Origin of the sequence: Marivita sp. (assembly GCF_020055675.1) — a bacterium.
In the GTDB taxonomy this organism is placed as follows: Bacteria; Pseudomonadota; Alphaproteobacteria; order Rhodobacterales; family Rhodobacteraceae; genus Marivita.
The window spans coordinates 171495-374919 of sequence record NZ_JAIPUS010000001.1 but is presented as its reverse complement, the minus strand read 5'-3'; the positions used below and the strand labels follow the sequence as shown (position 1 = coordinate 374919).

Genomic DNA, 203425 nt, shown 5'->3' with positions numbered 1-203425 from the left:
CGGTCACGGGGGATCGCCACCGGCAATTCCCCGTCCTGTCCTTTCAGCACCTTGCCCGAAGTGCCGTTGCGGCGGTTGGATTGGCTTGACGGCGCAGTCTCGCCCTCTTCATACCCAAGGTGCGCGGTCGGCTCTGCACCCAGCATCCTGAATCGCCCCGGTTTTACCGGAGACCTTTAGCTTCATTTCACGCGACCATATCGAGCACGGCACGCTGTGCATAGACGTTCTCTTCGGCTTTGGCTGGCGGGACATTTCCGATGGGGCCAAGCAGGCGGCGGTTGTTGAACATGGGGTAATCGCGGTGCTACTGGCCCCCGCCATCCTGCTTTGATTGCGAGGTGGTTGCTCCCCGATAATATGGAAAACGGGCTCACGATCTGCACCGGGCCCAAGCATCATATGGAGAGCAACCATGGAACAGTATATCGGTTTGGACGTTTCACTGAACTGAAAAATACCGCAATCTCGATCCGGCAGGACGGCACACGAATTTGGCGATGGAAGTGCGCGTCAGATCCGGCGCTATTGGCAGACATCATCCGTAGGCATGCGCCACAGGTAAAACGCGTGGTTTTCGAGACTGGTCCGCTTTCGACATGGTTCTATCATGCTCTATCGGACGAGGGAGTACCGGCGATCTGCATCGAAGCCCGCCACGCGCAGAAAATATTGAACGAGACGCTGAACAAGACCGACGCCAATGACGCCGATGGCTTGGCGCAATGAGCTGAAGCAGGCTTTTACAAGGTCGTTCGCGTGAAAAGTTTCGATGCAATGTTGACCCGCACGCTGATCGGCGTTTGTAAGCAGGTTGCCGCGATGTCGATCCAACTCAGCAACCAGAGTCGTGGGGTCATGAAAACATTCGGCCTTATCGTGCCCAAGGGCAAGGGGCGGGTGTTTGAGGATCACGTCCGGGAACTGCTCGCTGGCAATGATGGTCTGGCAAGGATCATATTGCCGCTGCTCGATGCTTGGCGCGACATTCGCAAGCACACGGCCAACCTCGACCGCCAGTTGCTGGACGCGGCACGGAATAGCAGGGCGACGCAGTTATTGATGACGATCCCCGGCATCGGGGCCATCACGTCGCTTTCTTTCTCAGCTGCAATTGAGGATCCGTGCAATTTCAAGCGTTCGCGTTCGGTCGGTGCCTGGCTTGGGTTGACTACGCGGCGCTATCAATCCGGAGAAATAGATTTTGACGGGCACATCTCCCGGCGGGGAGACAGCCACCTGCGTAGCCTTCTTTATGAGGCAGCGGTGGTGATGCTCACGCGACCCAGCTCGCGGCATGAAAGCAGCCTTAAGGATTGGGGGCTCAAGCTTAGAGAGCGCCTTGGCATCAAGCGCGCGGCAGTCGCTGTGGCGCGCAAGCTGGTCGTCATCATGCACAGTATGCTGAAAACAGGAGAGCCATTCAACAAGTTGGCCGGCGCTCCCGCGTAACCAAGAATTCGCAAGTCAACCATTCCAGCGCGTCCATAGCAAACGCGCAGGACGTCCTTGCCGCGGACGTGGGTCTGGCCATTCCGTTAAGATTGGATGCAGTTCCTTCGGATGCTGCGTGTTGAACATAGGAAGGCCATCCTGCGAAGACCATCCTGCGGCGGCTTTTGCCAACCGCGGAAACAACCCCGCTCCCGGTATGCGGTCTCTCTTGTGCGGTACCCGGTCGCTACGGAAATGCTACGGCGTCTGCCAGGACGATACCACGACGCCTCTGGTTCCACAGTCTGTTGTGCAAAAGGCTTGACTCCGGACGTGCGATTAAACACCCAATCCGCTTTTCCGAACTGGCCGTCGATCGTGCAGGGCCTGTTCCAAAGCATCGAGAACAAAGTCTGTTTTGGCCGACCGTGAGACCCGCCAGCCGACAATGCAATCTGCAAACGTGTCGATGACGAAGGCAACATAGACAAAGCCTTGCCACGTGGACACGTAGGTGAAGTCGCTGACCCACAACAGGTTCGGTGCGGGCGCACGGAACACCCGGTTGACCTTGTCACGCGGACAAGGGGCTGACGTGTCAGGGACGGTTGTTTTGACCACCTTGTCGCGCACTGCCCCACGGATGCCGATCTGTTTCATCAGCCGCTCTACCGTGCAACGCGCCAGATCAAAGCCCTCGCGCTTCAGCTGATGCCATGCCTTGCGGACCCCGTAGACCTGGTAATTCTCATCCCAGACACGCTTGATTTCTGGCCGTAGCACTGCGTCCCGCTGATGGCGTTCCGAAGCTTTGGACGGATCAGCGAGGCACGTCAGGCGGTGGTAATATGTCCCCTCTCGGCAGATTGCTGCGCAATCACCTGCCGGGCAATGGACGGCGCGATCGGCAGAACCCTGCAGATCGACTCGACGCCGTAAACAATGCGCTGGTCTTCAATGAAGGCAATCATCGCTTCAGTGGGCGGTCGAGTTCCGCCTGCGCAAAATAAGCTGACGCCTTGCGGAGGATTTCGTTCGCCTGGCGCAGTTCTCGAACCTCACGTTCCAGGGCGTTCGCCATTGGGCTTGAACCAATGGCGCCTTCAATGGCTCACTCCGGTCCCGTTCCTCAGTGGTCACGCCATCGCGCATCCCGCTGTCTTTTTCGGCCTGCTTGACCCATTCGCGCAGGGTCTGGGGAATGCAGCCAATCTTGGGTGCAATGGCCGCAATCGCGCCCGCCCGCGTTTCATATGAGCCCTGATGCTCGAACACCATCCGGACCGCACGTGCGCGGACCTCGGGCGCATACCGATTTGCCATTTTGCTTTTTGTCATAACCATCATCCTTACTTAAGTTGATGGTCTCCGACAAACTCGGAGCGTTTCAATCTGGTCGCAGCCGTCCCGCGTGTATCAGACAAGGTCATCTCTCGACCATCGATCCACGGGGGTATCTGCGCCTCTCGCCGCCACTTGGTGATCTGGTTGGATGCCCAACGGGCGGTCAAAGGCCTGCCGAGCTCTGACACCAGCAGTATCTCTTGCTCCTTGGGCGTCTCTGCGATCAGATGCTCAAGCGCTGATGTGGCTGGGATATACGCGATCTGGCCGCGCTTGCTGGTGCGGAAACGAAGGCGCTTGCCGTGCGGTGTGTCCTCGAACTGGTCCATTTTGACTTGGACCAAGTCAGTTCATGGATGGTGTTAGTGTGCACCCCGTGTCTATATCGGGCTCTGCGGTCGGTTCGAGCACGCGGATTCTACTGATCGCGATTCGGTAAACGACGGTGTAAACGTTGCGGCAGGTGTGGCCTCAACTTCGGCAGGACAGTTTTTTCACCGAACCGAGTTGATCGAGCTTTCCAGAAGATGCTGAGTGTAGGGCGATTCTGCCTTGGACCGGCGCATGTCCTCGACGGTCAGCACCTCTTCGAACCGGCCTTCCCGCATCACGCCGATGCGTTCGCACAGATGACCGACGACGCCCAGATCATGCGAGACCATGATGTAGGTCAGCTTGTGTTCACGGCGCAGATCGACCAGCAGGTTGAGGATCTCCGCCTGCACCGACACGTCCAGCGCCGAGGTAGGTTCATCGAGCAGCAGGATCGACGGATTGCAGGCCAGCGACCGCGCAATGGCGACGCGCTGGCGCTGACCGCCCGAAAGCTGGTGCGGATACCGAAACCGGAAGCCGGCGCCAAGGCCCACGTCATCCAGCAATTTACCGATGCGGGTGTTGATGTTCTGAACGCCGTGCAGGCCCATCGCCTCGGAAAGTACCCGATCCACCGTCTGGCGCGGGTGCAGCGACGCGTAGGGGTCCTGGAAGACCATCTGCACCTTGCTGTAGAAGGATTTGCTGCGCTTGGGTCCAAGGGTTTCGCCCGCGACCGTCATGTCGCCCGACCACGTGGGTACCAGGCCGGCGATGGCGCGCAGGATCGTCGACTTGCCCGACCCGCTTTCGCCCACGAGGCCAAAGCTTTCGCCATCGGCGACGTCGAAAGTCACATCACGCACCGCATAGGAGCGATCCGCACCGACGCCGAACCAGACATTCAGGTCCTTGACCATGACCGCACTCATTGGCGGGCACTCACGGAGGGAGCGTCGCGCCAGGCCGGATCGCGTTTCAGCACCTCGAGGTGATCGCGCGGGCGTTCCAGGTCGGGCACCGAATTGAGCAGGCCAAGCGTGTAGGGGTGTTGCGCGTTGCGCAGCTCGCTGGCCTTGCAGGTCTCGACGATGCGGCCGGCATACATGATGACGATGCGGTCGCAGAACTTGGCCACCAGGTTCAAATCGTGACTGATGAACATCAGCCCCATGCCCCGGTCGCGCACCAGCTTGTCGATGATGTCGAGCACCTGAAGCTGCACCGACACATCCAGCGCCGAGGTGGGTTCATCGGCGATAAGAATCTCGGGGTTGGGCAGCAGCATCATGGCAATCATGATCCGCTGGCCCATGCCGCCCGACACCTCGTGCGGATACAGGTCGATGACCCGCTGGGGATCGCGGATCGCCACTTCGTCAAGCACCTCCAGGGCGCGCTTGTGCGCCTGGCTGCGCGACACGTTTTCATGCGCGCGCAGCGCCTCGACCAGTTGCTGACCCACCGTCATCACCGGGTTGAGCGAGAATTTCGGGTCCTGCATGATCATCGACACCCGCCCGCCGCGCAGCTTGCGCATGCCCTTTTCCGGCAGCGACAGGATGTCTTCGCCATGCACGTTCAGCCTGTCGGCCTCGATGAACCCCGGGGGCCGGATCAGACGCAGCACGGCGCGGCCGGTCATCGACTTTCCGGATCCGCTTTCGCCAACGATGCCAAGCCGTTCCTTGCCCAGGGTAAAGGAGATCCCCCGCACAGCGTCGAAGACACCTGTGCGGGTGCGGAACTTCACCCAGAGGTTTTCCACGTCGAGAAGCGGCGCGTCGGTCATGAATTGTCCTCTTTCGGGTCAAGCACGTCGCGCATCCCGTCGCCCAGCAGGTTGAAAGCCAGGCTGATGGCAAAGATCGCGATGCCGGGGATCGTGGCGACCCACCAGTAATCCAGGATGTATTGACGCCCCTCCGAGATCATCGCGCCCCATTCCGGGCTGGGCGGTTGTGCACCGAGGCCCAGAAACCCCAGTCCCGCCGCCGTCAGGATGATGCCCGCCATGTCGAGCGTCACGCGGATCACCAGCGACGAGATGCAGAGCGGCCAGATATGCTTGGTAACAATGCGGAATGGTCCCGCACCCTGAAGCTTGATCGCGTGGATATAGTCGGAATTGCGGATGGTCAGCGTTTCGGCCCGCGCGATCCGCGCATAGGGCGGCCACGCGGTGAGCGAGATCGCAAGCACCGCGTTTTCAATCCCCGCGCCAAGGGCCGCCACGAAGGCCAGCGCCAGGATGAGGCGTGGAAAGGCCAGGAAGATGTCGGTGACCCGCATCAGCACAACGTCGATCCAGCCGCCCGCGTAGCCGGACACCGTGCCCACGATCAGGCCGACGAGGGGTGCCACCATGATTACGAGCAGGACGATGTAGATCGAGATCCGCGCGCCATAAAGCAGCCGGGAATAGATGTCCCGCCCCAGGCTGTCGGTGCCGAAGAGGTGCCCATCTTCGCCAGGCGGCAGCAGCCGTTGTCCCAGATCCTGTGCAAAAGGATCATGCGTTGCCAGAAACGGTGCAAAGATTGCGCACAGGATCAGGAACGCCAGCACGAACAGGCCCATCATGGCCAGCGTATTGGATCGCAGCGTCAGCCACCCCTTGTACCAGGATGCGTATTTCGCCTGTCGCCGGGAGGTCGGTTCTTCGCTGAGAAGCCAGTCGCGCAAACCTTGCGAAGTGCTCATTTGGACCTCGGATCTAAGAAGCGGTAGAGCAGGTCGGAGAAGATGTTGATCCCCACGAAGATCGTGCCGATCACGATCGTGCCGCCCAGCACGGAATTCATGTCATTCGCCAGCAGCGACGTGGTGATGTATTGCCCCAGACCGGGCCAGGCAAAGATGATCTCGGTCAGGACGGACCCTTCCAGAAGGTTGGCATAGGCCAGCGCGATGACCGTCACCAGCTGGATGCGGATGTTGCGGAAGGCATGACCCCAGACCACCTGCCACTCGCTGAGCCCCTTGACCCGCGCGGTGGTGACGTATTCCGACCCAAGCTGTTCGAGCATGAAGGACCGCGTCATGCGGCTGATATAGGCAAGGCTGTAATAGCCCAGCAGGGACGCGGGCAGGATGATGTGCGAGAACGCGTTGCGGAACACGGCCCATTCACCGCGCAGCGCGCTGTCGACCAGGATCAGGCCGGTGATGGGTTCGACAATGCCTTGATAGAAGATGCCCAAGCGCCCCGGACCGGCCACCCAGCCAAGGATGCCGTAGAAGATCAGCAACCCCACAAGGCCCAGCCAGAAGATCGGCATGGAATAGCCGATCAGGCCGACGAACCGCGCGAGCTGGTCGATCCAGCTGCCTTGGCGGACGGCGGCGATCACACCCAGAGGAACGCCCAGAACGACGCCGAACAAGGTGCCAAGCGTTGCCAGTTCCAGCGTTGCCGGGAACACGCGGGCGATGTCGGTCGTGACCTCCTGCCCGGTTCGGATGGACGTGCCGAAATCGCCCTTGAGCACGTCGGTGACATAGATCCAGAACTGCACCAGCAAGGGCTGATCCAGCCCGAGATCCCGGAAGGTCTGCTCGTATTGGGCCTGTGTCGCGCGTTCGCCGATCACGGCCAGAACCGGGTCGATCGGCATCACGCGGCCGATCATGAAGGTGACAAAAAGCAGGCCCAGGATCGTGAAGGCCACGGTCGCGGAGGTGGCCAGGGATTTCCTGACCCAGATAGGGACGGGCGGCCGCAGCCGCCCGCCTGTCTGATTGACGTTCTGATCCGCCATTTACTTGGTGATCACCCAATAGGACACGGCCGTGGTTGCGCCACCCGCGACGAAGTTCTCGACACTCGACTGCATGCCGTTCTGTTCGATCTGCTGGAACATCACGCCGAACGGGCTGATCTGCTGATGCTCGCGTTGCAAGTCACGATACATTTCAGCGCGCGTTTCGGTGTCGTTCTCGACCACTGCGGCCAGGGTTTTTTCGCTCATCTCGGGGATGGCCCAAGCGTTACGCCATGCCAGCAGGCCAGTGGCCCCCGCTTCATCCGAATTGTCGGGGTTGAAGGCGAAAGTGCCCGCGTTGGTGTTGGGATCGGGATAATCCGGCCCCCAGGCGCCGAGATAGATATCGTGTTCGCGGGCGCGGTAGCGGTCCAGCGTCTGTGCGCCGGTGCCGACGATCAGTTCGATATCGCAGCCAAGCTGGCCCCATGTGTTCTGAAGCGACTGGGCGATGTCCATGCGTTCCTGCGCATCGCGGACCGAGATCTTGATCGGGCCACAATCGGGATAAGCCGAGTCCGCCAGTGCCGCCTGTGCAGCCTCCATGTCATAGGAGAACGGCGTTTCCTCAAGCGCACCCAGGAAGGTGCGCGGCAGGAATGCCTGATGCACGGTGTACTGCCCCTTGAGGAAGGAATCCGACATGCCTTGGTAATCAGCCGCCAGCTTCAGCGCCTCCAGAACCTTGGGATCGGACAGCATCTCGTTCTTCTGGTTGGCCGCGAAATACATCAGGCGGCCACGCAGTTCGTCGACGATCTTGACGCTGTCGACATCCGACAGGCCCGCCACGTCTTCGGTCGACAGGTTGCGCGCAACGTCGACATCGCCGCGTTCGAGCTGAAGACGCTGGGTCGCGCTTTCCTGAATGTGCTGGACGATCACCCGCTCCATGGCGGGGGTTTCACCGCTGTAATTGGGATTGAGATCCATCAGCACGCTTTCGCTCGGCCGCCATTCGACAACCTTGTAGGGGCCCGAGCCGGCCGTGTTGGTGCGCAGCCAGGCGTTGCCCATGTCGCCATCGGCTTCATTCGCCATCGCGGTTTCCATGTCGACGATGCCGCCGATGGTGGCCGTAAGGCAGTTCAGCACGAAAGAAAGCGCGTAGGGCTTGTCCAGTGTCAGCACCAGCGTGCTGTCATCCGGGGCCACGATGGTCTGTTCGACGTTTTCCGGGGTGAAGCCGAACTGCGTCAGGATGAAGGACGGCGTCTTGTTCAGTGTCACCGCGCGACGCAGAGAGAATTCGGCGTCCTTGGCCGTCACCGGGTTGCCTGAGGCAAAAGTGTGCCCCTCGGCCATCGTGAAGGTGATGGTCATGCCATCGTCGGAGATTTCCCAGCTTTCGGCCAGTTGCGGCTGAAAACCGGCATCAAGGTCGAGCGGATCGAAGTTGACCAGCTTCTGGTAGACATTCCGGCTGACATCGGCGCCGGCGAATTCAAAGCTTTCGGCCGGATCGAAGGTCTTGATGTCGTCGATCCGGTTCGCGATGACCAGCATGTTCGGCGGTGTCTGGGCAACGCTCGGCGCGGCCACGCCTACGGCCAGAAGCGACGCAACCGCAGCTGCAACAAAGGGTGATTTCATGGTGTAAGTCCCCGTTCCAATTATTGTTCGCCCCACGTTTTCCGCAGGACCCTTAGCCAATTCCCATGTGTGATCTTAGTCATAAGACCATCGTCCACGCCATGAGACCGCAATGCAGTGAGCAGGTTGGGCAGGCCCGCACAATCCCCGATCCGATCAGGAACAAGCGCACCGTCGAAATCGGACCCAAGGCCGACACGATCCTCGCCAAGGCTGCTGATAAGATCGTCAAAGTGTCGGAGCATGATGTCAAGCTCAAACTCGGACTCCATCCGCCCGTCGGGCCGCAAAAAGGCGCTGGCAAAGTTGATGCCCACCATTCCATCGCTGTCGCGGATCATCGCCAGTTGGCGGTCGGTCACGTTGCGCGAATGCGGGCACACCGCCCAGGCGTTGGAATGCGTTGCCACCAGTGGCGCATCGGTGATCCGGGCCACGTCCTCGACGCCCTTGGCATTGAGGTGCGACAGGTCCACGAGGATTTTCAGTCGATTGCATTCGCGGACCAGCGCCTTGCCGTCTTCCGTCAGGCCCGGCCCCGTGTCGGGATCGGACGGGTAGCGGAACGGCACGCCGTGGCCCCAGACGGTGTCGCGGCTCCAGACCGGCCCAAGCGACCGCAGCCCGCGGGCATGCCACGCGTTGAGCTTTTCGAAGTCGCGGTCGATCGCCTCGGCACCCTCGATATGCAGGACGGCGGCCATTTCCTCGGCCGCCAGCGCCGCTTCGATCTCTTGCGCGGTGCGGCAGATGCGGATGGCGCCAGCAGCCTCCAGGGCGTCCATCGCGTCAAGGCCGCGTTCGGTCCAGTCCGTCGCCTCGGCCTCGGTCACGCGGGTCGGCAAGGCAATGTCGTAAGGCGGGTTGCGCATTTCGTCATGGCGCACGGCCTTGTCATCAGGGCTGGGCACGAAAATCGCGAACATGCCGCCACCCAAGCCGCCTTTCTGCGCACGCGGCTTGTCGATATGCCCATCTGACAGCCCCGACGCAACGGCGTCAGCGGTCACGTGCCCGCGCAGAATGCGTAAAACCAGGTCATTGTGGCCGTCAAAGACGGGAAAGTCGGTCATGGTATCTCCAGTTTCTCTTGGTCACAGAAACACAGGGCAACACAGGCGGCAAAACAATTGACCAGCCCCCGCGTCTGGGCGCCGATCAGCACGTTGCCCTACCACAGGCGGGTCTCATCCGGGGCGTCGGGCGGGTCCCGCGCAGACATACGACCAAGTCGAACCAGACCGCAATGGCAATTCCGGCCAACCGTCATGTCAAGCGAGACGCGCGTCGCTACCGGCCAAAACCTGAAGCTGGCAACCATGGCCTTTACATGCCAAAGCATTGCATCCGGCAACATCGCTTTCACCGGCCGGGCGGTATTCATCCGGGCCTTTGATTCGCGGTTCCCTCGCGGCTGCTTTGAAAACCACGCTGCAAGCAGAGACCTGCACAGGCATTTATGTTGAAGACCCTGTCGCAGATGCGCATAGAGGGGCTGATCGAGAAACCCCACGGAACGACACGGAGGCTGCATGCCCGACGACCACGCCCTCACACCGCAAGACGCGCCTGTTCGCGCGCGCGCAAAGGACAAGGCCACGCCCCTTTCTGCGAAGACCCCGGCTTGCCCGCAGCTTGACCTTGTCCTGTCGGCCAACCCGCGTTTGCGAAGCGGCGAGGTTCAGTGATGCAGATGCGCAAGCTGGGGCCCGATGGGCCGGAAGTTTCGGCCATCGGCGTGGGTGCGATGTCCTTTACCGCCTTCTACGGTGACGTGGCCGAAACCGACTGCCACGCCACGCTGGATGCTGCCATCGAGTGCGGGATCACCCATCTGGACACGTCAAATGTCTATGGCATGGGGCGCTCGGAAGAGATCATCGGCGCGCATCTTGACCGCTATCGCGCCAAGGGCGCCCTGCCCTTCCGGATCGCCACCAAGGCCGGGATCGTGCGAGGCCGTGACTCCGGCCCCCGCAAGTTCGACAACAGCGCGCCACACCTCGAGCAGGAACTCGACAAGAGCCTCAAGCGCCTTGGCCTCGAACAGGTGGAACTGTTCTACGTGCATCGGCGCGACCCCGATATCGAGATCGAGGACGTGACGGAAAGCCTCGCGCGGCTGGTGCAAAAGGGCAAAATCGCCCGTTTCGGGTTTTCCGAGATCGCGCCCACATCGCTGCGCCGGGCGGCAGCGGTGCACCCGGTGGCCGCTGTGCAGTCGGAATATTCGCTGCAAACCCGCCTGCCCGACCTGGGCCTTGTGCAGACCTGCGCCGAATTGGGCACCGCGCTGGTGGCGTTTTCGCCCGTCGGGCGCGGGCTTCTGACCGACCGCCCGCCGACGCCGGAAAGCATCGCGCGTTCGGCCTTTCTGTCGGACAATCCGCGGTTCACCGGCAAGAATCTGATGCGCAACCGGCGCGCAAGCGACGCGCTGCGCGAAATTGCGACCGACATGGGCCAGCCAACTGCCGCGCTTGCCATCGCCTGGCTGCTGCAGCAGGGTGATCGCGTGATCCCGATCCCCGGCACGCACAGCCCGCAGCACCTGCGCGACCTCGCGGCGGGAACCGCGCTTGATCTGACACCCGACATCCTTGCGGAAATCGACCGCCGCCTGCCCGTCGGATGGGCGCATGGAGATCGCTATTCAGTGGCTCAGAACAACGGACCGGAGAAATATTGCTGAAAATACGAAAAGGGTCGACGGCAAGACCGAGGAACTGACGGCGGTGGTGTCTGCGGCCTGAGCGATATGCCGTGCCCCGCCACTGTCGGTGCCAAGGGGTCTCTGTCCGCGCGCGCGCGCGCCACATCCCCATCCGCTCGTTGTCTGTTTCGATCATAAGCCGTGTCTCTGTCCGCACGCGCGCGCGCCACATCCCACCATTGATGACATGAAACGCGCGACGGAGACGCGTCTCTGTCCGCACGCGCGCGCCACATCCCAGGTCTACGGCGTCATGTCTCCCAACCCGTGCATGTCTCCCAACCCGTGCTGGATCGGCCGAGGCCAGAGCGCCGGCGGGGACTATCCCCTGATCGGCGAGAGCGCGCAAGCGCCGCGTCGGGAAAACGTCATTCGGAGACCACGAGAGGCTGTTCGACCAGCAGGCGCTGATCATCCCCGGCGTGATAGCGCAGCAGGTAGCGGCCCGGCGTCTCGGGGGCGGTGCGGGTGAGCGTGCCTTCGTCGCCATCGACCGAATTCTTCATGCGGGCATAGCGCGACACGATATCGTCGGGGGCGCGGCCCTCTTCGACGATCACGACATAGCCGGAGACACCCCCGGCGATCGACACCTCGAACTTTGCCTCGGCATCTACCGCAGTCGGCACCTCCATGCGGGTATTTGCGGCAAGGACGGTCAGCGGATGGCGCGCCGCGATGGTGTTGTCGCGAACCAGATGGTAACGCAGTTCGTACTCTCCGGAGTCGGAGGGAGCCGTATATTCATAGGTGCCATCGCCGCCCACGCGGTTGCCCATGCGCTGATAGCGGCTGGCCTCTTCCGGGCTGCCGTCGCGGGCGATCAGCAGGTAATCCTTGTCGCTGTCCCCGCCTTCGACCGTGACTTCAAAGGTCGCCCCGGCGGTGACTTCGAAAGGCGCGGCAAGGTCCACCTCGACCGCGGGCGCGGCCAAGGCCACGTCGGTCAACGCGGCGGCCAACTCGGCGCCGGACTGCGTGGTGAAAAGCTGCCCACCGGTCTGATCGGGGATACAGGACAGTGTCTCGACCGCCTCGGCCTCCATCGCGAAGCCGACGACGTGGGCGCGCAGATCGATCCCCTCGGCGGCGAACTCCGCCGCCAGCGCGCAGGGGTCGCCACCACAGTTTTCCAGCCCGTCGGTGATCAGGATGATATCCGCAGCCTCCGCGGTGCGCGGGACCAGGTCGCGGGCCTGTGCCATCGCGTCGGTCAGGGGCGTCTTGCCCTTGGGGTCCAGGGTGCGGATGGTCGCCGCGAGGTCGCCCGCCGCATGCGGCGCGACGGGCAGCACCGTCTCGATATCGCCGCAATCGCCGCGCCGCGTGTGGCCATAGCTCACCACGCCGATGACGCCCTGCGCATCGCGGTCGGCTGCGAAATCATCCATCACGTCGCGGGCGATCTCGATGCGGGATTTGCCATTCTCAAACTGCGCCCACATTGACCCCGAGGCGTCGAACACGATCACGCTTGCCGTTTCGGCGTGCGATTTGGTCACGACCAGGGCCGACAGGACCGCGGTTGTCAGCATTATGTATCGGGGATTTGCCATTGTTTTATCCTCGTCCTGTTGACGGGCTTGCATTTTTGAAACTCGGGGCCTGCCGGTTGATCCACAGTCGGTCGGATCATGTTGCCCGGGCGGCCGCCGGTTGCGGGTCCGGGTCCGTCACCGACACGGCCTTTTCCTTGAGCTTGCGGAACTTCGCCGACAGGCTGTCGAGCCGCTGTTCCCATGCCGGGTCAGGGGTCTGGCCCTCGATGGTGCGGAAATAGACCTGCATCATGCAGGCGATCGCGAAAGGCTCCAGCAGTGCGACCTTCACGCTCCAGGCCAGGAGAAGCGCAAAGACCATGCCGCCTGCGGACCATGCGCCGGGGATCAGGTAGACGGCCAGCCCCGCCGGCGCCAGCATGATCAGGAACACCACGAACGACAGCCCATAGACAATGAGCGCAAGCCAAGCGGCATTCTTCAGCATGACCTTGTAATTCTGCCCGTACAGTACCAGTCCCTCGCGGGCCGACTGCCAGGCGTTGTCGGATCCGGTGCGTATGGCATAGGCCAGGATCACCTCGTCGATGAAGCCGACGGCGATCTTCAGAAAGGCCTGCACGACGGACACGATCTGACGCGCGCCGGGAACGGGAATGATGCTCATCATGCCGCGCAACAGACCCGTGATCGCCTTCAGAACGCCCTTGATCAACTGGTCGACCGCAAAGAGCGTGCTGGTCTGGCCAAAGCGTGCCGTCACTTCCGCGCGGGCATGGGAAATCTGCGACCGGCCCTGAGACAGCGTCTTGCCGTCGATCAGGTCGACCAGCACAGCCACATGGCCCGCTTTCACCACATAAAGCAGGTATTCGCGCAGAAGATACATGACCGCCGCAGTGATGCCGAAGCCCGCGACCCCACCCCAGAGCGTGGCCGCCGCCCGAAAGTCTTCGTCGCCAAAGCCGCCAACACCCCAGCCAACCCCCGCGCCGACACCGGTCATCAGCATGTAGGCAACAGCCGCGCCGAAATAGACCGCCATGCGGAACACGATGAACGGCGCGGTTCGCGCCATCATGGCCATCGCCTGCCTAGCCGAGAAATCCCACATGCGCGCATCTTTCCATGAAATGACTGAGGTGGTTGACAGATAACCTGCCACGCGCTGTGCTGTCCCCGTTCGGATGAACGGGGGACCCTGCCCATCGGGTGTGGTAAGATCGCGGCATAGAGGCGAATAGAGCGCCCGACATGCAGGACGTTAAAGAATGACACTCTCGGCAAGCCAGACCGCAGGGCAAAGCCTGATCCTTTGCGTCGAGGATGAACCGAACCTGCGCGCCGATATTGTCGAGGAACTCTGCGCGGCCGGACACGACGCCATCGCGGCCTCGAATGGGCATGAAGCGCTCGCCTGTGTTCGATCCACGCGGCCGGACATGGTTCTGTGCGATATCACCATGCCGGGGATGGACGGTCTCGAGCTGCTTGCCCACATGCGCGCGCCGGACAAAGACCTGGCGGACATTCCCGTCGTTTTCCTGACAGCTCGGGACACCCGCGAGGACCTTCTCGAGGGCAAGCGATCCGGCGCGGAGGATTATCTCTTCAAGCCTGTTGATTTCGAACTCATGCTTGCCAGCGTGGACGCGCGTCTTGCCCATGCGCGCCGCCGCGCCGCCCGCGATGCACATGAAGACAACGCGCGTGGCCTTGACGGACTGCATGGGGATCAGATCAAGCTGGCATTGCTTGACCGGCTGAGTATCGGTGTCCTGCTTGTCGACCCCGACGGGCAAATCGCCTTTTCCAACGATCAGGCCCGCGCGCTGTCGGCCCGGACCGGTGCCTTTTCCCTCGATGATCGCCTGCCCATGGCATCCACCAACCTGACGGCGCAACTGCGCAAGATCATCAGCAGCGTCGCCCATGCCGCCGCGCGCAACGATGACATCATGCGCGGCATGACGGTGCCCTGCATGACCGGCGCGGCCACGGAGCTGTCGCTGATCTGCGTGCCCGTCGAGGCCGGCACGCGGCAATCGGGCGTCGCGGTTTTCGTCTCTGACCCGTCGCATCCCGTCACTTGCCCGTCCGACGCGCTGACCTGTCTTTTCGGCCTGACACCGACAGAGGCCCAGGTGACGCAGGCGCTTGTGGGCGGACGTCAGCGGGCCGAAGTGGCGCGCGACCTGGGAATAAGCCAGACAACCGTTGCCTTCCACTTGCGCAACATCTTTGAAAAGACGGGCACCAATCGTCAGGCCGAACTTCTTGGCCGCGTCATGCGGGCCTTTGCCGCCATAGGCTAGATCTCGCAGGCCGGGGCGCGGTGCCGTCTCGTTCGGGTCGGGATTTGCGCGACACTTGCGGCAATGGTCCTCCAGCCAGACGTCACAGCGGCACATCAAGCACAAAGGTCGATCCGACGCCCGGGCTGCTCTGTGCCCGGATATCACCGCCCATGAGGCGCGCCAGTTGCCGTGACAGGTGAAGCCCCATCCCCGAGCCGGCGATTTGCGTTGTGTAGCTCGTGCGAAAAAACGGCTCGAACACCATGGGCATTTCCGCCAGCGGTATGCCGGTCCCCCTGTCCTTAACCGAGATCAGAAGCCGCCCCGCGCTGGCCTCGGCCTGCATCGCGACGGGTTCATTCGGCGGCGAATAGGCAAGAGCGTTGGCCAGCAGGTTGTCGAGGATCTGTTGCAGCAAGACTGGATCGGCGACCAGCATGGCCGGGACGCTTTCACCGATTTCGAGATGGATCGTCCGCTCGGGATGGGCGTCAAGCTGGCTGCGGCGCGCCGTGTCGAGTTCCTTGCAGACGTCGCATGTTGTCGGCTGCATGTCGATCTGGCCGGCATCCAGACGCACGGATTCGCGAGTGGCGCGCATCAGGTCGGTCAATTGTGCCACGGATCCGCGCACGCGGCGCGCGCGCTGCTGGATCTCATCGCGGGTCATCGCTGCGCCCTTGCGCAAGATGCGCTGCATCGATGAATCGATTGCAGCAAGCGGCGTCTGGAACTGATGCGCCACCAGGGCCACGAACCCCCGGTAGGCCTCGCGCATCTCGCGCTCGCGCGTCAGCGAGACCTGCGCCCGGTATTCCGCCTGCAAAGAGCTGAGCATCCGCCAAGAGATCAGCGTGCCGATCGCGACGATGGCGGTGATCGCCCCGATCACCTGCAAGATCGCGCCATGCTGACGATCCAACAGCCCGCCGATCTGTTCCAGCTGCGTGACCATCGCCGCATTGGCCGCGCGCCCGGTAGCCCTTGCATAGCTGTCGAGCAGAACCTGCAACGTCCCGTCTGTCTGCGCGCTGGCGTCCAGAAACGCCGTCTCTTGAGAGCGGATGTCATCGGCGATGCGTTCAATCTCCGCGCGTTGGCCGAGCGTTTCAAGATATCTCGCTTGCGGTCCGGCCTCGAGCAATGCCATGCGGCTGTGCAGCACGTTGTAGCGCAAGCGCAAACTGTCGTCGCCGACCTCGCCATGCCGGGCCCGGCCAAGCGCCGCGTCCAGCTGGTAAGCCGCGACTTGCGCCTGTGAAATCGTCCAGAGCATGTTGTCGGTTGCCGTACCGCGCAGGTCGGCCTCCTGATCCAGCAGACGCCACAGGGCGAAGACAAGAAGCCCGGCAAAGAGCACCACTCCGATCATGCTGAGGGGATAGGCCAGAAGCCCGCGTCGGCCCGTCATTGGATCTCGAGATGGGTCAACTGCCAGACCCAGCGATAATCATAGCGCAGGTCCTGCAGTTCGGCGTGGTCGTCGCGCGGGTAAACGATCCATAGCGGCCCCTTGTCCCATGGCTCCAGCCGCGCGCCATCCATATGCGTGGCCACGATCACGTCGAACTGCCGGAAATCCTCCCGCGGGATCTCGATCTCGTAATCGTTGAGGGCGGTGGCAACCACCGTTTCGCCCTCAGCGCCCAACAGGTCCAACAGGTCACGCATGTAAAAGCCGGTGAAGTGGCGCACCCCGTCTGTCACGACTGTCCTGGTCTCCAGCGTCGCGCGCGGAAGCGCTGCAAGCATCTCGCGATCAAGGGCTGCGCCACCATCGGTGTTATGGCGCGCGATACCGCCATCGACCCGCAGCAAGACCTCGCCCGAGGGCACAGGAAGATCACCCTCCGCCGCCGAGGCCCCTGTTGAAGCCCACACAAGCCACGCCGCCATGAACACCCGCGCCGCAACGGATTTGGTAAGGGAACATGCAGTCGCTTGCGTGGGTTGATCCATGGCGCGGGTCCTTTTCAGCGGCCGGTTGGGTTTCTTTGCATCCTTGCCTTCCAGATGGATTGAACCAGAGCATAATTTGTCAACCAGGGAAATGAAGCACGGTCACCGAGCATCTTGCACGTTCTCGGGGTCGGGCGTGGCCCGCCCGGAGGTGATGCCGGCGATATTGATCAAAATGATCCCGAACACGATGCCGAAGCGCGCCTGCATGCGCCAACCAAACCAAGGGGGTGTGGCGGCGCGATTTGTTTGCGACACCGCAGTTCTTGGCGTCTCCTCCAATCGCACTCCGGGGCTTGGAAATTCCGTCGCAAACCTGGCTATTTGGGTGGTAGGTTTTCGGTGATATTTGGTATATCACTTTGAAACACCTGCCACGGCGCGCTTGGAACTGCGTGGAAATCTGGCCCTGCGCAGCGTTGGACACGGAACAAATTGGACCACCGATATGACCACCATTCAACTGTCAGACGACGACAATGTAGTCACCGCCATCAAACCGCTTGATGTCGGATCAGAGGGCGCGAGCCAGCTTATTCCCCGCGGGCACAAGATGGCCATTGCCGATATTGCCAAGGGGCAGCCGGTGCGCAAATACGCGCAGATCATCGGCTACGCGGCCGAGGATATCGCCAAGGGCGCGCATGTGCATACGCATAACCTTGAATTCAGGGGGGTGGATACGGACTACACGTTCTCCACCAACCTGCGCCCCGCGCCCACGCCTGGGCAGCAGGACTACTTCATGGGGTACAAGCGGGAGTCCGGGCGCTTCGGCACGCGCAACTATATCGCCGTTCTCACCTCGGTGAATTGTTCCGCCACCGCGGCCCGGATGATTGCCGCGCATTTCACGCCGGAGCGGTTGGTGGACTATCCGAACGTCGACGGTGTTGTCGCCTTCGTGCACGGCACGGGGTGCGGCATGGCTGGCTCTGGCGACGGGTTCGAGGCCCTGCAACGGGTCATGTGGGGATATGCGAAGAACCCCAATGTCGGCGGCGTGCTGATGGCGGGCCTCGGCTGTGAAATGAACCAGATTGACTGGCTGATCGAGGCTTATGGCCTGACCCCCGGTCCATTGTTCCAGCGCATGAATATCCAGGATGTCGGGGGGTTGCAGAAAACCATCGACCTCGGCATCCAGAAAATCGAAGCCATGTTGCCGGTCGTCAATGGCGTCACCCGCGAGCAGGCGCCCGCCTCGGAATTGATGGTGGCCCTGCAATGCGGCGGATCCGATGCCTGGTCCGGGGTCACGGCCAACCCGGCCGTGGGCCATGCCTGCGATCTGTTGGTGGCACAGGGCGGCACCGGGGTTCTGGCCGAAACACCCGAGATATACGGCGCAGAGCATTTGCTGACGGCACGCGCCGCCGACACCGCGACAGGCCAGCGCCTGCTGGACCTGATCGCGTGGTGGGAGGACTACACCGCCCGCAACAATGGCAGCATGGACAACAACCCCTCCCCCGGCAACAAGACGGGTGGCTTGACGACGATCCTGGAAAAATCGCTTGGCGCGGCGGCCAAGGGTGGCACGACGCCATTGACCGGCGTTTACAAATACGCCGAGCCAGTGACCGCCAAGGGGTTCACCTTCATGGACAGCCCCGGCTACGATCCGGTTTCGGTGACAGGGCAGATCGCCAGCGGATGCACCCTGGTCTGTTTCACAACCGGGCGCGGGTCGGCCTTTGGCGCGAAACCAAGCCCGTCGATGAAGGTCGCCACCAATACCGAGATGTACCAGCGCATGCCGGACGACATGGATGTCAACGCGGGCACGGTCATTTCGGACGGAAAATCGGTCGAAGAGGTGGGGCGCGAAATCTACCGGATGTGGCTGGCAATGGCCTCTGGCGCGCCGTCAAAATCCGAATTGCAAGGTCTTGGCGATTCCGAATTCGTGCCCTGGCAAATCGGCGCCACCATGTGACCGGACCGGCACGGACAGGGACACCAAGGGAGGACATCAAATGAAGATCGGGTTTATCGGCTTGGGCCTCATGGGCCGGGCCATGGTCGAATGTTTGCAAAACGCGGGATACGACGTTTGCGTGTTGGGCAACCGCGACCGCAGCGGTATCGAACAGGCATTGGCGCGCGGGGCCACCGAGGCCGCCAACGCGGGCGCGCTGACGGACTCTTCGGATATCGTCATGTTGTGCGTTGGCACCTCCGAGCATGTGGAGGCCAATGTCTATGGTGAAAACGGTATCCTTTCCGGGGTGCGTGCAGGTCAGGTGGTGATCGATTTCGGAACCTCCCTGCCCGCATCGACACTCCAGATCGGGGATGATCTCGCGACAAAAGGCGCAGCCTATCTCGCCGCGCCGCTGGGGCGGACGCCGGCGCACGCCGCAAAGGGGATGCTCAACCTGATGTGCTCCGGCGACCGTGCCGCCTTCGACCGGGTGAAGCCGGTGCTCGACGTTCTGGGGGAAAACGTCTTCCACCTTGGCGCATTGCCCAACGGCCATACGATCAAGCTGATAAACAACTACTTCGGCATGACCGTGGCCTGCGCGATGTCCGAAGCCTTTGCCACCGCCGATGCCGCGGGGATCGACAGGCAGACCCTGTTCGAGGTCATGGCCGCCGGTCCCTTGCGATCGGGCATGATGGAATTCGTTCGAAACTACGCCGTGGAGGGCGAGCAGAGCCTTGCCTTCTCGATTGCGAACGCGTCCAAGGACGTTGGCTATTACCGGCAGATGACACGTGATTTGGGGCTCGACAGCCGCATGTCGGGTTGCGCCGACGACGTCCTGCAAAGCGCCAGGGAAGATGGTGACGGCGACAGGATGGTGTCGGAAATGGTCGATTGGATGAGCAAGAACATGAGGACATCATGACACAAAGACTTTCTGGCAAACGTGCCTTCGTGACTGCTGCCGGCCAGGGGATCGGGCGGGCCAGCGTCGAAGCCCTGACCGCCGCCGGTGCCAAGGTCGTGGCGACCGATCTGCGCGCCGACCTTCTGGAGGGCATCGCCTGCGATGACTCATTTGCCCTTGATGTACTGGACAGGGCCGCCTTGCAGCACGCTGTTCAAAGCGCCGCGCCCGACATCCTTGTCAATTGCGCGGGCCATGTGCACGGCGGCAGCGTTCTGGATGTGAGCGACGACGATTTTGCCGATGCGATGCACCTCAACGTGCGGGCGCATCTGCATGCGATCCAGGCGGCGTTGCCGGGAATGCTCGACAAGGGGCGCGGGGCCATCGTGAATATCGCGTCGGTCGCATCCAGTGTCCGGGGACTGCCGAACCGCTGTATCTATGGCACGTCCAAGGCCGCGCTGATCGGTCTGACCAAATCGGTCGCGGCGGATTTCGTCAGCAAGGGTATCACCTGCAACGCCATCGCGCCAGGAACAGTGGACAGCCCCTCTCTGCATGAAAGGCTCCGGGCGACGGGCGATTACGAAAGCGCCATGTCAGCCTTTGTCGCGCGGCAGCCAATGGGACGCATCGGAACCGCGCAGGAGATCGCGGATCTTGTCGTGTACTTGTCCGGCGACGACACCTGCTACCTGACCGGCCAGTGTATCAGCATCGACGGCGGCATGACGATCTGAAGCCGGGCCCCGCCACGGCGGGGCCATACATCGCGGCGGGAGGCTCAATTTACCGGGGTCATCAAAGGCGCGCCGGCAAGGAAAGCGCCGATATTGTCGCGTTGCAGCTTCGCCATCGCCGCGCGGGTCTCGACCGTCCCCGACCCCGTGTGCGGCTGGATTACCACGTTGTCCAGAGCGTAGAAGCGTGGGTCGATTTTTGGTTCGTTGCAAAAGACATCCAGCGCCGCGCCCGCGATCCTGCCGGTTTCCAGCGCCTCGAGCAAGGCTGCTTCCTCTACTGTCGACCCGCGCGATATATTGACAAGGATGCCATGCGGTCCCAAGGCTTGGATCACGTCGCGAGACACGAAGGCTTCTGTCTCCGGCCCGCCGACCAGGGCCACGACCAGGTAATCTACACGCCCGGCCAAGGCCACCGGATCAGGGTGATAGGTCCAGCCAGGCGTGTCTTTCTCGGTGCGCGACCAGTAGTGCACCTCCATCTTGAACGCCGCCAAACGCTCTGCGATGTCGCGACCGATCCGGCCCAGGCCGACGATCCCGACGCGGCCGCCGCTGACCTTGCGGGTCAACCGATATTCACCCCGCTCCGCCCATTTGCCCGAACGCGCCCAGCGGCTGGCCCGCTCCATTTCGCGCGCCTGCATGATCAGCATGGCAACGGCAAGATCGGCCACATCGTCGTTCAGGACATCCGGCGTGTTCGTCACCTTGACCCCGCGTGCCGTCGCTGTTGCAACGTCGATCGAATCATACCCGACGCCGTAATTTGCAACGAGGCCAAGCTGGGGCAAATGGCCCATCTCTGCGGCTCCGAATGCACTGTGTCCCTTGTAGGCAACGGTGGTGACCAGGTCGCGGTGTTGAGCATCCAGACCCGCAATCGCGCCCGGATGGTCAAGGAAAACCGGATCGAATGCCGTGGCCAAGCCCTGTTTTTCTGCGTCGTTGTAAGGTCCGATCGCGAGCGTTCGTGTCATGCGTCACCTGTCCTGCGCCAGTCATGAAATCTGGCGAAAGGTGCGCGGTGATTCGGGGCGTGTCAACGCTGATAGATGCGCCGGACCCATCCGCCAACTCGCCAATGTCGAGCCAAAGCCCGGAAAAGCCTGTTGAACTTTACACCGTATAGCGGAAGCGGTACCGGGTTGCTCGGTGCGACCGTATTGCGATGCGCGGTGCGACCGCGTCATTTCTGCAAAGCTGGATAGGATAGGTATCATGAAATTTCTGCGCTTTGGCCCCAAGGGCCAGGAAAAACCCGGCGTTCTGGATGCCGATGGCAATATCCGGGACCTGTCCGAGCACGTGACGGATTTCTCGGGCGCTTCCGTTTCGATCGAGGCGCTTGCCGCGTTGAAAGAAATTGACCTCCGGAACCTGCCACTTGTCGAAACGCCCGGTCGCATCGGCAGTTGTCTTGCCTCGGTACCCAATTTCTATTGCATTGGCCTCAACTACGCCAAACACGCCGAGGAAACCGGCGCCCTCCCGCCAACCGAGCCGATCCTGTTTTCCAAGGCCACATCCGCCCTGTCGGGACCGTTCGATCCGGTGATCCTGCCGCGCGGCTCGGTCAAGGGCGATTGGGAAGTGGAACTGGGTGTCGTGATCGGACGCCGCGCGCTCTACGTCTCGGAGGAGGACGCGCTTGACCATGTTGCGGGCTATTGCACCATCAACGACGTGTCCGAACGCGCCTTCCAGATCGAAAAGGGCGGGCAATGGATCAAGGGCAAATCCGCCCCTACCTTTGGTCCGACCGGCCCGTATCTCGTGACCGCCGACGACGTGCCGAACCCGCAGGACCTGCGCGTGTCGCTCACACTCAATGACGAGGTGGTGCAGGATTCCAACACGGATGACATGATCTTCACAGTGCGGGAAATCGTTTCCTACATGAGCCAATTCATGGAGCTGGTTCCCGGCGACATCATCGCGACCGGAACGCCCTCGGGTGTCGGGATGGGCATGAAGCCGCAACGTTTCCTGAAGCCCGGCGACGTGATGGAGATCGAAGTCGAAGGTCTGGGCCGTCAGCGGCAGGTTGCCGAAGCAGCCAAGTAGGCCCAAGCGCATCCCGAACGGATGACGTGATCCCGGTCATCCAGCCAAGCCCCGGAGGTCCGCAGTCGGCGTCCGGGGCTTTTTGCTGCGCCGCCCGATGTGTCGCGCCTCCAACGACCAGCGCATCCGCACACCTGCCGAACGTTCAAAATGGCGAAAATTTTTCTTGTGATATATCGGATATCACCTATCGTCTCCGCATGGAGATAGAGTCGTCATTACCTCGAACCGCCCCCTCGCAAGAGGGCAAGACGCGCCGCAAGCTGTCAGAGCAGGCGCGCGACTGGATACGCGAGCGCATCGTCACGGATGAATTCGCCTTCGGTCGGACATTGCGGGAATCGGATCTGTCGGCGCTTTTGAACATGAGCAAGAGCCCGATCCGCGAGGCATTGCTTGAACTCGCGCAGGAAGGCCTGGTCGTGATGTCGCCGAACCGGTCGGCGCGGGTGATCACCCTCGACACCGCTGATGTCAAGGAACTGGGCTACCTGCGCGACGTGCTTGAAACGCAGGCTGTTCGGCTTGCCATCGCGAAGGACCAGGCCGGGCTGGCGAAAGATCTGGATCGGTCGATACAGTTGGGTGCGGCCGCGCTGGAAAAAAACGATATCGCGGCATTTTCCCGGGCCGATCACGATTTCCACATGGAAATGTTCCGGCGCTGCGGCAACCGCTACCTCGAAAAGTCGTTTGTCACCATCGCGTCGCGGATACAGTCCATTCGCGCGCGCCTGACCGGAGATCGCCGCCGGATCAGCCGCTCCCATGCGACCCATATCGCCATCCTAGAGGCTGTCCGGGCAAATGACGGCGATCTTGCTGCGGAGTTGTTGAGTAAGCATATCCGCAGCAACGTCGAAGATTACAACGCAATGCAATCGGACGCGCCGCTTGAGACGGGACGGCGGCGGGTGATGCTGTCCGAGATGGAGCACTTCTCGCGCCTGGCTCTTGGCAAGGTGAAGGCGGATGCGTCCACCACGGACGCCATCCTGCGCGCGCTCAGCCATGCCTCCCTGCATGGCGTAGACAGCCACGGCTACAGGCTCTTGCCGCACTACCTGAAAGTGCTCGAACATGGCCGGGTGAAAACCAACCCCGAGATCAGGCTTGATACCACATCGGGCGCAGTTGCCCTCCTGGACGCGGATGACGGGCATGGCGCCCGTGCAACCTATGCCGCGGTCGAAGCTGCGGTGGGCATGGCGGGCCAGTCGGGTATCGGTGCAGTTGCGATCCAGAATTCGTCGCATTTTGGCGCGGCCGGCGCTTATGCGCTTGCCATTGCCGAGGCCGGCATGATCGGGCTGTGCGTCTGCAATTCAGACCCTTACGTGCGCCTGCATGGCGGGGCCGAACGGTTCCACGGGACCAACCCGATCGCCTTTGCTGCCAGTACCGGATCGGATGAGCCACCCTGGCTTTTCGACATGGCGACCAGCGCCATTCCCTTCAACAAGGTGCAGCTTGCGCAGGCCCTGGGCAATACCCTGCCGGCGCGCACCGCGTCTGACAGCAACGGAATCGACACCGTCACCCCGGAATTGGCCACGATGCTCGCCCCGTTGGGCGGTGCCTTCGGGTACAAGGGGGCCGGTCTTGCCGGGATCTCGGAAATCCTGTCGGCGGCTTTGTCGGACTCGCCGTTGAGCCGCGAATTGCCGCCAATGATCTCGGACGACCTGACAACACCGCGCCGATTGGGGGCGTTCGTCCTTGCCCTCGACCCGGATGCCTTCGTGGGGCGGGCAACCGCCGAAGCGGTGATCCGCCGCTATCGCGACAGCATTCGCCACTCTGCCACCGCACCGCTGGAGACCGTAATGGCCGCTGGCGACCGCGAATGGGCCGAGGCCGAGCGCCGCCTGGAGGGTGGCCTCGGCCTCGACCAGACGACCGTGACGGCATTGAACGATTTTGCCGCGCGCCAAGACATCCCACTGCTCAGCTGCGAGGAGACTGCCGACTGAGACGTGCGGGTGAACGACGACAAAAAGGGAGGACCTAAAATGACAATTCAACGAAACATGTTAAAGATCACTCTGTCCGCAACCACCGCCTTGGCAATGGCGCTTCCGGCCACCGCCCAAGAGGCAGACCGTGTTCTGAAATGGGCGCATGTCTACGAAGCCAGCGAACCCTATCACACATGTGCGGTCGAAGCGGGCGACAAGCTGGCCGAAGCGACCGACAACCGGCTCGGGATCGAAGTTTTCCCGGCATCCTCGTTGGGCAAGGAAGTCGATATCAACGAAGGCCTGGGCCTTGGCACCGTCGACATGATCTGGACCGGACAGCTGTTTGCCGGGCGCTCCTACGGGCCCATTGCAATCGGCGGCGCGCCGTTCATGTTCCGGGACTATGATCACTGGGAAGCCTATCGCGGCAGTGATCTTTTTGCCGATATGCTCCAGGGCTACAACGACGCAACCGGCAACCACGCCATCACATTGGCCTATTACGGCGCGCGGCATACCACGTCGAACATGCCGATCCAGACACCTGCGGATATGGAGGACATGAAGTTGCGGGTGCCGAACGCGCCGCTTTACATGATGTTCCCGCGTGCGGTTGATGCCAATCCGACCCCGATTGCCTTTGCAGAGGTCTACCTGGCCTTGCAGCAAGGCACCGTCGACGGCCAGGAAAACCCACTGCCCACGATCCAGGCCAAGAAATTCCACGAAGTGCAATCCGACATCAACCTGACGGGCCACATCGTGGATTCCCTGCTTGGCATCGTCGGCGGTCCGACCTGGGGCAGCCTTGATGCCGCAGACCAGGAAACCCTGACAGGCATCATCGAAGATGCCGCGGGCTGTGTGACATCGCAAATCCGCGATGCAGAAGCAGAATTGGCCGACTGGTTCCGCGAGCAAGGCACCAATGTGAACGAGGTCGACATCACGCCGTTCCGCGAGGCCGTGATGGAGATGCACAACGGCGACATGGCAACCTGGGATCAGGATACCTATGACCGCTTGCAAGCGATCGGTGCCGAAGGCTGATCGCCCGGCACAGGTTTGAAGACATGGGGCCGCGCGGATGCGCGCGGCCTCTTTGATGCCCTGACACGCGCTTGCATGAGGTTCCGTCGATGTCGCAGATCCAGGACGAACTCCAAGTCACCAAAATCGACATAGAAGACGAAGACGAGCAGATCGACCTGTCGGATATCTCCGTCGAGGATTACGCTCTGCTGACGGTTTTCTGGGTTCTCGCCTTTGTCGTCTTTCTCCAGTTCTTTACCCGCTACGTCCTGAACAACTCTTTGGGATGGACCGAAGAGATCGCCCGCTTCCTGCTCATCGCGCTGACATTCACCGGCGCGATCATGGCGACGCGCAAGAATTCTCATATCGCGGTCGAATTCCTGTACCGATACGTCCCTCGCACGGTGCGCAGGTTTGCACAATTCGCGATCGATCTCATCGCAGTCGCCTTCTACGCGGGCATGACATACCTGACAATGCAGCTCGCCGGGCGCACCACACAGCTCATGGTGTCCATCGAGGTGCCGAAATCGGCGGTCTACTACTATGTCGCGGTCTGTTTTGCCGCCATGACACTTTACGCGATCTGGAACACCGCGAAGCATATTCGCCTGGGAACCAGCCACCTGATTGATCCCGACGATCATGTCGATATGAAAGGGGTCGATTGATCCGATGACATTCACCATTTTGTTCCTCATCATCGGTGTGCTGCTGGTTTGCGGTGTGCCGGTGGCAATCGCGCTGATCGGCGGATCGGCCCTTTTCATCCTGACGGGCGACGTGCCGCCTTTGATCGTGGCACACCGGGTCATCAACGGGGTGGACAGCTTTCCGCTGCTGGCGGTGCCGTTCTTCATCCTTGCCGGGAACCTGATGAACAGCGCCGGGATCACCGAACGGATTTTCAGCTTTGCGCTTGCGCTCGTCGGGTGGATGCGCGGCGGGCTTGGTCATGTCAACGTGGGTGCGTCGGTGATCTTTGCCGGCATGTCCGGCGCGGCCGTGGCCGATGCCGGCGGGCTTGGCTCCATCGAAATCAAGGCGATGCGTGACGCGGGCTACGAGCCGGGCTTTGCCGTGGGTGTCACCGCGGCGTCGTCGACTATCGGTCCGATCATCCCGCCATCGCTGCCGATGGTGATCTACGGCGTGGTCTCAGGTGCCTCCATCGGACAACTTTTTGCGGCGGGCTTCCTGCCGGGCATGATCATGGCCGCATCGCTCATGCTGATGGTCGCCTATTTCGCCCGGGTGCGAAATTTCAAGCGCGACCAGCCCTTTGCGTGGAAATTGCTGTGGGTGACCTTTACACGGGCGTTCCTGTCACTGCTGACACCGGTCATCATCGTCGGAGGCATTCTGTCGGGTGCCTTCACCCCGACCGAGGCGGCCATCGCGGCCTGCGCCTATGCATTGTTTCTGGGACTTGTCGTCTACCGTACGCTGACACTCAAACGGTTCCTGCGGGTCAGCTTTGACACCATCGAGACCACCGCGGTCGTGCTGTTCGTGGTCGCTGCGGCGTCGATCTTCGCCTGGATCCTGACATCGAACCGGGTGCCTGAAGCAGCGGCAACCGTATTGCTGGCCCTGTCGGATCGACCCTGGGTGATCCTGCTCATGATCAACCTGATCCTGTTGATCGTCGGGTGCTTCATGGAGACCGTGGCCGCAATCACCATTCTTGTTCCCGTGCTTTTGCCGGTTGCAGTCGAACTGGGGATCGACCCGGTACATTTCGGCGTGATCATGGTGCTCAACCTGATGCTGGGACTGCTGACACCACCCGTGGGAATGGTGCTCTACGTCCTGAGCCGTGTGTCCGGTGTGCGGTTCGAACACTGTGTCGTCTCGACTGCACCGTTCCTCATCCCGCTGGTCGCGTGCCTTCTGCTGATGACCTTTGTGCCGGGAATCGCGATGTGGCTGCCGACGCTGATCTACAGGTGACGGGAAAACATGAACCACGCCCCTGTCGGGTCAGGCGATCAGGTCAACATCTGGGTATCCCCGCAGACCGAGATCGCCTGACCCGACACCGCCGCGCCCATGGGGCTGGCAAGGTAAAGCACCTGGTTGGCGATATCCTCGGGTTGGACATAGCGTCCGGTCGAGGTGTAGCGCAGGGCCTCGGCCTCCACCTCTTCAAAACTGCGGCCCTGCCGGTCTGCCTTGGCTTGCAGGACCCGCGTCTGGCGATCTCCGGCAACAACGCCCGGCAGCACCGCGTTGACCCGCACACCGTCCGGCCCAAGCTCGATCGCAAGCGATTTGGTCAGCCCGATCACCCCCCATTTCGCGGCCGCGTAAGGCGTGCGCAACCCGAACCCCAACCGCCCGGCAAGCGAAGACAGATTGACGATCGCGGCATTATCGCTCTGGCGCAGCGCATCCGCCGCCATGCGCACGGTATGAAATTGCGAGGTCAGGCAGACCCTCAGGCAGGCGTCCCAATCGTCGGGGTCGATGTCGTCCACCCGGCCTGTCGGCCCGGCAATGCCCGCGTTGTTCACCAGCGTATCCACCCCCCGGAGCGCGGTGATCGCCGCCGTCATGTAGCAGTCGATCTGCGTTGCATCACCCATATCGGCCTGCATCCCCTCCATGCCCTTGGGCAAATCGCGCAGCGTGGTCACGTCGATGTCACAGACATGCACGCGCGCGCCCTGCGCCACGAACGCCTCGGCAATGGCGCGGCCAATGCCGGCCCCTGCCCCGGTGACAATCACCCGTGCGCCGTTCAATCCAAAGCTCATGATGCGTCCTCCCATCGCGACCGTTCCACCGCCACGTTAGAACGTGGCGGGACAATGCAAAACCTGTAAGGTGATGAAATGACCAAATCACGACCTGTCATCCTGACCTGCGCCATAACCGGGGCGATCCACACGCCGTCCATGTCCGACGCGCTGCCGGTCACGTCCGAACAGATCGCCGCCTCTGCCATCGCGGCCGCACGCGCCGGAGCGTCAATCCTGCACCTGCACGCCCGAGATGACGCGGATGGACGGCCCGTGCAAACACCCGAAGCCTTCGCGCCCATCCTGAAGGCTATCCGCGCGCAATGCGATTGCATCATCAACATCACCACCGGCGGTGCCCCGACCATGAGTGTCGAAGACCGCCTGCGTCCCGCCGCCACCGTGCAGCCGGAGTTGGCATCGCTCAACATGGGATCGATGAATTTCGGGCTTTATCCGATGCTCGACCGCTACCCCGATCTGCAACATGACTGGGAACGGGACTACCTGTCGAACCGCAACATCATTTTCAACAACACCTTCGGTCAGATCGAGGACATCATCACGACACTGTCGGCGCATGACACGCGGTTCGAGTTCGAATGTTATGACACCGCACATCTGTATAACCTGCGGCACTTCCTGGACCGCGGCCTGGTCAAGCCACCGCTTTTCATCCAGACGGTATTCGGCCTGATGGGGGGAATCGGCGCGCACCCGGATGACGTGGCCCACATGAAGCGAACGGCGGACCGGCTGTTCGGATACAATTGGCAATGGTCGGTGCTGGGCGCCGGGCGGCACCAGATGCCCCTTGCCGCGATGGCACTGGCGCAAGGTGGGCATGTGCGCGTCGGGCTGGAGGATTCTCTCTGGGCCGGGCCGGGTGTGCCCGCGACATCGAACGCACAGCAGGTCGAAACCGCCAGAACGCTCATCGAGACATTGGGCATGCAGGTCGCGACACCGGATCAAACACGCGAGATCCTTGGCCTGAAAGGCGCGGATCGCGTCAACATATGACACACAGGGTGGTCATCCAATCGGCTACCGCCCCAGCCACCCGCCATCCACCGGCATGGTGATCCCGGTCACGTAACGCGCGGCGGGCGAGGCAAGGAATGTCACCGCGCCCGCGATATCGTCCGGCCTCGCCCATCTCCCGACGGGAATGCGGTCGAGGATCGCCTGACGCCGCTCCGGGTCCTTGAGCAAATCCTCGGTGTTGTTTGTCTCGACATATCCAGGCGCCACGGAATTGACCGTGATTCCCTTGGGCGACCATTCGTTGGACAAGGTCTGTGTCAGGCCAGCCACGCCGCTTTTCGACGCTGTATAGCTGGGCACACGGATGCCGCCCTGAAACGACAAAAGAGAGGCGATGTTCACGATACTCCCACCCTGCCCTGCGGACAGGCGTGCGCGGGCAAATGCCTGACTCAGGAAGAACACGACCTTTAGGTTGATATCCATCACCGCGTCCCAGTCTTCTTCGGTGAAGTCGATGCTGTCATTGCGGCGAATGATCCCGGCATTGTTCACGAGGATATCGACCGGGCCCTGCGTGGCAAGCGTCTCTTCGAATGCGGCAACCGCGCTGGACGGGCTTGCCAGGTCAGCGCGCAGTTCGACACCCTGTCCACCTTCGGCTGCAATGCCATCGAGGGTTTCTTGCATCGAGGATCGTCCAACCGCGACCACCGCGCTGCCGTGGCGGGCAAGATCAAGGGCAATCGCCTGCCCGATCCCGGTATTTGCGCCGGTCACGAAAGCGCGCGTACCGGTCAAGGAAAATCGGGTCATCTTGTTGTCCTTTCGGGTCGGCGTCGGTTGCAGGCAAGTGTAACCGGACCACCCCGGAGGTGACCAGCCGCTTCGTCGCTTGTCGGCCTGTTTCGTTGACATATCCCAAGCGATACGATTGTGCTGTCGAGGCTCAGCTCAAAACGGACGGATGGTTCATGGTACGTGTCCTTTTCATAGGCGAATGCATGGCAGAACTGGCCCCGGCGTCGACCCCGGGGAGCTACAGCCTGGGGTTTGCAGGGGACACGTTCAATACCGCGTGGTATCTCGCGCAGCTTTGCTCACAGGCGGATGTGTCCTATTTCACCGCGGTCGGGGAGGATGCGATCTCCGGGCAAATGCTGGATATGATGAGCACATCTGGGATCGGCACAGAACATGTGCAGGTCATACCGGGCCGGTCGGTCGGCCTTTACCTGATCACCTTGAACGCCGGAGAACGCAGCTTTTCGTACTGGCGCGGGCAGTCCGCGGCGCGATGTCTCGCGCGGGATGCGGCCGCATTGGGGGCCGCGCAGTCACGGGCAGACATCATCTATTTCTCCGGAATCACGCTTGCGATCCTCGACCGCCAGGACCGGGCGACGCTGCTCGATGGGATCGGAAAAGCGCGGCGTGCCGGCAAAGAGGTGGTGTTTGATCCCAACCTGCGCCCGCGTCTTTGGGACAGCCCCTCAGACATGACCGAAGCGGTGATGCAAGCCGCAGCGGTGAGCACCATGATCCTGCCCTCGTTCGAGGACGAAACCAGCTGGTTTGGGGATGCAGACCCGGCTGCAACCGTGGGACGGTATTGTCAGGCAGGCGCAGACACGGTCGTCGTCAAGAACGGCGCGGCGGATGTGCATTACCGCGATAGCGACGCGCACGGCATAATCGAGGTCGAACCGCTGTCCGATGTGGTGGACACAACCGCTGCGGGGGACAGTTTCAACGCGGCGCTTCTGGCTGGGCAAATGGCGGGATGGTCCCGTAAATTCAGCATAGAGACGGCCAACCGCCTGGCCCGCCACGTCATCCAGGGCAAGGGTGCGCTTGTCCAGATCGACCAGAGCTTGATCGATCGGTTCGCTTGACGCGTATTCAGGCGGACCAAGGTCAATCGAAAGACCGGCTCGCTCGACCCCGTAAGGCAAATGTCCGACGTACCGGTGGCCCCGTTCGCGGCGGGGCTGAAGTTCGACACCGCACCGGTCTGCGCAGTTTTCCAACACCAAAGTGTTGGGTGCTGCTTCGGGATCGATCGTCCGCTGTTAATACCAACCAGACGCGGCGGCGGTCCCCGTTATCGCCTTTTTTCACAAAAGTTCCGTGTCTCGGTACTCTACATTTGAAAAAGCCACTTGCCATTTTGCTGATGGCGTTTGGCCAGACGCCGAACACGGCGACCGCCTGGAAGAAGATGCGCCGTATCCCGAGGCGGGGAAACCCCCGGTACGCCGTTGAAGATCAATGAAATCTCTTCGATGGCTTTGGACCCGAGGGATTGACGGGCCTGAGGCCCAAGAAACAAGCTTTCACACGGGGCCCCATTGGCAACCAATATGTTGTGGTGGTCCAAAAGAACATGCAGGTAAGTCGTCTGCCAAGCCGGGTTGGCAATTGCGATCCCGTTTACGCCAACCAGTTTCTTTGCCGCGACCAACACGTCCTCCACTCCGAACATGCGGCGCGCAATCCGCGAGCGAACGAGGATCCGATGTTGTGGCGACACGAAAAGATCAGCCTTCGGAAGGCCCGGGCCAAGGGAGCCGGAAGGTATCCGGATCGGCCGCAAATTCGGATGTCGGAGAAGTGCAGGTAACGATAGCGATTTTTGCCCCACCCAGCGCACAGCCTGTGCGCCATTGTCGAGCGTTTCAACACATTCACCGACTTTGAGGTTTTCGACCGCAATATCGGACCCGTCGGCGCGCCTGATCATCGTTCCGGCGCAGAAACAAACCACCTTCACATCGTTGTCCTGGGTGGACACCAGCGCCGCGTCGTTTCCGGCAACATCCTTTATCTCTCCGGTTCGGATTTCCTCGAGATCCAGGGGCCCATAGCTGTCTTTGGGAATGATGAAGTGACGCGTTTCGACGCCGTTCGAAACAGTCAGGAAGATCACATCGAGATCGGATTCACTTTGTGGGTTGAAGCTGATGTCGGTTCCATCAGCCGTGGTAAACTGCCCGCTGCTGTCAGGCTCCTGGATCTGGTCTATGCGGTAGGTCTGACCCTCAAGCGTGAAGAGATCCCCCCCGTCGAATTCCCCGTCATCAAATTCCGAAGAAACGGCGCTCTCAACGACACCCAACAGGTTCCCGTTCGCCTGAGAGTAGGTCGTATGTGCACTGATGTCAGTGACTTCGATGAGATCGAAAATTGTCGCCACGGTGCCAGGTCAATCCGCGCGGGCTTAACGCTTCCTTTAAGTGCGAGCATGCGACGCTGCCTGCTGCTGTGCACGACGTGACCGGGGCGCGTTCAAGGTCGGTGAACCACCCCGGTTTCACCGCAGAAGGGCCTGGACCCGGGGATTCCGGTCGGCGTCATCAGGCAATCGGATAGCCCCATCCGGATATTCGCGGAATTGAATGAAGGCACGACAATCAAGCGATCTTTCCCGAGGGATTTTGGCGACAATGTCGCGCAGGGTGACAAAGTGGACATCATCAGGTGTGCGGGGGCAAGAAACCATTCTGGTCGTCGAAAAGACGCCATGCTCCTGCAGCCCCTGACGGCGAAGCTCACGGGGCTGGGTCACAAAGTGGCCACGGCCTAGGCAGGAAATCCTGCGTGATCGCCCGGCGTGGCTCCTAGCGACCGGCCAATTCCCCCACGACCCAAGTTGCAAACTCTGCAAAAAGACGCTGCGATGCGGCGTCGAAAGCAATCAGAAGGTCTGGCGCGTCCAAAGAGGTTGATGCAGCGCTTGCCGTGAAGGTTCTGCTTGCCATGATGCGGGCATCGCCCTCCCGGACCAGCCTTGCGATGAACTGTTGCCGGATCATGGCGGTTTCGCCGCCTTCCTGAAGTTCGGCCTCGAAATCCAGCAATTCGGTGACAACGGCGTAGTCCCCGCTAGACCCCAGTGGGACCCGCCCCGTGTAGCGCAAAGCCTGCGTTCGCTCGAGCGCGCGCAGCATCAGGTTCTGAACCATCAGTGGCGTCGGATCGCTCCACCGGACATCAGGCAAATACTGCGCCTGAAGCGGGCTGGGGCGGATCATGATCCGCTCCGTTTCGAGCGACCCCGATGTCGTTGGCAATTCGATGATCACATCAACCGGCAAGGGTTGTCCCGAACGCGGCGTGATGTCGGCGGGACTGCGCAGTTCATAGACCTCCAACGGTGTTGACGCATCACTCAGCGCCGACAGCGTCGCACATCCCGAGACAGTCAGAAGGACGACGACGGCAGAAAGCAACCGGGTCAGTATGGGACCATGTTTCACAGATTCATCTCCTGAATTCCGGTGTTTCTTGATCGAGCAGGAAACGTGTCGGGTCCCGCTGGATCTGGTTTGTGAGACGGTTGAGGTTCGAGATCAAGGTCCGCGTTTCACTCGCCAGGCGCGCGTAAAGCGGGAGTGCAGAGGATGTGAAATCGGAAATTGCAGGCGCGGAGGTGTCCGCCAGCCTGCGAATCTCAGCGAACGCGTTTGCTGCGGACTGGCTCGCGGCCCGCAAATCCGCGGTCACCTCCGGCAGGTCTCCTGATACTTCAGCAATGGCACCATTCAGAGAGGCCAGCGTTGTCTCCAGGCCAGAGATGATACCAGCCAAATCTTCGTTGATCACTTTCTCCGCGCCGGTAAAGGTGCCTTCGGCGGCGGCCAGCGCGCGGTCTCCTGTCTCAAGGGCAGAGTTGATCGCGCCAAGCGTATCATTGGCGTTGGCAAAGGCGCGGTTGGCTTCTTCGAGCGTGGATTGGCCGCTGTTCAAGATGGCGTCAACATTCCCGCTTGCGCTTTTCAGGCTCGCTCCGACCTCCGAAATGACAGCCGAGGAAGCCTCTGTCGCCTCGCGGATATCCGTGACAATGGCGGGCAGATCGGTGTTTGCCACATCCGCGATGGAGGCGATCGCGCCGTTGGCCTGAGCAACCATGTCCCGTGTCTCTGACAACAGCGGCGCACCTTGCGTTTCGATCATTTCAGTCAACTGGTCCGCCGCCGCGGTAACAGCGCCGGCGGAGGCATCGAGCCGCGCAACAAGATCGTCAACGGCAGCCAAAGTGGCTTTGGATTCGTCCAGCCGCGCCGTCGCGGTTGACCCGGTCGTGTCGAATGTCTCCAACACCTGGTGTGCGCGACCGCCAAGGCCGTCGATCTCGCTGCGGATATCCGCCAAGGTGTCGCGCAGGTCCTGTGTCATCGCCATCAGATCGGTGGACACATAGCGCTGGGAGACCGTGATCATCTCTTGTGCGCTGTCGAGGGTCTCTGTCCCGTCGGACAAAACAGACCTGGCCTCTTCGGACAACGCGCCGATGGATGTGACGGTACTGTCGGCATTTTCCAGGACACCGGTCAGGTCTGTGGACAGCGTATCAAGAGTGGTATTGAACCTCTCGATCTGCGTGGCGAAATCGCTGATCGTTGTGGCGACGGCTGAAAAATCTTCAAGAGTCTGGGAAAAATCCGCCGACGCGCCCTCGATATTCACCAGTATGCGTTCGAGGCGGCCCTGGTTTTCCCCGCTCAGAAGGCCGCTGACGTCTTGCACCACCTGCAACATCTCTTCCAGCAATCTGGGCGCATCCTCTGACAGCGATTGAAGTGTCGAGCGACCGGCCTCGATCTCGGGGACAGTGCCATCCTCCGGTTGGGTCAGGAGCGGCGCGTCAGGGGTGCCGGGACCAATGCTGACAAAGGAGACGCCGGTGACTCCCTGCGCCTCGATGGTTGCGATACTGTCAGTCCGCACCGGCGTATCTGCGGCCACTTCAACGCGCACTTCAATGGAGCCATCGCGTTCCGGAGCCAGCTTTACGTCAACGACCTGCCCGACGGGAAGGCCGCTGAACCGCACGTCAGACGCATTTCCAAGGCCCGAGACGGATGAGAAGTTGATATCATAATAGTCGAATTGTCGGTCCAATTCGAAACTGGCAAACCAGAGCAGAAAGCCCATGATCCCGAAGAAACCAAGCAGGGTGAATGCGCCGATCAGGACATAATTGGCCTTGGTCTCCAAACGAGATCCCTTTCTACGCGTTCTGCGCCGCGTCAAGCGCCGCCCGAGCCCTTGGCCCATGGAAATATTCATGCACCCATGGGTGTTCGACCTGCAACATCTCTTGCATGGTACCGGTAACCAGGACGCGTTTTTCCGCCAACACGGCAATACGATCACAAACCGCGTGCAGCGTATCAAGATCATGCGTCACCAGAAAGACCGTCAGTCCTAGTGACCGGCTCAGGCCACGGATGAGCGAGTCAAAGGCGGAGGCACCAATTGGATCAAGGCCTGCGGTCGGTTCGTCCAGAAACACGATCTCCGGATCGAGCGAGAGGGCCCGCGCAAGCCCGGCGCGTTTGCGCATGCCTCCCGACAGCTCGGAAGGGTATTTGCCGCCGGCCAGATAGGGCAAGCCGACCATGGAGATTTTCAAATCTGCCAACGCGCGCCTGATTTCCGGGTCCAGCCCTGTGATCGCGCGCATTGGCACTTCGACATTTTCGCGCACGGTCAAAGACGAAAAGAGCGCGCCATCCTGAAACATGACGCCCCAGCGGGCCTCGAGCGCTGCACGCGCGTCTTCATCCGCCTCCTGCACCTCGGTCCCGAGCACATCGATATGTCCGGCCGTGGACCGTTGCAGCCCGGTAATGCTGCGCAGAAGGACCGATTTTCCAGTACCCGATCCGCCAACAACACCCAGGATCTCGCCACGAAAGACATCAAGATCGAGATTTTCATGGACGACATGACTTCCAAACCGGTTTTCCAGTCCGCGCACGGAAATTACTGTTTCCTTCGAGGTCATATGCCAAGGCTCGCGAAAAAGACGGAAAAGATGGCGTCGGCCACGATGACTGCGAAAATCGCGGTAACGACCGCGTTCGATGTCATCCGTCCCAGCGACTCTGCATTGCTTTCGACTTGCATGCCCGCATGACAGCCAACCACCCCGATGATCAGCGCAAAGACAGGCGCCTTTACCAATCCGACAATAACATGATCGATATCAGTCCCCTCGATAAGCCGGGTGCGAAACATCTGGGGTGAAATATCCAGATCGATCCACGCCATCAAGGCACCGCCGAAAAGGCCCGAAAGATTGGCAATCAAGCCCAGGATCGGCAGCATCAGCAACAAGGCAAGGATGCGCGGCACGAACAATACGATTGCAGGATCAAGGCCCAATGTGCGCATCGCGTCGATCTCCTCGCGCATCTTCATGGATCCGATGGAAGCCGTAAATGCCGAGGCCGTCCGGCCCGCGACGATAATGGAGGTCAGCAATATCCCCAATTCGCGAAGGATCGAGATCGCAATCAGATCCACCACAAAGACTTCCGCCCCGAATTGCCGCAACTGGGTTGACCCCTGGAACGCAAGGACAACACCGATCAGAAACGCCATCAACGCGACGATCGGCACAGCCTTCAATCCAACTTCCTGACAGTGATGAACAAGTGACGTGAACCGAAACTCCTTCGGGTGCAGCAATGTCCGGAACAGCCGGGACAGGAACATCCCAAGATAACCGGTCAGCGCCAGCAGAAAACGCGTGCCATTGGATGTGCCCTGTCCGACTGTCTCAAGGATCGAGACAAGCGTGGTGGGGTTTTGTGCGGCTTCCTCGACCTCCGGCATGGACTCCGCCACGCTTTCCAAAAGACTGTCCGCCTCGGAACTTGCGTTGATGATCGCAAAGGTCGCCCCGTCCGCCTCGATCCGGTTTCGAAAGGTCGTCAGCATCCAAGCGCCAGCGGTATCCAGACGGCTAACGTCGCCAAGGTCCACCTCAACGGGACACTCGGCCGTGATCCGCGCAATCTTCTCGCTCAAAGCCGTAACCGTTCGGATCGTCACCTCTCCGGACAAGGCGACAAGATTGGAATCACCTTCCGATACGACGTCCACGGTGCCGGCAGCATCCCCGGTCACCATTGCCGCACCATCATATCCTGTCCAAACATCACCTTATGCATATCAATTTTGCGCTCAATTCTGAACATTGCATGTCTCACGAAGGCTAGGCCTCAAAAGCTGCCCTGTCACGCCGTTGGTATAGTTGTGTCAGTGGCCGTCAAATGGCACCCGTGTCGCACGACAGTCCCGGACCCGGTCCGCGACGGCTTGCCTGTTTCCCGAGCGATCGGACGCGACATGCGATTATTACAAAACCGTTGAGAACACTTCACACACCTGCGGATAAGCAGGTGATCACCAGACCCACTCAGGCGTACGTGCGTCGCGCATCGTTACTCTGCCTCGCACAGTATCGCGCGCGGCATGAGTCACCTGCGAAGACGGCAAAACCAGACAAGCAATGGACCCTGACATGAATAATTTTGACGGTGCTTTCACGCTCCAGCTTTTCCATCTTTCCGATCAAGAGGCGAACACGACATCGATCGACCTCGCGCCAAATTTTTCGGCGGTTTTGAACGCATTGCGCGCTCAGGATATCGACGATGATGGCCAAGACGGATTTGCGGACACGCTCTTGTTGTCCTCCGGGGACGCCTGGATACCCGGCTTGTTCTACGACGCGTCGACCTCGATCTACGGTGCGCCGGGGGCCGCCGACGTCCAGATCCAGAACGAGCTCGGGGTTCAGGCAATCTCATTCGGCAACCACGAATTCGACAACGGCACGTCGATCATCGCGCAACTCGTAAGCGGAAACATCGCGTTCGACGAAGACGCGGACACATCCGGCTTCTTGCCCTTTGACGGAGCGGCATTCCCCTACCTGGCAGGCAACCTGGATTATCCCACCGACCCCAACCTCGCACCGATCGCCACGGCTGATGGTCAGAACGTGCAGGACATCGCCGGAAAGGTGACGGGCTCAGCCGTGGTTCAAACCGAAGGGGGCGAACTTCTGGGTCTCGTCAGCTCGGTGGTTCCGACCATTGACGACGGGCTGACAAGCCCCGGCCCCGATCTTGGCGTCTTCCCGGAATCGAATGACCTTACCGAGCTCGCAGCGATCATCCAGCAAGATGTCGACGCGCTCCTCGCGGCCAATCCGGGTTTGGACAAGGTCATCCTGATGAGCCACCAACAGGTGTTGTCTCGTGAACAAGAGCTTGCCACGATGCTGGAAGGCGTCGATATCATCATGGCAGGTGGATCGAACTCTGTCCTGCTGGATGAAAACGATCCGGGTTTCGATGGCGAGGCCGCTGACGGGGTCTATCCCGCCTTCTTTACCGGCGCGGATGACAACCCGGTGGCCGTGGTCAACACCGATGCCGCCTACAATTACGTCGGTCGTCTCGTGATCGACTTCGACGAAAACGGCGTCATTCTGCCCGACAGCTATGACCCCGAGATTTCGGGGGCCTATGAAACCTCGGATGCGGGTGTCACGGCGCTTGGCGCCGAAGGGCTGGCCGACCCGGAGATCATCGCCATCACGGAAGCGGTCGAGCAAACCATCCTCGCTGGTGAGTCCACGTTCTTCGCAGTCGCGACCGAGTTCTTGAATGCCGAACGCGCCGGCGGTGGTGCAGATGGCGTGCGGACCCAGGAAACGAATCTCGGCAACCTGACGGCGGATGCCAACCTCGATTATGTTCAGCAGTTCGATGACAGCGTGGTGTTCTCGTTCAAAAACGGCGGCGGCATTCGCGCAAATATCGGCCGCATCGAACAGCCAGCGGGTGACGGGGGGCCGGTGCGCCTGCCGACAGAGGGCATCGAAGGCGGCAAGCCCGATGGCGGCATCAGCACGAACGACATCGCCAACACGCTCGCTTTCAACAATGGGCTGACGCTATTGAGCCTGACAACGCAGCAGATCGTGGATACGGTCGAAGCCACGCTGGCAAATTACACAAGCCTCGAAGAAAGCGCCGGCGGCTGGGGCCAGTTCTCGGGGCTTCGGTTCTCGTTCTCTGCCGACCTTGAACCGGGCAATCGCCTGGTGAATGCGGCGCTGGTGGACGAAGACACCGGCGATGTCATAGCAGAACTCGTGCGTGATGGGTCTGTGGTCGACAACGGTGATGCGACCTTCCGCACCGTGACGCTCAATTTCCTTGCCAATGGCGGGGCCGATGGTCTGCCTGTCACCGTCGACAGCGAAGAGGGCTTTGACGAGACAGTGGCCGCCGCCACCAATCGTGTCGATCTCGTAGATGACGAAAATCCGGGCTTCGATGGCGGCGCGGATTTTGCCGCAACCGGCAGTGAACAGGACGCGCTGGCCGAATATCTGCTGGCGGAGTTCGGGATCGAGACAAACGCACCGACCGTCGATCTTGTCGATACGACACCCCGGCTGGATGACCGTATCCAGAACCTCGATTTCCGCGCGGAGTCGATCTTTGGTGATCGCGACATCGACGCTTCGGCAAACGCGGTGCTCGGAGAAACCGACGTCGTTTCAGCACGCAACGTGACCGTCGCATCCAGCGCAGACGGTCTGAGCGTAAGCGGAACGGGCGGCGGCGTTGCACTGCTCGGCGAGGCGGGAGGTTCGTTGCTCTTCGGGGTCGAAACCATCTCTTTCGACGATGCCACCTGGACCGCATCCACCGACGAGGCGCAGATCGATCTTGGACAGATGTATTACACCGCGTTCGGACGCTATGCGGATGTGGCCGGGGCATCGTTCTGGACGGAAGTGGTTGAAGAAAACCTGATCCAAGAAGACGAGGTCGCGGATTTCTTCGTGGCGAGTGACGAATTCATGGCGAGCTTCGGTGACGATCTCAGCAATCAGGCCTTCGTGGACACATTGGTCTCGAACGCCAATGCAACGGACCTGTTCGACGCACGGCAAATCGATTCGTTCGTCGAAGCGCTTGAGACCGGGACCGACACGCGCGGAGACGTGCTCTATGATGTTGCAACGAGTGACGCCATGGAGACCGCCACGGCCGACCTGTTGGCGGTGGGTCTTATGCTGAACGCGGATCTGAACTATTTCTGATCCCCGTCCGCCTTGGCCAATCTGGCCACGGTCCGAGCTTGGTCAGCGGGTGCGCATCCGGCCCGCCCGCTGGTCCGGCAGACCAATCTTGCGCAGGCCCGCGTGCGTGCCGGCCGGCTCCAAGCGACACGGATGCGTGTCCACAAAGACCGCGAACGACAGCCCTGGCTGAGACACGGGTTTCAGCCCTCTCCGTCCATACCGACCGACACCGCGTTTACGGTCAATGCGCGCCGTCGTGCATCCATGTCGCGATGTCCACAGGCGACGCACCAAAACATTGTGTCGCCTGCAGATCGAATCGCCGTGTAACCGGTCGCCGCAGCGGTTTGGGGCGCGATTTGGTTTCGTCGGTGCTCCACACACAGACCACGCGGCCCAATTCATCGGTTTCGGCGATATAAAGAATGTTGTCCGTTGTCATATTGGCAGCCTTGTCATCACACGCATGTTACTTAAACGAAGCGCGGCTCCACCGGCAAAGGAAAAAGTTAACATGGGCTTGGTGCCGCAGTTCGCAGGCGCTTGTTTGCCTGTCATGTCACGGACCGCCAGCCGGGCATCATGAACCTGCGCGCTGCCGGCCACTGCCTGAGCGGAACATCGCTGTCGATCGCCGCTGCGGCGATGGCGAGTGGCGGCACACCCCTGTCCGTGTCCTGTCCCGATGGGGGAAACGGGATCGCGCACGCCACCATCATGCGGCCTGTGAGGCCCGCACCAGTATGAAAGCGGCCTGCCTTCTGGAACTTGTGCTTCAGTGCGCGTGTCCCGCATGGCTGTGCTGGGTGGCGTCGGCGGCCTCGACCTCGACGGTCAGCTCCACCTCGGCCTCGGCGAAGGACAGGGTCAGGTCAAAGCTGTCGCCCTCGGCCAGCTCGCGCGACAGTCCGTCCAGCCGCAGCGCCACACCCTGCGGGGCCAGCACCATCTCGGTGCCCGGGGCCACCGGCAGGGCCGGCAGTTCGGGATAGACGGGCGTGCCGTCCTCGAGCGTGAAGCCCACCAGCGCCGCGCTTTCGGCCAAATCCGCAGCGCCTCCGGTCAGGGTCACGGGCGTGTCGCCGGTGTTCTCGATCTCGACGAAGACGAGCGCGGTGTCGGCGCCGGTTGCCCTAGTCCAGCCGTGCAGCAGGCGCACGTCGCCCACGGTCGACAGGTGCGCGTCGTCGCTGGCGGCCTCTTCCTCGCGGGCGTGGTCTTCTTCGTGGGCGTGCTCGTCGTCGTGGGCGTGATCTTCTTCGTGCGCGTGATCTTCGTCATGGCCGTGGTCGTCTTCATGCCCATGCTCCTGGTCATGAGCGTGTTCATCATCGTCGCCATGTTCGTCATCGTGGCCATGTTCGTCATCGTGGCCATGTTCGTCATCGTGGCCATGTTCGTCGTCGTGGCCATGTTCGTCGTCGTTGGCGTGGTCCGCGGCCGTTTCGGCGGCATGATCGTCATGGGCCTGTGCAGGCAGCCCGGCAAGGGCGGCCAGAAGCGCGAAGGGGATCAGGTACTTCGGTGTCATGGGTCTCTCCATCATGGGTCAGCCGCGCAGGTCGCGCACGACCGGTCGGGTCATCGTCAACCAGGCGGGGATCAGCGCCAGCAGGGCCGTGAGGCTCACGAAGGCGCCAACAAGGTGCAGTTCGGACCAGCCCAGCGAGGCGGTCACAAGAATGTCCGTCCGGTCCGTGATCACGCCCGAGATCGCCCGCGTCAGCAGGACCCCAAGCGCAAGCCCCAGCCCGGCTCCCAGCACGATGAGCGTGACGGCATAGGACCAGGTCAGGGCGAAATTGAACCGACGTGGCGCGCCCAGCGCCCGCAGCAAGGCAAGGCGGCGCGCCAAAAGGCGCGTCAGCATCATCAGTCCGGCCAGAACACCCACGGTCACAAGCACCTGGGTGACAATGGCCAGGATGGACATCACCTGCCGGATATCCCCCATCAGCGCGTGAAGCCGCGACAGGACCGTGCCCGGAAACAGGGCCATGGTCCGGTCGGTGTTGAACTGGGCCTGCATGACATAGGCACCACCCAGCGAATCGGCCTTGACCAGCGCGGCGGGGGTCCCGGGGAAATAATCCGGATCGAAGGGGCCACCGACGGTGCCGTCCCAGCCCGGCGCATGGCCATTGGCCAGCCCGTGCACCATCCAGACGGATTCGGCGGGCACGATATAGGCACGGTCCCAAGGCGAGCCGGTCAGTGGCATCCGCCCGACAACCTGGTATTCGAAACCGCCGTGCGCGCCCTCGGCCTCATTGCCCTGCCCATGCTGAGGCGTGAAGCTGTCGCCCACAGCGAGGGGTGTGCGCGCACCTGCAATGGCCTCGGTTTCTGTTGCAAAAACGCGACCTTCGGCCAGCCCCTCAGAGAGATAGTCGACAAAGGCAGGCGTAGACCCGACGACCGGCGCGTTCTCGTAGCTGTCGCCGAAGGCCAGCGGCGCCACGAGATCGGCATTGGGATGCGCCGCGACCTGTGCATAGGTCGGCCCGTCAATGAGCGGGATCGCCGAGGGTTGCAGGTAGACCGCTGCAAGCATGGCTGTGATCTCGCTGCCCGGGGCGGCAATGACCAATTCGAACTTGTCGGCGGCACGGGCAGTGCCTTGTCGCAGGCCACGTTCCTGGGCGATCAGGCCGACCCCCAGCCCGATCGACACTGCGATGAGCATGGTGAAAACCACACTTACCCAGACCTGGCGTCGCAGCAGCGCCGAAAGAAGCGGCCATATCGCGAAACCGCGCAGAACCAACGCCCCGATCACCAGCACCGGCAGCAACGCGCCCAGCAGTATAACGGTATTTTCCATCCACAGGGGCAGCCGGGCCAGCAGATCGGCGATCGGGTCAGGCATTCTGCGCCTCCGGGAGTTCAAGTTGGCCGTCGCGGACGTCTATCACGCGGTCTGCGCGGTCGTGCAGGCTCGGGTCATGGCTGACCGCGACCAGGGTGCGCCCGTCATCGCGGGCGAGCCGCATGAGGTCATCGGCCAGCGCGTCGGCATTGGCCCGGTCGAGGCTTGCGGTGGGCTCGTCGGCGAGGATCACAGGCGCATCCCCGGCCAGGGCCCTGACCACTGCAATGCGCTGGCGTTCTCCGCCGGAAAAAGTGTCGGAGCGACGGGCCGCGCTCTTGCCCAGACCAAAACGGGTCAGAAGGCCTTCGGCACTGTCGCGGATGCGGCGCCGGTCGCGGCGCGGAGCGTAAAGCGCCGTCACCCCTGCGTTGCCAAGCGCCGACAACTCTTCGAAAAGCAGGTGTTCCTGAAAGATGAAGCCGACTGTGCCGCGCCGGAAGGCCGCCCGCCCGCTGTCATCGAGGCCGGCGATGTCGGTGTCACCCCAGGTGATGCATCCGCGGGACGGGGCGATGATCCCGGCCAAAGCGTAAAGAAGCGTTGACTTGCCGGCACCCGATGGCCCGCGCACGGCGACGGCAGTGCCGGCGGGCACCTCCAGCCGAGGTACGGACAGGATGCGGCGGCCACCCTGCCCCGTCACCTCGAGGTCTGATATGGACAGACTGATCCCGGTCATCCGAAGCGCAGCCGCGCGTTCTCGAGGCGTACCATGCTCAGGAATCCGGTATCGGGGTCGCGGTAGCTGCCCAATGCAAGCGCGCCGGTGACAACGATCTTGCGGTTGAAGGGGACGGTGTCGAACTTGCGCCGGGTGTAGATAGCAACGATGTCGTCGGGCCATTCCGCTTCGGTTTCGCAGAACGGGCAAACCGACATTGGGATCTTGGTCAGCACGAAAAAACTGGAATCGGCCTGAAGCGGCGGGGCCATGTAGCCGTCCACGTCGATGGTGGTGCCTTCCAGGTCACGGGCGAGCGGGGAAAAATCCCGGCCCTCGTAAAGCTCGCGCAGCTTGAGGGTGTCGTCCTGCGCGCGCAGCACGACGGGCGCGGCAATCAGGGCGGGGGCAAGGGTAAGGAACTGTCTGCGGCGCATGGCGGTCTCCGATGTCAGTGTGGCGTTACGATATAACAATCATAAGAAACGCCGGGCGGATTTGCATTGATCCGGAACAAGGAAAGGGGGCTGCGGACAGCCCCCTCCCGGAGTTTCTATCCGATTACTCGGCCGTGGCAGCGTGATGCATCACGTGGAAAATCAGGTTCTGCTCGATGGTGCCGTTGAACAGGTGCGCCCAAGGGCCCTTGGCATAGACTGCCACGTCTTCACCCGAGTGGGTTTCCGACGATTTGGGGACCAGCGCCTGCTGCGGGTAGTCGATGTCGGTGGCTTCTTCTTCGGTCACGTTCGGACGGGTGCCGAAGTAGGAGCCATCGGGCTGCTCGATCAGGACCGAACCGGCGCCGTTGAGGTAGCCAGCGACGGTGAAGGGCTTGCCGTCCGAGGCCAGTTCGGCTTCGCCGGTATGCTCAACGCCATCGCCGTTGATGCCCATGCACAGGCCGAGGATGTTCGAGCCGCGGCCACAGTAGCCGTTGAAGGCAATGGCATGCTCGTGGTCGGCCGTGACGACGATCAGGGTTTCTTCGTCATCGGTCAGTTCGTCGGCCATGGCGACGGCATCGGCAAAGGCCTTCTGGTCCTGCACGACGCGGGCAAGGTTGCCGGCGTGGTTGGCGTGATCGACGCGGCCCGCTTCGATCTGCAGGAAAAAGCCGTTGTCGCCCGACTTGGCTTCCAGAGCGGTGATCGCGGCGGCAGTCATTTCGGCGAGGCTCGGCTCGTCGGTGCGGTCGGCCTCGTACATCATGTGGCTGTTTTCGAACAGGCCCAGGATCGGGGTGCCATCCAGCGGGGCCGCTTCGAACGACGCCTGGTCCATGGCGAAATGCGCGCCCAGTTCGGTCTGCGCGATTTCGATCAAGTTCACGCCATCTTCGCGGCGACCGCCGTCGTCGGCGTGGAAGTTGCGCATGCCGCCGCCAATGGCAAGGTCGATGACGCCCGAACGCATCGCTTCGATCAATTGGGTGGCGATGTCGGCCTGCTCGGTGCAGCCTTCGGGCACGGAGGCTTCGAAGTTGCGGTCGGCGGTCTTGGCATAGGCCGAGGCCGGGGTGGCGTGAGTGATGCGGGCGGTCGAGACGATGCCGGTTTCCTTGCCCATCTCGGTCATGATCTCGTTCAGCGAGGCCACGGTGTTTCCTGGCAGGGTCGAGCAGTCGCCACGGTTGACGTCTTCGGTCACGCCGATGATCCCGGCCTTGGTCTTGATGCCGGACATCATCGCGGTGCCGGTGCCGGCGCTGTCGGGGGTCTGGGCATTGACGTTGTAGGTCTTGACCAGTGCGAGGTTCGGGAACAGGTCGTGGGGCTGGTTGTAGTCGTCACCCAGCCCGCCTTCCTGCTGGCCGGCCCAAAGGCGCGAGGCGTAGTTGGTGCCGACTCCATTGCCGTCCGACACCAGGACGATCACGTTCTTGGCGGTGTTGGTGTTGGGCTGCGCGTCCAGTTGCGTTTGCAGGCGCTCCTGGGCGGCGGTGAACCAGTCACTGTCGGCCTGCGGTATATCCTGGGCCAGAGCGCTGGTCCCGAGCAGGGTGGCCGTCATCGCGAGCATTGAAGTTCTCATAAGACATCTCTCTTTGTGTTGTGTCTGCGATGGTCGCTAGGGTCGGCATGTGAAATTGGGACGTCAGTTTCGTAACAGTTTGGCGAAACTGACGTACGGACCGTAGAATTTGGTTTGCGCTCAGTATGTTATACTGTATCGCTTTCCTCTGGTTGGTCGACCGCCCCCAAATCACAGTCCATGCGGGCCGCAGCGCAGACCACACTCATCGGAGCGCAGCGGGTGCGCGTGACAGGTCATGTCAGGATTTCGGCGCCCCCTGCTCTTCGACCTTTTTGCCTACCGCTTCACAGTTGCGGTGCCTTTGCAAACCCAGCGGGATGCGCATGTTGCACTGTGGCGGAATCCGGTTAGGGTGCTTGGATCAGGAATAATCTGGAGTTTTGGCATGTCCTCGGATGGATCGGGTGCAACGACGCGTGGCGCAAGCGGCGTGGAAACCGCAGAGGAGCTTTCAACCATTGCGTTCAGCTTCATCGCGTCCAAGGCGCTGTTTGCCGGGCTGCACATCGATCTTTTCACCGAACTTTCCGATGGACCGAAAACCCCGGAGGCGCTGTCCACCGCCACGGGCGTGCCGGTGAACCGGATCGAGATGCTCACCACCGCGCTGACAAGCATCGGCCTTCTGACATGGGCGGATGACACGCGTCTGCAGAACGCACCTGCGGCGGAGGCGTTTCTCTCGAAGCAATCGAAATACGATTTCGGCGACTATCTGCGCTACCAGATCGACCAGCAGATGTACCCGTTCCTTCTGCAATTGAACGCGGTGATCAAGGATGATCTGCCGGACGCGGCCATCGCGTCGTACCGGCACTGGATGGCGGACGAATCGCAGGCCTCGGTCTATTCAGAGAGCCAGCACGCCGGCTCTCTCGGCCCCGGGAGGACGCTTGCGCGGCGGGTTGATCTCTCCGACGCAGCCAGCCTGCTGGACGTCGGAGGAGGCACCGGGGCGATGACGATTTCGCTGTGCAAGACATATACGGATTTGCACTCGACCATCATCGACTTTCCAAACGTGGCCGAGATCGGGTGGCGCTTCGTGACAGAGGCAGGGCTGGTGGATCGCGTGCGCTATATTCCGGGCAACGCGGTCGAGGTCGCCTGGCCGGGAGACCAGGACGCAATCCTGATGTCATATCTGCTCAGTGGCGTGCCCGAACCGGCCGTAGAGACCCTGATCCGCAATGCCTTCAGGGCACTGGCACCCGGCGGCAAGCTCATGATCCACGATTTCATGGTCGATGAGGACCGGTCGGGCCCGCCGCTGGCCGCGCTCTGGCAGCTGCAGCACATGGCGTTCACACCGGAGGCGCGATCGCTGTCGGTCGGCTGGCTTGCCGAGAAGGGCCGGGATATCGGGTTCAAGACCAGCGGCGGGCAAAGCCTCATCCCTGCGATGACCAAGCTTGTGGTGCTGGAAAAACCGCAGTAAGCGGTGCGCGTCCTCGCGCCTTCCGACAAGCCTCGTCCCCAAAATGCCAAGCCGGCCCGCCCTTTCGGGCGGCGGGCTCTAGCTCTTGTCGGCGTCATCCTCGTTCTTGATGTCCGGGTCGTTGTAATCGTTGGGATCGAAATCCTCGGGATTATAAGCGTCGTCCGCGTCAGAGATGCCGGTCAGGTGGGTCGTGCCGGTTTCCTCGTCATAGGACAACCCATAGGTCGCCCGGCCTTCGATCTTGTAGCGGCGGTACTCGTGAAAGCCAGCGTAGACGAAAACTGCGGTGATGGGCAGCATGATAAGGGCGGCAAGCAGTTGGGCGTTCAAGGAAAGGCTCCTTTGCGTTCGGTTTGGGCGCGGCGGCTCGGAGGCGGCGCGACTTGGCGCTCCCCTGCGCGCACGCCATGAATGATGCGCGACCTCGAGGGTGCCGGGACCGTCAGAGTCCCTGAGCGTTGTGTCAGGGTCGCTTGGACGGATGGAATGTTCAAGCAATTAACGGACACGCAGGGGGATTGGTTCCCTGCGATGCCTTCAAAGGGACGCCACCACGATCAGACGTTGAAACGTCCGGACCCTTTCGACCGCTGGGGTTTCACCCTTTTGCAGTGACGGGTTGGGCAGGCTTCGGTCCGATCCATAACTCTGCGAAAGGTCAGAATGAGCCTGTCTCTGCTTGGGTCAAGCCGGTCGCATCTCACGTGTCACGACAACCCGGGCAGCCTTATGGCTTGCGCCCGCGTTCAAGTCCTCGGCCGACCCAAGGCTCGACATCTCTGCAAGCGTCGCTCTGGCCGTCTTTCGTCTCAAGTCCAGGATGATCCGTCCGCCGGGTCTGACAGCGCCACGGAAAAAGGATTCGTAGGTTGTCCAAGGATAATGGAACCCGCAGGAGATCAAGCTCATCACAAGATCCTGATCCCGAATATCGTCAACGGGCTGTCGGTCCGGGTTGATGGTCGTGATCCGTCCTGGCGCGATCCCGTTCGATTTCAGAAAGGAGGCGGCGGTTTCGAGATCCGAGTAGGCGGACCCGGTCGGCTCGAATCCGAAGTGCCGTTCGTCGGTCTGTTCGAGGTCGATCAGGGTCAACGCGCAGTCGAAATCCTGCGCGAGAAACAGGTCGATGAGCGCGTATCCACAGCCGATATCCGTCACCGCGCGGGGCGGGGCCGTGGCAAGAATCGGTCGGAGTTCTTCGTATTCCAGCAGGATGAAGGCCGCGGCGCGCCGGATGAGTTCTTGTGCGCCAATCGTGGTGACAAGCTCTGTCAGCGGTGCCGTGTCACCGTGGATCCAGGACTTGATGTAGCGGTTGTGGTTTGCCTGATCGCGGATAATTTCGGAGCGTTGAAGAATGAGATTCAACACGTCCGATGAGGTGAACGCCGATGTATCGAGGTCCGCGATTCGCGGCAAACGGGCCGTTTTCTCGGCCTTTTCGAAGGTGATTTCAGAACTGCTCACGACTCTGTATCCTTTACCAATATCACCGGTTTCGCATGATTTACGACGATCCTAGTGAACTCTGGAAAAGGGCGCCAGCGAAGGGTCGCGCCGGCTGGCAGAGTTGGGCAAAAAGTAACATTTTCGCATCTGATCGGGGCGGTTGGCGGCACGGCGCGCGGCCACTTTGATCGGGCGTCCCACGGGTGGGACACCCCCTGCCCCAAAGGATTTCAAGGGGTTATGGCGACGTGTTTACCGTCCGTTAAGACTTGCGCGCTGTCTGGCGGTGTCGCCCGGAGGGTCGGCTAGTTGCGCACGACGTAGACGGAGCACTCGGCATGGGTCACGACGTGGCTGGCGGTCGTGCCCAGAAGGTAATCCGTGACCTTCGGGTTGGCCGCCTCCATCACGATCAGATCGACCTTGCGGTCGTGCGCCAGCTTGACGATCTGGCGGTGCACGGCGCCCTTGCAAACGACGGTTTCCAGCTCGATCCCCTCGGCGGGATGGGCGGCCACGAATTTTTTCAGTTGCTCGCCCCAATAGATGTTGGAGTCCCAGATGTTGAGATTGCGCTCCATCTCGGGGGCGATCGTCGCCACCAGCAGCTTGGCATCGCGCCGCTGCGCCATGGCGACAGCTTCGTCATAGGCGCGATAGTCAAACTCGGCATGGCGCAGGTTGACAGGGCAGAGGATCAGGGAGGTGTCTTGGGACATCGGAGGGGTTTCCTCGTTGGGACGTGAAAGATGCGGGCCGCGCCCGGAGACCCAGCCAGACGACACCCCGCTGCCATAGTCAGAAAAATACGCCCCGCGCAATGGGATTCGGCTGCCCAGACGTGATGGGCCGGGACAGCGCGTCTCCGCGGCCACCCACCGGTGTCGGGTCTGGCCGACCCGGCTTTGTTTAAGTGCGCAGCGGACGGGGACTGACCCGGCCTTCGCGAATGCGGCATCCAGTGCTACGGGCGGAGTCCGGTTATGTGCGACAGCCGCGCGGAGCTTGCGCCGGCGACAAACCAGCCGCTATCCCAATGGGCGCCTGGCCTCTTTTTGCGGCAATCCAGACCAGAAAGATGGACATTCGCCCTAAACGCCTGGGGGGGGGTGCCCCCCAGGCCTGGTCTTCAGGTCTTGAACACACGGTAGATGGCCGGGATCACCAACACTGTCAGCACGGTCGAGGTGAGCAAGCCGAAGAGCAGCGACAAAGCCAGACCCTGAAAGATCGGATCGGCAAGGATGACCGTGGCCCCGAACATCGCGGCCAGCGCCGTGAGCAGGATCGGCTTGAACCGGATCGCACCGGCCTCCAGCAGGATATCCACCGGGTTCTTGCCTGCAGGGTCGGTGTGGCGGATGAAATCCACCAGCAGGATCGAGTTGCGCACGATAATCCCCGCCAGTGCAATAAATCCAATCATCGAGGTGGCCGAAAACGGCGCGGCCCACAGCCAGTGGCCAAACATGATCCCCAGAAAGGTCAGCGGCACAGGTGTCAGCACCACCAGCGGCACCCGGAACGATCCGAACTGCGCCACGACCAGCACATAAATCCCCAGCAGTGCCACGCCGAAGGCCGCGCCCATGTCGCGGAAAGTCACCCATGTCACCTGCCATTCGCCTTCCCAAAGGATCTTGGGGCGGCTGTCGTCAATCGGTTGCCCGTTCAGCAGGATCGAGGGTTTCTCGCCCTCGGCCCAGTCCATGGCATCCAGTGCCTTGCCCACTTCGACGATGCCATAAAGGGGCGCCTCGAAACGGCCGGCCAATTCGGCCATCACCATTTCAGCCGGGCGACCGTTGCGGCGGAACACCGGATAGGACATCACCTCTTCTTCGATCTGCACCACATCGCCCAGCTCGACCACACCGCGCGCGCCCGGCAGGACGTTGGCGGGGATCGGCGTGGAGAGAAACCGCTCATCCATCACCCGGTCGGACAGGGCGCGTGCCACGGTGATCGGGATCGGGCGCCGGCCTTCCTCGCGGTGGGAATAGCCCACCACGGTTTCGCCGTTCAGGATGCCGATCGTGTCGAACACATCGCTTTCCTGCACCGCGAAGAACTCCAGATCATCGGGCGAGATCAGCGCCCGCAAGCGGCGCGGCGGGGTGCCGAAACTGTCATCCACATCGACGATGAAATCGACGCTCTCGAAGGCTTGCCGCAGCTTGCGGGCCGTGTCGCGGCGGGCCTCCGGCGAGGGGCCGTACACCTCGGCCAGCAGCGTGGCCATCACGGGCGGTCCGGGGGGCGGCTCTACGGTCTTCAGGCTGGCCCCTCGGGGCAGGTCCAGCGCCTGCAAACGGTCGCGCAGGTCCAGCGCGATGTCATGGCTGGCGCGGTCGCCCTCCTTGGAGAGGTTGATCTGCACATCGCCCATATGCGGGTCGGACCGCAGGAAATAATGGCGCACCAGCCCGTTGAAGTTGAAGGGGGCGGCGGTGCCCGCATAGGTCTGCACGCTCAGCACTTCGGGCATGTCCATGGCGATCTGCGCCACGGATTGCGCCACGCCGTCCGTGGTTTCCACCGCCGTGCCTTCGGGCATGTCAATGACCACGGCCAGTTCCTGCTTGTTGTCGAAGGGCAGCAGCTTGACCGTCACATGCTGCGTATAAAGCAGCCCGAGAGAGCCGAAAGACAGCAGGGCCGTGATCAGCAGGAAGCTAATGCTGCGCGCCTTGGTGGCCAGAATGGGCCTTGCCACACGGGTGAAGGTCCGGCCCAGAAAGCCGCCATCGCTTGCGTCATGACCATGCATCGGAGCATTGCCCGCGATCTTGACCATCAGCCATGGCGTGACCATGACCGCGATGAAGAACGAGATGATCATCGCCGCAGAGGCCACCGCCGGAATCGGGCTCATGTACGGCCCCATCAGGCCGGAGACGAACAGCATCGGCATGAGGGCTGCAACCACCGTGAGCGTCGCCACGATGGTGGGGTTGCCGACCTCGGCCACGGCATCAATGGCGCGGGTCACGCGGTCGCGCCCGTCTTTCATACCCCAATGGCGGGCGATATTCTCGATCACCACGATGGCATCATCGACAAGGATACCGATGGAGAAGATCAATGCGAAGAGCGACACGCGGTTGAGCGTGTACCCCATGATCCACGCGCCAAAGAGCGTGAGCAGGATGGTGACCGGGATGACCACGGCGACAACGATGCTTTCGCGCCAGCCAATCGCCACCAGCGTCAACAGGATGATCGACAGCGTGGCCAGAAACAGTTTTACCAGCAGCGTGTCGGCCTTTTTCTGCGCGGTTTCGCCGTAGTTGCGGGTGATCTCGACGGCAACGCTTTCGGGGATCAGCGTCTCTTGCAGCGCGGCGGCGCGATCGAGGATATCATCGGCCACAACAACGGCGTTCGAGCCTGCCCGCTTGGCAAAGGCCAGCGTCACGGCGGGGCTGCGGGTCACGCTGTCATCGGCGGCACGGTCGATATGCGCGACGATCCGGTCGGACATGTCCGGCACGAATTCGATTGTCGTCACATCGCCCACATAGACCGGGCGGTTGTCGCGGGTGGTCAGCAGCAGACCTGCGATTTCGGCAGGCGCTGTCAGGCTTTGGCCGGCCACGAGCCCGATCTGTTGGCCTCCGTCGCGCAGCCCGCCCGCAGCCATGGTGCGGTTGGCCGATTGCACCTTGCCCGCCAGTTGCTGAAGCGTGACGCCGTAAATGGCCATGCGTTCGGGGTCGGGCGCGATGCGGATCGCCTCGGAGGCTTCGCCAACGATATAGCTCAGGCCGACATCCGACACCTTGGACAGATCGGCGCGCATTTCATGCGCCAGTCGCGTCAGCGCATTGGCGCTGACCTCGGCGCCATCCTGCCCCGTCAGGGTCAAGGTGACGATGGCCACATCATCAATCCCCCGCCCGATAATCAGCGGTTCGGGAATGCCCACTGGAATGCGGTCCATGTTGGCGCGGATCTTTTCATGCACTCGGAGAATGGCGGCATCCGATGAGGTGCCGACCTTGAAGCGGGCGGTGATGACCGCGTTGTCATCCATTGTCTGCGAATAGACATGTTCGACATCGTCGATCGCCTGAAGGATGGTTTCCATCGGTTCGGAGACCAGCTTCACGGCATCCTCGGACTTCAGACCGGGCGCCTGCATCAGGATGTTCACCATCGGAACCGAAATTTGCGGCTCTTCTTCACGCGGGACGATCATCAGCGCGATCAGCCCCATCGCAAGCGCCGCCAGCATGATAAGCGGGGTGAGGGGCGAGCGGATGAACCCTTTGGTCAGGTTGCCGGCAATGCCCAGCGCGTGTTGCTGGCTGCTCATTTCAACACCACCGTGTCACCAGCGGACAGACCAGACAGGATCTCGCGCATCACCGTGCCGTCCATTTCGTGCCGTTGCCCCAACATCACGACCCGGTCGCCTTGTTGCGGGGCGTCCACGGTCACAAAGTCCAGCCCGGCGCGCGTGGTGATCGCGTCTTGCGGCACCAGAAGGGCGCTGCGGCTGCCCACGGCCAGCCGCACCAGAACACGGGCGGCAACGAACGCGTCGCTCAACCCTTCAACCGACACATCAGCACTGACACGGCCCTCGTCGATCTGCGGATAGATGCGGGCAATGCGGCCTGTCGCGCTGTCACCCGCGCCGTCAATCGCGATTTCGTCGCCTTCGGCCAGGGCGCTGGCATGGCGTTCGGGAATGGCAAGACGCAGGAAGAACCCGTCCCCTCCCAGCGTTGCGACGGCCTCGCCCGGCATCACCACGGCGCCGGCGGCGCCTGGGACGGTCAACACCAACCCTGAGATCGGGGCCAGCACCTCGCCCTCGCTGGCCTGTTGCTCGACGACCGAACGCTCGGCGCGGTTGGCATCGATCTGCCCGCGAAGCACATCCACTTGCGTCCGAAGCGCGTCCAGACGCTGAACGGTGGTCACGCCCCGTTCCAGCAGCGCCTCGGCGCGGTCCAGTTCGCTTTGCGCATTGGTCAGTTGCGATTGCAGCGATTGCTCTTGTGCATCAATGGAGCGCAGGCGCAGGTCCAGCTTTTCATCGACCACACGGGCCAGAACCTGCCCTGCCTCGACCCTATCGCCTTCGGCCACATCAAGACTGACCAGGGTTCCCCCAAGCCGCGCGCGGGCCGGCAGACGGGTCTGCGGCTCGATCTGGCCGTAAACGGCTTTCCAGTCGGTCACAGGCTGCAATGAAAGGGTCACGGTATCGGCAAAAGCGACAGGAGCCGCGGCCAAAAACCCGATCAGGGCCAACAGTTGCATCTTCATGTGCGCCTCCATCCAAAAATCGCGGACCACTCCCGCTCGACGTCACATTCCAAATAAGGAATATTTGAGAGCAAAACAATGGACGCCGGTCACAAGACCCGATTTCGGTCAGTGTATCTGTTCTGAAGGCCGCATCAAACACCTGCGTCCTGCGGATCCCCGGCGCGGTCATGGCGGTCTCCGCTTGCGCCGACACCGCAACGCCCGACAGGGTCGGCCGCACAGCGATATTGCGGCGTCGACACGGCGCAATCCGGCCTCAAGCTCGGCGCGGCCTGTCGATGGAGAGATATCGACAACGAAATCAACCTTGGGATATCTTTCGGCATTTTCAGAAATTACGCCGAAGATCGCTGCAAGGACTCTGCCACAAATGACATATACTGACGACACAAGACGCGCGGCGGCCATGTCCCGTAGACCGCGAGGCCGCATCTACCCGACTGAACAGCCGCAGTGACGGCCCGGTTCGATCAAGCCGCATCGCGCCCGGCGGTCCCGTGCGCTCGGCGCGGGATGGCGGCGTGTCCCTGCCCTCCGAATTTTCTTCTTGCACCCTGCCCCGACAGCGACTAAATCCGCGCTACCAGATTGGCAGCGCGGGCGTAGCTCAGGGGTAGAGCATAACCTTGCCAAGGTTAGGGTCGGGCGTTCGAATCGCCTCGCCCGCTCCAATCCGGTCACATCGATGGCAGCGCGGGCGTAGCTCAGGGGTAGAGCATAACCTTGCCAAGGTTAGGGTCGGGCGTTCGAATCGCCTCGCCCGCTCCATCGATCTTCTGCCCCGCATTGCCGGTCGTTGCCGCTTGGCGCGGCGTCTCCGCCCGCCTATAAGGCCGCGAGATTGCTGAAGGAGAGGCGAGATGCGCAGCGCCACGATCACCCGCGAGACAGCCGAGACAACGATCTCGGTGGAGGTCACCCTAGACGGGTCGGGGGTCTATGACAACCAGACCGGTGTCGGGTTCTTCGATCACATGCTGGACCAGCTGGCGCGGCATGCGCTGATCGACATGCGCGTGCGCTGCGACGGTGACCTGCATATCGATGACCATCACACCGTGGAGGATGTGGGCATTGCCCTGGGGCAGGCCCTGGCCCGGGCGATGGGCGACAAGCGTGGCATCGTGCGCTATGGCGCGTGTCTCTTGCCGATGGATGATGCGCTGGTGCGCGCGGCGCTGGATTTGTCGGCGCGGCCGTTCCTTGTGTGGAACGTGGAGATGCCGACGGCCAAGATCGGAACATTCGACACCGAGCTGGTGCGCGAATTCTTCCAGGCCTTTGCCACGCATGGGGGGATCACGCTGCATGTGGACCTGCTGCACGGGGTGAACAGCCATCACATCGCCGAGGCCGCGTTCAAGGCAGTGGCGCGCAGTTTGCGCGACGCGCTGGAGGTCGATCCCCGCAAGGGCGATGCGATTCCTTCAACCAAGGGTGCATTGTAAGTGCTGACGGCAATCATCGACTACGAGAGCGGCAACCTGCATTCCGCCGAGAAGGCGTTTCAGCGCATGGCAGCCGAAGTTGGGGCCGGGTCGGTCGTGGTGACGGCGAACCCCGAGGTGATCGCCGGGGCCGACCGGATCGTTCTGCCTGGCGACGGAGCGTTCCCGGCCTGCGCAGCAGCCCTGCGCGCCTCCGGCGCGTTCGCCGCGATGGTGGAGGCGGTCGAGGTCAAGGCCCGGCCCTTCCTGGGCATCTGCGTCGGCATGCAGCTGATGGCACGGGAGGGGTTGGAATACGCACCGACCGCCGGGCTTGGCTGGATCGACGGTGTGGTGGAGCGGATCACCCCCGAGGACGGGCAGAAAGTTCCGCATATGGGCTGGAACGATCTGGTGGTGGATCAGCCCCACCCGGTACTCGATGGGGTCGAGACAGGCGAACATGCGTATTTCGTGCATTCCTACCAGATGCGGGTCGATGATCCGGCGCAGCGCGTGGCGCATGTGGAGTATGGCGGCGACGCAACGGCGATCGTGGCGCGCGATACCATGGTCGGATTTCAGTTCCATCCCGAGAAAAGCGCGGGGGCCGGGCTGCGGATGATCGCGAATTTCCTGCGCTGGCGGCCCTGAGACGGTGTCGGGCGGGGCCCGGCCGCGAGCGAGCCTGACGCACGGTCGCGTTGCATGTGCCGGTCGGTCATGCCAAAGCGCGCAGGCATTTCGATCGGAGACCGCGCCATGATCCTCTACCCTGCCATCGACCTCAAGGACGGCCAGGCCGTGCGCCTTTTGCGCGGCGACATGGAGAAATCCACCGTGTTCAATGACGACCCCGCGGCGCAGGCGATGGAATTCATCGCAGCGGGGTGCGAATGGCTGCATCTGGTGGATCTGAACGGGGCCTTTGCCGGCGCGCCGGTGAACGCGGCGGCGGTCGAGGCGATCCTGGAGCGGACCCGGGTGCCGGCGCAACTGGGCGGTGGCATCCGCGATATGGCGACCATCGAAGCCTGGCTCGACAAGGGGGTGCAGCGGGTGATCCTGGGCACTGTCGCGGTCGAAAGCCCCGATCTTGTCCGCGACGCGGCGAAGGCCTTTCCCGGCCATGTCGCCGTCGGCATCGACGCGCGCAACGGGCGTGTGGCGACCAAGGGCTGGGCCGAGGAGACCGATGTGATGGTGACCGATCTTGCCCGATCTTTCGAGGATGCGGGGGTGGCCGCGATCATCTACACCGACATCAGCCGCGATGGCGCGATGCAGGGTCCGAATGTGCAGGCGACCGCCGATCTGGCGCGCGCGGTGGAAATTCCGGTGATCGCCTCGGGCGGGGTGTCTTCGCTGGACGATCTCATTGCGCTGCGCGATTGCGGCGCGCCGCTCAATGGCGCGATCTCGGGCCGGGCGCTTTACGATGGCGCGCTCGACCTGACAGAGGCATTGGCGGTGCTGCGCGGCTAATTCGCGGTCGTGTCGGTGAACCGGACCAGCGCGCCGGACATCGTCCTGAGATAGGGCGCATCTTCGGACACACCGCCAAGCGCGCCGAGCATCGCCGCCGGGTCCTGGTAGACAATCCTGGTGTCCCCCATCGCGTTCTCGAAGACCAACACCTTGAGAGGCAGATAAAGACCCGCGACAGGATCGTCCTGGATCGCCGGAGTGCCAACCTTCGGGGTGCCGAAGATCAGAAGCTGTGACGCGCCGATGTCTTCGCCGATGGACTGCGCCCCGGCACCGTGATCGACGCGGGCGAAGACAGTGATCCCCGCCGCCTGCATCGACGCAACCATGGCGTCGACGGTTTCGGTCACATCCATGGCGCTGTCCTTGCGCACCAGCCCGTTGTCCCCCGCAAAACCCGGGGCCGCCGCCAGTGCGAGGCTGGCGGCAAAAAGCACATGTTTCATGATATTCCCTCCGACTGTCACACGCGACGGTGGGACAGTCGGGCATCAATTGATATGCACGATGGCGTGAGCGCCGATTTGCGGGTCAGATCGATCCGGCTTCGACCATGTAATTGCTGGCCGTGCACATGGCGGCATCGTCGGACGCGAGGAACAGCACCATGCGGGCGACATAGACCGGGTCGATCAAATCCGGCAGGCATTGGGTGTCGCGCTGCGCCTCGAGCGCATCGGGGGTGGCCCAAAGCTCTTTCTGGCGTTCGGTCATGATCCAGCCGGGCACCACCGTGTTGACGCGGATGCGATGCCCGCCCAGATCGCGCGCCATGCTGCGGGTCAGGCCGTGCACCGCGGCCTTGGCGGTCGTGTAGGCGGGCATGTTGCCGGCCGCTTCCCACCAGCTGTTCGATCCCATGTTGATGATCGACCCGCCGCCGGCGTCGATCATGTCGGGGGCCACCGCCTGGATGGCAAAGAACATGTGGCGCAGGTTGACGGCCTGGCGTTCGTCCCAGTAGTCGGCTGTAACGTCGCGCCAATCGTGCCGGTCGTCGCGGGCCGCGTTATTGACCAGCACCTGCGCCGGGCCAAGCTGCGCCTTGAGCCTGGCAAACGCGTCTTGCAGCGCGGGGATGTCGCGCAAATCGGCCTGTTCCCAGACCACGGTGCCCTGGGTCGCGTCGGCCAGCGTCTGTGCCGCTGTCGCATCCAGATCGACAAACCCGACCTTGGCCCCCTGCGCGGCAAAGGCGGCGACCATGTCAGCCCCGATGCCCGAGGCACCGCCGGTGAGGAACACGGTCTTGCCGGAAAGGCTGGGATATTGGGCGAATGTATCTGACATGGGGCCTCCTGTTTCTGTCGCACAGGGCATAATGCGCATCATGCAGGCTTCACAAGCAACGATCTTCGGAGTAGGCGAAGGGCCATGTTGAAAACCCGCATCATTCCCTGTCTTGACGTTGCCGATGGCCGTGTGGTCAAGGGCGTCAATTTCGTCGATTTGCGCGACGCCGGTGACCCGGTCGATGCTGCCCGTGCCTATGACGCCGCGGGCGCCGACGAGATCTGCTTTCTCGACATCCATGCAACGCATGAAAACCGCGGCACGATGTTCGACGTGGTCACCCGCACGGCCGAGCAATGCTTCATCCCGCTGACCGTGGGGGGCGGGGTCCGCAGCGTCGCCGATGTGCGCGCGCTGCTGCTGGCGGGTGCCGACAAGGTGTCGTTCAACTCGGCCGCCGTGGCGAACCCGGACGTGGTGGCCGAGGCCGCCGACCAGTTCGGCAGCCAGTGCATCGTGGTCGCCATCGACGCCAAGACGGTGGCCCCCGGCCGGTGGGAGATTTTCACCCATGGCGGCCGCAAGCCCACGGGGATCGACGCGGTCGCCTTCGCCGAAACCGTGGTGGCAAAGGGCGCGGGGGAAATCCTGCTCACCTCGATGGATCGCGACGGCACCAGGGCGGGGTTCAACCTGCCGCTGACCCGCGCGATTTCCGACGCGGTGGATGTCCCGGTGATCGCATCGGGCGGCGTTGGCACGCTGGACCACCTTGTGGACGGCGTGACCGAGGGCGGAGCCAGCGCGGTGCTGGCCGCGTCGATCTTCCATTTCGGGGAATTCACGATCGGTCAGGCCAAGGCGCATATGGCCGATGCAGGGATACCGGTGAGGCTGACATGACCCTCGAAGAACTGGAACAGATCGTGGCGGCGCGCGCCAAGGCCTCCACCGACGAAAGCTGGACCGCCAGGCTGCTGGCCAAGGGCCCGGAGAAATGCGCCGAGAAATTCGGCGAGGAAGCCGTCGAAGCGGTGATCGAGGCGGTCCGGGATGATCCCGACCGGCTGACCTCGGAAGCGGCGGATGTGCTGTTTCACCTGCTGGTCATGCTGAAGTCCCGGAATGTCGCGGTGTCTGCCGTGATGGCCGAACTTGACCGGCGGCAGGCGCAATCAGGCCTGAAAGAAAAGGCAGCGCGCGGATAAGCCGCTTCGAAGCGGCTTGTTTCAAGGGCTTGCGAAAGCCCTTGAAACGCGATTTAGAAATCGCGTGGCCAAGCCCGTTCGAACGGGCTTTCCCCGGCCTCAGAGCTTGGACGAGATGATCCCGGTGTTGAAGCCCCCCATGCGCAGCTCGCCGAAGAGGCGCTGGTATTCGATCTTTGGGCAGCGGTTCATCACCACGTCGATGCCGCGTGCTTCGGCCCTGGCGGCCGCCTCGGGGTGTTGGACGCCGATCTGCATCCAGATGGTCTGAAGATCGGGACATGCGCTCAGCGCCTCGTCCACGATGGCCGGGACCGCCTCGGACTTGCGGAAGATGTCGACCATGTCCACCGGGCTGTCGATATCGGTCAGGGATGCCTTGATTCGAGAGCCGAACAGCATCTTGCCCGCGTGGCCGGGATTGACCGGGATCACGGTAAACCCCTTGAGCGACAGGTAGCGCGCCACGTAATAGCTCGGGCGCACGGGGTTGGTCGACACGCCGACCACCGCCACTCGCTTGGTCCGTCGGAGAATCATGCGCAGATGCGCGTCGGAACAGGTCATGGCGCGAGCCTATAGACGCATCCTCCGAAAAGAAAAAGCGCCCAAGGAGACCTTGGGCGCCAGTGTTGGAACGAGGGACAGTGAAAGGGCAGCGGGTGTTCCACGCCCGCGCCTCTGATATCAAGGTAATCACGATGCCCCGGGTTTAAAGGGACCGCCGCCATGCGGTGTGGTCACATGTTCGTCAGGTTGCGCGGCAGGATTGGGCCGGAGTTTCGCCGCGCCGCGGCTGGTCCAGCGTTTCGTGCAGCCGTTCGGACGGGTCGGTGCAGGTCCTGCGCATCCTGCGATGCAGGAACAACATCCCCCAGCCCGACCAATTGCCGGAGGACGGGGCGGCCGGGTCTTGCGGGAAGCGCGCGGCCCATCCCTCGGGCAGCGGCAGGCCGACATGATGCGCCCGGTCGAGCATCCAGACCAGCGGAATATTCGACAGGCCCCGCGCCTCTTCATGGCCGCGCAATTGACCGCCGACATCGCCATGCACACCGCGGAACCAGACCTGTTCGACATGACCGTCCCAGCCGGGCGACGCAGACCACAGCACCGGGGCATAGGCCATGCGGCGTTCGTTGTAGGCCAACGCGTGAAAGCCGTGCTGGATCGACGGGCCCAGCCGCGCATTGTGGAACGCATGGGCGTCATTGGTGATCCGCCAGATCAGCGGCAGGCGCAGGCCCAGAGCCTTGACCGTATCCCAGACGCCCACCACCCGGATCGGCGCCTGTTCGTGGCAATGGAGCGCCGCAAAGCGCGTTGCAACATCTGACCCGGGGCGGTTGCAACGGTACAGGCGATAGGCCTGACGGACATTGCGTTCCGTTGCATGTTCGGCGCGGAGCAACCCGATGGTGTCGATCACGCCCGCCAAGGAGCGGACGGCATAGGCCCCGCGCGAATACCCGAAAAAGTAGATTTGGTCGCCCGGTTTGTAGCGCGACGCCAGAAATCCGTAGGCACGGCGGATTTGCGGGTTGATGCCGCGACCGACAACGATGTCGGACATGCTGCGCCAGTCGGACCATTGCAGGCCCGCTTCGTAGTACAGCGACAGGTCTCCGCCGACCTCTTGCAGCAGGTGATAAAGGCGCCCCGCATTGGTTTTTCTGCCCCGCTCAAGCGAGGACAGGGTGCCATCGAGTATGATGACATGAACACGGGCTCCGCGCCGCAGCGAGACGCTGGAATGGCCCTCCGTGAAGGCGCGGCGGAACCAACCGAATATGCGTTCACTCAGCGGCGACGCGCGCATCCTGCAACATGCCCCAGACCCTTTGCGGTGTGAACGGCATATCGGCCTTGCGTACGCCCTGCCCCCACATCGCGTCCTGCGCCGCGTTGGCCACCGCCGCCAGCGCGCCGACGGTGCCCGCCTCGCCGCAGCCTTTCATGCCCATCGGGTTGGTCACCGACGGGACAGCTTCGGTGCTGAAGCCGATCATCGGCACATCGTCGGCGCGCGGCATGGCGTAGTCCATGAAGGTGGCCGTGAGCAATTGGCCGTCTTCGTCATAGACAACGCGCTCTGTCAGCGCCTGGCCGATCCCCTGCACCACCCCGCCATGCACTTGACCTTCGGCCAGCATCGGGTTGATCAGGTTACCGAAATCATCGACCACCGTATAGCGATCAACGGTGACATGGCCGGTCTCGGGATCGACCTCGACCTCGGCCACATGCGCGCCGTTGGGGAAACTGCGCCCGTCCAGCGTGGCCGTCGCGTCAAACGTCAAAAGGTCTTCCCGGCCCGCGTCCCGCGCCATCTGCGCCACTTCGAGCATCGTCGGCGTGACGTTGGATGTCCCGACACGGAACTGTTCGTCGTCAAAGCTGATCTCGGCGGCATCCACGCCCTGCGTGTCGGCCAGAAAACCGGTAAACGCGGTGACGATCTGGTCCACCGCCGCCAGTGTCACGGTGTTCTGCACGGTGACAGAGCGCGACCCGCCGGTGCCGCCGCCCCGCGCGATCAGGTCGCTGTCGCCCTGGACAAAGCGGATCTTGTCAGCCGGGATGCCGGTCTGATCGGCCAGGAATTGCGTGAACACGGTCTCGTGTCCCTGGCCATTGGATTGCGTGCCGACATAGATCGACGCACCACCATCATCGTCGAAGGTGACCTTCACATCCTCGCTCGGCGCACCGAGGATGCTTTCGATATAATAACACAGGCCAATCCCGCGCAGCTTTCCCTGCGCTTCGGACGCGGCACGGCGGGCGGCAAAGCCATCGCGGTCGGCAAAGGTTTCGGCACGGGTCAGAACGCGGTCGAAATCGCCCACGTCGTAGGTTTCGCCCGTGGCGGTCGTATAGGGGAATTGCTGCGGCTTGATGAAATTGATGCGGCGCAATTCCCACGGGTCGACATCCAGCTCGCGCGCGGCCCGGTCCATGACCCGCTCCAGCAGATAGATCGCCTCGGGTCGCCCGGCCCCGCGATAGGCATCAACCGGCGTGGTATTGGTATAGACCCCTTCGACCTGCAGCCATGTGGTTTGCACGTCATAGGTGCCCATCAGCACCTTGGCGAAAAGGTTGGTCTGGATGGCCTGCGCAAAATGCGAATTATATGCGCCCATGTTGGCCACCGTTCGCACGCGGTAAGCCGTGATGCGGTTGGTTTCATCGAAAGCGAGTTCGGCGGTGTGCCTGAGATCGCGGCCCGCGTTGTCGGACAGCATCGCCTCGGTGCGGTCGGACATCCAGCGCACAGGGGTACCGAGCATCTTGCAGGCAATCGCGGTCAGGAAGTTTTCCGGATGCGGCATGCCCTTCATGCCGAACCCGCCGCCGGTGTCGGGGTTGGTGACGCGGATATCGTCCTCGGACATGCCAAGAATGCGCGCAAGCTGTCTCTTGTGCTCCCAGACGCCCTGCGCGTTGATGGCGACATGCAGGCGGTTGCCCTCGATCTCGGCATAGCAGCCGCGCGGCTCCATCGCGTTGACGATGACGCGGTTGTCCTCGACATCGAGCCTGACGGTGCGGTGGGCGTCGGCAAAGGCCTGCACGGTGGCGTCTTCATCCCCCAGCCCGAAATCGAAGGCCCGGTTTTCCGGTACATCGTCATGCAGTCGCGGCCCGCCGGACGAAAGGCCCAGATGAACCGGTTTGTCGGTATAGTCGAATTCGATCAGCTCTGCCGCGTCGCGCGCTGCATCGAGCGTGTCAGCCACGATGAAGGCCACCGCCTCACCGACATAGCGGACTGTGCCGGAGGCCAGCAAGGGGCGGAACGGCGCCGCGCCCGTGGAGCCGTCGCGGTTGGGGACAGTGGTGCCCCACAGACCCTCGGTGTAACCCGCCTCGGCCAGGTCGGCGGCTGTCAGGACGAGATGAACGCCGGGCGCATCTCGGGCCTCAGTGACGTCCAGCGTGTCGATATCGGCATGGGCCACCGACGATCGGAGGACATAGCCGCGCAGCGCGCCGGCTGGCGCGATGTCATCGACATAGCGGCCCGTTCCATTGAGAAATCGTATATCCTCGACCCGCTTTACGGGTTGCGACTTGCCAAACTTTTCCATCCGTTCCTCGCGTCTTGGGCCTGCTGTGTCCGGGGCGACACTAGACTTCGAGAGGCTGCTGTCCAGCCCGAACATGCTGGTTCGACAGGTCCAGAAGCCCGGCGGTGCCATATCCGTTGAACGCGGTCACCAGCGCAAGGCTGTAGGCCCCGGCCCCGGTGATCAGGATATGGTCGTCTTCGGCGATATCGCCCGGCAGGTTCCAGATGCCGGGAACCCGGTCGAGGCTGTCGCAGGTCGGCCCGAAGATGGTGAAGGGCCGGGCACCCGACAGGCGGGGCTGGCCAGTTCTGTCAACGAAGATCGACCGGCGGGGATAGGCGGACGCGGCGATGAAGCAGCCTTTCGCCTGCGTGGCGCCTAGTCGTCCTCGGCGGTACTGTATTTCTGGATCAGCCCGGCTTGCGCGATGAAAAAGACGAAGGTCGCGCCGGTGATGACAAAGGTTTCGAAATAGACCCAGATCTCGGTGCTTTGGGTGCGCCAGACGATTTCGTTCGACGCCGCCAGCAACAGGAAGAACGCGGTCATGCGTCTGGTGAGGATCATCCAGCCCTCCTGCTCCATCGGCAGCAACTCGCCCATCACCACGCGAAGATAGCTTTGACCGCGCAAGAGCCCGATCGCAAGCACTCCGCCCAGCAGCAGGTAGACCATTGTCGGCTTCATCTTGATGAAGCGGTCATCATTGAGCCACACGGTCAGACCGCCGAACACGACAACCAGCACCGCGGTGACGATCTGCATGCGGCTGATATGGCCGGTGAGCCACCAGAGCAGGCCCATGGAGGCCAGGATTACCGGGATGAAGCCTGCCGTGACGACGATGAACCCGTCATAGTCGATGCCGTTATAGGTAAAGACCCGGTCCTTGAGCCAGAGGTAGGCGACGAAAAAGCCGATCACCGGACCCAGTTCCAATGTCGATTTCAGCCATTGCGGGACGTGATGTTGTGTCAAGGCTCAGCCTCCGATTTCCACGATGACAGCCCCTAGCGCGATCAGGGCCATGAGCGCAATCCTGCGCGGGCCGACGGTGTCCTTCAGGAACACCCAACCGATGATGGCGGCAAAGACGGTCGAGGTTTCGCGCAGCACCGCCGCCTCGCCCACCTGGTCCAGGCGCGTGGCGAGCATGATGGAGCCGAAGCTGAAAAAGGCCACCAGCCCGCCGATCATACCTCTGACAGCGAGCGGGCCCAATTCGGGTTTGTGGACCATGTTGCGGTACCGTAGCGCGGCGATGATCGGCATCGGGATGGCGTCGATCATGAAGAACCACGCGAGGAAGGTGAACGGGTCGGCAGTGGCGCGGATGCCGTAGGCGTCATAGGTGGTGTAGAGCGCCACGAACAGGCCGGTGGCGATGGCCAGCATCAGGGCAACCGGCAGCGTGTCGCGTTCGGCCACGAGAAAGAAAAGGTTGTAGATGGCCAGCCCGAATATCCCCGCCAGAAGGACCGACAGGCCGAGCCATTGCGTGACCGAGAAGGTTTCCCCGAATATCAGGTAGGCGCCGATCACCGCAAACAGCGGCCCGGTGCCGCGCACCACCGGGTAGACCACGGTATAGGCGCCCTTGGTATAGGCCTGCGCCTGCAAGAGCTTGTAGCCGAGGTGAATGACGAAGGCCCCGAGGAAGATCAGCCACATATGCGGCTCGGGCCAGGGCACGACGAACAGCGCGAAGGGCGCGGCCATCAGCCCGTAACTGGCATCGATCGCGCCGCGCGACATCCAGGGATCGTGCCGCCCCTTCTGCAAGGCGCCGAAAATCGCATGCAGCAGCGCCGCCAGAAGCGCCAGCCACAGGGCAAGCGTTTGCCCGGCAGCCGTGCCCTCGATCGAGATCAGCCAGGCGCTCATCTCCGGAACAACGCCTGCGACGCGGTCGTTGGGACCCCAGGCAACTCAGGGGCGCATCCATGGAAATCCTGCTTGACGATCTGACCACCAGTTTTCTGGAAGTCCCTGTCGGGGTCGCCTTCATGCGCATACTCGGCGCGGTCGTGCTGTCGGCGTTGATCGGGCTGGAGCGGGAAAGCCGCGAAAAACCCGCCGGCCTGCGCACGCATATCCTCGTGTCGGTCGCGGCATGCCTGTTCGTCATCCTGGGACAGGAACTTGCCGCGCTGGATTTCGGCGGCGACGCCAAACGGGTCGATCCCTTGCGCATGATCGAAGCAGTCACCGCCGGCGTCGCCTTTCTGGCCGCCGGGCTGATCTTCACCTCCAACGGCACGGTTCAGAACGTGACCACCGGCACATCGCTCTGGCTGGCCGGGGCCATCGGGCTTGGCTGCGGCGCCGGTCAGCTTGCTCTGGCGGGCATGGCCGCCTTGGTCGTCCTGGTGGTCTTGCTGCTGTTGCGCCAATTGGAAAAGCTGATGGGCACGCACTAGGCGGGCAGTCCCGTCAGGGCGGCGGCGAATTCCTCTGGATCGAAGGGTTGCAGGTCGTCGATCTGTTCGCCCACACCGATGGCGTGGATGGGCAGGCCAAAGCGATCGGCCAGCGCCACCAGCACACCGCCCTTGGCGGTACCATCGAGCTTCGTCATCACGAGGCCCGATACATCCGCGAGTTTCTGAAAGGTCTCGACCTGGTTCAGCGCGTTCTGGCCAGTGGTGGCATCAAGCACCAGCAGCGTGTTGTGGGGTGCGTCAGGATCCTTCTTGCGGATGACGCGGACGATCTTGGCCAGCTCCTCCATCAGGTCCTGGCGGTTTTGCAAGCGGCCGGCCGTGTCGATCATCAGAAGGTCCGCGCCATCGGCCTGCGCCCGTGTCATGGCGTCAAAGGCAAGGCTGGCGGGGTCGGACCCTTCGGGCGCGGTGAGCACCGGCACACCGGCGCGATCGCCCCAGACCTGAAGCTGTTCGACCGCCGCCGCACGGAAGGTGTCGCCTGCGGCGATGACAACCGATTTGCCGGCATTGCGGAACTGGCTGGCAAGTTTCCCGATGGTCGTGGTTTTGCCGGACCCGTTGACGCCGACCACCAGCACCACCTGCGGTGTCTTGGAATAGAGCGGCATCGGCCGCGCGACCGGATCCATGATGCGCGCCACCTCGCCCGCGAGAAGCCCTTTTATCTCGCGCACGCTCAGTTTCTTGCCAAAGCGGCCTTCGGCGATATTGGCGGTGACCCGCAGGGCGGTATCGACCCCCATATCAGCCTGGATCAGCAGGTCTTCAAGCTGCTCCAGCATGTCGTCGTCAAGCTCGCGGCGGACCTCGGAGGGGGCGGACTTGCGACCGAGCAGGCGACCCAGGAGACCGGGTTTGCTGACCTCTGCTTCGGCGGACGGGGCGACATCGGCAAGCCCCACCGATTGCACCGGGATTTCCCGGGGCGTGTCGGGTTGCGTTTCACGCGGGGGTGTCGCCATCGGGTCGCCGGGTTGCGGCGCGCCTTTGGGTGGGTCCGGCGGGCTGACCGGTGTCGAGGCGGGCGGCGGCATGTCCGGACCCGGAGACGGCGGCCTGTCCTGCCCCGGCAGATCGGGCTGCGGCACCTCTTGCGGGGGATCGGGTCGGGGCAGGTCGGGGTGCGGCACCTCTTCCGGGGCCTCGGGACCGGGTTGCTCGGGCGCGGGCAGGTCCGGCTCTGGCACCTCTTCTGGGGTTTCGGGCGCCGGCACATCCGGCGGGGGGCTGTCCGGTTCCGGCTCCAACGGGGGGGTGTCGGGGGGCGGGTCGTTGGGCGGCAGTGTTTCGGGATCTGGTGAGGGGGTTTCCTCGCCGCCGTCGGAGACGATGGCGTCCAGACCTTCGTCCAGCTTGGACGAGGACTTGAAGAGCTTTGATTTCAGCTTGCCGAAAAAGGACATTGCGGACCGTTGGTTGGAGTATCTCTCCCTCTCATCTAGTCCTTATCCGGCCAGGATGAAAGGCTCAGACCTCGTCCGGGAAATGCGCCATCGTCAGACGGATGGGGTTCGGCGCGGCCTGCCCCAGGCCGCAGATCGAGGCATCGGCCATCGCCTGACACACCTCTTCCAGAAGCGGCTTGTTCCAATGCTCGGCCTGCATCAGCTTGACGGCCTTTTCGCAGCCGACCCGGCAGGGTGTGCACTGGCCGCAGGATTCATCCTCGAAAAAGCGCAGCATGTTGAGCGCGGCGTCGCGGGCGCGGTCCTTGTCCGACAGAATGACCACCGCAGCGGAGCCGATGAACGAGCCATGCGGCTGGAGCGTGTCGAAATCGAGCGGCACATCGTCCAAGGAGGCGGGCAGGATGCCGGAGGACGGGCCACCCGGTTGATACGCCTTGAACACATGCCCATCGGCCATGCCGCCAGCCGCGTCGATGATGTCGGTGATCGTGCTGCCCGCGGGCAGCAGGTACACGCCCGGTTGGGCGACACGCCCCGACACGGAATAGGACCGCAACCCCTTGCGGCCGTTGCGTTCGGTGGTGTTCAGGACCTCCGGCCCCTCGCGGCAGATGCGGGTGATCCAGTGCAGGGTCTCGACATTGTGCACCAGCGTCGGCCGGCCGAAGACACCCACCTGCGCCACGTAGGGCGGGCGGTGGCGCGGGATGCCGCGCTTGCCTTCGATGGATTCGATCATCGCGGATTCTTCGCCGCAGATATAGGCCCCCGCCCCGCGCCGCAGATCGATGTAGCCTGGCGCGACCATGCCGGCGGCTTCGAGCGCCGCGATCTCGCGGCGCAGGATGTCCAGCACGGCGGGGTATTCGTCGCGCATGTAGATGAAGCAGGTGTCGGCCTCGACCGCCCAGGCGGCGATCAGCATGCCTTCAAGGAAAAGATGCGGCACGCGTTCCAGATAATAGCGGTCCTTGAAGGTGCCCGGCTCGCCTTCGTCGCCGTTGACGGCCAGATAGCGCGGGCCGGGATTGGCGCGCACGAAGCCCCATTTGCGGCCCGACGGGAACCCGGCCCCGCCAAGGCCGCGCAGGCCGGATGACAGGACTGTGTCCTGCACCTGCGCCCAGTCGCCATTTGCACGCAGGTCGAGAAGCGCCGAATAGCCGCCGGTTTTCAGATAGGCGTTCAGCTCCTGGTAGTCGGGTATATGCGCATGGGTGTCGCCCGCCGCGATGGCCGCCTGGACCTTTTCGGGCGTGGCATGGTCGATGTGGTTGTGGCCCAGCTCAAGCACCGGCGCGGTATCGCAGCGGCCCATGCAGGGCGCCCGCAGCACGCGCACCTGCGACGGGTCGAGCCCGTCTTCCAGCGCCTGTTGCAGCCCCTGCGCGCCCGCCAGCTCGCAAGAGAGCGAATCGCACACCCGGATGGTCAGCGCGGGCGGCGGGGTTTCGTCTTCCTTGACCACGTCGAAATGGGCATAGAAGGTGGCGACTTCGTACACCTCGGCCATGCTCAGGCGCATCTCTTCGGCCAGTGCGCGCAGATGGTCGGCGCTCAGATGGCCGTATGCGTCCTGGACCAGGTGCAGGAATTCAATGAGGCAGTCGCGGCGGCGCGGCCGGTCGCCCAGCAGGCTGCGCACCTCTGCCAGCGCTTCGTCGATGTATTGACGGCCCTTCGGAGTCACACGACCCTTGCCGCGCCCGGATTTCCACACACCTTTGCGCTCATCCAATGCCATTTGGTATGTCCTCCGCCTGCATCTGGTCCGAGGGTGGCACAGCGGGTCCCCCTGTACGAGCCTGAAAACGACCTTACACGCCGCCGCTGCGCCGATGCCCTGTCGCCGATGGCGTCGAAATGACGATTTTCGGAAAACTCATGCCGATGTCATTTGTGCAAAGACCGGCGCTTCGGTAGGGTAAGCGCCATGAGACGTTACCTTGGATACGCCATTCTGGCCGCCTGTCTTGCGAGCCCGCTGCCGGGCGCCGAGCCAATGACCGGGGCGCAATTCGAATCCTACGTGACCGGCAAGACGTTGCATTTCGGTCAGAACGGAACGGCCTACGGCGTCGAGGAATACCTCGAGGATCGGCGCGTGCGGTGGTCCTTTCTGGACGGTCAATGCAAGGACGGTGTCTGGTACGAAGAGGACGGGATGATCTGTTTCGTCTACGAGGACACGCCGACACCGCAATGCTGGACCTTTTTCAAGGAATCCTCCGGGCTGCGAGCGATTTTCCAGAACGATCCGAACGCGACCACGCTTTACGAAGCGCAGCAGAAAGACGAACCGATGGTCTGCCACGGGCCGGATGTCGGGGTCTGACCGACACGGGACGCGAAAACGCGCGTTGCTGCAAACAAGGCACTGTCGCGCGGACGCGGGACCGATCGCCGCTTTTGCGCAGCGCAGGCTGGCTGTTACCCGGCCAAGGCGCGCGCCAGCGCGTTTTGCCGCTCGATCACTCTTGGCAAGTCAATGGTCACGATCTGCCCGTCGCGCACAACCTGCCGCCCCTCCACCAGCAAGGTCTGCACCCGCGTTGGCCCGGCAAGCAGGAGCGCGGCCGGATCCCAGCTTCCGGCGCTTTCGATCCCGGTCACATTCCAAAGCGCGATATCGGCCCGTTTGCCAATGGCGATCTGGCCGCAATCCGGGCGGCCCAGAACCTCGGCCCCACCCCGCGTCGCGATGAAAAGCGCTTCGCGCGCGCTCATCGCATCGGCCCCGCCCGCGACCCGCTGCAAGAGCATGGCCTGCCGCGCCTCGGCGCTCAGGGATCCGCTGTCATTGCTGGCCGACCCGTCAACCCCGAGGCCAACCGGCACCTGCGCATCCCGCATCGCGCGTACCGGGGCGATGCCCGAGCCGAGCCGACAGTTCGAGCAGGGGCAATGCGACACGCCCGTGCGGGTCCTGGCGAAAAGATCAATCTCCTGCCGGTCAAGCTTTACGCAATGCGCGTGCCATACATCCGGACCGGTCCAGCCCAAGTCCTCGGCATATTGGCCCGGACGACACCCGAATTTTTCAAGGCTATAGGCGACATCCTGGTCATTCTCGGCCAGATGGGTGTGCAACATCACACCTTTGTCCCGCGCCAGTCGCGCCGCGTCGCGCATCAGATCGCGGCTGACCGAAAACGGCGAACAGGGCGCCACACCGACACGCACCATGGCGCCTTCGCGTGGATCGTGATGCGCGTCGATCACGCGGATGCAATCCTCAAGTATCGCTGCCTCGCGCTCGACCAGCGTATCGGGCGGCAAGCCGCCATCGCTCTCTCCGATGCTCATCGCGCCGCGTGTCGGGTGAAACCGCAGGCCAATCTCCTGCGCCGCGGCAATCGTGTCGTCCAGGCGCGCACCACCCGGATAAAGGTACAGGTGGTCCGAGCTTAGCGTGCACCCCGACAGCGCCAGTTCCGCCAGTCCGATCTGCGCCGAAACAAACATCTCTTCCGGGCCGAACCGCGCCCATATCGGGTAGAGCGTCTGCAACCAGCCAAAGAGCAGAGCATCCTGCCCGCCCGGAACGGCGCGGGTCAGGGTTTGGTACAGATGGTGATGCGTGTTCACCAAGCCCGGTGTCACCAGGCAGCCGCGCGCATCGATCACCTCATCTGCGCCAGACAGACCGCTGCCGATCCCGGTGATCACCCCGTCTTCGATCAGGATATCCGCTTCCTTCAGTTCGGACAGCCCGGCATCCATCGTGAGGACAAGTTTCGCATTTTGGACAAGGGTGGTCATGTCGATCCCTCCACACATATCGCGTCCTTTTCGGTGCAGGTCTCCTGCCGGGGCGACAGAAAAGGAGCGGAAGGACTCGCCCGGGCCGGCCTCTGGTAGCGCATATGCGCGCGCCTGTCAGCCGTTCAGCCGCGCCAATGCCGCCGCATGAAGCTCGGGCGTGGCGGCCGCCAGCGTTGTGCCGCCGTGATGCGCCGGGGTGCCGTCCCATTGGGTCACGACGCCGCCCGCCGCTTCGATCACCGCGATGGGCGCCTGCACGTCATAGGCGTTCAGCCCGGCTTCGATCACAAGGTCGATCTGCCCCGCCGCCAGAAGTGCATAGGCATAACAATCGCAGCCATATCGGGTCAGCCTGGCCTCTCTGGCCACACGCTGAAACGCGGCACACTGGCTGGCCGTGCCGATTTCGGGGAAGGTGGAAAACAACGTCGCCTCGCGCAGGACCCGCGTGTCCCTGCATTTCAATGCCGCCTCGCGCCCCGGCCCGGTCCAAGAGGCCCGTCCAAGACCGCCCATGAACCGCTCGCCGGTATAGGGCTGTGCGATCATGCCCATCACGGGACCAGACCTGTCGGACAGGGCGATCAGCACGCCCCATGTCGGCGTGCCGCTGATAAACGAGCGTGTCCCGTCAATCGGGTCGAGCACCCAGGTCAGGCCACTGGTGCCGTCCTTGGGTCCATACTCTTCGCCGAGGATCGAATCATCCGGGCGCAGATCAGCCAGCACCTCGCGCATCACGGTCTCGGCGGCGCGGTCGGCGATGGTCACCGGATCGAACCCGCCCTCGAGCTTGTTTTCCGCATCGAGCGTGACAGAGCGAAAATGCGGCAGGATCGCTGCACCGGCGGCATCCGCCATGCGATCGGCCACTGACCAAATGTCAGTGGCCTGAGACGAGGTAAAATCGGTCATGGAGCGCCTCCTGCAAGCAGCCCTGTCAGGGCTACCTCAGGCGGGCGAGCGGCTCAAGCCACGTCGGACAGGACGCGGGCCAGTTCGAAAAGGCGGCGACGCTGGTTTTCCGGGATCGCATAGTACGACCGGACAAGATCGAGCGCTTCCTTGTCACCCAACAGATCGGCGGGCACCGCATCGGCAGGGGTCTGTGTTGCATCAACCTTCTGGGAATCTTCTATTCCTTCGAAAAAGAAGGCCACCGGCACGTCCAGCGCGTCGGCAATATCCCAAAGCCGCGATGCGCTGACCCGGTTGGCGCCGGTTTCATATTTCTGGATTTGCTGAAACTTGATCCCGACTTTCTCGGCCAATTGCTGCTGGGTCATTCCCACCAGCCAGCGGCGATGCCGGACCCGCTTTCCAACATGTACGTCAACAGGATGTGCCATCATGCTCCTTTCGCCAGACGCAATTTCGTCTTTATGGTTACTGGATAGGCCCGTAGCCGCCTCGGCGAACCGACGCATAACGGGAACAACCTATCCGATTGTTGATGCAGGGAAGCTATAGCATGACAGGTATCAGGGCAAGAATTTTGGGGGCACTAAACAGAAATTGGTTAACAAAGTACAACCAGAGGTCAGGCACCGCGATCCGCTTCGGGATGTGAGACCGGCGGGTGCACGCGTTTCGCGTTCTGAACAAGGCGCTGTAAAGCTATGATAATTTGAAAAACGAGGTCAATATGAAGGCGTTTCAGGTCCACACCCATGATGTCGCACCGGCATTGGTTGATGTGAAGAAACCAGAACCTGCCGCAGGCGAAATTCGAATCAAAATTCACGCCTGCGGACTGAATTTTGCCGATTTGCTGATGGTGAAGGGCACGTATCAGGACGTGCCGGACCTGCCCTTTACCCTTGGAATGGAGGTTTCGGGAATCATCGACGCGCTGGGAGAGGACGTGTCGGAGCTTGCTGTCGGCGACAGGGTTGCGGTCTTTGGCGGGCATGGTGGACTGGCCGAGTTTGGCTGTTTCGAGGCCCGACGCGCCGTGCGCTTGCCCGAAGACATGTCGATGGTCGACGCAGCCGCGTTCCAGGTCGCCTACGGCACAAGCCACCTTGCCCTTGCCCACCGCGCACGGATGCAAGCGGGCGAAACGCTGCTTGTTCTCGGAGCGGCGGGCGGTGTCGGCCTGACGGCGGTGGAGATCGGCAAGCTCATGGGCGCCACGGTGATCGCCTGCGCGCGCGGCAAAGCCAAGCTCGACGCCGCCATCTCGGCCGGGGCCGATCACCTGATCGATGCCGAAACACAGGATATCCGGACCGAGATGAAGGCGCTGGGCGGGGCGGACGTTGTCTATGACCCGGTTGGCGGGGCGCAATTCGAAGCGGCATTCCGGTCCTGCAAGCCGGAGGCGCGCATTCTGCCCATCGGCTTTGCCAGCGGGGAGGTGCCGCAGATCAAGGCAAACCACCTTCTGGTCAAGAACCTGTCGGTGCTGGGTGTCTATTGGGGCGGTTATCTGAAGTTCCGTCCCGAGGTCGTGACGCAAAGCCTTGCCACGCTTCTGGGCTGGTACAGACGCGGATGGCTCAAACCGCATGTCAGCCACCGCTTCGACCTCGACACGGTGGCGGACGGGCTGGCGCTTTTGCGCAGCCGCAAATCCACCGGGAAGGTCGTGGTCGAGATCGCGTCCTGATCCGGGCATGGGGCGAAGAGCCCTGCCGGTTATTCCGCCGCTGCACGCATGTCCACGCCGGAGATTGCCGCGAATTCGCGGCGCAACAGGTCGCAGAGGGGTTCGATGATCTGCGACCGCGCTGTCCCGCGGTAGAGAGCGACCGATTGATGCCCCAGGTCGGGCAGATCGCTCGTCATCGGGATCGCCTCGAATTGCGCCGGCTCGTGCCCTTCGAGAACCGAGGTGATCGCCAGGTCCGCGCTGACGGCCACGTCGATCGCGCGGTCGCTGTCGGAGGCCAGGACAAGGTCCCAATCCGCGCCCACACGCTCCAGCGTGCCCAGCGCGACGGGCCGGAACGAACAATGATTGCAGAACGCCACCGGGATGGGGCGCGTCTTCCACGCCTGCCCCCCCGGCGCACCGTACCAGCGCAGCGGGACTTTCATCAGCACCTCCGCCGCGCCATCGGGGCGGGTTTCCGTGGTCAGGATGATGTCCAACTCACCGCGCGCGAACCGGTCTTTCAGATCACTTGAGTAGGAACTGTAAAGCTGCACCTTCACGCGGGGAAAATCGCGTTGCATCGCTTTCATCACGTTGGGAATCGCGGGGTATATGATGTCATGCGGCACGCCGAGGGTGATTTCACCTTCCCAGACCGTGTTGGTGAGCTTGCCATACACCTCGTCATTCATGTCCACCATCCGCCGGGCATAGGTCAAAAGCTGTTCACCCGCCGAGGTCAGCACGACACCGCGTCCCTGGCGGTCCAGCAACGTCAGGCCAAGGCTGTCCTCGAGCCGTTTGATCTGCATCGACACCGCCGATTGCGTCAGGTTCAGGAAAGAGGCCGCCCGCGTGACGCCACCGGAGTCGGCCACGGCGATAAAGGATCGCAGGGTCGTGATGTCGAGATTGCGCATATATCAAATCCTGTGATGCGTCACTTCAATAACATTCGTTTCACAAATTACCGTAGCAGGCCCATATGCATCAGGCAACACGATGGGTTCCACCCGAACCATCACAAAGACACTAGGAGCAAGACAATGCAAAGCCTGATGGACACAGTCGTTGACCGGCCGCACCACATGCCCTCACGCGGCCGATTGATCGACCGGTTTCATGCCGCCATGGCACTCTACCGCAGCCGCGCGCGGCTGGCGGAACTGGAGCCGCACATGCTGCAGGATATCGGGATCGACCGCGGAACCGCTGACAAAGAGGCTGCGCGCCCGATCTGGGACGCTCCGGCAGGCGTGATGCGCTGAACAGGCGTGATGCGCTGAAATTGAGCAGTTTGAGGCCCCCGGCCTCCGAAAAATGTAAAAAGGATTCATTTTTTAACGGAACCTTTATACAAGCGCGCTTGAAATGTTCGTGCGAAGGCCCGATATTTCAACTACACATCCCCACGCTGGTGCGGGATGCCTGAGTTCATTTCGGAGGGATAAATGGCTGAGTACAACACAATCCGGTCGACCGGCGTTGCTGGCGCCCGGACCGCCCAGGTTGATGAAGGTCTGCGCGCGCACATGAACAAGGTCTACGGCACCATGTCCGTAGGTATGCTGATCACATTTGCTGCGGCCTGGGCCATATCCGGCCTGGCCGTGACAGCCGATCCGTCACAGGCCGTGGCGCAGATCGGAACCGACAAATACCTGACATCACTGGGTCAGGCACTTTACATGTCGCCGTTGAAATGGCTGGTCATGTTTGCCCCGCTGATCTTCGTCTTCGGCTTCTCGGCCGGGATCAACCGGATGTCCGCAGCCACGGCACAAACGGTCTTCTACGTCTTTGCCGCGGTCATGGGTGTCTCGATCAGCTCGATCTTCCTGGTGTTTACGGGCTACTCCATCATCCAGGTGTTCCTGATAACCTCGATCGCCTTCGCGGGTCTGTCGCTCTGGGGCTACACGACGAAGAAAGATATCTCTGGTTGGGGGTCTTTCCTGATCATGGGTGTCATCGGTCTCATCGTGGCGTCGATCGTGAACATCTTCTGGCCGATGCCGGCCCTCGCCTTTGCAATCTCGATCCTGGGTGTGCTGATCTTTGCTGGCCTGACCGCTTACGACACGCAATCGATCAAGACCGAGTATCTGCAGCATGCGCAGCATGGCGACTCGGAATGGATGGGCAAGTCGGCGATCATGGGAGCTTTGAGGCTCTACCTCGACTTCATCAACATGTTCATGTTCCTGCTGCAATTGCTTGGAAACCGCGAATAATCGCGCGCTGAACATCACGTAACAAAGGCCGGTCAAACGACCGGCCTTTTTCATATCCGACTATCGGTGACGCTATTTGCAGGCGCGTTGACTGGCCGCCGTCACACATGTCGGCTGCAAGATCCTCTCAAACCGGGCGCTGTGCGATCGTCCAGACGTGATGTCCTGGGTGGGCAGCTTGGGACAATCCGGGCCAGGCAGGCACGTTAGTCGGTGTCCGAAGCGTCATCCAGCACAGCCGCCCGGATGAAATCCCGGCTCGGGCACCACGCCCCCGGCGTGATGCCCGTCTCGAGGGTGCCGCCTTTTCCTAGCTCTGCTCCATGTCATGGCTGAGCAGCGTTTCGATCTCGTCGATCGGGTGGTTTGTCAAAACCTTTGGCACGTCGAGGATCACGCGGCTCGCCACTTCGGGATGCAATTCCTTGCGCAGCTCGCTCAGCGCCGGGCGGCTGGCGATGATGACCAGTTTGTCAAACCGGCCCTTGTGCGCATCCTGGTAAAGTTGGTCGGCCACATCCTTGGCAAACCGCTCTTTTTCAAGCTCATGCCAGTCAGTGTCCTGCACGGACGACCGCTGAACGGATGGCCCGTCGTTGAACCGTCCCGGACGGTTCGCCGCCCAGTCCTGCGCCTGAGGATTGTTCTGTTCCTCCTTGCCGCGCACGACCAGGTTCATGTCGATATCGTCGCCTTGGTTGACAAGGTACAAAACCTTCTCGCCATCCAGGATGACAACCCATGTGCCTTGTGGCAGCCCCGATTTACGCGTCATTGCCGCTCCCTTCGTCTTCTATGCTTTTGACAACGCGGGTTGCGCCTGCAGGGCGCTCTTTGCTCCGCTTTTCTTCGTCTTTCGTGCCGACGACCCGGGACAGACGTCCTCCGTCGCGGCCTTGCTGGCTGACCTGTGTCCGGTCACCCAACACTTCCTCGGTTTCCCGGCGACCATCATTTGATCTGTGACGTTTCGGCATTCTGTACCTCCTCGAGTTCAGCGTGGGACAGGTCGCGCCGCATTTCGGATTGCAGCAGCGCGAGGTTCTTGATGTGGGACTTGAAGGCGATGTCGAAGAGATCACCGACAAGCGGGATTGCCCCGATCACGAGGTCGATCCCCGCGTTCACACCCATTCGCGCGAGTGTGCGTTTGCGTGCACCCATCTGGTGGCCATGCCATATCATCCAGCCGGCGGGCACAGTTGTCACCGCGTCCCCGAGACCCGGCACAAGCCCCAAGAGCGAATCCCAGCCAATGGGGATGCCCAAAAGCGGGATGCGGAACCGCGTATCGAGCAGCCCGGCGACCCGTTCGATACGCGCCAGCCTTTGCGCAACATCGGCAGCGGGCAATGGTGTAGAGCGCATGGACGATCCCCGGACGATACCCCAACACCGCAAGCGGAATGTTGACCCAGACATGTTTCCTGTTTCCAACCTCCGGGATCACTCCCGCAGGGGGCACCAGGACGGCGATGGTGATGCGGACAATCTCCATGAGATCTTCATGGATACGGGCCTGCATTCAAATGGGTAACGTTGCGGTCAGCTTGTGGGTTCCGTCAATTCTTCTCCGCGGGCCGCGCCGATATTGTCGGCCTTGACCGCCCCCCGCTCGCCCATCGGCCGGTCCTGTCCGACCGTGCTGTCGATGCGCGTCTGCGCCTCGAGCTCGGCGTCCAGCAGCGCACCCAGAAGCACGATGAAGGTCGACAGCCAAAGCCATGTCAGCAAGATGATCACCCCGCCCAGCGCGCCGAAGGTTTCATTGTAGGACCCGAACGATTGGACATACAGGCTGAAGCCATAGCTGCCCGCGACCCAAAGGACGCAGGCGGTTGCAGCGCCCGGCGTAAGCCAGCGCCACTTGGCAGAGCGGCGGCACGGGCCGAGCCGGTACAGAATGGAAATGCCCAACACCCCCATGAGGAAAAGCACCGGCCAACGCAGGAACATGACAATGTCGTCCAGATAGCCGGCACTGGCAAAGAGGGACGCAACGACCGGAATCGCGGCCACGATCACGATCGCGACGATCAGGCCGGTGATCAATACAAAGGTCAGGAAGATGGTCAGCGCTTTGACCTTGAAGAAATTGCGCGTTTCCTCTTCGTCGTAGATCATGTTCAACCCCGCGATGAAGTTGGCCACCGCCTTTGACGCAGAGTAAAGCGCGATGCCGACACCCAGCAGCGCGGCAAAGCTCAGGCGCGAGGAATCGGCCTCTGCAACATCGCGCAACTGCCCCATGACGATTTTTTCCGCCGCTTCCGGCAGCATCGCGGTAATCTTGGGGCTGTTCTCCACCAGCATTTCGGGTTGCAGGAACGTGCCGGCAAAAGCCATGGCGGCCGTGATGCCCGGAAACAGGGAAAGCAGGCCGTAAAAGGCAATCCCCGCAGCGATCAGGCCGAGGTTCTTGGAGGATTGCTGGTTCCACATCCGCATCGCGACATCGAAACCGCCTTTCAGCGGGATCTGCATCGGTCTGTCGGCTAAGCGTCCACGACTCATAGAAATCTCCTGTGTCCGGACCGGCCGGGCGACCGCATACTGCGCGAGACCCGTCGGTTAGACAATATTTTCAGTGACGCCCGGCAAATCCTGTTCGATGTCGAGCCTGGTGCCAGGATCGTGGAGCCATGGATCGAACATCAGGTTCCCCCATGCCCGTAATTTTCGGACCCAACCCGACTGTCACCCGCGCAAGACGGCGTTTCCGGTCAAGAGCGAAGGGTCAGGCGACGTTCTTGTTGTCGGAAACGATGGTGGTCGTGACGACATCGGTGGCTTCCAGCACTTCGTCATCACTCATCTGCAACAACTCGACCAGTTGCTTGCGCGCGCGGTTCACCCGGCTTTTGATTGTCCCGATGGCCACGCCGCAGGTTTGCGCCGCCTCTTCGTAAGAGAACCCACCAGCCCCGACCAGGATCAGCGCTTCACGCTGCTCGTCCTTGAGCTGTTCGAACGCGTGATTGAAGTCGCGCATCTGCAAACGCCCGTCATGATCTGGCTTTTGCGACAGGGCTGCCGCCATTTCACCATCCACATCGGCCACTTCGCGCCGGGCCTTCCGGTGGTGGGAATAATAGGTATTGCGCAGGATCGTGAACAACCAGGCCCGCATGTTGGTGCCGGGCTGGTAGGAATCGATCTTGGACCACGCCTTGACAAGCGCATCCTGAACCATGTCGTCCGCAAGAGCGGAATTGCGCGTCAAGCTCATGGCAAAGGCGCGCATTGCGCTCAGATGCTCGACAACCTCGTCTCTTGGATCACTATGTTCAGCCATCGTTGTTTTCCGGTTCCGTTTTTTCGGTCTGTTCGGATTCGCGCAACTTGTTGAGCAGGTCCTTGAACCGATCCGGCACATCCTGATTGGCGACGTCCTCGTAGACCCGCTTCAGGTTTGCCTCGATTGCCTCCTCGAGGTTTGAATTTCTTCGATCCTGTGTCATGTAGCCCTTCAAACAATTCACCGTTTCATGCGGCTGATCTGGAACCTAACGTGATTTTATGCGTTTTGTTCCCATAATTGAAAAAAGTGGGAGCGTTTCTCCATGTCAACCGAACAGCCCAAGGGTCTTACCTCGAAAATCGGCGAGGAGCTGCCCTATTTGCGCCGCTATGCAAGGGCGCTGACCGGATCGCAGAGCGAGGGGGACAAATACGCCGCAGCCACGCTTGAAGCCATTTTGAGCGATTCTTCGCTGTTTGATCATGACGCGTCGGACAAGGTGGCGCTTTTCAAGGTGTTCCATTCTATCTGGTCGTCGTCAGGTGCGACATTCAACACCGAGGAAACCGGCCCGGTGGCCAAGGCTCAGGAACATCTCGCGATGCTGACATCGAGCACGCGCGAGGCGCTTTTGCTTCACACGATTGAAGAATTGTCTTTCGACGATATCGCGACCACCCTCGACATCAGCCCGGAAGAAGCCGCCAAACTTGTCGATATCGCTTATGGCGAGATGGCAAAGTCTCTTGCCGGGCGGATCATGATCATCGAGGATGAGGCGATCATCGCGATGGATCTCGAAGCGATTGTCGCCGATATGGGTCACAAGGTGACAGGCATTGCCAGAACGGCCTACGCGGCGCGGCATCTTTTCGCGCAGGAAAAGCCGCATCTGATCATGTCGGACATTCAACTGGCCGATGGGTCCAGCGGCATCGACGCGGTCAACAGTATCGTTGCCGACAACCCCGAGGTGCCCGTGATTTTCATCACCGCCTTCCCCGAACGCCTTCTGACCGGCGAGGGGCCGGAGCCGGCCTTCCTGATCGCCAAGCCTTATACAGAAGACCAGGTCAGATCTGCCGTCAGCCAAGCCATGTTCTTTTCTTCCACGGAAACGCTCAAGGCGTAAAACCCCATCGGGGTCCAGACACAGGAAACCGGAGCCGACAGGCTCCGGTTGCTTGCACGCGCACATGTCACGGTCATCTGCCTTCACATGACCCCGCCCAACCTTTTGCCGACGCACCTTCGGGTAAGGTCCGGGAACTTTGCCGCCCTCGCGGCGTTTTCCTCGTAACAAAGGAGACACATCATGGCGCATTCAACCGGCAATACCGAAGCTGAACACATCCAGCATGACACCAACGAGACGTCACACACGGACAAGGTGCGCGACTCCATCTCGTCCGCCAAACACGAATTGCGCGACGTCGCCAACACCGCTCAGACAAAGGCCGAAGACGCCATCGAGCGGAGCAGCGAGCAAGTGCAGACCTTTCAAGGCGAGTTTGACAGCGCAGTCCGTCGCAATCCGACGCTCGCTGTTCTCGGGGCCTTGGGTGTCGGTGTCGCGATCGGAGTGGTGATGCAGAAACGGAATTAACGTGTCACACCCAACTGGGTCAGAGCGTTGGAAATCTCTTTTGTCGAAAACGGGCGCAACACGGCTGCCGACCGGTGCCTGGCAGCGACGTCCGCGCTTCCGTCGATCCAAAGAAGCGGCACTGACAGCGTGTCTATGGCTTGAATGAATGCCTCTGTCCCCGGAACCTGCTGGGACAAGCCAAAGATAATCATCTCGAGATGGCGGTTGTCCTCGTCCAAGGCGTGTTTGGCCTCGTCCAGATGCCTGACATGCAGAACCGGACCCATCCCCTGAAGGGTCAAGGTCTCAATCAGGTCCTCCGCCTCGACCATGTTTTCCGTTACAAGCAACGTTCTGGGCGCCAATCGGGTGCAACTGGACATGTGCTTCAACCTCTCTCGATCCCCCCTCGTATGACACCGCGATTCTCCCTCCGCATTAAACTGTGACAACGTGGAGCCTTATGACGATCAACTGTGAAAACTGCCCGCTCAGACCGCTTGAATTGTTCGATGACATCTCGAAAGAGGAAGAACAATTCATGTTGCGCTTCAAGACGGGCGAATTGAACGCGCAGCCCGGAACCCAGATTTTGACAGAGGGACGCGCGTCCGCGCACCTCTACACCGCGCTCAAGGGCATGGGCCTTCGCTACAAGACCCTGGAGGATGGACGACGCCAGGTCGTCGGTTTCATTCTTCCCGGCGATTTCATAGGCCTGCAAAGTGGCGTCATGGAGGAGATGCAGCATTCCGTTGAAGCCTCGACCTACATGACACTATGCGTGTTCAACCGCTCTTCGCTGTGGGACCTGTTCAAGACCCAGCCAAGACGCGCTTTCGATTTGACCCATGCATCCGCCATCGAAGAAAGCCTTTTGGGTGAAATGCTCTCTGCTGTCGGGCAATTGGACGGCATGGCCAAGGTATCCTGGGTGCTGAACCGTTTTTACAAACGGCTCACCGCTCTGGATTTGAACCACAATGACCGCGTCACCCTGCCGTACCGCCAGCAAGACCTTGCTGATGCCATGGGACTGTCGCTGGTTCACACCAACAAGACGCTGGCGAAGCTGCGTCAAGACAGCATCGCGTCTTGGGCCGATGGCGTTCTGGATGTGCACAATCCGGATCAGCTTGCCCAGCGGGCACATTCGGTCGGCGAGCGGCTGTTGAAACGGCCATTGATATAGGAGCGTAGACTTTGCTGGCCGGGAATCGGAATTGACCGGTGACGCGGGGAGGGAACCTGCCGGGCCACGACTAACCTTCCGGAAAACAGGCGCGCGACGGCGCCCTGTCCGACACGTCAGAGGCCACTTCGGCCCCGCGCCAGACAATCGGTGGCTCACCCCGGCTTTGAAAAGGAACTTCTGCTCTTTTGGCGCGTTCGAACCGCAACAGACACCGTGCCAAGAATATTGCGCACAAAAGAATGTCGGCCACAGCGATCGGCAAGGCCGAAGGGGCTGTCGGCGACAGGCCTGGACCGGACTGGACCGGGGCCGGGCGAAACCGTCGATGGCAGCGTCGTTACAGATGGAGACCACAATGACCAACGCGGACAGCACAATCGACACCGCCAGGAAACGCGCATCCGAGATGGCCGGGACCGCCAAGGATTATGCTGCGGCCAGTGCCGAGGAAACGGCGGAGGCCGCGCGTGACGACGCTGTCGATAGCGCGGATGACGTTGTCAATGCGACCCGGGCGGCGCGCGGTGAATTCGAGCCCGGTTCCTTCGAGGCAAAAGCACTGAGGCAGATCGAAACGCAGATCAGCAACGTCACGAACCGTCTCCGGGAAAAGCCGGTAGATGAAATGCTTGACGATGTTGGCGCCTTCGCGCGCCGCAATCCGCTTCTGTTTCTGGGGGGCGCGGCCTTGGCCGGGTTCGCGACGATGCGCTTTCTGAAATCCGATGACGCCGATCCCGAGGAGCATCACGCGCCTGATTACGATCCTTGGACCGGTTCCGCACAAGACAGGGGAGGCCGCCAGTGAAACACGAAACCGAAGACCCGTCCGGCTGGCGCACCTTGATCGGCGCCGTCCTCGACGAAGCACGCGCTCTGTTCCGCACCGAATTGCAGCTTGCCAGGCAGGAGATATCGGACAACGCCTCACGGGCCGGCGGTGGTCTTGTCCTGTTCGGTCTGGCGGCACTCATTGCCTTTGTCGGACTTGGCGCCTTGGCCGTTGCGGCCGTGTTAGGGGTCGCGGCACTGGGCCTGGCCTTGCCATGGGCCGCGCTAGTCGTGGCGATCGGGTTTCTGGCCGTGGCGCTGATCTTTGCGCTCATCGGGAAATCCCGCCTGTCTGCAGCGTCGCTGGCACCGAAAAGAACGCTGCACCAGTTCAAATCCGATATTCACGCCGTGAAGGAGGTGACCCGTGCCTAGCACGCAAGAACTCGAACAGACCGCGGAAACCCATCGCGCCCAGTTGACCAAGCGGTTGAACAGGCTTGCGTCCAATGCCCAGCCCGAGGCCAGCGCACAGCGCGCCGTTGGCAAATCCGCCGATTTGGGTCAGACCTTGATCCACACGCTCATGAAGGGCGCGAAACAAAATCCCTCAGGGCTTGCAATACTGGGCGTGGGGGCTGCCATGATCGCGCTCAGCTCGCAAAGACAGAGCACTCAACCGTCGCTGCCCTCCAATGAGACACGGGGCCAGGACGACAGGATCGCCAGCGCCGATGCCAGGAACAAGGCCCGCGACCAGGTCATGACCGGTCGGTTCGCCGGGCCGGCGTCTGCGTCTACCCTGCGCAAATCGCTGGACAAGGGGTTGGACAAGCTGTCACCCGAAGCGCGGGCCCGAGTGACCGAGGCCCGGCTCAAGGTTATCGATGCCCAAGAAGATATCGAACGCCGCGCCCGCCGCGCCTCCGAAAAGGCGCGCAAGACGCATTACAGCCAGCCGTTGCTGACTGGTGCGATGGTCGCGGGCGTCGGTGCTTTGGTGGGCGCGCTTCTGCCGACAACCCGGACAGAGGACGACATGATGGGTGCGACGCGGGACCAGCTGATGCGCGATGCCGAAGCCGCGCTACAGGCCGAATTGTCCAAGCTCGAGGATCAGGGCAAGGCCGCCGTCGATAGCGGCATCGAAGCGGCGCGGTCCGAATTCACGGACGGCAAGAACACCGTTCGCTAAAGCCAAATTGTCACGGACCGAGCGTCACACCTGTGCCGTGGGCCTTTCGCGGATGGCTCTATGGCCTCACTTGGTGCAGTGGCGTCATGCCCATGTCGGCTGCCCCGACCCGGGTTCCCCGACGCGCGCGTATGCGGAACAAGCGATTTCCAATCGCAACGTTGCGGCGTCGCCGCTCTTGCACATCCTGCGGATTTCAACAAAGTCTTTCAGGCGACGGGGGGGCCGCGCATAGGGATAACATGACAGACACACCAAATTCTTTTCCGCCACTGCCACGCGAGAAAACAGCTGAGGGAAAAGAACGCCTGACAGGGGTCGAGGTCGAATTCGCCGGTGCAACCGAAGCCCAAACCGGTGAGCTGATCGCGCAGTTGTTCGGCGGCACCGCCACGGACGATGGTCAGCATTGCGTGACAATCAGCGACACTGCCTTCGGCGACATTCATGTGGAGCTCGATATCACGCTGCGCAAACGTAATGATCTGCCTTTCGTGAAAGAGGGACTTGATGCCTTTCGCGGCGTGATCCCGGTGGAGATCGTCACCCCGCCATTGTCCCGCGCGCAGATCGAGCAGTTCGACACGTTGTGCCCTGCCCTGTCCGGGGCCGGCGCGATGGGATCGCGCAGTGGCGTGTTGCTTGGCTTCGGCGTCCATCTGAACCCCGAGGTTGTCGCTCCCGACGACCGTTTCACGCTCGACACGATCATCGCGTATGCGATGCTCGAACCATGGCTGCGTATGAAAGAAGAAATCGACGCAACCCGACGCGTAATGCCCTTTGTCGAAACATGGCCCAAAGGGTTCGTCTCTGCCCTCGCCGGAGGCAGTTTCGACAGCTTGGCGGACGTGATGCATGTCGCGGCACAGCATGTTGCCAGCCGCAGTCAGAGCCTTGATCTGCTGCCGCTGTTCAAACACGCCGAACCCGATCTGTTCGACGAGATATTTGACATCGAAGACAAGACATCGCCCCGGCCCACCTTTCACTTCCGCCTGCCCGACAGCCGTATCGACGAGGCGGGTTGGTCGCTGCTTCAAGCCTGGCAATTGTGGCGTCAGGTCGAATGTGTCGCGGCCAACGCGGACCTTCTCGATGCGCTGCGCGCCGCATGGGCGACACATGATGCGGCGTGGTTTTCGCGCGGATCCGAATGGATCGACACCGTTGACCGATTGCTCGACGAGCACGCCGCGAAGGTTGACACATGAGCCGGCCGCTGATCGCCGTGACCACGTCATCGCGGTCGGGCTGGCGGGTATTTCCGCTGGTCAATCTCAACCTCTGGATCACCGGCGGCCGTGGGGTTCGTTGGGGTGTCGGACGCATCGCAGATCTGGCCGATGTGGACGGGCTGATCATCGGCGGGGGCGACGATATCGGTCCGGATCTCTACGGTGGCAAGCTGGGCATTTCCGCCCGGATCGACCCCGAACGAGATCAGCTCGAGCGATCGCTGGCCGAAGCAGCGCTGGACCAGAACATCCCCGTGCTTGGTATCTGTCGCGGCTCGCAGATGCTCAACGTCGCGCTTGGTGGCACACTGGATCAGGACGCCTGGGGAACCTATGGGCGCGAGCGCATGATCAAGACCATCCTGCCCAAACGCGACGTGCGGATCCGACCGGACACGCACCTGTCGCTGGTCAGCGGTCCGCAACCGATGAAGGTCAATGCCCTGCACACGCAAGCGGTGGACCGACTGGGCCGTGGTCTGCGCATCTGTGCGGATGACACGCATGGCATGGTCCAAGCGATCGAACGGGTAAAAGATCCGTTTGCGCTTGGCGTCCAATGGCACCCGGAACATCTGTTTTACGCCCACCGCCAGCGTGCGCTCTTTCGGGCGCTTGTTCGCGCCGCCGACGCCTATCGCCAGGATCGGGTTCAGACAGACGCGATGCACGAAAGCTCGGCCTGACGGGGCTACCCGTTCGCCTGGGGCAGGACTCTGGGAACCGGATGCCCGTTCAGATCATCCATCAAGCCGGTGGCGCGCGCGCAGAACAGCCCACCCGCGATGGCAAAGACATTTGCCGCGACGGCGGCGAACAGGATCCCCCAATATTCGAAGAGCCACATTCCGACCCAGGCCAGCGGCACGTAAACGGCAAAGATGCGCGCAAGGCTCAGCCCCAGGGAATAGGCCGCCTTTGACCGGGCGTTCATGGCCGCATTGGTGATAACAAGAATGCCGTAGCCCATGATGCTCCAGCTCACGACCCGCAGATATTGCGCGGTATAAGCCCGCGCTCCAGACCCTTCGGAAAAAAGCCCCGCGATCTGGTCGGCGAACAGCGTCACACCTGCCGCAAGCAGCAGCCCATAGAACACGCTGAACATCCACGCCTGTTTGAGCGCGAGGCCGGCGCGGTCGCGGCGCTCGGCGCCGAAATTCTGCCCGACCACCGGCCCGATCCCCGCGGACAGCGCGAACAGGGCCACCAATGCCACGGATTGAACGCGCGTCGCGGCTCCGAATCCGGCCACCGCCGCCTCGCCCAATGTCGCCACCGCCGCCGTGACAAGCGCCATGCCCGCCGGGTTGATCGCATTCGATCCCGCAGCCGGCACGCCAACTGCAACAATTTGCCGGGCCGATGACCAGAAATTCTTGAAAGGCTTGCCGCAAACCGTCAGGAAACCGCGGCGCCACGCGTAGCATGCGGCCGCAACCGCGCCGACGGCCCGTCCAATCGCCGTGGCCAGTGCAGCGCCCTCGGTGCCCAGCTGCGGGATCGGCCCCCAGCCAAAGATCAACACCGGATTGATCGCGATATTGACCGCGGCCGCCAGCACCATGAATGCCGCCGAGGTCAAGCCGTCGCCATGCGCCCGGAATACCGAATTGGTGACCATCATCACCACCAGGAAGATAAAGGACACCGACCACCACGGGACGTAGAGCCGCGTTTCCGCCAGAGCCGCGTCCTGCGCGCCCATCCAGCGGAAAAGGGTCGGTGCGCAGATGAAAAACGCGGCCGCGACGACAAAGGCCATCGCCAGGCCCATCGCAAGTGAATGCAGCGCCAGCCGGATCGGCGCATCCGCGTCAGCGCGATGACGTCCAATGGCCTGCGACACCACTGCATTCGCGCCGGCCGAAAGGCCAATCGACATCGAGGTCAGCGCCGTTGTCACGGGATAGATGAAGCCCACCGCCGCCAACGGGGCCTGTCCCAATTGTCCAAGGAAATAGGCATCCGCCAAACCGACGCTCAGCACCGCAACGATGCCGAGTGTCATCGGCGCGGACACCCAGGCGAGGGCTTTCCAGACAGGTCCCCGGGTCAGGTCGGCTTGCGCCATGTGGGCTCCTTGTCGCATCAATCTCTTTGGGGGCAGCGGCGACATGGCGTCACCTTGTGAGGCGCAACGCGCAACCGGTGGCCCGGTTCCAGACGACTGGAACTTTCGGACCAGAGCCGCGTTACCCCTCAAATGCGAATGCAAGAGAAGGAATGACATGTCCGCTCCCGAAACGAATGTTGAAAAACAGAAGAAACGCCATCGTCCGGTTCTGCTCGGTTTTGCCATCGCCGCCGTCTTCGTGGCGGTGCTGTACTTTGCCTACCTCGCCAACCTTGCCGTGCAAGGGAACGAACCCGGCACGGCCGAAGAGGACGGCGCAGCCAGCACAGTGGTGGATGAGTGATCATCACCGAAGATCACGGTCCCCCGGTCAATCCCCGGCCCTCAAGGGCGACAGGCTACCATCTTGCGACGACTGGACGAGTGATGATCCGTCTGATCGCGCGCCCAAGCCCGGAGTTGTCTGGCGTTGGGAACCGCCCAGGTCAGAGCGTGTCACAGCCCGTCGCAACGGGGGAGCCGGAAAAATCTGGGTTTGAACAGCGCCCGTGCTGGCCCAAGCACGCGAATAAGCGATATCGCCCAAAAATGCTGGCCGCATGAATCGGCGCAAGGAGGTCGCAATGAATATTGAAATCACCGGACTCGGAGGGCTGATCCTCCTCGTTCTGAATGTCTGGGCCCTCGTTTCGATCATCGGATCGACCAATTCAACCGGATCCAAGGTGATCTGGTGTCTGCTGGTCCTGCTTTTGCCGTTGCTCGGGTTCATTATCTGGCTACTTGCCGGCCCGCGCTCTACCAAAGCCAGCGTCTGACCGGACGTGGCCCCGCCCAAACGGGGCCTTACCCGCGGATCATCGCGCTGCCTGAATGCTCTCCAGATATTGCGACAGCGCCACCAGCTTGCGTGGCGTCGGCGTCAGAATGCCGTCGCCACTGTCATAGGGCACCAGGTCCCCCTCCAGAAGAGCACCGAATTCGGGCATATTCGGCCCGGTCATGTCGGACTTGGCATAGCCGTCGATCGACGACAGGACTTGGGCTTTCGGAAACGCGCCATTGTTGCGCACTGCGATAAGGGTCAGGTCCGGCGGGGGTGTCGACATCGCCCCTGCCATGGGTCCAGCCCCCTTCGCATCGCCGCCATGGCACACTGCGCAATTCTGCATGAACAGGGCTTGACCATCACTGGCCTGCGGCATTTCTTCATTTGCGCAAGCTGCCACCAAGAGGGCGGAAACACTTGCGAAAATCAGGCTCAACTGGGGTGCACGCATTGCGGTCTCCTAGCACGGTGATGCTCAGAGTGCCTGTCTTTCGCAGCCTGCGCAAGCAGACGGGTGTGCCACCGGGCGTCTGATAGCGATCCACGTGCTCTGGCTCTCCATAGTCCGCCGCATCCCGGCGCCGGGAACGCAATGTTCCACGGTCTGCTGGGGTGGCTGATCCCAGCCGCGCTGTCACTCCACGCTCAAGCCGCTGACCGATGCGCGAATACGGCTGTCGGTGTCGTCACTGTCGCCGGACAACGCCAACCCGACCAGCGCCGCGCCGCCGCCGCCAAACGCATTTTCATAATCACGCTCAAGGTTCACGGTTTCGCGCGCCTGCCCCGTGCCCGCGCTGCGCAGCACGATGGTCTGGCCGCGGTTTCCAAGGTACGGGCTGTTGAGGACAGCGCCCCGGTCATGCGCACCGCCCCAGACATAAACCAGCACGCGCGCTGCGTCATTTGTCAAAAGCTTGCGCACGCTCGACCCTTGCAACGCCTGTGCCTGTCCCTCGGGCAGGAACACGAAATAGAGCGCCAGATTGCGGTCATCGCCGCCCTTTTGGCGCAAATCGGTCGCCGGAACGCCCTCTTGCACTGCCCAGGACCAACTGGCCTGCGTCGCATCCCAATAGCTTTCGGGCAACTCCCTGTAGGCGAGCGACACAGACGCATCGGAGGCAACGCTCACCGAAGTGGCGTTGAACCCGTAGGTGTTCGAGGAAAAGAGCGAGAATCTCTGTGTTTCCCAACTTTCGTCGAAGGACACGGGTGCCGCCATGGCTGGCAGCGCGACGCAGGACAAAACGATGGCAACGAGTGTACGGTACATGGCGGTCTCCTTTGCCCGGTTGCCTAGCAGGCTTGCCCCGTTCACCGCATCAAACGTTCGCGTGAAGGCCGTGTCATCTGCGGGGCTTACACAGGCGTCAACTGGCCCTCGTCCATGCGCAATTGGCGGTCCATCCGCGCCGCCAATGCCATGTTGTGCGTGGCGATCAACGCCGACAGGCCGGTGTCCCGCACAAGGCTCATCAGGGCCGCGAAAACTGTTTCAGAGGTCGAAGGGTCAAGGTTGCCCGTCGGTTCATCCGCTAGGAGGATCGACGGCCGGTTCGCCAGCGCCCGGCAAAACGCCACCCGCTGCTGTTCGCCCCCGGACAAAGCTGCAGGGCGGTGATGGGCGCGTGAGGCGATATCGACGATCTCCAGCAATTCCATCGCGCGCGCTTCGGCAGCCCGCCTTGGCACACCGGCGGCGCGTTGCGGCAGGGCGATATTTTCTTGCGCGCTGAATTCGGGCAGAAGGTGGTGAAATTGGTAAACAAAACCGACCCTGTCACGCCGCACGCCGGTGCGTGTGCGATCCGATGCCCCTGTCAGGTCCTCGCCCGCGATCTCGATCTTGCCGCTGTCGGGCGTGTCCAGCAGCCCCGCGATATGGAGCAATGTCGATTTGCCCGCACCGGAGGGCGCGACGAGCGCCACAATCTCGCCCTCCGCAAGCGTCATCTCGACGCCGCGCAACACATGCACTGCAGCGCTGGTTCCCGTGTTGTAGGATTTGGTGATCCCGCTGAGCCGCAATGTCACATCATTCATAGCGCAGCGCCTCGACCGGGTTCATCCGTGCCGCGCGCCGGGCCGGAAAGATCGTCACGATAAAGCTCAGTCCAAGCGACAGCACAACCGCGCTCAGGACATCCGGCAGCCGAAGCTGCGCCGGGAGCTGGTAGATCCCCCGCACCGCCGGATCCCAGACCCCGCCCCCCGCGACATAATTCACGAAGGAAAAGATGGGGTCGATATAGAGCGCAAAGAGGCAGCCCAACAGCACACCGGCGACAGTTCCGATGATGCCGGTGAACGCCCCGCAGATAAAGAAAATCCGCAGGACCGCGCCTTCGGTCAGGCCCATCGTGCGCAGGATGCCGATATCGCGGCCCTTGTTCTTGACCAACATGATCAGCCCCGAGACGATATTCATCGCCGCGATCAGAACGAGGATCGACAGGATGATGAACATCACGTTGTCCTCGATCTCGAGCGCGCGCAGGAACCCGCCCGAGGCGTCCTGCCACGTCCAGATCAGCGCACGCTCTCCTGCGGCCTGAAGGATGGGCGGAGTGATGTCCCCGATCTTGTCCGGGTCCGCCACCATCACCTCGATCTCGTCGGCCACACCCTCACGGTTGAAATAGAGCTGCGCCTCGGCAAACGGCATGTAGACACGGGTTCGGTCGATGTCATAGCGCCCGGCGGTGAAGACATAGACCACCTCGTAGGATTTGACCCGCGGACTGGTGCCAAAAGCGGTGCGCACCCCGTCAGGCGAGATCAGCTTGACGGTGTCGCCCAGTGCGACTCCCAACTCGCGCGCGACACCCGATCCGATGGCGATCCCGTAGGAGAACCGGGCCAGATCGCCCCGCGCGGTGTCTGGATCGGCAATGCGCGGGATCGTCGCGAGGTCCTCCTCCGAGATCCCGAACACCTCGACCCCGGCATTGCGGCTGTTGGCACTTGCCATCACCTGGCCTTTGACCAATGGCGCCGCGCGGGTCACCCCGGGCACATCGGCCACGCGATCGGCCAGCGCGGCATAGTCCGCGATACTGCGGGAATTGCGCCCCGACGCATCTGTCTGCGCGGTGTAATAGACGGTCACATGGGCATTCGAGCCCAGGATCGTATCGACGAATTCCGCGCGGAAACCGGACCGCACGGCAAGCGTGGCGATCAGGGCGAAAACCGCCAGCGTGATGCCGATCAAGCTGATCCATGTCATCACGCTCACCCCGCCCTCGGCACGGCGCGCCCGCAGGTAACGCCACGCGATCATCCATTCGAACGGGGCAAAGGGGGGTGGGGTCTGGGCCATCAGGGTCTCTTGCTGCTCTGGGGGTGATAAGTGGCCGCTTGGCTCGCGCGGGTCAAGCCATCTGGACGAGGTCCGGGGTGCGCCGCGTGTTTGCCCAGGAACCAGGGGGCCAGACGGCCAGCCCCTGCAACAGTTCCATGGCGTTGGACGCAAGACCCCGGCGGTTCCAGATGTCTCGTATGAACGACGTCGGCGTGAAGAAATTTCGCAGGACATTTCTTCACTGCTTGTCCAATCCTTGCCCGCTTGGCATAGACGCGAAATGACTGGACCAAGATATCCCGACCTGATCGCCAACCTTCCCGCCACAGTCCCCTTCGTGGGACCCGAGGTGCAGGAACGCCAACGCGGAGCGCCGTTCAAGGCGCGGCTTGGCGCCAATGAAAGCGTCTTTGGCCCCTCCCCCTTCGCGGTCGCCGCCATGCAGGACGCGGCGGGCCAGTGCTGGCAATATGCCGATGCCACGAATTTCGAGCTGCTCCGCGCGATCTCGACCCGTTTGGATATCCGGCCGGACAATATCATCATCGGCGAGGGAATCGACGGTCTTCTGGGCTACATTGTCCGCCTGATGGTTGCGCCCGGCGATCCGGTTGTGACCTCCGACGGGGCCTACCCGACCTTCAACTACCATGTGACCGGCTACGGCGGAATACTGCACAAAGTTCCGTTCAAGGACGATCACGAAGATATCGACGCGCTGATCGACACGGCGCGCGCGGTGCAGGCCAAACTGGTGTACCTGTCCAATCCCGACAATCCGATGGGCAGCTGGCACACCGCCGAACGCATCGAAAAGGCGCTCGATGCATTGCCCGAAGGGACCCTGCTTTTGCTGGACGAGGCATATATCGAGTTTGCCCCCGACGGCACCGCGCCCCGGATCGCCGCAGACGACCCGCGTGTGTTCCGCACCCGAACCTTTTCCAAGGCCTTCGGCATGGCCGGTGCCCGCGTCGGTTATGGCATCGGTGCGCCCGAACTGATCAGCAGCTTCGACAAGGTGCGCAACCATTTCGGCATGTCGCGAATCTCGCAGGCCGGGGCGCTTGCCGCGTTTGAAGACGACGCATGGCTGGCCGAAGTCATCGACCTTGTCAAAGACGCACGCGACAGGATCGCCATGATCGCGCGGGCCAACGGGCTCACGCCGCTGCCCTCGGCGACAAATTTCGTCACGGTCGATTGCGGAGAGGATGCGGCCTTCGCCAAGGCCGTGTTGGCCGGGCTGATCGATGAAGGTGTCTTTGCCCGGATGCCGTTTGTCTCCCCCGGCGACCGCGCGATCCGTATCAGCGCCGGCCGGCCAAGCGATCTCGATGTGCTGGAAGAGGCTCTGCCAAAGGCGCTCGACGCGGCGCGGAAATAGGCGCCGACACCCTGTGCCACGAACATTTCCGACGAATCGCGCAATTTGCCCCTGACGATCCCGACTTCTGCGCTATCCTGCCCCGCGACGCCGGGCAATCGACAGCGGAGGCACAGATGGAACAGCGCCACCCCCAGCGGGTCGAAGATTACACGACCGCCAACCTCGTCCTGATTTTCGTCAACCTGCTGTGGATATTCGGCGTGATCTGGGCAAATTTCGGCCTTGCCGCCGTGGTCCTTGCGGGATGGGCGCTCAACCACGCGATCACCCGGCTGGCACGATACCGCGCCAGCCGTGAAATCCGGTGGCCGTCAGACGCCTGACACCACCTGTGCTGCGGCGGTCACGCCGCCCGGCGTGTGCGGGATATCCAGAGCGCCCAGCCCGGCTTCGACCACCCCCAAAAGTCCAAGGATCATATGCGCGTTGACATGGCCCATATGGCCGAATCGGAAATACCCGTCGCTCTGCGGATCGTCGTCATTCGCCATCCCCAGCCCGATCCCCAGCGTCACGCCCGCGGTATCGCTGCACCAGCGGCGCAGGCGCGTGCCATCGGGCTTGCCAACCGACAGCGCGGTCACCGCATGGCTCCGCCGCGCGCGGTCCGCCACGTTGAGGCGCAGCGCGCCCTCCTGCCCCCAATGCTCACATGCAGCCCAGATGGCCTGGGCCAGCTTGGCGTGCCGAGTCCACACTGCCTCGATGCCTTCGTCGTGAAGCATGTCGAGCGCGGTGCGCAGCCCGTACAGGTGATGCGTCGGCGCCGTCCCGCCAAAATACTGGTAAAACGCCTCGGGTTCCGCCCGCTGGGTCCAGTCCCAATAGGTGCTGACCCGTGTCATGCGCCGGCGCGCCTCGGCCGCCTTTTCGTTGAAAAACACGAATCCCAGCCCCGGCGGGCACATCAACCCCTTTTGCGAGCCGGTCACCGCCACATCGACACCATCGGCATCCATCTCGAACCGGTCACAGCCCATCGCGGCGATGCAATCAGCCATCAAAAGCGCCGGATGTCCCACATCATCCAGCAGCTTGCGCAACGGCGCAAAGGCATTGCGGTTGGAACTTGACGTGTCGACATGCACCGCCAGCACCGCCTTGTACGCGTGACCCTCATCCGCGCGCAGCATCTCCGCGACGCGGTCCGGATCAATCTGCCCGCCATTGCCGAAATCAAGGATGTCGACGTCGATCCCACGTCCCTCGGCAACCCGGCTCCAGCCCAGCGCAAAAAAGCCCGTGGCCAGCACCAGCACCTTTTCTCCCGGCGCGACCGTGTTGGCCAAGGCGGCTTCCCAGGCGCCATGGCCATTGCAGATATAGATCGCGACATCCCCCTCGGTGCGCGCCACCCGCTTCAGATCGCGCGTCAGCTCCGGCATCATGTCGGGCAATTCGCCTTCATAAATATTCGGAGACGCGCGGTGCATTGCCCGCTGCACCGCGTCGGGCACGACGGAGGGACCGGGAATGGCAAGATATGTGCGACCATTGGCAAGCGACATGAAGGACCTCAAGACTGTAGGTGTGGGAGCCACCTGCCGAATGAACAGGTTTGGCCGCAACCTACCCCGCTGCGCCGCGCCGTCAATAACGCTCGGCGCTTGCCAGCACCGACCGCAGTCTCTACATCCGCGTCTGACGCGAAAGGGACCGGATGCTGGGACGGCTTTGGAAAAGACTGGAAGACAGCGAACGCAGGCTGCGACGTTCGTTCGGCAAGGACATCACCGATCCCCGCGCGCGGCGCTGGTCGGCGTTCCACTACCATTTTTTCGACCACGCGTTCCTGCGCAGCTTCTGGACCAATTTCTTTGAAATCGCGCCGGGGGTGTACCGGTCGAACCAGCCCACCCATACGCGGTTCGCGAAATACAGCGAGATGGGCATCAAGACCGTCGTCAACCTGCGCGGTGCCGACAAGCACGCGCATTACCTTTTCGAAGAGGAAACCTGCAAGGCGCTCGGGCTGACCCTGCTCAACGCCAAGCTTTGGGCCCGCAACGCCGCCAGCCGCCACCGGATCGAACACGTCATCGACACGTTGCGGATCGCGCAAAAGCCGTTTGTGTTCCACTGTAAGTCCGGCGCCGACCGCGCCGGTTTCGTCGCGGCCATGTATCTGATGATCTTCGAAGATCAGCCGGTCGAGGTGGCGCGCAAGCAATTGTCGCTGAAATACCTGCATCTGGATTTCACCGCGACAGGCGTGCAGGACTATATCCTCGATGTCTATGCGGCCCGCACCGCGCGGGCGCCAATCGGATTCGAGGCGTGGATTCGCACCGAATACAACGCCACCGCGATCCAGGAAGGGTTCGACGGAAAAACGCCGGCGGACCAACTCAGTCTGCCGGCAGCCCTCGTCACATGACCGATGCCGCGGTAAATCCGCGGGGTCTCCTGCTCTGGGTCTGGCGCGGCTACCTCGCGCGGCATTGGAGATTGCTGCTGGTGGCGATGGTGTTCATGTCGCTCGAAGGCGGCATGTTCGGCGCGCTGTCCTATATGATGAAGCCGATGTTCGATCGTGTTTTCGTCGGCGGGGACGGCGATGCCATCGTCTGGGTCGGCCTGTTGTTTCTCGCCATCTTCGTGACCCGCGCCCTGGCCAGCATCATCCAGAAGGTGTTGCTCACCCGGATTTCCCAGCTTTCCGTGGCAGATATCCGTCAGGATTTGCTGGCGCATCTTCTGGTGATGGACACCGCCTATCACCAGACCCACTCTCCCGGGTACCTGATGCAACGGGTCGAAGGCGATGTGGAGTCCATCGCCAAGGTCTGGCGCACCATCATAACCGGCGCGGGGCGCGACGTGATCGCGCTGGTCTCGCTCTTTGCCGTCGCCATATCGGTCGATTGGCGCTGGACGCTCGTGGCCCTTCTGGGCGCGCCGCTCCTCGTTGCCCCGTCGATGATCCTGCAACGCTACGTGCGCAAGAAGGCCCGCCGCGCCCGCGATGTCGCGGCGAAACTGTCGGTCCGCCTGAACGAAGCGTTTCACGGCATTACCCCGGTCAAACTCAATTCTCTCGAAGGCTATCAATCCGACCGGTACCGCAGCCTGACCGAGGAACGCGTGTCCGTGGAAACCAGCAGCGCCCTGGGACAAGCCACGATCCCCGGCCTGATCGACATCATGGCCGGTCTGGGCTTCATGGGCGTGCTCTTCTATGGCGGCAACGAGATCCTGTCGGGCGAAAAAACCGTCGGCGATTTCATGGCCTTCTTTACCGCAATCGGTCTCGCGTTCGAACCGCTCAGGCGGCTGGGGAATGTCGCTGGCGTCTGGCAGGTGGCAGCCGCGGGCATCGAACGCATCCGGCAAATTCTCGACACCGACCCGACCTTGCGCAGCCCGGCACGGCCCCACCCCGCACCTGAACAGCTTCCCGAGGTAAAACTTGAAGGTGTTTCGCTAAGATACGGCGACACAAATGTTCTGAGCAAATGCAGCTTCATCGCCGAGGCTGGCAGGACCACCGCGCTTGTCGGCCCCTCGGGCGCCGGGAAATCAACGATTTTCAACGTGCTGACCCGCCTTGTTGATCCATCGGATGGACATGTCACCATTGGCGGCATACCGGTGTCCGACATGGCGCTTGAAGCCCTGCGCGGGCTCTTCTCTGTCGTGTCCCAAGAAGCGCTGTTGTTCGATGACACGGTCCTGGAAAACATTCTTCTGGGCCAAACGGACGTGGCCGAGGCCGATCTTCAGCGGGCCCTGGATGCGGCGCATGTGACCGATTTCCTGCCACGTCTTTCGGACGGCTTGAACACGCCGGTCGGCCCACGTGGGTCAGCCCTGTCAGGCGGCCAGCGGCAGCGCGTGGCCATCGCCCGTGCCCTGCTGAGAGATCGTCCAATCCTTCTGCTGGACGAGGCGACCTCTGCGCTCGACACCGAGTCCGAGGCCAAGGTGCAAGCCGCGCTCGACGCGCTGTCCAAGGGACGCACCACGCTCGTGATCGCACATCGCCTGTCCACCGTCCGCAGCGCGCACAAGATCGTGGTCATGGACCGGGGCCGGGTTGTCGAACAGGGATCGCATGGCGATCTGCTGGCGCAATCGGGCACTTATGCCGCCCTGCACCAGATGCAGACCCACGACTAGCCCAGCAGCGCCGCCTGCGTGTCCCGGGTCCAGCCGAGGTACAGGTCGGTCCCGTCGACGATCAACGGACGCTTCATGAGTTTGGGATGGGCTTGCAGCAGGTCTTTCGGCTCTTGCGCACGCTCCGACGCGGTCAACCCGCGCCATGTCGTGGAGCGCGTGTTCAGGACCGTGTCGCCAAACGCCTGCAACGCGCGGTCCATGACAGGCTCCGGCACCGGCCCGCCTGACACATCAACAAACTCCGCGTTTGGAAGTGCTTTCAATGCCTTGCGGCAGGTGTCACAATTTTTCAGACCATACAGAACCATGCCAGCCTTCCCTTTCATTGAAGCCGCGCATCCCGGCGCGACATCACGATATACATCCAAAACCTGCGTTCGGGTCAACGCGATCACCTGTGTCCCCCGTGGCGGGCATTCGGAATTGGCAATCCCGACCGGATCAGACGTGACGCCAGAAGGACACGCGGGATCATGCCGAACCGTGCCGCGAAATGGTTCAAGACCATCATGGTCTATGGCTTCACTCCCCCACGGCGGGCGGCGAATATCGCTCATCCGGAGCGCCGAGCATCTGGAGCCGCTGCGCCTCTTGGCGGGCAAGCCGGATCAACTCTGCGACATAGGGCTTGTCGGTATCCGCCGTGCGCGTCGCCGCATAGAGCCGCTTCGTGATGCCGGTCCTGGTCAATGGTCGCGTGACATAATCCGAGTTGTATTTCACCTCGCGCACCACCCAGTCGGGCAGCACCGACACCCCCCGGTTCGAGGCAACAAGCAGCAGGATCACCGCTGTCAATTCCACCTGCCGGACCGAGGCAGGCTCAACCTTGTGCGGGATCAGAAGCTGGCTGAACACGTCCAGCCGCGATCGCTCCACCGGGTAGGTGATCAGCGTTTGGCCGCGAAAATCCTCGGCCTCGACAAAGGGTTTCCCGGCCAGGGGGTGCTGCACGGAGGCGACGAATACTGCGTTGTAGTCAAAAAGTTCCGTGAATGTGACCCCCGGAATATCCTCTGGATCAGAGGATACGACAAGATCGACATCTTCCTTTTGCAATGCGGGCAGCGCGTCAAAGGCGAGGCCGGGGCGAATATCCACATCAACATCCGGCCAGCTCTTGCGAAACGCTTCCAGCACCGGGAACAGCCATTCGAAACAGGCGTGGCACTCGATCGCGATGTGCATCCGCCCCGACGATCCGTCGCGCAGCCCGTCGAACTCTGCCGCCAGCGCCTCGACCTGCGGCAACACGTGATGCGCCAGCCGCAACAGGCGCATCCCCGCAGACGACAGTCGCATCGGCTTGGACCGCCGCACGAACAGCTCCACTCCCGCCTGCTCCTCCAATGCCTTGATCTGATGGCTCAAAGCCGATTGCGTGATGTTCAACTGGTCAGCCGCCTTGGCAACACCACCGTAATCATGGATCGCCTTGATGGTGCGCAGATGGCGAAACTCGATATGCATTATCAATTTGTCTCATGTTGAAGATTAGATTTATGAATTTGTCTCACATCCAACCATGTGCGACAAGCCTCCTATCGCCAGCAAGGACCCTGCAAATGCCCCTTCCGTCCGTTTCATTCGAATTCTTCCCGCCGCAATCTCTGGAGGCGTCGTTCCGGCTCTGGGACACGGTTCAGGTGCTGGCCCCGCTTCAGCCACGCTTTGTGTCGGTAACCTATGGCGCGGGCGGCACGACGCGCGACCTGACACGCGAAGCGGTGGCGACCCTGCACAAATCCTCCGGCCTTGCTGTGGCCGCGCACCTGACCTGTGTCGACGCCACGCGCGCCGAAACCCTGGCAATCGCACGGGATTTCGCAGACGCCGGTGTGACCGACATCGTTGCCCTGCGCGGGGACCCGCCCAAGGGCAGCGACGGGTTCCACCCCCATCCCGATGGCTTTGCCTCCAGCGTCGAACTGATCGAGGCTCTGAACGACGCCGGCGATTTCACGATCCGCGTCGGGGCCTATCCCGACAAGCACCCCGAGGCGGCGGACACCCAGGCCGATGTGACCTATCTAAAGCGCAAATTCGATGCGGGTGCATCCGAAGCCTTGACGCAATTCTTCTTCGAGGCCGATACCTTTTTCCGCTTTCGCGATGCCTGCGAAAAGGCCGGGATCGACCGCCCCATCGTTCCGGGCATCCTGCCGATCGAAAACTGGAAGGGCGCTGCGCGCTTTGCCAGGAAATGCGGCACGCATATCCCCGCATGGGTCACCGATGCGTTCGAAAAGGCGGAACGCGACGGGCGCGAGGATTTGCTGGCCACCGCGATCTGCGCGGAACTTTGCTCTGACCTGATCGATGGCGGTGTGGACAGCCTGCATTTTTACACGCTCAACCGCCCGGAGCTGACACGGGATGTCTGCCACGCCCTTGGCGTGACCCCGAATATCGATCTGCGCAACGTTGCCTAGATGGGGCTGGACCGATTGATACCGCACATAAGGGGCGCACAAAACCCGATCCCGCTTTTGCGCGATCCTCGCCTAGCCCTGCTTTGGGCCACCTAGCGCAGAGGTCAATTGCGCCGCGATGGACCGGACGGACTCGCCCAGAGCGGCGATCCGCGCATCCGGAAGCCGCGCCGACGGGCCAGAGATGGACACCCCGGCGACCGGCTCTCCATAGATGTCGAATACAGCCGCCGCGATGCAGCGCATCCCGTCATTTTTCTCTTCTGCGTCAAAAGCATAACCGCGCTGCCGCGTCACTTCGAGATCGGCGGCCAGCGTCTCTGCGGTGACAAGGGTGTTGGCTGTGAACGCGGCAAGCTTGTGCCTGCGAATGATGCCGATCACCTCTTTCTCGGTCATCTGTGCCAAAAGGGCCTTGCCGATCCCCGACGCGTGCATGGGCGACATCGTGCCCGGCGGGAAAAACGCCCGGATGGTGTGATGCGTCTCGACCTGGCTCAGGAACAGGACACGCCCATCGCGCATCACACCCAGATTGGCGGTCTCCTCGGTTTCTTGCATCAGGTTGCGCAAAAACGGGCGGGCCCGCTCCAGAAGCGACGTGCGGCGCATGAAGCGTGACCCGATGTGAAACGCCCCGGCCCCGATATGCCATGTCTGCGCAGCCGCATCGAAATCGACCAAGCCGCGCGCCTCGAACGTGAACAGCACACGATAGACGGTGGCCGGGGACTGGCCCAGGTCTTCGGACAGGTCAGTCAGGCTCGCCCCGTCCCATTCGCTCAACCGCTCCAGGATGACCAGGGCGCGGTCCAGCGACTTGATCTTGTTTTGAGCGCTGGTATCCCCCCAGGCACGCGGCCGGCCCCGCGCCCGGCGCTCCGGTCCAGTCCCCAGGGTCATGGCGTCTTCTGCGCGTCGCATTGTTTCAATACAAAAATCATTTTTACAATTTGAAAAAATAGGCGTTGAAATGCAACCCGTAACGCAACGCTCCGCGGTCAAAGGAATACAGCCATGCGCATCGTCATTCATGGGTTCGGACGGATTGGCCGGATGATCCTGCGACAAATCCTGATCACCCCGGAGCATTCCGATATCGAGGTGGTCGCGGTCAACGATCTCGCCCAACCCGAGACCTGTGCCTATCTCTTCAAATACGACAGCGTGTTCGGCCCTCTTCCCGGCGGAGCGGTTGCCGAAAACGGGCGGCTGCACGCGGGCCAACGGTCTATTCCGCTTCTGACCGGGGTCAAGATGTCGGACCTGCCGCTGACCGATGTGGACCTGGTGCTCGATTGTACCGGTGCCACCAAGCACCGCGCAACCGCCGAGGATGCGCTGACTGCGGGCGCGACCGCGTTGTTGATCTCCGGACCGTCGGACATTGCCGATGTCACCGTCGTGAAGGGGGCGAACGAAGACCGGATCGGCGCGGCGCGTATTGTCTCGAACGCATCCTGTACCACCAACGCGCTGGCCCCGCTGCTGCGTGATCTGGACACGCGCTTTGGCCTGATCCAGGGTCACATGACCACCATTCACTGCTACACTGGCAGCCAGCCCATGGTTGACGCGCCGCGCGGCCCCGACCTGGCCCGGAACCGGGCCGGTGCGGTCAGCATTGTGCCCACCACGACCAGTGCGGCAAAATTGATCGACCGGGTTTTGCCCGATCTGGCCGGACGGGTCACCGGCGCGGCAGTGCGCGTCCCCGCGATCAGTGTCTCGGCGGTCGATCTGGTGGTCCGTCTCAAGACCCCGCTGCACGACCCGGAAAACGCGCTGCGCGATCTGGCGGACAAGAACCCGGTGATCGGCCTTGTCGAGGATCCCTGTGTGTCCGTAGACCTGCGCGGGCGCACGGAATCGCTTGTCATCGCCCCGAAAGAGACGATGGGCACCGGCGACCAGCTCCGCATTTTTGGCTGGTATGACAATGAATGGGGCTTTTCCGCTCGCATGATCGATGTCGCCAGGCTGATGCACAGCCGGGGCTGATGCATCCGCACGTCTTGCAAAGCAGCGCCGATTGGCCGCGCGCGCGCAAGGCAAAGGTGAAATCACAGGCGACCGGGAACCCATGCGTGCCGCACCTGTCACGCGGGGCGGGTCTTTCGACGATCCAAAGCCGATCAGGCGAGGAAAATCCCGACGATCACCAGCATCAATCCCAGCACGGACACGAACAGCGATCCAAGATTGATCGGCATCACGGATTTGACCTCGGCCCGCAAGGCCGCATCGCTCAGCCCGGATTTCCGCGCCTTGCCGACCCGCAGGATGCAATAGACCAACCCGCACAATCCCACCAGGGACAAGGCCGCTCCCGACCAGATCAAAATGTCCATCACACGCTCCAGCTTGGACCCAGTGCATGCGCCGGTAATTCATCGCCCCTGCGCTGGCAAGCCCTTGAAGGCGACAGCGGCCATCGCTACGACAGCGCTCGAAGCGAACAGGAGCACGCCCGATGGACGACAGCGCAATCGAAGCCAACTACCGCGTCACCGCAGATGAACTGCGTCAGTTCATCGAACGGATCGAACGGCTGGACGCCGAAAAGAAAGACCTCGCCGAGCAGCAGAAAGAGGTCATGGCCGAAGCCAAGGGGCGCGGTTACGACACAAAGGTGATGCGCAAGGTGATCGCGCTGCGCAAACGCGAACCCGACGACATCGCCGAGGAAGAAGCCGTGCTCGACATGTACAAGGAAGCGCTCGGCATGCGGTGAATGTGACGCAAGGAAACGATATTTCTCAATAAAATATCATTTTTACTGCGGATACTGAAACGGTGTTGTGCCGGGGCGCATCGAGATCCCGTCAAACCTCCCCGCCTGGGGCCGAGCCGTCGCGCACGCAGGATCCGGTCGCGGTCGGCGTCCTTGGCGGCGCAGATCGCGTCGCCAGCGCAACGGATCAAGGCATCGGCACTTTCGCCGGGTTGACCGACCGAGCACCAGACGCGGCAGGTCTGCGTTTCGGGGGCGTTTCGGCGCAGACCTCCCATGCGCCGCTCAAGAAAGCGGAGCCGCCGGAAGAGATGGCAAACGCCTCGGTCACATCAATGTCTCAATGGGCCAGCACGAGCATCTGGAACGCCATCATGGCCGAGAAAGCCAGTGTCACGGCGGTCGCGGCCGATCCGTGGCGGACCTTTTCCAATGCGTCCGGGTAAAGCTCTGAAAACACCATCCAGATCATCGCCCCCGCGGCAAGGCCAAGGCCAACGGGCAGGAAGGGTCGGAAGGTCTCGACAAAGAGATAGGCGGGCGCGGCCATGATCGGCTGCGGCAAGCTGGTGAAGACCGCCCAGAGCGCAGCCTTCCAGACGGGCGATCCGCGCGGCACCAGCACCAGCGCGATGGCCAGACCTTCAGGCACGTTGTGGAAGGCGATGGCCGTGGTGATATAGGCGCCCAGTCCCTCGGACCCGGCGAAGGACACGCCGACCCCCACGCCTTCGGCAAAGGAATGCGCTGTCATGATCCCGAGGATCAGCAGCGCCTTGGCCGCGCCCGCGCCTTGCAGGTCGGCCACCTCCACGTCACCCGCGCCCGAAAGCAGCCGGTCCGCCACCACGATCGCGCCGAGCCCCACAAGCACGCCCACCAGTGTCAGCGTGATGTCGATGGAAACGCCTTCGTCGATCAGGCTGTGGCTTGCGGCCAGCATAAGCCCTGCGGCCGCGGCGTTCGACCAGCCCATCGTCCGGTCGCCGATCTTCTTGACGAACAGGAAGGGCAGCGCGCCAACGCCGGTCATGATTGCCGTAAGAAGGGCGGCTGCGACAACGATACAGAGGGCGGTATCCATGGTACTCCTACAGAAATGCGATGGGCCTGGGGTGCGGCGGCGGTCAGCCGATCAAGTGGTCGAGGCGTCTTGGTCTGTCACGCTCCACACTGTGGCAAATGCGCCCCGCGCGTCGGAAACGCCGGTCTTCACATCGCGCCACGCCAAGCCTCGGAGATCGCTGAACGCTGGTATTTCCTTAGCGCTACTTGAAACGGGACATAGCCTTGGTGAACGCGTCAGACAGGCTGTCCCAGGCCTGGTCGAAGCCCGATTTCATGTCGTCCCATGCGTCATCACTGGCCTCGCGAATTTCCTTCAGCGTCACCTCGGCCTCGTCACGCTGCTTGCGCGCCTCGTCAAGTTGCTCCTGATACGCGATCTTCGAATCGGCTTCGGCCTCGGCGAGCTTTGCCTTCATCTTGTCGATTTCGGCATTCCACTGATCGATCTGCGCCTCGGCTGTTTCGACATACGCGGTCTTGTCGGTCATTTGGGAATCCTTCCACTCAGAAGATTGAACATGCATAGAGGGTTTCATGGATAGGACATTGTGACGAACCTGGAAAGAGTGCGATAATTTGGGCGTTTGATGTTTACGTTGAACCAAGGAGGCCTGACATGTCCGAGACCGAACCCCTCACCTTGCCCGGCGTACCCCGCGTCCGCCATACTAGGTCGGGGATTCTGAAACGCTTTACCGCCTGCAATCCACCAGCGGATGCCACCGCGGCGCAAGCCAATGCGGGCGGATGAATCGATGAAGGTTGATACTGTCATCGTGGGCGCAGGCAGCGCGGGGCTTTCGGCCCTGCGAGAGGTGCGCCGCTACACCGAAGATTTCCTGCTGGTGAACGACGGCCATTGGGGCACCACCTGCGCCGCCGTCGGCTGCATGCCGTCCAAGGCACTGATCGAGGCGGCGAACGCCTTCCACCGGCGCGACACGTTCGGGGAGTTCGGCATCCGGGGTGCGGAGGGGCTGCGCGCGGACATCCCGGACATTCTCGCCCGTGTGCGCCGGATGCGGGACGGTTTCGTGAAAGGGCCGGAGGCGGTTCCGGACAAGCTGGGCGATCGTGCCATCTCGGGCCGCGCGCGGCTGCTTGGCCCGGGGCGGCTTGACGTGAACGGGAAGACGGTCACGGCGCGCGCGATCATCCTGGCGCCGGGCAGCAGCCCTGTCGTGCCCGGGCCGTGGCGCGATTTCGGCGACCGCATCCTGACCACGGACACGCTGTTCGAACAGACCGACTTGCCGTGCCGCATCGCCGTGATTGGCATGGGCGCGATCGGGGTCGAGATCGCGCAGGCGCTGGCCCGGCTGGGGCTTGAGGTGACTGGATTCGACGCCGTCGAGGCGCTGGCGGGCATCGATGACGCTGAGGTGCTGGCGGCGTTCCGCCCGTTATTCGAGGCCGAGGTCCCGCTGCATCTCGGTGCGCCGGCAGAGCTTGAGGACGCGGGGACCGCGATCCGGGTGACCGGCGCGCAAGGGTCTTTCGAGGCCGACGCGGTGTTGGCCGCGATGGGGCGCAGACCGAACATAGAAGATCTGGGGCTGGACACGCTCGGCGTGACACTGGACGACGATGGGCAGCCAGAGATCGATCCCTCCAGCTTGCGCATCGGCGATCTGCCCGTGTTTTTGGCCGGTGATGCAAACGGTTACCGCCCGCTGCTACACGAGGCTGCGGACGAGGGCCACATCGCCGGTCGCATGGCCGCGCCCGACGCGCAGAGCAGCGGGCTGTGTCGTCGCACATCTTTATCCATCGTGTTCTCGTCGCCACAGGTCGCGCGGGTCGGCCCGCCCCTGTCCGAGTTGGGTGACACGGAGATCGCAACCGGGAGCGCGGATTTCTCGGGGCAGCCTCGGGCGCGCATGGCGCAGACAGCCGCCGGCATTCTCCGCATCCATGCCGAACGCGAGACCGGCCGCCTGCTGGCAGCCGAGATGTGCGTGCCCGGCGCCGAACATCTCGTCCATCTTCTCGCACTGGCGGTGGAGCAGAGCTTGACCGTGGCCGACATGCTGGCGATGCCATTCTACCACCCCGTGCTCGAAGAAGGGCTGCGCAGCGCGCTGCGGGACCTCGCCAAGACTGTGGCAGCCGCGGGCGGGTCGGATCTCTCCGACTGCAAGGCGATCGGCCATGACGCGCTCGACTGACGCCCGGTCTGCACAGGACCCCGGGACAGGCTCGTTCGGAAATGGATGACCTTGACCTCTTTCTCCGGCTCGGTGTCGCGCTGGCCATCGGGGCGCTGCTGGGCCTTGAGCGGGGGTGGCACGACCGCAACGAACCCGAGGGGGCGCGTGTCGCGGGACTGCGGACCTTCGCCCTGACCGGCTTGCTCGGCGGGATCAGCGGATGGCTGGCGTCCCTGACGGGGGCGGTGGTGCTTGCCGTTGCCTTTCTCGGCCTCTCGGGTCTGCTCGCCCTGAGTTACCGGGTGCGACTGGAAGAAAACGACGATCTCGGCCTGACGACCGAAGTTGCGCTGTTGCTGACTTTCACGCTGGGGGCTGCTTCGGTACTGGGCGACATTGCGATGCCGGCCGCCGTTGCAGTGGTCGCAGCACTGCTGTTGAAGATGAAACAGCGCTTGCACCGCTGGATGGCACGGATCGGCCGGCTTGAACTGGAGGCGCTGCTCAAGCTCGCGCTGATTTCGGTCGTGGTGCTGCCGTTTCTGCCGGATCAGGGCTACGGACCCGGCGCGGCGCTCAATCCATACGAGATCTGGTGGGCGGTGGTCATCGTGGCCGGGCTGTCTTTTGTCGGCTATGGCGCGATCCGGCTTGGCGGCGCGGACCTGGGCGTGTTGCTGACCGGTCTGTTTGGCGGCCTCGCCTCGTCGACATCGACAACCGTGGCGCTTGCCCGCCTTGCCAAGACACAGACCGGGCTTGCCCCTGTCGCGGCGTCGGGGGCAATTGTCGCGGGGTCTGTGACCTTCCTGCGTGTTCTTGCTCTCGCCGCGATCTTCCAGCCCCCCCTGATTGCGCCGCTTGCCGTGCCGATGGGGGTCATGGCGGCGTTTGGCCTCTTGGGTGCGGCCGCCCTGACGCTCCGCAACCGGGGTGACGGCACCGCGACGGATCTCGACGCCGTTGCAAACCCGCTCAACTTCGGGGCGGCGCTGTCCTTCGGCGCGCTTCTGGCCTTCGTGCTGCTGGCGCTGCATTACCTCGAGACATGGTTCGGAGATGCCGGCATCCATATCGCGGCCGCCCTGTCCGGCGTCACCGATGTCGATGCGATCACCATCTCGGTGGCGCGGCTGGCCGGCGATGATATCGCAGTCCAATCAGCCGCCACGGCCATTTTCATTGCGGCAGCGGTCAACACAGCCGTCAAGGCCGGCATCGCCATCGGCATGGGGGTCCCATCCATGGGGCTTCGCGTCGGATCCGTCTATGCCGTGGTTCTCACGGCTGGTGTTGCGGCCCTGTGGGTCACCACCGGTTGGAGCTGAGGACATGATCGGGGTGCGTGCAGGGTTTCGACACCCTCACGGTTCGATCAGCGTCACCCCCGATATCCGCCGCAGCTCGAACAAATCTTCCTCGTATTGCTCTGTCAGATCCGCGATCAGGGCATCATCCCAGCCAGGAATGTCCAGCTCATCCTCAAGCTTGGACGGATCGGCGTATTTGTCGAGAAACGCCACCATCGCGCGCCGCACCTGGACCTGCGTCAGATCCGGATGATCCGCGACATAGGCGCGGAATCGCGTCATGCCCTCCCCGGACATGATGCTTGCCATCCGGGAATAGGCGCCGATAATGGGAAACCCAAGCTCGACCCCGGCCAGTTCGCTGACGATCTCGCCCCAGATCAGGGGGCTGTCCTCGTCGCTCCAGACGGTCACCGGCACCCCCGGCAGGGCATCCGTGATCCGCGTTATCAGGTCCGACCACCGGATTTGCGCCGGATCCAGCCCCTTCAAAAGCTGGTCGATATCCTCATGCGGTGTCGCCGCCAGAAGCGCTGGCAGCAAACTCGCCGGATTGCGCAGGGCGATGAAGACCTCGAATGCATCGCCGTCGAAAACCTCGCGCAGGGTGCGCAGCCGGTGTTCGGCCTTCCGGTAAATGACGCCCCCCTGAAAGGCGATCTTGGGCACGGAAAACAGGTTCTCATGCGACAGGACAAGCCGATCGACATGGCCAGTGTCTGCATCAAGAATACTGTCCAGCAACACTTCGCGCGCGCCCGGCGCAGGCGCCGCCCCGTCAAGCGCGTTGAGCATCTCCGAAATCAGTTTCCGGTACTTCCCCGGACCCGGGATCGCGATCCCCTCACCGCGCAACCCATCCCGGTTGCGCAGCAAGGTCTTGACCAGCCTGTCCGCGCCCGACTGATGTACACCTGCGTGAAGGGCTACCTGCATTGTAAGTATGTGTCCCGCATTCCGCAGTCGTTATACCCGTCAGAATTCTGTTGAAAACCACCAACGGCAAGGGACGGCAATTTAAGAGAAATCGCCAGATTGCCCCTTGCACAGCCGCGAAACACTCATTAATCACGCCGCAATTGCCCCTATAGCTCAGCTGGTAGAGCAACTGATTTGTAATCAGTAGGTCGGGAGTTCGAGTCTCTCTGGGGGCACCAGTCTTCCATGAAATCCCGCACATGCGACCAGCGGCCCGGAGAGTGCTCCCGGCGGTCGTGCAACATGCCACGATCGCGCTTTGCGTGGATGTCTTGCGGCGCATGACCCGGAGCTGCCGGCAGGCTCGATGGTCCGGTCTCCAATCCTGAAGTTCTGCCCGCTTCGGATCACGGCGCGGGTGCCGATTGCGCCCCGCCGGACAGCAAGCCTTTTCATTGAACCGGAAACGCCGCTGCAAACCCGCCTCTGTTTACGCGCCCGTTTACGCGCCCAGCGTTTCGAGAAATGCCTCTGCTTCGGACAGGATTGTCTGTTTGCGACCGTCGTCCATGCGCCGCCAATTGGCGTAAATCTGGTTCATCCGCGGGTTCCCGGCAAAGGTTTCGGAATGGCGGTCGAGGAAATGCCAATAGAGCAGGTTGAACGGACAGGCATCCTTTCCGGTCTTGTCCTGGACACGATAGCGGCAGGATTTGCAGTAATCCGACATGCGATTGATGTAGGATCCTGACGACACATAGGGTTTCGACGCAATGATGCCGCCATCCGCGAACTGGCTCATGCCCACAACGTTGGGCGCCTCAACCCATTCGAAGGCGTCGATATACACCCGCAGATACCACTCGTGCACCTCGTGCGGGTCCACCCCGGCCAGCAGCGCGAAATTGCCCGTCACCATCAGGCGCTGGATATGGTGGGCGTAGGCTTCGTCCGCCGTCTGGGTGATCGCCTTGGACAGGCAGTTCATATCCGTCTCGCCGGTCCAATAGAAGTCGGGAAGCCTGCGCTGGTGATCGAGCGCGTTGCGGCGGGTGTAATCCGGGCCTTCGCGGAAGTAGATGCGGCGGACATATTCGCGCCAGCCGATGATCTGGCGGATGAAGCCTTCGACCGCGTTGAGCGGCGCGTGCCCATCCGTGTAGGCGTCCTCGGCGGCGCGGCACACCTCCATCGGGTCGAGCAGCCCGACATTCATGTAGGGCGAAACCAGCGCATGATAGAGGAAGCGATTGTCGTTCATCATCGCGTCCTGAAAATCGCCGAAACGCGGCAACGCGTAGGTGATGAAATGGCTCAGCGCCCGCCGGGCCTGTGCCTGATCGGTGGCAAACCAGAACGGGCGCAGCGATCCAAAAGAATTGCCGAAGCGCGCCTCGACGAGGTCCAGCACCTCTTGCACGGTCTCGTCCGGTGTGAACTGCATCGGCCCGCTGAACGCGATATCGTCCGGCGCCGGCTTGCGGTTCTCGGCGTCGTAATTCCATTGGCCACCGACGGGGTCGTCGCCATCCATCAAAAGCCCGGTCTTGCGGCGCATGTCGCGGTAGAAATACTCCATCCGCAACGCCTTGCGGCCCTCGGCCCAAGTGTCGAATTCGTCTTGCGTGCTGACGAACCGCGTGTCGGGTTTCATGGTCAGCCTGAGCGGCATGTCCTCAAGCGCCTCGATCAAACGCCATTCGCCGGGCTGGGTCGCGATCACTTCGAATGCGCCGGTTTCCTCGGCCCGCCGTAGCAATTCGCCGTGGATGGAGCCTGCGTTCTCGGCATCGTCCAGCCGGGTATAGCGCACATCCCACCCGTCATCGCGCAGACGGGCCGCGAATTTGCGCATGGCGGAAAAGATGAAGGCGATCTTCTTGGGGTGATGCTGAACGTAGGTGGCTTCCTCCGACACTTCGGCCATGACCACCACGTCCGATCCCTTTTCCGCCGCCGCCAATGCCGACAAGCCCTCGCTCAGTTGATCCCCGAGAACGAGAACAAGGCGGCTCACCACGGCACCTCTGTGCCCTGCCAGTCGTAGAATTTTCCGCTGTCCTCGACCGCCAGACGATCCAGCACCGACAGCAGGTTTTCCGCCGCTTTGCTGGCCGGGACGGACGGGTTATGGCCGACATATTTCTCGGTGAACGGCGTCTCGACCGTGCCGGGATGCAAGGCCACGCAGATAAGGCCCTTGTGGGTGCGGCCCAGTTCAACGGACGCGCCGTGCAACATCTGGTTCAGCGCCGCCTTTGACGTGCGATAGCTGTACCAGCCGCCAAGACGGTTGTCGCCGATCGACCCGACGCGGGCCGACAAGGCCGCAAAAACGGCCCGTTCGTGGCGCGGCAAAAGCCGCATCGCATGTTTGAGAACCAGAGACGGGCCGACAGTGTTCAACTTGAATTGATCGATCATTGCCTCCGCCGTGACATGGCGCAGTGTCTTTTCCGGCGTGACGCCATTGATTTCGAGCGCACCCGTGGCGACGAAAATCAAATCGAACGGCCCGTCGAGCGCGCCAAGCGCCGCCGCCACGCTGGCCTCGTCCGTCACGTCCAGCCCGTCGCCACTGCGCGACAAGCCGGTCACGGCAACCCCGCGCGCCGCGAGCGCGTCCGACATGGCGGTTCCAAGCCCGCCGCTCGACCCGATGATAAGTGCATTTTTCATGCTGCGGTTAGCTAGCGTGCCCACCCCGGCGGTCAACGATCTCAGGCCAGACCGCGCCAGCGCAGCACCACGATCAAGAGCACGATCACCGCAAGGATGTTGAACGCCACGCTGCCAAGGATCGACAGGAAAAGACCCTTGCGCCGGTCCGCCACGTCGATGGCGCGCAGATGCGCCGCCGCACGGTCGAAGGCGGGGTCGATCGTCGTCGTATCAAGCCGCAGCGCAAGGCGCGGATTGCGGGCCATCTCCTCGGCCTCCGCCACCAACGCGATGTCCTTGCGCACTCCGGTTGGCAACCGCCGCCCGGCCTTGGCCAGCCGGCGCGACAACCGCCCCTTCCGCAGCCCCAGCTGCCTGGCCATAAGCCGGCGCAACGTCTCGGCATGTGATCTGATGTGTTCGGCCTGCTCCATCCTCCCGATTTACGCCGACACGCGCTCTTGCTCAAGTCGGGTCGCACACCGTAAGAAGCCCTCATGCTGAATACCCTGATCTTCGACTCCACCGGCTCTGCCAAGCCGATCCTGATCATCCACGGGCTCTACGGGTCCGGCCGCAATTGGGGTGTGATCGCCAAGCGCTTGTCGGACCGCGGGAAAATCGTTGCCGTGGACCTGCGCAATCACGGTGACAGCTTCTGGTCCGACAGCCACGGATATCCCGACATGGCCGCCGACCTGGCCGAGGTGATCGAGGCGCATGGCACGTCGATGGACGTGATTGGCCATTCAATGGGGGGCAAGGCGGCAATGGTGCTTGCGCTGACGCGGCCCGATCTGATCAATCGCCTCGTCGTGGCAGATATCGCGCCGATCGCCTATGGTCATTCGCAAATCCAGTTCATCGACGCCATGCGCAGCGTCGATCTGTCCAGGATCGAAAAACGCTCGGACGCAGCCGCGCAATTGGCAGCGCATGTGCAGGATCCCAGCCTGCAGGCGTTTTTCACCCAGTCACTGGACGTGAAAGGCAAACGCTGGACGCTCAACCTCGATGCGCTGGCAACCGAAATGCCGAAAATCCTCGGATTCCCGGATATGACCGGCAGTTTCGAAAACCCGACACTGTTTCTGTCGGGGGCCGAGTCCGATTACGTCACCCCGGATCACCGCCCCGCGATCAAAGCGTTGTTCCCAAAAGCGCGTTTCGCCAAACTGCCCGGTGCAGGCCACTGGCTTCACGCCGAAAGTCCGCGCGCGTTCGAAGCCTCTGTACGCGCGTTTCTCGACCAGGATCAGTAGATCAGTAACCGCGACAGCTCTGCTCCGACCGGGCGGCAAACGCCTTGTACTGCTCCCAGAAGGCATCATCCGCCGGCGTCTTCGACATCCAGACATCATGCGCGCGTTGCGGGTCCTTGAAGAACCGGGATGCCTTGCGCTGGTCCCGCCCCGACAGGGATCGGTTGGCCACCGTCTGGATACAGCCGCAAAGCCGCGAATTGCGCGCCTTGCGATCAGAAGACAGGCAGGCGCGGCTGATCGGTCCCGAGGAAAACCGCATGACACCGCTGTCCGACCTGTCGAACCGGTTGCCGCCGCCACATCCGGCAACAAGTGCCGTGACCAAAACTGCTGCCAATAATTTCATGTCGCCTGCTCACCATTGCCCGTGCCGCGCGACCTGGATCTTTTGCCCGGTGTGGCGCGCGGCTGCCTCGAAGGATCATGCCCGAATGCCCGGCTCTTTTCAAATCACCTTTTGCGCGGCTGCCCGCGGCTGTCGCGCCACCTTGACCGCACCGTGAAACCGCTTCATATCCCGCGCATGACAGAGCTTTCGCACATCCGCAATTTCTCCATCGTTGCCCATATCGACCACGGGAAATCAACCCTGGCCGACCGGCTGATCCAGTCCACGAACACGGTCACCGAACGGGAGATGAAGGAGCAGCTTCTCGACTCGATGGATATCGAGCGCGAACGCGGCATCACGATCAAGGCCAACACCGTCCGGATCGAATACAAGGCCGAGAATGGCGAGGTCTATGTCCTCAACCTGATCGACACGCCCGGGCACGTGGATTTCGCCTACGAGGTGTCCCGCTCGATGCGCGCCGTCGAAGGCTCGCTTCTCGTGGTGGATGCGACCCAGGGCGTCGAGGCGCAGACGCTGGCCAATGTCTACACCGCGATCGACGCGGATCACGAAATCGTTCCGGTGCTCAACAAGATCGACCTGCCCGCCTCCGAACCGGACCGGGTCAGGGAACAGATCGAGGATGTCATCGGGATCGATGCCTCCGACGCGCTCGAAATCTCGGCCAAATCCGGGCTCGGGATCCCCTCCGTGCTCGAGGCGATCGTGAACCGGCTGCCGCCCCCGCATGGTGGCACCCGCGACGCGCCCCTCAAGGCGATGCTGGTCGACAGCAAATACGACCCCTACCTGGGCGTCGTGGTGATCGTGCGGATCATCGATGGGGTCCTGAAAAAGGGCCAGCGCATCAAGATGATGAAATCCGGCGGCACCTACGACATCGACCGCGTCGGCGTCTATCGCCCGGCAATGCTTGCGGTGGACGAACTGGGCCCCGGCGAGATCGGCTACATGACGGCGCAGATCAAACAGGTAAGCGACACCCGCGTCGGCGATACGATCACGACCGAAAAGAAGGGCTGCGAAGCGCCACTTCCCGGCTTCAAACCGTCGATCCCCGTCGTGTTCTGCGGTCTCTTCCCCGTCGATGCCAACGACTTCGAGGATATGCGCGGCGCGATCGAAAAGCTCGCCCTGAACGACGCGTCCTTCACCTCCGAGATGGAAACCTCCGCCGCGCTCGGCTTCGGCTTCCGCTGCGGGTTCCTGGGTCTGCTGCACCTCGAAGTGGTGCGCGACCGGCTGGAGCGGGAATACGGCATCAACCTGATCACCACCGCGCCGTCGGTGATCTATCATATCTACACCAAGGACGGCGAGATGCAGGAGCTGCACAATCCAGCCGACATGCCCGATCCATCCACCGTCGACCATATCGAGGAACCTCGGATCAAGGCGTCGATCCTCGTACCCGACGAATACCTGGGTGATGTGCTCAAGCTCTGCCAGGACCGGCGCGGCCTTCAGCTCGACCTGACCTATGTCGGCAACCGGGCGATGGTGGTCTATGATCTCCCGCTGAACGAAGTGGTCTTCGATTTCTACGACCGGCTGAAATCCGTGACCAAAGGCTATGCCAGCTTCGATTACCAGATGATCGGCTACCGCGAAGACCAACTGGTGAAAATGCAGGTCCTCGTGAACGACGAACCGGTCGATGCGCTTTCAACGATGGTGCACCGCGACCGCGCCGAAATGCGCGGCCGGGCGATGTGCGAAAAGCTCAAGGACCTGATCCCGCGCCACATGTTCAAGATCCCGATCCAGGCGGCGATCGGCGGCAAGGTGATTGCCCGCGAAACGCTTCCGGCCCTGCGCAAGGACGTCACCGCGAAATGCTACGGCGGCGACGCCAGCCGCAAGAAAAAGCTGCTGGAAAAGCAGAAAGCCGGCAAGAAGAAGATGCGCCAGTTCGGCAAGGTGGAAATTCCACAGGAAGCCTTCATCTCGGCGCTCAAGATGGACGGGTAGGCGCGGCCGGACCCGCCAGCACGCGCGACCACGCGGTCACATACACCGCGTAGCCCGAACAGGGGCATCTTGCGTGGCATCGGGCGCGCCGCCCGCGTGCGACAACAGGGCTGACCCGCCAACCCGGCCCCGCAGCCCCGGTGTCACGCAGTCAGCCCATCAGGCTCCGCAATCCCGTTCGCCCGGCAACACGCCGTGACCGAATTGGCAAGCAGGCAGGCGATCGTCATCGGTCCGACCCCGCCGGGCACGGGCGTGATCGCACCCGCGACCTCGGCGCAACTGTCGAACTCGCAATCGCCCACGAGCCGTGTCTTGCCGGCGCCCTTTTCCGGCGCGTCAATCCGGTTGATGCCGACATCGATCACCGTCGCCCCCGGCTTGATCCAATCTCCCGGCACCATTTCGGAGCGGCCCACCGCGGCAACGACAATATCGGCGCGGCGCACAACATCGGGCAGATCCCGGGTCCGCGAATGGGCAATCGTCACGGTGCAGCTGTCGCCGAGCAACAATTGCGCCATCGGCTTGCCGACGATATTCGACCGTCCGATCACCACCGCGTTCATGCCCGACAGGCTGCCATGATGTTTGCGCAGCATCATCAAACAGCCCAGCGGCGTGCAGGGCACCATGGATTTCTGCCCGGTGCTTAACAGGCCGACATTCGAGATGTGAAAGCCATCGACATCCTTGGCGGGATCGATCGAATTGATCACGAGGTCTTCATCCAGATGATCCGGCAGCGGCAATTGCACCAGGATCCCATGCACTGCCGCATCCGCGTTCAGACGCGCGATCAGCGCAAGCAAATCCACTTCGGATGTCTCCGCGTCGAGCTTGTGCTCGAACGAGTTCATCCCGACCTCGGCGGTCATCTTGCCCTTGGAGCGGACATAGACCTGGCTTGCGGGGTCCTCACCAACCAGCACGACGGCCAAGCCCGGCGTGATGCCGTGATCGGCCTTGATCCGTGCGACGTGTCGGGCAACCTGCCCGCGCATCTCCGCGGCAAAGGCTTTTCCGTCGATGATCTGAGCACCCATGATGCGTCCTTCTTCTCTTTCCAAATATGCAGGCCCGTCCCGCGCCATCCCGCGGCCCCCTGGACAGTCAAGCGCCAACGGGAGGGCGGGTGGGGCGATGGGCAACGCCCGAGCGCCCACCCGTCCTTTCAAGGCTAGAACAAGCCTTCGATCTCGCCCGCCTCGTTGAGGTGGATACTCTCGGCCGACGGGTGACGCGGCAGGCCCGGCATGGTCATGATCTCACCGCAGACCACCACGACAAAGCCGGCCCCCGCAGACAGGCGCACCTCGCGCACAGGAACCGAATGGCCCGTCGGCGCGCCGCGCAGGGTCGGGTCGGTCGAGAACGAATATTGCGTCTTTGCCATGCAGACCGGCAGGTTGCCATACCCCTGGTCTTCCCAAAGCTTCAGCTGGTCCCGGATTTTCTGATCCATCAACGCCCCGTCCGCGCGATAGATGCGCTTGGCGATGGTCTGGATCTTCTCGGCCAGCGGCATCTCGTCGTTGTAGATCGGCGCAAAGTTGGCCTGGCCGGCATCCGCCACCTCGGCCACCTTGCGGGCCAGATCGGCAGACCCTTCGGACCCGAGTTCCCAGTGCCGCGACAGAACAGCCTCGGCCCCATGTTCCTTGACGTAGCTCCTGATCGCGTCAACCTCTGCCTCGGTGTCCGTCACGAAATGGTTGATCGCCACGACAACCGGCACGCCAAACGACTTGAGGTTCTCGATATGACGGCCAAGGTTCGGACACCCAGCCTTCACCGCATCCACGTTTTCTGCACCCAGGTCGGATTTCGCCACCCCGCCATTCATTTTCATCGCGCGTACTGTCGCAACACAGACCACGACAGATGGTGCCAGCCCGGCCTTGCGGCACTTGATGTTCATGAATTTCTCGGCCCCGAGATCCGCTCCGAACCCGGCTTCGGTGACAACGAAATCCGTGAGCTTGAGCGCCGTGGACGTCGCGATCACCGAATTGCAGCCATGCGCGATATTGGCGAACGGGCCACCATGCACGAAGGCCGGGTTGTTCTCGAGCGTCTGCACGAGGTTCGGCTGCATCGCATCCTTCAAGAGCACCGTCATCGCGCCCTCGGCCTTGATGTCGCGGCAATAAACCGGGGTGCGGTCACGGCGGTAGGCCACGATCATCGCCCCCAGACGGGTTTCCAGATCCTTGAGATTCGTTGCGAGGCAGAGAATTGCCATCACTTCGGACGCCACGGTGATGTCGAACCCGGCTTCGCGCGGGAACCCGTTGGCCACACCGCCCAGCGAACAGGTGATCTGCCGCAGGGCCCGGTCATTCATGTCGACCACCCGCTTCCATTGCACGCGACGGATGTCGATTTCCTGCTCATTGCCCCAGTAGATATGGTTGTCGAGCATCGCCGACAGCAAGCTGTGGGCGCTGGTGATCGCGTGGAAATCCCCCGTGAAATGCAGGTTCATGTCCTCCATCGGCACCACCTGCGCATGGCCGCCTCCGGCTGCGCCGCCCTTCATGCCGAAATTCGGCCCGAGCGACGCCTCGCGGATGCAGATCATCGCCTGTCTGCCGATATGGTTCAACCCGTCCCCAAGACCGACGGTTGTGGTCGTCTTGCCCTCGCCCGCCGGGGTCGGATTGATCGCGGTGACAAGGATCAACTTGCCATTCGGGCGATCCTGAACCGAATTGATGAAAGATTGGCTGACCTTCGCCTTGTCATGGCCATAGGGCAAAAGGTCGTCAGACCCGATCCCGATCTTCTTGCCGATCTCCTGGATGGGGCGTTTTTGCGCCGCCCGCGCGATCTCTATATCCGATTTATACGACATGATTGGGGTCCCCTGTTCGCACCTTGTTTGTCAGAGCCATACAGCCGCGCGCCAGAGGCGTGTCGCCGTGAAACCGACACTTCCGCGCCAATCCGCGGCGCGATCGACGCCGCCGCGTCGCCCATCGGAAACCTGCTAACCACGCGCGGCCTCCAGATGTGGCCAAACCGGCTGGTCAGGCACATGCAATCGCAGCCGATCGCCCGGCGTCAAGCGACCCGGCCGTTCGACCCAGGCGGTCACTCCGCGCCTGCCCTTCGCCGCGGCCTTGAAGTATTTTCCCTTGCCCGGAAACCGCGCCTCGATTTCCCGGGCGGGCAGATGGCAGGGACGGTTTTCCATGTCGATGATCAACGTTACCCCGTCCGGCCCCTGGAGCCGCGAAGACGGCGGAACACAGGTGAAATCCGGCAGGCCCGACACCACCAGCGTTGCCCCCAACCAGGCCGGATCAATCTCCGCCAGGCCCATCGCGGCGGCAATCGATTCCAGGTCTTCAGAGGACAGGACGGACAATTGCCGCACATTGGCAATCGGCGTGCCACGCGGGTGTTGCGATGTCACCCGGCTGCACGAGGGTCGCGTCCGACCGCCATGGCGTTCGCCAACCGGCCCATCAAAGCCCACCTCCAATACATCGACCAGGGCTGACGGAATCCCTTGTCCCTCACCGGTTACGCATCCGATCCAGGCCACTTGGGCAAAAAAGTCGGTGGGTTTCAACGCGGGCATCTTCGGCGTTCCTCCTGCATGACGGCAACCAAGCCCGATGCGGGCCGAAGGGCAACCCGAAACCCGACGTCTCGCACAATAAAAATACCCCGGCGCCTTTTCGGGCACCGGGGTTGCTTTTCGTGCATCTTCCAGATCAGGCGCTGGGTTCGGGCTCCAGGTCGCCACCATCCGGGTTTTGCTTGGGCTTCGGCTTGGTCTTCGGGATAGAGGCAATGCTCGGCTTGTCCGGCGCGGCGCTCGGGGTGTCATCATCTCCCGAATTGGGCGGCTCGCCCTTGATCACCCGCCCGATCTCTTCACCTGTCAGCGTTTCGAATTCCAGCAGACCTTCCGCAAGACGCTCCCATTCCACGCTTTTGTCGGAAAGGATTTGATGCGCCCGGTCGTAGGCTTCGCTGATCAGACGCTTCACCTCGTCCTCGATCAAGGCCTTGGTTTCAGCCGAGACAGACAACCCGGCGGCATTGCCGCTGTATCCTTCGGCCGCTTCCCGGTAGTCGATATTGCCCACCTTGTCGGACATGCCCCATTGCAGGACCATCGCCCGCGCCAGCGCCGACGCTTGCTGGATATCGCCCGCCGGTCCGTTGGACACGTTGTCGGCACCGTACTTGATGATCTCGGCCGCCTTGCCTGCCATTGTCATGGCCAGCTTTTCCTCGCACTCGGATTTGTGCCAGTTCAGACGGTCAATCTCGGGCAGCGACACGACCATGCCAAGCGCCCCGCCGCGCGGGATGATCGTCGCCTTGTAGACAGGGTCACATTGCGGAAGCTCCATACCGACGATGGCGTGTCCCGCCTCGTGATAGGCGGTCTTTTCCTTCTGCTCCGGCGTCAGCACCATCGAGCGGCGTTCCGACCCCATCATCACCTTGTCCTTGGCGTGTTCGAAATCCTCCATCGTCACAAAGCGCCGTCCAACCCGCGCCGCCATAAGCGCCGCCTCGTTGACCAGGTTGGCAAGATCGGCCCCCGAAAAGCCCGGCGTACCCCGTGCGATGATGCGCAGGTCCACATCTGGCCCGAGCGGCGTCTTGCGTGCATGGACGCCAAGGATCTTTTCCCGGCCCTTGATGTCGGGATTGGGAACCGTGACCTGACGATCAAAGCGCCCAGGCCGCAGCAGGGCCGGGTCAAGAACATCCTTGCGGTTCGTCGCCGCCACGATGATCACACCCTCGTTGGTCTCGAAACCGTCCATTTCGACAAGAAGCTGGTTCAGCGTCTGTTCGCGTTCGTCATTGCCGCCGCCGTGACCGGCGCCACGCGCGCGGCCCACGGCGTCGATCTCGTCGATGAACACGATGCATGGTGCATTCTTCTTCGCCTGCTCGAACATGTCACGGACGCGCGATGCACCAACGCCGACGAACATCTCGACGAAATCGGACCCGGAAATGGTAAAGAACGGCACCCCGGCCTCGCCTGCGATGGCGCGCGCCAGCAGGGTCTTACCGGTGCCCGGAGGCCCCACCAGAAGCGCGCCTTTCGGGATCTTGCCGCCAAGCCGCGAGAACCGCTGCGGATTGCGCAGGAACTCCACGATTTCTTCAAGCTCTTCCTTGGCTTCGTCGATGCCGGCCACATCGTCAAAGGTGACGCGGCCATGTTTTTCGGTCAGCAGCTTGGCCTTGGATTTGCCAAAGCCCATCGCGCCGCCGCGACCGCCCCCTTGCATGCGGTTCATGAAGTAGATCCAGACACCGATCAAAAGCAGGAAGGGCAGCAGACTGAGGAGGAAGGACTGGAAGCCTGATTGCTGCTGTTCCTCGGCACGGATCGGGATATCATTGCTGACCAACAGATCGGTTACCGTTGCATCCTCGGGCTTGATGGTCACGTAATCCTGGCCATCGGTGCTGCGGAACCGAATTTGTTCGCCGTCGAGCGTCACGGAGCTGACCGTGTTGTCTTCAACCGCCGAAACGAATTCGGAATAACTGAGTTCGCGGCTTTGCAGCGTGTTGCCGCCGCCCGAAAAAATGTTGAATAGCGCAAGGATCAACAGGAACAGAACGACCCAAAAGGCGATATTTCGTGCGTTGCCCAATGAAATTTCTCCTTGTTTCGACGGGGCTGGAACGCCCGCGCCGCTTGACAACTAACATAGACATGCATCGCCCGTGTTCAATGCGAAAGACAAAATCGCTTGAAACCTGCGTCACACTGCCCGAGCACGTAGCGGCGGACATCCGCTTCGGCCCCGAAACCAAGCCCCGGACACGCCAGCACACGCTCTGCCGACCACACCGCCGGCAGCGCCAGGGCCGCGCGATACGGCACGCCAGGATCGGACCGGGGCGGGATCTGCTGCCAGCCTGCCTCACCCAGCGCGCGAATCCGCGCGCCTTGCGCGAGCGCGCCAGCCAGGCCTGACACGATCCACTGGTCATCCCAGAGCGCGCCCGGCGCGCTGTCTGCCCGGCGCACCGCTGCGTATTCGCGCAGGACACGCATATGGGTCTTTTCGACCAGCACTTCCGCCCCGTGCAATGTGCCGCCCCCGCCGGACAGCACCTGCGCCAGCAGATTTTCGCTTGCCGTGGCACGCGGCCGATATTTGGCCCCGGACACATAGCACAGGGCCGCTGTCAGCATCCGCAGCTGCGTTTCGCGGTCCAGCCCTGCAAAGCCGTCGCGCAGGATCCGCACCTGGCCCAAAGGTGCGTCCGCGCAGACGTTGCCGACAGCCTCTGCCAATCGCGCCCGAAGCCCGTCCCGTGCGCGCGCCAGGCGATCCGCAGTGTCGGCCAGACCACGGGTCGTGATGCCTTCATCGCCCAGTTTTCTTAACAAATGACGAACGCGCACCCGGTCATAGCCGCGGTCCTCGTTGCTGGGATCCTCGACCCACCGCCCCTTGAGACACCGCGCGTAATGCCGCAAAGCGTCGCGCTCCATCCCAAGACAAGGGCGCAGGATCTGAAACCCCGGCTGTTGCCCGCGTCGCGGCGGCAAATCGCCCGTCCAATGCCCGGCTTGCAGCGGCGGCACCTCCAAAGCATGCGGGACAACGTCTCGGGCAGGGCGCATGCCGGACAACCCATCCACCCCCGACCCACGCGCAAGGCGCATCAGAACGGTTTCCGCCTGGTCGTCCATCGTGTGGGCGAAAAGAACGTGCCGCAGATCACCGCGCCAGCGATCGATCAGTGCCAGCCGCCCCCGGCGCGCGGCATCCTGCATGTTGCCGGTCCGATCCCAATTCCAGCGCAGGACCGCGTGCGGCCAGCCCAGCACATGGCATTCCTCGGCCACCATCGCAGCCTCGTCACCGCTTTCGGGCCGCAATCCGTGATCGACAGTGACCACCCACAAGCGCACACCGTATACGCGAGTCCAGTTATGCGCGAGGTACAGCATCGCCATGCTGTCGCCGCCACCCGAGACCGCCAAGCCGATGTCGGACGGAAACCCTGGCCCGAGAAGCTGGCCCATCGCGTCGGCGAACCGCTGGTCCAGCGGCGTCTCGGTCACTGGCAGTTCAGCCGGGCTTTGGCTGCGGTCGCCTCGCTCTGCGCGTCGCTTGCGCCAGGATAGCGCCCGGCCACTTCTTTCAGAGTGACACAGGCCGCCGAAACGTTGCCAAGCGTGCCCAGCGCGGCCCCCAGCCGCCACAAGGCCTCGGGCCCTGCCGCATCGTCGGGATACCCGGCATAGGCATCCAGGTAGCGCCGCGCCGCATCGCGCGTGTTCCCCAACCCTTCGAGCGCGCGGCCCTCGCCCACCAGAGCCTGCGCCTCCAGCGGACCGCCCGGATAGGTCTGGCGAAAGGCCGCGAACTGGTCCGCGGCGGATCGAAAGTCACCCTCCGACAGCGCCGCCTCGGCGCGCCGAAAGTCGGCTTCTTCCCCAACGGCCAATTCCGTGCCGCCCTGCGGGTCAGGTTGCGGGGCCGGCGCCGGCGGCGCCACGTCTTCTCCGCCAAGCGTCGGGGTCTGACCCAGTGAACCGATGTCGCACGCGTCGTCCAACTCGCACAGCCGGAATTCCAGATCGCCAAGCCGATTGGCCCCGTCCTCGGCGACGCGGCTGACGCGGAACTCCAGCTCCTCGGTCTTGGAGATCAGCCGCGTCAGCTCGGATTCAATCGCGTTGACCCGCTCAAGCGCACCTGACGGCAAAGACACCGAACTGCCGCCTGTGGTCGACAATTCGCGCTTGAGCTTTTGCAACTCGACAAACAGCACCGACATGTCCTGCCGGATATCCGCCAGGGTTTCCTGCGCCTGTCCGGCGACAGGGGCAAAGGCGACCACGCAACTCAGTATGACTGCCCTCAGACGCATCGCGGTCTCCGTCAGCTTGTGGGTCCGGCGGAAATGATGGTGACCGCGCGCCGGTTCTTGGCATAGCACGATTCGTCCGAACAGATTTCAATCGGGCGCTCCTTGCCGTAGCTGACGAACCGCAAGCGGCTGGCCGGGATACCTTGCGACACCAGGTATTCCATCACCGAATTGGCCCGCCGCCCGCCAAGCGCGAGGTTGTAGGCGCGGGTGCCCTGTTCATCCGCGTGACCTTCGATCACCGCGTTATAGTCGGAATTGGTGCGCAGCCATTGCACCTGCCCGTCCAGCGTGGCGCGCGCCTCGGGGCCAAGCGCGGACTGATCCACCGCGAAGAGCACACGGTCGCCCACCGTCTGCTGGAAATAAGCCGGAGAGGCCGGGTCGCTGGCGCTACCGGGCACGACACCCCCGGCCTGGCCCGTGGCCTGGTTCAGATCCACCGCGTCGTTGTCAAAACGGTTGCCATTGGTACAGGCCGACACGGCAAGGCCGGCCATCAGCATCGTGAGTTTCGAGGAAAGTCGCATGAGATATCCTGCTCTTTTATCGTTTATTGAAATTTACCACAGCCGAGGTGCCGCGCCTAGGGTCTGGAATCGGTGGGGCCGGACCCCGGCGTCCCGATCACATGCGCGGTCACTGGAGCGGCCCCCAACTTGGATCGGATGCACCATCCGGTGTGCGCACACGCTTCAGGTTGCGGCCAGAGATGTCGACGGAATAAAGCGACGAGGCCCCCTGAGCCCCCTGCGTTTCCCGTGCGAACATGATGACACGGCCATTCGGGGACCAGGTCGGACCTTCATCGAGGAACGAGGCCGTGAGCAAGCGTTCTTCGGACCCGTCGGTCCGCATCACGCCAATATGGAACCGGCCCGCGTTCTGCTTGGTAAAGGCAATCATGTCGCCGCGCGGCGACCAGACCGGCGTGGAATAGCGCCCCTGGCCAGAGCTGATCCGCCGCGCCTCACCGCCGGAGGCGGGCATGACATAAAGCTGTTGCGTCCCGGAGCGGTCACTCTCGAAAACGATCTGGCTGCCATCGGGCGAATAGCTGGGCGCGGTTTCGATCGACGGGGCGCTGGTGAGTTGCCGCGTGCCACCGCTTGCGATGTCCATCGCCCAGATATCGGTGTTCGCCCCTTGGGTGATCGAGTAAACCACCGTCTGGCCATCGGGCGCGAAGCGCGGTGCAAAACTCATCACGCCGTCCTGACCCGGCAGGATTCGGCTCTGCACCGTGCCGACTTCAAGCACATGCACACGCGGCAAGCCGGTTTCATAACTGGTATAGAGCACCCGCTCCCCATCGTTGGAAAAACGCGGCGCCAGAACCAGTGCATCGCCGCTGGTCAGATACTGCACGTTGGCCCCGTCGTAGTCCATGACAGCCAAACGCTTCGCCCGCTGATCCTTGGGTCCGCTTTCGGAGACAAAAACCACGCGGCTGTCGAAATACCCGCTCTCGCCGGTGATCCTGCTATAGACCTGGTCCGCCACCTTGTGCGCCATCCGGCGCCATCCATCGGGGCTGCCAGCGAATTGCATGCCCTCTCCCAGCTCGGTCCCGGCGAACACGTCCCAGACTCGGAACTTGACGACAACGCGCCCGCCTTCGGAACTCACCGCACCGCTGACCAGCGCCTGCGCGTTGATCGCTTTCCAATCGGCAAATTGCACGGGGCTTCCAAAGCTGGTGATCCGGCTGATATGCGCCTCGCGCGGGACTTCGCGGAACAGGCCCGTGCCCGTCAGATCATCGGCCACGACCCGCGCGATCTGCTGCGCAAGCTCCTGTGCGCCCGCTGATTCCGCAACGAAATCCGGCACTGCATAAGGCAAGGGTTCCACAACCCCTTCGGTGATCTCGATCCGCAAGGGCCCATTCTGTGCCAGCGCCATCAGCGGACCCATCACGGCAAGCAAAAGGGTGGTCAGACACGTCGCGACGAACTGTTTCATCGGATCCTCATACTCTCTGGGTTGAACGTCATTTCAACGCTTTTCCACTGGTCAAACTTCTCTGGGGGCAGAGTGTATCCGTCGCCCTGGCATCGCAGAATGGCCCGCCGCGCCGCCTGAAAGGCCGTCTCCGTCGCCGAGGCATCGCCCCCGGACGCGGAGGACATCCGCAACGTCGAGGCAACCACCTGCCCTGAGCGATCCATATCAAAAGCCACGGTCACGGTCACGTTGGCCGCCTGCGATCCCACGTCCACGACCCAGCAATCCTGAACCGCGATACGAAAGCCATCGGTTTCGCTTCGTGTCAGCGGCGGCCCTTCGGTCGGGCTTTCGGCCGGCTCGGCAAGCGCCTCTTCCAGCGCACCGGCGATCGCCGACGCGGTGTCCTCTTCAACATCCTCCTGCGCCGCAGGCTCCGGTGCCGTCTCGGTTTGCTCCGTTTCCCTTGGCTCCGTCGCCGGTGCCGGCCGGTTCGGACGGGTTTGCGGCCGCACCGACGCCGTGGGCGCACGGGCGGGCTCTTCCGCCTCGGTGATGATCTCGGTTGTCGCCGCCTCGGGGGCCGTCGCCTGCTGTTCCTCGGCGTCGGATGTCTCGGCGGTGTCGGACTCTTCAACGGTCTCCTGCACCTCGGGCGCGACATCCGCCTCCGGCGCGGGGTCCGGCACGGCTTCAGGCGCAACGCGCGGCGCGGGACGTGGCACCGGGCGCTGCGCCACGTCGGGCGCCTCCACCTCGGGCGCCGGCGCTGGGGGCGGTGCCAGGTCTTCCGTGGTCTCGGGCGCCGGCTCTGGCACAGCCGGCTGCGGCGCAGGATCGGGCTCGGCCACATCCGGCTCGGGGGGCGCCGTTGGCGCCTCCTCCTGAGCCGGCGTCTCGGGCGGTGTCAGCGCCGCCGGTTCCTCGGCCGCCGACGTGTCGGGTTGCGGCGCCATCATCGCGGTGAATTCCGCCTCGGACACAACCGACACCTCAGCCACCTCCACGTCCGGAGGATCGCTGCCGAAGATGCCGCCGAACAGCGCCCAGAGAATGAGGACTCCATGCGCCCCGCCAGAGATATAATGGCCCGTATGCACGTCCCGCCTCAGCCATCCGATCCGTCAAGCGCCGGACCCCCGATATCCGTCACAAGACCGATAGAGCTGAACCCGCCCGCGTTCAGCGCGCCCATGATCTGCGCCACCACGTCATAGGTCACCGTGCCGTCTGCGCGCAGGAACACGCGGTCGTCCGATCGTTCCGCGGCAATCGCCCGCAGTTGCGGCACAAGATCGGACCGCGCCACTTCGGTATCCTGGATGGACACGGTGCCATCCGCCGAGATTGTCACCGCCAACGGCTCCTCGGTTTCCGACGGCAGCGCTGTCGCCGCCGTTTTCGGCAGCTCCACCGGGACGCCGACCGTGAGCAGCGGCGCCGCCACCATGAAAATGATCAAGAGCACCATCATCACGTCGACAAACGGCGTCACGTTGATTTCCGACATCGGCATGGCGCGGCTCTTGCGGCGCCTGCGCCCGCCGCCGCCTCCGGTTCTGACAACGCCACCCGCCATGTCTCAGCTGTCCAACTGGCGGCTGAGGATGGTCGAGAACTCGTCGGCAAAGGATTCGTAGCGCGCCAGGATCCGGTCGCTGTCTGCCGAGAGCTTGTTGTAGAACACCACCGCCGGGATCGCAGCCAGCAGGCCAAGCCCCGTCGCCAGAAGCGCCTCCGCAATGCCCGGCGCAACGACCACAAGCGACGTGTTCTGCTGCTGCGCGATCTCGACAAAGGCGTGCATGATCCCCCACACCGTGCCGAAAAGCCCGACGAAGGGCGCCACCGACCCCACCGTGGCCAAAACCCCAAGGTTGCGTTGCAGCGCGTCTGCCTCTTTCTGGATCGCCACGTCCATCGACCGGTCGATCCGGGCATGTGCCCCGGCGATCAACCCGCCATCGCTCCGATGCGACCGGCGCCATTCGGTCATGCCGGCGGCAAACACCCGTTGGGCGCGCCCATCCGGGTCCGGTCCGATCTGGTCGAACAATTCGTCCAGAGGCTCGCCCGACCAGAAGGCCCGGTCGAACTCTGCCGCCTCGGTGCGCGCCTTGCGATACGCGATCAGCTTTTCAAAGATGATCGCCCACGCCCAGAAGGACGCGACAATCAACAACACCATGACAAGTTTCACGGTCAGCGTCGCGCGTGCGAACAGCCCCCACATGGAGAAATCAATCTCCTGCGCCAACGCGAGTGTTTCTGCTTCCATCTGCCTGCTCTTTAGCCGATTGGCCCCAATTTGCCGGGCTCTGATTACCAGCATCAATACCGCAGTTGCAGGGGAAACGCCAACACAATGGCGTCAGAACGCGCTAATTCCCCGAAGTTCGTGAAGCTGACGGCGGATATTCGCCGGAAGCCGTGCCGGCGCACCGCCCTCGCCCACACATACGACCGTCACCTCGGCCTGAAAGAGCAGCGCATCGTCGCGCAGAACCTCTTGCGCCATGATCAGACGCGCCCCCGTGACGGTGATCAGCCTGGTGCGCACCAAAAGGTCGTCGTCGAATTTCGCCGGCAACAGGTAATCCGCCTCGACACGCCGAACCGCGAACACGATCCCGTCCTCGTCCCGCATGGCGTTTTGGTCGATCCCCAGCGACCGAACCCAATCCGATCGCGCGCGTTCGATGAAGCGCAGGTAGTTCGCGTAATAAACGATCCCTCCCATGTCGGTGTCCTCGTAGTAGACCCGTACCGGAAACCTGTGAACCATTCCCTAATTCCCCTGCGCCATCTGCATCCGCGCCGCCAAACGCAGCGCATGCGCCGGGTCGCGCGCCACCGCCGGCATCACCGGATCGTACCCCGCGCGCACCAGCGCCCCGATCTCGGGCCTGAGCACAATGCGCCCGTCGCCAAGGTCTCCCAGCGGCGCACGCTCCGTGAATGCCAGGTCGGACCAAAGCACGATCGACTGAACCACCTGGCCCAGCGCAAGGGCGTCGGCGGGCTGGGCCGACATCACGTCATCCATGCGCAGGAACACGAAACACGCCTTGATTGCCCCGGAGGCGTCAAAGCGAAACACCCTGTACTGGTTCGCTTCGGCCTCGCACAGCCTGTCGACAAGGGGCACCAGCCCGTCGATCAACCGGTCCAGGTCCGGCACCTCCAAAAGCTCGTCCCAGGCGCGGATGAAAAACACCATCACATTGGCGCCAAGCTCCGGATCAGTCTCGGCCATCTGGTGGCCGGCCATCTGGCACACTGCCTCGAACGCGCCCTTCACGATATCAAGCGTCGCGGTGTCGACGCCGAACACGACGGGGGCGATCGGTCGCCCCCAGCGGGCAAAAAGATACGTCCCGTCAGATCGCGTGAAAAACCGCTCAACCTCGGCCGCGTCCATCATCAGGCCCCGCCCCCTTGCGTCTTCGCTTTCCAAACATGCAAATCGATCCTTGTCACAGGCCGCACCGGCGGGCAAGTCAGGCCGAAACCTCAGTCAGACCCGAATAAATCCGACTGGCCCGGCATGCGCGGGGCCGGCAACCCCAGTTGGCTCCAGCCCTTCTGGGCCAGCATTCGCCCGCGCGGCGTGCGCTGGATCAGACCCTGCTGCAACAGGTAGGGTTCGATCACCTCTTCCAGCGCATCGCGACTTTCCGAAAGCGCCGCCGACAAGGTCTCGATCCCCACGGGTCCGCCCTGGTAATTCTCGGCGATCAGCCGCAGATACCGCAGATCCGCACCATCAAGGCCAAGACCGTCGACACCCAGCCGCGTCAGCGCGCCGTCGGCAAGCGCCTTGGTGACGATGCCATCGCCCTCGACAACGGCAAAATCGACAACCCGCCGCAACAGGCGTCCGGCAATCCGCGGCGTGCCGCGGGACCGCCGCGCGATCTCGCGCGCGCCCTCGGGGGCCGATTGCACACCAAGCTTTGCCGCGTTGCGCGTGACGATCATGTGCAACTCGTCCTCGGTATAGAAATTCAGCCGCGTCGGAATGCCGAAGCGATCGCGCAGCGGCGTGGTCAACAGACCCAGCCGCGTGGTGGCCCCGATCAGCGTAAAGGGTTGCAACTCGATGCGGACGGTCCGCGCCGCCGGCCCCTCTCCGATCACGAGGTCAAGCTCGTAATCTTCCAGCGCCGGGTAAAGCACCTCTTCCACCGCCGGGTTGAGCCGGTGAATCTCGTCAATGAAAAGCACATCGCGCGCCTCGAGATTGGTCAGGATCGCCGCCAGGTCCCCCGCCTTGGCCAGCACGGGCCCCGAGGTCATGCGAAATCCGACACCCAGTTCGCGGGCCATGATCTGCGCCAGCGTCGTCTTGCCCAGTCCGGGCGGGCCATGAAACAGCGTGTGATCCATCGCCTCACCGCGTTGGCGGGCCGACTGGATGAACACCCGCAGGTTTGCCCGCGCCTCGGCCTGACCGACAAAGTCGTCCAGCATCTGAGGCCTGAGCGCGCGGTCCCGGTCCTCGGGCAATTCATCGGCACGCACGATCGGATCAGACGACATGTTCAGCCTCCATACCCGTCCGGGCTTTCGTCGCTGGGACCAGATTGCAAAGCGGCCCGCAAGGCCCAATGAGCAGCTTCATCGCGCTACCCTTTCGGTGCCAGGAGTTTCAATGCCGCGCGGATCAGATCGGATGTTGCCGCCTCTGGCGTGTCATCCGCCGCCCGCGCCACCGCGCCTGCCGCCTCACCCGGGGCATAGCCTAGGTTGGCCAGCGCCGACAACGCCTCCGCCTGCGCCGAGGCAGAGGGCGCGGGTGCCGGCTGCGCCGGGGCTCTGGCATCAACCGGCTCGATCACCGCATCCGCATCGACAGGTGTCGCGGAAATGGGCGGCCCGCCGCCCATGGCCATCACGTTCGGCGCCTTGTCCTTCAACTCGTTCACCACGCGCTGCGCGGTCTTCGGGCCGATCCCCTTGGCCACTTTGACCGAATTCCAGTCTCCCAGCGCGATCGCGCGGCTGACGCCATCGGGGCCAAGCGCGCCCAGAATGGCAAGCGATGCCTTCGCTCCAACGCCTTGCACGGACATGAGCAAGCGGTGCCATTCCTTTTCAACCAATGTCGGAAAGCCGAACAATTGCAACAGGTCTTCGCGCACAAGAAGATCGGTATAAAGCGCCACGGCCTCACCCGGCCGGCCGATCTGCGACAGCACCCGGTCCGAGCAATAGACGACATAGCCGACGCCCCGCACGTCGATCAGAAGGTGATCTTCGGTCTTGTATTCGATCCGTCCGGCCAGCCGCCCGATCATGCGCGCATCCTCATCCCCGGCCCGGTCATGTGATGCGCGTGGCAGATCGCGATGGCCAGCGCGTCGGCGGCATCCGACCCGTTGATCTGTGCTCCCGGCAACTGCATCTTCACCATGTGCTCAACCTGGCCCTTGTCCGCGTGCCCGACACCGACCACGGTCTTTTTCACCGAATTCGGCGCGTATTCCCCGATGTCCAGTCCAAATTGCGCGGGCACCAGCAATGCAACCCCGCGCGCCTGGCCCAGCTTCAGCGTACCCACCGCGTCCTTGTTCACGAAGGTCTTTTCAATCGCAACCGTGTCGGGCGCGAACCGCGCGAAAACCTCGGTCAGGGCGCTGTGCAATACCAGCAAACGCGACGCCAGCGCGCCGTCTCCCGACAGGCAGACACCGTTCGCGACATGTCGCAGCCGGCTGCCCTCGGCCTCGATCACGCCCCAGCCAAGAAAGCGCAAACCCGGATCAATCCCCAAAACTCGCATTCTGCTCGCGCCCTTGTTGCTTTTGCATCACGGTTAGCACGAAAGGCGAACAAACGCCAAGCATTCAAAACAAGTTACCCGGATTTGACCGAATGTCGAAAACGGCGCGCGGGCTGTCGCAAAAGCGTTAGGATGTCGCAAAAACGACAGCGCACATGTCGTTTTTTATCTAGTTTTTCCAAGGGATTATCCCAAAATCGCAGCCATGCACAAACTGCATGAATTCCATGCAAAAAGGACAATTGTGAACGCAAAATTCGGCGATTACCTGCGCCTTACAGGACAAAACGCCGCCCCGATTCAAGGAACACTGCAATGGCCGCATTTGACACATCCCGCCCCACCTACGCTGCTGGCCACAAAGGCTTCGGCGCTTTCGCAACGACGCTGATCGCGGCGGTCTCAGCGTGGAATGACACACGCATGGCGCGCAAGACGCTGAGCAAACTGACCGATCGTGAACTCGACGATATCGGACTGACCCGCGGCGATGTCGACGCTCTCTAGGGCCGGTCACCCCGAACGCGAAAAAGCCGTGCCAGCCCCGCTGACACGGCTTTTTCATGTGCAAGCAAGATCAGGACAAACGGCGCTCAGCCGATGATCGATCCCATGATGGTCGACAGCCCCCGCGTGATCGGGTCCATCTGCATGAGCACGGCGCCCACCTGTTCCAGAAAGCCGCCCTGGCGCAGCGTCTCGACCTGCTGCGCATAGGGCGACGGGCCCATGACCGTGACGACGCATGCCTTGAGGACAAACAGCACGGCCAGCGGGATCAGCAGCATGGACAGCGACATCCGCTCGCGGACCTGGCCGATCGGGTGGTGCGAGATCACACCGTTCTTTTGCAATTTTGTGACGTAGCCACGCGACAATTGGCGGTGGCGCTTCAGCACCTTGCGGTACCGTTCGTCGAACATGTCCTGTTGGTTGGTCATGTGAAGCAGCCTTTGTTCCGGCCCCCACCGGATGTGTTCGGGATAGGGGCGGAATATGGCAAGATTTGGGCAACCGTGGCAAATTTTCAGTAAATGCGGCGAAAATTGAGAAAAACGGGGAAATGTGGCGGCTCTAAGACCCGCCTTTTTGCAGCGTTAGCGTCGTCCATTCACCAATCTCCTCCCGGTGCCATGGAGTGATGCCATTGCGTGCATAAACCTCGGCCACCTCGTCGCCCTGTTCGTTCAGGATGCCCGACAGGATCACGAACCCGCCCGCCGCCAGATGCGCCGCCATATCCGGCGCCAGATCGATAAGCGGCTGTTTCAGGATATTCGCGAAGACAAGGTCAAACGGCGCCGCCGCATGCAATCGGTCATGCTCAAAACCCGGCGCCTCAAGGCAGGTAACCCGGCCCTCCAGCCCGTTCGCCGCGACATTCGCCCGCGCCACGTCCACCGCGACCTCGTCCATGTCGCTGGCCAAGACCGTTTCTGGCCAGGTCCGCGCAGAGGCCATTGCCAGCACAGCGGTGCCACAGCCGATATCTGCCACGTTGTGGCAGGTCACGCCGCCGTCGATCAGCCGGTCCAGCGCGCGCAGACATCCCTGCGTCGTGCCGTGGTGCCCGGTGCCAAAGGCCATGGCCGCCTCGATCAGAAGCGGTTCCACCCCCTCGGGCACGCCGTCCGCATCATGGCTGCCATAAACATAGAACCGTCCCGCATGCACCGGAACCAATTCTCGCCGGACCTTGGCAACCCAGTCTATGTCGGGCACTTCGGACACGGCAAAGGGCTTGGCCGCATGCGCCGCCGCCAGCAACGCCAGCGCCACGTCGTCCGGCGCATCCATGAAATAGGCGCCCACTTCCCAAATGCCGGAGCCATCCTCCATCTCGAACACGCCAACGCCGTAAGGCGCGGGTTCGAGCGCGTCCAAAGCCTCTCCCAAGGCTTCGGCACGCGACCTGTCCGACAGTGTGGTGAAGGCGGTATAGGTTGTCATGAAAACGGGTCCTGAATGGGTGGCGCTACCGTCCATTGCCACGAAGCCCCCTGTCCCGCAAGCTCACTCCGCCGGGGCGGCCGGGGCAAAGGCCGAAAACACCGTCTCGTGTCCCGGTTCGGGATGCCGCGGGATAATCAGCGCCAGCAGCAGCGACACAAGCGCCATGCCCGCCGCCAGCGCGAACACCGTCCCCGGTGCGACCAGCCACAGATATCCAAGCAAGGCAGGCAGGAACACGGCCGCGATGTGGTTGATGGTAAATGCAACCGCCGCGGTGGGCGCGATATCCCCCGGATCGGCGATCTTCTGGAAATAGGTCTTCAAGGCCAGCGCCAAGGCAAAGAAGATGTTGTTGGCGATGTATAGAGCCGTCGCGAGCATCACGCCCCAGCCGAACCAGTAGATGCCGCCATAGGCCACGAAAACGAGGATGAGGCCGATATATTCGAACACCATCGCGTTGCGTTCGCCGAACCGGTGAACGAGCTGTCCCAGCACCGGGGCAAGAACCATGTTGGCAACCAGCGTCACCAGCATCAGCTTGGTGATCTGGTCCACGTCAAGGCTGAAACGCTCAACCATCATGAAGGCTGCGAAGACCACAAAGATCTGCCGCCGCGCGCCGGACATGAACTGCAGCGCGTAGTAGAGCCAGTACCGTTTGCGCAGGACGAATTTCTTGACCTGCGGGTTCGGCGCTTCGAAATGCGGCATCATCACCACGCAATAGGCAACGATTCCCAAGGTCAATGCCCCGGAGACCATGTAGACGAAAGCGTAACTCAGGTCATAGGCGCGCCATGTGACGACGATCACCCCATAGGCGACCAGCGTCGCCGCCGAGGCGGCAGAGACCAGCAGCCCAAGCATCTGCGGCGCGCGGTCCTTCGGCAACCATTGCAGTTGCAGGGATTGGTTTACCGTTTCGTAATAGTGAAAGCCGATCGAACTGATCAGCGTGATGAACAGCAAGCCGCCCATGGACGGGAAATAGGCCGTCAGCGCAGTCGCCACGCCCAGCATCCCCAGCGAGATCATCGCAAGCGTCTGTTCGCGTACGAACAGGATCACGGCAATCACGCCTACGGCCAGAAAACCGGGAATTTCCCGCACCGTATGCAACCAGCCGATATCCGACCCGTCGAACTGCGCAACCTCGATCACGAAGTTATTGAGCAGCGCCGACCATGTCGCAAACGACAATGGCATCGCAATCGCCATCAGGAACAGGAGCGTCACAGGCTGCCTGTGAAGAGGCAGCGCGCGGGCCTTTGCAAGTGGGACAATCTGCTTCATCCTTTCGTCTTTACGCTGGCCGGCCCGCTTTGGCGAGAGGCAAGGCAGGCCAAACCGGCGCCCAGGTCATGATTGACGCAAGACCCCTGCGATTTCGTTAACAAAGCCCGATCTGATCCAAATCAAGGCCATCACATTCACAAAGGCGCATAGATCACCAAACCCTGTCGCAGCGCGGAGATCGGAATGGACCTTGTCACCCTCGTGGATCGTATCGGCGAAACGCCAACCGCGGCGCTTTTCGGCCTTCTGACCGGCATCACCTTCGGCATCGCGGCGCAACGGTCGCGGTTCTGCCTGCGCGCGGCGGCGGTCGAATTCGCCCGCGGCAGGATGCAGGACAAGGTGGCTGTCTGGCTTCTGACCTTTTCAACCGCCGTGGTCTGGGTGCAGGCCGCACAGCATTTTGGCCTGATCAATACCTCCGATGCCCGCATGATGGCGGTCCCCGGAAGCTGGTCAGGCGCCATCTTGGGCGGGTTGATGTTCGGTGCGGGCATGGTTCTGGCACGCGGGTGTTCGGGGCGCCTGCTGGTGCTGGCGGCCACCGGCAACCTGCGGTCTGTCGTTTCGGGGCTGATCTTTGCAGTCGTGGCGCAGATGAGCCTGACAGGCTGGCTCGCCCCGCTGCGCGATCAATTGGCGGCGCTCTGGATCACCTCGGGCGGGCGCAACATGGATTTGCTCACGACGCTGTCGCTGCCCGACGGGTCCGGCCTTGTCTTCGGTCTTGCTGTCGCGCTGTTGGCGCTCGACCTGTCCCGCCGAAACCAGATCGGCTGGCAGCGGCTGGTCTTTGCCTCTGGCGTCGGATTCGCCGTCGCCCTTGGCTGGGCCTTCACCTACGCGCTGAGCCGGGTGTCGTTCGACCCGGTCCAGATCGAAAGCGCGACCTTTACAGGCCCGTCGGCCAATACGCTGATGTTTTTTCTGGACCGTTCCGCGATCCTGGAGTTCGACATCGGGTTGGTCCCCGGCGTCGTGATCGGCTCATTTCTTGCGGCATTTTTTGCGGGTGAGCTGAAGTTCCAGGGCTTTGAGGGCTCCACTCCGATGCGCAATGCCATGATCGGCGCGGCGCTCATGGGGTTTGGCGGCATGCTCGCCGGCGGCTGCGCCATTGGCGCGGGCGTCACCGGGGGGTCGATCTTTGCAGGCACCGCCTGGCTTGCGCTCTTTTGCATGTGGATCGGCGGGATGAGCATGGACATGGTGATGGGCGGACGTGGCCAGCCCGCCGCAGTCTAGCTTTTCGCCGCCGAGCAAGGTTAACAGATGGTGAAGTCCCCTCTGTAACACGTTGATTCCATTGGTCCGGCACAGCGTCCCAGCCATGGGACGCCTTACTGTCGGATGCGCCAGCCGGTTTTGAAGATCAACCAGATGATCCCCAGGCACATCGCCGTGAAGCCCGCAATCGCCAGCAAAGACAGCCCGATCGGCACGTCCGCAAGCCCGAAAAACGACCACCGGAACCCGGAAACGAGGTAAACCACCGGGTTGAAAAACGAGATCGTCTGCCAAACAGGCGGCAGCATCGAGATCGAGTAGAAGGACCCGCCAAGAAACACGAGCGGCGTGATGATCAGGAGTGGAATCAACTGAAGCTGTTCGAAATTCTGCGCCCAGATGCCGATTATGAACCCGAAGAGGGCAAAGCTCAGGCAGGTCAGCACCATGAAGGCCAGCATCGCAAAGGGATGCTGGATCGTCAGGTCCACGAACATCGCCGAGGTGCCCAGGATCACCACCCCGATGAACAGCGCCTTCGTCGCGGCGGCCCCGACATAGCCCATCACGATTTCAAGAAAGTTGATCGGGGCCGACAAAAGCTCGTAGATCGTGCCGATGAATTTCGGGAAATAGATGCCGAAACTGGCGTTCGAAATCGCCTGCGTCATCACCGACAGCATGATCAGCCCCGGCACGATGAACGCGCCATACGACACGCCTTCGACCTGTTCGATCCGGCTGCCGATGGCGGCGCCGAACACCACGAAATAGAGCGAGGTCGAGATCACCGGCGACACGAAGCTTTGCAGCAAGGTGCGGAAAAACCGCGACATCTCGAACACGTAGATCGCACGCACAGCCTGCAGGTTCATGCCGCGTCCTCCTGTTCGGCGACCAGCCCGACGAAAATGTCCTCGAGCGAATTTTGCCGGGTCTGCAAGTCGCGTAATATCAGCCCCGCATCGCTGATCTCGCGGATCAGGGTTGCGATCCCGGTGCGGTCCTGCGTGGTATCATAGCTGTAGACCAGCACCAGACCGTCCTGTTCCAGCCGCATGTTCCATGCCGCCAAAATGTCCGGCACCCTGTCGATCGGCTCCTGCAACTCGATCCGGAGTTCTTTCTGGCCAAGCCGTGTCATCAATGCCGATTTTTCTTCAACCAAAAGGATGTCGCCTTTGTTGATCACCGCGATGCGATCGGCAATCGCCTCGGCTTCTTCGATATAGTGGGTCGTCAGGATGATCGTCACACCGTCATTCTGGAGCTGGGCCACGATCTCCCACATGTCGCGGCGCAGCTCGACATCGACGCCGGCGGTCGGCTCATCCAGAAACAGGACCTGCGGCTCGTGAGCCAATGCCTTGGCAATGAGAACGCGCCGTTTCATTCCACCCGATAGCTCCATGATCCGGCTGTCCCGCTTGTCCCAGAGCGACAGTTGACGCAGGATCTTCTCCAACATCGCGTCATTCCTGGGCTTGCCGAACAGCCCACGCGAAAACCGCACCGTGTTCATCACGCGCTCGAACGGCTCGAGGTTGATCTCCTGCGGCACCAAACCGACCAGCGCACGCGCGCCGCGGTATTCAGTGACAACATCGTGCCCACCAACGGACACGGTTCCCGAGGTCGGTTGGGTCAGCCCGCAGATCGCCGAGATCAGTGTCGTCTTGCCAGCCCCGTTCGGCCCCAGCAGCGCAAGGATTTCGCCATCCAGAATGTCGAGCGAGACGCCTTTCAATGCCTCGAACCCGTCGCCGTAAGATTTGCGCACATCCGTGATCTCGACCATCGGTGGCATGGTGATTTCCTTCATTGTCAAACAGTCTCCTACCTAGCCCAGCCGCGCACAGGCGCAATCAAGAAAGCAGCGCGTCAGACCGCAAGCGCTGTGCATGTCGCTTTTGTAGCTGACGCGCCGGGCCTGCAGGTATAAAGCAGACCCATGGGGTCCAGTGATGACACAGAGACAGCGCGCGGAATCGCGCTGGTTTGCCTTGGCGTTTTCGCGATCTCGATCAATGACCTTCTGATCAAGACGTTATCTGGCGGCTATCCGCTGCACCAGATCGTGTTCACCCGCACGGTGATCGGGATCACCTTGTCTTTCGTGATGCTGCACCGCGAGGGCGGCTTTTCGCTGTTGCGTACGGACCGGCCATTCATACATGCGCTGCGCGGGTTGACGCTCGTGGGCGCGAACATGACCTTCTTTGCCTCTCTTGCGGTGTTGCCGCTGGGCCTGACAACGGCACTCTTTTTTGTCGGACCGCTGTTCATCACGCTGTTTTCATTTGCCTTTCTGGGCGAAAAGGTCGGCCCGCTGCGCTTTGGCGCGATCATCGTTGGCTTTATTGGCGTGATCGTCATGCAGGAACCCTGGTCCGAGGGATCAGATTACGGTTCATCCTGGATATTTGCCCTGCCCGTGGTCGCGGCGGCACTTTATGCCTCCATGGTGGTGATGACCCGCGCACTTGGCGTCAAAAGCTCGGCCGCGGCACTCACCATCTACAACCAGCTGATGTTCCTGCTGGTGGCCAGCCTGTTCTACCTGTTCGTGGGCAACGGTCAGGCCGATCCGGGTCCGGTCATGCCCAGCCTGCATTTCCTGCTGCGCGCCTGGGCTTGGCCCACGACCTCCGATTGGCCGCTCTTTATCGGGACGGGTATCTGCAACGGGATCGTCGCCTATTCCATCACAGCCGCCTACCGCATGGCGCCGTCGGCCAGCATCGCGCCGTTCGAATACATCGGCCTGCCGCTGGCGATTTTCTGGGGCTGGCTGATCTTTGCGGAATGGCCAACATCGGCGACCTGGACCGGCTGCGCGTTGATCCTCGGAGCCGGCTTGTTCGTGTTCCTCAGGGAACGTCAGAGAAACAAATCGGCCCCCGGAAAACGGCATTTGCCCACCAAGCGCTAGGCACTGGCAATCGACAGCCACAGCACTGACCCAGGGTATCTTCAAAGATGCGCGCAGGCCGCCGGACATTGGATTTGCCGACGGCACAACTGGGGGTGAAGTCGGGCAATCCCCGGATCACAGGCCATCCGGGGATGTTTTGTCTGCAAGGACGAACCCGCCGGCCCCGCGAGGCTACTGGCCGCGCACCGTGTCGATCATCAACTGCACGTTCTCGGGGTCCGCATCCGGCGTGATCCCGTGGCCAAGGTTGAAGATGTGCGGCCCGTTCTTGAGGGCCTCGACAATCCGCCGCGTCTCGTCAACCAAGTCCTGCCCACCTGTCACCATGTGTGAGGATTTGAGGTTGCCCTGCACACAACCGTTGGGCTGCACGTGCTCGCCCACCCATTCCGGGCTAACGCTGTCATCCACAGCAACGCAATCGGCACCTGTCGAAGCGTGGAACCCGATATAATTGTCGCCGGCCTGCCGCGGGAACGCGATCACCGGAATTCCCGGGTGGCGGCGCTTCAATTCCTCGGTGATGACCTTGGCGGGATAGAGCGCATAGCGGTGAAAATCCTCGCCCTGGAGCGATCCGGCCCAACTGTCGAAGATCTTGACCACTTCGGCGCCGGCATCAATCTGAGCCGAAAGGTAATCGATCGTCCCTTCGGTCAAACGTTCGATGAGGGCCTCGAACAGTGCACGGTTTTCATATTTCAACGCATGGGCCGGACCCTGATCCGGCGTGCCGCGTCCGGCGATCATGTAGGTGGCCACGGTCCACGGCGCCCCGGCAAACCCGATCAGCGTCGTTTCTTCGGGCAATTCGCGCCGCAGGATGCGTATTGTCTCGTAGATCGGGTTGAGCGTGTCATGGATCATCTCGCCGCGACCCAGCTTGTCGAACTCGGCCTGCGTGGTGATCGTGGACAGGCGCGGACCCTCGCCGGTCACGAACCAAAGGTCCGCACCCAGCGCCTGCGGCAGCAGCAGGATGTCGGCAAACAGGATCGCGCCGTCGAATCCATACCGACGGATCGGTTGCAACGTAACCTCGGCCGCCAGGTCCGGAGTGTAGCACAAAGACAGGAAATCCCCGGCCTGGGCACGGGTTGCCTTGTATTCCGGCAGGTAGCGCCCGGCTTGACGCATCATCCAGATCGGCGGGGTGGGAAGGGTTTCGCCCGCAAGCGCGCGCAGGATGGTTTTGGTCTGGCTCATTGGGTCTGTCCTCGTCTTTTGCCTTCGGATCGTCTCTTGGCGGCAATATGTCAAGACGCGCATGGTTGTCAGGACAAGTTTACATGCCTAAAGAAAGACGCATGACGATTGATTTGCCCACCCCCGAAACGCCCCTGAAGATCGGCACACGCGGCTCCCCGCTGGCGCTGGCACAGGCCAACGAAACCCGCGACCGCCTGGCCAAGGCGTTCGATCTGCCGTTCGAGGCTTTTTCCGTCGTCGCGATCAAGACAACCGGCGACCGGATCATCGATCGCCCGTTGAAAGAGATCGGTGGCAAAGGGCTCTTCACGCGCGAGATCGAAGACGCGATGCTATCGGGCGAAATCGACATCGCCGTGCACTCGATGAAGGACATGCCGGTGCTGCAACCCGACGGTCTGGTTCTCGATACTTACCTGCCGCGCGAAGATGTGCGGGACGCATTCATCTCTCCCGAATACGGCAGCATCGCCCAACTGCCCGAAGCGGCGATTGTCGGCACCTCGTCGCTGCGGCGCCGGGCGCAATTGCTCAACCGGCGGCCCGACCTGAACGTGGTCGAATTCCGCGGCAATCTGCAAACGCGGCTCAAGAAGCTGGATGACGGCGTTGCGTCCTGCACTTTCCTCGCAATGGCCGGGCTGAACCGCCTCGGCATGGAGGACGTGCCGAAAACCGCGATCACACCGGATGATATGCTTCCCGCCGTTGCCCAGGGGGCAATCGGAATCGAACGGCGGATCAACGACGACCGCACAGCCGAGATGCTGTCAGCGATCCACGACACCGTAACCGGCCAGCGCCTGGCGGCCGAGCGCGCCTACCTTGCAAAACTCGATGGCTCTTGCGAGACCCCGATTGCCGGCCTCGCGGAACTCCACGGCGATACGCTCCACCTGCGTGGCGAAGTCCTGCGCCCGGATGGCTCCATCGCCCACGCCGATGAGATCAGCGGTCCCATCGCCGACGGTGCTGCCCTGGGAACCTCTCTGGCGCGCACGCTGCTGGAACGGGCCGGCCCGGGCTTTTTCGACTGGCACACGAACTAGGGTTCGGACCCTTACTCTGGCACCGCAAAGGTAAGAGATGCCCAGAGACTTTCCCAGACCGGCGCCGTGTCGGTCTGGGGCGACAAGGGCAGCAGCAGCACGGCATCCGCCAGATAAGACATGCCGGGGCGCACCGGCAAATTCACCCGTCCATCCATGTCGGTGCGATGCAAGGTGATCTCGACCGCACCGTCCGCTGACTTGGCAAAAAGTTCGACCTGCGCATCGGCGCGCGGCTCGCCGTTGAAAAGCACCCGTACAGGAAAGCCATCATCAAGCGGATCGGTATAGGGGTTGGCCTCGGCGACGATCTCGGTCCGCATCCCGGCTTCGATATCCGCACCGGCCCCATCGCCAACCGCGATCAGGCTCTTGGCAAAGCGGCTGTACCTCTCGCGGAATCCGTCCCTTGGCAAGCCGCGGGACAGATGTTCGTCCAGCACAGCTTCGAAATCCTTGTGCTCGACGAAATTCACGAATTTCTGCCACTCGCGGTACGTCAGGGAATAGTCACGGGTCTGGTGAATGATCACGCACAAGCCATCCCCGGGCGCCTCCATCGACATGGCAGGGCGATCCCCGGCGCGCCCGGGCACCTCGGACTGCATGTCCCCGCAGCGCCGGTCAAACCGTTCGAAATTGCGTGGCAGATAAGATTGCTCTATACCGCCGAAGTTTTCGCCTACCCGCAGATGCGCCACCATCGTCGCGCCCGTCTCTACCTGATACGCTCCGGGCTCGATCCAGAACTCATGGGCGGTCGCGGTTGTCGGCAATGCGGCAACGGCGAAGACGGCGAACCTGCTAAGAAATGTCATGCGGATTTCGGGACCTTGCTTTCGATGGCGCGCGCATAGTCCGACATGCGCGCCTTGAGTTTCTTGTTGATATTCGACCGGGCCAGCTTGAACGTCTGCACCAGAAGCCGGGCCGACAAGGTGTTGGGATGCATCTTGAACAACAGGGTCACGCGTGTCCGGTTCAGGGACAGCGGCAACAGTTCGATCTGTGTCACCGTCTCCAACCCACCGCATGCACCGCTGAACTGCATGGCCTGTGGCGGGTCCAGTTGCTCTAGTGCGATCCTGGCCGTGCGTTCCTTGCCGCGAAACCGGAACTTTGCTTCCCAGCCATCGCCGATCTCCGGAAAGCCTGCCCGAAAAGTCCGACGCACATCGATACCTCGACGCAGCGCCCGCCGCTCGAAGGTTTCAAAATCCGTCAATTCCGAGAACACGTGATCGATCGGTGCTGCAACATCTTCAGTTGCTGTAACCTGCATCCTGATGTCCTTTTGTGATCCGATTTTACTGACACTTACTTCAGTCCAGGGTATCGGCAAGCCAGTTGCGGAGCAAGAAATGCGCAATCGCGCCTTTTCTCGCAGGCAGCAGCCCGGCGTGCCGTCCAGCGAGCGAGTCCATTACGTCCTCTCGACTGACCCAAAGAGCATCCTCGATTTCAACCGGGTCGATCTCGATCTCGTCACTCAGCGCGATTCCGTGACAGCCGAACATCAGAGATGCGGGAAACGGCCAGGGTTGGCTGGAAAGATACTGAACGTCGCCAACACGCACGCCGGACTCTTCCCACACTTCGCGCCGGACCGCCGCTTCGATCGTCTCTCCCGGCTCGACAAACCCGGCGAGGCAGGAATACATGCCCTCCGGCCATCCCGGCGACCGCCCCAGAAGCACCTTGTTTCCCTTGGTGATCAACATGATGACAACCGGGTCGGTGCGCGGGAAATGGCGTCCGCCGCAGGCACGGCAGACCCGCTGCCAGCCGGATTGGGTCATGTCGCTTGGCGCGCCGCAGCGGGCACAGAACCCGTGCGTGTCGTGCCAGCCGAGAATCGCTTTGGCCGTCGCTGCCAATTCCGCATCGCGCGCGTTCAGCAGCGTCATCACGCTTCGCAGCTCAGCAAAACCATGATCGCGTGGCAGGGCCGGATGGCGCTGTTCGCTCGTGTCAATGAACGCCCCGACATCGCGGATGTCATCCTCGGGAACCCATCCGGAAATATCATGCGCAAAGCGCGCAGCCCCATCTTCGCGCCCCAACAGAATCGGCTCATGCACCGCGTCGCGAAGGATCGGGTGGGTCAACGGCAGACGCGCCACACCCCGCCCCGCCGCATCCTCTGCCAGCAATGGCTTGCCGCGCCACAAGACGACGGTCCGGCTGCCGGGATCCTGTATCGCGGCGGCCATGGCGGGGATGTCCCCGCGCATCTCCGCCGCCCGATCGAGCGCCGAGCCGCCAAAAGTCACGAATTCCGCGTTGCGCATCTTGTCCTCCACTGTCGGGCGCCGCGATGCCATGCGGCGGAGGAAAGAACAATGCGCCGCGTGGGAATTCCATGATCGACCGCCTTGCAATCCGGCCCGGGATTCCCTAGATCGGGTATCGAGAGGTTGGCGCGGGCGAGCACCTCGCCAACCCGGTCAGGTCCGGAAGGAAGCAGCCGTAACGAGCCACGCTTGGGTCGTTGTCCAACCTCTCACTTATTCCCTTACCCACTGTGGCGGACAAAAATGGCGGGATCGCGCCTGCCTGCGGTCGCCCAGCGCAACTGTTGCGGGGTCTCGACAGCGCAAGGCCTGACGGCGCGTAACCGGGCCAGAGCGTCATCCGCGGCCTCGCCGATTTCGATCATCAGGCGCAGCGCAATCATCCCGGATCGACCGCACCCGCCCCGGCAATGCACAAGAATGCGCCCACCCCCCATCAGCGCGCGCCGCGCGGCGGCGGACAGATCCGGCCAAGCCGCGTCAAAGCTCGCATCCGGCACACCGAAATCGTGAACCGGCAAATGCTCCCACCGCGATCCGGCGCCCATGAGGTCGCGCCACAGCCCCGTCGCCCCGGCAGCGGCAAGCTCTTCTTCGCTAACCAACGAGACCACGATCGCGGGCGTCCACTCGATCAGGTGTTGCACATCACCCGCATAGTCGCCATCCGCCCCCGGTATGGGGGAAATGGCAAGAATACCTTGACCGACCGATAGCGCGAATACTTGCATATCAAAGCCCCTGCGACCGCATGGGTATGGCAGCCGCAGATATCATACGTGTCAAGCACGATCACGGCCCATCATGCAAAGGCGGCGAAGTCTCAGGCGAATCCCGGTTTCATGTAGCAAGTTCACGATACAGGGCCAGCGAGGGCAAACCTGTTACCCCGTGCTGCGGATAACCTTGGCCAGGGCCGGGAAAATCTGGTTGTTGGCGCACAGGACAGTCCGGTCCTCCAGCGGTTTCTGCCCGGCCCGCACCCCTTCGACAAGCGCGCCGGCCTCTGCCGCGATCAGCAGTCCGGCAGCCAGATCGACCAGCTTTGCCTCGCGTTGCCAATGGCCGTCGATTCGACCCGCCGCGACATAGGCCAGATCAAGAGCCGTGGAGCCGGAACTGCGCAGGCCAGAACATTCGGGCATCACCCGAGCAAGCTCCTTGAGCGTCGCCGGCAACGTGCGCTTCACACCATACGGCATGGCGTGGCCAAGCACGGCTTCGACCAGCTTGGTCCGGCTCGATGCGCGCAGGCGCTTGTTGTCATTGAGCCAGGCACCCGAGCCCTTTTCGGCATAGAACATCTCGTCCTTAGCCGGATCAAACACGACCGCAGACGCGATTTGCCCCTTGTGCTCAAGCGCGATGGTCACTGCGAAATGCGGCTGGCCATGCAGGAAATTCGTGGTCCCCTGCAGCGCGTTGACCAACCAGCGGCGCGTCGGGTCTTCACCCTCGGCCTCGCTGTTCGCATCGACATAGCCATAGGTGCCACGCGCCCCTGCCAGATCGTCATGCAGCAGCTTGGCCGCGCCGCTTTCCGCCCGCTTCGCGAACTCTGTCGCATTGGCGGCAGAGGTCTGAAGATTTTCAACCTCGCGGAAATCCTTGTTGAGCGACCGGCCGGCCTTGCGCGCGGCCTTGATCATGATGTTGAGATTGGCACTGCCCTGCATCATGGGCCTCCGGATGTTCGGGATCAAACAGGGCGTATAAGCGGGACATCGGACAATGCCAAGGGGGCACATTGGTTGACACCCGTTCAAAATATGCTGGGCGGTGTGCCGCATCTCCCATGGGGCAATCAATACGCTTGGTGCTTCGACCCGGCAGGCCAGCGTGAATACATCTGGTGCATGTCAATGACGCGGTCCCATTAGGCCCTTGTCACTGCAGACGTCTCAGCCGCATTTGCTGTAGCCGCAAGATCCGCAGGTCATGCAGCCTTCGACCATGCGCATGTCGTATTGCCCGCAAGAGGAACAGGCCTTGCCACGCGGGCTATCCAGGTTCACGACCTCGGCTTGCGGGTCGGATTTCAGGCCCAGACCCTCACCGGCAAGAAAGCCGATCGCGATCAAATGTTTCTCGATCACGCCACCGATGGCAGCCAGGATCGACGGGATGTACTTTCCCTGCACCCAGGCGCCGCCACGCGGATCGAAGACCGCCTTGAGTTCCTCGACCACGAAGGACACGTCGCCGCCGCGCCGGAACACGGCAGAGATCATGCGCGTCAGGGCCACGGTCCAGGCGAAATGCTCCATGTTCTTGGAGTTGATGAACACCTCGAAGGGTCTGCGATGCCCGCCGACGATGATGTCGTTGATCGTCAGGTATATGGCATGCTCGCTGTCGGGCCACTTGAGCTTGTAGGTCGCCCCTTCCAGCGTCTGCGGCCGGTCGAGCGGCTCGGACATGTAGACAACTTCGCCTGCGAATTGCGTCCCGCCCTCCTCGTCGGGCAGACCCTGACCGCGGGCGGGGGGGAAGCCCCCGCCCATGGGGGCGGTCGGGGGCTGCCCGGCTTCGCCGGACGATTGGGATTCGCCGAATTGTAGATAACCGGTTGAAACTCCAAGAACTTCTGCTGCCTTCTCGATATTTGGAAGTGATTTTTGATCGCCTTCCACAACCTTCGAGACGACCGGTTCAGCAACATCAATCGCGGCGGCAAATGCCTTTTGGGTCAGCCCCTTCGCCTTGAGACGTGATTTCACTCTCGCACCGAACGAGTCGGGCGTTTCCTCCGCCACGCTCAGCACCGACCCCGTCACATCGTTAGGGCGATAGGTGGTGCAGCCTTTGCAGCCGGTCTCGTAGGCCTGCATGTAGACGTCCTTGAAGGCCTCGAACGAGATGTCCTCGGGGCAGTTGATCGTCTTGGAGATCGAACTGTCCACCCATTTCTGCGCCGCTGACTGCATCTTGACGTGCTCCAGCGGGGCGAGCGTCTGGGCGTTCACGAAATACTCGGGCAAGTCACGGTCGCCGAATTTCTCGCGCCACATCTGGACCACGTAATCGACCACCTCTTCCTCGGTCCGGCTGCCATCCTTCTGCAGGACCTTGCGGGTGTAGGCATAGGCGAAAACAGGCTCGATCCCCGAGGACACGTTGCCGGCGTAGAGCGAGATCGTTCCCGTGGGTGCTATCGACGTGAGCAACGCGTTGCGGATGCCATGTTCGCGGATCGCGTCGCGCACGTCATCATCCATCATCTGCATGGTGCCGGAGGCCAGGTACTTGTCGGCATCAAAGAGCGGAAACGCGCCTTTTTCCTTGGCCAGTTCCACCGATGCGAGATACGCCGCACGCGCAATCGCGTGTAGCCACGCCTCGGTCTGTGCCGCCGCCGCGTCGGAGCCATAGCGCAGGCCCAGCATCAAGAGCGCATCGGCCAGCCCCGTGACGCCCAGACCGATCCGGCGTTTCGCCTGTGCTTCCGCGCGCTGCGCCTCGAGCGGAAAGCGCGAGGCGTCGACCACGTTGTCCATCATCCGCACCGCCGTCGCGACCAGATCGTTCAGCGCCGTAACATCCAGCGCCGCCGCCTCCTCGAACGGATCGGTCACCAGCCGCGCCATGTTGATCGAGCCCAGAAGGCACGCACCATAGGGCGGCAAGGGCTGTTCGCCGCAAGGGTTCGTCGCCGCGATGGTCTCGCAATAGTTCAGGTTGTTCGCCTGGTTGATCCGGTCAATGAAAATCACACCGGGTTCGGCATAATCATAGGTGGCGCGCATGATCCGGTTCCACAGGTCGCGCGCCTGCACGGTGCGATAGACCTTGTCCTCGAAGACGAGGTCCCAATCACCGTCCGCCTTGACCGCCTCCATGAAATCATCCGTCACCAGAACCGACAGGTTGAACATGCGCAGCCGCGCGGCATCGGATTTGGCGCCGATGAAATCCTCGATATCCGGGTGGTCGCAACGCATCGTCGCCATCATCGCCCCCCGGCGTGATCCTGCCGACATGATCGTCCGGCACATCGCGTCCCACACATCCATGAAGGACAGCGGGCCAGAGGCGTCTGCCGCCACGCCTTTCACATCCGCACCCTTGGGCCGGATCGTGCTGAAATCATAGCCGATGCCGCCGCCCTGCTGCATCGTCAGCGCAGCCTCTTTCAGCATCTCGAAGATGCCGCCCATGCTGTCGGGGATCGTGCCCATGACGAAGCAGTTGAACAACGTCACCGACCGCGCCGTGCCCGCGCCGGCCGTGATCCGCCCCGCCGGCAGGTATCTGAAATCCTCCAGCGCCGTGTAGAACTTCTCTTCCCAGACCTGCGGTTGGGCCTCGACCTCTGCCAGGCTGCGCGCGATCCGCCGCCAGGTATCCTGAACCGTCGCATCCCGAGGCGTTCCGTCCGCCTCTTTCAGCCGGTATTTCATATCCCAGATCTGTTCAGCAATCGGAGCGGTAAAACGAGACATGACAACGATTCCCTTTTTGACGGCAGAACATTAACATAGCTTGAAACCGTGACAGTCCACAATCTGTTGATGCAAAACAGGGCGACGCTCCTACATTGAGTGAATTTCGTAGAGAACCACGTGGACACATCCCGGCGCCCTCGCGTCCCAAGCGCGCATGTCTCGGGACCCGTCGGGTTCGGCGTCGCCTCCCCGACCTTTACGCCCGACGCCCGCGCCACATTCCTGATCGGCGTTTACTGGCAAGTGCCGATCTGCGTCGGATGGCCGGCCCATGTCGTGGCCGGCTCGGCCGCCACCCGCGTTTCACAGCCCGCGTTTCACAAGGTGGGTCAAGTGTAACCTTGGCCTTGAACTTGGCAGAATAGCGTTTACGGTCCGCGCACCGTGGCCATCGCCAGTCGCGACAGCCCGGCCCCCGTCCGAAATCCCGCGGCCATCACGATCATAACGACCCGAAAACCGTCGGCCCGACACATATTGCACAGCATGACACTCGATCTTTTCTTCGCCCTTGCCGGCTTCGCGCTCGTCACCGTGATCACGCCGGGGCCCAATAACCTGATGTTGATGACCTCAGGCGCCAATTTCGGCTTCCGCCGCACGATTCCCCACATGCTGGGGGTCGGGCTGGGCTTTCCGATGATGATCGTACCCGTGGGGCTCGGGATCATGCAGGTCTTCGACTTTTGGCCGCTGTCCTACACGGTCCTCAAGATCCTGTCGGTCGCCTACCTGCTTTACCTTGCGTGGCACATCGCACACGCCGCCCCGCCTGATGGCGCGCCTCAGGCTGGGCGCAAACCGCTATCCTTTCTTCAGGCGGCCGCGTTTCAATGGGTCAACCCCAAGGCCTGGTCGATGGCGCTCGGCGCGATCACGCTTTACGCGGCCGGGCGCGATCTGGCGGCGATCCTCTGGGTCTCGGGGACCTATGTTGCCATGGGCTGCATCTCGACCACCAGCTGGACCATCCTGGGCCAACAGCTGCGCCGCCTCCTAGACCGCCCCAAGCGACTGCGTGTTTTCAACTGGACGATGGCCGGGCTTCTGGTGGCCAGCCTGTTTCCCGTGCTTTGGACATGACCGGGACCGGATTGCAAATCGCGTTCCGCACCGCCATATACGCCCCCACTCGCGGGCATCAGGGACATACTGACAATGACCAATTATTTCGACTTCGAAAAACCGCTGGCCGAGATTGAAGGCAAGGCCGAGGAATTGCGCGCGATGGCCCGCAAGAATGCCGAAATGGATATCGAGGACGAGGCCCGCGCGCTCGATGCCAAGGCCGATGCCCTTCTCAAGGACCTCTACAAAAAGCTCACGCCCTGGCGCAAATGCCAGATCGCCCGCCACCCCGAGCGGCCGCATTGCAAGGACTACATCGACGCGCTCTTCACCGGGTACATGCCGCTCGCCGGAGATCGGAACTTTGCCGATGACGACGCGGTAATGGGCGGTCTTGCCAGGTTTGACGACCGTCCCGTCATGGTGATCGGTCACGAAAAGGGGCACGATACCGAAAGCCGCCTGAAACACAATTTCGGCATGGCCCGTCCCGAGGGGTACCGCAAGGCCGTGCGCCTGATGGATCTCGCGGAACGCTTTCGGCTGCCCGTGATCACGCTGATCGACACACCCGGCGCGTATCCCGGCAAAGGCGCCGAGGAACGCGGACAATCCGAGGCGATCGCCCGCTCGACCGAGAAATGCCTGCGGATCGGGGTGCCAGTGGTGTCCATCGTGATCGGCGAAGGCGGATCAGGCGGCGCCGTGGCTTTTGCCACCGCGAACCGGGTCGCGATCCTGGAACACTCGGTCTACTCGGTCATCTCGCCCGAAGGCTGCGCATCGATCCTCTGGAAAGACGCCGAGAAAATGCGCGAGGCGGCCGAGGCCTTGCGCCTCACCGCGCAGGACTTGCTGAAACTCGGTGTGGCCGACAAGGTCATTGCGGAACCCCTGGGCGGCGCGCATCGCGGACGTGAAGAGACGATCAACTCCGTCGGCAAGGCGCTGCGCGCGATGCTCAAAGAGATGTCGGGCATGAAACCGAAAAAGCTGATCTCGGAGCGCCGGCGCAAATTCCTTGATATCGGCAGCAAGGGCCTCGCAGCCTGACATGCGCGCCCTGATCCAACGCGTCTCCGAGGCTTCCGTCACCGTGGATGGGTCTGTGCTGGGCCATATCGACCACGGGCTGCTGGTGCTGGTTTGCGCCATGCAAGACGACACCGAAGCCGAGGCCGACACGCTCAGCGCGAAGATCGCCAAGCTGCGCATTTTCAAGGACGGCGAGGGCCGGATGAACCGCTCGGTCGCGGATGTCGGCGGCGCAGCCCTTGTCGTCAGCCAATTCACCCTCGCCGCCGATACTTCGCGCGGTAACCGACCCGGCTTCTCTGCCGCGGCGGCACCGGCCGAGGGGAACCGGCTTTACACGTATTTCGCCGACAGGCTGGCCGCCTTGGGCCTGTCAGTGGAACGCGGTCAGTTCGGGGCAGACATGCAGGTCGGGCTGGTAAATGACGGGCCCGTGACCATCTGGATGGACACCGACACCTGATCGGGACCGCCGCGGCAGGCATCCCTTCGGATGCTTTTGCATATCCGGAACAAGACGACGCGGGACCGGTGTACTTCTGCCTTAACGGGCGATTAACCTTAACGGTCCATACGGGTCCGGCGGTACAGGCAGGCATGCCGATGACCGCAAGAGGAGAAGCCCCGCCTGCGTCTGACCAAGAGCGGCGCGCGCCAGGGTGGCGCAGGCCGGGGTGGACCCGGCCCCTGCTTCTTCTCTTTCAAAATATGCCAAGGCATCGATGGCCGTTTGCGCAACGCCTGGACAGGGCGTCACCGGCGCATGGGCGCTGCGCCCAAAGCCCGCCAGGGCTGCGGCGCAAGACCTGTCATGGCGGGCGGTCCCCCGCCCGGCATGGCATCGGGAACCGGACGCTACGGCTCTCGCATGGCCTCGCGGGATTTGTAGAGGGGTTTGAGCAGGTATTGCAGCACGGTCTTTTCTCCGGTGTGCAATTCCACCGTCGCCTGCATGCCAGGCCGGATTTCGATATCGCGCTGCCGGTCCGTGAGAGAGGTCTTGTCGACGCGCACTGTCACCTTGTAATGCGCCGGCGCGTCGGGGCGGCGTTCATCCTTGAACGTATCCGCGGAAATGACATCGACCCGGCCCTTGAGCGCCCCATAGATCGTGAAATCATAGGCCGAAAGCTTGATCGTGGCCTCCTGTCCGGGGCGGATATTCGCGATGTTCTCCGGCGCGACCTTGGCCTCGACGTACATCTCCTCACCCAGCGGGATGATCTGGAGAATCTCCTCTCCCGGGCGGACAACACCGCCAATGGTGGTCACGTTCAGCTGGTTCACCACGCCGTGCATCGGGCTCGTCAGGACCGTGCGGTCCAGTTGGTCCTGCGAGGCGCGCAGGTTCGTGCGCAGGGTCGCCAGTTCCTTGAGGGTTTCGGAATACTCCTTGGCGCGCTCGAGTTCGGTCCGGGTGATGATCTCGTCCAGTTTGATTTGCGCATCCGCATGGGCCTTGCGGGCGCGTGTCACCTCGATCAGAGCGACAACCTTCTTGTCCAGAAGGTTTTCCATAAGCTCTTTTTCCTGCCTTGCCTGGTCCAGAACCCTGCGCGCGCCGTCCCGGCGGGACTCGTAATCCAGTTGCCGCGCGGCCAGCAATGCCTGCTCCGAGGCGACCATTTCCGGGCTGCGATTGCGCAATTCTTCGGACACATCGAACTGCACCCGCCCTTCCATTTCCGCCTCGATTCGACGTCTCCGGATTTCCAGGCCGATAATTTGATCTTCAAGGTCATCGACCGAGGACCGGAACTGCGTTCCATACAGCCGCGCGAGCACATCGCCGCGCATCACCTCATCGCCCTCCTTGACCAAAAGCTCGGACAGAATGCCGCCTTCGAGGTTCTGGATGATCTGCGGACGCGAATTGGAAATGAACTCACCCTCCGCGCGCACGATCTCGTCGATCCACGCATAGGCGGCCCAGATCAGGAACACCCAGACCGCAGCCCCCGACAGCCAGATGACCATCGACGGGCCGCGCAGCCGGCGGCCCAACTGCGATGACAGGTCAGTGGTGCTGACAGCCATGACTTATGCTCCCTGCCCGCCGGCGCGCAGGTGATCCAGCACCTGGTCACGCGGACCGTCCACGACAAGCCGACCGGAGGCCAGAACACTGGTCCTGTCCGCCAGCGCCAGGATCGGAACGCGGTGGGTTGCGACAATCGCGGTGCGGTCAGCCAGCCAGGTTTCAAGCCGCGAGATCAGCGTCTTTTCGAGGGTCTGGTCCAGCGCGGCGGTCGGCTCGTCCAGAAGGCACACATCGGGGTCCTGGAGCCACAGCCGCGCCCAGCCGATCGACTGGCGCTGCCCAACAGACAAACCTTCGCCGGAATCGCGGATCTGAAGGTCGAGCCCCTGTGGATGGCCCTTGATGAACGGCCCCAGCCCGGCGAAATCCAGTGCCTCGAACAGGCGGTCGTCGTCCCGCTCCATCATGTTGAGGTTCAGGTTGTCGCGCAGCGTGCCGTGGAACAGCCGAACGTCCTGGCCCAGGTATCCCAGGGACCGGCGCAGATCGCGCATGTCGATCTGGTTCATGTCGGTCCCGTCAACCAGGATGGACCCGGAGCTGGGCGCGTAAAGTCCGGACAGCATCTTGAGCAGGGTTGATTTGCCGGACCCGTTGGTGCCCAGCACGGCCAGGGTCTGGCCGGGTTGGATCAGGAGGTTCGGAATATCGAGAACGGCCGGACTTTCGTCGTCATAGCGAAAGGTCACCTCGCGCAGCTCGAACTTGCCACTGAGGTTTTCACGCCGCAGATAGCTGCGCTCGGTGCCGCGATCCTGCGGCAATTCGGCAATTCCGTCCAGCGCGTCAAGCGCGGCCTTGACGTTGCCCCAGCGCGCCATGATGCCCGACAGCTGTGTCAGCGGTGACAGGGTCCGCGAGGTCAGGATACCGACCGCAATGATCGAGCCGACGGAGAACTCGCCCGCGAAGACAAGATAGGTGCCCGCGATCACCGCGGCGACATAGGTGGCCTGCTGGACGCCCTGGCTCCAGAAGGTCAGCGCGGCGGCCAGGCGGCGTTGTTCAGACGATTTCAACGCCTGCACCGCGGTAAGCTCTTCCCATTGGCGGGCAAACCGATCCTCAGCCCGCTGGGTCTTGATCGTGTCGAGTTCGGTCACCGTTTCATTCAAAAGCCGCGATTGTTTGGTCGATGCGCCCTGCATTTCGCGGGTGATGCGGATCATCTTCTTTTGCAGGAAGAAACCCGGCACCACCATCAGGATGGCCCCTGCCACAAGCACCCAGACCACGCTGCCCGCGATGGACCAGACAAGCAGAAGAAACAGCAGGATGAATGGGATATCCGCGAGCGCGCCCACCGTTCCGGCCGTGAAGAATTCCCGCACCGAGCTGAATTCGCGCATCGAGGCAAAAAGTTGCGACGACGACCGGCCCGCCATGTCGGATCGCATTCCCAAGAGCCGGTTCAGCAACGTCTGCTGCACCCCAGTTTCGATCTGCCGCCCGGCCCCGTCCAAAAGCGTGGAGCGCGCCACCTTGAGAAACGCTTCGAGCATCAGCGCCATGGCCGCGCCGATTGCCAGCACCCAGAGCGTGGCCGAGGATTGATGCGGAATCACCCGATCATAGACTTGCAGGGAAAACAGCGCGACCGAAACGGCCAATAGATTGGCCACGAAAGACCCGACCGCCACCTCGCCGAACTGACGCTTGTAGTTGGCAAAACTGCCCCAGAACCAATGCGACCCGTCCTCGGCAGTGGCGTGGCTGTCGACCAGTGCCTGAACCGGCGCCTCGCCCCGGATCAGAACGCCGCTGAAGAATGGCGCGAATTCCGCGATATCGACGCGCTCGGTCTTGTCCTTGGCGGTATTGTCCCAGATCGACAGGGTCATCTTGTCCTGCGACAGGACCAGAACCGCCTGTCCGTTGGACATCAGCGCGATGGCTGGCCAGTGGTCGGGCGTCGGGCGCGGCACATGCAGACCCTTCGCCAGAAGCCCGGCAGCCTTTGCGCCGGCAACAAGGGCGTCTTCGCCCACCCGCCCGTCCTCGTCCTGGTGCAGACCGATCGCTTCCTTGATATCGGCGGCCACGGTCGTCAGCCCCAACCGACCCGCATAGGTGCGGATCAGATCGCATCGCGCCTGAACGCGCTCGGACTGTCGCAGCGGACGCTTCGGCTGGTTCGCGGGTTCCGTGCCCTGTGGCACCATGCGCAGGACCGCGTTCTTGGCCCGCCCGGTCAAAAGGGTGATGTCATTGACGCTGCTCAAATCCGTGCTCCATCCGCAAGAAGGCCAAGACGCTTGGCGGCGTCCAGCTCGGCGCGGGCGGCCTCGAACTTCAGGCTGAGTTCTTTTTCGAGGGCCCGCAGGAATGTTTCATATACGCCGACCACGTCCATCACCTGACGCGTGCCTGCATCGTATTGGCGCTGAAACAGGTCCAGATTGGTCTTGGCCTGAGCTGTCAGATCTGCGGCCTCGGCAGCCTGTCGCCGAAGTGCGGCAAGGTCCCGGCGGTCCGCCTCGATGGCCCGGCGTGCGATATCGCGCGCCTCTGTCACCTTGCGGTCCGCTGTCGTCTTCGTTGCCTCGATCGCCCGAAGCGAGGCTCCCGTGCCAATGCCAAGCATCTGCTCGGTGCTCACGTCGAGCGAGATGTTTTCACCGCCGTTGCGCAGGCCTCCGCCGGCTGACAGGCCCGGCAGGTGCCCGGCACGCGCGATCCTGGCCTCGGCGATCTGACGGTCGCGTTCGGCTTTCGCGCGCAGCACATCGAGCGCGGTTTCAGAGCCTGCCGTTCCCATCCCGTGCAGCCCCCGCTGACCGTCAAGCGTGACGTCAGACATCGCGTCAAGTTCGGCCGTCGCCCGGCTGATCTTCTCTCGGGCTGCGGTGTCGCGCGCCCGGAGATCCGCCAGCTTCTGTTTCAGGACATTCAGGTCGGAATGTTCCGATATCCCGCCGGCCACGCGCTGTTTCATGACCCACTCGAAACGGGTCATATCCTCTAGCGCCTGTCCATAAAGGTCTGCTGCCGCGCGGCCTTCTTCGGCCGTCAGGTACAGCGTCAACCCCTCGTGGACGCGGTCATTGCTGCTCTCGGACAGGGCAACCGCGGCCAGTTCGACATCGGCCTTGGCCAAATCGCGCTCCGCTTTCTTGCGACCGTTGTCGAACAGCACCTGGTTGATCACAATATCCGCCACGATATCGCCAAGCGATGTCAGGGACACGCGCGGCGAAATGGTCGGCCACCAGTTCTTCGACGCAGCCTCGGCACGCAAGCGGGCGACCTGCAATTCCGCCTCTGCCACGCGCGCATCGGCGGCCAGGACACCTTCGGCGACCCTGGAATAGGGCGATCCATCGATCAGCACAGTTTTGCGCGCGGAAAGCTCTGCGATGATCGGGGAGATGTCCTCGGTCGATCTGGGAGTGGCTTTGGATGTCTTGGTTTCGCCGATGTCGTCTGCATCTGACGCCGGCTGGGCTTGAAAGACCCTAGAAACGGTCTCCCTGCCCAAGTCCTGCATACACCCCGAAAGAGCCAAACTCGCAAGAACCGCTCCAGCGATGGCTCCTCTATTGTACCTCATACCGAATGAGCCCCTGCCTTTGGCATTCTTGTGTCTTGGGGCTCGGGCCGTCACGCAACGGCCCGAACAAAACGATCGCCTTCCCTAGATTGTCACGTTGTCGATGTCGTCATCGATCAGGACGGTCGCGTCCCCCAGATCGTAGACATTGTAGTTTTGGCCATCCTCGGAATGGGTTCCGCTCCGCGTCGCCCCGTCGATCCGAACCGCTTCGTCATGGTTGCCCAACACCTTGATCGTGTTCTCTTCACCCGTCAGAGCGACGATTTGCTCCTCGGTGATCACCAGGTCGGCCATATCCGTGAATTCGAGATCGATCGTATCGATCTCGCGGCCACCGACGTTCCCGGCCAGGCTGACATCCTGTTGGGATTCCGAGTCGTTGATCACAACATAGGTGCCCGAGCTGTTGCCCGCGCTGTCCGTCGCCGTGACAACCAGATGCGACCCATCGGGAACCGTATTTGGGAAGTTATAGGTGGTTTCCCCGGCAAATGTCTGCTCGTTGAAACCAACATCCTGCGGCGTCGAGTTGCCAACGCGTTCGATGGCAATGTCGTCGTCGGACGCGACCAAATGGATCGACTGAACGTCCTGGCCTTCGCCGCGTGTGATCGCGGTCATGTCAGGCGCGTCCGGTGCCACGTTGTCCACCACCATGGTTTCCGTGATGGACTTGGTGTTGCCCGCACTGTCGGTTGCGTCGATCTGGATCGACACGTTTTCGCCGTCGACCATCGGGATCGCACTGGAGGGCACCGCCACCGACCATGCGCCGCCGGCGCTGACCTGTGCGGTCATCTGCTGAGTGCCGATGGTGACAACAACGCCAGATCCCTGTTCGACCTGACCGGTCAGGGTAAAGCCATCATTGCTTTCGGCTTCACCCACCACGCCATCAGCACCGCCCGGCTGGCTGGTCGAGGTCAAGGGCACAACTTCGGTGTCCACGTTGAATGTCTTGGACGTCGTTGCCGTGTTGCCTGCCGCGTCCTCGGTGCTGATCTGCGCCGTGGTCGCATATGTGCCTTCCGGCAAATCGCTGGCCGAGAATGTCGCCGTCCAGTTTCCCGCAGCGTCAACATTCGCGACGCGTGCAACGCCTTCGATCATCACCGAAACCGTGGCGCCCGGTTCTGTCGTCCCGCTCAGCGTCACGCCTCGGCCGTGCTCGGACGCGTTGACCACATTGTCATCGGTGACCGGGGTCGCACTGACCTCGAAATTGCGCACGAAGGTGTCGACCATAACGCTGTCGGTGCGCGTCAGCTCGTTGCCGGCTGCATCCACGGTATAGGCGGTGATCTGCGCCTCGTATTCGCCGGGCTGCACCTCGCCGGCGTTGTAATTCGCACGCCAGACGCCAAACGTGTCTGTCTGGACAGTCTTGGTCACACCACCAAGCGATACATCCACCATCTGGTTCGGGGTCGACGTACCGGTGATCATCACGCCATCAGAGGCCTCTTCGTGGTTGATCACATCGTCTGTTTCGACCGGCTCGGGGCTGATCGTCAGGATGCCGGCATCGGTGTCGAAGACCACATCGCGGGTCTCCACCGCCGTATTCCCCGCCGGATCGGTCGAGCTTGCCGTCAGGGTTGCCGTTTGCTCGCCCGAGGGAAGCTCGCTCGGCGAAAACGTCACCGTCCAGTTGCCATTCGCATCGACACTGGCTTCGTGCGATGCACCACCGATACCGACGGTCACGCTGCCTCCGGGCTCCGTCGTGCCGGTGACCGTCATGCCTTGCTCGGCCTCTTGCGCGTTCACGACGCCGTCTGCACCACCCGCCTCGCTGGTGATGTCAAAGTTCCGCACGAATGTGTCGAGACGCACCTCTCCGGAGGCCGTACTGACGTTGCCAACTTCGTCGGTCGCGGAGGCGTTGATCGCAAGGTCCTGCTCACCCAACGGTATTTCCGCTGCGGCAAAGGTCACGGTCCAGTTGCCCAGATCATCGACAGTGGCATTCCGGGTGTAGCCGTTCATCTCGACGACCACGGTCGATCCCGGATCGGTTGTTCCGGTGACTTCGACACCGTCGCTCCGTTCGACATCATTGATGATGCCATCCGTTTCGATGCTCGCGGTGTTGACCGTCACAGCCGCTTCGGTGTCGATCTGGATACCGTCAGAAATCGCGGTCGAGTTATTGAAGTCGTCGGTCGCAACAACCTGGATATCCTCGATATATTCGCCGCGCTCGAAAGCGCTGCTTTCAAGTGTCACGGTCCAGTTGCCCTGCCCGTCCACCTCGGCGACATGGCTCACACCGCCCGCGATGACGACAACGGATGCACCGATCTCGGTTGTCCCTGTCACGGTTGCGCCGGCTTCGAACATGCCATCGGTGATCAGATCGCCGGTGGATGTCGTCCCTCCGGTGATCTCCACCGCGGGCGGAGTTGTGTCGATCGCGACCTCCGGACCCGCCAGCTCGGTGTCGCCGTCTTCGCCTGTCACGGTCACTTGCGTGGTGTAGTCACCATCGGAGGGGAAATCCGGACCGTTGAAGCTCACGTCCCATGTGCCGCTTGAACCTGTTGTGGTGGTCTGCGTCTTGTCTCCGATGACAACAACAACCGTGTCACCCTCGTTCGCGGTGCCGCTCACAAGAACATTCCGGTCCTCGTCGGTCAGATCGTCGCCGCCGATCCGGTAGTCGCCATCGTCAACCGTGGGCGCATCCGGATCACCGCTTTCGCCACCCGAGCCGACAAGGCCGTTGCCATCATTGCCGCCGTTGTCACCACCGCTGCCACCGCCGCCGAGGATCGCCGCGCCTGTTGCCGCCGCCGCACCGGCGCCCAGCCATGGCAGAATGCCGCTGCCAGCCAGAAGCCCAGCGCCGAGCATGGAAACGCCGCCGCCTTCAGGCTCCGCCGCGACCATGTCCGCCGCCGCGATATCTGCACGATCATGGAAGATGAGCGCGTCATCCGGGCTCCACTTGCCCCAGGCCGCAACATCGCCGTATTCCGCAAACAGCGCACTACCGTCACCCTGGGCGAAGGCAACCTCGCTCAGCACACCATCGGTGCTCAGGAACAACCGACTGTCGGCGCCGTCAAAATAATTTTCAAGAATGATGACCCGGCCATCTGCAAGCGTGATCTGCAGGTCATTGCCCGCGCGATCATAGCTGCGGAGATCCGATCTGTGGATGTTCAGGGAAACGTCGCGTCCGCCACCGGCTTCGATCAAATAGCCCTGATCGTCTGCTCCAACAACGCCACGCTCGACTGCGCCCGCACCTGTACGGACAACGAAATTAATCGCATTCATAACTACACCGCTCTACCTCAAGGCCGCCCGTTTTCGGGTTCGGCATTTTTTTGCTCTACTTTCGGATACAGGAAAATATCTTTCGATAAAAGCAGAGAATAAGGCAGTTTCCCGTTTTTATGGCTTTATTGCAAAGTGTTGCGCGAAAAGCCCGGTCAAACAATTGTCAGATTTTGTCGACAACTGCCTTGTTTCTGGCTGATTTCTGCGCCGCGAGCCCCATGCGCACGGCCCATGCGCCATCCTGAAGCGACACTTCGGGATCGCCGCCATTGCGCACCAGATCAAGGAACCGCACATGCTGATAAAAGGTGGACCCATTGTGGTCGCCCGCTTCAAGGATCGTGGGGTCAACGGCGATCTCGACAGTCTGCGGCCCCTTGGGATGACGCGGGCTGATGATCACTTGCGGCACCGGCGGCGCCCCAAGATGGGCGGGCCAGAACCGGCCCGGCCCCGGCACCAGCGCTTCGATCTTGCCGTCGGGACCAACCGCGCTGATCTCTTCCTGAAAGCGCGAGCCTTCGGCATACATGCACAGTTCGAGCATCGCGCGCGTGCCATTGGCAAAGTCCATGATGACATAGGCGCTGTCCCAGACGTCCGGGATCTGCTCTTCGTATCGCTCTTCCAGGTGGTTCACCTCCTGTCCCCCGCTTGCCGTGACGCGGACCGGGTCCGATCCTGTGATCAGACGCATCAGGTCGAAGAAGTGGCAGCATTTCTCGACAAGCGTGCCGCCGGTGTTGCGATTGAACCGGTTCCAGTCATTCACCTTGTGCAGAAACGGAAAGCGGTGTTCGCGGATCGTGAGCATCTTCACCCCGCCGGTGGCGCGCTGCACCTCTTCGGCCAGGACCTTGATCGGCGGCATGTAGCGATACTCCATCGCCACCCAGATCGGCGCCGGATAGTGCGCGGCAATCGCGTCGATCCGCGCCAGATCGGCAGGGTCCGTATACAGCGGCTTCTCCATGAGCAGCGGCAGCGGATTGCATTTTGCGATCTGCTCCAGCGCAGCGACATGGCAATGGTTCGGGCTGGCCACCAGAAGGCAATGCAGATCGGTCCGATCCAGCAGCGCATCCAGCGTCTCGCAGAGCACGGCATCCGGCGCGATCGACTTGGCAGCGGCCGCCATGATCGCGTCAGGCTCGAAAATCGCGGCCACCCGCGCGCCGTCCAGAAGCGCGATGTTGCGCAGATGCTCCTGCCCCATCATGCCGCATCCGATAATGCCGTAGTTGATGATCGTCATGCTCGTCCTTCAGGTAATCCGCGCAACATAGGTTGCGACAGTTGTGTCGATCCAGTTCCAGGAGGCTTCGGCGGACATTCCGTCCGGGCCATAGCTGATCCGCGAGGCGCGCATGCAATCCTGCCCCGCGCGCAGGCCGAAGGCATCCGGCACCCAGTCCGGAACCGGGGAAAGATCCAGCCGGTCTTCCACCCTGGTGATCCAGAGACCGAGGGCCTCGCGATAATAGAGGTAAAGCGACTCCCGCAGCGCCACCGCGTCAATGCTGTCGGCATGGCTGCCATCCAGCCAGATCTCCTCGAGCACCGCCGGTGTCCCGTTCAGGCGCCGCAAACGACGAATGCGGTGGCCCCGGTCACTTTGACCGAAGCGCGGCAAGCCGTCAGGTTTGACAAGCGTGTCCACCGACAGCACCTCCGCCGTTGGCAGCCCGCCGCCTTCGCGCAGTTCGACGCGGAAGAAAGCATAGACAGATTGCGCATCCGGGCGGGCACGCACATAGTTGCCCGACCCCTGCACCCGCTCCAGCAGGCCCTGGGCGGTCAACTCTTCCAGCGATTTGCGTAACGTCCCGACCGAGATACCAAGCCCGGCAGCCATGTCGCGTTCGGGCGGCAGCCGTTCTCCATCGACCAATCGCCCGGCCTGAATGTCCCGGATCAGCAATTCGCTGATCTGGACATATTTCGGCAGGGCATAGGTGTCGGTCATTTCGTCGCCCGGGTAATTGATACACTATTGATCTACATTTTTGACGGTGCTACGCAAGAGGTAATTCATGCTTTTCGGAGACACCTTATGACCATCGTGCCAATCACCTCTCCCGACCTGGACGCGGCAGAGGTATCTTGGTTCTCGGCGCTGTGCTCGGATGACTACGAATTTCTCGGCGTGCCTGACGGCGATCTACGGTCCAGCTTTGCGCATTGCTCCGGCATCGTGAAAGAAGCCGAGCGCCAGGGATTCCGCAACATTCTGTGCCCCTCGTCCTACCAGGTGGGCCAGGACACGCTGTCTTTCGTCGCGGGCTGCGCACCGATCACGGACAAGATCAACATGCTGGCCGCCGTGCGCTGCGGCGAGATGCAACCGATCATGCTGGCCCGAACGATCGCGACCCTGGATCACATGCTGGAAGGGCGGCTGACGGTGAATATCATCAGCAGCGACTTTCCCGGCGAAAAAGAGGACTCGGCCTTCCGCTACCAGCGGTCGCGCGAAGTGGTCGAGATTCTGAAACAAGCCTGGACCCGGGATGAAATCAACTACGAGGGTGAGATCTATAATTTCAAAGGCCTCACCACGGATCCCGCCAAACCGTATCAGACCGGCGGTCCGCTGCTTTATTTCGGCGGCTACTCCCCCTCGGCGCTGGAACTTTGCGGGCAACATTGCGACGTCTACCTGATGTGGCCCGAACCGAAAGAGGCGCTGGCCCAGCGCATGAAGGACGTGCATGCCGTGGCCGACCGATATGGCCGCACTCTCGATTATGGCCTGCGCGTGCATGTCATCGCCCGCGACACCGAAGCCGAGGCGCGCGAATACGCGGCGCATATCGTGTCAAGGCTGGACGACGCGCAGGGCAAGACAATTCGTGACCGCGCCCTTGATTCGACATCGCTGGGCGTGTCGCATCAGGCCAGAAACCGCGACCTGGCGGATATGGAAGGTTTTGTCGAACCGCATCTCTGGACCGGCATCGGCCGGGCACGGTCGGGCTGCGGGGCGGCGCTTGTCGGGTCCACCGATCAGGTCCTGTCCGAACTCGAAGAGTATCAGAAAATGGGTATCCGCGCCTTTATCCTGTCGGGATATCCGCATACCCAGGAATGCAGGCATTTCGGGTCTCGGGTGCTGCCCCAGATGAAGACCTGTTCGCTGCCGGAAGAATACGGGCGCGTGCCGGACGGCACCCCTGCAACCCCCCTTGGAAATGGAGTCCGCCGCTGATGGACCGCGTAAAATTCAACGACGCCCTTGACCTGAGCCGCCTTGTCTATGGCATGTGGCGGCTAGGCGACGATGCCGACACCAGCACGGGCCACATCCGCAACAAGATCAGCGCCTGCCTCGATCAGGGCATCACCACGATGGATCAGGCCGACATATATGGCGGCTACGAAGCCGAAGAGATCCTGGGCACCGCCCTCACGCCGGAGCTGCGCAACCAGATCGAGATCGTCACGAAGTGCGATATCGTCGCCCCCGCCGGGCGCTACGCCGACGCGAAGGTGAAACACTACGACACGTCCCGCGAACATATCCTGTCCTCGGTCGACCATTCGCTGCGGCTGATGAAGATCGACCATATCGACTTGCTGTTGATCCACCGCCCCGATCCGCTGATGGACCACCACGAAACAGGAGCCGCGCTGGACGACATCGTCAAAAGCGGCAAAGTCGGCGCCATCGGGGTATCGAATTTCCGCCCGTGGGATTGGGACCTGCTTCAATCCGCGATGCAGCAGCCACTTGTCACCAACCAGATCGAGATCAGCCTGCTGCACCATGCGCCGTTCACGAACGGCGATATCGCCTTCCACCAGATGAACGGCCAGCCTCCAATGGCATGGTCGCCCCTGGGTGGTGGAGCGCTTTTCGAGGCCAGGAATGCCGCACTGCGCACCGCGCTCAAGACGGTTGGGGCCGATCACGGCGTTGACGAGGCCGCTGTCGCGGTCGCGTGGCTCTTGGCGCATCCCGCGCGCATTCTACCTGTTCTCGGGACCAACAATCTGGACCGTATCGCCCGCATCGGCGATGCTGCCAAAATCCAGATCAATCGGGAGACATGGTTTGACCTTTACACGCACGCCCTTGGACATGAAGTGGCCTGATACCAGCGATGAACGCCTTGACGCACAGTTTTGAACCCTCGCACGAGACCGCTCGCGATTACAGAAATGCGCTTGGCCGGTTCGGCACAGGTGTGACGGTCATCACCTGCAACACGGGGGACGGGCCGCTGGGCATCACCGCCAACAGCTTTGCCAGCCTGTCGCTGGACCCGCCGCTGGTGCTGTGGTCCCCGGCCAAATCGTCCAGTCGCTATCCGTTCTTCATGGCGGCCGATCACTTTGCGATCCACGTCGTTGGCGCCGAACAGACCGCGCTGTGCACGGCGTTTGCCCGCAATGGCAACCCCTTCGACCAATTCGAATGGGAGAATGGCGCGCATGATGTGCCGCTTTTGAACAATTGCCTGAGCCGGTTTGAATGTACCAAGACCGCCGAACACGACGGCGGCGACCACACCATCGTTGTCGCCCGCGTCACGCGGGTCACGTCGCGGGAGGGCGCGCCGCTTTTGTTTTACAGCGGTCAATACGGAGGCTTTACTGAAGCGACATAGCTCGCCCCGACAAGGCAAGAAACGGGGCCGCCGGCGGAGGAGGCCGGTGTGGAACAGGGAGGAGGTCAGGGATGGCCATTTTGTTGGGGCTGCTTGCCCCGTTGCAGATATTCAATGACATCGTGCTTCGCATCGGACGCACGCTTGCCATTTTCTGTATTGGCCTGATGGTCTGTGCCATCCTGTTGCAGGTGTTCTTCCGCTACGTGCTGGGCAATGCACTGCCGTGGCCCGAAGAGCTGGCAATCTTCCTGATGTTGTGGATGACCGCCGCCATCGCGCCGTCGGCCTATCGGCGCGGCGGCTTCGTGGCGCTTGAAATCCTCACGGCCGCGATCCCGACCCGCGCGGCCGCTGTTCTGGCGCTGGTGCTGCTGCTGATCTCTGGCGCGGTGCTGGTCATCGGGGCGCAGATGGGGCTTGGTGAGATGAACAGCCTTGCCGGCAAGTTCAAAAGCGCCTCGCTCAAGTATCCGACCCTCGACGGCTGGGAAAAGATGCCCAACAGCTGGCAGATCGCGTCTCTCGTGACGGGGCTGTGGCTGCTCTTCATCGTCAATATCGAGCTGGTCTTGCGAAACATCATAACCCTGGCCGGAGGAGGAGACCGCCTGCGCTCCAATCTCGATGCCGAATTGACGGTGGAATAAGCGCATGCTGGTCTGGTTCCTGCCCCTCTTCCTCGTGTTCCTGATGATCGGCCTGCCAGTCTTTTTCGGCATGCTCGCGGCACCGGGACTTCTTCTGTGGCTAAACGGGCAGGAACGCGACCTGATCCTGCTCTACCGCAATGTCTATAACGGCATGGCAAGCTTTCCGCTGATGGCGATCCCGTTCTTCATGCTGGCGGGCGAGTTGATGAACCGCGGCGGCATCACGATGCGGCTGGTGGAGTTCAGCCAGGCGATGATGGGCCATTTCCGCGGCGGTCTGGCGCATGTGAACGTGCTGTCCTCGATGCTGTTCGCAGGCCTGTCGGGCTCTGCTGTCGCCGACACATCGGCGCTCGGGTCCATGCTCATCCCCGCGATGGAGAAAGAAGGATATACCCGCAAGTTCGCTGCCGCGATCACCGCCGCGTCTTCGGTCATCGGTCCGGTTATTCCGCCCTCCGGGATCATGATCATCTATGCCTATGTCATGGGCGAATCGGTCGCGGCCCTTTTCCTGGCCGGTATCGTGCCGGGTATTCTTGTCGGTGCCGGCCTGATGGTCATGGTCAAGCTGCAAGCCGACAAGCACGATTTCCCCGCCTCACGCGGCAAGGCCAGCTGGGGCGAACGCGGGCAGGCTTCGCTCAAGGCGTTCTTCCCGTTGATGACACCGGTGATCATCCTTGGCGGTATCCTGGCCGGTGTTTTCACACCCACCGAAGCGGCAGCGGTCGCGGTGGGATATGCCATAATCGTCGGCATGTTCATCCTGAACACGCTGAAGCTCTCCGACCTGCCGGATGTCTTCATGCGGGCGGCCATGACATCGGCCACGGTGCTGCTGCTGGTGGGCGCTGCGATGGCGTTCAAGACCGTGGTCTCGCTGTCGCATACCCCCGAGATCCTCGCCGAGTTCATCCTCGGACTGAGCGAGAATCCGTTGATCCTGCTTTTCCTGATCAATCTTCTTCTGTTCGTCGTCGGGATGTTCCTCGATGCCGGGCCAGCGATCATCATCCTCGGTCCGATCCTCGGACCCATCTTTGTCGATCTTGGCGTCGACCCGATCCATTTCGCGATCATCATGTCCGTGAACCTGACCGTGGGGCTGGCGACACCGCCCATGGGTCTGGTACTTTTCGTCGCCTCATCGGTGTCCGGAGAACGGGTTGAAACGATCTCGAAGGCGATTTTGCCGTTCCTGGCCGTTGAAATCTTCGTCATTTTCCTGATCACATTTGTCCCCGAGATATCCATGACCGTTCCGCGCCTGACAGGTTTCGCGGACTGACATCTTCGGGTCACATGGCCCGTGTAACCGACCACAGAAAGCAACAGGGAGGAAACTCATGCTCAAAGGTCTCACCACGGCGGCGCTGACAGCCGCACTGCTCGCCGGAAGCGCGATAACGGCGGCGGCACAGGATTTCACGATCCGCGCCACCGCGAATTCCAACGAGAACGACGAAGACTATGACGGCCTCGTGGTTTTCAAGAACCACGTGGAAAACGCCTCCAACGGGCGCATCGAGGTCGAGCTGTTCATCGGCACGCAGCTTTGCTCGGGCGGCGCGGAATGCCTCCAGGGCGTCTCGGACGGGTCCATCGATGTGTTCGTGACAACCTCGGGCGGGGCCGCGGGCATCTTTCCTTACGTCCAGGTGCTCGACCTGCCCTACCTGATGTCGAACGATCGCGTCGCCGAACACGTTCTGTCGGGCGATTTCACCCGCACCATGCGGGACATGGCGCTTGAGGATTCGGGCGACACGATCCGCATCATGACCATCGGTAACACCGGCGGCTGGCGCAACTTCGCGAACACGCAGCGCCGCGTGACCAGCCCCGACGATCTCGAAGGCCTCAAGATCCGCACAGTGGTCGCCGACCTGCCGCAGGAAGTCGTCAAGGCGATGGGCGCATCCCCGACACCGATCAGCTGGCCCGAGCTGTTTACCTCGTTCCAGACCGGCGTCGTTGACGGGTCCAAGAACGGCATCACCGATATCATGGGCATGAAGTTCCCGGATGCCGGCCTGGAATATGTCACGCTCGACGGTCACGCGTACATGGGCGCCATCTGGGTGATGAACAACCAGAAGTTCATGGAGATGCCCGAGGACCTCCGCCGCGTCGTGGTGGACGGCTTTGCCGCGCTTCAGCAAGCGACCTTCGCCTCGCCCAAGCGCAAGTCGATCCAGGCGTACCAGGAATTCGTCGAAGGCGGCGGTGATCTCTATGTCCCAAGCCCTGACGAAAAAGAAGCCTTCCGCGAGGCGGCACAGCCGGTCTTCGAATGGTTCCAGGAAAACGTCGAAGGCGGTCCGGAAATCTACGACGCTCTGACAACGGCGGTCGAAGAGGCCGAGGCAGAGCTGTCAGACGCCTATGCGGCTGATCTCCAGTAAACGTCTCTGACCTGAACTGGACAGCCCCCGTGCGGGTTGCGCGGGGGCTTTTTGCGGCCCCTGCCCTGTGCGGGTCCACGCTGTTCAACCGGACATTCCGCGATGGCCTCGGCACCGGGCTTGAACGACGCAAGCGGCAGGTCCGCGCAACAACCATGTGTCACCACGCTGGAACGCCATGGCAGGCGAACCACCCGCGCAGGTCCCCGCGGGCGGGATGATACGGCGTTACTGTTTCTTGCGCCGCTGAACGTTGCCACCGCGCTGGCCCGGGCGGCCGGCGGTTGATCGGCCAGACGATTTGGTGGCTGCATCCGCTGCCGCCTCGACCGCCGACTGCCGCGCCAAGGGATCGTCTGCAACCGCCAGATCAACCGCTTCGAGCCGTTTGACCTCGTCCCGAAGGCGGGCGGCCTCCTCGAATTCAAGGTTTTCCGCCGCCTTGCGCATATCCGTGCGCAAGCCGTCAAGAACCGCTTGCAGATTGGCCCCGGCCAGCGGTTTGTCCACCTTGGCCGTCACACGGTTCATATCGACATCACCCTTGTAGAGCCCTTGCAGAATGTCATCGACATTCTTCTTGATCGTCTCCGGCGTGATGCCGTGCTCCTCGTTATAGGCAATCTGCTTGGCCCGGCGCCGGTCGGTTTCGGACAGGGCACGTTCCATGCTGCCGGTGATCCGGTCCGCATACATGATGACGCGGCCCTCTGAGTTGCGCGCAGCACGGCCAATGGTCTGGATGAGCGAGGTTTCGGACCTCAGGAACCCTTCCTTGTCGGCATCGAGAATGGCCACAAGCCCGCATTCCGGGATGTCCAGCCCCTCGCGCAGAAGGTTGATGCCGATCAGCACGTCAAAGGCACCCAGCCGCAGGTCGCGCAGGATCTCGATCCGTTCGATCGTGTCGATGTCGCTGTGCATGTAGCGCACGCGGATGCCCTGTTCGTGCATGTATTCGGTCAGGTCCTCGGCCATCCGCTTGGTCAGCGTCGTGCACAGGGTGCGATAGCCGTCGGCGGCCACCTTGCGCACCTCGTCCAGCAAATCATCGACCTGCGTCTCGACCGGCCGGATCTCGACAATCGGGTCCAGAAGGCCGGTGGGGCGGATAACCTGTTCGGTGAACACACCGCCGGTCTGTTCGATCTCCCACTTGGCGGGCGTCGCCGACACGAACACCGATTGCGGGCGCATCGCGTCCCATTCCTCGAACTTGAGGGGGCGGTTGTCCATGCAGGACGGCAGGCGGAACCCGTGTTCGGCCAGCGTCATCTTGCGCCGGAAGTCACCCTTGTACATGCCACCGATCTGCGGAACGCTGACGTGGCTCTCGTCGGCAAAGACGATCGCGGTATCGGGGATGAATTCGAACAGCGTGGGGGGCGGCTCGCCCGGCGCGCGCCCCGTGAGGTAACGCGAATAATTCTCGATCCCGTTGCAGACGCCCGTGGCCTCGAGCATTTCGAGGTCGAAATTCGTCCGTTGTTCAAGCCGCTGCGCCTCGAGCAGCTTGCCGTCTGCCACCAACTGGTCAAGCCGCGTGCGCAGCTCTTTCTTGATACCGATCACAGCCTGCTGCATCGTCGGTTTCGGGGTCACATAGTGGCTGTTGGCATAGATGCGAATACGCTCGAAATTGCCGGTCTTTTGACCGGTCAGCGGATCGAATTCGGTGATCGCCTCAAGCTCGTCGCCGAAGAACGACAGTTTCCAGGCCCGGTCTTCCAGGTGGGCGGGGAAAATCTCGAGGCTGTCGCCGCGCACGCGGAACGATCCGCGCTGGAACGCCTGATCGTTGCGGCGGTATTGCTGCGCCACGAGATCGGCCATGACCTTGCGCTGGTCATAGCTGTTGCCGACATGCAGATCCTGGGTCATCGCGCCATAGGTTTCCACCGACCCGATGCCATAGATGCACGACACCGACGCAACAATGATCACGTCATCGCGTTCCAGAAGCGCCCGTGTCGCCGAGTGGCGCATCCGGTCGATCTGTTCGTTGATCTGGCTTTCCTTCTCGATATAGGTGTCGCTGCGCGGGACGTATGCTTCCGGCTGGTAATAATCGTAATAGCTGACGAAATATTCGACCGCGTTGTCAGGGAAGAACCCCTTGAATTCGCCATAAAGCTGCGCCGCGAGCGTCTTGTTCGGCGCCAGGATAATCGCCGGGCGCTGCGTTTCCTCGATCACCTTGCCCATGGTAAACGTCTTGCCGGTGCCGGTGGCCCCCAGCAGGACCTGATCGCGCTCGCCATCGACCACGCCCGCAGACAGCTCGGTGATCGCGGTCGGCTGGTCGCCGGCCGGCTCGAACTCGGTGTTCATCCGGAACCGGATTCCCCCCTCCAGCTTCTCGCGGGCGCGGACATCGGGGGCGGGGGCGTGAAGGGTCTGACTATCTGACATGGCTCACCGGATGGATCCAACGGGGTTGATCGAGAAACTGCGATGCTCTGGATGAAAGTCAAAAATGGGGGGCGCCACCGGGAATTGCAACCTGAGTCGCACAGGGCGTGCCAGGACAGTTCAAAGCCCGATGTGATTGGCTTTTTGCCAGTTTCCCATCGCCCGGGTGCGACAGTCTGAAAGACCCGAATTTTCTTTAACAGCTATAGGCACTCTCTACCTATGGTTAGCAAGCAGTTGAGGACATTCATTTCCGGGTCGCACACACCCTCCCTCGCTCCCCGCGGCTCTTTGGTGAAGACCAAACTGCTTGCGCCCTCGCCTTCCGGCTCGGCACATCGTTTTGTCCTGCGATGGCTTGCGTGCGGGGTGGTTTTTGACCATATCTGGGAAAAGATCGAAGAGGGGAAATCATGCGCGCCCGTATCTATCAGCCGTCCCGAACCGCAATGTCATCAGGATCCGCCAAGACGCGGCACTGGGTTCTGGAGTTTGCTCCGGACAGCCCGCGGGAAATCGATCCGCTCATGGGGTGGACCTCGTCCTCGGACACGCAGAGCCAGGTACAGCTCAAGTTCGAAACGCTGGAAGCAGCCAAGGCCTATGCCAAGGAGCATGGGATCGAGGTGATCCAATTCACCCCGAACAAGCGCAAGCCCAACATCCGGGCGCGCGGCTACGCGGAAAATTTCGCGGTCGATCGCAAAGGTGCCTGGACGCATTGACGCGGGCCTTCCGCATCGTTCCGGTTGTCGCACCCACCCGGGACGTCGCCGACCTCCTGTCCCGGCATGCCGACCTGATGCGCGCCGAAACCCCGGCCGAAAGTTGCCACGCGATGGACGCGGAGGCGCTTTTCGCCTCCGGCGCATCCATATTCGCGGCGCGGATGGACACCACGATTCTGGGCATCGCCGCGGTGAAACGGCTCGACGCCGCGCATGGAGAAATCAAGTCGATGCACACCCGGTCCGACGCACGCGGCCTCGGCGTGGGTGCCGCCCTGCTTCAGCGCGTGGTGACCGAAGCACGGGCGCTCGGACTGCAACGACTGAGCCTCGAAACCGGATCAAGTGACATGTTCGGCCCCGCGCGCCGCTTGTACGAACGCCACGGATTTTCCTGTTGCGGCCCGTTCGCGGATTACACCCACGACCCGCTCAGCGTGTTCATGACACGAAGGCTGTGACGCGGGCGCGGGACCGGAAGCCACCGGTCAAAGGCTCGTAAAGACACCGCAGGCGATCCGCTCACCGGCGTCTCCGGCGGGTTGGCTGATATAATCGTCAGCCCCGGCATGCATGATGAAAGCCGCACCATCCTCGTCCAGGATCATCTCCTCGATCCACAGATGCGGGTTGAAGAAGTCGGCCATCAAGGTGCCGGTGTCGCCGACGGTGACGTTCGGAAGATCGCCGGGATGCGGGCCATCATTGACGCGGATGCCGTGCTGCATGTCACCCGCGATATGTCCGCCGGCCGAGCTGAAATCATCTGCCGAACAATCCCCGGTCTCGTGCAGATGCACCGCATGAGTGCCTGGCGGGACAGGGTCCAGCTCAAGCTCGACCAGCGTGGTGCCCGACGGCTCCAGCGTCAGTGTCACCGTGCCGATGGACACGCCGTCTCGGTTGATGACATCGGCCGCCGCCATGGCACGCGCCGTGTCCTGCGCCGCAAGCGGCAGCGCAGGCAACAGGGCGGTAGCGGCGGCAGCAAACAGGGTAAGTCGCATGAGCCTGTCCTTTCTTGCGATTGACTGTCACCCCAACGCAGCCATCCCGACCCCCGTTCCAATCACCCTTTGACGCCCCGTTCCGCCTGTCGTATTGCCACGCCAGCGGTCCCTTAGCTCAACTGGATAGAGCAGCTGACTTCTAATCAGCAGGTTGGGGGTTCGAGTCCTCCAGGGATCGCCAATAATATCAATGTAGAACATGCCACCTGAAATAGGTGCGAGATGCACTACTGGCCGGTCTGGCGAAGCTGCGTTGTGGCATGGCAACCAACTGCGGAAGTCAGCTTTGGGACGTCAAAGCCGATCGGATCGCATCGGTCAGCCGCAAGTAGGGATGGGGCTGCGTCATTGCGATTTTGCGCGCAGCACATGGCGTGCTCTGCGATTTTCCCTTTGGTTACACAGATTGAACGCGTTCAATTTTTGGATGAAGATCTAAAAACAAGACAGATATGGCCAAACTGGCCAAGGGCGGAACCGTATGAATGGTGGATCGCCCACGGGCGCCCCGACGGAGGCTGTGCTGGTTGCCGGGCCGCTCGCTCCGTCGTGATGTTCATATGATGTGCCGTTTGAAACGTTGGGGCGCTATCGTCCGTGTCTTTGTTCGACCGCCAAATGATGGCTGGGTAACCGGAAAAGCACATGACTTTGAATTTTAATCCACCATTTGACTACGGTGGCATGTCACGCCACCCGTTCTGTTGGCAGGGCAACAACATCGTGCCTGCATAGCTCAAGCGATGAACATCTTGTCAGGACAAAAATTAAAATACTTCACTTATCAAAAACATTGTATTTTCCAAAGAATTTTTGGAACTCTGACTGTCCAGCTTTCTGCATGGCGTTCATTGTTTTTGCGTAGTGAGTCAATGAGAGGCGCCTTGCGGAGTGGTCGCCTTCACCATGGGTTGCAGTAAAAGCTCCCTTATTTGGTCGGATATATCCTGACATAAGCAAGCCACACAATTCGCGGCCAAAAACACTGACTATAAACTCATCTCCTGTATAAATTTTCAGGTCGTTTATCGCCGAAACGGGTTCAAACAGCTTTTTCCTATGAGCGTTCGCGATCAACCAAACATCATTAAGCAGGGCCGTCCAACCATGCTTTTTCAGCCAAGCATATTTGAACTGATCATCGTGAAACATCATTCCATTGTGCTCTTTACCTTGCGAATCCGCACTGGATCCCGGGTTGAAAGCCTGCCCTTTTGGTTCAAACTCTTTGTATTTTTGGTGAGTGAAGCCACCTACTCCATGTTGAGACTTTACCACCCGCCCAAAATATTGCTTGTTTTCACCATGGGTTGCAAAATGCTCATAGTACCTGAACGCTTCTTCTTTGGATGGCGTCAAACCTGGCCCACCTGAATAGTGAGAAAGAGCGCTCTGGTAATCATTATAGAATTCCTCGCGGTAATACTGAAAACTGTCACTCATGGTAAACTCCCTTTTTGATCATGAAGATGGCCTAATTCAAAACTTGCCCAAGCATGAATAACCTCCAGCCAGTCTAACCGACATTTCCCAAGTGACCAGCCGCAAGACCTCTAAATCGACTGACAGGGCCAGTGGGTCAAGCGTATTGTGCCCGTGATGGCCGGGATTGCCGCGCGAGGACGCCGATTTGGGCGGATCAGGCCGTGTACCCGCGTCATCCTGCGGTAACATCGGGTTTTTCAATGCAAAGGACAAACCTGGCCAGCCACTTTCGTTCGGTCTGGGGTGGATCGTGGTCACGCGCATGAGGGTTGCGCTCGCAATCGGCGGATCGCGGGGAGGATGGCCCCACCATCGGGCCGGTGACCACCACCTCGCCAAGTTGAAAAATGATGACGCGGGCGTGGCGGATGATTCGGACCCCGATCTCGATCAGCTTCAGTTCTAGGCTGGCGAACGACCCGTCCGCCATGGCCTCTGGCAGTTCCGGACACATCCCGCGCGCGTCAAGCGCTTCGGCAGACAAGCTGGTTTCTGCGGCGATCAGATGGCGGGCTTGTGGGGAAGACGGCGAGGGCCGGACCGGTTGCACCGGTCCGGCCCGCTTTTGCATCGGCTCAGGCGGCCGGAAGGGCAAAGGCGCGTGCAGCAGCGCCGTCGCGCGCGCCGTAATGCCCCAGCACGCTGGCCGCAAGACGCGCCCCGGTCGCCCCGGCACGGTCAACAGGCTGCCCCTGGGCAAGCCCGGCAAGGAACCCGCTGGCATAGGCATCGCCCGCGCCGGTGCTGTCGACCACCTGCGCGACCGGTGCTGCGGGCACGTGGTGCCGACTGTTGGCGTCGGCCACCCAAGACCCCTTCTCATGCTCGGTGACAGCGGCAACCGCCACTTGGGACATGGCCCAGTCCAGCGCCGCCTCGGCGTCGTCGCAGCCGGCCAGCGCGCCAATCTCGACATGGTTGCCGATCAGGACGTCGACGTAGCGCTCCACCGCATCGCGCATGGCCGCAAGGTTGCGCTCAACGCAGCCCGCATCGGACGGCGTCAATGCCACCTTGGCGCCGGCCGCCTTGGCGGCCTGGGCCAGCGTTTCGATCACCTCTGCGCCATGCGGCGCATCCCAGAGGTACCCCTCGATGAAGAGAATGTCGAAATTCTCCGGCAGGGCCGCGCGCGCCTCGAAGGGCATCAGCGTGGTCGCCGCACCCAGGTAGGTGCTCATCGTCCGTTCGCCGTCCGGCGTGACAAGAACCACGCAGCGCCCGGTCCCGTGGTCGCCATTCTGGGCAATCGCAACGGGCGCGGCCAGGTCAAGCCCCGTCATTTCCCCGCGAAAGGTGTCGCCCAGGTCATCATCGGCAACCTTGCCGATATAGGTGCCCCGCACAGGCGTTTCGGCCATATGCGCAATCGTGTTGGCAACCGAGCCGCCGGACTGGCGCATGCCCGGCCCGACCTCCTGGAACAGGGCATGGGCGGCCTCGGCCTCGACCAGGTGCATGCCGCCCGGCGTCAGCCCGTGGCGGGTGACCACCTCGGGCTGCACGGCGACAACGACATCGACCAGGGCATTGCCCAGGCCAACGACATGGGGTGTCTGTTCACTCATCTCGACCTCCCTCAATACCGGTAGTGTTCTGGTTTGAAGGGGCCTTCCGGGGTGACGCCGATGTAGGACGCCTGATCCGGCGAGAGCTGGGTCAGCTTCACGCCGATCCGGCCCAGATGCAGGCGGGCGACCTTTTCGTCCAGGTGCTTGGGCAGGATGTAGACCTGGTTGTCGTAATTCTCGCCGTTCTTCCACAGCTCGATCTGCGCCAGCACCTGGTTGGTGAAGGACGCGGACATCACGAAGGACGGGTGGCCGGTGGCATTGCCAAGGTTCAGCAGGCGGCCTTCGGACAGCAGGATCAGACGATTGCCGGAGGGCATCTCGATCATGTCCACCTGTTCCTTGATGCTGGTCCACTTGTGGTTCTTGAGCGAAGCCACCTGGATCTCGTTGTCGAAATGGCCGATATTGCCGACAATCGCCATGTCCTTCATCTCGCGCATGTGCTCGATCCGGATCACGTCCTTGTTGCCGGTCGTGGTGATGAAGATATCCGCGCTGTCCAGCTCATCTTCCAGAAGCACCACCTCGAACCCGTCCATCGCCGCTTGCAGCGCACAGATCGGGTCGGCCTCGGTCACTTTCACGCGCGCCCCCGCGCCCGCCAGAGAGGCGGCAGAGCCCTTGCCCACATCGCCATAGCCGCAGACAACGGCCACCTTGCCCGCCATCATCGTGTCGGTGGCGCGGCGGATGCCGTCGACCAGCGATTCCTTGCAGCCGTACTTGTTGTCGAATTTCGACTTGGTGACAGAATCGTTCACGTTGATCGCCGGGAACGGCAGCTGGCCCTGCTTGTGCAGGTCATACAGGCGGTGCACCCCGGTGGTGGTTTCCTCCGACACACCCTTGATCGCATCGCGCGTCCTGGTGAACCAGCCGGGCGTCTCCGCCATCCGCTTGGCGATCTGTTTCTTGATCGCCTCTTCCTCTTCGGATTGCGGCACCGGGATGATCTCTTCGCCCGCCTCGGCCCGCGCGCCCAGCAGGACATACAGCGTCGCATCGCCGCCATCGTCGAGGATCATGTTCGCGCCTTCGGGGAACATGAAGGATTTGTCGAGGTAATCCCAATGCTCTTCCAGCGTCTGGCCCTTGACCGCAAAGACCGGCGTGCCGCCCGCCGCGATCACCGCCGCCGCGTGATCCTGCGTGGAAAAGATGTTGCAGGAGGCCCAGCGCACATCCGCCCCAAGCGCGGTCAGTGTCTCGATCAGGCAGGCCGTCTGGATCGTCATGTGCAACGAGCCAACGATCCGCGCCCCCTTCAAGGGCTTGCTCTCACCGAATTCCTCGCGCAGCGCCATCAGCCCCGGCATCTCGGTCTCGGCAATATCCAGCTCCTTGCGGCCAAACTCGGCCAGCGCGATGTCTTTGACGATATAGTCCTGGGCCATGTGCGGCGCTCCAATTGTCAGGCGGATTTGATCGGCGAGGTAGCATGCGCCTTGTGTCACGGCAATGCGGCCGTATTTACAAGCGTCAATCAGGCGACTACCCAGACCGGAAAAGAGGCAAGACATGGCGAAATCCCCACGCGCGTGGCAGCGGATGCTGTCGGGACGCAGGCTCGATCTGCTGGATCCGACCCCGGTCGATATCGAGATCGAGGATATCGTCCATGGGCTGGCCTTTGTCGCGCGTTGGAACGGCCAGACCTTCGGGGATTATCCCTATTCCGTGGCCGAGCATTCGCTGTTGGTGGAAACTCTGTTTTCGCGCCTGTCTCCCGGAGCGTCGCCAGCAGAGCGATTGACCGCACTTCTGCATGACGCCCCGGAATACGTGATCGGCGACATGATCTCACCGGTGAAAGCGGCGGTAGGTCCCGGCTACGAGGCCTTGGACGACAGGCTCGCGGCGGCGGTTCATATCCGGTTCGGGTTGCCCGCAATCCCGCCCGCCAAACTGAAGAAACAGATCAAGAAGGCGGACCGCATCAGCGCGTGGATGGAAGCAACCCAGATCGCCGGGTTCACGCGACCCGAAGCAGACAGGATTTTTGGCGCCCCCGATCTGGATGTGATCTCGGACTTGCCCATCGTGCTGCGCCCGCCGGTCGAGGTGCGCAACGAATTCACATCGCGCCATGCGGTGCTGCTGGACGCCATGGTGTGATCACGGTTCGGCGCGCAGGCAGTCTGGATGCCAGAGACATGGCGGAACTTCTGGCTGCGATCGTCCGGAAGGGCGGAACGACCGCGTATCAGCGCCTCATGCCCCGCGACACCATTCTGCAATGGATGCAGCGCGATCCTGACCGGTCTGCATGGCACGTCGCCGAAGAAGACAGCGGCCAGATTCTGGGTTTTCAGTTTGTCGAACCCCATCGCGATCTGCCGCCCGAAGCCTGCGATATCGCCAGCTTCGTCCGCCTGGGGCAAACGGGTCTTGGCACCGGGTCGAAGCTGTTCGAGGCGTCACGTCAGGCCGCCAAGGAGCTGGGCTATCGCTGGATCAACGGCACGATCCATGCGGATAACGAGGACGGATTGGCCTATTACCAAAGCCGCGGCTTTGAAGACCATGCGACCCACCCTGACCGGGAACCGGGTGCTGGGCACCGCGGCCACAAGATCAGCAAGCGGTATGATCCGACGCAGGCCGGACCCGATCCTGGCTTACCGCGGCGACCGCTTTGCCAATATCCGCTGCAATGTTCGGCGGTGCATGTTCAGGCGGCGCGCGGTTTCGGACACGTTGCGATCGCAAAGTTCGTAAACGCGCTGGATATGCTCCCACCGCACGCGATCCGCGCTCATCGGGTTTTCCGGTGGCGGAGGCAGGTCCTCGCCCTTCGCGAGCAAGGCGTTGGTGATATCCGTCGCGTCGGCCGGTTTGGACAGGTAATCGTTTGCCCCGATCTTGACCGCCGCCACCGCAGTGGCAATTGCGCCGTAGCCTGTTAGAACGACCACCCTGCTATCCGGACGCTTTTCCCGGATTATCTCGACAACATCGAGGCCATTGCCGTCTTCCAGCCGAAGGTCCACGACAGCATAGGCCGGCGGACGCGCCGTGGCGATGGTAGACCCCGCTGTGACCGATCCGGCTGTTTCCACTTCGAAGCCGCGCTTCTCCATGGCCTTGGCCAATCGACGCAGGAAGGGTTCGTCATCATCCAGAAGGAGGAGGCTCTTGTCTTCGCCAAGATCGTCCGATGTCCGGTCGCTCACTGAGGGTGCCTCCCGTGGGGTTTTGTCCATCTACCAGTATTACTGGTGAATTTTCCGACATCAACGGTCAAATGGCGCATTAACTTGCGGCGTCAAGAAAGCAGGCAGTTCGGTCGGCGACCTCTTCAGGGGACAAATCCCGCCGGAAGAATTCGACAAATCCATCTTCGGGCATGACGAGATACGTGAATGTCGAGTGATCAACGAGGTAATAGTCGTCCTCCGCATCCTGCTGCCGGTAATAGGTGCGGTAGGCCTGGCTCGCGGCCTTGACCTGTTCTTCGCTGCCGGTGAGACCGATCATGTCCTCGTGAAGATTCTCGGCAAATGCGCCAACCACCTCGGGCGTGTCGCGTTCCGGATCGACCGAGATGAAGACCGGCGTCACATCATGGCCCTGACCGGTCAGGATATCGACCGCTTCTGCATTGCGGACCGTGTCGAGCGGACAGACATCAGGGCAGAAAGTGTATCCGAAATACAGCAGTGACGGTTGCGTGATCACATCTGTGTCGGTGACCGTTTCACCCTCTGCATTCACCAGCGTGAACGGACCGCCTATGGTGTCGGAGCCACCCGCCACCTTGGTGTTGCGACACTCTGCGTAAGGGTCGCCGCCCGGGCCGATCTTGGCATAGGCGTACCACCCGGTCCCGCCTACCAGGCACACAAGTGCCACACCCGCTGCAATCGCCGCACGTTTTTCCATCTTGCTCTCGTGCCTCCTGCCTGGAAAGAAGTCCCTTCTCATCGGAACAGCCTTGCCTATGCTCTATAGCACTGGAGTTAAGGATTTTACCCACAGGCACAAGTGGCGAAAGGGCGCAGATGACGCAATCCGATTTCGGACTTCTCAACGAACGGCACCGGGGCAGCTTTATCAGGCTGCGCACAATGATCTGGCTGCGCTGGTGCGCCATCGTGGGACAAATAACGGCCATCATGCTGGCACAGTACCTCTACAACCTCCAGCTTGAGCTTGGTCTTTGTTACCTGGCCATCGGCGTGTCCATCGTCGGCAATCTGATCGCCATTTTTGTCTTTCCGGAAAACAAGCGCCTGAACGAGGCCGAAAACTTCCTGATGGTTCTGTTCGACCTCTTGCAGCTCTGTTTCCTGATCTACCTGACCGGCGGTTTGCACAATCCGTTTACCATTTTGATTCTCGGACCGGTTATCGTGTCGGCCACGATCATGACTTTGCGGTCGACCATCATCATCGGCGCGACCGCACTGGCCCTTGTCACGCTGATGGTGTTCTTTCATTTGCCGCTCCGCACCGAAGAAGGCTTCATCCTGCGCATCGCGGATGTTTTCGTCTTCGGACAATGGGTCGCCATCACGATCGCAGTGATCTTTCTGTCGCTTTACGCGCGGCAAATCACCGACGAGATGAACTCGATGAGCGATGCTGTCGTGGCAACCCAGATGGCGCTGAGCCGGACGCAGATGCTCAATAACCTTGGCGGTGTCGTCGCGGCGGCGGCGCATGAACTGGGTACGCCGCTGGCCACGATAAAGCTGACCAGCGCAGAGCTGATCGAGGATTTGGACGACCGCCCGGATTTGCAGGAAGATGCGCAGCTGATACGGCAACAGGCCGATCGCTGCCGGGACATCCTGCACTCCATGGGCAGAGCCGGCAAAGAGGACCTGCACATTCGTTCAGCCCCCTTGATCGAGGTCATCCGGGAGGCAGCAGAACCGCATCTGAACCGTGGCAAGGATGTGCTGATCGATGGTATCGCCGAGGATGACGAAGGGTTAGATCCACCTTTGGCGATGCGCCGGCCCGAGGTGATTCACGGGTTGCGCAACCTGATTCAGAACGCGGTGGATTTTGCCCGCTCAACGGTCTGGATCGAGGCGCGTTGGACCGAGCGGTCGATCTCGGTTCGGATCATGGACGACGGTCCGGGCTACCCGACCAACATGCTCGGTCGAATCGGGGACCCTTTCGTGCGCAACCGCCGATTGGAGCGGGATCGCAAGGCGCGGCCCGAATACGAGGGCATGGGACTTGGCCTGTTCATCGCGAAAACCCTGCTGGAACGGGCCGGGGCCGAGTTGAGCTTTGCCAACGGAACGAAACCCTTGCGCGGTTCATCCAAGAGGCGCGGCGCGGTCGTCGAAGTGGTGTGGCCCCGCCCCGCAATCGTGCCGCCCGAACGCGCCAAAGGCCAAGGGATCGGAGAAAACCCGTCCTTTCAGGTGTAGATCCCGGTCTTTGCTTAACAGTCCATTAAGGTTCTCGGCCTTCAATGCCACGTGTGTTGATGACAGGTGTCCAAATGGAATCGAGTCCCTCGCTGTCGGTCCTGATCGGGTTTGCATCTGCGGTCACCGTGGCGGTCGCCCTATGGTATGTCGCGCGGCGGTCAGGCCCTGACATCCATGAACCAAAACAGGACGGGGTGTCGCTGGTATTCGACGATGACAGGCTGGTCGATGCAGACGATGCGGTCTGGGCGCTTTTGCCCGACGCCGCCCCATCCCCGTCTTGGAAAGAAGTGCGCACCGCGCTGCGCCCCTATTTCGCCGCTTTGCCAGAGGCGTTGCCGGGAGTGCCATCCAACGGGACCGACAACGGCGTGACCTTTTCGATCCAGCCCACCCCTGCGGGCCACAGGATTGGCTTCAGCTCGTCTGATGATGCACGAATCGATTGGTTCGAGGCAAAAACACAAAGCGTGGCACTCGCGCGGACGCAGCCCGCGCTGATGCATGCTCCCAACCCGATATGGTCCCTTGCTGCCGACGGGCAGTTTGCGTGGGGCAATGATGCCTTCGCAGCTTACGCAACGGCGCATGGCGGTCCAGCCGCCTTTGCCACACATATCACGGGGCTGCTGTCGCAGCCGGATCACCTGCGGTCCAAGCGGGTCGAGCTTGAGGTTGATGGACAATCGCAAAACCGCTGGCTCGAGGTCATCACGCGGGAAATAGATACCGGCACTCTGTTCTTTGCCACCAGCGTCGACGCGGTTGTGCGTGCCGAAGAGGCGCAACGCAATTTCGTACAGACCCTGTCCAAAACTTTTGCCAACCTGACAACGGGCCTGGCGATATTCGATCGTGACCGGCGGCTTGCATTGTTCAACCCGGCCTTGCTCGACCTGGGCGATGTTTCCGTCGATTTCCTGAGCAGCCGTCCCACGCTTTTCGATTTCTTCGACAAGCTGCGCGAAAAGCAGATCATGCCGGAGCCCAAGAATTACGACGATTGGAGAGAACGGATGGCCAAGCTGGTGGCAGCGGCCAGCGACGACCGCTTTCGCGAGACGTGGAACCTTGCCGGTGGCCAAACCCTTGACGTCACGGGTCGCCCATACCCGGACGGCGCGATCGCGTTCCTGTTCAACGACATCACCGCCGAAGTGTCGCTGACCCGTGGGTTCCGGACCGAGTTGGAAACAATGCAATCCGCTCTCGATGTGATGGAGGACGCGGTCGCCGTGTTCAATCAGCGCGGCATCCTGACCCTGTGCAACGATGCATACACGCGGATGTGGCAGGTCGATCCCGATACCAGCATCACCGACGCAACGATCCTTGAGGCAACACAGGACTGGAAATCTGCCTTTCACCCCTCCCCGGTCTGGCCTGAACTTCGGGACTTCGTGACGAGTGACACCGAACGCGCAAGCTGGGACACCGAATTGCGCTCCAGGGACGGGCGCGAAGTGATCTGCCGTATCGACCCGATCTGTTATGGGTCGACGCTGATCCGTTTTTGCCAGCGGGCACGTCCGCCCGATGCCTCCACCGGTGACGACGGGCTTCAGATCGTCTCTGCCTGAAAGGTATTCCAATCTTGCAGTGGCAATCATGGCAGGTAAACATGCCCGCATGTCCCAGACCAGCGCGGCCTTCACATCCACCTCTCCGCAAGAGACCACGCAATTTGCGGCGCGTCTGGGGGCCGATTTGCAGCCCGGCGATTGCCTGTTGCTGGAAGGCGGAATTGGCGCCGGGAAGAGCCACTTCGCCCGCGCGCTGATCCTGTCGCGATTGAGCGTGCCAGAGGATGTTCCGTCGCCCACTTTTACGTTGGTCCAGACCTATGATCTTGCGGAGTGCGAGCTTTGGCATGCGGATCTTTACCGTCTTTCTGACCCGGATCAGGTCGTCGAGCTGGGTCTTCTCGACGCTTTCGAAAGCGCCATCTGCCTCGTCGAATGGCCGGATCGGTTGGAAGATCTCGCGCCAAAGGATGCCCTGAGACTGCATCTGGCCGACCCGGAAAAAACCGACACGCGCGAAATCACTCTGACATGGCAAGCCCCGAGATGGGCGGCCATCGTGCAAGGAGCGCTGTGATGGATTTGGACGGATTCCTGTGCTCTCACGGGTGGGGCGATGCAACGCGCGTCCCATTGGCCGGGGACGCGTCGTCGCGGCGGTACATGCGGCTCTGTTCCGGCGCAGACCGCGCGATCCTCATGATCGACCCCCAGGACGACACCGCCCGTTTTGCCGATCTGGCGACACATCTTGGCAAGGTCGGTCTTTCGGCACCCGACATCCACGGTCGAGAGCCAGGCCTGATGCTGTTGGAAGATTTCGGCGAGGCGCAATTCGCCAGAGTTGTCTCGGAAACGGCCGAGATGGAGACGCCGCTCTACCAAACAGCAACAGATGTCCTCTGCGCGCTTGAACGCCAACCGGTCCCGACCGGCCTGAGCAGTGCAAGTCCTGACGTATTGGGCCAGATGATCGAACCGGCCTTCACCCACTACCTGCCCTTGATCGGCGCCGCAGCGCACCCCGAGACCGAGCAGATCACCTTGCGCCTGACCGAATTGTTGCAACGGCATTTGCCGAAGGAGACCGTGCTTGTGCTTCGGGACTATCACGCCGAAAACCTGATCTGGCTGCCAAACAGGCAGGGCATAAAACGGGTCGGTTTGCTGGATTTTCAGGACGCATTGGCCGGCCCGCCAGTCTACGATCTGGTGTCGCTGCTTCAGGACGCGCGCCGGGATGTGACGGACGCCTGCCAAAAGGCCACACTCCACCATTACCTGACCGCGAGCGGCCGGACCCACGCCGAAGTAATGCCGCTGTTCCATCTTCTGGGACTTCAGAGAAACCTGCGCATCCTCGGTGTTTTTGCGCGCCTGGCAAAAGACCGGCGCAAACCGGGGTATCTTTCTTTGATCCCCCGCGTCTGGGGGCATATTCGTGCCAGCCTGGCCCACCCTGTTGCGCGCGATCTCGGGCCCTTGGTGACGGCGGTGTTTCCCGACCCGACACCGGATCGTTTGCGTTTGACAGCAGCGGGGGTTCCATGACGGACGCAGTGATGCTGTTCGCTGCCGGGTTCGGCACGCGCATGGGCCGACTGACCCAGGACATGCCGAAACCGTTGGTTCCTGTGGCCGGCAAGCCGCTGATCGACCACGCGATGATGATGGTCCGGGATGCCGGGATGCACCACATCGTGGTAAACGCGCACTACAAGGCGGAGCAGGTCGTGGACCACTTCGCAGGCTCCGATGTTCAGGTCATTGTAGAAAATCCGACGATCCTCGACACAGGCGGCGGATTGAAGGCTGCGCTACCCCTGCTGAAGGCCGACGTTGTCTTCACAATGAACACCGACGCGGTCTGGGACGGGCCGAACCCGCTGGCGGTTCTGCACGACGCATGGCGCGCGGATATGCAGGCGCTGCTTTTGTGTGTGCCCCTGCCCCGCGCCATCGGCCGTATCGGGGAGGGGGATTTCGACCTCGGCGATGGACGGGCCCGCTGGGGAAGCGACGCGGTATATACCGGGGTGCAGATGATCCGGACCGATCTTGTCTCAGACACGGCGGAGGATGTATTTTCCTTACGCATGATCTGGGAAAGCTTGGTGGCCGGGGACCGGTTGAACGCCATCACCTATCCAGGCAAATGGTGCGACGTGGGCCACGCTGACGGAATTTTTCTGGCCGAGCAGATGCTGAGCCACACCGATGTTTGAGCCTACCGACAAACCGCGCCTTTTTGGCCTCCCACCCGGCGCGGATTTCGCGCAGGAATTGGTGCATGGCCTGAGAACACGCATGGCAGGGCAACCACCCGAGGCGATGGCGCGGGTGGAGCTTTTTCTGAACACGCGGCGGATGCAGAGACGGGTCGAGGCGGTATTCACGCAGGCCGAAGCCGGGTTTCTTCCGCGGATAAGGCTTATCACCGATCTGGCCGATCCGGTGGACAGCGCGCATCTACCCCGCCCGGTGCCTGCTTTGCGGCGCCAGCTGGAATTGTCAGAACTTGTGGGCCGTTTGATCGATGCGGATCCGGGCATCGCGCCCCGGTCGGCGATCTATGATCTTGCCCAAAGCCTGACTGCGCTGCTCGATGAAATGCAGGCTGAGGGTGTGACCCCCGCTGATATCTCTGCGCTCGACGTGTCCGACCAGTCGGGGCATTGGGACCGAGCACAGCGATTCTTGCACATCGTCACGCAGTATTTCGACCCGGCGACCAATACGCCCGATGCCGCCGGTGTGAACCGGATGGCGCTGGACCACAAATTGTTCCGGTGGCAGCAGACGCCGCCACAACATCCCGTGATCGTCGCAGGTTCGACCGGATCGCGCGGGTCGGCGTTCCGATTGATGACCGCCGCCGCGCGCCTTCCGCAAGGCGCGGTGATCCTGCCCGGGGTCGACATGGATTTGCCGGAGACCGTCTGGGATGTCCTGCGCGACGATGTGCGCAATACCGAGGCGATGCAGGGGGAAGATCACCCGCAATTCCGATTTGCCCGATTGCTGGACCATCTGCAAACGGGCCGCAGTTCCGTGGCGCGATGGACAGGCACACCGCCGCCCAGCCCCGCGCGCAATGCGCTGGTCTCTCTTGCGCTGCGCCCCGCTCCGGTCACGGATCAGTGGCTGTCCGATGGGCCTCGCCTGCCCGCTTTGGAGGCTGCAACACAGTCTCTGACACTGGTTGAAGCGGCCTCGCCACGTGACGAGGCGCGCGCAATCGCCTTGCGATTGCGGCAAGCCGCAGAGGACGGGACGACCTCTGCCTTGATCACGCCGGACCGGATGCTGACGCGACGTGTGACGGCGCTGCTCGACCGGTGGGGCATCCTGCCGGATGACAGCGCCGGCACACCTGCGCATCTGACGGCCCCGGGGCGGCTCTTGCGGCACATGGCGCAATTGCGCGTCAACGGCCCCACAGCAGAAGCGCTTCTGACAATCCTCAAGCATCCGTTGTGCCATAGCGGGGCAGAGCGGGGGCAGCATCGGCTTTGGACCTCGGAACTGGAGCTGTTCATCCGGCACAAAGGTGTGCCCTATCCAGATCTGGCGCAGCTCTCGGCCTGGAAACACGCGGAGGCCGCAAAGGACTGGCTTGGCTGGATTGACCGATGTTTTCTGCAACCAGCCATCCAGGGACAACGGCCGCTGGGCACCCATGTGGAGGGACATTTGGCGCAAGCCGATGCGGTCTGCGCCGGATCGGCAAGCGACGACGCAGCAGAGCTTTGGGCCAAGAAAGCAGGAGAAACCTGCCGCAAGGTATTCAACGATTTGACAGAGAATGCAGGCTTTGCCGGGTCCATGACACCACGCGATTATGCAGATCTGGTCGATGGCCTTCTCCGCTCCGAAGAGGTGCGTGACCGCGATGCGCCGCACCCCGACATCCTGATCTGGGGCACCATCGAGGCGCGCGTAATGGGGGCGGACCTCGTCATCCTCGGCGGATTGAACGAACACTTATGGCCCGATGCACCGCCTGCCGATCCCTGGCTGAACCGGCGAATGCGGCAACAGGTCGGACTGTTGCTGCCAGAGCGGCGGATCGGGCTTTCGGCGCATGATTTTCAACAGGCGATTGGGGCACAGGAGGTCTGGCTCACCCGGGCCGAACGCTCAGAGGACGCCGAAACCGTCCCCTCGCGGTGGCTCAACCGGTTGACCAACCTGCTGCGCGGGCTTGAGCAGACCAACGGGCCGGAGGTCCTTGCGGCAATGCGACAGCGGGGGCGGGACTGGCTCGCGCTTGGACGTGCGTTGGAAACGCCTTTGCCCGCGCCGCGCGCCGCACGACCGTCGCCGGTGCCACCGGTGATCGCGCGGCCCGATACTCTGTCGGTGACAAATATCGAAAAACTGATCCGCGATCCTTATGCCATCTACGCGTCCAGGATCCTGCGCCTGCGGCCCCTGAACCCGATCCAGCACGCGCCCGATGCGCTGCACCGTGGCACGATGATCCATAAAGTGTTCGAGACATTCGTGCGCGACACGGCGCGGGACGTGGAGGCTGTTCAAGTGTCAGGTTTGATGGAAACGGCGCGGAACGTGCTCGAGGCGCATGTCCCCTGGCCCGCCGACCGCATCCAGTGGCGCATACGGATCGAAAAGGTGGCGCAGTGGTTCGTCGAGGCCGAGCGCGGCCGGCGGCGCGGCGCGCGTCCCGTTCTGTTGGAACGCACGGGCCGCGTCGACATGACCGACCCGCCCTTCCGTGTGACCGCCAAGGCTGACCGGATCGACATGGACGAATTCGGGCGTGCGTTGGTCTATGACTACAAGACCGGCACGGCCCCAAGCCGGGCCCGGCAGCTTCATTTCGATATACAGCTTTTGGTCACTGCGGCCATCATCTGCGAGGGTGGCTTTGCCGATATCGCGCCACGCGGCGTGGCCGGGGCGCGGTATATCGCACTGGGACCCAACCCGAAGGAAGAACCTGCACCGCTGGACGACGTTCCGCCCGAGCGGGTTTGGGAGATGCTGAAAACGCTGCTTTGCGCCTATTCAGAGCCTGATATGGGCTACACTGCGCGCAACAAGATGCACAAGGATGTGTTCGGGTCTGATTACGATCAGCTGTCCCGCTACGGCGAATGGGATGCCTCTGATGCACCGACCAAGGTGTTCCTGACATGAGTCGCGACGAAGCCAGCGAAGCGCAGGTACGCGCCGCCGATCCCGATGCCTCGACATGGCTGGGGGCCAATGCCGGGTCCGGCAAGACCCGCGTTCTGACAGACCGGGTGGCGCGGTTGTTGCTGGGCGAGGCGCGGCCCGAGCATATCCTTTGTCTTACCTTTACCAATGCTGCTGCGAGCGAGATGCAGAACCGTCTGTTCAAGCGGCTTGGCGAGTGGGCCATGCTGGATGACGCGCCGCTGCGGGCGCAGTTGACCGAGCTTGGAGAGCACACAGATCGCCTCACGGATGACTTTCTTGCCCGCGCACGGACCTTGTTTGCCCGCGCGATCGAAACACCCGGCGGACTGCGGATCCAGACGATCCACGCCTTCTGCGCATCGATCTTGCGCCGTTTTCCCTTGGAGGCCGGGGTCAGCCCGCAGTTTCAGGAAATCGACGACCGCGCCGCGCAGTTGTTGCGGGACCAGATCCTTGACGACATGGCCAGCGGACAGGACGCCGACCTCATCGCCGACATTTCGCGCGTGGCATCGAACAACCCGCTCCGGGAATTGACGGATCGGATCGTCGGCCATCGCGACGGGTTCGACCCGCCGCTGGCGCGCGCCGCGCTGGTTCAGCGGTACGGGCTTGCGCCCGACGAGACCCCGGACATGATGCTGGCGAAAGTCCTTCCCGGCGATGAAACCGCGTTTTTGACCGGAATAGTGCCTGATTTGCGAACCGGTGTCGGGATCGACAATGCTTTTGTCGATGCCATCGGTGTTGCCCAGACTGGCGGGATGAACGCGCTTCTGGCGCTGGAAGACGTGGTCTTCACCCAGAAGGGCGAACCACGCAAGCAACGCCCGCCGTCTGCCAAACTGCGCAAAGGGGCGCTGGCGGCCAGTGTCAATCGGCTCGAAGACCTATACCAACGGGTCGAGGCCGCGCGCGAGACACGCCTTGCACTCGATGCGGTGGCACGGGACGAGGTGCTTCACCGCTTTGCGGCTGCGTTCCTGAAGCGCTACGAGGCGACGAAACAGGTGCGCGGTTGGCTCGATTTCGATGACCTGATCGCTTTTACCCGCGCCTTGCTGACAGACCGGCAACAGGCGGACTGGGTCCTTTACCGGCTGGATGGCGGGATCGATCATATCCTCGTGGACGAGGCACAGGACACCAGCCCGGCGCAATGGGATGTCATCAACAAGCTTGCACAGGAATTCACCTCCGGCGCCGGAGCGCGGTCCGACGTGCAACGGTCGATCTTTGTCGTGGGAGACAAGAAACAGTCAATCTATTCCTTTCAGGGGGCCGATCCGCGCGAATTCGACACGATGCGCGCCGCCTTCGGCGAGCAAATGCGCCAGACGGATGCCCCGCTTCGGGATGGACAACTGAGCTATTCCTTCCGTTCCTCCGTCCCGATCCTGCGGCTGGTGGACGAAGTGTTCAAAGGCCGCGACAAGGCCGGGTTTCTGCCGAATCAGACCCACATATCGTTCCATGACCAGCTGCCCGGCCGGGTCGATTTATGGCCATTGATCGAACCGGCTGCTGAGGAAGACAGCGAATTGCCATGGGACACGCCGGTGGACCGGGTCAGCCCGACGCATCACAATGTCACCCTCGCCCAGCGCATCGCGCGGTTCATCGACCAGACACTGCGCGACCACACCGCGATCACCGAAACCGGGCCGGATGGCGCTGTCAAACCCCGGCACATTCATGCCGGGGATTTCCTTATTCTCGTCCGCAGTCGCGGCCCGCTGTTCCACGAGATCCTGCGCGCCTGCAAGGCGCAAGGCCTGCCGATTGCAGGGGCGGACAAGCTCAAGGTCATGGACGAGCTTGCGGTCAAGGACCTGCGCGCGCTTTTGGCTTTCCTTGCGACGCCGGAGGACAGCCTGTCTCTGGCCAGTGCGCTCCGCTCCCCGCTTTTCGGGCTCGATGAACAGGCGGTGTTCGACCTTTCTCACCGCCGGAATTCGCCCCACCTTTGGGAGGCGTTGCGCCAGCGGAGAGACGAATTTCCATCGGTCATGGGCCTTCTCGACGATTTGCGCGGGCAGGTCGACTTCCTGCGCCCTTACGACATGCTGGAGCGTATTCTGATCCGGCACCGGGGACGTCAAAAACTGATCGGACGACTGGGCGAGGAAGCCGAAGACGGTATCGATGCGCTTCTCAACCAGGCGCTGGTCTATGAGCAAACCGATATTCCGAGCCTGACAGGGTTCCTGCATTGGATGGAAACCGACGATATCGAGATCAAGCGCAGCGTGGACAGTGCCGGGTCGCGCATTCGCGTGATGACAATCCACGGGGCCAAGGGGCTGGAGGCACCTATCGTGATCCTGCCGGACACCCACAAGAAGCCGTCCCAATCGGGCAAGGAAAGTTTTGTTACCACCGGCGGAGCGGTGCATTGGCGTGGGTCTGACACGACGCGCGCCGGGTTTCAGCGCGCGGCTGTGGATCAGGCTCGACAGGCCGAGGACGAGGAAAACGACCGACTTCTCTACGTCGCTCTGACACGGGCGGAACATTGGCTCGTCGTCGCGGGAGCCGGCGCTGCGGACAAGGCGGGCGAATGCTGGCATGACCGCGTTTCAGCCGCGTTGGACACTGTTGGCGCTGTGCCGTTCGGTTTTGACTTTGCCGATGACGGCCCGCGACAGGGACAAAGACTGGCGCATATGGCATGGCCCGATCCGATCCCGTCCGATGATCCGCCAGAGGCCGCGCCGAAGGTTGACCTGCCCGCCTTGTTCGAAACCTCCGCACCCGCCCCGGCCCTGCAGGCAGAAACGCTCAGCCCATCGGATCTTGGCGGGGCCAAGGCGCTGCCGGGGGCGGATGGAGACCTGAGCGAGGTTGCCAAGGATCGCGGCACGCACATTCACCTTTTGCTGGAAACACTTGCCGGCCTTGCGCACCAAGATCGCGATACAGCCGCGCGTATGCTCGTGGCGGATCATCCGCTCGCCGAGGAAATGATTGCCGAAGCGCTCGGAGTTCTCGGGACGCCAGACCTTGTCCGGTTCTTCGATGATACTGCGCTGTCCGAGGTGGCGGTCACCGCCTCACTGGAGGCGTTTCCCGAAACGCCGATGCATGGCGTAATCGACCGCCTGATCGTGACGGACAAACGCGTAACGGCCGTTGATTACAAGACCAACCGCACAGTGCCGGACAGCCCCAAACAGACGCCGGAAGGCCTGTTGCGCCAGATGGGGGCATACCGGGCGATGTTGCAGACGATCTACCCGGATCGCGAGATAGAAACAGGCCTACTCTGGACCCGAAACGCGACCTATATGCCTCTGCCGGAAACCATCGTGTCACAAGCTCTCGTGAGGTCGGCGCACCTTGACGCCCCGACCGAGGCTCCATAGCTTCGTGGTCTGACCGAAACACGCGTCCGAACCGCAAGGAGAGCTCACATGTCCACAGTTGCCGTTACCGATGATACCTTCGATGCCGAAGTGAAGAATTCCAGTGTTCCCGTTGTTGTCGATTTCTGGGCCGAATGGTGCGGCCCCTGCAAGCAGATTGGCCCCGCTTTGGAAGAGCTTGCTGCCGAATACGGCGACGCGATCAAGGTTGCCAAAGTCGATGTCGACAGCAATCCCAACACTGCAGCGTCCATGGGTGTACGGGGCATTCCGTCGCTCTTCATCTTCAAGGATGGACAGGTGGTGTCGAACAAAACCGGCGCCGCACCCAAGGCAGCGCTCAAGGGCTGGATCGACGAGAGCATCTGATTTCAATTGAAATTCAGACAAACGCCCGGCCAGAGCGCCGGGCGTTGTGCGTTGTAGGGCTTGTGTGGCACTGCCGTTCGGCCCATATCGTCACAAACGTGAAAGGGGCGACACATGGCTGAAACCGACTTTCCCGGCTGGCATGGCACCACCATCATTGGTGTGCGCAAGGGCGGAACCGTTGTAATTGCCGGCGATGGCCAGGTGAGCCTGGGTCAGACCGTGATCAAGGGTACTGCGCGCAAGGTACGCCGCATTTCCCCCGGTGGGTATGATATCGTCGCGGGGTTCGCCGGGTCCACAGCGGATGCATTTACCTTGCTGGAGCGTCTAGAGACGAAACTCGAAGCCACCCCGGGCCAGTTGCAGCGCGCCAGCGTGGAGTTGGCCAAGGATTGGCGCACCGACAAGTACCTGCAAAAGCTCGAAGCGATGCTGATCGTGTCGGACGGTAAGGATCTCTATGTCATCACGGGCGCCGGCGACGTGCTTGAACCCGAGCATGACGTGACTGCCATCGGATCGGGTGGGAATTACGCACTGGCCGCAGGCCGCGCCCTCATGGACACTGACAAGGACGCGGAACAGATCGCACGCGCGGCGATGGCCATTGCATCCGACATTTGCGTCTACACAAACGGCAACCTGACGGTCGAGACCATTCAGGCCTAAGGCCAGCCTCCTGTTGCCGGAAAGGATACCTCAATGACCGATCTGACCCCCCGAGAAATCGTGTCCGAGCTGGACCGCTTCATCATTGGACAGAAGGATGCCAAACGTGCCGTGGCCGTCGCGCTGCGCAACCGCTGGCGGCGCAAGCAGTTGAGCGATGATCTGCGCGAGGAAGTTTACCCCAAGAACATCCTGATGATCGGCCCCACAGGCGTCGGGAAAACCGAGATCAGCCGCCGTCTGGCCAAGCTGGCACGGGCTCCCTTCATCAAGGTGGAAGCGACGAAATTCACCGAGGTGGGTTATGTCGGCCGCGATGTCGAACAGATTGTCCGTGATCTCGTGGACGCCGCCATTGCGATGACCCGCGATCAGATGCGCGAAGACGTGAGATCCCGCGCGCATGAAGCGGCCGAGGAACGGGTGATCGAGGCAATCGCCGGAGAGGGTGCCCGTGACGGCACGCGGGACATGTTCCGCAAGAAGCTCAAGGATGGGCTTCTGGACGACACGATGATCGAGCTTGACCTCCAGGACACCTCCAGCCCGTTCCCGACGATGGATATCCCCGGCCAGCCCGGCATGGGCGGCGGCGGGGCCGGGATGATGAATCTCGGTGACCTGTTCGGCAAGGCGTTCTCGGGTCGGACCGTGCGCAAGCGGATGACCGTGGCGGAAAGTTATGACATTCTGATCGCCGAGGAGGCGGACAAGCTGCTGGACGATGAGCAGGTCAAGGAGCTCGCGCTTGAGGCGGTCGAGCAAAACGGCATCGTCTTTCTGGACGAGATCGACAAGGTCACCGCGCGGCAGGAAACGCGGGGCGGTGATGTGAGCCGCGAAGGCGTGCAGCGGGACCTGCTGCCGCTGATCGAGGGGACGACGGTCAGCACCAAGCATGGGCCGGTGAAGACGGATCATATCCTGTTCATCGCCTCGGGTGCGTTTCATATCGCCAAGCCGTCGGATCTGCTGCCGGAACTACAGGGGCGCCTGCCCATTCGGGTAAACCTGCGGGCCCTCACCGAAGAGGATTTCGTGCGTATCCTGACCGAGACGGACAATGCGCTGACCCTGCAATATACCGCCCTGATGAAAACCGAGGACGTGACCGTTTCCTTCACCGAGGAGGGGATCGCCGCACTGGCCAAGATCGCGGCAGATGTGAACCAGTCGATCGAGAATATCGGGGCGCGGCGGCTTTATACCGTGATGGAGCGTGTGTTCGAGGAACTGAGCTTTGACGCGCCGGACAAGATGGGGCAGACCGTGACCGTGGATGCCGATTTCGTAGAGACTCATTTGGGCGAGCTGACCCGCTCCACCGACCTGAGCCGCTACGTGCTGTAACGCTGTCCCACGCGTGGGACGGGCACCGGCCTGAACAAAATCAATGGCTTGCAGGGGCAGATTTACCATTTGTTAAACCTTCGCCCCGGCATCGGGCTTTCAATAGGCGCGTGACCCGCTAGAGTGATGATCGGGCCAACCGGCCTTGGCAGCGAGGCGCATATGAAACGATCCCGGATCAACGATATCCTGCGCGAGAGCGACGCGTTCATTCGGTCCTTCGGCTATGCCCTGCCGCCCTTTGCCCACCAGTCGCCAGAGGCGCTCAGCGCCAGCGACCATGCCGAGATCAAGGCACGGCGAATGGGGTGGGACATCACAGATTACGGGGCCGGACGGTTCGACGAGATGGGCCTGGTCCTGTTCACCACCCGAAACGGGCGGACCAGTGACCTGGGCAAGACACGCGGGATGCTCTACGCCGAAAAGATCATGATCTCGCGCGAAAACCAGCTGAGCCCGATGCATCGACATGACGTCAAGGTAGAGGACATCATCAATCGAGGAGGCGGAACGCTGGTGATCGAACTTTACCAGGCGGATGCCGCCGGTGAGATTGATCGCCTACGGGATGTGACCGTGCAGGTGGACGGAACGGCTCGGACCCTGCCCGCAGGCGGACATTTGAAGCTGGCACCCGGCGAATCCGTAACGCTTTATCCGGACAATTGGCACGCCTTCTGGGGCGAAGGGGGCAATGTCCTGATCGGTGAGGTTTCAACCGTCAATGACGATCTGACCGACAATATTTTTGAACACCCGATCGGACGCTTTTCCCGGATCGAGGAAGATACGCCGCCGGTGCACTTGCTGGTATCGGATTATGACCGTTGGCTTTAGCGCCTGGACCCGGTGTCACAACTGCTGACGGTGACGAACGCCGCGGAGCACATGCCTGACCAAGACGCGCCACGCCCCGACGGATCAGGCGGATTTGCCTGACACTCCCGGAGCCTGTGAAAGCCATTGGCACTCTGATGCGGCTTGTCGCGGCATGGGCATCGTGCTTGCCCATCCACGGCGCCACGACTAGGCTTGCCAAACCCCTAACCGGCAGGGCCGCGGGTATGCCAAGGGCCGATGCGGGGACGAGCAGAGAGACGGCACGGAACACAGATGAAAACCTTGTCCTGGACCTGCGTGCGGAACGAAGGTCCATTCCTGCTGGAATGGATTGCCTATCACCGTTTGATCGGAGTGACGGAGTTCATCGTCTTTTCCAACGATTGCGACGATGGCAGCGACCGGTTGCTCGATGCCTTGGCCAAGCAAGGCGTCCTTCGCCATGTCGAACAGACGGTCGAAACCGACAAAGGCGTGCAGTGGCAGGCCGTTCACCGCGTGCACAAGTCCCGTTGGAGCGATGATTTCGACTGGGCGATGTTTACCGATGTAGACGAGTTTCCGGTGATCCATGCAGGTGACGGGCGGCTGGCCGATCTGTTTGCCGGGATTGCCGGGGATACCGATGCGGTCGCGATGCCGTGGCGGCTTTTCGGATCGGGCGGCAAGGTGATGTTCGAGGATCACCCCGTGACGCGGCAGTTCACACGCTCCGCGCCGCGCGATTTGTATCACCCGGTTGCGGGGCGGTTCATCAAGACGATCTTTCGCCCCGGCCGTTTCGGGAAACCGGGAATCCACCGGCCCAAGCGGGACCCAGCATTGCCTTTGCCCCGCTGGGTGGATGGGTCCGGTGCGCCGATGTCCGAGGCGTTTTCCGAACATGACGGACGGATTTCCATACCGACGCTGTCGGGCGGGCGGGACCTGGTAGAAGTGAACCATTATTCGCTGCGCTCCGCGCAAAGCTTTCTTGTGAAAGCATGGCGCGGATTGGCCAATCGGCGCGGCAAGGACATTGACCTGAGCTATTGGGTCGAGCGCAATTTCAACACGGTCAAGAACACCGCGCTGTCGAAATGGGACGCGGCCTTGGACGCGGAGATCGCCGCGCTGCGCAGTCTGCCCGGCGTGGCAGGCCTGCATGAACAGGCATGTGACTGGCATCGTAACAGGGCGCGGGAGCTTGTCAGAACGCCAACGGGGTATCGCCTTTTCTGCAATTGCCTGCATGCGGCGGGCTCTGCCGCCCTGCCGCGCGACCTGGCGCTGCACCTCTATGCCGAGTTCGCGGAAATCGAGACATAGGGCATGGGAGGTCTGAGGGGTCTGGACCCATTCATGGGGGCAGGCTCGGTCAGGCGAGCCACCAGCGTTCGATCAAGCGCCCGCTGTCCATCCCCGAGACATTGCCGATGGTGCCGGAATTGGCCAGCCTGGTCGACTGCGCATCGACAAAGTTGGCGTAGACCGGGATCACCGACCCGCCCTCCCTGGACAGCAGCCTCTGCATTTCCGTGTACATCTCGCGGCGTTTGTCGCTGTCCAGTTCGGCACGCGCGGTCAAGAGCAAGTGCTGGAAGCGGTCGTTGTCCCAGTTGGTGTCGTTCCACGGCGCCGCCGTCTCGTATGCGGTCGAGAACATCCAGTCCTCGGTCGCGCGGCCCGACCAGCAAGACGCGCGCCATGGCTTTTTCAGCCAGACATTGGACGAGTACCCGTCATCCGGCGCCTGTACCAGGTTGATATCGAGACCAGCCGCCTTGGCCGAAGCCTGATAAAGCCGGGCCGCGTCGATGGCGCCGGTGAAAGCGGCGTCGGCTGCGAAAAGCTCGATCGACATGCCTGCCAAGCCCGCCTCCCTGAGAAGCCGGGCGGCACGGTCCGGGTCATAGACGGTCTGCTCAAGATCAGCGGCGTGATACTGGTTCGCCGGGCCGATCGGGTGGTCATTGGCGACAGCCCCGTGGCCGTGCAGGATCGTGTCGACCATGTCCTGACGGTTGATCGCGTGCTTGAGCGCCTGGCGCAGCTTGAGACTGGTGAACGGATCGGCGTTGATCTGCATCGGGAAGGTGAGGTGCTGGTTGCCCGTGACCTCGAAGATATTGATCATCGGGTTCGCGCGCATGCGCGGTTCGAGCTTGAAATCAACCTGGTTCACCGCATCGACCTGACCGGTCATGAGAGCGTTCATGCGGGCCGAGGCATCGTTCATCGCGATCATCTCTACCTGGTCGAACCAGCCGGCCTTGCCGTCCTTGTAGTGGCTGTCCACGCGGCTAAGCCGGATGCGGACACCCGGATCGAAGCTTTCGACCTTGTAGAGGCCGGTGCCGATGCCCTTGGCCATCGCCTCTTGGGTCTGGCCCGCCGGGAACATGCAAAGGTGATAGTCAGACAGCAAGAAGGGGAAATCCGCATTGGCGGCCTTGAGGGTGAATTCCACCTCGCTGTCGCTGATCTTTCTCATCTCGGCGATGTTTTGAACGATCGGTTTGGCCGCAGATCGCGCGCCTTTGGCAATGTGCATGTCGAGCGATGCCAGCACGTCGTCGGCGCCGAACGGCTTGCCGTTGTGGAAGGTCACGTCCCGGCGCAGTTTGAACATCCAGGTAACGGCATCCGAGGACGCGTCCCAGCTTTCGGCCAGTTCACCCACGAGTTCGCCATTCGCGGCCACTTCGGTCAGGCAGTCGAACACCGCACCATGGCCAGCCATGGCCATGAAGGTGTCGGCATGGGTGCGGCTGTCCCAGTTGTCCGAACTGTTTGCCCCGGACACTCCGACGCGCAAGAGACCGCCCCGCCGGGAAGACGCCTGTAAAGACAATCCGGACGCGGCCAGCACCGACGCGGCAGCGCCCGTCGTCAACAATCGTCTGCGCCTGATGCATGGAGCCTTGGTCATGACATCAACATGGGGTCATACAGGCCGACTGGCAACATGAAGTCACGCAAGGACGACATCGGGACCATCCGGTCCGGGGCGCGCGGTTTGGGTGGGGGCACCTTACGAATGGCTTTCGCTGATCTGGTCCATGATCCGAACCAGCTCGGAACTGATGCCGGGCTCGGACAGGGCGTGGCCGGCATTTCGGACCATCCTCAGATCGCAGTCGGGCCAGGCGCGGGCCAGTTCCCAGGCACGCACGGGCGGGCAGATCATATCGTATCGGCCCTGGACGATCGCGCCGGGAATTCCCGACAGGCGATCCATGTTATTGAGAATCCACCCGTCCTCTTCGAGAAATCCGCTATTGATGAAGTAATGGTTTTCCAGACGCGCAAACGCGCGCGCGTAATCGCCAGGCGCTTCACCGCCCGATCCACTGGAGTAAACCGAGGCAAGCGCGTTTTCCCAGGCCGACCACGCCCGGGCAAAGCGGGTCTCCGTGCGCAGGTCGCCACAAAAAAGGCGACGGTGGTAGGCATTGATCATGTCGTCGCGTTCGTCCTCGGGCACCATGTCGACAAAACGCGCCCAGGTTTCCGGCCAGAATTGTCCGGCCCCGCCGCCATAGAACCAATCCAGTTCTGCCTTTGTCATGGTGAACACGCCGCGCAGAACAAGCTGCCGCACGCGGTCCGGATGCGTGATCGCGTAGATCAGGGCAAGCGTCGCCCCCCAGCTGCCGCCGAAGACGATGAACTTGTCGATGCCAAGCGTTTCGCGGATCGCTTCGATATCGGCGACCAGGTCCCAGGTGGTGTTGTTGACCACGCTTGCATGCGGGCGGGACCGGCCGCAGCCGCGCTGGTCGAACAGGATCACGCGGAACACGCGCGGATCGAAGTACCGCCGCATCGACGGGCTGCACCCGCCTCCGGGGCCGCCATGCAGAACGATCACGGGTATCCCGTTTTCCGCCCCGCATTGTTCGACATAGACGGAATGGCCGTCCCCGACGGCCAGCATGCGCTGATCGAAGGGGTCGATGGGCGGATAAAGATACTGCACTGCGCGCTTTTGGCTCGGGAATTTATCCATACTTCACCTATATTGCCTTCACACACCAAAAGACCATGGGGAATTATCCTGTGACCGAAGCCACAACCGTCGATCCTGCCGAAATTGCCAAGTTCGAAGCAATGTCCGCCGAATGGTGGGATCCGAATGGCACGTTCAAACCGCTGCATATGATGAACCCGGTTCGGCTGGATTACATCACCACGCAGATCGCGGCAGAGTTTGACCGCGACCTCGAAGCTCCGCACCCGTTTGACGGTCTGCGCGTGCTGGATATCGGCTGTGGCGGTGGATTGCTGTGTGAACCGCTTGCACGGTTGGGGGCAGATGTTGTCGGGATAGACGCCGGCGGCGCCGCGATCCCGGTCGCGCGGACTCACGCGGAACAATCGGGACTCCAGATCGACTATCGCCACACCAGTGCCGAAAGCCTTGCGCAGGCGGGCGAGGTTTTCGACGTGGTGCTGACGCTGGAAGTGATCGAACACGTGGGCGATCCGCTTGCCCTTGTGGAGGCGGGTGCACGATGCCTGGCGCCCGGCGGGTTACACCTGTGTTCCACGCTCAACCGCACCACCAAGAGCTTTGCCGCCGCAATTGTCGGGGCAGAGTTTGTCATGCGATGGTTGCCGACAGGCACGCATGACTGGTCCAAGTTCCTCACCCCGGACGAGCTTTATGAGCTGATCGGCAAAGCGGGGCTGACGCCGGTCGATCGCAAGGGGTTCCGGTACAACCCGCTGTCGGGACAATGGCGGCTGTCGGATCGGGACCTGAGCGTGAATTATATCACGGCTGCCGTGAAACCCGGCTGACGCTCTGTCCGGGAAGGACCCCGAGAGCGTGTCTTTTTCATTTGAAGGCACGCGCCACTGGCCCTGGGTCACTGGCTGCGTGTGCCCGGACCTTCCAGCTTGACCCGCAATTCGCGCAGGACCGGGATCGCGGCACGCACCTTGGTGTCGCCCAGCTCCTGGACCATTTCGGTGATCAGCGGTGTGATCGCGGCAAGGGCGGCATCCCGCGCCGCCAGACCGGCAGGGCTGATCGACACCTGTTTGCGGCGGGCATCGTCCCAATCTGGGCGAATATGCACATATCCCGCCGCTTCCAGCTTGCTCAACGTATTGGTCATCGCGCCACGGGTGACGTGGAAGGCCTTGGCCAGTTGGGCCGGGGTTTTTTCGGACCCGCCACGGGCGAGTTGATTGAGTACCGAGAAATGGGAGATTTCCATCCTGTTCGGCAAAACCCGTGTCAGGCGGTTGCGCAGCAATTGGTCGGCCGTCAGCAATTCGCTGAAAAGCGATATGGCAAGCGCGCTGCTGTCGCTCATGCCGGGCCGGTGAACGACATGTCGTGCTGTAGCGACGGAACCTTGTGCCGGGCGGTTGCCACCTTGGTCCTGTCGACATCGACCATATGAATGCCAGACATCTGCCCCGCATCAAGCAGGATTTCGCCCCAGGGCGACACCGCCAGAGAATGCCCGTGGGTGGTGCGGGCGCGGCCACGTGTGGCGCTATGCTGTCCGCCTTGCGCAGCGGCAAGGACATAGGACCCGGTCTCGATGGCGCGGGCGCGCAGCAGAGGGTTCCAATGCATTGGTCCCGTTGCTGGCGAAAAAGCGGCGGGCACGATCATGATCTCGGCCCCGGCCTGTGCCAGAGCACGGTAGAGATAGGGGAAGCGAACGTCGTAGCAGATGCTCATGCCGATCACGCCGAAGGGCGTTTCGCAGGTCACGGCGGTTTGGCCGGGTTTGAACCCGTCCGATTCGCGGTAGGTTTCGGTCTCGGTGACCTGCACGTCGAACATGTGCAGCTTGTCATACCGCGCAGCGATCATGCCGTCAGGACCGATCAGGAAGCCGCGATTCAGGAACCGGGCCTCGGGCGGCTCGGCCTTGAGCGCGAGTGAGCCGATCGACAGCCAGACACCGAGCCGGGCCGCGTCATTGCGCAGCGCATCAAGGGTCGGATCATCTGCTTCCTGGCAAAGAACGTGGCGCTGATGGGTGCGGCTGTTGCTGACGCAATTCGTCACCTCGGGTGTGAGGACAAGCTCGGCCCCGTCGGCGGCGGCCATGCGCAGGAGGTCCGAGATGATCCGCAGGTTGCTGTGCGGATCATCGGACGAAGTGAGCTGAAGCAGCGCCGCCCGCATTTTGGTCAGGCCGCGAGCATCGGATCGAGCTTGCCGGCGCGGTCGAGCGCGAAGAGTTCGTCGCATCCTCCCACATGGGTCTCTCCGATGAAAATCTGCGGCACGGTGCGGCCCCCATTGGCGCGCTTGATCATCTCGGGCTTGCGGTTGGGGTCGGACAGAACGTCGATCTCGTTGAAAGACGCGCCTTTCTGGCTGAGCAGGCGTTTGGCAGAGTGGCAGAATCCGCAGAGCGGCGATGTATAAATTTCGATATTCGGCATTTTGGTTCCCCTTTTTGCTGTTGTCAGGGATTTAAGCACCCTTTGCAACGCGTGCCAGAGGGCCATGGGCAGAAAGCCTGTGGCGTTCTAAACGCGGGCCAGGACCAGAACGGTGACCTCCCCGCTCTGTGCCGCGTGGCACGCGGTGGCGCAGGCCGAAACCGTGGCCCCGGAGGTCATCACGTCATCGACCAGCAGAACCGGCCTGCCGCACAGTTTCTGCACTCGGCGCGGATTGGCCGTGATCGAGTCCGACAGCTCGCAATACCGCGCATCGCGGGATTTACCGTTCAGCGATTCGGTGCGCCGGGTGCGGTTCAGGGCGTCGGGCATGTAATCGAGGCCGAGCCGTCGCGCGACCGCCTGCGCCAGAAGCGCGGATTGGTTGAACCGCCTGCGCAGCAGACGGGTAAGGTGCAAAGGCACGGGAATCACAACGGTGTCATCGGGCAAGGATTGCGGCACCGCCTGCGCCATCCAGTCCGCGGCCGTACCGACGATATCATGCCGGTCCCCATGCTTGAGGGCGAGAACAAGGCGGCGGCCAACGCTTTCATACCTCAGCGCGGCGCGACCCCGGGTCCAGGGACGGGCCATCGACAGACAGGAATCGCAGTGAACCGCCTCGTCCGATTGGCCGGGCAGGGGAATACCGCATAAATCGCAGACCAGCCCCGTGATGAACGGTGTCTGTGTGAAACAGGATGCGCACAGGCCGTTGTCCTGTTCGACCAACCCGCCACAGGCAAGGCAGCGCGGCGGGTAGACCATGCGCAGCGCGGTTTGCAATCCGGTCCGCAGCATCCTATCTGGCACCCATGTCCGAAACTCCTATCCTGACAGACTGCGATGCGCTGGCCCGATACCGGGCGCGGGCGCGCGCCGACGCTGCGCTGTTCCTGCACGAAGAGGCGCGGGCCGACGTGCAGGATCGCCTGTCGTTCGTTAACAAATCCTTTCAATCGCCTGCGATCGTCACACCATTTGCCCATATCTGGCAGGACAGCTTTCCCGGGGCGCGGCTGGTGGCAGATACCGAGGTTCTCGACCTCGAACAGGCTGCGCATGACCTTGTGATCCATGCCATGGCGCTGCACTGGGCAAATGATCCCGTCGGGCAGTTGATCCAGTGTCGGCGGGCGCTTCAACCCGATGGTCTGATGCTGGTTCTGACGCTGGGCGGGCAGACGCTTTGGGAATTGCGCGCGGCAATGGGGCAGGCGGAAATCGCGGTGACGGGCGGGTTGTCGCCCCGCGTCGCGCCGATGGCGGATATCCGCGATCTGGGCGCCTTGTTGCAGCGCGCCGGGTTTGCCCTGCCGGTCGCGGACAGCGCGGTTCTGACCACGAGCTACGAGACGCCGATGCACCTGATGCGCGATCTGCGCGCGATGGGGGAAAGCAACGCGCTGGCCGCGCGCGTCCGAAATTTCACACGGCGGGACGTGCTGGCCAAGGCGATGGCGCTTTATGCCGATACATATTCGGATCAGGCCGGGCGGGTGACTGCCACCTTCGAGATCATGACCCTGACGGGCTGGGCCCCGGATGCGTCGCAACCACAGCCATTGCGCCCCGGATCCGCGTCGCAGCGGCTTGCTGATGCGCTCAACGCGGTGGAAACGCCGGTGAAAGATTGACCTGACCTCTGGAGAGGTTAGTTAGCCCGCTAAACTGTTCAAGGATTCAGGCCCGATGTTGGATGCAACGAAAACAGCACAACGCCCCACCCACGCCCCGGCGGACCACCCCAAGATCCCGGCCGAGAAAGTGGGTGTTCTCCTGGCCAATCTTGGCACGCCGGACAACTATGACTACTGGTCGATGCGGCGGTATCTGAATGAATTCCTGTCGGATCGTCGTGTGATCGACTACAGTCCATGGCTCTGGCAACCGCTCTTGCAGTTGATCATTCTGACCAAGCGGCCGTTCAGCTCGGGTGAGGCCTACAAGTCGATCTGGAACGAAGAGCAGGGCGAAAGCCCCCTCATGACGATCACCAAGGACCAGACCGCCAAGATGAGCAAGGCGATGCAGGACCGCTACGGCGATCAGGTCATGGTGGATTTCTGCATGCGCTACGGAAATCCATCGACGAAATCAAAGGTCCGCAACATGATCGAGGCGGGGTGCCGGAAAATCCTGTTTTTCCCGCTCTATCCGCATTATGCGGGGGCGACATCCGCAACCGCGAATGACCAGTTTTTCCGCGCCTTGATGGACGAAAAGTGGCAACCCACGGTGCGCACCGTCGAGCCCTATTTCCAGCACCCCAAGTATATCGAAGCACTCGCGCAATCCATCGAACGGGCCTATGACAAGCTCGACACGCGGCCCGATATCCTTGTGTGTTCCTACCATGGGGTTCCCAAGCGATACCTCCTGGAAGGCGACCCGTACCACTGCCAGTGCCAGAAAACCACGCGCTTGCTGAAGGAGCGACTGGGGTGGGAGGACACGGAAATCACCACCACGTTCCAGTCGAAATTCGGTCCGGAAGAGTGGCTCAAGCCCTATACGGTGGAAGAGGTGGCACGGCTGGCCGAAGAGGACGGGAAAAAGAACATCGCCGTATGTGCCCCCGCGTTTTCAGCGGATTGCATCGAAACGCTCGAAGAGATCAACGAAGAGATCAAGGAGAGTTTCGAAGAGGCGGGCGGCGAGCATTTCACCTATATCCCGTGTCTCAATGATGACGAGGCCCATATCAAGGCTCTCGCGGCGGTCGTCGAAGAGAACATGACCGGATGGCTTGATTGACGTCTGACCGGATACCCCGGTCCCGGAACAAAAAAAGGCGGTGTTTGCACACCGCCTTTTTCTATTCTGTTCATCCGATGTGGATCAGTCGGAAGCTGCTGCAGCCAGCAGGGCGATCACGACCAGCGGGATGATAAGACCTGCGGACGAGGAGCTTTGCTGTGCTTCTTCAACAACAACAACCGGCTCCATGACCACGTCGTCTTTTGCGTAAGAACCGGCCATTGCTGTCGAAGCAGCACCGGCGAACGCAGCGGCGAGAACGAGTTTCTTCATATTAACCTCCAGATATTCGCAAGTCGGTGCACATAGAAGTGACACGCGACAAGCACCCAAGACTTACCTCGTAAAACTGTCTAACCAGCTTATCATGGCAAATGCAAATCTATCTTCTTGCACAACTTTCCAACCTCGACGTGATGTCGTCAAATTAGCAACACCTGAGTGCCCACTTCTGCCAGCCCGTAAAGTTCCTCGATATGTTCGTTGTACAAACCGATGCAGCCATTGGACGATCGCCGTCCGATCTTGCGCGTGTCATGCGTGCCGTGGATGCGATAATAGGTCCAGCTGAGATGTAGCGCGCGGGTGCCCAAGGGGTTGTCCGGACCGGGAGGCACGTAATCCGGCCACTCGGGGTTCCGTTCTTTCATCGAGGGCGTCGGGCGCCAGTCGGGTTCGGGATCCTTGAACGTCACCTTGGTGCGGCCGCGGCGCGTCAGATCGTCTGTCAACGGGACAGAGGATGGGTACAGCCGGTAATTCCCATTTTCCTGCCAATAGTGCAGGGCGCGCGAATCGATATCGACCAGGATCGCGCCATTGTTTAGGTCGCTGAAATACGGGCGCCAATCCAATGTGCGGAAGCTCGAAATATTGCGGCGCACGTTCGAGGTGATATCGCTCTCGATCTCGACCGTGGACCCGTCATTAACATCCTGCGCAATCGCGGGCGTTGCGATCATCGCAGCCGATCCAGCCAGAAAGCTGCGACGGTTCACGGGAAAGCGCGGTGAATTTGCCATCTCTGTGGCCCCTCGTATTGGAAATATCGTGATTCAACGTGATTAGCATATGGCGTGAATGCCTCAGTCGCAATTCAAAGGAATGTCATTTCGGCAAATCGCGGTTTTGTGTGTTTGATCCCACCCATGTCTGCGGATAAGCCCGTGCAGGATCAGGAGTGGGTGGCTGGAAATGAAGTGTTCGACGTTCTTGTTGGGGATTGCGGGATTTGCCTTGACCGCGTGCGCAACCGCGCCCGCGCCCCCACAGCTTGGCCCCGACGGAAAGCCGCTGCCCAAGGTCTATCGCATCCGCTCGGGTGATACCGCGCGCGTCCAGTTCCGTATGCTCGACGCGATCAACGCGCTGCGGCAAGCGTCCGGCGCACCGGCGCTCGAACTCAATGCCCGGTTGACTGCCGCCGCGGCGACCCATTCCCGTGACATGAGCGTGCAGAACCGCCCTTGGCATTTCGGGTCGGACGGGTCGTCACCGATCGACCGGGTTCAACGCGCCGGCTACACCGGCCGGCTTGTCGGTGAAGCGATCTCGGAAACCTATGAGACCGAGCTTGAGACACTGGGCGCCTGGATGGAAGCCAACAACACGCGCACCGTGATACTCGATCCATCGGCGCGGGACATGGGCTTTGCCTGGTTCCAGGAATCCAATGGCAAGATTTGGTGGAACCTTGTGCTTGGCTCGCCGGACGAAAGCGGGTTCACCCCGATGAACGCGCCATCCTGATCTGCGGTCTGGACCCTACGGGTTGATCGTGATCGGCGTGCCGTTTTTCACCATCGCGTAAATCTCGCGCATCTCCCGGTTGGTCACGGCAATGCACCCCCATGTCCAATCCCGCCCACCCTTGCGGTATTTCCAGGGCCGGCCATGAATGAAAATATCGCCGCCCGGCGATTTGCCCATGGACCGGGCATATTCGATGTCGCGGGGGCGCGGATAGTCGATCCCGATCGACAGGTAGAAGCTGCTGTTCGGGTTGCGACGGTCGATCAGGTAATCCCCTTCGGGGGTTTTGCCGTCCCCTTCGACTTGCTTGTGGCCATTGGGGGCAAAGCCGAGACCGACGTCATAGGTCTTCAGGATCGCGTTATGATGCAGCAGGTGCATCTTGCGATCCGCCTTTTGCACGATCACGCGGGTCACTTCGGGACCATCATAGGTCGGAAACTTGCCACAGGCGGTGAGCCCAAGCGCCAAGGCCAGAAGGCACAGAATTCGTAACATGAAAAAGCTGCTCGTTTGTTTTGCCCCACGCTACACGAATTGTTGCGGAGGCGACAAACAAAAGCGTGATGTCATCGCTCGTTCAGGCGTTTTTCAATCGCCTCGAGCCGGGCCAGCACCTCGTCGCGGTAGGCATCCGTGCGCTCGTTCGATTCCTCGGCATGCGCGTCCTGCATCGAATTCACGATCAGGCCGACCAGAAGGTTCACGACAGCAAAGGTCGTGACCATGATGAACGGCACAAAGAACGCCCACGCCCAGGGGAATACCTCCATCACCGGGCGCACGATGCCCATGGACCAGGATTCCAGCGTCATGATCTGGAACAGGGAATAGCCGGACTTTCCAAGGTCGCCGAACCAAGCGGGAAAGGCATCACCGAACAGCTTGGTCGCCATCACCGACGCGATATAGAAGATCAGCGCCATCAGGAGAAATACGCTGCCCATGCCCGGAAGCGCGGTGACGAATCCTTCCACCACCCGTCTCAGCCGCGGGGCCGTCGAGATCACGCGCAGCACACGCAGGATTCGCAGGGCCCGCAACACCGAGAACCCCTGGCTTGCAGGCACAAGGGCAATGCCGACGATGAAGAAATCGAAAAGGTTCCAGCCGCTGCGGAAAAAGCGCCAGCCATGCGCAAATATCTTGAGCGCGATTTCCACGACGAAGATGAACAGGCACAGGGTATCGAGGGCGAGGATCAGCGGTCCCGCCACCGCCATCGCCTGATCCGATGTTTCAAGGCCCAGAAGAATGGCGTTGAACAGGATCACACCGATGATGAAATTCGTGACCCAGCCTTGTTCAATGAAGTCCGCGACCGTGCTGCGCATTGCGTTGCCTCTTATCCGTCGAGACGCAACAGCGCCACGAGTTCCACATGGGTGGACCATCGAAACTGGTCAACCACTCTTACCCAATCAAGGCTGTATCCCGCGCGGATCAGGGTCGCACAATCCCGCGCAAAGGTCGCCGGGTTGCAGGACACATGGGCAATCCGCGGAATCCGCGCCTGTGCCAACTCTGCCACTTGGGCCCCGGCCCCGGCCCGTGGCGGATCGATCACGGCCGCGTCGAACCGCACCAGGTCCTCGGCCAGGACAGGGTTGCGAAACAGGTCGCGCGGCTCGTGGGTGATACGCTTGAGACCGGCTGTGTTGCGCCAGGCCTGGTCCAGCGCATTGGTCATGTCGCGGTCGCCTTCGACGGCATGCACCATGGCATTTTGCGCCAGTGGCAGCGCAAAGGTGCCGCAGCCCGAAAACAGGTCCACGATGCGTTTTGCCCCTGTCAGAGCCTGAACAACCGCGGTGATCAGCGCGGTTTCGCCGTGTTGGGTGGCTTGCAGGAACGCACCGGGCGGCACTGTGACATCCGCCGGGCCAATCCGCAGTACCGGCGCGCGGCGTTGCAGGGCAATCTCGCCCTCCCACGAGATGCGGGCCAGATCGTATTCCCGCGCCAGACCGGCGAGCGCCTGGTGCAGATCTATATCCATCGGTTTGCCACCGGAGACCGCGACGTCCAGCCCGGTATCGGTCCGCGTGAGACGCACCGACATTTCGCCTTTGCGCGACGCGCCCAACATGCCCAGCGCCTCGACCATCGGGAGGGCGGCTGTCAAATCGGGATGCACCAATTGGCAATTCGTCACCGCGATGATCGTATCCGACGCTTTCATGTGAAACCCGGCCAGCGCGCCTTTCTTGGTGCGGCGCACCGAAAAGGTGGCGCGGCGGCGCGACTGCGGCGGCGAGGTGATC

201 protein-coding genes, 4 tRNA genes, 1 other RNA gene, 5 pseudogenes and 1 other annotated feature (1 of these 212 running past the window's edge) are annotated in these 203425 nt (G+C 62.1%); of the genes and pseudogenes, 88 read left to right on the top strand and 123 right to left on the bottom strand.

All coding sequences use genetic code 11. The features are described 5' to 3' along the window. On the bottom strand, positions 1 to 146 hold a 146-nt coding region (locus LCF59_RS01840), incomplete at its 3' end, for a transposase (protein WP_292285022.1). Positions 147 to 415: 269 nt separating this feature from the next. On the opposite strand from LCF59_RS01840, the pseudogene LCF59_RS01835 reads away from it, so the two are divergent. Continuing rightward, a pseudogene (locus LCF59_RS01835) lies at positions 416 to 1452 on the top strand (IS110 family transposase). A 330-nt stretch (positions 1453 to 1782) separates the two neighbouring features. Here the strand turns inward: LCF59_RS01835 and LCF59_RS01830 are convergent. The 8 genes and pseudogenes from LCF59_RS01830 to LCF59_RS01795 all read right to left on the bottom strand — a co-directional run. After that, a pseudogene (locus LCF59_RS01830) lies at positions 1783 to 2772 on the bottom strand (IS3 family transposase); the annotation flags it as partial. Next, positions 2331 to 2447 (bottom strand) — a sequence feature (AL1L pseudoknot). (Overlaps the previous pseudogene by 117 nt.) 11 nt (positions 2773 to 2783) lie before the next feature. Further along, positions 2784 to 3107, bottom strand: coding sequence for a hypothetical protein (locus tag LCF59_RS01825; RefSeq protein ID WP_292284988.1), 324 nt, complete (start codon positions 3105 to 3107; stop codon positions 2784 to 2786). A 165-nt stretch (positions 3108 to 3272) separates the two neighbouring features. After that, positions 3273 to 4025: an ABC transporter ATP-binding protein gene (locus LCF59_RS01820; RefSeq protein WP_292284987.1), complete on the bottom strand. Its 753-nt coding sequence runs from the start codon at positions 4023 to 4025 to the stop codon at positions 3273 to 3275. After that, complete coding sequence (locus LCF59_RS01815; protein WP_292284985.1) at positions 4022 to 4885, bottom strand: ABC transporter ATP-binding protein; 864 nt, start codon at positions 4883 to 4885, stop codon at positions 4022 to 4024. The genes LCF59_RS01820 and LCF59_RS01815 overlap by 4 nt, the downstream gene beginning before the upstream one ends. Next, a complete protein-coding gene (locus tag LCF59_RS01810; RefSeq protein WP_292284983.1) occupies positions 4882 to 5796 on the bottom strand; it encodes an ABC transporter permease in 915 nt (304 codons plus the stop codon). The genes LCF59_RS01815 and LCF59_RS01810 overlap by 4 nt, the downstream gene beginning before the upstream one ends. Beyond that, entirely contained in the window at positions 5793 to 6854 is a 1062-nt protein-coding gene (locus tag LCF59_RS01805) for an ABC transporter permease (RefSeq protein WP_292284981.1), read from the bottom strand. The genes LCF59_RS01810 and LCF59_RS01805 overlap by 4 nt, the downstream gene beginning before the upstream one ends. Beyond that, the gene (locus tag LCF59_RS01800) at positions 6855 to 8450 is read right to left on the bottom strand and encodes an ABC transporter substrate-binding protein (RefSeq protein ID WP_292284979.1); all 1596 of its coding nucleotides are present in this window, start codon (positions 8448 to 8450) and stop codon (positions 6855 to 6857) included. It lies immediately after the preceding gene. A gap of 20 nt (positions 8451 to 8470) precedes the next feature. Then, positions 8471 to 9523: a dipeptidase gene (locus tag LCF59_RS01795; protein ID WP_292284977.1), complete on the bottom strand. Its 1053-nt coding sequence runs from the start codon at positions 9521 to 9523 to the stop codon at positions 8471 to 8473. 459 nt (positions 9524 to 9982) lie between these two features. Between LCF59_RS01795 and LCF59_RS01790 the strand changes: the two genes are divergently transcribed. Then, positions 9983 to 10138 carry a hypothetical protein gene (locus LCF59_RS01790; protein ID WP_292284975.1) on the top strand — a complete coding sequence of 52 codons (156 nt, stop codon included), beginning with the start codon at positions 9983 to 9985 and terminating at the stop codon, positions 10136 to 10138. Continuing rightward, positions 10138 to 11142 carry an aldo/keto reductase gene (locus LCF59_RS01785; RefSeq protein WP_292284973.1) on the top strand — a complete coding sequence of 335 codons (1005 nt, stop codon included), beginning with the start codon at positions 10138 to 10140 and terminating at the stop codon, positions 11140 to 11142. Before LCF59_RS01790 ends, LCF59_RS01785 begins: the two co-directional genes overlap by 1 nt. Before the next feature lie 389 nt (positions 11143 to 11531). Here LCF59_RS01785 and LCF59_RS01780 read toward each other — a convergent pair whose 3' ends face one another. Both LCF59_RS01780 and LCF59_RS01775 read right to left on the bottom strand, forming a co-directional pair. Then, complete coding sequence (locus LCF59_RS01780; RefSeq protein WP_292284972.1) at positions 11532 to 12719, bottom strand: VWA domain-containing protein; 1188 nt, start codon at positions 12717 to 12719, stop codon at positions 11532 to 11534. Between the two features lie 76 nt (positions 12720 to 12795). Further along, complete coding sequence (locus LCF59_RS01775) at positions 12796 to 13776, bottom strand: hypothetical protein (protein WP_292284970.1); 981 nt, start codon at positions 13774 to 13776, stop codon at positions 12796 to 12798. Between the two features lie 157 nt (positions 13777 to 13933). Here LCF59_RS01775 and LCF59_RS01770 point away from each other — a divergent pair, with 157 nt between their 5' ends. Then, complete coding sequence (locus LCF59_RS01770; protein WP_292284968.1) at positions 13934 to 14977, top strand: response regulator; 1044 nt, start codon at positions 13934 to 13936, stop codon at positions 14975 to 14977. A gap of 82 nt (positions 14978 to 15059) precedes the next feature. Here LCF59_RS01770 and LCF59_RS01765 read toward each other — a convergent pair whose 3' ends face one another. The 3 genes from LCF59_RS01765 to LCF59_RS01755 form a co-directional block, all read right to left on the bottom strand. Then, positions 15060 to 16370 carry a sensor histidine kinase KdpD gene (locus LCF59_RS01765; protein ID WP_292284967.1) on the bottom strand — a complete coding sequence of 437 codons (1311 nt, stop codon included), beginning with the start codon at positions 16368 to 16370 and terminating at the stop codon, positions 15060 to 15062. After that, entirely contained in the window at positions 16367 to 16918 is a 552-nt protein-coding gene (locus LCF59_RS01760) for a molybdopterin-dependent oxidoreductase (protein WP_292284964.1), read from the bottom strand. Before LCF59_RS01760 ends, LCF59_RS01765 begins: the two co-directional genes overlap by 4 nt. Positions 16919 to 17020: 102 nt before the next feature. Continuing rightward, on the bottom strand, positions 17021 to 17200 hold the full coding sequence (locus LCF59_RS01755) for a hypothetical protein (protein WP_292284963.1): 180 nt from the start codon (positions 17198 to 17200) through the stop codon (positions 17021 to 17023). Between the two features lie 166 nt (positions 17201 to 17366). Between LCF59_RS01755 and LCF59_RS01750 the strand changes: the two genes are divergently transcribed. Genes LCF59_RS01750 through LCF59_RS01740 form a run of 3 tightly spaced genes read left to right on the top strand, consistent with a single transcriptional unit; the run spans position 17367 to position 20501 of the window. After that, positions 17367 to 18857: a UxaA family hydrolase gene (locus LCF59_RS01750; protein WP_292284961.1), complete on the top strand. Its 1491-nt coding sequence runs from the start codon at positions 17367 to 17369 to the stop codon at positions 18855 to 18857. Positions 18858 to 18897: 40 nt separating this feature from the next. After that, positions 18898 to 19776 (top strand): NAD(P)-dependent oxidoreductase, encoded by an 879-nt coding sequence (locus LCF59_RS01745; protein WP_292284958.1) that lies wholly within the window; start codon positions 18898 to 18900, stop codon positions 19774 to 19776. Further along, positions 19773 to 20501, top strand: coding sequence for an SDR family oxidoreductase (locus tag LCF59_RS01740; protein WP_292284956.1), 729 nt, complete (start codon positions 19773 to 19775; stop codon positions 20499 to 20501). The genes LCF59_RS01745 and LCF59_RS01740 overlap by 4 nt, the downstream gene beginning before the upstream one ends. Before the next feature lie 44 nt (positions 20502 to 20545). Here the strand turns inward: LCF59_RS01740 and LCF59_RS01735 are convergent, their stop codons facing one another. Beyond that, a complete protein-coding gene (locus tag LCF59_RS01735; protein ID WP_292284954.1) occupies positions 20546 to 21484 on the bottom strand; it encodes a 2-hydroxyacid dehydrogenase in 939 nt (312 codons plus the stop codon). Between the two features lie 241 nt (positions 21485 to 21725). Between LCF59_RS01735 and LCF59_RS01730 the strand changes: the two genes are divergently transcribed. From LCF59_RS01730 to LCF59_RS01710, 5 genes are all read left to right on the top strand, one after another. Further along, complete coding sequence (locus tag LCF59_RS01730; protein ID WP_292284952.1) at positions 21726 to 22571, top strand: fumarylacetoacetate hydrolase family protein; 846 nt, start codon at positions 21726 to 21728, stop codon at positions 22569 to 22571. Positions 22572 to 22771: 200 nt separating this feature from the next. Continuing rightward, positions 22772 to 24544 (top strand): Ldh family oxidoreductase, encoded by a 1773-nt coding sequence (locus tag LCF59_RS01725; protein ID WP_292284950.1) that lies wholly within the window; start codon positions 22772 to 22774, stop codon positions 24542 to 24544. 39 nt (positions 24545 to 24583) lie between these two features. Next, on the top strand, positions 24584 to 25582 hold the full coding sequence (locus LCF59_RS01720; protein WP_292284948.1) for a sialic acid TRAP transporter substrate-binding protein SiaP: 999 nt from the start codon (positions 24584 to 24586) through the stop codon (positions 25580 to 25582). Between the two features lie 89 nt (positions 25583 to 25671). Then, complete coding sequence (locus tag LCF59_RS01715; protein ID WP_292284946.1) at positions 25672 to 26238, top strand: TRAP transporter small permease; 567 nt, start codon at positions 25672 to 25674, stop codon at positions 26236 to 26238. Between the two features lie 4 nt (positions 26239 to 26242). Beyond that, positions 26243 to 27520, top strand: a complete 1278-nt coding sequence (locus tag LCF59_RS01710; RefSeq protein ID WP_292284944.1) for a TRAP transporter large permease — start codon at positions 26243 to 26245, stop codon at positions 27518 to 27520. A 38-nt stretch (positions 27521 to 27558) separates the two neighbouring features. Here the strand turns inward: LCF59_RS01710 and LCF59_RS01705 are convergent, their stop codons facing one another. Next, entirely contained in the window at positions 27559 to 28326 is a 768-nt protein-coding gene (locus LCF59_RS01705) for an SDR family oxidoreductase (protein ID WP_292284942.1), read from the bottom strand. Between the two features lie 78 nt (positions 28327 to 28404). Between LCF59_RS01705 and LCF59_RS01700 the strand changes: the two genes are divergently transcribed. Continuing rightward, entirely contained in the window at positions 28405 to 29334 is a 930-nt protein-coding gene (locus LCF59_RS01700; RefSeq protein WP_292284940.1) for a 3-keto-5-aminohexanoate cleavage protein, read from the top strand. Between the two features lie 24 nt (positions 29335 to 29358). Here the strand turns inward: LCF59_RS01700 and kduD are convergent, their stop codons facing one another. Then, positions 29359 to 30114 carry a 2-dehydro-3-deoxy-D-gluconate 5-dehydrogenase KduD gene (gene kduD / locus LCF59_RS01695; protein WP_292284938.1) on the bottom strand — a complete coding sequence of 252 codons (756 nt, stop codon included), beginning with the start codon at positions 30112 to 30114 and terminating at the stop codon, positions 29359 to 29361. Positions 30115 to 30272: 158 nt separating this feature from the next. On the opposite strand from kduD, the gene LCF59_RS01690 reads away from it, so the two are divergent. Beyond that, a complete protein-coding gene (locus LCF59_RS01690) occupies positions 30273 to 31193 on the top strand; it encodes a sugar kinase (protein WP_292284936.1) in 921 nt (306 codons plus the stop codon). Positions 31194 to 31441: 248 nt separating this feature from the next. Here LCF59_RS01690 and LCF59_RS01685 read toward each other — a convergent pair whose 3' ends face one another. The 5 genes from LCF59_RS01685 to LCF59_RS01665 form a co-directional block, all read right to left on the bottom strand. Then, positions 31442 to 32494, bottom strand: coding sequence for a Hint domain-containing protein (locus LCF59_RS01685; protein ID WP_292284934.1), 1053 nt, complete (start codon positions 32492 to 32494; stop codon positions 31442 to 31444). Positions 32495 to 32918: 424 nt separating this feature from the next. Then, positions 32919 to 33557, bottom strand: a complete 639-nt coding sequence (locus tag LCF59_RS01680; protein ID WP_292284932.1) for an ABC-type transport auxiliary lipoprotein family protein — start codon at positions 33555 to 33557, stop codon at positions 32919 to 32921. Positions 33558 to 33561: 4 nt separating this feature from the next. Next, complete coding sequence (locus tag LCF59_RS01675) at positions 33562 to 35301, bottom strand: MlaD family protein (protein ID WP_292284931.1); 1740 nt, start codon at positions 35299 to 35301, stop codon at positions 33562 to 33564. Positions 35302 to 35314: 13 nt separating this feature from the next. After that, on the bottom strand, positions 35315 to 36094 hold the full coding sequence (locus tag LCF59_RS01670; protein ID WP_292284929.1) for an ABC transporter ATP-binding protein: 780 nt from the start codon (positions 36092 to 36094) through the stop codon (positions 35315 to 35317). Then, positions 36091 to 37224: an MlaE family lipid ABC transporter permease subunit gene (locus LCF59_RS01665; protein WP_292284927.1), complete on the bottom strand. Its 1134-nt coding sequence runs from the start codon at positions 37222 to 37224 to the stop codon at positions 36091 to 36093. The genes LCF59_RS01670 and LCF59_RS01665 overlap by 4 nt, the downstream gene beginning before the upstream one ends. Before the next feature lie 394 nt (positions 37225 to 37618). Here LCF59_RS01665 and LCF59_RS01660 point away from each other — a divergent pair, with 394 nt between their 5' ends. Continuing rightward, positions 37619 to 40222, top strand: a complete 2604-nt coding sequence (locus tag LCF59_RS01660; protein ID WP_292284925.1) for a 5'-nucleotidase C-terminal domain-containing protein — start codon at positions 37619 to 37621, stop codon at positions 40220 to 40222. A 223-nt stretch (positions 40223 to 40445) separates the two neighbouring features. Here LCF59_RS01660 and LCF59_RS01655 read toward each other — a convergent pair whose 3' ends face one another. From LCF59_RS01655 to LCF59_RS01630, 6 genes are all read right to left on the bottom strand, one after another. Continuing rightward, positions 40446 to 40646, bottom strand: a complete 201-nt coding sequence (locus LCF59_RS01655; RefSeq protein ID WP_292284923.1) for a hypothetical protein — start codon at positions 40644 to 40646, stop codon at positions 40446 to 40448. 333 nt (positions 40647 to 40979) lie between these two features. Further along, the gene (locus LCF59_RS01650; RefSeq protein ID WP_292284920.1) at positions 40980 to 41735 is read right to left on the bottom strand and encodes a copper chaperone PCu(A)C; all 756 of its coding nucleotides are present in this window, start codon (positions 41733 to 41735) and stop codon (positions 40980 to 40982) included. Between the two features lie 18 nt (positions 41736 to 41753). Beyond that, positions 41754 to 43073: an FtsX-like permease family protein gene (locus tag LCF59_RS01645; protein WP_292284918.1), complete on the bottom strand. Its 1320-nt coding sequence runs from the start codon at positions 43071 to 43073 to the stop codon at positions 41754 to 41756. Next, on the bottom strand, positions 43066 to 43755 hold the full coding sequence (locus LCF59_RS01640; RefSeq protein ID WP_292284916.1) for an ABC transporter ATP-binding protein: 690 nt from the start codon (positions 43753 to 43755) through the stop codon (positions 43066 to 43068). Before LCF59_RS01640 ends, LCF59_RS01645 begins: the two co-directional genes overlap by 8 nt. Then, positions 43752 to 44174 carry a hypothetical protein gene (locus LCF59_RS01635; RefSeq protein ID WP_292284914.1) on the bottom strand — a complete coding sequence of 141 codons (423 nt, stop codon included), beginning with the start codon at positions 44172 to 44174 and terminating at the stop codon, positions 43752 to 43754. The genes LCF59_RS01640 and LCF59_RS01635 overlap by 4 nt, the downstream gene beginning before the upstream one ends. Before the next feature lie 124 nt (positions 44175 to 44298). After that, the gene (locus LCF59_RS01630) at positions 44299 to 45771 is read right to left on the bottom strand and encodes an alkaline phosphatase (protein ID WP_292284912.1); all 1473 of its coding nucleotides are present in this window, start codon (positions 45769 to 45771) and stop codon (positions 44299 to 44301) included. A gap of 388 nt (positions 45772 to 46159) precedes the next feature. Between LCF59_RS01630 and LCF59_RS01625 the strand changes: the two genes are divergently transcribed. Continuing rightward, on the top strand, positions 46160 to 47212 hold the full coding sequence (locus LCF59_RS01625; RefSeq protein ID WP_292284910.1) for a methyltransferase: 1053 nt from the start codon (positions 46160 to 46162) through the stop codon (positions 47210 to 47212). Positions 47213 to 47290: 78 nt separating this feature from the next. Here LCF59_RS01625 and LCF59_RS01620 read toward each other — a convergent pair whose 3' ends face one another. From LCF59_RS01620 to LCF59_RS01600, 5 genes are all read right to left on the bottom strand, one after another. Then, positions 47291 to 47545 carry a hypothetical protein gene (locus LCF59_RS01620; protein WP_292284908.1) on the bottom strand — a complete coding sequence of 85 codons (255 nt, stop codon included), beginning with the start codon at positions 47543 to 47545 and terminating at the stop codon, positions 47291 to 47293. A gap of 354 nt (positions 47546 to 47899) precedes the next feature. Further along, positions 47900 to 48685 (bottom strand): class I SAM-dependent methyltransferase, encoded by a 786-nt coding sequence (locus tag LCF59_RS01615; RefSeq protein WP_292284906.1) that lies wholly within the window; start codon positions 48683 to 48685, stop codon positions 47900 to 47902. A gap of 287 nt (positions 48686 to 48972) precedes the next feature. Beyond that, positions 48973 to 49386: a universal stress protein gene (locus LCF59_RS01610; RefSeq protein ID WP_292284904.1), complete on the bottom strand. Its 414-nt coding sequence runs from the start codon at positions 49384 to 49386 to the stop codon at positions 48973 to 48975. A 410-nt stretch (positions 49387 to 49796) separates the two neighbouring features. Next, the gene (locus LCF59_RS01605; RefSeq protein ID WP_292284902.1) at positions 49797 to 52985 is read right to left on the bottom strand and encodes an efflux RND transporter permease subunit; all 3189 of its coding nucleotides are present in this window, start codon (positions 52983 to 52985) and stop codon (positions 49797 to 49799) included. Then, the gene (locus LCF59_RS01600) at positions 52982 to 53947 is read right to left on the bottom strand and encodes an efflux RND transporter periplasmic adaptor subunit (RefSeq protein ID WP_292284900.1); all 966 of its coding nucleotides are present in this window, start codon (positions 53945 to 53947) and stop codon (positions 52982 to 52984) included. Before LCF59_RS01600 ends, LCF59_RS01605 begins: the two co-directional genes overlap by 4 nt. 599 nt (positions 53948 to 54546) lie before the next feature. Here LCF59_RS01600 and LCF59_RS01595 point away from each other — a divergent pair. The 5 genes from LCF59_RS01595 to hisA all read left to right on the top strand — a co-directional run bounded on the left by LCF59_RS01595 (position 54547) and on the right by hisA (position 56862). Continuing rightward, positions 54547 to 54621 (top strand) — tRNA-Gly (locus tag LCF59_RS01595). 22 nt (positions 54622 to 54643) lie between these two features. After that, a tRNA-Gly gene (locus LCF59_RS01590) sits at positions 54644 to 54718 on the top strand. A gap of 92 nt (positions 54719 to 54810) precedes the next feature. After that, entirely contained in the window at positions 54811 to 55398 is a 588-nt protein-coding gene (gene hisB, locus LCF59_RS01585) for an imidazoleglycerol-phosphate dehydratase HisB (RefSeq protein WP_292284898.1), read from the top strand. Next, entirely contained in the window at positions 55399 to 56031 is a 633-nt protein-coding gene (gene hisH, locus LCF59_RS01580) for an imidazole glycerol phosphate synthase subunit HisH (RefSeq protein ID WP_292284896.1), read from the top strand. 108 nt (positions 56032 to 56139) lie between these two features. Then, positions 56140 to 56862, top strand: coding sequence for a 1-(5-phosphoribosyl)-5-[(5-phosphoribosylamino)methylideneamino]imidazole-4-carboxamide isomerase (hisA, locus tag LCF59_RS01575; RefSeq protein ID WP_292284894.1), 723 nt, complete (start codon positions 56140 to 56142; stop codon positions 56860 to 56862). Here the strand turns inward: hisA and LCF59_RS01570 are convergent. Further along, positions 56859 to 57311 (bottom strand): DUF302 domain-containing protein, encoded by a 453-nt coding sequence (locus tag LCF59_RS01570; protein ID WP_292284893.1) that lies wholly within the window; start codon positions 57309 to 57311, stop codon positions 56859 to 56861. The genes hisA and LCF59_RS01570 overlap by 4 nt on opposite strands. A gap of 85 nt (positions 57312 to 57396) precedes the next feature. Further along, complete coding sequence (locus LCF59_RS01565; RefSeq protein ID WP_292284891.1) at positions 57397 to 58155, bottom strand: SDR family NAD(P)-dependent oxidoreductase; 759 nt, start codon at positions 58153 to 58155, stop codon at positions 57397 to 57399. An 84-nt stretch (positions 58156 to 58239) separates the two neighbouring features. On the opposite strand from LCF59_RS01565, the gene hisF reads away from it, so the two are divergent. Beyond that, positions 58240 to 59001, top strand: coding sequence for an imidazole glycerol phosphate synthase subunit HisF (gene hisF / locus LCF59_RS01560; RefSeq protein WP_292284889.1), 762 nt, complete (start codon positions 58240 to 58242; stop codon positions 58999 to 59001). Further along, on the top strand, positions 58998 to 59306 hold the full coding sequence (locus tag LCF59_RS01555) for a phosphoribosyl-ATP diphosphatase (RefSeq protein ID WP_292284887.1): 309 nt from the start codon (positions 58998 to 59000) through the stop codon (positions 59304 to 59306). The genes hisF and LCF59_RS01555 overlap by 4 nt, the downstream gene beginning before the upstream one ends. Positions 59307 to 59405: 99 nt before the next feature. On the opposite strand, the gene LCF59_RS01550 is transcribed toward LCF59_RS01555, so the two are convergent. The 3 genes from LCF59_RS01550 to LCF59_RS01540 all read right to left on the bottom strand — a co-directional run bounded on the left by LCF59_RS01550 (position 59406) and on the right by LCF59_RS01540 (position 63400). Continuing rightward, positions 59406 to 59873, bottom strand: a complete 468-nt coding sequence (locus LCF59_RS01550) for a CoA-binding protein (RefSeq protein ID WP_292284885.1) — start codon at positions 59871 to 59873, stop codon at positions 59406 to 59408. A gap of 184 nt (positions 59874 to 60057) precedes the next feature. Further along, positions 60058 to 61125: a DUF2235 domain-containing protein gene (locus LCF59_RS01545; protein WP_292284883.1), complete on the bottom strand. Its 1068-nt coding sequence runs from the start codon at positions 61123 to 61125 to the stop codon at positions 60058 to 60060. Continuing rightward, positions 61103 to 63400, bottom strand: a complete 2298-nt coding sequence (locus tag LCF59_RS01540; RefSeq protein ID WP_292284882.1) for a xanthine dehydrogenase family protein molybdopterin-binding subunit — start codon at positions 63398 to 63400, stop codon at positions 61103 to 61105. Before LCF59_RS01540 ends, LCF59_RS01545 begins: the two co-directional genes overlap by 23 nt. On the opposite strand from LCF59_RS01540, the gene LCF59_RS01535 reads away from it, so the two are divergent. Continuing rightward, on the top strand, positions 63384 to 63764 hold the full coding sequence (locus LCF59_RS01535; protein ID WP_292284880.1) for a hypothetical protein: 381 nt from the start codon (positions 63384 to 63386) through the stop codon (positions 63762 to 63764). The two genes, LCF59_RS01540 and LCF59_RS01535, sit on opposite strands and share 17 nt — an antisense overlap. Here the strand turns inward: LCF59_RS01535 and LCF59_RS01530 are convergent. Then, positions 63761 to 64360, bottom strand: a complete 600-nt coding sequence (locus LCF59_RS01530) for an inner membrane-spanning protein YciB (protein WP_292284878.1) — start codon at positions 64358 to 64360, stop codon at positions 63761 to 63763. The genes LCF59_RS01535 and LCF59_RS01530 overlap by 4 nt on opposite strands. A 3-nt stretch (positions 64361 to 64363) precedes the next feature. After that, complete coding sequence (locus LCF59_RS01525) at positions 64364 to 65266, bottom strand: EamA family transporter (RefSeq protein WP_292284876.1); 903 nt, start codon at positions 65264 to 65266, stop codon at positions 64364 to 64366. Positions 65267 to 65325: 59 nt separating this feature from the next. Here LCF59_RS01525 and LCF59_RS01520 point away from each other — a divergent pair, with 59 nt between their 5' ends. After that, positions 65326 to 65802: an MgtC/SapB family protein gene (locus LCF59_RS01520; protein WP_292284874.1), complete on the top strand. Its 477-nt coding sequence runs from the start codon at positions 65326 to 65328 to the stop codon at positions 65800 to 65802. Here the strand turns inward: LCF59_RS01520 and ftsY are convergent. Continuing rightward, on the bottom strand, positions 65799 to 67232 hold the full coding sequence (gene ftsY / locus LCF59_RS01515) for a signal recognition particle-docking protein FtsY (RefSeq protein ID WP_292284872.1): 1434 nt from the start codon (positions 67230 to 67232) through the stop codon (positions 65799 to 65801). The genes LCF59_RS01520 and ftsY overlap by 4 nt on opposite strands. A 64-nt stretch (positions 67233 to 67296) precedes the next feature. Beyond that, positions 67297 to 68982 carry an NAD(P)H-dependent oxidoreductase subunit E gene (locus LCF59_RS01510; protein WP_292284870.1) on the bottom strand — a complete coding sequence of 562 codons (1686 nt, stop codon included), beginning with the start codon at positions 68980 to 68982 and terminating at the stop codon, positions 67297 to 67299. Positions 68983 to 69171: 189 nt separating this feature from the next. Here LCF59_RS01510 and LCF59_RS01505 point away from each other — a divergent pair, with 189 nt between their 5' ends. Continuing rightward, on the top strand, positions 69172 to 69573 hold the full coding sequence (locus LCF59_RS01505; protein WP_292284868.1) for a hypothetical protein: 402 nt from the start codon (positions 69172 to 69174) through the stop codon (positions 69571 to 69573). Positions 69574 to 69668: 95 nt separating this feature from the next. Here the strand turns inward: LCF59_RS01505 and LCF59_RS01500 are convergent, their stop codons facing one another. The 3 genes from LCF59_RS01500 to LCF59_RS01490 form a co-directional block, all read right to left on the bottom strand. Beyond that, the gene (locus LCF59_RS01500; RefSeq protein WP_292284866.1) at positions 69669 to 71000 is read right to left on the bottom strand and encodes an 8-oxoguanine deaminase; all 1332 of its coding nucleotides are present in this window, start codon (positions 70998 to 71000) and stop codon (positions 69669 to 69671) included. A gap of 117 nt (positions 71001 to 71117) precedes the next feature. Then, positions 71118 to 71918: a histidinol-phosphatase gene (gene hisN, locus LCF59_RS01495; RefSeq protein ID WP_292284864.1), complete on the bottom strand. Its 801-nt coding sequence runs from the start codon at positions 71916 to 71918 to the stop codon at positions 71118 to 71120. Between the two features lie 53 nt (positions 71919 to 71971). Then, positions 71972 to 72352, bottom strand: coding sequence for a helix-turn-helix transcriptional regulator (locus LCF59_RS01490; RefSeq protein WP_292284862.1), 381 nt, complete (start codon positions 72350 to 72352; stop codon positions 71972 to 71974). 296 nt (positions 72353 to 72648) lie between these two features. Between LCF59_RS01490 and LCF59_RS01485 the strand changes: the two genes are divergently transcribed. Next, positions 72649 to 73614 carry an NADPH:quinone oxidoreductase family protein gene (locus tag LCF59_RS01485; RefSeq protein ID WP_292284860.1) on the top strand — a complete coding sequence of 322 codons (966 nt, stop codon included), beginning with the start codon at positions 72649 to 72651 and terminating at the stop codon, positions 73612 to 73614. Positions 73615 to 73643: 29 nt separating this feature from the next. On the opposite strand, the gene LCF59_RS01480 is transcribed toward LCF59_RS01485, so the two are convergent. Then, complete coding sequence (locus LCF59_RS01480; protein WP_292284858.1) at positions 73644 to 74522, bottom strand: LysR family transcriptional regulator; 879 nt, start codon at positions 74520 to 74522, stop codon at positions 73644 to 73646. Between the two features lie 126 nt (positions 74523 to 74648). Here LCF59_RS01480 and LCF59_RS01475 point away from each other — a divergent pair, with 126 nt between their 5' ends. Together LCF59_RS01475 and LCF59_RS01470 are read left to right on the top strand one after the other, a co-directional pair. Further along, positions 74649 to 74870, top strand: a complete 222-nt coding sequence (locus LCF59_RS01475) for a DUF1127 domain-containing protein (RefSeq protein WP_292284856.1) — start codon at positions 74649 to 74651, stop codon at positions 74868 to 74870. Between the two features lie 183 nt (positions 74871 to 75053). After that, complete coding sequence (locus LCF59_RS01470) at positions 75054 to 75836, top strand: Bax inhibitor-1/YccA family protein (RefSeq protein ID WP_292284854.1); 783 nt, start codon at positions 75054 to 75056, stop codon at positions 75834 to 75836. Positions 75837 to 76146: 310 nt separating this feature from the next. Here LCF59_RS01470 and LCF59_RS01465 read toward each other — a convergent pair whose 3' ends face one another. The 6 genes and pseudogenes from LCF59_RS01465 to LCF59_RS01440 form a co-directional block, all read right to left on the bottom strand. Next, a complete protein-coding gene (locus LCF59_RS01465; RefSeq protein WP_292284852.1) occupies positions 76147 to 76611 on the bottom strand; it encodes a host attachment family protein in 465 nt (154 codons plus the stop codon). Between the two features lie 176 nt (positions 76612 to 76787). Beyond that, positions 76788 to 77204: a DUF4112 domain-containing protein gene (locus LCF59_RS01460; RefSeq protein WP_292284850.1), complete on the bottom strand. Its 417-nt coding sequence runs from the start codon at positions 77202 to 77204 to the stop codon at positions 76788 to 76790. A 43-nt stretch (positions 77205 to 77247) separates the two neighbouring features. Next, positions 77248 to 77334: pseudogene (locus LCF59_RS17770) on the bottom strand (YqaE/Pmp3 family membrane protein); the annotation flags it as partial. 47 nt (positions 77335 to 77381) lie between these two features. Then, entirely contained in the window at positions 77382 to 78350 is a 969-nt protein-coding gene (locus LCF59_RS01450) for a YihY/virulence factor BrkB family protein (protein WP_292284848.1), read from the bottom strand. Between the two features lie 223 nt (positions 78351 to 78573). Continuing rightward, on the bottom strand, positions 78574 to 79131 hold the full coding sequence (locus LCF59_RS01445; RefSeq protein ID WP_292284846.1) for an RNA polymerase sigma factor: 558 nt from the start codon (positions 79129 to 79131) through the stop codon (positions 78574 to 78576). Then, entirely contained in the window at positions 79124 to 79297 is a 174-nt protein-coding gene (locus tag LCF59_RS01440) for a NepR family anti-sigma factor (RefSeq protein ID WP_292284845.1), read from the bottom strand. Before LCF59_RS01440 ends, LCF59_RS01445 begins: the two co-directional genes overlap by 8 nt. 102 nt (positions 79298 to 79399) lie before the next feature. Here LCF59_RS01440 and LCF59_RS01435 point away from each other — a divergent pair, with 102 nt between their 5' ends. Next, on the top strand, positions 79400 to 80209 hold the full coding sequence (locus tag LCF59_RS01435) for a response regulator (RefSeq protein ID WP_292284843.1): 810 nt from the start codon (positions 79400 to 79402) through the stop codon (positions 80207 to 80209). 183 nt (positions 80210 to 80392) lie between these two features. Next, positions 80393 to 80683 carry a hypothetical protein gene (locus LCF59_RS01430; protein WP_292284841.1) on the top strand — a complete coding sequence of 97 codons (291 nt, stop codon included), beginning with the start codon at positions 80393 to 80395 and terminating at the stop codon, positions 80681 to 80683. On the opposite strand, the gene LCF59_RS01425 is transcribed toward LCF59_RS01430, so the two are convergent. Further along, positions 80680 to 81048: a hypothetical protein gene (locus LCF59_RS01425; protein ID WP_292284839.1), complete on the bottom strand. Its 369-nt coding sequence runs from the start codon at positions 81046 to 81048 to the stop codon at positions 80680 to 80682. The genes LCF59_RS01430 and LCF59_RS01425 overlap by 4 nt on opposite strands. Before the next feature lie 80 nt (positions 81049 to 81128). Between LCF59_RS01425 and LCF59_RS01420 the strand changes: the two genes are divergently transcribed. The 6 genes from LCF59_RS01420 (at position 81129) to LCF59_RS01395 (ending at position 85750) form a co-directional block, all read left to right on the top strand. Then, positions 81129 to 81857, top strand: a complete 729-nt coding sequence (locus LCF59_RS01420; protein WP_292284838.1) for a Crp/Fnr family transcriptional regulator — start codon at positions 81129 to 81131, stop codon at positions 81855 to 81857. Between the two features lie 358 nt (positions 81858 to 82215). After that, entirely contained in the window at positions 82216 to 82668 is a 453-nt protein-coding gene (locus LCF59_RS01415; RefSeq protein ID WP_292284837.1) for a hypothetical protein, read from the top strand. Further along, positions 82665 to 83066 carry a phage holin family protein gene (locus LCF59_RS01410; protein WP_292284835.1) on the top strand — a complete coding sequence of 134 codons (402 nt, stop codon included), beginning with the start codon at positions 82665 to 82667 and terminating at the stop codon, positions 83064 to 83066. Before LCF59_RS01415 ends, LCF59_RS01410 begins: the two co-directional genes overlap by 4 nt. Next, positions 83059 to 83826: a hypothetical protein gene (locus tag LCF59_RS01405; protein ID WP_292284833.1), complete on the top strand. Its 768-nt coding sequence runs from the start codon at positions 83059 to 83061 to the stop codon at positions 83824 to 83826. Before LCF59_RS01410 ends, LCF59_RS01405 begins: the two co-directional genes overlap by 8 nt. Positions 83827 to 84068: 242 nt before the next feature. Next, on the top strand, positions 84069 to 85040 hold the full coding sequence (locus LCF59_RS01400; protein ID WP_292284832.1) for an amidoligase family protein: 972 nt from the start codon (positions 84069 to 84071) through the stop codon (positions 85038 to 85040). Beyond that, entirely contained in the window at positions 85037 to 85750 is a 714-nt protein-coding gene (locus LCF59_RS01395) for a gamma-glutamyl-gamma-aminobutyrate hydrolase family protein (RefSeq protein ID WP_292284831.1), read from the top strand. The genes LCF59_RS01400 and LCF59_RS01395 overlap by 4 nt, the downstream gene beginning before the upstream one ends. Positions 85751 to 85755: 5 nt before the next feature. On the opposite strand, the gene LCF59_RS01390 is transcribed toward LCF59_RS01395, so the two are convergent. Beyond that, positions 85756 to 87138, bottom strand: coding sequence for an MATE family efflux transporter (locus LCF59_RS01390; RefSeq protein ID WP_292284830.1), 1383 nt, complete (start codon positions 87136 to 87138; stop codon positions 85756 to 85758). Between the two features lie 157 nt (positions 87139 to 87295). Between LCF59_RS01390 and LCF59_RS01385 the strand changes: the two genes are divergently transcribed. Then, positions 87296 to 87484: a hypothetical protein gene (locus LCF59_RS01385; RefSeq protein ID WP_292284829.1), complete on the top strand. Its 189-nt coding sequence runs from the start codon at positions 87296 to 87298 to the stop codon at positions 87482 to 87484. A 280-nt stretch (positions 87485 to 87764) separates the two neighbouring features. Beyond that, on the top strand, positions 87765 to 87959 hold the full coding sequence (locus LCF59_RS01380) for a PLDc N-terminal domain-containing protein (protein ID WP_292284828.1): 195 nt from the start codon (positions 87765 to 87767) through the stop codon (positions 87957 to 87959). A 39-nt stretch (positions 87960 to 87998) separates the two neighbouring features. On the opposite strand, the gene LCF59_RS01375 is transcribed toward LCF59_RS01380, so the two are convergent. From LCF59_RS01375 to LCF59_RS01360, 4 genes are all read right to left on the bottom strand, one after another. Beyond that, complete coding sequence (locus tag LCF59_RS01375; RefSeq protein ID WP_292284827.1) at positions 87999 to 88421, bottom strand: cytochrome c; 423 nt, start codon at positions 88419 to 88421, stop codon at positions 87999 to 88001. A 183-nt stretch (positions 88422 to 88604) separates the two neighbouring features. Beyond that, positions 88605 to 89246 carry a DUF3047 domain-containing protein gene (locus tag LCF59_RS01370; RefSeq protein ID WP_292284825.1) on the bottom strand — a complete coding sequence of 214 codons (642 nt, stop codon included), beginning with the start codon at positions 89244 to 89246 and terminating at the stop codon, positions 88605 to 88607. Positions 89247 to 89332: 86 nt separating this feature from the next. After that, a complete protein-coding gene (locus tag LCF59_RS01365) occupies positions 89333 to 90016 on the bottom strand; it encodes an ABC transporter ATP-binding protein (RefSeq protein WP_292284824.1) in 684 nt (227 codons plus the stop codon). Next, entirely contained in the window at positions 90009 to 91295 is a 1287-nt protein-coding gene (locus LCF59_RS01360) for a lipoprotein-releasing ABC transporter permease subunit (RefSeq protein ID WP_292284822.1), read from the bottom strand. Before LCF59_RS01360 ends, LCF59_RS01365 begins: the two co-directional genes overlap by 8 nt. A 262-nt stretch (positions 91296 to 91557) precedes the next feature. On the opposite strand from LCF59_RS01360, the gene LCF59_RS01355 reads away from it, so the two are divergent. Then, a complete protein-coding gene (locus LCF59_RS01355; protein WP_292284821.1) occupies positions 91558 to 92664 on the top strand; it encodes a pyridoxal phosphate-dependent aminotransferase in 1107 nt (368 codons plus the stop codon). A gap of 116 nt (positions 92665 to 92780) precedes the next feature. Further along, positions 92781 to 92990 (top strand): histidinol phosphate aminotransferase, encoded by a 210-nt coding sequence (locus LCF59_RS01350; protein ID WP_292284819.1) that lies wholly within the window; start codon positions 92781 to 92783, stop codon positions 92988 to 92990. Here LCF59_RS01350 and LCF59_RS01345 read toward each other — a convergent pair. Next, positions 92979 to 94175 carry an aminotransferase class V-fold PLP-dependent enzyme gene (locus tag LCF59_RS01345; protein WP_292284817.1) on the bottom strand — a complete coding sequence of 399 codons (1197 nt, stop codon included), beginning with the start codon at positions 94173 to 94175 and terminating at the stop codon, positions 92979 to 92981. The two genes, LCF59_RS01350 and LCF59_RS01345, sit on opposite strands and share 12 nt — an antisense overlap. Before the next feature lie 152 nt (positions 94176 to 94327). On the opposite strand from LCF59_RS01345, the gene LCF59_RS01340 reads away from it, so the two are divergent. Both LCF59_RS01340 and LCF59_RS01335 read left to right on the top strand, forming a co-directional pair. Beyond that, on the top strand, positions 94328 to 95044 hold the full coding sequence (locus tag LCF59_RS01340) for a tyrosine-protein phosphatase (protein ID WP_292284815.1): 717 nt from the start codon (positions 94328 to 94330) through the stop codon (positions 95042 to 95044). Next, positions 95041 to 96786, top strand: a complete 1746-nt coding sequence (locus LCF59_RS01335; RefSeq protein ID WP_292284814.1) for an ABC transporter ATP-binding protein — start codon at positions 95041 to 95043, stop codon at positions 96784 to 96786. Before LCF59_RS01340 ends, LCF59_RS01335 begins: the two co-directional genes overlap by 4 nt. Here the strand turns inward: LCF59_RS01335 and LCF59_RS01330 are convergent. Together LCF59_RS01330 and LCF59_RS01325 are read right to left on the bottom strand one after the other, a co-directional pair. Further along, entirely contained in the window at positions 96783 to 97097 is a 315-nt protein-coding gene (locus LCF59_RS01330; protein WP_292284812.1) for an arsenate reductase family protein, read from the bottom strand. The two genes, LCF59_RS01335 and LCF59_RS01330, sit on opposite strands and share 4 nt — an antisense overlap. A 214-nt stretch (positions 97098 to 97311) precedes the next feature. Then, positions 97312 to 98259, bottom strand: coding sequence for a LysR family transcriptional regulator (locus tag LCF59_RS01325; RefSeq protein WP_292284810.1), 948 nt, complete (start codon positions 98257 to 98259; stop codon positions 97312 to 97314). 95 nt (positions 98260 to 98354) lie between these two features. Here LCF59_RS01325 and metF point away from each other — a divergent pair, with 95 nt between their 5' ends. Then, a complete protein-coding gene (gene metF, locus LCF59_RS01320; protein WP_292284808.1) occupies positions 98355 to 99221 on the top strand; it encodes a methylenetetrahydrofolate reductase [NAD(P)H] in 867 nt (288 codons plus the stop codon). Positions 99222 to 99293: 72 nt separating this feature from the next. On the opposite strand, the gene bhcR is transcribed toward metF, so the two are convergent. Then, positions 99294 to 100124: an HTH-type transcriptional regulator BhcR gene (gene bhcR / locus LCF59_RS01315; protein WP_292284806.1), complete on the bottom strand. Its 831-nt coding sequence runs from the start codon at positions 100122 to 100124 to the stop codon at positions 99294 to 99296. A 114-nt stretch (positions 100125 to 100238) separates the two neighbouring features. On the opposite strand from bhcR, the gene LCF59_RS01310 reads away from it, so the two are divergent. After that, positions 100239 to 101222 (top strand): glyceraldehyde 3-phosphate dehydrogenase NAD-binding domain-containing protein, encoded by a 984-nt coding sequence (locus LCF59_RS01310; RefSeq protein WP_292284805.1) that lies wholly within the window; start codon positions 100239 to 100241, stop codon positions 101220 to 101222. 134 nt (positions 101223 to 101356) lie between these two features. Here the strand turns inward: LCF59_RS01310 and LCF59_RS01305 are convergent, their stop codons facing one another. Beyond that, complete coding sequence (locus LCF59_RS01305) at positions 101357 to 101572, bottom strand: hypothetical protein (protein ID WP_292284803.1); 216 nt, start codon at positions 101570 to 101572, stop codon at positions 101357 to 101359. A gap of 122 nt (positions 101573 to 101694) precedes the next feature. Here LCF59_RS01305 and LCF59_RS01300 point away from each other — a divergent pair, with 122 nt between their 5' ends. Beyond that, positions 101695 to 101955: a DUF2312 domain-containing protein gene (locus LCF59_RS01300; RefSeq protein WP_292284801.1), complete on the top strand. Its 261-nt coding sequence runs from the start codon at positions 101695 to 101697 to the stop codon at positions 101953 to 101955. Between the two features lie 340 nt (positions 101956 to 102295). On the opposite strand, the gene LCF59_RS01295 is transcribed toward LCF59_RS01300, so the two are convergent. Both LCF59_RS01295 and LCF59_RS01290 read right to left on the bottom strand, forming a co-directional pair. After that, positions 102296 to 103039 (bottom strand): ZIP family metal transporter, encoded by a 744-nt coding sequence (locus LCF59_RS01295; protein WP_292284799.1) that lies wholly within the window; start codon positions 103037 to 103039, stop codon positions 102296 to 102298. Between the two features lie 184 nt (positions 103040 to 103223). After that, positions 103224 to 103511, bottom strand: coding sequence for a hypothetical protein (locus tag LCF59_RS01290; RefSeq protein WP_292284797.1), 288 nt, complete (start codon positions 103509 to 103511; stop codon positions 103224 to 103226). A 128-nt stretch (positions 103512 to 103639) separates the two neighbouring features. Between LCF59_RS01290 and LCF59_RS01285 the strand changes: the two genes are divergently transcribed. From LCF59_RS01285 to LCF59_RS01275, 3 genes are read left to right on the top strand one after another with little or no spacing between them, the layout of a single operon-like run. Further along, positions 103640 to 103774, top strand: coding sequence for a hypothetical protein (locus LCF59_RS01285; protein WP_292284796.1), 135 nt, complete (start codon positions 103640 to 103642; stop codon positions 103772 to 103774). A 4-nt stretch (positions 103775 to 103778) separates the two neighbouring features. Then, the gene (locus LCF59_RS01280) at positions 103779 to 105191 is read left to right on the top strand and encodes a dihydrolipoyl dehydrogenase (RefSeq protein WP_292284795.1); all 1413 of its coding nucleotides are present in this window, start codon (positions 103779 to 103781) and stop codon (positions 105189 to 105191) included. Between the two features lie 41 nt (positions 105192 to 105232). Continuing rightward, positions 105233 to 106501, top strand: a complete 1269-nt coding sequence (locus tag LCF59_RS01275) for an MgtC/SapB family protein (RefSeq protein WP_292284794.1) — start codon at positions 105233 to 105235, stop codon at positions 106499 to 106501. A 36-nt stretch (positions 106502 to 106537) separates the two neighbouring features. On the opposite strand, the gene LCF59_RS01270 is transcribed toward LCF59_RS01275, so the two are convergent. Further along, entirely contained in the window at positions 106538 to 107419 is an 882-nt protein-coding gene (locus LCF59_RS01270; protein WP_292284793.1) for a hypothetical protein, read from the bottom strand. Between the two features lie 145 nt (positions 107420 to 107564). Between LCF59_RS01270 and LCF59_RS01265 the strand changes: the two genes are divergently transcribed. After that, positions 107565 to 107640 (top strand) — tRNA-Thr (locus LCF59_RS01265). 263 nt (positions 107641 to 107903) lie between these two features. On the opposite strand, the gene LCF59_RS01260 is transcribed toward LCF59_RS01265, so the two are convergent. The 3 genes from LCF59_RS01260 to LCF59_RS01250 are packed head-to-tail and all read right to left on the bottom strand — an operon-like array spanning position 107904 to position 110445. Further along, positions 107904 to 109421: a cryptochrome/photolyase family protein gene (locus tag LCF59_RS01260; protein ID WP_292284791.1), complete on the bottom strand. Its 1518-nt coding sequence runs from the start codon at positions 109419 to 109421 to the stop codon at positions 107904 to 107906. Then, positions 109415 to 110080 (bottom strand): SDR family NAD(P)-dependent oxidoreductase, encoded by a 666-nt coding sequence (locus LCF59_RS01255; protein WP_292284789.1) that lies wholly within the window; start codon positions 110078 to 110080, stop codon positions 109415 to 109417. Before LCF59_RS01255 ends, LCF59_RS01260 begins: the two co-directional genes overlap by 7 nt. Positions 110081 to 110121: 41 nt before the next feature. After that, positions 110122 to 110445, bottom strand: coding sequence for a hypothetical protein (locus LCF59_RS01250; protein WP_292284787.1), 324 nt, complete (start codon positions 110443 to 110445; stop codon positions 110122 to 110124). Between the two features lie 114 nt (positions 110446 to 110559). Between LCF59_RS01250 and LCF59_RS01245 the strand changes: the two genes are divergently transcribed. Beyond that, positions 110560 to 111324 (top strand): alpha/beta fold hydrolase, encoded by a 765-nt coding sequence (locus tag LCF59_RS01245; protein ID WP_292284786.1) that lies wholly within the window; start codon positions 110560 to 110562, stop codon positions 111322 to 111324. 1 nt (position 111325) lies between these two features. Here LCF59_RS01245 and LCF59_RS01240 read toward each other — a convergent pair whose 3' ends face one another. Then, positions 111326 to 111673: a hypothetical protein gene (locus LCF59_RS01240; RefSeq protein ID WP_292284784.1), complete on the bottom strand. Its 348-nt coding sequence runs from the start codon at positions 111671 to 111673 to the stop codon at positions 111326 to 111328. Between the two features lie 177 nt (positions 111674 to 111850). Here LCF59_RS01240 and lepA point away from each other — a divergent pair, with 177 nt between their 5' ends. Next, complete coding sequence (gene lepA / locus LCF59_RS01235) at positions 111851 to 113653, top strand: translation elongation factor 4 (RefSeq protein WP_292285020.1); 1803 nt, start codon at positions 111851 to 111853, stop codon at positions 113651 to 113653. A gap of 143 nt (positions 113654 to 113796) precedes the next feature. On the opposite strand, the gene folD is transcribed toward lepA, so the two are convergent. The 16 genes from folD to ruvC form a co-directional block, all read right to left on the bottom strand. Continuing rightward, a complete protein-coding gene (gene folD, locus LCF59_RS01230) occupies positions 113797 to 114699 on the bottom strand; it encodes a bifunctional methylenetetrahydrofolate dehydrogenase/methenyltetrahydrofolate cyclohydrolase FolD (RefSeq protein WP_292284782.1) in 903 nt (300 codons plus the stop codon). A 134-nt stretch (positions 114700 to 114833) separates the two neighbouring features. Continuing rightward, positions 114834 to 116510: a formate--tetrahydrofolate ligase gene (locus LCF59_RS01225; RefSeq protein WP_292284780.1), complete on the bottom strand. Its 1677-nt coding sequence runs from the start codon at positions 116508 to 116510 to the stop codon at positions 114834 to 114836. Positions 116511 to 116645: 135 nt separating this feature from the next. Continuing rightward, positions 116646 to 117242, bottom strand: coding sequence for an MOSC domain-containing protein (locus tag LCF59_RS01220; RefSeq protein WP_292284778.1), 597 nt, complete (start codon positions 117240 to 117242; stop codon positions 116646 to 116648). A gap of 136 nt (positions 117243 to 117378) precedes the next feature. Beyond that, entirely contained in the window at positions 117379 to 119298 is a 1920-nt protein-coding gene (ftsH, locus tag LCF59_RS01215; protein WP_292284776.1) for an ATP-dependent zinc metalloprotease FtsH, read from the bottom strand. A 77-nt stretch (positions 119299 to 119375) separates the two neighbouring features. Next, positions 119376 to 120725 (bottom strand): tRNA lysidine(34) synthetase TilS, encoded by a 1350-nt coding sequence (gene tilS, locus LCF59_RS01210; protein WP_292284774.1) that lies wholly within the window; start codon positions 120723 to 120725, stop codon positions 119376 to 119378. Then, positions 120722 to 121537, bottom strand: a complete 816-nt coding sequence (locus tag LCF59_RS01205) for a tetratricopeptide repeat protein (protein ID WP_292284773.1) — start codon at positions 121535 to 121537, stop codon at positions 120722 to 120724. The genes tilS and LCF59_RS01205 overlap by 4 nt, the downstream gene beginning before the upstream one ends. 11 nt (positions 121538 to 121548) lie before the next feature. Next, a complete protein-coding gene (gene pal, locus LCF59_RS01200) occupies positions 121549 to 122067 on the bottom strand; it encodes a peptidoglycan-associated lipoprotein Pal (protein ID WP_292284771.1) in 519 nt (172 codons plus the stop codon). Positions 122068 to 122176: 109 nt separating this feature from the next. Then, on the bottom strand, positions 122177 to 123502 hold the full coding sequence (tolB, locus tag LCF59_RS01195; protein ID WP_292284770.1) for a Tol-Pal system beta propeller repeat protein TolB: 1326 nt from the start codon (positions 123500 to 123502) through the stop codon (positions 122177 to 122179). Next, a complete protein-coding gene (locus tag LCF59_RS01190; RefSeq protein ID WP_292284768.1) occupies positions 123499 to 124584 on the bottom strand; it encodes a cell envelope biogenesis protein TolA in 1086 nt (361 codons plus the stop codon). The genes tolB and LCF59_RS01190 overlap by 4 nt, the downstream gene beginning before the upstream one ends. A gap of 8 nt (positions 124585 to 124592) precedes the next feature. Next, positions 124593 to 125063 (bottom strand): protein TolR, encoded by a 471-nt coding sequence (tolR, locus tag LCF59_RS01185; protein WP_292284766.1) that lies wholly within the window; start codon positions 125061 to 125063, stop codon positions 124593 to 124595. Between the two features lie 3 nt (positions 125064 to 125066). After that, positions 125067 to 125762 carry a protein TolQ gene (tolQ, locus tag LCF59_RS01180; protein WP_292284764.1) on the bottom strand — a complete coding sequence of 232 codons (696 nt, stop codon included), beginning with the start codon at positions 125760 to 125762 and terminating at the stop codon, positions 125067 to 125069. A gap of 93 nt (positions 125763 to 125855) precedes the next feature. Then, positions 125856 to 126269, bottom strand: coding sequence for a tol-pal system-associated acyl-CoA thioesterase (gene ybgC, locus LCF59_RS01175; protein WP_292284762.1), 414 nt, complete (start codon positions 126267 to 126269; stop codon positions 125856 to 125858). A 3-nt stretch (positions 126270 to 126272) separates the two neighbouring features. After that, positions 126273 to 126905, bottom strand: a complete 633-nt coding sequence (locus LCF59_RS01170) for a hypothetical protein (protein ID WP_292285019.1) — start codon at positions 126903 to 126905, stop codon at positions 126273 to 126275. A gap of 92 nt (positions 126906 to 126997) precedes the next feature. Continuing rightward, positions 126998 to 128026: a Holliday junction branch migration DNA helicase RuvB gene (ruvB, locus tag LCF59_RS01165; protein ID WP_292284760.1), complete on the bottom strand. Its 1029-nt coding sequence runs from the start codon at positions 128024 to 128026 to the stop codon at positions 126998 to 127000. An 86-nt stretch (positions 128027 to 128112) separates the two neighbouring features. Continuing rightward, positions 128113 to 128784 carry a Holliday junction branch migration protein RuvA gene (gene ruvA / locus LCF59_RS01160; protein ID WP_292284759.1) on the bottom strand — a complete coding sequence of 224 codons (672 nt, stop codon included), beginning with the start codon at positions 128782 to 128784 and terminating at the stop codon, positions 128113 to 128115. After that, entirely contained in the window at positions 128781 to 129269 is a 489-nt protein-coding gene (ruvC, locus tag LCF59_RS01155; protein ID WP_292284757.1) for a crossover junction endodeoxyribonuclease RuvC, read from the bottom strand. Before ruvC ends, ruvA begins: the two co-directional genes overlap by 4 nt. Positions 129270 to 129584: 315 nt before the next feature. Here ruvC and LCF59_RS01150 point away from each other — a divergent pair, with 315 nt between their 5' ends. Continuing rightward, positions 129585 to 129776 (top strand): DUF1127 domain-containing protein, encoded by a 192-nt coding sequence (locus LCF59_RS01150; protein ID WP_292284756.1) that lies wholly within the window; start codon positions 129585 to 129587, stop codon positions 129774 to 129776. An 86-nt stretch (positions 129777 to 129862) separates the two neighbouring features. Here LCF59_RS01150 and LCF59_RS01145 read toward each other — a convergent pair whose 3' ends face one another. The 3 genes from LCF59_RS01145 to LCF59_RS01135 form a co-directional block, all read right to left on the bottom strand. Next, on the bottom strand, positions 129863 to 130210 hold the full coding sequence (locus LCF59_RS01145) for a hypothetical protein (RefSeq protein WP_292284754.1): 348 nt from the start codon (positions 130208 to 130210) through the stop codon (positions 129863 to 129865). Positions 130211 to 130343: 133 nt separating this feature from the next. Then, positions 130344 to 131219 (bottom strand): 50S ribosomal protein L11 methyltransferase, encoded by an 876-nt coding sequence (locus LCF59_RS01140; protein WP_292284752.1) that lies wholly within the window; start codon positions 131217 to 131219, stop codon positions 130344 to 130346. A gap of 63 nt (positions 131220 to 131282) precedes the next feature. Then, positions 131283 to 132518, bottom strand: coding sequence for an MFS transporter (locus tag LCF59_RS01135; protein ID WP_292284750.1), 1236 nt, complete (start codon positions 132516 to 132518; stop codon positions 131283 to 131285). 186 nt (positions 132519 to 132704) lie between these two features. On the opposite strand from LCF59_RS01135, the gene LCF59_RS01130 reads away from it, so the two are divergent. Next, entirely contained in the window at positions 132705 to 133766 is a 1062-nt protein-coding gene (locus LCF59_RS01130) for a YeeE/YedE family protein (protein ID WP_292284749.1), read from the top strand. A 95-nt stretch (positions 133767 to 133861) separates the two neighbouring features. Here the strand turns inward: LCF59_RS01130 and LCF59_RS01125 are convergent, their stop codons facing one another. Together LCF59_RS01125 and LCF59_RS01120 are read right to left on the bottom strand one after the other, a co-directional pair. Further along, the gene (locus LCF59_RS01125; protein ID WP_292284748.1) at positions 133862 to 134623 is read right to left on the bottom strand and encodes an ABC transporter permease; all 762 of its coding nucleotides are present in this window, start codon (positions 134621 to 134623) and stop codon (positions 133862 to 133864) included. Further along, positions 134620 to 135555, bottom strand: coding sequence for an ABC transporter ATP-binding protein (locus LCF59_RS01120; protein WP_292285017.1), 936 nt, complete (start codon positions 135553 to 135555; stop codon positions 134620 to 134622). The genes LCF59_RS01125 and LCF59_RS01120 overlap by 4 nt, the downstream gene beginning before the upstream one ends. Before the next feature lie 144 nt (positions 135556 to 135699). On the opposite strand from LCF59_RS01120, the gene LCF59_RS01115 reads away from it, so the two are divergent. After that, a complete protein-coding gene (locus tag LCF59_RS01115) occupies positions 135700 to 136680 on the top strand; it encodes a DMT family transporter (RefSeq protein WP_292284746.1) in 981 nt (326 codons plus the stop codon). A gap of 174 nt (positions 136681 to 136854) precedes the next feature. Here the strand turns inward: LCF59_RS01115 and hemE are convergent, their stop codons facing one another. After that, positions 136855 to 137889 (bottom strand): uroporphyrinogen decarboxylase, encoded by a 1035-nt coding sequence (gene hemE, locus LCF59_RS01110; protein WP_292284745.1) that lies wholly within the window; start codon positions 137887 to 137889, stop codon positions 136855 to 136857. Between the two features lie 101 nt (positions 137890 to 137990). On the opposite strand from hemE, the gene hemC reads away from it, so the two are divergent. After that, on the top strand, positions 137991 to 138941 hold the full coding sequence (gene hemC / locus LCF59_RS01105; RefSeq protein ID WP_292284744.1) for a hydroxymethylbilane synthase: 951 nt from the start codon (positions 137991 to 137993) through the stop codon (positions 138939 to 138941). Positions 138942 to 138952: 11 nt separating this feature from the next. On the opposite strand, the gene LCF59_RS01100 is transcribed toward hemC, so the two are convergent. The 3 genes from LCF59_RS01100 to nudC are packed head-to-tail and all read right to left on the bottom strand — an operon-like array spanning position 138953 to position 141232. Beyond that, on the bottom strand, positions 138953 to 139759 hold the full coding sequence (locus LCF59_RS01100) for a DUF4198 domain-containing protein (protein WP_292284743.1): 807 nt from the start codon (positions 139757 to 139759) through the stop codon (positions 138953 to 138955). After that, positions 139756 to 140223 (bottom strand): SRPBCC family protein, encoded by a 468-nt coding sequence (locus tag LCF59_RS01095; RefSeq protein ID WP_292284742.1) that lies wholly within the window; start codon positions 140221 to 140223, stop codon positions 139756 to 139758. The genes LCF59_RS01100 and LCF59_RS01095 overlap by 4 nt, the downstream gene beginning before the upstream one ends. A gap of 40 nt (positions 140224 to 140263) precedes the next feature. Then, a complete protein-coding gene (gene nudC, locus LCF59_RS01090) occupies positions 140264 to 141232 on the bottom strand; it encodes an NAD(+) diphosphatase (RefSeq protein ID WP_292284741.1) in 969 nt (322 codons plus the stop codon). A gap of 119 nt (positions 141233 to 141351) precedes the next feature. On the opposite strand from nudC, the gene ffs reads away from it, so the two are divergent. Next, positions 141352 to 141450: signal recognition particle sRNA small type (gene ffs, locus LCF59_RS01085), an RNA gene on the top strand. Positions 141451 to 141456: 6 nt separating this feature from the next. Here the strand turns inward: ffs and LCF59_RS01080 are convergent. From LCF59_RS01080 to LCF59_RS01070, 3 genes are all read right to left on the bottom strand, one after another. Then, the gene (locus tag LCF59_RS01080) at positions 141457 to 141966 is read right to left on the bottom strand and encodes a protein-tyrosine phosphatase family protein (protein WP_292284740.1); all 510 of its coding nucleotides are present in this window, start codon (positions 141964 to 141966) and stop codon (positions 141457 to 141459) included. Between the two features lie 153 nt (positions 141967 to 142119). After that, positions 142120 to 142911, bottom strand: coding sequence for an inositol monophosphatase family protein (locus LCF59_RS01075; protein ID WP_292285015.1), 792 nt, complete (start codon positions 142909 to 142911; stop codon positions 142120 to 142122). A 225-nt stretch (positions 142912 to 143136) separates the two neighbouring features. Next, a complete protein-coding gene (locus tag LCF59_RS01070; RefSeq protein WP_292284739.1) occupies positions 143137 to 145677 on the bottom strand; it encodes an adenosylcobalamin-dependent ribonucleoside-diphosphate reductase in 2541 nt (846 codons plus the stop codon). A gap of 120 nt (positions 145678 to 145797) precedes the next feature. On the opposite strand from LCF59_RS01070, the gene LCF59_RS01065 reads away from it, so the two are divergent. The 4 genes from LCF59_RS01065 (at position 145798) to dtd (ending at position 148246) form a co-directional block, all read left to right on the top strand. After that, positions 145798 to 146019, top strand: coding sequence for a hypothetical protein (locus tag LCF59_RS01065; protein WP_292284738.1), 222 nt, complete (start codon positions 145798 to 145800; stop codon positions 146017 to 146019). A 147-nt stretch (positions 146020 to 146166) separates the two neighbouring features. Further along, entirely contained in the window at positions 146167 to 146763 is a 597-nt protein-coding gene (locus LCF59_RS01060) for a LysE family translocator (protein ID WP_292284737.1), read from the top strand. A 75-nt stretch (positions 146764 to 146838) separates the two neighbouring features. Continuing rightward, positions 146839 to 147801: an acetyl-CoA carboxylase carboxyltransferase subunit alpha gene (locus tag LCF59_RS01055; protein ID WP_292284736.1), complete on the top strand. Its 963-nt coding sequence runs from the start codon at positions 146839 to 146841 to the stop codon at positions 147799 to 147801. A gap of 1 nt (position 147802) precedes the next feature. Beyond that, positions 147803 to 148246 carry a D-aminoacyl-tRNA deacylase gene (gene dtd, locus LCF59_RS01050; RefSeq protein ID WP_292284735.1) on the top strand — a complete coding sequence of 148 codons (444 nt, stop codon included), beginning with the start codon at positions 147803 to 147805 and terminating at the stop codon, positions 148244 to 148246. A 392-nt stretch (positions 148247 to 148638) separates the two neighbouring features. On the opposite strand, the gene LCF59_RS01045 is transcribed toward dtd, so the two are convergent. The 6 genes from LCF59_RS01045 to LCF59_RS01020 all read right to left on the bottom strand — a co-directional run bounded on the left by LCF59_RS01045 (position 148639) and on the right by LCF59_RS01020 (position 158631). Beyond that, positions 148639 to 149820 (bottom strand): HlyD family type I secretion periplasmic adaptor subunit, encoded by a 1182-nt coding sequence (locus LCF59_RS01045; RefSeq protein WP_292284734.1) that lies wholly within the window; start codon positions 149818 to 149820, stop codon positions 148639 to 148641. A 3-nt stretch (positions 149821 to 149823) separates the two neighbouring features. Further along, positions 149824 to 151986 (bottom strand): type I secretion system permease/ATPase, encoded by a 2163-nt coding sequence (locus LCF59_RS01040; RefSeq protein WP_292285014.1) that lies wholly within the window; start codon positions 151984 to 151986, stop codon positions 149824 to 149826. A 56-nt stretch (positions 151987 to 152042) separates the two neighbouring features. Continuing rightward, positions 152043 to 153374 carry a TolC family protein gene (locus tag LCF59_RS01035; protein ID WP_292284733.1) on the bottom strand — a complete coding sequence of 444 codons (1332 nt, stop codon included), beginning with the start codon at positions 153372 to 153374 and terminating at the stop codon, positions 152043 to 152045. A gap of 84 nt (positions 153375 to 153458) precedes the next feature. Beyond that, a complete protein-coding gene (locus LCF59_RS01030) occupies positions 153459 to 156662 on the bottom strand; it encodes an Ig-like domain-containing protein (protein ID WP_292284732.1) in 3204 nt (1067 codons plus the stop codon). Between the two features lie 166 nt (positions 156663 to 156828). Next, entirely contained in the window at positions 156829 to 157920 is a 1092-nt protein-coding gene (locus LCF59_RS01025) for a Gfo/Idh/MocA family oxidoreductase (RefSeq protein WP_292284731.1), read from the bottom strand. 9 nt (positions 157921 to 157929) lie between these two features. Then, the gene (locus LCF59_RS01020) at positions 157930 to 158631 is read right to left on the bottom strand and encodes a GntR family transcriptional regulator (protein ID WP_292284730.1); all 702 of its coding nucleotides are present in this window, start codon (positions 158629 to 158631) and stop codon (positions 157930 to 157932) included. 87 nt (positions 158632 to 158718) lie between these two features. Between LCF59_RS01020 and LCF59_RS01015 the strand changes: the two genes are divergently transcribed. The 6 genes from LCF59_RS01015 (at position 158719) to dctP (ending at position 164336) form a co-directional block, all read left to right on the top strand. After that, complete coding sequence (locus LCF59_RS01015; protein ID WP_292284729.1) at positions 158719 to 159873, top strand: LLM class flavin-dependent oxidoreductase; 1155 nt, start codon at positions 158719 to 158721, stop codon at positions 159871 to 159873. Then, on the top strand, positions 159873 to 160760 hold the full coding sequence (locus LCF59_RS01010) for an aldo/keto reductase family oxidoreductase (RefSeq protein ID WP_292284728.1): 888 nt from the start codon (positions 159873 to 159875) through the stop codon (positions 160758 to 160760). The genes LCF59_RS01015 and LCF59_RS01010 overlap by 1 nt, the downstream gene beginning before the upstream one ends. Before the next feature lie 8 nt (positions 160761 to 160768). Continuing rightward, positions 160769 to 161275, top strand: a complete 507-nt coding sequence (locus tag LCF59_RS01005) for a flavin reductase family protein (protein WP_292284727.1) — start codon at positions 160769 to 160771, stop codon at positions 161273 to 161275. A 71-nt stretch (positions 161276 to 161346) separates the two neighbouring features. Beyond that, entirely contained in the window at positions 161347 to 161925 is a 579-nt protein-coding gene (locus LCF59_RS01000) for a TRAP transporter small permease (protein ID WP_292284725.1), read from the top strand. Positions 161926 to 161929: 4 nt separating this feature from the next. Continuing rightward, on the top strand, positions 161930 to 163219 hold the full coding sequence (locus LCF59_RS00995) for a TRAP transporter large permease (RefSeq protein WP_292284723.1): 1290 nt from the start codon (positions 161930 to 161932) through the stop codon (positions 163217 to 163219). 58 nt (positions 163220 to 163277) lie between these two features. Beyond that, positions 163278 to 164336, top strand: coding sequence for a TRAP transporter substrate-binding protein DctP (dctP, locus tag LCF59_RS00990; RefSeq protein ID WP_292284721.1), 1059 nt, complete (start codon positions 163278 to 163280; stop codon positions 164334 to 164336). A 228-nt stretch (positions 164337 to 164564) separates the two neighbouring features. On the opposite strand, the gene uvrB is transcribed toward dctP, so the two are convergent. Continuing rightward, a complete protein-coding gene (gene uvrB, locus LCF59_RS00985) occupies positions 164565 to 166748 on the bottom strand; it encodes an excinuclease ABC subunit UvrB (protein WP_292284720.1) in 2184 nt (727 codons plus the stop codon). Positions 166749 to 167161: 413 nt separating this feature from the next. Between uvrB and LCF59_RS00980 the strand changes: the two genes are divergently transcribed. Together LCF59_RS00980 and LCF59_RS00975 are read left to right on the top strand one after the other, a co-directional pair. Further along, positions 167162 to 167473 carry an ETC complex I subunit gene (locus tag LCF59_RS00980; RefSeq protein WP_292284718.1) on the top strand — a complete coding sequence of 104 codons (312 nt, stop codon included), beginning with the start codon at positions 167162 to 167164 and terminating at the stop codon, positions 167471 to 167473. Beyond that, positions 167470 to 167937, top strand: a complete 468-nt coding sequence (locus LCF59_RS00975) for a GNAT family N-acetyltransferase (protein WP_292284716.1) — start codon at positions 167470 to 167472, stop codon at positions 167935 to 167937. The genes LCF59_RS00980 and LCF59_RS00975 overlap by 4 nt, the downstream gene beginning before the upstream one ends. 27 nt (positions 167938 to 167964) lie before the next feature. Here the strand turns inward: LCF59_RS00975 and LCF59_RS00970 are convergent, their stop codons facing one another. Then, the gene (locus LCF59_RS00970) at positions 167965 to 168483 is read right to left on the bottom strand and encodes a superoxide dismutase family protein (RefSeq protein WP_292284713.1); all 519 of its coding nucleotides are present in this window, start codon (positions 168481 to 168483) and stop codon (positions 167965 to 167967) included. A 107-nt stretch (positions 168484 to 168590) separates the two neighbouring features. Here LCF59_RS00970 and LCF59_RS00965 point away from each other — a divergent pair. Then, a tRNA-Arg gene (locus tag LCF59_RS00965) sits at positions 168591 to 168667 on the top strand. Between the two features lie 596 nt (positions 168668 to 169263). On the opposite strand, the gene LCF59_RS00960 is transcribed toward LCF59_RS00965, so the two are convergent. The 4 genes and pseudogenes from LCF59_RS00960 to ahcY form a co-directional block, all read right to left on the bottom strand. After that, positions 169264 to 169929: a hypothetical protein gene (locus tag LCF59_RS00960; RefSeq protein WP_292284711.1), complete on the bottom strand. Its 666-nt coding sequence runs from the start codon at positions 169927 to 169929 to the stop codon at positions 169264 to 169266. A gap of 296 nt (positions 169930 to 170225) precedes the next feature. Next, positions 170226 to 170422: pseudogene (locus tag LCF59_RS00955) on the bottom strand (IS1380 family transposase); the annotation flags it as partial. Between the two features lie 124 nt (positions 170423 to 170546). Then, the gene (locus tag LCF59_RS00950) at positions 170547 to 171539 is read right to left on the bottom strand and encodes an adenosine kinase (protein ID WP_292284709.1); all 993 of its coding nucleotides are present in this window, start codon (positions 171537 to 171539) and stop codon (positions 170547 to 170549) included. Between the two features lie 11 nt (positions 171540 to 171550). Beyond that, entirely contained in the window at positions 171551 to 172939 is a 1389-nt protein-coding gene (gene ahcY, locus LCF59_RS00945; protein ID WP_292284708.1) for an adenosylhomocysteinase, read from the bottom strand. Positions 172940 to 173063: 124 nt separating this feature from the next. On the opposite strand from ahcY, the gene LCF59_RS00940 reads away from it, so the two are divergent. After that, entirely contained in the window at positions 173064 to 173660 is a 597-nt protein-coding gene (locus tag LCF59_RS00940; protein ID WP_292284707.1) for an HD family hydrolase, read from the top strand. A 38-nt stretch (positions 173661 to 173698) separates the two neighbouring features. Next, positions 173699 to 174049: pseudogene (locus tag LCF59_RS17765) on the top strand (N-acetyltransferase family protein); the annotation flags it as partial. A 114-nt stretch (positions 174050 to 174163) separates the two neighbouring features. On the opposite strand, the gene LCF59_RS00935 reads toward LCF59_RS17765, so the two are convergent. Together LCF59_RS00935 and LCF59_RS00930 are read right to left on the bottom strand one after the other, a co-directional pair. Beyond that, on the bottom strand, positions 174164 to 174748 hold the full coding sequence (locus tag LCF59_RS00935) for an ActR/PrrA/RegA family redox response regulator transcription factor (RefSeq protein WP_292284706.1): 585 nt from the start codon (positions 174746 to 174748) through the stop codon (positions 174164 to 174166). Positions 174749 to 174797: 49 nt separating this feature from the next. Continuing rightward, entirely contained in the window at positions 174798 to 175427 is a 630-nt protein-coding gene (locus LCF59_RS00930; RefSeq protein WP_292284704.1) for an SCO family protein, read from the bottom strand. 119 nt (positions 175428 to 175546) lie between these two features. Between LCF59_RS00930 and regB the strand changes: the two genes are divergently transcribed. The 12 genes from regB to LCF59_RS00870 all read left to right on the top strand — a co-directional run bounded on the left by regB (position 175547) and on the right by LCF59_RS00870 (position 191555). Further along, complete coding sequence (gene regB / locus LCF59_RS00925) at positions 175547 to 176935, top strand: sensor histidine kinase RegB (protein WP_292284702.1); 1389 nt, start codon at positions 175547 to 175549, stop codon at positions 176933 to 176935. A 74-nt stretch (positions 176936 to 177009) separates the two neighbouring features. Beyond that, complete coding sequence (locus tag LCF59_RS00920; protein ID WP_292284700.1) at positions 177010 to 178518, top strand: PAS-domain containing protein; 1509 nt, start codon at positions 177010 to 177012, stop codon at positions 178516 to 178518. Positions 178519 to 178567: 49 nt separating this feature from the next. After that, a complete protein-coding gene (gene tsaE / locus LCF59_RS00915; RefSeq protein WP_292284699.1) occupies positions 178568 to 179038 on the top strand; it encodes a tRNA (adenosine(37)-N6)-threonylcarbamoyltransferase complex ATPase subunit type 1 TsaE in 471 nt (156 codons plus the stop codon). Beyond that, positions 179038 to 180012: a phosphotransferase gene (locus LCF59_RS00910; protein ID WP_292284697.1), complete on the top strand. Its 975-nt coding sequence runs from the start codon at positions 179038 to 179040 to the stop codon at positions 180010 to 180012. Before tsaE ends, LCF59_RS00910 begins: the two co-directional genes overlap by 1 nt. Continuing rightward, positions 180009 to 180686, top strand: a complete 678-nt coding sequence (locus LCF59_RS00905) for a nucleotidyltransferase family protein (RefSeq protein WP_292284695.1) — start codon at positions 180009 to 180011, stop codon at positions 180684 to 180686. The genes LCF59_RS00910 and LCF59_RS00905 overlap by 4 nt, the downstream gene beginning before the upstream one ends. Next, a complete protein-coding gene (gene addB, locus LCF59_RS00900) occupies positions 180679 to 183624 on the top strand; it encodes a double-strand break repair protein AddB (protein ID WP_292284693.1) in 2946 nt (981 codons plus the stop codon). The genes LCF59_RS00905 and addB overlap by 8 nt, the downstream gene beginning before the upstream one ends. After that, complete coding sequence (addA, locus tag LCF59_RS00895) at positions 183621 to 187013, top strand: double-strand break repair helicase AddA (RefSeq protein ID WP_292284691.1); 3393 nt, start codon at positions 183621 to 183623, stop codon at positions 187011 to 187013. The genes addB and addA overlap by 4 nt, the downstream gene beginning before the upstream one ends. Before the next feature lie 48 nt (positions 187014 to 187061). Then, positions 187062 to 187382, top strand: a complete 321-nt coding sequence (gene trxA, locus LCF59_RS00890) for a thioredoxin (protein ID WP_292284689.1) — start codon at positions 187062 to 187064, stop codon at positions 187380 to 187382. A 114-nt stretch (positions 187383 to 187496) separates the two neighbouring features. Beyond that, positions 187497 to 188054 carry an ATP-dependent protease subunit HslV gene (gene hslV / locus LCF59_RS00885; protein ID WP_292284687.1) on the top strand — a complete coding sequence of 186 codons (558 nt, stop codon included), beginning with the start codon at positions 187497 to 187499 and terminating at the stop codon, positions 188052 to 188054. Between the two features lie 33 nt (positions 188055 to 188087). Further along, positions 188088 to 189404 carry an ATP-dependent protease ATPase subunit HslU gene (hslU, locus tag LCF59_RS00880; protein ID WP_292284685.1) on the top strand — a complete coding sequence of 439 codons (1317 nt, stop codon included), beginning with the start codon at positions 188088 to 188090 and terminating at the stop codon, positions 189402 to 189404. Between the two features lie 162 nt (positions 189405 to 189566). Next, positions 189567 to 190244, top strand: a complete 678-nt coding sequence (locus tag LCF59_RS00875; RefSeq protein WP_292285012.1) for a D-lyxose/D-mannose family sugar isomerase — start codon at positions 189567 to 189569, stop codon at positions 190242 to 190244. A 276-nt stretch (positions 190245 to 190520) separates the two neighbouring features. After that, positions 190521 to 191555, top strand: coding sequence for a glycosyltransferase family 2 protein (locus LCF59_RS00870; protein ID WP_292284684.1), 1035 nt, complete (start codon positions 190521 to 190523; stop codon positions 191553 to 191555). Positions 191556 to 191604: 49 nt separating this feature from the next. Here LCF59_RS00870 and LCF59_RS00865 read toward each other — a convergent pair whose 3' ends face one another. Together LCF59_RS00865 and pip are read right to left on the bottom strand one after the other, a co-directional pair. Next, positions 191605 to 193158 carry an ABC transporter substrate-binding protein gene (locus tag LCF59_RS00865; protein ID WP_292284683.1) on the bottom strand — a complete coding sequence of 518 codons (1554 nt, stop codon included), beginning with the start codon at positions 193156 to 193158 and terminating at the stop codon, positions 191605 to 191607. A 102-nt stretch (positions 193159 to 193260) separates the two neighbouring features. Beyond that, the gene (pip, locus tag LCF59_RS00860; RefSeq protein ID WP_292284681.1) at positions 193261 to 194238 is read right to left on the bottom strand and encodes a prolyl aminopeptidase; all 978 of its coding nucleotides are present in this window, start codon (positions 194236 to 194238) and stop codon (positions 193261 to 193263) included. A 50-nt stretch (positions 194239 to 194288) separates the two neighbouring features. Between pip and ubiG the strand changes: the two genes are divergently transcribed. Next, a complete protein-coding gene (gene ubiG, locus LCF59_RS00855; protein ID WP_292284679.1) occupies positions 194289 to 195032 on the top strand; it encodes a bifunctional 2-polyprenyl-6-hydroxyphenol methylase/3-demethylubiquinol 3-O-methyltransferase UbiG in 744 nt (247 codons plus the stop codon). Positions 195033 to 195100: 68 nt separating this feature from the next. Here the strand turns inward: ubiG and LCF59_RS00850 are convergent, their stop codons facing one another. From LCF59_RS00850 to LCF59_RS00835, 4 genes are all read right to left on the bottom strand, one after another. Beyond that, on the bottom strand, positions 195101 to 195553 hold the full coding sequence (locus LCF59_RS00850) for a MarR family transcriptional regulator (RefSeq protein WP_292284677.1): 453 nt from the start codon (positions 195551 to 195553) through the stop codon (positions 195101 to 195103). Then, positions 195550 to 196383 carry a carbon-nitrogen hydrolase family protein gene (locus tag LCF59_RS00845; protein WP_292284675.1) on the bottom strand — a complete coding sequence of 278 codons (834 nt, stop codon included), beginning with the start codon at positions 196381 to 196383 and terminating at the stop codon, positions 195550 to 195552. Before LCF59_RS00845 ends, LCF59_RS00850 begins: the two co-directional genes overlap by 4 nt. 5 nt (positions 196384 to 196388) lie before the next feature. Next, complete coding sequence (gene grxC / locus LCF59_RS00840) at positions 196389 to 196646, bottom strand: glutaredoxin 3 (RefSeq protein WP_292284673.1); 258 nt, start codon at positions 196644 to 196646, stop codon at positions 196389 to 196391. Between the two features lie 87 nt (positions 196647 to 196733). Then, a complete protein-coding gene (locus tag LCF59_RS00835) occupies positions 196734 to 197450 on the bottom strand; it encodes a double zinc ribbon domain-containing protein (protein ID WP_292285010.1) in 717 nt (238 codons plus the stop codon). 14 nt (positions 197451 to 197464) lie between these two features. On the opposite strand from LCF59_RS00835, the gene LCF59_RS00830 reads away from it, so the two are divergent. Then, complete coding sequence (locus LCF59_RS00830) at positions 197465 to 198286, top strand: methyltransferase domain-containing protein (RefSeq protein ID WP_292284671.1); 822 nt, start codon at positions 197465 to 197467, stop codon at positions 198284 to 198286. Positions 198287 to 198341: 55 nt separating this feature from the next. Next, positions 198342 to 199406: a ferrochelatase gene (gene hemH / locus LCF59_RS00825; protein WP_292284670.1), complete on the top strand. Its 1065-nt coding sequence runs from the start codon at positions 198342 to 198344 to the stop codon at positions 199404 to 199406. 84 nt (positions 199407 to 199490) lie between these two features. Here the strand turns inward: hemH and LCF59_RS00820 are convergent, their stop codons facing one another. Beyond that, positions 199491 to 199682: a ferrochelatase gene (locus tag LCF59_RS00820; RefSeq protein ID WP_292284668.1), complete on the bottom strand. Its 192-nt coding sequence runs from the start codon at positions 199680 to 199682 to the stop codon at positions 199491 to 199493. Positions 199683 to 199831: 149 nt separating this feature from the next. After that, positions 199832 to 200431: a L,D-transpeptidase gene (locus LCF59_RS00815; protein WP_292284666.1), complete on the bottom strand. Its 600-nt coding sequence runs from the start codon at positions 200429 to 200431 to the stop codon at positions 199832 to 199834. Between the two features lie 172 nt (positions 200432 to 200603). On the opposite strand from LCF59_RS00815, the gene LCF59_RS00810 reads away from it, so the two are divergent. Beyond that, the gene (locus LCF59_RS00810) at positions 200604 to 201158 is read left to right on the top strand and encodes a CAP domain-containing protein (protein WP_292284664.1); all 555 of its coding nucleotides are present in this window, start codon (positions 200604 to 200606) and stop codon (positions 201156 to 201158) included. Positions 201159 to 201173: 15 nt separating this feature from the next. Here LCF59_RS00810 and LCF59_RS00805 read toward each other — a convergent pair whose 3' ends face one another. The 3 genes from LCF59_RS00805 to LCF59_RS00795 form a co-directional block, all read right to left on the bottom strand. Continuing rightward, positions 201174 to 201659, bottom strand: coding sequence for a L,D-transpeptidase family protein (locus LCF59_RS00805; RefSeq protein ID WP_292284662.1), 486 nt, complete (start codon positions 201657 to 201659; stop codon positions 201174 to 201176). 71 nt (positions 201660 to 201730) lie between these two features. Beyond that, positions 201731 to 202495 carry an ion transporter gene (locus LCF59_RS00800; protein WP_292284660.1) on the bottom strand — a complete coding sequence of 255 codons (765 nt, stop codon included), beginning with the start codon at positions 202493 to 202495 and terminating at the stop codon, positions 201731 to 201733. Positions 202496 to 202506: 11 nt separating this feature from the next. Beyond that, positions 202507 to 203425: the 3' portion of a class I SAM-dependent RNA methyltransferase gene (locus tag LCF59_RS00795; RefSeq protein WP_292284659.1), read on the bottom strand. It continues 302 nt past the right edge of the window; the window shows 919 of its 1221 coding nt (coding positions 303-1221); the start codon falls outside the window, past its right edge — the gene reads right to left on this strand; it ends in the stop codon at positions 202507 to 202509.

Coding starts and splice junctions, on each gene's coding strand:
- LCF59_RS01825 (WP_292284988.1), bottom strand. CDS start 3,107: ATGGACCAGTTCGAGGACACACCGCACGGCAAGCGCCTTCGTTTCCGC.
- LCF59_RS01820 (WP_292284987.1), bottom strand. CDS start 4,025: ATGAGTGCGGTCATGGTCAAGGACCTGAATGTCTGGTTCGGCGTCGGT.
- LCF59_RS01815 (WP_292284985.1), bottom strand. CDS start 4,885: ATGACCGACGCGCCGCTTCTCGACGTGGAAAACCTCTGGGTGAAGTTC.
- LCF59_RS01810 (WP_292284983.1), bottom strand. CDS start 5,796: ATGAGCACTTCGCAAGGTTTGCGCGACTGGCTTCTCAGCGAAGAACCG.
- LCF59_RS01805 (WP_292284981.1), bottom strand. CDS start 6,854: ATGGCGGATCAGAACGTCAATCAGACAGGCGGGCGGCTGCGGCCGCCC.
- LCF59_RS01800 (WP_292284979.1), bottom strand. CDS start 8,450: ATGAAATCACCCTTTGTTGCAGCTGCGGTTGCGTCGCTTCTGGCCGTA.
- LCF59_RS01795 (WP_292284977.1), bottom strand. CDS start 9,523: ATGACCGACTTTCCCGTCTTTGACGGCCACAATGACCTGGTTTTACGC.
- LCF59_RS01790 (WP_292284975.1), top strand. CDS start 9,983: ATGCCCGACGACCACGCCCTCACACCGCAAGACGCGCCTGTTCGCGCG.
- LCF59_RS01785 (WP_292284973.1), top strand. CDS start 10,138: ATGCAGATGCGCAAGCTGGGGCCCGATGGGCCGGAAGTTTCGGCCATC.
- LCF59_RS01780 (WP_292284972.1), bottom strand. CDS start 12,719: ATGGCAAATCCCCGATACATAATGCTGACAACCGCGGTCCTGTCGGCC.
- LCF59_RS01775 (WP_292284970.1), bottom strand. CDS start 13,776: ATGTGGGATTTCTCGGCTAGGCAGGCGATGGCCATGATGGCGCGAACC.
- LCF59_RS01770 (WP_292284968.1), top strand. CDS start 13,934: ATGACACTCTCGGCAAGCCAGACCGCAGGGCAAAGCCTGATCCTTTGC.
- LCF59_RS01765 (WP_292284967.1), bottom strand. CDS start 16,370: ATGACGGGCCGACGCGGGCTTCTGGCCTATCCCCTCAGCATGATCGGA.
- LCF59_RS01760 (WP_292284964.1), bottom strand. CDS start 16,918: ATGGATCAACCCACGCAAGCGACTGCATGTTCCCTTACCAAATCCGTT.
- LCF59_RS01750 (WP_292284961.1), top strand. CDS start 17,367: ATGACCACCATTCAACTGTCAGACGACGACAATGTAGTCACCGCCATC.
- LCF59_RS01745 (WP_292284958.1), top strand. CDS start 18,898: ATGAAGATCGGGTTTATCGGCTTGGGCCTCATGGGCCGGGCCATGGTC.
- LCF59_RS01740 (WP_292284956.1), top strand. CDS start 19,773: ATGACACAAAGACTTTCTGGCAAACGTGCCTTCGTGACTGCTGCCGGC.
- LCF59_RS01735 (WP_292284954.1), bottom strand. CDS start 21,484: ATGACACGAACGCTCGCGATCGGACCTTACAACGACGCAGAAAAACAG.
- LCF59_RS01730 (WP_292284952.1), top strand. CDS start 21,726: ATGAAATTTCTGCGCTTTGGCCCCAAGGGCCAGGAAAAACCCGGCGTT.
- LCF59_RS01725 (WP_292284950.1), top strand. CDS start 22,772: ATGGAGATAGAGTCGTCATTACCTCGAACCGCCCCCTCGCAAGAGGGC.
- LCF59_RS01720 (WP_292284948.1), top strand. CDS start 24,584: ATGACAATTCAACGAAACATGTTAAAGATCACTCTGTCCGCAACCACC.
- LCF59_RS01715 (WP_292284946.1), top strand. CDS start 25,672: ATGTCGCAGATCCAGGACGAACTCCAAGTCACCAAAATCGACATAGAA.
- LCF59_RS01710 (WP_292284944.1), top strand. CDS start 26,243: ATGACATTCACCATTTTGTTCCTCATCATCGGTGTGCTGCTGGTTTGC.
- LCF59_RS01705 (WP_292284942.1), bottom strand. CDS start 28,326: ATGAGCTTTGGATTGAACGGCGCACGGGTGATTGTCACCGGGGCAGGG.
- LCF59_RS01700 (WP_292284940.1), top strand. CDS start 28,405: ATGACCAAATCACGACCTGTCATCCTGACCTGCGCCATAACCGGGGCG.
- kduD (WP_292284938.1), bottom strand. CDS start 30,114: ATGACCCGATTTTCCTTGACCGGTACGCGCGCTTTCGTGACCGGCGCA.
- LCF59_RS01690 (WP_292284936.1), top strand. CDS start 30,273: ATGGTACGTGTCCTTTTCATAGGCGAATGCATGGCAGAACTGGCCCCG.
- LCF59_RS01670 (WP_292284929.1), bottom strand. CDS start 36,094: ATGACCTCGAAGGAAACAGTAATTTCCGTGCGCGGACTGGAAAACCGG.
- LCF59_RS01665 (WP_292284927.1), bottom strand. CDS start 37,224: ATGGTGACCGGGGATGCTGCCGGCACCGTGGACGTCGTATCGGAAGGT.
- LCF59_RS01660 (WP_292284925.1), top strand. CDS start 37,619: ATGAATAATTTTGACGGTGCTTTCACGCTCCAGCTTTTCCATCTTTCC.
- LCF59_RS01655 (WP_292284923.1), bottom strand. CDS start 40,646: ATGACAACGGACAACATTCTTTATATCGCCGAAACCGATGAATTGGGC.
- LCF59_RS01650 (WP_292284920.1), bottom strand. CDS start 41,735: ATGACACCGAAGTACCTGATCCCCTTCGCGCTTCTGGCCGCCCTTGCC.
- LCF59_RS01645 (WP_292284918.1), bottom strand. CDS start 43,073: ATGCCTGACCCGATCGCCGATCTGCTGGCCCGGCTGCCCCTGTGGATG.
- LCF59_RS01640 (WP_292284916.1), bottom strand. CDS start 43,755: ATGACCGGGATCAGTCTGTCCATATCAGACCTCGAGGTGACGGGGCAG.
- LCF59_RS01635 (WP_292284914.1), bottom strand. CDS start 44,174: ATGCGCCGCAGACAGTTCCTTACCCTTGCCCCCGCCCTGATTGCCGCG.
- LCF59_RS01630 (WP_292284912.1), bottom strand. CDS start 45,771: ATGAGAACTTCAATGCTCGCGATGACGGCCACCCTGCTCGGGACCAGC.
- LCF59_RS01625 (WP_292284910.1), top strand. CDS start 46,160: ATGTCCTCGGATGGATCGGGTGCAACGACGCGTGGCGCAAGCGGCGTG.
- LCF59_RS01610 (WP_292284904.1), bottom strand. CDS start 49,386: ATGTCCCAAGACACCTCCCTGATCCTCTGCCCTGTCAACCTGCGCCAT.
- LCF59_RS01605 (WP_292284902.1), bottom strand. CDS start 52,985: ATGAGCAGCCAGCAACACGCGCTGGGCATTGCCGGCAACCTGACCAAA.
- LCF59_RS01600 (WP_292284900.1), bottom strand. CDS start 53,947: ATGAAGATGCAACTGTTGGCCCTGATCGGGTTTTTGGCCGCGGCTCCT.
- hisB (WP_292284898.1), top strand. CDS start 54,811: ATGCGCAGCGCCACGATCACCCGCGAGACAGCCGAGACAACGATCTCG.
- hisA (WP_292284894.1), top strand. CDS start 56,140: ATGATCCTCTACCCTGCCATCGACCTCAAGGACGGCCAGGCCGTGCGC.
- LCF59_RS01570 (WP_292284893.1), bottom strand. CDS start 57,311: ATGAAACATGTGCTTTTTGCCGCCAGCCTCGCACTGGCGGCGGCCCCG.
- LCF59_RS01565 (WP_292284891.1), bottom strand. CDS start 58,155: ATGTCAGATACATTCGCCCAATATCCCAGCCTTTCCGGCAAGACCGTG.
- hisF (WP_292284889.1), top strand. CDS start 58,240: ATGTTGAAAACCCGCATCATTCCCTGTCTTGACGTTGCCGATGGCCGT.
- LCF59_RS01555 (WP_292284887.1), top strand. CDS start 58,998: ATGACCCTCGAAGAACTGGAACAGATCGTGGCGGCGCGCGCCAAGGCC.
- LCF59_RS01550 (WP_292284885.1), bottom strand. CDS start 59,873: ATGACCTGTTCCGACGCGCATCTGCGCATGATTCTCCGACGGACCAAG.
- LCF59_RS01545 (WP_292284883.1), bottom strand. CDS start 61,125: ATGCGCGCGTCGCCGCTGAGTGAACGCATATTCGGTTGGTTCCGCCGC.
- LCF59_RS01540 (WP_292284882.1), bottom strand. CDS start 63,400: ATGGAAAAGTTTGGCAAGTCGCAACCCGTAAAGCGGGTCGAGGATATA.
- LCF59_RS01525 (WP_292284876.1), bottom strand. CDS start 65,266: ATGAGCGCCTGGCTGATCTCGATCGAGGGCACGGCTGCCGGGCAAACG.
- LCF59_RS01520 (WP_292284874.1), top strand. CDS start 65,326: ATGGAAATCCTGCTTGACGATCTGACCACCAGTTTTCTGGAAGTCCCT.
- ftsY (WP_292284872.1), bottom strand. CDS start 67,232: ATGTCCTTTTTCGGCAAGCTGAAATCAAAGCTCTTCAAGTCCTCGTCC.
- LCF59_RS01510 (WP_292284870.1), bottom strand. CDS start 68,982: ATGGCATTGGATGAGCGCAAAGGTGTGTGGAAATCCGGGCGCGGCAAG.
- LCF59_RS01505 (WP_292284868.1), top strand. CDS start 69,172: ATGAGACGTTACCTTGGATACGCCATTCTGGCCGCCTGTCTTGCGAGC.
- LCF59_RS01500 (WP_292284866.1), bottom strand. CDS start 71,000: ATGACCACCCTTGTCCAAAATGCGAAACTTGTCCTCACGATGGATGCC.
- hisN (WP_292284864.1), bottom strand. CDS start 71,918: ATGACCGATTTTACCTCGTCTCAGGCCACTGACATTTGGTCAGTGGCC.
- LCF59_RS01490 (WP_292284862.1), bottom strand. CDS start 72,352: ATGGCACATCCTGTTGACGTACATGTTGGAAAGCGGGTCCGGCATCGC.
- LCF59_RS01485 (WP_292284860.1), top strand. CDS start 72,649: ATGAAGGCGTTTCAGGTCCACACCCATGATGTCGCACCGGCATTGGTT.
- LCF59_RS01480 (WP_292284858.1), bottom strand. CDS start 74,522: ATGCGCAATCTCGACATCACGACCCTGCGATCCTTTATCGCCGTGGCC.
- LCF59_RS01475 (WP_292284856.1), top strand. CDS start 74,649: ATGCAAAGCCTGATGGACACAGTCGTTGACCGGCCGCACCACATGCCC.
- LCF59_RS01470 (WP_292284854.1), top strand. CDS start 75,054: ATGGCTGAGTACAACACAATCCGGTCGACCGGCGTTGCTGGCGCCCGG.
- LCF59_RS01465 (WP_292284852.1), bottom strand. CDS start 76,611: ATGACGCGTAAATCGGGGCTGCCACAAGGCACATGGGTTGTCATCCTG.
- LCF59_RS01460 (WP_292284850.1), bottom strand. CDS start 77,204: ATGCGCTCTACACCATTGCCCGCTGCCGATGTTGCGCAAAGGCTGGCG.
- LCF59_RS01450 (WP_292284848.1), bottom strand. CDS start 78,350: ATGAGTCGTGGACGCTTAGCCGACAGACCGATGCAGATCCCGCTGAAA.
- LCF59_RS01445 (WP_292284846.1), bottom strand. CDS start 79,131: ATGGCTGAACATAGTGATCCAAGAGACGAGGTTGTCGAGCATCTGAGC.
- LCF59_RS01440 (WP_292284845.1), bottom strand. CDS start 79,297: ATGACACAGGATCGAAGAAATTCAAACCTCGAGGAGGCAATCGAGGCA.
- LCF59_RS01435 (WP_292284843.1), top strand. CDS start 79,400: ATGTCAACCGAACAGCCCAAGGGTCTTACCTCGAAAATCGGCGAGGAG.
- LCF59_RS01430 (WP_292284841.1), top strand. CDS start 80,393: ATGGCGCATTCAACCGGCAATACCGAAGCTGAACACATCCAGCATGAC.
- LCF59_RS01425 (WP_292284839.1), bottom strand. CDS start 81,048: ATGTCCAGTTGCACCCGATTGGCGCCCAGAACGTTGCTTGTAACGGAA.
- LCF59_RS01420 (WP_292284838.1), top strand. CDS start 81,129: ATGACGATCAACTGTGAAAACTGCCCGCTCAGACCGCTTGAATTGTTC.
- LCF59_RS01415 (WP_292284837.1), top strand. CDS start 82,216: ATGACCAACGCGGACAGCACAATCGACACCGCCAGGAAACGCGCATCC.
- LCF59_RS01400 (WP_292284832.1), top strand. CDS start 84,069: ATGACAGACACACCAAATTCTTTTCCGCCACTGCCACGCGAGAAAACA.
- LCF59_RS01395 (WP_292284831.1), top strand. CDS start 85,037: ATGAGCCGGCCGCTGATCGCCGTGACCACGTCATCGCGGTCGGGCTGG.
- LCF59_RS01390 (WP_292284830.1), bottom strand. CDS start 87,138: ATGGCGCAAGCCGACCTGACCCGGGGACCTGTCTGGAAAGCCCTCGCC.
- LCF59_RS01385 (WP_292284829.1), top strand. CDS start 87,296: ATGTCCGCTCCCGAAACGAATGTTGAAAAACAGAAGAAACGCCATCGT.
- LCF59_RS01380 (WP_292284828.1), top strand. CDS start 87,765: ATGAATATTGAAATCACCGGACTCGGAGGGCTGATCCTCCTCGTTCTG.
- LCF59_RS01375 (WP_292284827.1), bottom strand. CDS start 88,421: ATGCGTGCACCCCAGTTGAGCCTGATTTTCGCAAGTGTTTCCGCCCTC.
- LCF59_RS01370 (WP_292284825.1), bottom strand. CDS start 89,246: ATGTACCGTACACTCGTTGCCATCGTTTTGTCCTGCGTCGCGCTGCCA.
- LCF59_RS01365 (WP_292284824.1), bottom strand. CDS start 90,016: ATGAATGATGTGACATTGCGGCTCAGCGGGATCACCAAATCCTACAAC.
- LCF59_RS01360 (WP_292284822.1), bottom strand. CDS start 91,295: ATGGCCCAGACCCCACCCCCCTTTGCCCCGTTCGAATGGATGATCGCG.
- LCF59_RS01355 (WP_292284821.1), top strand. CDS start 91,558: ATGACTGGACCAAGATATCCCGACCTGATCGCCAACCTTCCCGCCACA.
- LCF59_RS01350 (WP_292284819.1), top strand. CDS start 92,781: ATGGAACAGCGCCACCCCCAGCGGGTCGAAGATTACACGACCGCCAAC.
- LCF59_RS01345 (WP_292284817.1), bottom strand. CDS start 94,175: ATGTCGCTTGCCAATGGTCGCACATATCTTGCCATTCCCGGTCCCTCC.
- LCF59_RS01340 (WP_292284815.1), top strand. CDS start 94,328: ATGCTGGGACGGCTTTGGAAAAGACTGGAAGACAGCGAACGCAGGCTG.
- LCF59_RS01335 (WP_292284814.1), top strand. CDS start 95,041: ATGACCGATGCCGCGGTAAATCCGCGGGGTCTCCTGCTCTGGGTCTGG.
- LCF59_RS01330 (WP_292284812.1), bottom strand. CDS start 97,097: ATGGTTCTGTATGGTCTGAAAAATTGTGACACCTGCCGCAAGGCATTG.
- LCF59_RS01325 (WP_292284810.1), bottom strand. CDS start 98,259: ATGCATATCGAGTTTCGCCATCTGCGCACCATCAAGGCGATCCATGAT.
- metF (WP_292284808.1), top strand. CDS start 98,355: ATGCCCCTTCCGTCCGTTTCATTCGAATTCTTCCCGCCGCAATCTCTG.
- bhcR (WP_292284806.1), bottom strand. CDS start 100,124: ATGACCCTGGGGACTGGACCGGAGCGCCGGGCGCGGGGCCGGCCGCGT.
- LCF59_RS01310 (WP_292284805.1), top strand. CDS start 100,239: ATGCGCATCGTCATTCATGGGTTCGGACGGATTGGCCGGATGATCCTG.
- LCF59_RS01305 (WP_292284803.1), bottom strand. CDS start 101,572: ATGGACATTTTGATCTGGTCGGGAGCGGCCTTGTCCCTGGTGGGATTG.
- LCF59_RS01300 (WP_292284801.1), top strand. CDS start 101,695: ATGGACGACAGCGCAATCGAAGCCAACTACCGCGTCACCGCAGATGAA.
- LCF59_RS01295 (WP_292284799.1), bottom strand. CDS start 103,039: ATGGATACCGCCCTCTGTATCGTTGTCGCAGCCGCCCTTCTTACGGCA.
- LCF59_RS01290 (WP_292284797.1), bottom strand. CDS start 103,511: ATGACCGACAAGACCGCGTATGTCGAAACAGCCGAGGCGCAGATCGAT.
- LCF59_RS01285 (WP_292284796.1), top strand. CDS start 103,640: ATGTCCGAGACCGAACCCCTCACCTTGCCCGGCGTACCCCGCGTCCGC.
- LCF59_RS01280 (WP_292284795.1), top strand. CDS start 103,779: ATGAAGGTTGATACTGTCATCGTGGGCGCAGGCAGCGCGGGGCTTTCG.
- LCF59_RS01275 (WP_292284794.1), top strand. CDS start 105,233: ATGGATGACCTTGACCTCTTTCTCCGGCTCGGTGTCGCGCTGGCCATC.
- LCF59_RS01270 (WP_292284793.1), bottom strand. CDS start 107,419: ATGCAGGTAGCCCTTCACGCAGGTGTACATCAGTCGGGCGCGGACAGG.
- LCF59_RS01255 (WP_292284789.1), bottom strand. CDS start 110,080: ATGAAAAATGCACTTATCATCGGGTCGAGCGGCGGGCTTGGAACCGCC.
- LCF59_RS01250 (WP_292284787.1), bottom strand. CDS start 110,445: ATGGCCAGGCAGCTGGGGCTGCGGAAGGGGCGGTTGTCGCGCCGGCTG.
- LCF59_RS01245 (WP_292284786.1), top strand. CDS start 110,560: ATGCTGAATACCCTGATCTTCGACTCCACCGGCTCTGCCAAGCCGATC.
- LCF59_RS01240 (WP_292284784.1), bottom strand. CDS start 111,673: ATGAAATTATTGGCAGCAGTTTTGGTCACGGCACTTGTTGCCGGATGT.
- lepA (WP_292285020.1), top strand. CDS start 111,851: ATGACAGAGCTTTCGCACATCCGCAATTTCTCCATCGTTGCCCATATC.
- folD (WP_292284782.1), bottom strand. CDS start 114,699: ATGGGTGCTCAGATCATCGACGGAAAAGCCTTTGCCGCGGAGATGCGC.
- LCF59_RS01225 (WP_292284780.1), bottom strand. CDS start 116,510: ATGTCGTATAAATCGGATATAGAGATCGCGCGGGCGGCGCAAAAACGC.
- LCF59_RS01220 (WP_292284778.1), bottom strand. CDS start 117,242: ATGCCCGCGTTGAAACCCACCGACTTTTTTGCCCAAGTGGCCTGGATC.
- LCF59_RS01205 (WP_292284773.1), bottom strand. CDS start 121,537: ATGCGTCTGAGGGCAGTCATACTGAGTTGCGTGGTCGCCTTTGCCCCT.
- pal (WP_292284771.1), bottom strand. CDS start 122,067: ATGCGACTTTCCTCGAAACTCACGATGCTGATGGCCGGCCTTGCCGTG.
- tolB (WP_292284770.1), bottom strand. CDS start 123,502: ATGAAACAGTTCGTCGCGACGTGTCTGACCACCCTTTTGCTTGCCGTG.
- tolR (WP_292284766.1), bottom strand. CDS start 125,063: ATGGCGGGTGGCGTTGTCAGAACCGGAGGCGGCGGCGGGCGCAGGCGC.
- tolQ (WP_292284764.1), bottom strand. CDS start 125,762: ATGGAAGCAGAAACACTCGCGTTGGCGCAGGAGATTGATTTCTCCATG.
- ybgC (WP_292284762.1), bottom strand. CDS start 126,269: ATGGTTCACAGGTTTCCGGTACGGGTCTACTACGAGGACACCGACATG.
- LCF59_RS01170 (WP_292285019.1), bottom strand. CDS start 126,905: ATGGACGCGGCCGAGGTTGAGCGGTTTTTCACGCGATCTGACGGGACG.
- ruvB (WP_292284760.1), bottom strand. CDS start 128,026: ATGTCGTCTGATCCGATCGTGCGTGCCGATGAATTGCCCGAGGACCGG.
- ruvA (WP_292284759.1), bottom strand. CDS start 128,784: ATGATCGGGCGGCTGGCCGGACGGATCGAATACAAGACCGAAGATCAC.
- ruvC (WP_292284757.1), bottom strand. CDS start 129,269: ATGCGAGTTTTGGGGATTGATCCGGGTTTGCGCTTTCTTGGCTGGGGC.
- LCF59_RS01150 (WP_292284756.1), top strand. CDS start 129,585: ATGGCCGCATTTGACACATCCCGCCCCACCTACGCTGCTGGCCACAAA.
- LCF59_RS01145 (WP_292284754.1), bottom strand. CDS start 130,210: ATGACCAACCAACAGGACATGTTCGACGAACGGTACCGCAAGGTGCTG.
- LCF59_RS01140 (WP_292284752.1), bottom strand. CDS start 131,219: ATGACAACCTATACCGCCTTCACCACACTGTCGGACAGGTCGCGTGCC.
- LCF59_RS01135 (WP_292284750.1), bottom strand. CDS start 132,518: ATGAAGCAGATTGTCCCACTTGCAAAGGCCCGCGCGCTGCCTCTTCAC.
- LCF59_RS01130 (WP_292284749.1), top strand. CDS start 132,705: ATGGACCTTGTCACCCTCGTGGATCGTATCGGCGAAACGCCAACCGCG.
- LCF59_RS01125 (WP_292284748.1), bottom strand. CDS start 134,623: ATGAACCTGCAGGCTGTGCGTGCGATCTACGTGTTCGAGATGTCGCGG.
- LCF59_RS01120 (WP_292285017.1), bottom strand. CDS start 135,555: ATGCCACCGATGGTCGAGATCACGGATGTGCGCAAATCTTACGGCGAC.
- LCF59_RS01115 (WP_292284746.1), top strand. CDS start 135,700: ATGGGGTCCAGTGATGACACAGAGACAGCGCGCGGAATCGCGCTGGTT.
- hemE (WP_292284745.1), bottom strand. CDS start 137,889: ATGAGCCAGACCAAAACCATCCTGCGCGCGCTTGCGGGCGAAACCCTT.
- hemC (WP_292284744.1), top strand. CDS start 137,991: ATGACGATTGATTTGCCCACCCCCGAAACGCCCCTGAAGATCGGCACA.
- LCF59_RS01100 (WP_292284743.1), bottom strand. CDS start 139,759: ATGACATTTCTTAGCAGGTTCGCCGTCTTCGCCGTTGCCGCATTGCCG.
- LCF59_RS01095 (WP_292284742.1), bottom strand. CDS start 140,223: ATGCAGGTTACAGCAACTGAAGATGTTGCAGCACCGATCGATCACGTG.
- nudC (WP_292284741.1), bottom strand. CDS start 141,232: ATGCGCAACGCGGAATTCGTGACTTTTGGCGGCTCGGCGCTCGATCGG.
- LCF59_RS01080 (WP_292284740.1), bottom strand. CDS start 141,966: ATGCAAGTATTCGCGCTATCGGTCGGTCAAGGTATTCTTGCCATTTCC.
- LCF59_RS01075 (WP_292285015.1), bottom strand. CDS start 142,911: ATGCAGGGCAGTGCCAATCTCAACATCATGATCAAGGCCGCGCGCAAG.
- LCF59_RS01070 (WP_292284739.1), bottom strand. CDS start 145,677: ATGTCTCGTTTTACCGCTCCGATTGCTGAACAGATCTGGGATATGAAA.
- LCF59_RS01060 (WP_292284737.1), top strand. CDS start 146,167: ATGACACTCGATCTTTTCTTCGCCCTTGCCGGCTTCGCGCTCGTCACC.
- LCF59_RS01055 (WP_292284736.1), top strand. CDS start 146,839: ATGACCAATTATTTCGACTTCGAAAAACCGCTGGCCGAGATTGAAGGC.
- dtd (WP_292284735.1), top strand. CDS start 147,803: ATGCGCGCCCTGATCCAACGCGTCTCCGAGGCTTCCGTCACCGTGGAT.
- LCF59_RS01045 (WP_292284734.1), bottom strand. CDS start 149,820: ATGGCTGTCAGCACCACTGACCTGTCATCGCAGTTGGGCCGCCGGCTG.
- LCF59_RS01040 (WP_292285014.1), bottom strand. CDS start 151,986: ATGGTGCCACAGGGCACGGAACCCGCGAACCAGCCGAAGCGTCCGCTG.
- LCF59_RS01035 (WP_292284733.1), bottom strand. CDS start 153,374: ATGAGGTACAATAGAGGAGCCATCGCTGGAGCGGTTCTTGCGAGTTTG.
- LCF59_RS01030 (WP_292284732.1), bottom strand. CDS start 156,662: ATGAATGCGATTAATTTCGTTGTCCGTACAGGTGCGGGCGCAGTCGAG.
- LCF59_RS01025 (WP_292284731.1), bottom strand. CDS start 157,920: ATGACGATCATCAACTACGGCATTATCGGATGCGGCATGATGGGGCAG.
- LCF59_RS01020 (WP_292284730.1), bottom strand. CDS start 158,631: ATGACCGACACCTATGCCCTGCCGAAATATGTCCAGATCAGCGAATTG.
- LCF59_RS01015 (WP_292284729.1), top strand. CDS start 158,719: ATGACCATCGTGCCAATCACCTCTCCCGACCTGGACGCGGCAGAGGTA.
- LCF59_RS01010 (WP_292284728.1), top strand. CDS start 159,873: ATGGACCGCGTAAAATTCAACGACGCCCTTGACCTGAGCCGCCTTGTC.
- LCF59_RS01005 (WP_292284727.1), top strand. CDS start 160,769: ATGAACGCCTTGACGCACAGTTTTGAACCCTCGCACGAGACCGCTCGC.
- LCF59_RS01000 (WP_292284725.1), top strand. CDS start 161,347: ATGGCCATTTTGTTGGGGCTGCTTGCCCCGTTGCAGATATTCAATGAC.
- LCF59_RS00995 (WP_292284723.1), top strand. CDS start 161,930: ATGCTGGTCTGGTTCCTGCCCCTCTTCCTCGTGTTCCTGATGATCGGC.
- dctP (WP_292284721.1), top strand. CDS start 163,278: ATGCTCAAAGGTCTCACCACGGCGGCGCTGACAGCCGCACTGCTCGCC.
- uvrB (WP_292284720.1), bottom strand. CDS start 166,748: ATGTCAGATAGTCAGACCCTTCACGCCCCCGCCCCCGATGTCCGCGCC.
- LCF59_RS00980 (WP_292284718.1), top strand. CDS start 167,162: ATGCGCGCCCGTATCTATCAGCCGTCCCGAACCGCAATGTCATCAGGA.
- LCF59_RS00970 (WP_292284713.1), bottom strand. CDS start 168,483: ATGCGACTTACCCTGTTTGCTGCCGCCGCTACCGCCCTGTTGCCTGCG.
- LCF59_RS00960 (WP_292284711.1), bottom strand. CDS start 169,929: ATGAGTGACAGTTTTCAGTATTACCGCGAGGAATTCTATAATGATTAC.
- LCF59_RS00950 (WP_292284709.1), bottom strand. CDS start 171,539: ATGAGTGAACAGACACCCCATGTCGTTGGCCTGGGCAATGCCCTGGTC.
- ahcY (WP_292284708.1), bottom strand. CDS start 172,939: ATGGCCCAGGACTATATCGTCAAAGACATCGCGCTGGCCGAGTTTGGC.
- LCF59_RS00940 (WP_292284707.1), top strand. CDS start 173,064: ATGGCGAAATCCCCACGCGCGTGGCAGCGGATGCTGTCGGGACGCAGG.
- LCF59_RS00935 (WP_292284706.1), bottom strand. CDS start 174,748: ATGGACAAAACCCCACGGGAGGCACCCTCAGTGAGCGACCGGACATCG.
- LCF59_RS00930 (WP_292284704.1), bottom strand. CDS start 175,427: ATGGAAAAACGTGCGGCGATTGCAGCGGGTGTGGCACTTGTGTGCCTG.
- regB (WP_292284702.1), top strand. CDS start 175,547: ATGACGCAATCCGATTTCGGACTTCTCAACGAACGGCACCGGGGCAGC.
- LCF59_RS00920 (WP_292284700.1), top strand. CDS start 177,010: ATGGAATCGAGTCCCTCGCTGTCGGTCCTGATCGGGTTTGCATCTGCG.
- tsaE (WP_292284699.1), top strand. CDS start 178,568: ATGTCCCAGACCAGCGCGGCCTTCACATCCACCTCTCCGCAAGAGACC.
- LCF59_RS00910 (WP_292284697.1), top strand. CDS start 179,038: ATGGATTTGGACGGATTCCTGTGCTCTCACGGGTGGGGCGATGCAACG.
- LCF59_RS00905 (WP_292284695.1), top strand. CDS start 180,009: ATGACGGACGCAGTGATGCTGTTCGCTGCCGGGTTCGGCACGCGCATG.
- addB (WP_292284693.1), top strand. CDS start 180,679: ATGTTTGAGCCTACCGACAAACCGCGCCTTTTTGGCCTCCCACCCGGC.
- addA (WP_292284691.1), top strand. CDS start 183,621: ATGAGTCGCGACGAAGCCAGCGAAGCGCAGGTACGCGCCGCCGATCCC.
- trxA (WP_292284689.1), top strand. CDS start 187,062: ATGTCCACAGTTGCCGTTACCGATGATACCTTCGATGCCGAAGTGAAG.
- hslV (WP_292284687.1), top strand. CDS start 187,497: ATGGCTGAAACCGACTTTCCCGGCTGGCATGGCACCACCATCATTGGT.
- hslU (WP_292284685.1), top strand. CDS start 188,088: ATGACCGATCTGACCCCCCGAGAAATCGTGTCCGAGCTGGACCGCTTC.
- LCF59_RS00875 (WP_292285012.1), top strand. CDS start 189,567: ATGAAACGATCCCGGATCAACGATATCCTGCGCGAGAGCGACGCGTTC.
- LCF59_RS00870 (WP_292284684.1), top strand. CDS start 190,521: ATGAAAACCTTGTCCTGGACCTGCGTGCGGAACGAAGGTCCATTCCTG.
- LCF59_RS00865 (WP_292284683.1), bottom strand. CDS start 193,158: ATGACCAAGGCTCCATGCATCAGGCGCAGACGATTGTTGACGACGGGC.
- pip (WP_292284681.1), bottom strand. CDS start 194,238: ATGGATAAATTCCCGAGCCAAAAGCGCGCAGTGCAGTATCTTTATCCG.
- LCF59_RS00850 (WP_292284677.1), bottom strand. CDS start 195,553: ATGAGCGACAGCAGCGCGCTTGCCATATCGCTTTTCAGCGAATTGCTG.
- LCF59_RS00845 (WP_292284675.1), bottom strand. CDS start 196,383: ATGCGGGCGGCGCTGCTTCAGCTCACTTCGTCCGATGATCCGCACAGC.
- grxC (WP_292284673.1), bottom strand. CDS start 196,646: ATGCCGAATATCGAAATTTATACATCGCCGCTCTGCGGATTCTGCCAC.
- LCF59_RS00835 (WP_292285010.1), bottom strand. CDS start 197,450: ATGCTGCGGACCGGATTGCAAACCGCGCTGCGCATGGTCTACCCGCCG.
- LCF59_RS00830 (WP_292284671.1), top strand. CDS start 197,465: ATGTCCGAAACTCCTATCCTGACAGACTGCGATGCGCTGGCCCGATAC.
- hemH (WP_292284670.1), top strand. CDS start 198,342: ATGTTGGATGCAACGAAAACAGCACAACGCCCCACCCACGCCCCGGCG.
- LCF59_RS00820 (WP_292284668.1), bottom strand. CDS start 199,682: ATGAAGAAACTCGTTCTCGCCGCTGCGTTCGCCGGTGCTGCTTCGACA.
- LCF59_RS00815 (WP_292284666.1), bottom strand. CDS start 200,431: ATGGCAAATTCACCGCGCTTTCCCGTGAACCGTCGCAGCTTTCTGGCT.
- LCF59_RS00810 (WP_292284664.1), top strand. CDS start 200,604: ATGAAGTGTTCGACGTTCTTGTTGGGGATTGCGGGATTTGCCTTGACC.
- LCF59_RS00805 (WP_292284662.1), bottom strand. CDS start 201,659: ATGTTACGAATTCTGTGCCTTCTGGCCTTGGCGCTTGGGCTCACCGCC.
- LCF59_RS00800 (WP_292284660.1), bottom strand. CDS start 202,495: ATGCGCAGCACGGTCGCGGACTTCATTGAACAAGGCTGGGTCACGAAT.